General features: G+C 68.2%; 175 protein-coding genes and 2 pseudogenes (1 of these 177 running past the window's edge). 67 read left to right on the plus strand and 110 right to left on the minus strand.

The features are described 5' to 3' along the window. The 7 genes in view from ACFXKN_RS01825 to ACFXKN_RS01855 are tightly spaced (at most 30 nt apart) and all read right to left on the minus strand, a layout consistent with a single transcriptional unit that may run on beyond the window. A protein-coding gene (locus tag ACFXKN_RS01825; RefSeq protein WP_379432172.1) for an SDR family oxidoreductase crosses the window boundary here: on the minus strand, positions 1 to 629 show its 5' portion. Its footprint begins 127 nt before the window's first position; 629 of the gene's 756 nt are visible here — the first part of the coding sequence; it begins with the start codon at positions 627 to 629; its stop codon lies beyond the left edge, outside the window. After that, entirely contained in the window at positions 626 to 1,462 is an 837-nt protein-coding gene (locus ACFXKN_RS01830) for a TauD/TfdA family dioxygenase (protein WP_379432173.1), read from the minus strand. The genes ACFXKN_RS01825 and ACFXKN_RS01830 overlap by 4 nt, the downstream gene beginning before the upstream one ends. Next, the gene (locus ACFXKN_RS01835; protein ID WP_379432174.1) at positions 1,446 to 2,744 is read right to left on the minus strand and encodes an aspartate aminotransferase family protein; all 1,299 of its coding nucleotides are present in this window, start codon (positions 2,742 to 2,744) and stop codon (positions 1,446 to 1,448) included. Before ACFXKN_RS01835 ends, ACFXKN_RS01830 begins: the two co-directional genes overlap by 17 nt. A gap of 27 nt (positions 2,745 to 2,771) precedes the next feature. Continuing rightward, the gene (locus ACFXKN_RS01840; protein ID WP_379432175.1) at positions 2,772 to 6,920 is read right to left on the minus strand and encodes an AMP-binding protein; all 4,149 of its coding nucleotides are present in this window, start codon (positions 6,918 to 6,920) and stop codon (positions 2,772 to 2,774) included. After that, positions 6,917 to 7,456, minus strand: a complete 540-nt coding sequence (locus ACFXKN_RS01845; protein ID WP_379432176.1) for a DUF6309 family protein — start codon at positions 7,454 to 7,456, stop codon at positions 6,917 to 6,919. Before ACFXKN_RS01845 ends, ACFXKN_RS01840 begins: the two co-directional genes overlap by 4 nt. Before the next feature lie 14 nt (positions 7,457 to 7,470). Next, positions 7,471 to 8,268 carry a phytanoyl-CoA dioxygenase family protein gene (locus ACFXKN_RS01850; protein WP_378949272.1) on the minus strand — a complete coding sequence of 266 codons (798 nt, stop codon included), beginning with the start codon at positions 8,266 to 8,268 and terminating at the stop codon, positions 7,471 to 7,473. A 30-nt stretch (positions 8,269 to 8,298) separates the two neighbouring features. Next, positions 8,299 to 9,270: an NAD-dependent epimerase/dehydratase family protein gene (locus ACFXKN_RS01855; RefSeq protein ID WP_378949275.1), complete on the minus strand. Its 972-nt coding sequence runs from the start codon at positions 9,268 to 9,270 to the stop codon at positions 8,299 to 8,301. A gap of 411 nt (positions 9,271 to 9,681) precedes the next feature. Here ACFXKN_RS01855 and ACFXKN_RS01860 point away from each other — a divergent pair, with 411 nt between their 5' ends. Beyond that, a complete protein-coding gene (locus ACFXKN_RS01860) occupies positions 9,682 to 10,698 on the plus strand; it encodes a zinc-dependent alcohol dehydrogenase family protein (protein ID WP_378949278.1) in 1,017 nt (338 codons plus the stop codon). 166 nt (positions 10,699 to 10,864) lie between these two features. Next, positions 10,865 to 11,791 (plus strand): LysR family transcriptional regulator, encoded by a 927-nt coding sequence (locus ACFXKN_RS01865; protein WP_378949281.1) that lies wholly within the window; start codon positions 10,865 to 10,867, stop codon positions 11,789 to 11,791. Here ACFXKN_RS01865 and ACFXKN_RS01870 read toward each other — a convergent pair. The 4 genes from ACFXKN_RS01870 to ACFXKN_RS01885 form a co-directional block, all read right to left on the minus strand. Further along, positions 11,740 to 12,303, minus strand: a complete 564-nt coding sequence (locus tag ACFXKN_RS01870) for an SDR family oxidoreductase (RefSeq protein ID WP_378949284.1) — start codon at positions 12,301 to 12,303, stop codon at positions 11,740 to 11,742. The genes ACFXKN_RS01865 and ACFXKN_RS01870 overlap by 52 nt on opposite strands. A 17-nt stretch (positions 12,304 to 12,320) precedes the next feature. Continuing rightward, positions 12,321 to 13,082: an SDR family oxidoreductase gene (locus ACFXKN_RS01875; RefSeq protein ID WP_378949287.1), complete on the minus strand. Its 762-nt coding sequence runs from the start codon at positions 13,080 to 13,082 to the stop codon at positions 12,321 to 12,323. Between the two features lie 240 nt (positions 13,083 to 13,322). Beyond that, on the minus strand, positions 13,323 to 14,087 hold the full coding sequence (locus ACFXKN_RS01880) for a MerR family transcriptional regulator (RefSeq protein ID WP_378949290.1): 765 nt from the start codon (positions 14,085 to 14,087) through the stop codon (positions 13,323 to 13,325). 129 nt (positions 14,088 to 14,216) lie between these two features. Continuing rightward, positions 14,217 to 15,551 carry a TerD family protein gene (locus ACFXKN_RS01885; protein ID WP_379432177.1) on the minus strand — a complete coding sequence of 445 codons (1,335 nt, stop codon included), beginning with the start codon at positions 15,549 to 15,551 and terminating at the stop codon, positions 14,217 to 14,219. Between the two features lie 23 nt (positions 15,552 to 15,574). On the opposite strand from ACFXKN_RS01885, the pseudogene ACFXKN_RS01890 reads away from it, so the two are divergent. Then, positions 15,575 to 16,061: pseudogene (locus ACFXKN_RS01890) on the plus strand (hypothetical protein). A gap of 40 nt (positions 16,062 to 16,101) precedes the next feature. On the opposite strand, the gene ACFXKN_RS01895 reads toward ACFXKN_RS01890, so the two are convergent. The 10 genes and pseudogenes from ACFXKN_RS01895 to ACFXKN_RS01940 all read right to left on the minus strand — a co-directional run bounded on the left by ACFXKN_RS01895 (position 16,102) and on the right by ACFXKN_RS01940 (position 26,641). Then, entirely contained in the window at positions 16,102 to 17,931 is a 1,830-nt protein-coding gene (locus ACFXKN_RS01895) for an ATP-binding cassette domain-containing protein (RefSeq protein ID WP_378949297.1), read from the minus strand. Between the two features lie 15 nt (positions 17,932 to 17,946). Beyond that, a complete protein-coding gene (locus ACFXKN_RS01900; protein ID WP_378949300.1) occupies positions 17,947 to 19,116 on the minus strand; it encodes a type III polyketide synthase in 1,170 nt (389 codons plus the stop codon). 46 nt (positions 19,117 to 19,162) lie between these two features. Further along, positions 19,163 to 20,629, minus strand: a complete 1,467-nt coding sequence (locus ACFXKN_RS01905; RefSeq protein WP_378949303.1) for a fatty acid desaturase — start codon at positions 20,627 to 20,629, stop codon at positions 19,163 to 19,165. Positions 20,630 to 20,881: 252 nt separating this feature from the next. Then, positions 20,882 to 21,688 (minus strand): LppX_LprAFG lipoprotein, encoded by an 807-nt coding sequence (locus tag ACFXKN_RS01910; protein ID WP_378949310.1) that lies wholly within the window; start codon positions 21,686 to 21,688, stop codon positions 20,882 to 20,884. A gap of 181 nt (positions 21,689 to 21,869) precedes the next feature. After that, positions 21,870 to 22,346, minus strand: a pseudogene (locus tag ACFXKN_RS01915) (transcriptional regulator); the annotation flags it as partial. A 12-nt stretch (positions 22,347 to 22,358) separates the two neighbouring features. After that, positions 22,359 to 22,769 (minus strand): helix-turn-helix domain-containing protein, encoded by a 411-nt coding sequence (locus tag ACFXKN_RS01920; RefSeq protein WP_378949313.1) that lies wholly within the window; start codon positions 22,767 to 22,769, stop codon positions 22,359 to 22,361. A gap of 142 nt (positions 22,770 to 22,911) precedes the next feature. Beyond that, a complete protein-coding gene (locus tag ACFXKN_RS01925) occupies positions 22,912 to 23,721 on the minus strand; it encodes an SDR family NAD(P)-dependent oxidoreductase (RefSeq protein ID WP_378949316.1) in 810 nt (269 codons plus the stop codon). 110 nt (positions 23,722 to 23,831) lie between these two features. Further along, positions 23,832 to 25,082, minus strand: a complete 1,251-nt coding sequence (locus ACFXKN_RS01930) for an alpha-hydroxy-acid oxidizing protein (protein WP_378949770.1) — start codon at positions 25,080 to 25,082, stop codon at positions 23,832 to 23,834. Between the two features lie 146 nt (positions 25,083 to 25,228). Further along, positions 25,229 to 25,852, minus strand: a complete 624-nt coding sequence (locus tag ACFXKN_RS01935) for a TetR/AcrR family transcriptional regulator (protein ID WP_378949319.1) — start codon at positions 25,850 to 25,852, stop codon at positions 25,229 to 25,231. Positions 25,853 to 26,236: 384 nt separating this feature from the next. After that, complete coding sequence (locus ACFXKN_RS01940) at positions 26,237 to 26,641, minus strand: MarR family winged helix-turn-helix transcriptional regulator (RefSeq protein ID WP_379432178.1); 405 nt, start codon at positions 26,639 to 26,641, stop codon at positions 26,237 to 26,239. A gap of 77 nt (positions 26,642 to 26,718) precedes the next feature. Here ACFXKN_RS01940 and ACFXKN_RS01945 point away from each other — a divergent pair, with 77 nt between their 5' ends. Continuing rightward, positions 26,719 to 28,539 (plus strand): ABC transporter ATP-binding protein, encoded by a 1,821-nt coding sequence (locus ACFXKN_RS01945; RefSeq protein ID WP_378949329.1) that lies wholly within the window; start codon positions 26,719 to 26,721, stop codon positions 28,537 to 28,539. 22 nt (positions 28,540 to 28,561) lie between these two features. Here the strand turns inward: ACFXKN_RS01945 and ACFXKN_RS01950 are convergent, their stop codons facing one another. Then, positions 28,562 to 29,452 (minus strand): cyclopropane mycolic acid synthase family methyltransferase, encoded by an 891-nt coding sequence (locus ACFXKN_RS01950; RefSeq protein WP_379432179.1) that lies wholly within the window; start codon positions 29,450 to 29,452, stop codon positions 28,562 to 28,564. A 606-nt stretch (positions 29,453 to 30,058) separates the two neighbouring features. On the opposite strand from ACFXKN_RS01950, the gene ACFXKN_RS01955 reads away from it, so the two are divergent. After that, a complete protein-coding gene (locus ACFXKN_RS01955; protein ID WP_379432180.1) occupies positions 30,059 to 31,465 on the plus strand; it encodes an aldehyde dehydrogenase family protein in 1,407 nt (468 codons plus the stop codon). Between the two features lie 56 nt (positions 31,466 to 31,521). On the opposite strand, the gene ACFXKN_RS01960 is transcribed toward ACFXKN_RS01955, so the two are convergent. Further along, entirely contained in the window at positions 31,522 to 32,028 is a 507-nt protein-coding gene (locus tag ACFXKN_RS01960) for a hypothetical protein (protein ID WP_378949341.1), read from the minus strand. Then, the gene (locus tag ACFXKN_RS01965) at positions 32,025 to 32,630 is read right to left on the minus strand and encodes a TetR/AcrR family transcriptional regulator (protein WP_378949344.1); all 606 of its coding nucleotides are present in this window, start codon (positions 32,628 to 32,630) and stop codon (positions 32,025 to 32,027) included. The genes ACFXKN_RS01960 and ACFXKN_RS01965 overlap by 4 nt, the downstream gene beginning before the upstream one ends. 220 nt (positions 32,631 to 32,850) lie before the next feature. On the opposite strand from ACFXKN_RS01965, the gene ACFXKN_RS01970 reads away from it, so the two are divergent. The 5 genes from ACFXKN_RS01970 to ACFXKN_RS01990 all read left to right on the plus strand — a co-directional run bounded on the left by ACFXKN_RS01970 (position 32,851) and on the right by ACFXKN_RS01990 (position 39,834). Then, a complete protein-coding gene (locus ACFXKN_RS01970) occupies positions 32,851 to 34,020 on the plus strand; it encodes an amidohydrolase family protein (RefSeq protein WP_378949347.1) in 1,170 nt (389 codons plus the stop codon). 1 nt (position 34,021) lies between these two features. Continuing rightward, positions 34,022 to 35,260: a M24 family metallopeptidase gene (locus ACFXKN_RS01975; RefSeq protein ID WP_379432181.1), complete on the plus strand. Its 1,239-nt coding sequence runs from the start codon at positions 34,022 to 34,024 to the stop codon at positions 35,258 to 35,260. Continuing rightward, positions 35,250 to 36,374 carry a M24 family metallopeptidase gene (locus ACFXKN_RS01980; RefSeq protein WP_379432182.1) on the plus strand — a complete coding sequence of 375 codons (1,125 nt, stop codon included), beginning with the start codon at positions 35,250 to 35,252 and terminating at the stop codon, positions 36,372 to 36,374. Before ACFXKN_RS01975 ends, ACFXKN_RS01980 begins: the two co-directional genes overlap by 11 nt. Before the next feature lie 68 nt (positions 36,375 to 36,442). Then, positions 36,443 to 37,402, plus strand: coding sequence for an enoyl-CoA hydratase/isomerase family protein (locus tag ACFXKN_RS01985; RefSeq protein WP_378949356.1), 960 nt, complete (start codon positions 36,443 to 36,445; stop codon positions 37,400 to 37,402). Then, complete coding sequence (locus ACFXKN_RS01990; protein WP_378949359.1) at positions 37,399 to 39,834, plus strand: CoA transferase; 2,436 nt, start codon at positions 37,399 to 37,401, stop codon at positions 39,832 to 39,834. The genes ACFXKN_RS01985 and ACFXKN_RS01990 overlap by 4 nt, the downstream gene beginning before the upstream one ends. A gap of 231 nt (positions 39,835 to 40,065) precedes the next feature. Here the strand turns inward: ACFXKN_RS01990 and ACFXKN_RS01995 are convergent, their stop codons facing one another. The 3 genes from ACFXKN_RS01995 to ACFXKN_RS02005 all read right to left on the minus strand — a co-directional run bounded on the left by ACFXKN_RS01995 (position 40,066) and on the right by ACFXKN_RS02005 (position 45,529). After that, a complete protein-coding gene (locus tag ACFXKN_RS01995) occupies positions 40,066 to 41,382 on the minus strand; it encodes a lipase family protein (RefSeq protein ID WP_378949362.1) in 1,317 nt (438 codons plus the stop codon). A gap of 116 nt (positions 41,383 to 41,498) precedes the next feature. Continuing rightward, positions 41,499 to 43,946, minus strand: a complete 2,448-nt coding sequence (locus ACFXKN_RS02000; protein WP_378949366.1) for a glycoside hydrolase family 2 TIM barrel-domain containing protein — start codon at positions 43,944 to 43,946, stop codon at positions 41,499 to 41,501. Continuing rightward, a complete protein-coding gene (locus tag ACFXKN_RS02005) occupies positions 43,943 to 45,529 on the minus strand; it encodes an aldehyde dehydrogenase family protein (protein WP_378949371.1) in 1,587 nt (528 codons plus the stop codon). The genes ACFXKN_RS02000 and ACFXKN_RS02005 overlap by 4 nt, the downstream gene beginning before the upstream one ends. Positions 45,530 to 45,692: 163 nt before the next feature. On the opposite strand from ACFXKN_RS02005, the gene ACFXKN_RS02010 reads away from it, so the two are divergent. From ACFXKN_RS02010 to ACFXKN_RS02030, 5 genes are read left to right on the plus strand one after another with little or no spacing between them, the layout of a single operon-like run. After that, positions 45,693 to 46,850 (plus strand): mandelate racemase/muconate lactonizing enzyme family protein, encoded by a 1,158-nt coding sequence (locus tag ACFXKN_RS02010; protein WP_378949374.1) that lies wholly within the window; start codon positions 45,693 to 45,695, stop codon positions 46,848 to 46,850. Then, positions 46,847 to 47,917 carry a zinc-binding dehydrogenase gene (locus ACFXKN_RS02015; protein ID WP_378949377.1) on the plus strand — a complete coding sequence of 357 codons (1,071 nt, stop codon included), beginning with the start codon at positions 46,847 to 46,849 and terminating at the stop codon, positions 47,915 to 47,917. Before ACFXKN_RS02010 ends, ACFXKN_RS02015 begins: the two co-directional genes overlap by 4 nt. Next, positions 47,917 to 48,906: a hypothetical protein gene (locus ACFXKN_RS02020; RefSeq protein WP_378949380.1), complete on the plus strand. Its 990-nt coding sequence runs from the start codon at positions 47,917 to 47,919 to the stop codon at positions 48,904 to 48,906. Before ACFXKN_RS02015 ends, ACFXKN_RS02020 begins: the two co-directional genes overlap by 1 nt. After that, entirely contained in the window at positions 48,903 to 49,673 is a 771-nt protein-coding gene (locus ACFXKN_RS02025; protein WP_378949383.1) for an IclR family transcriptional regulator, read from the plus strand. The genes ACFXKN_RS02020 and ACFXKN_RS02025 overlap by 4 nt, the downstream gene beginning before the upstream one ends. Continuing rightward, a complete protein-coding gene (locus ACFXKN_RS02030) occupies positions 49,670 to 50,524 on the plus strand; it encodes an SMP-30/gluconolactonase/LRE family protein (RefSeq protein ID WP_378949386.1) in 855 nt (284 codons plus the stop codon). Before ACFXKN_RS02025 ends, ACFXKN_RS02030 begins: the two co-directional genes overlap by 4 nt. A 351-nt stretch (positions 50,525 to 50,875) precedes the next feature. Here the strand turns inward: ACFXKN_RS02030 and ACFXKN_RS02035 are convergent, their stop codons facing one another. The 16 genes from ACFXKN_RS02035 to ACFXKN_RS02110 all read right to left on the minus strand — a co-directional run bounded on the left by ACFXKN_RS02035 (position 50,876) and on the right by ACFXKN_RS02110 (position 68,501). Further along, a complete protein-coding gene (locus ACFXKN_RS02035) occupies positions 50,876 to 52,078 on the minus strand; it encodes a cytochrome P450 (protein ID WP_378949389.1) in 1,203 nt (400 codons plus the stop codon). A 38-nt stretch (positions 52,079 to 52,116) separates the two neighbouring features. Next, on the minus strand, positions 52,117 to 53,298 hold the full coding sequence (locus tag ACFXKN_RS02040) for a cytochrome P450 (RefSeq protein WP_378949773.1): 1,182 nt from the start codon (positions 53,296 to 53,298) through the stop codon (positions 52,117 to 52,119). A gap of 94 nt (positions 53,299 to 53,392) precedes the next feature. Continuing rightward, positions 53,393 to 53,587 (minus strand): ferredoxin, encoded by a 195-nt coding sequence (locus tag ACFXKN_RS02045; RefSeq protein ID WP_378949392.1) that lies wholly within the window; start codon positions 53,585 to 53,587, stop codon positions 53,393 to 53,395. Further along, entirely contained in the window at positions 53,584 to 54,777 is a 1,194-nt protein-coding gene (locus tag ACFXKN_RS02050) for an NAD(P)/FAD-dependent oxidoreductase (RefSeq protein ID WP_378949395.1), read from the minus strand. The genes ACFXKN_RS02045 and ACFXKN_RS02050 overlap by 4 nt, the downstream gene beginning before the upstream one ends. A gap of 187 nt (positions 54,778 to 54,964) precedes the next feature. Then, the gene (locus ACFXKN_RS02055) at positions 54,965 to 55,810 is read right to left on the minus strand and encodes an SDR family NAD(P)-dependent oxidoreductase (protein WP_378949398.1); all 846 of its coding nucleotides are present in this window, start codon (positions 55,808 to 55,810) and stop codon (positions 54,965 to 54,967) included. Positions 55,811 to 55,839: 29 nt separating this feature from the next. Further along, positions 55,840 to 56,694, minus strand: a complete 855-nt coding sequence (locus ACFXKN_RS02060) for an alpha/beta fold hydrolase (RefSeq protein WP_378949402.1) — start codon at positions 56,692 to 56,694, stop codon at positions 55,840 to 55,842. Next, on the minus strand, positions 56,691 to 57,833 hold the full coding sequence (locus ACFXKN_RS02065; RefSeq protein ID WP_379432183.1) for a 3,4-dihydroxy-2-butanone-4-phosphate synthase: 1,143 nt from the start codon (positions 57,831 to 57,833) through the stop codon (positions 56,691 to 56,693). The genes ACFXKN_RS02060 and ACFXKN_RS02065 overlap by 4 nt, the downstream gene beginning before the upstream one ends. Beyond that, complete coding sequence (locus ACFXKN_RS02070) at positions 57,830 to 58,444, minus strand: NADPH-dependent FMN reductase (RefSeq protein ID WP_378949408.1); 615 nt, start codon at positions 58,442 to 58,444, stop codon at positions 57,830 to 57,832. Before ACFXKN_RS02070 ends, ACFXKN_RS02065 begins: the two co-directional genes overlap by 4 nt. Positions 58,445 to 58,459: 15 nt before the next feature. Continuing rightward, on the minus strand, positions 58,460 to 59,449 hold the full coding sequence (locus ACFXKN_RS02075; protein WP_379432184.1) for a cyclase family protein: 990 nt from the start codon (positions 59,447 to 59,449) through the stop codon (positions 58,460 to 58,462). A gap of 19 nt (positions 59,450 to 59,468) precedes the next feature. Continuing rightward, positions 59,469 to 60,308, minus strand: a complete 840-nt coding sequence (locus tag ACFXKN_RS02080) for a coniferyl-alcohol dehydrogenase (RefSeq protein ID WP_378949414.1) — start codon at positions 60,306 to 60,308, stop codon at positions 59,469 to 59,471. 4 nt (positions 60,309 to 60,312) lie between these two features. Next, positions 60,313 to 61,638, minus strand: a complete 1,326-nt coding sequence (locus tag ACFXKN_RS02085; protein ID WP_378949417.1) for an LLM class flavin-dependent oxidoreductase — start codon at positions 61,636 to 61,638, stop codon at positions 60,313 to 60,315. Further along, positions 61,635 to 63,392, minus strand: a complete 1,758-nt coding sequence (locus tag ACFXKN_RS02090) for an FAD-binding protein (RefSeq protein ID WP_378949420.1) — start codon at positions 63,390 to 63,392, stop codon at positions 61,635 to 61,637. The genes ACFXKN_RS02085 and ACFXKN_RS02090 overlap by 4 nt, the downstream gene beginning before the upstream one ends. Next, a complete protein-coding gene (locus ACFXKN_RS02095; RefSeq protein ID WP_378949423.1) occupies positions 63,389 to 64,351 on the minus strand; it encodes a 3-carboxyethylcatechol 2,3-dioxygenase in 963 nt (320 codons plus the stop codon). The genes ACFXKN_RS02090 and ACFXKN_RS02095 overlap by 4 nt, the downstream gene beginning before the upstream one ends. Further along, positions 64,308 to 65,954: a bifunctional 3-(3-hydroxy-phenyl)propionate/3-hydroxycinnamic acid hydroxylase gene (locus ACFXKN_RS02100; protein ID WP_378949426.1), complete on the minus strand. Its 1,647-nt coding sequence runs from the start codon at positions 65,952 to 65,954 to the stop codon at positions 64,308 to 64,310. Before ACFXKN_RS02100 ends, ACFXKN_RS02095 begins: the two co-directional genes overlap by 44 nt. 1 nt (position 65,955) lies before the next feature. Further along, positions 65,956 to 66,819: an alpha/beta fold hydrolase gene (locus ACFXKN_RS02105; RefSeq protein ID WP_378949429.1), complete on the minus strand. Its 864-nt coding sequence runs from the start codon at positions 66,817 to 66,819 to the stop codon at positions 65,956 to 65,958. Between the two features lie 38 nt (positions 66,820 to 66,857). After that, entirely contained in the window at positions 66,858 to 68,501 is a 1,644-nt protein-coding gene (locus ACFXKN_RS02110) for an FAD-dependent oxidoreductase (protein ID WP_378949432.1), read from the minus strand. Positions 68,502 to 68,834: 333 nt separating this feature from the next. Between ACFXKN_RS02110 and ACFXKN_RS02115 the strand changes: the two genes are divergently transcribed. The 5 genes from ACFXKN_RS02115 to ACFXKN_RS02135 are packed head-to-tail and all read left to right on the plus strand — an operon-like array spanning position 68,835 to position 73,743. After that, a complete protein-coding gene (locus ACFXKN_RS02115; RefSeq protein WP_378949435.1) occupies positions 68,835 to 70,196 on the plus strand; it encodes a cytochrome P450 in 1,362 nt (453 codons plus the stop codon). Further along, positions 70,196 to 71,293, plus strand: a complete 1,098-nt coding sequence (locus ACFXKN_RS02120; RefSeq protein ID WP_379432185.1) for an amidohydrolase family protein — start codon at positions 70,196 to 70,198, stop codon at positions 71,291 to 71,293. The genes ACFXKN_RS02115 and ACFXKN_RS02120 overlap by 1 nt, the downstream gene beginning before the upstream one ends. Before the next feature lie 17 nt (positions 71,294 to 71,310). Next, the gene (locus ACFXKN_RS02125) at positions 71,311 to 72,456 is read left to right on the plus strand and encodes an amidohydrolase family protein (RefSeq protein ID WP_379432186.1); all 1,146 of its coding nucleotides are present in this window, start codon (positions 71,311 to 71,313) and stop codon (positions 72,454 to 72,456) included. A 1-nt stretch (position 72,457) separates the two neighbouring features. Further along, positions 72,458 to 72,862, plus strand: a complete 405-nt coding sequence (locus tag ACFXKN_RS02130; protein ID WP_379432187.1) for a Rieske (2Fe-2S) protein — start codon at positions 72,458 to 72,460, stop codon at positions 72,860 to 72,862. Between the two features lie 11 nt (positions 72,863 to 72,873). Beyond that, entirely contained in the window at positions 72,874 to 73,743 is an 870-nt protein-coding gene (locus ACFXKN_RS02135) for an alpha/beta fold hydrolase (RefSeq protein WP_379432188.1), read from the plus strand. Between the two features lie 17 nt (positions 73,744 to 73,760). Here ACFXKN_RS02135 and ACFXKN_RS02140 read toward each other — a convergent pair whose 3' ends face one another. Further along, a complete protein-coding gene (locus ACFXKN_RS02140; protein ID WP_379432189.1) occupies positions 73,761 to 74,204 on the minus strand; it encodes a hypothetical protein in 444 nt (147 codons plus the stop codon). A 168-nt stretch (positions 74,205 to 74,372) separates the two neighbouring features. Here ACFXKN_RS02140 and ACFXKN_RS02145 point away from each other — a divergent pair, with 168 nt between their 5' ends. From ACFXKN_RS02145 to ACFXKN_RS02155, 3 genes are all read left to right on the plus strand, one after another. After that, positions 74,373 to 74,594: a ferredoxin gene (locus ACFXKN_RS02145; protein WP_378949454.1), complete on the plus strand. Its 222-nt coding sequence runs from the start codon at positions 74,373 to 74,375 to the stop codon at positions 74,592 to 74,594. Continuing rightward, positions 74,591 to 74,782 (plus strand): ferredoxin, encoded by a 192-nt coding sequence (locus ACFXKN_RS02150; RefSeq protein ID WP_378949458.1) that lies wholly within the window; start codon positions 74,591 to 74,593, stop codon positions 74,780 to 74,782. Before ACFXKN_RS02145 ends, ACFXKN_RS02150 begins: the two co-directional genes overlap by 4 nt. 66 nt (positions 74,783 to 74,848) lie before the next feature. Then, positions 74,849 to 75,382, plus strand: a complete 534-nt coding sequence (locus ACFXKN_RS02155) for a uridine kinase (RefSeq protein ID WP_378949461.1) — start codon at positions 74,849 to 74,851, stop codon at positions 75,380 to 75,382. A gap of 26 nt (positions 75,383 to 75,408) precedes the next feature. On the opposite strand, the gene ACFXKN_RS02160 is transcribed toward ACFXKN_RS02155, so the two are convergent. Both ACFXKN_RS02160 and ACFXKN_RS02165 read right to left on the minus strand, forming a co-directional pair. Beyond that, positions 75,409 to 76,584 (minus strand): acyl-CoA dehydrogenase family protein, encoded by a 1,176-nt coding sequence (locus tag ACFXKN_RS02160; RefSeq protein WP_378949464.1) that lies wholly within the window; start codon positions 76,582 to 76,584, stop codon positions 75,409 to 75,411. Next, positions 76,568 to 77,560 (minus strand): acyl-CoA dehydrogenase family protein, encoded by a 993-nt coding sequence (locus ACFXKN_RS02165; RefSeq protein WP_378949467.1) that lies wholly within the window; start codon positions 77,558 to 77,560, stop codon positions 76,568 to 76,570. Before ACFXKN_RS02165 ends, ACFXKN_RS02160 begins: the two co-directional genes overlap by 17 nt. A gap of 108 nt (positions 77,561 to 77,668) precedes the next feature. Between ACFXKN_RS02165 and ACFXKN_RS02170 the strand changes: the two genes are divergently transcribed. After that, positions 77,669 to 79,270, plus strand: coding sequence for an FAD-dependent oxidoreductase (locus ACFXKN_RS02170; RefSeq protein ID WP_378949775.1), 1,602 nt, complete (start codon positions 77,669 to 77,671; stop codon positions 79,268 to 79,270). Here the strand turns inward: ACFXKN_RS02170 and ACFXKN_RS02175 are convergent, their stop codons facing one another. From ACFXKN_RS02175 to ACFXKN_RS02220, 10 genes are all read right to left on the minus strand, one after another. Then, complete coding sequence (locus tag ACFXKN_RS02175; RefSeq protein ID WP_378949470.1) at positions 79,271 to 79,594, minus strand: hypothetical protein; 324 nt, start codon at positions 79,592 to 79,594, stop codon at positions 79,271 to 79,273. It abuts the gene before it with no gap. 98 nt (positions 79,595 to 79,692) lie between these two features. Then, complete coding sequence (locus ACFXKN_RS02180) at positions 79,693 to 81,135, minus strand: MCE family protein (RefSeq protein WP_378949473.1); 1,443 nt, start codon at positions 81,133 to 81,135, stop codon at positions 79,693 to 79,695. Then, on the minus strand, positions 81,135 to 82,274 hold the full coding sequence (locus tag ACFXKN_RS02185) for an MCE family protein (protein WP_378949476.1): 1,140 nt from the start codon (positions 82,272 to 82,274) through the stop codon (positions 81,135 to 81,137). The genes ACFXKN_RS02180 and ACFXKN_RS02185 overlap by 1 nt, the downstream gene beginning before the upstream one ends. Continuing rightward, positions 82,271 to 83,521, minus strand: coding sequence for an MCE family protein (locus tag ACFXKN_RS02190; protein ID WP_378949479.1), 1,251 nt, complete (start codon positions 83,519 to 83,521; stop codon positions 82,271 to 82,273). Before ACFXKN_RS02190 ends, ACFXKN_RS02185 begins: the two co-directional genes overlap by 4 nt. Next, on the minus strand, positions 83,518 to 84,552 hold the full coding sequence (locus ACFXKN_RS02195; RefSeq protein ID WP_378949777.1) for an MCE family protein: 1,035 nt from the start codon (positions 84,550 to 84,552) through the stop codon (positions 83,518 to 83,520). The genes ACFXKN_RS02190 and ACFXKN_RS02195 overlap by 4 nt, the downstream gene beginning before the upstream one ends. 2 nt (positions 84,553 to 84,554) lie before the next feature. Continuing rightward, positions 84,555 to 85,577: an MCE family protein gene (locus tag ACFXKN_RS02200; RefSeq protein WP_378949482.1), complete on the minus strand. Its 1,023-nt coding sequence runs from the start codon at positions 85,575 to 85,577 to the stop codon at positions 84,555 to 84,557. Further along, positions 85,574 to 86,719, minus strand: a complete 1,146-nt coding sequence (locus ACFXKN_RS02205; RefSeq protein ID WP_378949485.1) for an MCE family protein — start codon at positions 86,717 to 86,719, stop codon at positions 85,574 to 85,576. The genes ACFXKN_RS02200 and ACFXKN_RS02205 overlap by 4 nt, the downstream gene beginning before the upstream one ends. Before the next feature lie 10 nt (positions 86,720 to 86,729). Continuing rightward, on the minus strand, positions 86,730 to 87,575 hold the full coding sequence (locus tag ACFXKN_RS02210) for an ABC transporter permease (protein ID WP_378949488.1): 846 nt from the start codon (positions 87,573 to 87,575) through the stop codon (positions 86,730 to 86,732). A 13-nt stretch (positions 87,576 to 87,588) separates the two neighbouring features. Next, entirely contained in the window at positions 87,589 to 88,386 is a 798-nt protein-coding gene (locus ACFXKN_RS02215; protein ID WP_378949492.1) for an MlaE family ABC transporter permease, read from the minus strand. 207 nt (positions 88,387 to 88,593) lie between these two features. Next, positions 88,594 to 88,896 (minus strand): hypothetical protein, encoded by a 303-nt coding sequence (locus tag ACFXKN_RS02220; protein ID WP_378931297.1) that lies wholly within the window; start codon positions 88,894 to 88,896, stop codon positions 88,594 to 88,596. Positions 88,897 to 89,056: 160 nt separating this feature from the next. On the opposite strand from ACFXKN_RS02220, the gene ACFXKN_RS02225 reads away from it, so the two are divergent. Genes ACFXKN_RS02225 through ACFXKN_RS02235 form a run of 3 tightly spaced genes read left to right on the plus strand, consistent with a single transcriptional unit; the run spans position 89,057 to position 91,426 of the window. Further along, positions 89,057 to 89,776 carry a hypothetical protein gene (locus ACFXKN_RS02225; protein WP_378949495.1) on the plus strand — a complete coding sequence of 240 codons (720 nt, stop codon included), beginning with the start codon at positions 89,057 to 89,059 and terminating at the stop codon, positions 89,774 to 89,776. Then, on the plus strand, positions 89,773 to 90,339 hold the full coding sequence (locus ACFXKN_RS02230; protein WP_378949498.1) for a twin-arginine translocation pathway signal: 567 nt from the start codon (positions 89,773 to 89,775) through the stop codon (positions 90,337 to 90,339). The genes ACFXKN_RS02225 and ACFXKN_RS02230 overlap by 4 nt, the downstream gene beginning before the upstream one ends. A 31-nt stretch (positions 90,340 to 90,370) precedes the next feature. After that, a complete protein-coding gene (locus ACFXKN_RS02235) occupies positions 90,371 to 91,426 on the plus strand; it encodes a dihydrodipicolinate reductase (protein WP_379432190.1) in 1,056 nt (351 codons plus the stop codon). A gap of 15 nt (positions 91,427 to 91,441) precedes the next feature. Here ACFXKN_RS02235 and ACFXKN_RS02240 read toward each other — a convergent pair whose 3' ends face one another. Next, a complete protein-coding gene (locus tag ACFXKN_RS02240) occupies positions 91,442 to 92,287 on the minus strand; it encodes an HpcH/HpaI aldolase/citrate lyase family protein (protein ID WP_379432191.1) in 846 nt (281 codons plus the stop codon). Between the two features lie 128 nt (positions 92,288 to 92,415). On the opposite strand from ACFXKN_RS02240, the gene ACFXKN_RS02245 reads away from it, so the two are divergent. Further along, positions 92,416 to 92,790, plus strand: a complete 375-nt coding sequence (locus tag ACFXKN_RS02245) for a hypothetical protein (RefSeq protein ID WP_379432192.1) — start codon at positions 92,416 to 92,418, stop codon at positions 92,788 to 92,790. Here the strand turns inward: ACFXKN_RS02245 and ACFXKN_RS02250 are convergent. Then, the gene (locus tag ACFXKN_RS02250) at positions 92,733 to 93,125 is read right to left on the minus strand and encodes a DUF427 domain-containing protein (protein WP_379432193.1); all 393 of its coding nucleotides are present in this window, start codon (positions 93,123 to 93,125) and stop codon (positions 92,733 to 92,735) included. The genes ACFXKN_RS02245 and ACFXKN_RS02250 overlap by 58 nt on opposite strands. 14 nt (positions 93,126 to 93,139) lie before the next feature. Next, positions 93,140 to 94,012, minus strand: a complete 873-nt coding sequence (locus tag ACFXKN_RS02255; protein WP_379432194.1) for an acyl-CoA thioesterase — start codon at positions 94,010 to 94,012, stop codon at positions 93,140 to 93,142. Between the two features lie 100 nt (positions 94,013 to 94,112). On the opposite strand from ACFXKN_RS02255, the gene ACFXKN_RS02260 reads away from it, so the two are divergent. Beyond that, the gene (locus tag ACFXKN_RS02260) at positions 94,113 to 94,790 is read left to right on the plus strand and encodes a TetR/AcrR family transcriptional regulator (RefSeq protein ID WP_379432195.1); all 678 of its coding nucleotides are present in this window, start codon (positions 94,113 to 94,115) and stop codon (positions 94,788 to 94,790) included. 43 nt (positions 94,791 to 94,833) lie between these two features. After that, a complete protein-coding gene (locus tag ACFXKN_RS02265; protein ID WP_379432196.1) occupies positions 94,834 to 95,640 on the plus strand; it encodes an acyl-CoA thioesterase in 807 nt (268 codons plus the stop codon). A gap of 25 nt (positions 95,641 to 95,665) precedes the next feature. Here ACFXKN_RS02265 and ACFXKN_RS02270 read toward each other — a convergent pair whose 3' ends face one another. Both ACFXKN_RS02270 and ACFXKN_RS02275 read right to left on the minus strand, forming a co-directional pair. Next, a complete protein-coding gene (locus tag ACFXKN_RS02270; protein WP_379432197.1) occupies positions 95,666 to 97,159 on the minus strand; it encodes a class I adenylate-forming enzyme family protein in 1,494 nt (497 codons plus the stop codon). A gap of 139 nt (positions 97,160 to 97,298) precedes the next feature. Beyond that, positions 97,299 to 97,886 carry a hypothetical protein gene (locus tag ACFXKN_RS02275; RefSeq protein ID WP_379432198.1) on the minus strand — a complete coding sequence of 196 codons (588 nt, stop codon included), beginning with the start codon at positions 97,884 to 97,886 and terminating at the stop codon, positions 97,299 to 97,301. A gap of 79 nt (positions 97,887 to 97,965) precedes the next feature. Between ACFXKN_RS02275 and ACFXKN_RS02280 the strand changes: the two genes are divergently transcribed. Next, a complete protein-coding gene (locus ACFXKN_RS02280; protein WP_379432199.1) occupies positions 97,966 to 98,514 on the plus strand; it encodes a carboxymuconolactone decarboxylase family protein in 549 nt (182 codons plus the stop codon). A 77-nt stretch (positions 98,515 to 98,591) separates the two neighbouring features. Here ACFXKN_RS02280 and ACFXKN_RS02285 read toward each other — a convergent pair whose 3' ends face one another. From ACFXKN_RS02285 to ACFXKN_RS02350, 14 genes are all read right to left on the minus strand, one after another. Next, the gene (locus tag ACFXKN_RS02285) at positions 98,592 to 99,767 is read right to left on the minus strand and encodes an acyl-CoA dehydrogenase family protein (protein WP_379432200.1); all 1,176 of its coding nucleotides are present in this window, start codon (positions 99,765 to 99,767) and stop codon (positions 98,592 to 98,594) included. After that, a complete protein-coding gene (locus tag ACFXKN_RS02290) occupies positions 99,751 to 100,749 on the minus strand; it encodes an acyl-CoA dehydrogenase family protein (RefSeq protein WP_379432201.1) in 999 nt (332 codons plus the stop codon). The genes ACFXKN_RS02285 and ACFXKN_RS02290 overlap by 17 nt, the downstream gene beginning before the upstream one ends. Positions 100,750 to 100,759: 10 nt before the next feature. Continuing rightward, on the minus strand, positions 100,760 to 101,593 hold the full coding sequence (locus tag ACFXKN_RS02295; RefSeq protein ID WP_378931320.1) for a mycofactocin-coupled SDR family oxidoreductase: 834 nt from the start codon (positions 101,591 to 101,593) through the stop codon (positions 100,760 to 100,762). Positions 101,594 to 101,637: 44 nt separating this feature from the next. Next, the gene (locus tag ACFXKN_RS02300; RefSeq protein WP_379432202.1) at positions 101,638 to 102,915 is read right to left on the minus strand and encodes a cytochrome P450; all 1,278 of its coding nucleotides are present in this window, start codon (positions 102,913 to 102,915) and stop codon (positions 101,638 to 101,640) included. Between the two features lie 57 nt (positions 102,916 to 102,972). Further along, positions 102,973 to 103,593, minus strand: a complete 621-nt coding sequence (locus ACFXKN_RS02305; RefSeq protein WP_379432203.1) for a hypothetical protein — start codon at positions 103,591 to 103,593, stop codon at positions 102,973 to 102,975. A 50-nt stretch (positions 103,594 to 103,643) separates the two neighbouring features. Then, positions 103,644 to 104,918 (minus strand): MlaD family protein, encoded by a 1,275-nt coding sequence (locus tag ACFXKN_RS02310; protein ID WP_379432204.1) that lies wholly within the window; start codon positions 104,916 to 104,918, stop codon positions 103,644 to 103,646. Next, positions 104,915 to 106,021, minus strand: a complete 1,107-nt coding sequence (locus ACFXKN_RS02315) for an MlaD family protein (protein WP_379432205.1) — start codon at positions 106,019 to 106,021, stop codon at positions 104,915 to 104,917. The genes ACFXKN_RS02310 and ACFXKN_RS02315 overlap by 4 nt, the downstream gene beginning before the upstream one ends. After that, a complete protein-coding gene (locus ACFXKN_RS02320) occupies positions 106,018 to 107,121 on the minus strand; it encodes an MCE family protein (protein WP_378949549.1) in 1,104 nt (367 codons plus the stop codon). Before ACFXKN_RS02320 ends, ACFXKN_RS02315 begins: the two co-directional genes overlap by 4 nt. Then, positions 107,118 to 108,167 carry an MCE family protein gene (locus ACFXKN_RS02325; protein WP_379432206.1) on the minus strand — a complete coding sequence of 350 codons (1,050 nt, stop codon included), beginning with the start codon at positions 108,165 to 108,167 and terminating at the stop codon, positions 107,118 to 107,120. The genes ACFXKN_RS02320 and ACFXKN_RS02325 overlap by 4 nt, the downstream gene beginning before the upstream one ends. A 7-nt stretch (positions 108,168 to 108,174) precedes the next feature. After that, the gene (locus ACFXKN_RS02330; protein WP_378949556.1) at positions 108,175 to 109,212 is read right to left on the minus strand and encodes an MlaD family protein; all 1,038 of its coding nucleotides are present in this window, start codon (positions 109,210 to 109,212) and stop codon (positions 108,175 to 108,177) included. Further along, positions 109,209 to 110,486 carry an MlaD family protein gene (locus tag ACFXKN_RS02335; RefSeq protein ID WP_378949559.1) on the minus strand — a complete coding sequence of 426 codons (1,278 nt, stop codon included), beginning with the start codon at positions 110,484 to 110,486 and terminating at the stop codon, positions 109,209 to 109,211. The genes ACFXKN_RS02330 and ACFXKN_RS02335 overlap by 4 nt, the downstream gene beginning before the upstream one ends. 4 nt (positions 110,487 to 110,490) lie before the next feature. Then, a complete protein-coding gene (locus ACFXKN_RS02340) occupies positions 110,491 to 111,345 on the minus strand; it encodes an ABC transporter permease (protein ID WP_379432207.1) in 855 nt (284 codons plus the stop codon). Further along, positions 111,345 to 112,238: an MlaE family ABC transporter permease gene (locus tag ACFXKN_RS02345; protein ID WP_379432208.1), complete on the minus strand. Its 894-nt coding sequence runs from the start codon at positions 112,236 to 112,238 to the stop codon at positions 111,345 to 111,347. Before ACFXKN_RS02345 ends, ACFXKN_RS02340 begins: the two co-directional genes overlap by 1 nt. A 200-nt stretch (positions 112,239 to 112,438) precedes the next feature. Then, positions 112,439 to 113,017: a hypothetical protein gene (locus ACFXKN_RS02350; RefSeq protein WP_378949569.1), complete on the minus strand. Its 579-nt coding sequence runs from the start codon at positions 113,015 to 113,017 to the stop codon at positions 112,439 to 112,441. A gap of 340 nt (positions 113,018 to 113,357) precedes the next feature. Here ACFXKN_RS02350 and ACFXKN_RS02355 point away from each other — a divergent pair, with 340 nt between their 5' ends. Genes ACFXKN_RS02355 through ACFXKN_RS02365 form a run of 3 tightly spaced genes read left to right on the plus strand, consistent with a single transcriptional unit; the run spans position 113,358 to position 117,574 of the window. Continuing rightward, complete coding sequence (locus ACFXKN_RS02355) at positions 113,358 to 114,914, plus strand: AMP-binding protein (protein ID WP_379432209.1); 1,557 nt, start codon at positions 113,358 to 113,360, stop codon at positions 114,912 to 114,914. Between the two features lie 39 nt (positions 114,915 to 114,953). Continuing rightward, positions 114,954 to 116,150 carry an amidohydrolase family protein gene (locus ACFXKN_RS02360; RefSeq protein WP_378949574.1) on the plus strand — a complete coding sequence of 399 codons (1,197 nt, stop codon included), beginning with the start codon at positions 114,954 to 114,956 and terminating at the stop codon, positions 116,148 to 116,150. After that, entirely contained in the window at positions 116,147 to 117,574 is a 1,428-nt protein-coding gene (locus ACFXKN_RS02365; RefSeq protein WP_378949577.1) for a FadD3 family acyl-CoA ligase, read from the plus strand. The genes ACFXKN_RS02360 and ACFXKN_RS02365 overlap by 4 nt, the downstream gene beginning before the upstream one ends. Before the next feature lie 212 nt (positions 117,575 to 117,786). Here ACFXKN_RS02365 and ACFXKN_RS02370 read toward each other — a convergent pair whose 3' ends face one another. After that, positions 117,787 to 118,317 (minus strand): hypothetical protein, encoded by a 531-nt coding sequence (locus tag ACFXKN_RS02370; protein WP_378949580.1) that lies wholly within the window; start codon positions 118,315 to 118,317, stop codon positions 117,787 to 117,789. A gap of 122 nt (positions 118,318 to 118,439) precedes the next feature. After that, the gene (locus ACFXKN_RS02375) at positions 118,440 to 118,655 is read right to left on the minus strand and encodes a hypothetical protein (protein ID WP_378949583.1); all 216 of its coding nucleotides are present in this window, start codon (positions 118,653 to 118,655) and stop codon (positions 118,440 to 118,442) included. A 385-nt stretch (positions 118,656 to 119,040) separates the two neighbouring features. Between ACFXKN_RS02375 and ACFXKN_RS02380 the strand changes: the two genes are divergently transcribed. Together ACFXKN_RS02380 and ACFXKN_RS02385 are read left to right on the plus strand one after the other, a co-directional pair. Then, positions 119,041 to 120,297, plus strand: a complete 1,257-nt coding sequence (locus tag ACFXKN_RS02380) for an amidohydrolase family protein (RefSeq protein ID WP_379432210.1) — start codon at positions 119,041 to 119,043, stop codon at positions 120,295 to 120,297. 7 nt (positions 120,298 to 120,304) lie between these two features. After that, positions 120,305 to 120,607, plus strand: coding sequence for a hypothetical protein (locus ACFXKN_RS02385; RefSeq protein WP_379432211.1), 303 nt, complete (start codon positions 120,305 to 120,307; stop codon positions 120,605 to 120,607). 58 nt (positions 120,608 to 120,665) lie between these two features. Here ACFXKN_RS02385 and ACFXKN_RS02390 read toward each other — a convergent pair whose 3' ends face one another. From ACFXKN_RS02390 to ACFXKN_RS02405, 4 genes are read right to left on the minus strand one after another with little or no spacing between them, the layout of a single operon-like run. After that, on the minus strand, positions 120,666 to 121,826 hold the full coding sequence (locus ACFXKN_RS02390) for a thiolase family protein (RefSeq protein ID WP_379432212.1): 1,161 nt from the start codon (positions 121,824 to 121,826) through the stop codon (positions 120,666 to 120,668). Continuing rightward, positions 121,823 to 122,995, minus strand: coding sequence for an OB-fold domain-containing protein (locus tag ACFXKN_RS02395; RefSeq protein ID WP_379432213.1), 1,173 nt, complete (start codon positions 122,993 to 122,995; stop codon positions 121,823 to 121,825). The genes ACFXKN_RS02390 and ACFXKN_RS02395 overlap by 4 nt, the downstream gene beginning before the upstream one ends. Positions 122,996 to 123,015: 20 nt before the next feature. Beyond that, positions 123,016 to 124,224, minus strand: a complete 1,209-nt coding sequence (locus ACFXKN_RS02400; RefSeq protein WP_379432214.1) for a CaiB/BaiF CoA transferase family protein — start codon at positions 124,222 to 124,224, stop codon at positions 123,016 to 123,018. Continuing rightward, the gene (locus ACFXKN_RS02405; protein WP_378949600.1) at positions 124,221 to 125,687 is read right to left on the minus strand and encodes an aldehyde dehydrogenase family protein; all 1,467 of its coding nucleotides are present in this window, start codon (positions 125,685 to 125,687) and stop codon (positions 124,221 to 124,223) included. The genes ACFXKN_RS02400 and ACFXKN_RS02405 overlap by 4 nt, the downstream gene beginning before the upstream one ends. 208 nt (positions 125,688 to 125,895) lie before the next feature. Between ACFXKN_RS02405 and ACFXKN_RS02410 the strand changes: the two genes are divergently transcribed. The 8 genes from ACFXKN_RS02410 to ACFXKN_RS02445 all read left to right on the plus strand — a co-directional run bounded on the left by ACFXKN_RS02410 (position 125,896) and on the right by ACFXKN_RS02445 (position 132,900). After that, entirely contained in the window at positions 125,896 to 126,603 is a 708-nt protein-coding gene (locus ACFXKN_RS02410; protein WP_378949603.1) for an SDR family NAD(P)-dependent oxidoreductase, read from the plus strand. 31 nt (positions 126,604 to 126,634) lie between these two features. Beyond that, positions 126,635 to 127,495: a mycofactocin-coupled SDR family oxidoreductase gene (locus ACFXKN_RS02415; RefSeq protein WP_378949606.1), complete on the plus strand. Its 861-nt coding sequence runs from the start codon at positions 126,635 to 126,637 to the stop codon at positions 127,493 to 127,495. A gap of 14 nt (positions 127,496 to 127,509) precedes the next feature. Further along, entirely contained in the window at positions 127,510 to 127,707 is a 198-nt protein-coding gene (locus tag ACFXKN_RS02420) for a ferredoxin (RefSeq protein WP_378949609.1), read from the plus strand. 51 nt (positions 127,708 to 127,758) lie between these two features. Further along, positions 127,759 to 129,420, plus strand: coding sequence for an OB-fold domain-containing protein (locus ACFXKN_RS02425; protein ID WP_379432215.1), 1,662 nt, complete (start codon positions 127,759 to 127,761; stop codon positions 129,418 to 129,420). A 25-nt stretch (positions 129,421 to 129,445) separates the two neighbouring features. Continuing rightward, the gene (locus ACFXKN_RS02430) at positions 129,446 to 130,405 is read left to right on the plus strand and encodes an alpha/beta hydrolase (protein ID WP_378949615.1); all 960 of its coding nucleotides are present in this window, start codon (positions 129,446 to 129,448) and stop codon (positions 130,403 to 130,405) included. Positions 130,406 to 130,410: 5 nt separating this feature from the next. Then, a complete protein-coding gene (locus ACFXKN_RS02435) occupies positions 130,411 to 130,944 on the plus strand; it encodes a DoxX family protein (protein WP_378949618.1) in 534 nt (177 codons plus the stop codon). Further along, positions 130,944 to 131,777 (plus strand): NAD(P)-dependent oxidoreductase, encoded by an 834-nt coding sequence (locus ACFXKN_RS02440; RefSeq protein WP_379432216.1) that lies wholly within the window; start codon positions 130,944 to 130,946, stop codon positions 131,775 to 131,777. Before ACFXKN_RS02435 ends, ACFXKN_RS02440 begins: the two co-directional genes overlap by 1 nt. Positions 131,778 to 132,057: 280 nt before the next feature. Further along, complete coding sequence (locus tag ACFXKN_RS02445; RefSeq protein ID WP_379432254.1) at positions 132,058 to 132,900, plus strand: NAD(P)-dependent oxidoreductase; 843 nt, start codon at positions 132,058 to 132,060, stop codon at positions 132,898 to 132,900. A gap of 93 nt (positions 132,901 to 132,993) precedes the next feature. Here ACFXKN_RS02445 and ACFXKN_RS02450 read toward each other — a convergent pair whose 3' ends face one another. Together ACFXKN_RS02450 and ACFXKN_RS02455 are read right to left on the minus strand one after the other, a co-directional pair. After that, on the minus strand, positions 132,994 to 133,182 hold the full coding sequence (locus tag ACFXKN_RS02450; protein ID WP_378928246.1) for a ferredoxin: 189 nt from the start codon (positions 133,180 to 133,182) through the stop codon (positions 132,994 to 132,996). Continuing rightward, positions 133,182 to 134,471, minus strand: coding sequence for a cytochrome P450 (locus tag ACFXKN_RS02455; protein WP_378949624.1), 1,290 nt, complete (start codon positions 134,469 to 134,471; stop codon positions 133,182 to 133,184). Before ACFXKN_RS02455 ends, ACFXKN_RS02450 begins: the two co-directional genes overlap by 1 nt. A 143-nt stretch (positions 134,472 to 134,614) precedes the next feature. Here ACFXKN_RS02455 and ACFXKN_RS02460 point away from each other — a divergent pair, with 143 nt between their 5' ends. Beyond that, positions 134,615 to 135,751, plus strand: coding sequence for an acyl-CoA dehydrogenase family protein (locus tag ACFXKN_RS02460; protein WP_379432217.1), 1,137 nt, complete (start codon positions 134,615 to 134,617; stop codon positions 135,749 to 135,751). Positions 135,752 to 135,779: 28 nt separating this feature from the next. After that, positions 135,780 to 137,009, plus strand: a complete 1,230-nt coding sequence (locus ACFXKN_RS02465) for an acyl-CoA dehydrogenase family protein (protein ID WP_378949632.1) — start codon at positions 135,780 to 135,782, stop codon at positions 137,007 to 137,009. A gap of 54 nt (positions 137,010 to 137,063) precedes the next feature. Here ACFXKN_RS02465 and ACFXKN_RS02470 read toward each other — a convergent pair whose 3' ends face one another. The 3 genes from ACFXKN_RS02470 to ACFXKN_RS02480 all read right to left on the minus strand — a co-directional run bounded on the left by ACFXKN_RS02470 (position 137,064) and on the right by ACFXKN_RS02480 (position 140,498). Then, complete coding sequence (locus ACFXKN_RS02470; protein WP_379432218.1) at positions 137,064 to 137,831, minus strand: enoyl-CoA hydratase/isomerase family protein; 768 nt, start codon at positions 137,829 to 137,831, stop codon at positions 137,064 to 137,066. Further along, on the minus strand, positions 137,831 to 139,102 hold the full coding sequence (locus tag ACFXKN_RS02475) for an acetyl-CoA hydrolase/transferase family protein (protein WP_379432219.1): 1,272 nt from the start codon (positions 139,100 to 139,102) through the stop codon (positions 137,831 to 137,833). Before ACFXKN_RS02475 ends, ACFXKN_RS02470 begins: the two co-directional genes overlap by 1 nt. A 175-nt stretch (positions 139,103 to 139,277) precedes the next feature. Continuing rightward, the gene (locus ACFXKN_RS02480) at positions 139,278 to 140,498 is read right to left on the minus strand and encodes a CaiB/BaiF CoA transferase family protein (protein WP_379432220.1); all 1,221 of its coding nucleotides are present in this window, start codon (positions 140,496 to 140,498) and stop codon (positions 139,278 to 139,280) included. Positions 140,499 to 140,572: 74 nt separating this feature from the next. On the opposite strand from ACFXKN_RS02480, the gene ACFXKN_RS02485 reads away from it, so the two are divergent. The 5 genes from ACFXKN_RS02485 to ACFXKN_RS02505 all read left to right on the plus strand — a co-directional run bounded on the left by ACFXKN_RS02485 (position 140,573) and on the right by ACFXKN_RS02505 (position 146,859). Then, positions 140,573 to 142,090 carry a class I adenylate-forming enzyme family protein gene (locus ACFXKN_RS02485; protein WP_378949641.1) on the plus strand — a complete coding sequence of 506 codons (1,518 nt, stop codon included), beginning with the start codon at positions 140,573 to 140,575 and terminating at the stop codon, positions 142,088 to 142,090. After that, positions 142,087 to 142,863, plus strand: coding sequence for an SDR family NAD(P)-dependent oxidoreductase (locus tag ACFXKN_RS02490; protein WP_378949644.1), 777 nt, complete (start codon positions 142,087 to 142,089; stop codon positions 142,861 to 142,863). The genes ACFXKN_RS02485 and ACFXKN_RS02490 overlap by 4 nt, the downstream gene beginning before the upstream one ends. Before the next feature lie 102 nt (positions 142,864 to 142,965). Further along, positions 142,966 to 143,949, plus strand: coding sequence for an MDR family oxidoreductase (locus tag ACFXKN_RS02495; RefSeq protein ID WP_378949646.1), 984 nt, complete (start codon positions 142,966 to 142,968; stop codon positions 143,947 to 143,949). A 12-nt stretch (positions 143,950 to 143,961) separates the two neighbouring features. Beyond that, positions 143,962 to 145,155, plus strand: a complete 1,194-nt coding sequence (locus ACFXKN_RS02500) for a MaoC family dehydratase N-terminal domain-containing protein (RefSeq protein WP_378949648.1) — start codon at positions 143,962 to 143,964, stop codon at positions 145,153 to 145,155. 12 nt (positions 145,156 to 145,167) lie between these two features. Further along, positions 145,168 to 146,859: a class I adenylate-forming enzyme family protein gene (locus ACFXKN_RS02505; protein ID WP_378949650.1), complete on the plus strand. Its 1,692-nt coding sequence runs from the start codon at positions 145,168 to 145,170 to the stop codon at positions 146,857 to 146,859. Positions 146,860 to 146,948: 89 nt separating this feature from the next. Here ACFXKN_RS02505 and ACFXKN_RS02510 read toward each other — a convergent pair whose 3' ends face one another. The 8 genes from ACFXKN_RS02510 to ACFXKN_RS02545 all read right to left on the minus strand — a co-directional run bounded on the left by ACFXKN_RS02510 (position 146,949) and on the right by ACFXKN_RS02545 (position 155,194). Continuing rightward, positions 146,949 to 147,545: a GNAT family N-acetyltransferase gene (locus ACFXKN_RS02510; protein WP_379432221.1), complete on the minus strand. Its 597-nt coding sequence runs from the start codon at positions 147,543 to 147,545 to the stop codon at positions 146,949 to 146,951. Further along, on the minus strand, positions 147,542 to 148,150 hold the full coding sequence (locus ACFXKN_RS02515) for a TetR/AcrR family transcriptional regulator (protein WP_378949654.1): 609 nt from the start codon (positions 148,148 to 148,150) through the stop codon (positions 147,542 to 147,544). Before ACFXKN_RS02515 ends, ACFXKN_RS02510 begins: the two co-directional genes overlap by 4 nt. Before the next feature lie 135 nt (positions 148,151 to 148,285). Beyond that, positions 148,286 to 149,284 (minus strand): NAD(P)H-dependent flavin oxidoreductase, encoded by a 999-nt coding sequence (locus tag ACFXKN_RS02520; RefSeq protein WP_378949656.1) that lies wholly within the window; start codon positions 149,282 to 149,284, stop codon positions 148,286 to 148,288. Between the two features lie 196 nt (positions 149,285 to 149,480). Further along, positions 149,481 to 150,521 (minus strand): acyl-CoA dehydrogenase family protein, encoded by a 1,041-nt coding sequence (locus ACFXKN_RS02525; RefSeq protein ID WP_378949658.1) that lies wholly within the window; start codon positions 150,519 to 150,521, stop codon positions 149,481 to 149,483. Next, positions 150,518 to 151,750 carry an acyl-CoA dehydrogenase family protein gene (locus ACFXKN_RS02530; protein ID WP_379432255.1) on the minus strand — a complete coding sequence of 411 codons (1,233 nt, stop codon included), beginning with the start codon at positions 151,748 to 151,750 and terminating at the stop codon, positions 150,518 to 150,520. The genes ACFXKN_RS02525 and ACFXKN_RS02530 overlap by 4 nt, the downstream gene beginning before the upstream one ends. Positions 151,751 to 151,878: 128 nt before the next feature. Next, positions 151,879 to 152,652, minus strand: coding sequence for an enoyl-CoA hydratase/isomerase family protein (locus tag ACFXKN_RS02535; RefSeq protein ID WP_379432222.1), 774 nt, complete (start codon positions 152,650 to 152,652; stop codon positions 151,879 to 151,881). 5 nt (positions 152,653 to 152,657) lie between these two features. Next, positions 152,658 to 153,530, minus strand: coding sequence for an acyl-CoA dehydrogenase family protein (locus ACFXKN_RS02540; protein WP_379432256.1), 873 nt, complete (start codon positions 153,528 to 153,530; stop codon positions 152,658 to 152,660). Between the two features lie 494 nt (positions 153,531 to 154,024). Continuing rightward, a complete protein-coding gene (locus ACFXKN_RS02545; RefSeq protein WP_378949662.1) occupies positions 154,025 to 155,194 on the minus strand; it encodes an acyl-CoA dehydrogenase family protein in 1,170 nt (389 codons plus the stop codon). Positions 155,195 to 155,318: 124 nt separating this feature from the next. On the opposite strand from ACFXKN_RS02545, the gene ACFXKN_RS02550 reads away from it, so the two are divergent. The 3 genes from ACFXKN_RS02550 to ACFXKN_RS02560 all read left to right on the plus strand — a co-directional run bounded on the left by ACFXKN_RS02550 (position 155,319) and on the right by ACFXKN_RS02560 (position 158,886). After that, positions 155,319 to 156,125, plus strand: coding sequence for a FadR/GntR family transcriptional regulator (locus tag ACFXKN_RS02550; protein ID WP_379432223.1), 807 nt, complete (start codon positions 155,319 to 155,321; stop codon positions 156,123 to 156,125). 311 nt (positions 156,126 to 156,436) lie between these two features. Continuing rightward, the gene (locus tag ACFXKN_RS02555) at positions 156,437 to 158,032 is read left to right on the plus strand and encodes an SMP-30/gluconolactonase/LRE family protein (protein ID WP_379432224.1); all 1,596 of its coding nucleotides are present in this window, start codon (positions 156,437 to 156,439) and stop codon (positions 158,030 to 158,032) included. Then, entirely contained in the window at positions 158,029 to 158,886 is an 858-nt protein-coding gene (locus ACFXKN_RS02560; RefSeq protein ID WP_379432225.1) for an SDR family NAD(P)-dependent oxidoreductase, read from the plus strand. Before ACFXKN_RS02555 ends, ACFXKN_RS02560 begins: the two co-directional genes overlap by 4 nt. 21 nt (positions 158,887 to 158,907) lie before the next feature. Here ACFXKN_RS02560 and ACFXKN_RS02565 read toward each other — a convergent pair whose 3' ends face one another. Continuing rightward, on the minus strand, positions 158,908 to 160,101 hold the full coding sequence (locus ACFXKN_RS02565) for an RNA-guided endonuclease InsQ/TnpB family protein (protein WP_379432226.1): 1,194 nt from the start codon (positions 160,099 to 160,101) through the stop codon (positions 158,908 to 158,910). A 38-nt stretch (positions 160,102 to 160,139) separates the two neighbouring features. On the opposite strand from ACFXKN_RS02565, the gene tnpA reads away from it, so the two are divergent. Genes tnpA through ACFXKN_RS02595 form a run of 6 tightly spaced genes read left to right on the plus strand, consistent with a single transcriptional unit; the run spans position 160,140 to position 167,849 of the window. Continuing rightward, a complete protein-coding gene (gene tnpA, locus ACFXKN_RS02570; protein ID WP_379432227.1) occupies positions 160,140 to 160,535 on the plus strand; it encodes an IS200/IS605 family transposase in 396 nt (131 codons plus the stop codon). A gap of 51 nt (positions 160,536 to 160,586) precedes the next feature. Further along, positions 160,587 to 161,948, plus strand: a complete 1,362-nt coding sequence (locus tag ACFXKN_RS02575; RefSeq protein WP_379432228.1) for an aromatic ring-hydroxylating dioxygenase subunit alpha — start codon at positions 160,587 to 160,589, stop codon at positions 161,946 to 161,948. 25 nt (positions 161,949 to 161,973) lie between these two features. Further along, positions 161,974 to 163,797: a flavin-containing monooxygenase gene (locus tag ACFXKN_RS02580; RefSeq protein WP_379432229.1), complete on the plus strand. Its 1,824-nt coding sequence runs from the start codon at positions 161,974 to 161,976 to the stop codon at positions 163,795 to 163,797. Further along, the gene (locus ACFXKN_RS02585) at positions 163,794 to 164,726 is read left to right on the plus strand and encodes an SDR family NAD(P)-dependent oxidoreductase (protein WP_379432230.1); all 933 of its coding nucleotides are present in this window, start codon (positions 163,794 to 163,796) and stop codon (positions 164,724 to 164,726) included. Before ACFXKN_RS02580 ends, ACFXKN_RS02585 begins: the two co-directional genes overlap by 4 nt. Further along, positions 164,707 to 166,413, plus strand: coding sequence for a thiamine pyrophosphate-binding protein (locus ACFXKN_RS02590; RefSeq protein WP_379432231.1), 1,707 nt, complete (start codon positions 164,707 to 164,709; stop codon positions 166,411 to 166,413). The genes ACFXKN_RS02585 and ACFXKN_RS02590 overlap by 20 nt, the downstream gene beginning before the upstream one ends. Positions 166,414 to 166,415: 2 nt before the next feature. Further along, positions 166,416 to 167,849 carry an aldehyde dehydrogenase family protein gene (locus ACFXKN_RS02595; protein ID WP_378949683.1) on the plus strand — a complete coding sequence of 478 codons (1,434 nt, stop codon included), beginning with the start codon at positions 166,416 to 166,418 and terminating at the stop codon, positions 167,847 to 167,849. Positions 167,850 to 167,881: 32 nt separating this feature from the next. Here ACFXKN_RS02595 and ACFXKN_RS02600 read toward each other — a convergent pair whose 3' ends face one another. The 13 genes from ACFXKN_RS02600 to ACFXKN_RS02660 form a co-directional block, all read right to left on the minus strand. Further along, the gene (locus tag ACFXKN_RS02600) at positions 167,882 to 168,802 is read right to left on the minus strand and encodes a hypothetical protein (protein WP_379432232.1); all 921 of its coding nucleotides are present in this window, start codon (positions 168,800 to 168,802) and stop codon (positions 167,882 to 167,884) included. 88 nt (positions 168,803 to 168,890) lie between these two features. Next, positions 168,891 to 170,024 (minus strand): WD40 repeat domain-containing protein, encoded by a 1,134-nt coding sequence (locus ACFXKN_RS02605; RefSeq protein ID WP_379432233.1) that lies wholly within the window; start codon positions 170,022 to 170,024, stop codon positions 168,891 to 168,893. Positions 170,025 to 170,437: 413 nt separating this feature from the next. Beyond that, positions 170,438 to 171,589, minus strand: coding sequence for an acyl-CoA dehydrogenase family protein (locus ACFXKN_RS02610; protein ID WP_378949689.1), 1,152 nt, complete (start codon positions 171,587 to 171,589; stop codon positions 170,438 to 170,440). Between the two features lie 15 nt (positions 171,590 to 171,604). Further along, positions 171,605 to 172,747 carry a thiolase family protein gene (locus tag ACFXKN_RS02615; protein ID WP_379432234.1) on the minus strand — a complete coding sequence of 381 codons (1,143 nt, stop codon included), beginning with the start codon at positions 172,745 to 172,747 and terminating at the stop codon, positions 171,605 to 171,607. A 2-nt stretch (positions 172,748 to 172,749) separates the two neighbouring features. Next, positions 172,750 to 173,586, minus strand: coding sequence for an enoyl-CoA hydratase/isomerase family protein (locus ACFXKN_RS02620; protein ID WP_379432235.1), 837 nt, complete (start codon positions 173,584 to 173,586; stop codon positions 172,750 to 172,752). 273 nt (positions 173,587 to 173,859) lie between these two features. Next, positions 173,860 to 175,134 carry a CaiB/BaiF CoA transferase family protein gene (locus ACFXKN_RS02625; RefSeq protein WP_379432236.1) on the minus strand — a complete coding sequence of 425 codons (1,275 nt, stop codon included), beginning with the start codon at positions 175,132 to 175,134 and terminating at the stop codon, positions 173,860 to 173,862. Next, complete coding sequence (locus tag ACFXKN_RS02630) at positions 175,134 to 175,898, minus strand: SDR family NAD(P)-dependent oxidoreductase (RefSeq protein ID WP_379432237.1); 765 nt, start codon at positions 175,896 to 175,898, stop codon at positions 175,134 to 175,136. The genes ACFXKN_RS02625 and ACFXKN_RS02630 overlap by 1 nt, the downstream gene beginning before the upstream one ends. After that, the gene (locus ACFXKN_RS02635) at positions 175,898 to 177,064 is read right to left on the minus strand and encodes an acyl-CoA dehydrogenase family protein (RefSeq protein WP_379432257.1); all 1,167 of its coding nucleotides are present in this window, start codon (positions 177,062 to 177,064) and stop codon (positions 175,898 to 175,900) included. Before ACFXKN_RS02635 ends, ACFXKN_RS02630 begins: the two co-directional genes overlap by 1 nt. Positions 177,065 to 177,093: 29 nt before the next feature. Further along, positions 177,094 to 177,453 (minus strand): hypothetical protein, encoded by a 360-nt coding sequence (locus ACFXKN_RS02640; protein WP_379432238.1) that lies wholly within the window; start codon positions 177,451 to 177,453, stop codon positions 177,094 to 177,096. Beyond that, positions 177,450 to 178,211 (minus strand): ABC transporter ATP-binding protein, encoded by a 762-nt coding sequence (locus tag ACFXKN_RS02645; protein ID WP_379432239.1) that lies wholly within the window; start codon positions 178,209 to 178,211, stop codon positions 177,450 to 177,452. Before ACFXKN_RS02645 ends, ACFXKN_RS02640 begins: the two co-directional genes overlap by 4 nt. Next, positions 178,208 to 178,921: an ABC transporter ATP-binding protein gene (locus ACFXKN_RS02650; protein ID WP_379432240.1), complete on the minus strand. Its 714-nt coding sequence runs from the start codon at positions 178,919 to 178,921 to the stop codon at positions 178,208 to 178,210. Before ACFXKN_RS02650 ends, ACFXKN_RS02645 begins: the two co-directional genes overlap by 4 nt. Then, a complete protein-coding gene (locus ACFXKN_RS02655; RefSeq protein WP_379432241.1) occupies positions 178,899 to 181,022 on the minus strand; it encodes an ABC transporter permease in 2,124 nt (707 codons plus the stop codon). Before ACFXKN_RS02655 ends, ACFXKN_RS02650 begins: the two co-directional genes overlap by 23 nt. 16 nt (positions 181,023 to 181,038) lie before the next feature. Continuing rightward, the gene (locus tag ACFXKN_RS02660) at positions 181,039 to 182,418 is read right to left on the minus strand and encodes an ABC transporter substrate-binding protein (protein WP_379432242.1); all 1,380 of its coding nucleotides are present in this window, start codon (positions 182,416 to 182,418) and stop codon (positions 181,039 to 181,041) included. Between the two features lie 234 nt (positions 182,419 to 182,652). Between ACFXKN_RS02660 and ACFXKN_RS02665 the strand changes: the two genes are divergently transcribed. Genes ACFXKN_RS02665 through ACFXKN_RS02690 form a run of 6 tightly spaced genes read left to right on the plus strand, consistent with a single transcriptional unit; the run spans position 182,653 to position 187,881 of the window. Further along, positions 182,653 to 183,924 (plus strand): aromatic ring-hydroxylating dioxygenase subunit alpha, encoded by a 1,272-nt coding sequence (locus ACFXKN_RS02665; protein WP_379432243.1) that lies wholly within the window; start codon positions 182,653 to 182,655, stop codon positions 183,922 to 183,924. Beyond that, positions 183,905 to 184,267: a hypothetical protein gene (locus ACFXKN_RS02670; protein WP_379432244.1), complete on the plus strand. Its 363-nt coding sequence runs from the start codon at positions 183,905 to 183,907 to the stop codon at positions 184,265 to 184,267. The genes ACFXKN_RS02665 and ACFXKN_RS02670 overlap by 20 nt, the downstream gene beginning before the upstream one ends. A 3-nt stretch (positions 184,268 to 184,270) precedes the next feature. After that, complete coding sequence (locus tag ACFXKN_RS02675; RefSeq protein WP_379432245.1) at positions 184,271 to 185,488, plus strand: amidohydrolase family protein; 1,218 nt, start codon at positions 184,271 to 184,273, stop codon at positions 185,486 to 185,488. After that, positions 185,475 to 185,891: a nuclear transport factor 2 family protein gene (locus ACFXKN_RS02680; protein WP_378949717.1), complete on the plus strand. Its 417-nt coding sequence runs from the start codon at positions 185,475 to 185,477 to the stop codon at positions 185,889 to 185,891. The genes ACFXKN_RS02675 and ACFXKN_RS02680 overlap by 14 nt, the downstream gene beginning before the upstream one ends. After that, positions 185,888 to 187,024, plus strand: coding sequence for an acyl-CoA dehydrogenase family protein (locus tag ACFXKN_RS02685; protein ID WP_379432246.1), 1,137 nt, complete (start codon positions 185,888 to 185,890; stop codon positions 187,022 to 187,024). The genes ACFXKN_RS02680 and ACFXKN_RS02685 overlap by 4 nt, the downstream gene beginning before the upstream one ends. After that, positions 187,021 to 187,881, plus strand: coding sequence for an acyl-CoA dehydrogenase family protein (locus tag ACFXKN_RS02690; protein WP_379432247.1), 861 nt, complete (start codon positions 187,021 to 187,023; stop codon positions 187,879 to 187,881). Before ACFXKN_RS02685 ends, ACFXKN_RS02690 begins: the two co-directional genes overlap by 4 nt. A 101-nt stretch (positions 187,882 to 187,982) precedes the next feature. Here ACFXKN_RS02690 and ACFXKN_RS02695 read toward each other — a convergent pair whose 3' ends face one another. Then, on the minus strand, positions 187,983 to 188,474 hold the full coding sequence (locus ACFXKN_RS02695) for a hypothetical protein (RefSeq protein ID WP_379432248.1): 492 nt from the start codon (positions 188,472 to 188,474) through the stop codon (positions 187,983 to 187,985). Positions 188,475 to 188,488: 14 nt separating this feature from the next. Beyond that, a complete protein-coding gene (locus tag ACFXKN_RS02700; RefSeq protein WP_378928293.1) occupies positions 188,489 to 189,274 on the minus strand; it encodes an enoyl-CoA hydratase in 786 nt (261 codons plus the stop codon). Between the two features lie 159 nt (positions 189,275 to 189,433). Here ACFXKN_RS02700 and ACFXKN_RS02705 point away from each other — a divergent pair, with 159 nt between their 5' ends. Continuing rightward, positions 189,434 to 190,099, plus strand: coding sequence for a TetR/AcrR family transcriptional regulator (locus tag ACFXKN_RS02705; RefSeq protein WP_378949788.1), 666 nt, complete (start codon positions 189,434 to 189,436; stop codon positions 190,097 to 190,099). Positions 190,100 to 190,252: the final 153 nt, after the last annotated feature.

Below are 190,252 nucleotides of genomic sequence, written 5' to 3' on the forward strand. Positions count from 1 at the left end.
ACCGACAACGTGCCGTCGGCCTGCCGCGCCGCCGGTTGCCCACTGCCGTCGGGCGGTGTCACATTGCCGACATCGATCTGCCCGCAAGCGATTCCGTGTGCCCGTCCGTCCAGTGACAGCGCCCTGGTCAAGCCGAGTAGCGCGTGTTTGGCGGTGGTGTAGGCGATGGCATTGGGTCTTGGCGCGTGCGCGGACGGCGCGCCCATATTGATGATCCGGCCGCCGCCGGGCGATTGGACACGCATGAGGCGAAAGGCCTGCTGCGCGCACAGGAACGCGCCGGTGACGAGGGTGTCGAGTGCTCGGTTCCAGTCCTCGACGCGGATGTCCTCGATGGGACAGCGTGGGACCGCCGCTCCGGCATTGTTGAACAGCAGATCCAGTCGGCCGAAATGCCGCTCTACCCCGGCGAACAGGTCGGCGACCGCGGCGGGATCGGTGATGTCGGTGGGCGCCACCAGCACTCGGTTCGCGGGGACGTTCGCGATGTCGGCGGTTTCCTTCAGCAGCGCCTCGCGGCGGCCCGTCAGGGCCACCGACCAGCCCTGTTCCAGTAGCGCGAGGGCAGCCGCCCTGCCCAGCCCGCTGCCCGCGCCGGTGACCAGAGCGATGCGATCGTCGGCGGTCATCGGGTCTCCTTGTCCACCCAGAGCCGCAGGATGCGGCGCGCTTTCGGTCCCGGCTGGTCGAGGTAGGGCGATCGGCCGTGCAGTGCCCGGCTGTTGCGGATGATCAGCAGATCGCCCGCGGCCATCATCAGGTCGAAGCCGACGCCGGGTCGATGTAGGACCTCGTCGAGCACATCGAGCGCGGCGAGCCGAGGTGCGTCGGCGGGGTCGTCCGGATTCAGTGATGCCCGCACGGTTCGGGTCTGGTAGTAGCAGCCGATGGTGCCGTCGGGCTGGGTGAACAGAATGGGCGACACCACGACCTGCGGCCCGGCGCGGCCGGTGCGGTCGTAGGTCCAGTCACCACGCAGCAGCGAAAGGGTCTCGCGGTCTTCGGATTCCAGGAGGTCGTTGACCCGCCGGGCGCCGGCGAGCCGGGTGAATCCCTGTCCGGCCGCAGCCGGTTGCAGACACACCAGAACCAGCAGATCACAGGTGTCGCAATGGAATCCGAGCGCGGTGGCGCCGTCACCATCGCGATCCCGCAGGACCTGGCGGAGGTCGCCCGCGCCGTTCTGCGGGACGACCACGCCGATCCCGTCGAGCACGAACAGCAACGTGCGCACGATGTCGTCTTCCGGCGCGGCGGGGTCGACGAAATCGGCGATGTGGGCGAACCCCACTCGTTCGATGGCCGCATCGACGAAGGCGTGCACGGTCGCGCGCACCTTGCCCGCGTCGTCGTCGGTCGCCGCGAGGGTGTGCTGGTCGTCTTCGGGCAGGCGCAGTGACCACGCGGCGGGGTCGCGGGCGAGTCGGGCTGCGTCCCAGCTGATCTCAACCGAGTTGGACATGGTTGGCCCCGTTCCTCTCTGCGGCGGCACCGGTCGCGAGGCCGACTGCCTTCGACCACAGCGCGACCGCGGTGTCGATCTGGTCGGCCGACACCACCAGCGCCGGAATCATGCGGACGACATTTCCGTAGGGTCCGCAGGTCAGCAGCAACAGTCCGAGTGCGGCCGCGGCCTGCTGCGCACGCTTGGCGGTGTCCGGGTCCGGTGTGCCCTCGGGCGTGCAGAATTCGATGCCGACCATCAGACCGAGCCCGCGCACATCCGCGATACCGGGGACGGCCAGCGCGTCGGCGCGCATCGCGGCCAGCAGCCGTTCGCCCTGGACCGCGGCGTTCTCGACCAGCTTCTCGTCACGGATCACCGCCAACGTCGCCAACGCCGCCGCGCAGGCAACGGGATTGCCGCCGTAGGTTCCGCCCTGTGAGGAAGGCCAGGCCCGGCGCATCAGCTCGGTGGACGCGGCGATGGCCGACAGCGGGAACCCGCTCGCCAAACCCTTGGCGGTGACCAGGATGTCGGCGCGCACCTCCGGTTCGTGCTGGTGCGCCCAGAATTTCCCGGTCCGGCCGAACCCGGTCTGCACCTCGTCGAGGATCAGCAGCATCCCGTGACGATCAGCCCGTTCACGCAGTCCCGCAAGGAATCCCGGCGGTGCGGGCACATAACCGCCCTCACCGAGCACGGGCTCGACGAGCAACGCGGCGGTCTCGGCGGGAGCGGTCACAGTGGCCAGCAGATGATCGAGACCACGCAGCGCGTAGTCGACGGCCGCTTCCTCGCTCAGGCCGAGGCGGAAGGCCGCCGGAAACGGCGCCACCGCGACACCGGGCATCAGCGGACCGATACCCGCCCGGTACCGGGTCGAGGCGGTGGTCAGCGCCGCCGCCCCCATCGTGCGGCCGTGGAAAGACCCGTCGAAGACCACGATGTTGGGTCTGCCGGTGGCGTGCCTGGCCAGCCGCACCGCGGCCTCGATCGCCTCGCTACCGGAGTTGCTGTAGAACAGCGAGTCCAGGCCGGGTGGCAGCACCGACCCGAGCTGATCGGTCAGTTCGAGCAAAGGCTCGTGCAGGACTGTCGTGTACTGGCCGTGGATCAGGCGAGCGACCTGCTGCTGAGCGGCCGCCACGACGCGTGGATGGCAGTGACCGGTGCTGGTCACCCCGACACCGGCGGTGAAATCGAGGTACCGCTCGCCTGCGGCGTCGAACAAGTACATTCCCTCGCCGCGGCAGGCGGTGACTGGGGTGGCCTGGGAAAGCACCGGTGAAAGCTTGGACATACGACCTCCTATCGATGTGGATGTGGGTCAGGCGGTGCGATCGGCGGTCGCGACGGCAGGGAAGTACCCGGCCCCGGTCCCCCACGCGAGCGCGGTCGACCACCACCGCGGGGTCGGTGCGTCGAAGTGGATACCGAGCCGGTTCAGCGCGGCGACCGTCCAGGAACTGTCGATGCCGACATTGCGGTCCGCGTCGTGGTGCGACCACGCCATCGCCTGCCGGACCGCCGCCGAATGCGACCGTTCGACTCGGGTGAGCGCGGCCGTGAACGTGGCATCGTCGGTGAGGACGACCGGATAGCCGGCCGCGGCACTCCAGGCGACGAGCTCGTCGTGGGCCACCAGGTGCGGGGTTTCGATGTGATAGACGCCGGGCGCGCAGGCGGGCCGGCCTGCCAGTACCGCGATCGACTCGGCGACCGTGTCGACATGGGAGAACCCGAAACTCACCGCGGGCCGACACGGTGCGGCACCGGCGAGCAGATACCCGCGGATCAGCTGGTAGACGCGGTTGTCGCCGATATTGCGCTGGAATTCCCCGGTTCGGCTATGGGCCGCGATGTGGCCGCTGCGATGGATGTAGCACTGCCGCCCCCGGGCCGCCCACTGCCGCACAGCCAGCTCGGCCCCGAACTTCGCACGCTCGTACGGAGTCCGGAAATACTGGCCGATCCGCAGGTCGGCTTCGCTGAAGCGACGCGCGGCGCCGTCGACACCACCGGCGACCCCGAGAGTCGACAGGTGATGGAACCGCGCATCCGGGGCGTGCGCGTCGATCCACGAGAGCAATCCGGACACCGCGGTGTGATTGGTTCGTTCGAGTTCGGCGGGTGCGGCGACCAGTCGGGTGTCGGCGGCGGCGTGGATGATCACCTGGGCCTGTCCTGCCGCGTGCGTCGCGTCGGCCGACATTCCGAGATCCGCACGGGTGATATCACCGGTGAGCACCCGGATTCCCCGCACGTGGCGCAGCCGCTGCCGCGCCTCGATGTCTCGCTCCCCCCGCACCAGGCACGTCACCTGTGCGTCGCGCGCGAGCAGTGCGGTGAGCAGGTGCCCGCCCAGGTAGCCGGTGGCACCGGTGACCAGTACCCGTGGCGCCTCGTCGACCACCCGCGCCCGCGCTCGCGGTGCTCGGGCGCCACTCAGCAGGACCTGGCCGGAGGTGGACAGCGCCGATGTCGTGTAAGCGGGCGCCACCGTGCCCGCGTGCTCGGCGACGGCACCGGCGAAGCGAGTCATGATCTGGCGCGCCCGGTCGTCGGAGTCCGGGGAACCCGGGTGCACGAGGTCGGTGACCAGGCGGCCCTCGACGATGCGGGCGGTGAGCTTCAGCCGATAGAGCAAGTCGCAGTGGGGATTGCGCGCGGTACCCGCCTGTTCCGGCGCGACCGACCAGTCCAGGGTCTGTTTGTCCGGCAGCTGGAACGTGCCGAGGAAATTGAACCCGATATCGGGGCGCTCCCCCGCGGCGTCCATCGGCTGCTCGGGCGTGTGCGCGAGGAGGTGCTCGATCTCCGCGGCGGAATGAGTGGGCCCCGAAGGTGAATGTCGTGCCAGGCGTAGCCATTTGGCTGCGGTGAACCAGCCGACGGTGTCGAGGTACTCGCCGCCGCCGTCACCGACATCACGGCCGTGGGTCTCCACCTCGACCGCGAGCGGCGACTGGTCCTCGCCGCGCTGCACAGCCGCGGTGAACGCCGACAGCAGCCGCGCCTCGAGGCGCTGCGCACCGCCGTACGCGCGAACAAGCGCCGCCGTCGCCGTCCGGTCCAGCGTCCACACCAGGCTCGCCGGGCGTGGCGCGGGCCCGAATACACGAGCGGGTCGGCGCGCGGGCGCGGCTGCTCGGTCGCCGCGACCGGCCGCCCAGCGGTAGTAATCGCCGGTGTCGGGCAGATCGAACTGCTTGCCGTGCAATGCCGTTCGATACGCGTAGGCGAAGTCGTCGAGCAGGATGTGCCAGGAGAACCCGTCGACGGCCAGATGGTGGACCACCACGGCGAGGCGGTCGTCGTGATCGCCGCCGCCGTCGAACAGGTGCACGCGGATGAGCCGACCCGCGGCCGGGTCCAAGCTCAGGTGCAGGTCTGTACAGGTGTCCTCGACGAACTCCGCGATCTCCGCGGCCGATCGCGGCAGCCGGGAGAACGACACTGCCTCCCCCTCGTCGATGTCACGGCAGACGCCCGGCCCGCTCGGCCCGATCTCGGTGCGCAGGACGGCATGTCGCCCGAGGAGATCGGCCACCGCACGCGACAGCACACCGGCGTCGACGGCGTTGCCGCAGTGCAGCACCACCGACTGATTCCACTGCCGGTGATCGGCGACCGGCTGCGCGAACATCCACCGCTGGGCAGGCCCGAGCCTGCGCATGGGCTGCTGTCGCGCGGAGTCCGGCGAGACACCGGATTCGATCGGTCGCGCGACCGCCGCCAGACGCCGCGGGGTCGGGTGCTGGTAGAAGTCGTCGAAGGTGACGCGCTGACCACGCCGGTACAGAAAGGCGATCGTGCGCATCGCCAGAATCGAGTCACCGCCGAGGTCGATGATGTCGGCTTCGGTATCCACCGACTGCACGCCCAGCGCACCGGCCCACAATCCGGCGATGCTGTGCGCGAGGCCGCCTGCCGGATCGTCAGCTAGACGAGCATCACCGGTGGCGCCGCCCGCTCGGGAGTCGAGCAGCTCGGTCACCATCGCGGTGACGCGGGGGCGATCGAGCTTCCCGGTGGACCCGAGCGGTAGTTCGGCCAGTACGAAGATCGGTTGCGGCACCGCATAATCCGGTAGCACCTCGTGCAGGTGCGCGCGTAGCGCCGCCAACGTGGCCGTGTCGGCGCCGGTGCGCGAGGTCAGCCGAACAGCCGCACGGAGCCGGTTGCCCACTGCGGTCGACTGGACGACCACGGCCGCCCGCTCGACGCCGGGCACCAACTCGGCGGTCCGTTCGACCTCGGCGGGATCGACCCGGAAACCACGAACCTTCACCTGACGGTCGACGCGGCGCAGGAACACCAGCGCTCCGTCCGGGCGCCGTCGGCAGATGTCGCCGGTGCGGTAGACCCGGTCCCCGCCCCGCGGAACGAACTTTCGCGCCGTCTCACCCGGCGAACCGAAATAGCCTGTGGCGACACCTTTTCCGCCGATGTACAGCTCGCCCTCGGCACCGTCGGGAACCGGGTCGCCCCGGTCGTCGAGCAGGCACAACGTCGTCGCGCCGATGGCCGTCCCGATGGGAACGACCTCCTCCGCGGGCAATTCGGCCGCCGCGGTGGCGACGAAGCAGGCCGCGCCGACGGTCGCCTCGGTGGGTCCGTAGTGATTGACCACCCGGTGCGCGATGCCGCGCGTGAGCAGGTCGGCGGCGGTGGCGCGCGAGAGCGGCTCACCGCCGAGCAGCACCACGTCCAAGGGGGCGCAGTCCGTGCCCTGTTCGAGTAGTGCGCTCAGATGAGAGGGCGTGGTCTTCAGTACCGAGATACCGGCACGGCGTACCGCGGGCCAGAAGGCCGCCGGGTCCCGGGTGTCACGATCAGCGATGACGTGCACCGAACCGGCGCTGGCCAGTGCGAGCAGCCACGCCGTATGCCCGAGGTCCGCGGCCAGTGTCGTGACGTGCCCGACGCACGGCGCGTTGTCGGCATCGAAACCGAGTCGTTCACACAGTGACCGCGCGTAATGCGTGGCGTTGCCGTGCGTCACCGCGACCGCCTTCGGCTCACCGGAGGACCCGGACGTGAACGAGAGATAAGCGAGGTCACCAGCATCGACAGGGCACGCGCCGCCCAGCCTGTCGTGCCCGACCGCCTCGACCGGATCGATGACGAGGGGCCCGTAGTCGTGCACCGCCGCCGACACCGCGCAGCGCACCCCGACAGCGGCGAGACGTCGGCGCAGTTGTCCAGCGCTCCACGAGGATTCGACCGGAACGGCCACCGCACCGCAGCACAACACCCCGAACATCAGCGCACACTGCCTGGCGTCTCGTTCGCCGAGAACAGCGACACGATCGCCGCGGCCGATTCCCTCCGCGCGCAGCCGGTCCGCGGTCACCTCGGCTATTCGCTCGACCTCGCGATAGGTGAACACACGGTCGGCATCGGCCAGCGCCGGCCGCTGTGGATACGCACGGGCGTTGTGCCGCAACAGGTCGATCAGTGTGTCCGCGCTCATCGCCGAAGACCTTCGCCGCGCAGCGCACCGGCCACGACACCCTCGATCAGGTCCCCGTCAGGAAGTCTGCCCGCGAGTTCCCAAGCGATCATGCGGTGCAGTCCGTCGAGATGGAACAGCCCTTCCTCGGCACACAGATCGGCGTAGTCGCTGTGCCCCGCTGGAGCGGCGCTGAGGAACACCGTGTTGAACGGTGCCGCGACGAGTGCGGTGATCAACCCCGTGCAGACCGGATTGGCGGCAGCCAGATCGGCGCGCTCGGTGCGCAGCCGCGCGGCGGCCTGTTCGACGGTCAGCCCGGTGCGCGGCACCAGTTCTCGGTCGCCACCCTCGCTCAGGTGCCAGGGCAGGGTGACAGCGGCCAGATCGGCCCGCGACAACAACACTTTGGTCCAGGTGCCCGTCAATTCGTCACCCCGGCGAAGATTGTCCTCCCCCTCGCGAAACCGCACGCCTTCTTCCGCGCCGTGCGCGCAATGCTCATCCCGATAGATCGCCAATACCTCGGCGAGATCGCTGTCTCCGATGATTCTCATGATCCTCAGCGCCCCTATCCTTGTGCGATATCGTCTCGGAAATGCTTGTCGGCGAACAGCTCCGGTGACAGACCGGTGCCAAGGCCCAGCTCCCGCGCGCGAGCGAGCATATGGCGCCAATACGGTTTCACCGGCCGCCAGCGCGCCGCGCCGGTCTGGCAATAGGACGCATCGACGAAGTAGCGCCGCCGGTCCGATGCCGTCGCCGACAGTCGTCGTGCGTGCAGCAACGCCGAATGCAAGAGCACCGTCGAACCCGGCGGCAGCGAATTGATCACCACTTCACCATCGATGGGGCCGGTCCCCAGGTGCGCCATCGCCGACTTACCGCGAGGCTGACGATGCGACCCGGGCAGGATGACCAGCGCGGCCATGGCGTCTTCGAGTCCATTGAGATAGTGCAGCGTGTGCACCATCGCCATCGAGGAATCGGCCAGATCATTGGGTTCGTAGTCGTGATGCCAGGATTTCGCCGCGATGGTCGCGTCATGGCGGTCACTGTGCAGGTGGTGGAACACGAAATCGGGTCCGAGCAGCTGGGACAGGATCGCCATCAGCGGCCGGTGCGTCAGTATTTCCCCGTGCGCGGGCAGTTCCAATTCCATCACCGGCGGGATTCCGAAAGTCGCGGGATCGCGACAACTGTCGATGGACCGGGCACGGAGTCCCTGATCCACCCATAGGTCCACTTCCGGAAATAACCGTGCGCACAATTCGTCCGGGATCAGTCCCGGCACGATCAGATAGCCCGATTCGGCGAATTGTTTCGCTGCGAGGACGCCGGTGTGATCATCATCGAGAACAGGCCGCATCAGCCCGCCCCTCCCTTCGGCAACAAGCAATTACACGGTGGGAACCAGGGAGGCTTGCGCGTCCCGTAGCCAATTCAAGGTGCGTTCGATGCCATTGGGCAGGGCGGTGGTCGCCTCGAGGATTCGCTCGGAGCGTGCGCGCGCGACATCGAGGCAGCTGCGGCGCACTTCACCATCGCGAGCGGCGGCGTAATGCGGAAGCCATGTGGTCGGTTGCAGGCCCGCGGCGGTGCGGATCGCGTCGACCAGTCCGTTCACGGTGATCTCGACTCCCGTGCCCACGTTGTATTCACCGAAACTGTGGTGACCACATTGCGCGGCGGCGATATTGGCTTCGACCACGTCGTCGACGTAGACGAAGTCACGGGTTTGCATGCCGTCGCCGTAGATGATCGGTGGTCGGCGATCCAGCGCGGCCGCGCAGAAACGCAGCACGACACCGGAGTCACCGTCGAGGGATTGCCGGGGACCGTAGATATTGCTGTATCGCAAGGCCACGACGTCGATATTCGTGGTGTCGGCGAACCAGCGCCCGTATCGTTCACCCGCCCATTTCGCCAGCCCATAGGCCGACGGCGGATCGGGCGCGGTGCCCTCGGGTGTCGGGTAGCGCGCGGACTCGCCGTAGATCGCGCCGCCCGTCGAACTCAACACCACGCGCCGAACCCCGGCGGCAGCCGCGGCGGCCAGCACACTCACCACGCCGACCACGTTCTGTTCGGCGTCTGTCACCGGATCGGCGATCGAATAATGGACGCTGACCTGGGCTGCGAGGTGGAACACCACGTCCGGATGAAACCGCTGCATGATCTCGCGGACCGCGTCCGCCGACCGGACGTCCGCGCTGACCAGGTCCGCACCGCGGTGCAACGCCGACTCGAGATTTCCCACATTGCCGTGACTGAGATCGTCCACCACGAGCACGTCGGCCCCACGTGCCACGAGCGCATCCGTCACATGCGAGCCGACAAATCCGGCACCTCCGGTCACCAACGCACGCATCACTGCGGCCCCCTGAGAAGAAGTGGTGGAGAACCATCATGAGTTGATGGCTCGAGTTTTGAACGATGTTGTCCTACAAGGTATTTCGCAACATCTACCGAACCCGACGGTGCAGCCACCGTAACACGCGGTTACCGAATGATGTTGTAACTCAACAGGTTTCAATATTGCGAACGCAGTTCGAGCGATCGAACGATACCGAGCGGTTCCAGGAGCGGGTCATCCAGCGAAGTGCCGGGTAGCGGATGAGCTGGGACAACAGGGGGTCACCCGACGTGGTCGGCGGAACGGGAGAGAAGCGCCGTTGCTCTCTGATCCCGTCTTACAGTGGGCCACACTGTGTTTGGATCGTAGCAAGCGAATTACGTACCACCTGTTGGTAATTGGTCATTCATTGACAGGAGCGATCTCATGCGCGGCACCGTCCTCCACGCCCCCGGCGACATCCGCGTCGAACAGCTACCCGATCCCCGGATCGAGGCACCGACCGACGCGATCATCCGCACCGTCGCCACCTGTGTGTGCGGGACGGACCTGTGGGTCTATCGCGGCATCGAGGCCGTCGCCGAACCGCAGCCGATGGGCCACGAGTACATCGGTGTCGTCGAAGAGGTCGGCGCCGAGGTGCGCACCCTGCGGCCGGGTCAGTTCGTGGTCGGCTCGTTCGCCACCTCCGACAACACCTGCCCGAACTGCCGCCACGGCTACCAATCCCGGTGTACGCACCGCGCGTTCCTGAGTACGTGCCAGGCCGAACACATCCGCATCCCCAACTCCGCCGGCACCCTGGTCGCGCTCGACGAGACCCCTGATCACCGCCACCTCCCGAGCCTGCTCGCCCTGTCCGATGTGATGGGCACCGGTTGGTACGCCGCGGTCGCCGCCGAGGTACGACCGGGTTCGACCGTGGCCGTGGTCGGCGACGGCGCCGTCGGGCTATGCGCGGTGCTGGCCGCTCGCGAGCTCGGAGCCGAACGCATCATCGCGATGAGCCGGCATCCCGCGCGCCAGAAGCTAGCGCTCGCGTTCGGCGCCACCGACATCGTCACCGAACGCGGTGAGGACGGTGTCGCGGTAGTCCTGGATCTCACCGGTGGCGTCGGCGCGGACTCGGTCATGGAATGCGTTGGCACCGGCGAGTCGATGACCCAGGCCCTGCGCTCGACCCGTGCGGGCGGGAATCTGGGCGTCGTCGGCATTCCCCACGCCGTCGAGTTCGACAGTGCCGAACTCCTCGCGTCGGCGGTCGGCGTGCGCGGCGGCGCGGCCCCCGTGCGCCGTTTCCTCCCCGATCTCATCGACCGTGTCCGCACCGACCGCATCGACCCCGGCCAAGTCTTCGACCTCACCCTCCCCCTGGACCAGATCGCCGAGGGCTACCGGGCGATGGACGAACGCCGAGCGGTCAAAGCCCTCGTCCTACCATGAATTTCGGCGGCATGGAGCGCTGGAGCCGTGCACGTCGGCCCTCGTGCCGCGGTGTCGTCAGGACGGCAATGGAGTAAACGCACCGCCGGCGGCGTTGTAGCACTTGTTGTTGCAGCGATTGATCGGGTTCGGGCGGCGGTCCGGCCCACGAAGGGAAGGGGTGCCGATGAGCCTTCGTCAGTTCGAGTACGCCCTGGCCGTTGCCGAGGCAGGTTCTGTGACGGCGGCGGCGGCGATGATGCATGTCGCGCAACCGTCGATGTCCCAGCAGATCCGCAACCTCGAGCGGGAGCTCGGGGTGACGCTGTTCGCCCGGACACCGACCGGGCTGGTGCCCACAGTGGTCGGTCGCGCGTTCCTGCGGGAGGCGGAGGTGGCGGTGAGCGCGTCGCGGCGGGCGCGCGCGACGGCTCGCGCCGCTGCCGATGAGCTGGTGGGCGAGTTGGTGGTCGCCGCGCAGATGGGGTTCGGCACGCGGCAGCTGCCAGTCGTGCTCGCCTCGTTGCGCCGTCGCTTTCCTCGGCTCGAGGTCACTGTCTTCGAGGAGCCGAGTTCCGCCGAACTGGAGCGGCTGTGTCGTCAAGGCGTACTCGACCTCACCCTGATGGCGGCGTGCGATCGCGGCCCCGCCGACGCCCACAACCTCGGCCACGAAGAGTTCGTCGTGATGCTGGGCGCCGGGCACCGGCTGCTCGCCGCGGACCGGGTCGAGCTGCACGAGCTGGAAGGGGAATCGTGGGTGCGGTTCGAACCCGACAGCGCGCTCGACGGCGTGTTGACGGGCGTGCTGCGCGACAACACGCTGACCCCGACTACAGCCGCCCGCGTGTCTCAAACCGTCACGGCTGCCCGCTGGGCCGCGAACGGACTGGGCGTGACTCTCGTCCCCGCCTCCGCAGTCCCCCACGGGTACGAGCATCTCGCCCGCCCCGTGGCCCCGGCGGTGTCCCAGCCCGTCGTCGCCGTGCTCCGCCAGGACGCTGGCCCGGCGGAGACGGCGCTGCTGGAACTCCTGCGTAACGAGAGTTGGCACCAGCCCGCTCAGAGCTGGGTAGCACCTCCGTCCATGACGAATTCGATACCGGCCGCGTAAGTGGCGTCGAAAGCGAGAAAAGCTGCAGCCCTAGCAATTTCGTCGGGGGTGCCGAAACGCCGCATAGGATTTCCGGCAACCATTTCCGCTTTGAGTTGCGCGGCGGCCGCCGCGGTCATCGAATTCTCCAGAATTCCCGTATCTATGGGACCGGGACTGATCGCGTTGACCCGGATTCCGCGCGGAAGCAACTCACCCGAGAGGGTGCGGGCCATCGAGCGCAGCGCCGCTTTGCCCGCCGCGTAGACGCTGGTCTCCAGCAATCCCATGACGTTAGCGTTCGAGGTGGTGAGGACGACGCCCGCGCCCGCGCTGAGCAGCGGGGCAAGCTTCTGCACCGTGAAGAACGCGCCCTTGACGTTGATCCCGAACAGTTCGTCGAACATCTGCTCGGTCGTCGACTCGAACGGCGTGAGAGTGGCGATGCCCGCGTTCACGAACAGCGCATCGATCGTGCCCAGTTCGGTCTGCACCCGGTCTGCCAGCGAATCTAGATCGGCCGATACGGCCACATCGCCTCGGACCGCAATTACCTGGGGAATTCGCCGCCGTCGACGACGAGGCTGCTCCCGGTAAGCCAGCTCGCCCGGTGGGACACGAGAAACAGCACCGCGTGGGCAATGTCGTCGGGGTGACCATCACGACCCAGCGGTGGACTGGTGTTGTCCTGGCCCGGCCCCTCGTTCAGTCGCGCCCATTGCTCGCGCGTCGCTTCGCCGCCGGGAGTGGTGGTTCTGCCAGGAGACACTGTGTTGACCCGAATTCCGAACGGGGCCAGCTCCGCGGCCAGTCCCCGGCTGTAGTTCTCCAGCGCCGCCTTCGCGGTCGTGTAGTGCAGAAATGGCGGCGCCACAGTGGGAACCGCGGCCGAGGAGATATGTACGATCATCCCCGAACCGCGTTCCCGCATCCCCGGCGCCAGCAGCGAGTCCAGCCGCACCGAAGCCAGGAAGTTCAGGTCGAGCGCGTGCTGCCAGACCTCGTCCGGGATCGCCAGCGCGCCTTGGTACGGCGCCGCGCCGCCCGCGTTATGGACCAGGATATCCACCCCACCGAGCACCTCCTGCGCGGCCGCCGAAAGCGCTTGCGCCCCAGTCTGTGTCCGCACATCGGCTGCCACGAAGGCTGCTCCCTCCGGTGCCGCGCTCGTCGCCGACCGTGCGGTCGTGAGCACCGCGGCACCCGCATTCAGAAGTTGGCGCACAACAGCCGCTCCGATTCCGCGCGTACCTCCTGTCACCAGTGCGCGTTTCCCTGCGAGTTCTCCCGAATTTTTCTCGATCGTGCTCATGCCAGCAGTCCTCTCGATTGCGCATTTATCGGATCGACGAAAGGAGATCGCACTGAATACCTCGTCGAGCTGTTTCACGGTATGTCCGCAATAGAACGAGAGGCAAAGACGAATATTCAGCAGACGCCATAGGGGATTCCTTTACCGCCTGGCAATAGCTCAATCATTGGACGGGTGTTGCGATCATCGGGTCGATCCACGCGACTGCTTTCGACGCCGTCCTTCGTACGGCGGCGCCCGCTACCCCCGAGCGGCGTTCGCGGCCGTGATGAAATCGATCTGCGTGGGCGACGGTCCGCAGAATTCGCTCTCGATGCGGTTGGACTCCTCGGCCTGCATCCGATACATGCTGTCGCGCAGGCCTGGATCCCCACCATGGAACTCATCCAAGAGCTCCATCCACCGCGCCGCCATTCGCTGCGCCTCGGGTGCGGTCGGGTCCATTCCCGCGGCGATCGCCGCGTCGACCTCGGGGATCAGCTCGGCCCAGTCTGCCTCTGCTTGCTGAATGTGCTGTTCACCGAGCGTCTCCCGGCGCAGCGCGAGCTGGGTCAGCTGCGCCTCGGTGAAGTATTCCTTGATGGTGTCGTCGACCATGACGGTTCTCCTGATCAGTTCCAGGAAGTGATCCGCGGATGTGTCCGACCTGCTCTCCGCCGTGGCGGTCAGTGCCGCGACCAGGGCATGTAGATCCCGGGTCGCAGCAAGCTGCACGGCCAAGTAGTCACGATGTGCAGCCAGCACCTGCGGCATCGCCACGACACCCTCGAGCAGGTCCGCGATCTGGTCCAGGCCGAGGCCCAGCTGACGCAGAGCCAGCACTTGGTAGAGACGCTCGACATCGCTCGCGGTGTAGATCCGGTGGCCGGTGCTGGTCCGCGCTGCGGGGTGCACCAACCCGATCCGGTCGTAATGATGCAGCGTCCGCACAGTCAGTCCGGCCTCGGCCGCGAGCTCACCGACCTTCCACACACGCCCGGTACCGCGCTGGTCCATCCGTTTCATCCCACTTCCACCGGCGCATTGTGCGCTGGTGTGATCGACGGTAGAACCTCACCTTACGTCAGGTGCAAGCCCGATGTGCGCCCGTCGAATCCGACCTGGGACGCATTGCCGTTCAGCTGATTATCGACCTCAGCGAGGGGTCGGGCACTGGCCTTCGTAGCGGCTCAAGCCGAGGCCGCTGGCCTTCTTGCTGCGGCCTACGGGGCCGTTCTTGGCCGAGCGGACCCAGGTGCCATCGGTGTCGAGGACGGGCATGCGTTCGCTGAAGGCGCGGCTGTAGTGGATGGTGCCGTCGACGGTGAGGATGCCGTCGCGAACGTCGATATGGGCGACGGTGGCCCAGAAGGAGCTTTTGCCGTTGCCGATGATGACGGTGATCTGATCGGCGTCCTTGTCGGGGAGCCCGTCGGGGCCGGGGCGGCCGTAGCGGACGCGGACACGGGGTTTGCCGAACTTGTCGATGGCGCCCGCTCCGTTGTCGACGGATTGGTAGACGTTGAGAAGGAGGTCGCCGTTCTCGGTGGGGCGGACGGTGACCTGTTCGGTGGCGGGGAGGTTGTTCGCGCCGGGGCCGCGGGTGTCACCCTGGTGGTGGATGAACGGCCACTGCGTGATGTCGCCCTGGTGGCCCTTCTCGCCGCTGAGGACCACGTAGTCGCCGGTGATCTCGTTGCGGCAGAAGAAGTACACGTCCAGGTCGCCCGTGCCGAACTCGGTGACGCGGCCGTTCGCGTCGTATTTCGCGCCACGACCATCCCACTCGAGGCCGACGGTCAGCACATAGCCGGGATCGCCCTTGCGGAGGTCGATGGTCGCGCGGCGGTCTGGCGAATCCTTGGTCAGCACGACATCGACTTTGCGGAGATCGACCGACGGCGCAGGGGGCGTAACACTCTGCGCCGCAGGCACTTCGGTCACGCTCGGAGTGGCTTGCACTTCGGCCGGCTCTTCTTCCGCATCGACGACGATGCCGTGATCGGTCGCGAAGGCCGCCAGTCCGGCGCTATACCCCTGGCCGATCGCATCGAGCCGCCACCCACTCCCCCGGCGGTACAGCGCGACAGCTTGCAGCACCGTCTCCGAATCCAGGCCCGGTGGCACGAAACTCACCGATTGACTCGCGCCGACGGCGGAAACCCGAAGCCCGGCCACCGCACCGAACCGAATCCCCTGCGCCTCAGTACTTCCGGTGATCACCACCCGGTGAATCTCGGCAGGCAGGGCCGAAAGATCGACCGCGACAACAGCATCGGACTCCAACCGAACACCGGATGCCGCCGGGTTGTTGAAGAACACGAAGTCGGCATCGGAGCGCACCTTGCCGTCGGCGGTCAACAGCACCGCGGCAATGTCCACCGCCCCGGCCGGACTGTCGAGATCCAGGCGCACCGTGTACTGCCCGTCGACGAGATCGGTCTTGGACCCTTTGGAAACCTCGACCATCGTTGTCGCACTCCCACTCATGATTCTGCCCCTCCGCCAGTCGACTGAGCCCCACGGTACCCGCAGAGTCCGCCGATGGTCCCGCGCTCAGCGACGGCCCCGGACCTGTAGGTATCGCCGGGGTGGTTGGTGCTGTTCGGCCGCTGCTCGGTGGGCTGGTGGACGAGTTGATCGTGGTCGATGCCGGGTCCGCTGATCGCACCATCGCGCGGGCACGGGCGCCGGGGCCGCGGTCTACACGCGGGAGGAGGCCTTGCCCGGAGTCGCGGTGCGGCCGGGCAAGGGTGAGGTGCTGTGGCGGTCGACCTCGGGATCCGCGTACACCGCAATCGGTCGACGCACGAACTCGCGGTGATGAGCCGACAGGTGGTGGCGACTCTGCTCGATCGACTCGGCATCCGCGATTCCGGGGTCGGTCTGGTCCCGTTCCTGCCTGATGAATCCGGTTGGCGACGAACACCTTCCGAGGTCAGCCTCGCTGACCGGCCGCCGATGCCACGCCGCCTCGCCGAGTACCGGGATATCGCCTGACACGCGAGAACGCCGGCCCCGCAGGACCGGCGTTCACGCACTACACGGCGACGAGGCCGAGGTCGAGCTTCACCAATTGATCGGCGCAACCGAAGTACCGGTCGTCGTGGGTGATCACGATGACGGTCTTTCCACGGCGCTTCAGATCCGTGAGGATCTCGTGATAGAACACGTCGCGGAAGCGCGGCTCCTGATCGGCGGCCCATTCGTCGAAGACGTAGATCTGGCGGTCTTCGAGCAGGGCCGTGAGCAAGGCCAGGCGCTTGCGCTGCCCCTGCGACAAGTCGACAGTCGACAACCGCCCGTCCTGCACGGTCACCTTGTGCGCGATCTGCAACTCGTCGAGATAACGCTGGACTTCGGCGTCGATACCAGGGCGGTCGAAACCCAGGTAGTCCTCGAACAGATGGAAATCGGTGAACACCGCAGACGAATTCTGTCGGTACCACTCGATATTGTCGTGGTCGATCCTCTCCCCGTTGAGCGACAACGACCCCGAGCGTGGCACATACAGACCGGTGATCAGCTTGGCCAGCGTCGACTTCCCGCTGCCGTTGCCACCGACGATGAACGTGATCTGGCCGGGTTCGAAAACCAGGTCGATCGGTCCGAGCCGGAAACCGGCGTCGCCGGATTCATCGAGTCCGGGCGGAGCCAGCGGACGCACATCGGCGCCACCATGGTCGACCCACTTCTTGCCGTTCACATCCACCGGACCGCCGCCACCCGGATGCGCACCGGGGTGGGCGGGATGCGGATGTCCCGGTTTGCCCTCACGCGGCGGCATCCCGGGACGCGGCGGAGGTCCACCCGGCCCGTGCGATCCCGGCGGCGGTGGCACCAGAGACGGCGCCTCCGAACGATAGATGTAGCTGACGTTCGTCAGTTCCAGCTTGGCCTCCCCTGCCGCTGGACGCTCCGAATACGGCAGCGACTCCTCGTCGTGCAGCGTCGTCATCGACAGGTTCATCGCCCGGATCTTGGCCAGTGCCACATCACCACGCAGCAGATCGGGGATGCGGTGCATGAAGTTCTGCATCGGCATCGCCAAGAAGGTGGTGACCAGCACGTAGCCGACCATCGTCTCGCGCGGCAGATCCAGTGCGGCCGCGATGACGAACAGGATCAGCGCCATCGTGCCCAGCTGCAACGCCTGGCCGAAGCCTTGGGCGTAGGAGAACTTCGAGCCCGCGTCGGTGTTCTGATCGCGCAGCGTGCCCGCCGAACCGAGCAGGTGCCGGTCCATGAAGTCGCGGCGACGGCCACGGTGCAGCTTCAGTTCCTTGATGCCGAGGGTGACGGCCTGGAACGATCGCAGCAGCGCGTCCTCGTTCTCACGGGCTTCCCGGTAGATACCGCGGACGCGCTTGAGGACCAGTTCCACACACGCGATGCCGACCAGCGTGCCGCCCACCGTGACCGCGAAGATCGGTCCCGACACCACGGCGAGGAACACGAAGCAGCCGACGATCGTCGCCACATCCACACAGATCGAGGGGATGGCGGTGACGGCCTGCGACAGCGAACGCACGTCCTCGGTGAGCGTCGCCATCAGACGATGCATGCCGAGCCGTTCGAGGTGTTCCAGTGGGGCGGAGACGATTCCGGAGCTCAGATCGCTGCGCAGCCGGTAGATCGCGTCCTGGGAGAGCCGGATCAGCAGAACCTGCGACAGCACACCGCTGACGAGGATCACCAGACCCGTGGCCCCGAAGTGGAGCAGCAGGTTGTCCGGCTGCGGGCGCGGCGAGACGACCGCGTTGATCAGCGTGACCAGGTAGGTGTTGGCGGCGCCGCAGATCAGGCCCGCGGCGACGACGGCCGCGATCCTGGCCGGCGAGAGCGCGGCGAGAAAACGGAGCAGATGCATGACGTGACTGCGCTCTCAGCTGCGGATGACATCGAACACGATGCCCTCGAGGGTGACACCGGGTGCGAACGAGAACGCCACACCGGTCGAGATCGGTGCCGCCGTCTGCGCGTCGCGGATCATCCGCTCCAACACGAAGATCAGCGAGACACTGAGCATGTTGCCGTGCTCGGCGAGCACCTCCCAGCTCGGCGCGGCAAGCTCGGTGGGGATGCCGAGCGAACGCGCCGACTCCTCGATGATGCGGGGACCACCGGGGTGGATCGCCCACAACTCGATATCGGTTTTGCCGAGTCCGTTGCGCGCCAGCACTTCCGAGACCACCGGGTCGACACCGCGGTAGATGTAGTCGGGCAGGCTGGTCGCCAGTTCGCAGGTGATGCCCGCGTCCTTCACGCCGAGCACGATGCCGTCCTCGGCGTCGTCGAACAGGTGGCTGAAGCTGTCGCGGATCACGACGCTGCCGGCCGCGAGTGGCTTGTGCACCTGGTTGGCGCCGATCACCACCGCACCGCAGCCGTCACCGAACAGGCTGTGGGTGATCACGTCGTTGACGTCGTCGTCGAAAACGGCGTTGACCGAACTCAATTCGATGCACAGCACCATCGCCTTCTTGTCCGGATGGGCCCGGACGTAGTCGACGGCGGCGCGAATGCCGTTCATGGCCGCGGCGCAGCCCATGAAGTTGATGACCATCCGGCCCACCGTCGGCGACAGACCCAACTGCTTGACCACCGCGACGTCGACGCCGGGGGCGATGAAGCCGGTGCTGGTGACGAAGATCAGCTGGCCGATGTCGTCGGCCGGGTTCTCCAGCCCGGCGACCGCGCGCCGTGCCACGTCGACCGCCAACGGCACAGCGTGCTCGACGAACAGGTTCATCCGCTCCCGGATGGTGCCGGGCCTGCGGCTGAACTCGAGGAACTCGGGGGCGAGCGGGTCGATGGCCAGGTGGCGGGTGTCGATCCGGGTCTTGGCGTAGATGCGCGGAATACGCTGGCGCTGAACGGGATCGGAGAACAGTTCGGCGACCCGGCCCGCGTTCACGGCTTGATCGACGACTCGCGAGGGCGAACCGGTGGCGACCGCCTCGATCACGCCGACGGTCGTCGGCGGCGTGGGTGGTAGCAGGTCGTGCCCGCGCTCGACGTCGGGCGTGTGGAGCAGGTCAAAGGAAACAGACACGGGCACAAATCCTTTCGAGACAGAACAGATGCGGCAGCGGGCCGGGTCAGACGGTTCCGATGCCGGAGAAGCCCTGCGCGGTATAGGTGACGCAGGTCTTCAGCGCTGACGGTGCGCAGTGTTCGCGCACGAAACCCCACCGGTTCTCCTGCGCCTCACGGGAGGGCGCGAGCAGATAGGTCCGGCACAGCTTGGGGAAACGATCTCCGAAGAAGCTCTTGGCGGGCAGCCACTCCACGCCGAACTTCGCGGCCTCCTCACGCACCACGTTCTCCGACGCGATATTGGCGAACCCACTGCGCTGGAACGGAAGTACGTGATGCGCGCGGTGCGAGCTCAGGCCGGCCGAGAGGAAGCAGTCGACATATTTGTTGCCGACCACGGTCAGGTCGTAGGCCTGCTCGAGCTGGTTCACCGCCCAGTCCTCGGTCTCGGTGTGCAGTTCCTCGATCGGGACCTCGAAGTCGTGGCTGGCCACCACCATGAAGGTGCTGATCCACAGCGTGATCACGAATTGCAGGCCCCAGGCGAGCAGGTCGCCCGCGAAGGCGAAGGCCACGAACTCGGCCACCAGCAGGAACCGCATCCCGAACGAGCCGATGAAGTGCGGCAGCGCACCACGCCAGCTGCCGTACATGTCCTTGATGCCCACCTTGCGGGTGAGCCGGCAGACATCGAGAAGCCGAATGATCATGCCCGTCAACAGATGTCCGAACTTGTGCACCGTGTGCACCGGCACCCGGTACAGGCGCGGAATCTGCATCATCATCGTGAAGACGTTCTTCTTGATGTCGACTTCGCTCTGGGTGTGCGGGTGGTGCAGCAGCGCGTGGCCGTCGGCGGTGACGAAAGACAGTGCGACATAGTTCATGTCGAACGCGTTGACCGCGTACTTGTTCAGGCCCTTCTGCGCGCGGTGGATCGCGTAGTGGCCGAAGCCTGCCAGCGAGCTGCGCAGCAGCACCATCGCGATCACGAAGGCGGGCAACGGCATCCAGCTCGTGTCGTAGAGACGCAACGCCTGCACGGCGATGTAGGCGAAGATCAGCACACCGACGACGATGTTGAACGCGCGATCCATCCGCTGCAGGCGCGCCGCCAGCTCGGGCTCCTTGAGCCGGGCCTTCACCTGGTGCAGCAGATCGGACTTGTTGTCGAACTTGTACTTCGGGGTGTCGTCCCAGCTGTTGAAGCCGTCCTTGAACAGGAAGTCGGGGGCGTTGTTCTTGGGATGGATGTCCTCGGGCGTGGCATCGCGACCGAGACTGTAACGCTCGATCATCCGCGCGATTTTTTCCGGATCACGATGGTAGGAACCGATGATCGAGGTGATGTCGCGATTTTTCGTGCGGCCGATGAAGAATTCACCGCCTGGATGCTTGGAGATCCAGTCACTCAGGTCGTAGGCTCTGCCGTTATAAACCCATACGTTGTTGACGGGAGGCCGACCCCCCGGACCGGGCGGTGGCGGGAGCTCGCGCTCCGCTTCATCCGGTCGATCATCGATCGTCATTAGTTCTTCCTCCGTGTCCGATCGGCGTCCGATGCGTGTTGCCTGCCGACCAGCGTCCCGACACGTATAGTCCTTGTGGCGCCTTGCATCTCGCTGAACATTCTCTTATTGGATGCGCACTGGTGCGTTCGTGATTCGCTTACCGCTGGCGACACCCAGACGACACACCGGCCCGGGGCTGCGGAGGGCACTGCGTGCCAGGTTCCGCTGACCCCGGACCGGTGTGGGTTGATCCGGTAGTACCGGCGAGTATCAGCCGGCGGGCTTGATGATGTTGACCGGCTCGGCCCAGTTCGACAGGCCGACGGTGACCTCGCCCTGATCCTTCTTCACCACGGCGCGAACGAGATTCGGGCCGTCGCCGGTGGAGGGCGCGTCCGAGGGCTTGGTGGAATCGGAGGCCGGCGGGGCGGTGTCCTGGATCCACACGGTGATCGGCATGGTGCCCGCGTTCTGGCCGATGCGCGGCACGATCGGGTCGATCACGGCGGCGTCGATGGTGCCGGAGACCTTGACGGTGTTGATACCGTCGATCACTTCGCGGCCCTCGGTCTTCGCGTTCTGGATATTGGCGATCACATTCGCGATGCCCTTGTCCTTGTCCAGGATGACGCCCGGATCGTAGACCTTCTCGGCCGGACCCGCCGGCACGTAGCGGCCGCCGGTCTGGGTGTACAGGACCTTGTCCACCACCAGGAACTTCGCCTCGGTGAAGGAGGCGTCGGGGGTGAGCTTGACCTTCGCCTCACCCATCGCGGCCCCGGAGCCCTGGGTCTCATTGGTGACGTCGGCGGAGACGGTTTCCACCGGCAGGTCGGGCAGGTTCTTGACGTTGATCTTCAGGTGCACGTTGTGCAGGGTCTGCGTGGTCTTCGCCGACTCCTTCACGATCTGTGCGCCCTCGGGCAGCTGGCCGGTGGGCGCCGGGCCCGCCGTGGTGGCCGAATCGTCTTTCGTGCAGCCGGATACGAGGGCCGCGCAGACCGCCGCCGCCGCGACGACCGAAGTGATGCCGGAACGTCGCGCGAAGCGCCGACGCGAGGTGGGGTTCGGTGTCATGTCGATCAAGTTTCATCCCCTGGAGATGGTCGTATATCGGTATGAGGCAGCCGAAGACCATCGTTCATCTCTCGTGCTCCCCCGTCGGCGATAGTACCCGAGGAACTCGATTTGCGAGTTGTCTACACGGACTGACTGTTTCGGATATCTGAGACCAGTCGAGATGCCCCATTGCCCCAGGTCAGCCGACCGCGTGGAACCGCCGCCGATGCTCGTCGACCGGGCGCAACCGCGCTTCGTCCGACATCGCCAGTAGCACGGACAGTTTCGCGGCCTCCGCCGCGTCTACCGGAGTGAAGATCTGGATCCATTCGCCGTCGGTGGCGGGCAGCGCCATCATCGTGAGGTGCGTCGCGAGCTCGCCGACCGCGGGGTGCTGGATCACCTTGATCAGGTTCACCGGCACCGCGACATCGTTGCGGGCCCACATCCCGGCGAATTCGGCACTGGCCTCACATAATTCGTCGACGAGCGCCTGCCACGTCGGGTCGTCGAGGTGTCGGACGTAGGCGCCACGCAAATAGGCGACCATGCGGCGCTGGTCATCGATGTTGTGCTGATAGGGGTTACAGCACTCGGGCGTCAGGAACACCGTTCGCAGGACATTGCTGCCATCGTCGCTGAGGCCGGGGAACAGCGCGCGATAGGCGTCGTTGTGCGCTAGGACGTTCTACTTGGAATCGAGCAGCACGGCGGGCAGCGGCGAGAGCTGGTCCAAGATCATCGGCAGGCCCGGCGGCATCATCGACGGCTCCGGCGCAGCCGGCACCGACGGCACATCCGCGAGCCGGTACAGGTGCACTTTCTCCGCGTGGTCGAGCTCGAGCGTGCGCGCCACCGCGTCGAGCACCTGGACGCTCGCATTGATCGGCCTGCCCTGTTCCAACCACGTGTACCAGGTAACTCCGATGCCCGAAAGCTGGGCGACCTCTTCGCGGCGCAAGCCGGGGGTGCGTCGGCGTGAACCCGGCGGCAAGCCGACGTCACCCGGGGTGATCTTGGCGCGGCGCGACTTCAGGAACGCACCGAGTTGGGCTCGGCGCTCGGTGCGCACCGAGCGCATGTCGACCACTTCACTCATCCCACCATCGTCGCCGATGCTGGTCCTGGTATCCAGGTGGTGCTGATACCCGGATCGACGCGGGTCGGCGTTCGCCGCCCTCCTCGGCGACCGGCCCGGGCCCGGCGCCACACATAGTCGCGGGTGCGAATAGTCGACCAGCTCAGCGCAGCCCTGGGTGCTGGCGCGAAAGGATGGGCACCAGAAGACGTTTCGGCAGGAAGGGCACCAACGCGGCGGCCGCGCGGTTGGCCAGGCCCGGGATAGCGACCATGGCGCCCTTGGCCAGGCCGCTGATGCCGACGCGGGCCACCGTCTCCGGTGATTTCCACATGACGGCCGGCAGCGCGGCGTGCGCCTCCTCGGAAGTGAAGCCGGCACGCTCGCCGAAACCGGTATCGACCGGCCCGGGGCACAGCACGGTCGCGGTGACGCCGGTGCCGCGCAGTTCGCCGGACAGGCTCAGCGTGTAGGACAGCACGAACGCCTTGCTCGCGCCGTACCCGGCCTGGCCGGGTAGCGGCTGAAACGCGCCGGTGGAGGCGACATTGAGCACCGCTCCCGTGCCACGGGCCACCATCGCGGGCAGGAAGCGGGTGCACAGATCGACGACCGCGACCACATCGAGTTCGACCATCGCGATCTCGGCATCCGGGGTGGCCTTGTGCACGGGGCCGAGAGTGGAGATTCCGGCGCAGTTCACCAGGATCGAGGGCGCGAGACCGAGCGCTTCGACGCGACCGAGCAGCGCGGCGCGGGCCTCGCGGTCGCCGAGGTCGGCGGCGAGGATATCGGCGCGGCCTCCGGTCGCGGTGATCTCGGCGGCCAGTTCGGCCAGCTTGTCGGCGCTGCGTGCGACCAGCGTGACCTGGTGTCCGCGCCCGGCCAGCTCACGGGCCAGGGCGGCGCCGATGCCCGAGGACGCGCCGGTGACGATCGCGGTGCAGTCGGCGGCAGGCGAGGGAAGACTCATGCGCCCCAGCCTAGGGTGAGCGACGCCCACCTACGCAGAGCCTGATGACCGGCAGGCGGCCCGATCGGTCAGTGCGGGGCGCGCGACGGTCACGGTCGCTGAGTCGGAATTCAGGTCCGACCGGGCAGCGGCAACGATCGTGGTGCAAGTCTGGTCAGCTGCGTGACGTGCTGGGGCGTGAGCTCGTCCAGACAAGTGACGCCGAGCAGCCGCATGGTGCGTTCGACTTGTTCGGACAGGATCTCGATCGCACGGTCCACACCGGCTTCGCCGCCGGCCATCAAGCCGTAGAGGTAGGCACGGCCGATGAGGGTGAACCGCGCGCCCAGCGCGATCGAGGCGACGATATCGGCACCGGACATGATTCCGGTGTCGATCATGATCTCGGTGTCGCGGCCGAGTTCCGCGGCCACCGTAGGCAGGAGGTGGAACGGGATCGGCGCGCGATCCAGTTGGCGGCCACCGTGATTGGAGACAACGATGCCGTCGACACCGATCTCGACCAGTGCACGCGCGTCCGCCAGCGTCTGTACTCCTTTGACAACGACCTTTCCGGGCCACTGATCGCGGATCCAGGCGAGGTCGGCGAAGGTGACGGTGGGATCGAACATCGTGTCGAGCAGTTCGGCCACGGTGCCGGACCACCGATCCAACGACGCGAAGGCGAGCGGTTCGGTGGTGAGGAAGTCGAACCACCACTGTGGCCGTGGCAGGGCATCGAGCACGGTGGACGGTGTCAGCGCGGGCGGTATCGACATGCCGTTTCGCTTGTCGCGCAGGCGTGCTCCCGCCACCGGCACGTCCACGGTGACCAGCAGCGTGTCGTAGCCTGCTGCGGCGGCGCGCTCCACCAGTGCCATCGAGCGGTCGCGGTCCTTCCACATGTACAGCTGAAACCAGTTGCGACCGTGCGGGTTCGCACCCGCGACATCTTCGATGGATGCGGTCCCCATGGTCGACAGCGAGAACGGGATGCCCGCTCGACCCGCCGCCCTGGCACCCGCGTACTCGCCTTCGGTCTGCATCATCCGGGTGAAACCCGTAGGCGCGATTCCGAAAGGCAGCGAAACAGGCGCGCCCAAAACCTCTCGAGTGGTGCTGATCGTCGAAACGTCGCGCAGGATCGCGGGGTGGAACTCGATGTCGAGAAACGCTTGGCGCGCGCGAGCGATCGACAGCTCTGCTTCGGCCGAACCGTCGGTGTAGTCGAAGGCAGCGGTGGGAGTGCGCCGTTTGGCGATCGCGCGCAGATCCTCGATCGTCAGCGCCGCGGCCAATCGCCGCTTTTTTCCGTTCAGCTGCGGCCGCTTGAACTGCAGCAGCGGCGCGAGGTCGCGGGGTTTGGGCAATTGTCGTTTCATCAGCCTACTTTCGGAACCAGGGACACGCCGCGGGGCCGGGCGGGGGCAGCTGAGCCAGCCGACGCGCCCGCGCAGCCTCCCGGCACCGAAGCACGCATTTCTATGGACGCCGATACCCATCACGTCTCGTCGCGATCGGCTCTAATTCACCTGACCACACCCTGGTCGTACTGCTCGACCGCGCTTGCGTCAGCCGGTGCCGCTGCCGCGGGGAGGGCGTTGTCGACGAGGAGGGCTGCGATGGCGGCGGCGGTGGTGAACGCTTCGGTGTTGAGGACTCGGCCGCGGGCCGAGGCGCCGTCCAGGAGTAGCGCCAGTTGCTCGCCGAGCTGCTCGGGGTTGGTGGCGCCTGCCTCGCGGGCGGTATCGGTGAGCCGGGCGGCAAAGCCATTTTTGTAGTCGCGGGCGAGTACGCGTGCCGGGTGGCCCGGGTCGGGGATTTCGACGGCCGCCGCGATGAATGGACACAGGGGCGAGTGCACGTCGAACACGGCGAGAAGTCGTTCGCGAGGCGTGAGATCGGTGCGGTCGAACACTTCGGGCAGGATGTCGGGATCGAATCGGCGTAGGCATTCGGCGATCAGCTCGTCTTTGCCGGTGAAGTGCTGGTACAGCGTGCGCTTGGACACCTCGGCCACTGTGCAGAGTTGGTCCATGCCGGTGCAGCTGATGCCTTGATCGCGGAACAGTTGTTGTGACGCGCTCAGGATGCGCTCTCGTGCGCCCCTGCCGCGCCGCTGGCCTCGCGGCCCCTTCTCCAACTCTGTCACAAGCCCAGCTTAGCCCAATCGGGTACCGATCGGTGTGCATAGCTTGCACGCCGCGTAGCTGTTCGCTACGTTAAGCACTCAAATTGGTGTCTTTAACATCGGCGTGGCGCGCGAATGGAGTAGTTGTGGGAAAGCTCGATGGCAAGTTGCGGTGATCACCGGCGCGACAAGTGGTATGACACTGGCCGGTGCGAAGTAGTTCGTCGACGAAGGAGCTCACGTCTTCATTTCGGGCCGGCGGAAGGACGCGCTGGACGAAGCCGTCAAGCTGATCGGCCGGAATGTGACCGGCGTGCAGGCCGATTCGGCCGACCTCGATGATCTGGACCGTTTGTTCGAGACGGTCGAGCAGGAAAAGGGCTGGACCGCACCCCACGCCCCGCCTCAGCGGGCGAGTTTGCCGAGAATGTCCCGCAGTGCGGCGCGCTCATGGTCGGTGAGTCTTCCGAAGAAATCGTCGGCGTCCTTCGTCCTGGCCGCGGCCAGGGTGGCGAGGGTCCTTCTGCCCCGCGCGGTCACCGCCACGAGAATCGCGCGGCGGTCTGTCGGGTCGGGCTGCCGAGCGACCAAGTCTGCCTTTTCGAGTGCGTCTACCACTTCCGTGGCCGAGCGGGGGCTGATCCGCAATGCGTCGGCGAGGGCCGACAGCCGGAGACCGTCTTGCTCGCCGGTCACCCGAAGCGCGCGTGCCTGGTGCGGGGTCAGCCCCATCGGCGCGTACGCCGCCGCCCAGCGCCGACGCAGCGTCCTGGCCACCTGCATCAGGAGGTCGCTGTCGTTGTCGGGCATAAACCCGCCTCTCGCTTTGTTTCCCCTACCAGATAGTGAGGTAACCTCAGCATAAGCACAACCCAAGGGGGTTGCATATGGAAGTGAAAGACTCCGCCGGCGGCGGACGTGCCCGCCGCCCCGACCCGGCCGACCGCGCACAATTGCGCGAGTCCCCCGTGTCCCTGCGCCGGATCGCCGCGCTTTTCGCGCCGTACCGGCTTCAGCTCACCCTGCTGACCGCCCTGATCGTGGCGGGTTCGACGATCAGCCTCGCCTCGCCGTTCCTGCTGCGACTCGTGATCGATGACGCGTTGCCGCACCAGGACGTCTCGCTCCTGCTCTGGGCCGTGGGCGGCATGCTCGCCGTCACCGTGCTCACCGCGGTGCTCGGCGTCGGCCAGACGCTCATCTCCACCACTGTCGGACAGCAGGTCATGCATGTCCTGCGTGCCGACGTGTTCCGTCACCTGCAGCGGCAGTCACTGGCTTTCTTCACCCGCACCCGCGGCGGTGAAGTCCAGTCCCGCCTGATCAACGATGTCGGTGGCATGCAGTCCGTGGTCACCAGCACCGCGACCTCCATCGCGAGCAACGTCACCACTGTGGTCGGCACGGCTATCGCGATGGCCGTGCTGTCGTGGCGGTTGTCGCTGCTGTCGCTGGTGGTGCTGCCACCGGCGATCTGGCTGACCCGACGCGTAGCCCTGCTTCGCCGTGACATCACCGCCCAGCGCCAACGCCACCTCGCCGACCTGCACGGCCAAGTCGAGGAGGGACTTTCGGTGAACGGAGTGCAGCTCGGCAAAACCCTCGGCACCGGCCCTCTCACGTCCGCCCACTTCGAGAAGACCTCGCACGACCTGGTCGGCCTCGAAGTGCGCTCACAGCTCGCGGGCCGCTGGCGGATGGCCACCATGAGCATCCTCTTCGCGGCCATCCCAGCCCTGCTCTACCTCGCCGCCGGTCTTCCGGCGACCAGCAGCGGCATGACGATCGGCACCCTGGTCGCCTTCACCACCCTGCAGGCCGGGCTCTTCAGGCCGCTGATGGCCCTGCTCAACGTGGGTGTCGAAGTCACCAGCTCGATGGCGTTGTTCAGCCGGATCTTCGGCTACCTCGACCTTCCGGTCGAGATCGATGAGCCCAGCCAGCCGGTCGACCTGGACCCGCGCGATGTCGTGGGCGAGGTCCGGTTCGAGGAGGTCGGCTTCCGATACGACGCCGCGGGCCCCGATGTGCTCGATGGCGTCTCGCTCGTCGTGCCGCCTGGGTCGACGCTGGCGCTCGTCGGCGAGACCGGCTCCGGCAAGACCACCCTCGCCTCACTCGTCGCACGACTGCACGACGCGACCGCCGGTCGGGTGAGCATCGACGGCGTCGACGTCCGCGACCTGAAGCTCGGCACCCTCGCTCGCATTGTCGGCGTGGTGTCGCAGGAGTCCTACCTACTGCATACGACCATTCGCGAGAACCTCCGCTACGCCGCGCCCAGCGCCACCGACGCGGAGATCGAGCGCGCGGCCCGCGCCGCCCAGATACACGAGCTGATCGCCTCGCTACCCCAGGGCTACGACACCGTGGTCGGGTCGCGCGGTCACCGGTTCTCCGGCGGTGAGAAACAGCGGATCGCCCTGGCCCGCACCCTGTTGCGCGACCCACGCGTGCTGGTGCTCGACGAGGCGACCAGTGCACTCGACAACGAGACCGAGCGTGCGGTGCAGGCCGCCATCGACGTGGTCGCACAGGGCCGCACGGTCATCACGATCGCGCACCGGCTCAGCACCATCCGCGACGCCGACCAGATCGCGGTACTCCACCATGGCCGGGTGGTCGAGCTCGGCGATCACACGACACTGCTCGACGACGGCGGACGCTACGCCCGACTCAACGGCGCCGCCGAGGTCGTGGCAGCCTGAGCGGACGACCGAACCGTGCGGGTCATGCCGGCGGTGTTTTCGCGCAGGTGAACTGCATGACATCGATCTGACCGGCCCGGAAGCGCTCGGCGCTGCCGGTCAGGTAGCGCTGGTAGTTATCGACCGTGGCCTGCCCGGCGATCGCGACCGCCTCGTCGTTGTGCGCGGTCAGCGCGGCGACCCAATGGTCGAGGGTTGTCGCGTAATGCAACTGCAGCGCCTGAATTTGCGTGACGGTGAAACCGCCGGCTTCGGCGCGTTCGCGTACGCCGCGCGAGTCACTCCCCCATGGCACGGGCAGCTGCCCACCCGGAAAGATCGTCTCACGGATGAACCGCATGAACTCGAAGTCCTCACGGGTCCATCGGATCCCGTTCTCCCGCAGATGGTCCCGCCCGTATCCGACGATGGTGTGTAACAGCATGACCCCGTCGGCGGGCATCGCCCGGCGAGCGAAGTCGAAGAAATCGCCGTAGCGCTCGGTCCGGAAATGCTCGAACGCCCCGATACTCACGATTCGATCGACCCGGCCCTCGAACTCCTCCCACCCAGCCAACAACACCTCACCATGCCCACCGCCGCCATCGCGCTCGCGCAACAGATCCGATACGTATTCGTACTGATTGCGGCTCAACGTCAGCCCGACCACATTCACCTGATAAGTGTCCAGGGCCCGCAGCATCGTCGAGCCCCACCCGCACCCGACATCGAGCAGCGTCATACCCGGCTCGAGCCCGCATTTCCCCAACGCGAGATCGATCTTCGCGATCTGGGCCTGTTCCAGGGTGTAACCGGGCTCTTTCCAATACGCGCAACTATAGGTACGGCTCGGATCCAGGAACAATCCGAAGAAATCATCACTCAAATCATAGTGAGACTGGACATCGGTATAGAACGGGCGCTGACCACTCACGACAACAACCTCCACGCCATCGAGGTGAGATCCCGCGACCACCGGTAGGTAACCACAGGACATGATCATCCAGCCTCCACCACCGCACCGCTCGCAGCAACCCCCGGAAATCGGTCTTCGCCGACGACCCGATAAACAAATCGGTCACACATACATTGCGAATCAAGAATGCAACCGTGAGCGGTTACGGTCCTTGAAATAAAGGCGAACGATTCAGTCGCGGTTCAACAGGAAAGTAGCCGGCACTTTCGCCGTTGGCGGGCTTCACATCGCGACGCACCGGCCCCTGCGTGTTCGCTCGATCCAGCGCACCGGCGACCACCCGCGCGCTCGAGTGGCCGGTGCACCCGGAGTTGTTGAGCCAGATCCACACCCTCGACCAGTTCCATGGCACTCCAGGCCCTGATCCTCACCCTGGTCGTGCACCTTCGCGATCGCCGGGTGCCGAACTCGTCGACTTCCTTCAGCTATATCTGATTTCCCTCCCAGGAGAGTATCATTCTCATTGGTTATTGCCATGGGAACCCTTTCGTAGCAGGGGTTCTCGGCACCCGAGGACTCCGCGCCGACCCGCGCCCAGGGCGGCCCGGCGAAAGGAGAGGCACAGTGAGCAACACCATCGAGGTCTTCGACCCGTCGACCGAGGAACAGATAGCGGAGGTCGTCGATTCCGACCGGGAGGCCGTCGACGCGGCGGTTGCCCGGGCCCGCGAGACATTCGAGTCCGGGGCCTGGCGCAAGCAGCCGGCCGGTCACCGCGCGCAGGTCCTGTTCCGGGCCGCGGCGATCGTGCGGGAACGCACCGACGAACTCGCCGCGATCGAGGCCCGCGACAACGGCATGAACGCTGTGGCCGCCCGCCACATCATCGCGGTGGCCTACGACATGCTGATGTACTACGCCGGGTGGGTCGGCAAGATCCACGGCGAGTCGAGCAGTCTCGTCTCCGACGGGCTGCTGGGCGAATTCGAGAGTTTCCATACCTTCACCCAGCTCGAGCCGGTCGGCGTGGTCGGCCTCATCGTGCCGTGGAACGGGCCGTTCTTCGTGGCGATGCTCAAGGTCGCGCCTGCGCTGGCCGCCGGGTGCAGCGCGGTGCTCAAGCCCGCCGAGGAGACCCCGCTCAGCGCGCTGAAGCTCGAGGAGATCTTCCGCGAGGCGGGTCTGCCCGACGGTGTGCTCAATGTCGTCACCGGGTACGGCGAGACCACCGGCGCGGCGCTCACCGCGCACCCGGACGTCGACAAGATCTCGTTCACCGGATCGACCGAGGTCGGGCGCCTGATCGTCAAGGCCGCCGCGGGCAACCTCAAGCGCCTGACCCTCGAACTCGGCGGCAAGTCGCCGCTGATCATGTTCGACGACGCGAATCTGGACAAAGCGATCATGGGAGCGGGTATGGGCCTGCTCGCCGGTTCCGGGCAGAACTGCTCGTGCACCTCGCGCATCTACGTCCAGCGCGGCATCTACGACCGGGTAGTGGAGGGACTGGCAGCCTTCGCCGCGATGCTGCCGATGGGCGGCAGCGACGATCCCAACTCGGTACTGGGTCCGCTGATCAGCGAGAAGCAACGCCGACGCGTCGCGGGGATCGTCGACGACGGTGTCGCGGCAGGCGCGCAGGTGGTGACCGGCGGCAAGCCGATGGACCGCCGCGGCTACTTCTACGAGGCGACGATCATCACCGGAACCACCCCCGACATGCGGCTTATCCGCGAGGAGATCTTCGGCCCGGTCGGCTCGGTGATCCCCTTCGACGACGAGGACGAGGTGATCGCGGCCGCCAACGACACCGAATACGGTCTGGCCGGCTCGATCTGGACCGAGAACCTCGGCCGCGCCCACCGCCTCGCCAACGAGCTACGCGCGGGCCAGATCTGGGTGAACACCTCGCTCGCCGCCGATCCCTCGATGCCGATCTGCGGCCAGAAGCAGTCGGGCTGGGGCGGCGAACGTGGCCGCAAGGGCATCGAAGCCTATTTCAACACCAAGGCCGTCTACATCGGCATCTGACCGGCTCGCCGCCGTTCGCACCCGACTCCACGGGCGCGAACGGCGGCTTCGGCGGTTCAGCCGACCGGGCTCAGATCCGCCCCGATGGGCGGGAACATCGACGCCCCGCTGCGGAAGACCTCGGTCGCGCCGACCGATTCGGCCGGCAACCGGGCCGCGGTCAGCGCCTGCGCCTTGAACGCGCGCGCGGCCACACTGAGCCGGTGCACCACCGGATCGACCCGATGTTCGGGTGGCGAGGACCAATCATCTCCCCAGACAACGACTTCCACGCCCCCGTCGCGCAGGGCCGAGACCACACCGCGGTGCGCGCGGGAGTCGCGACAGCAGACGTCGCCCGCGATCGCCAGCGCGTGCGGTCTGCGGCCCTGCCCGTGCGCGGAGAGCACCTGGTGCAGGTCGACCAGTTCGGCACCGAGGATGCGCAGCGGTCGCGCATCGGAGATCTCGGCGACCAGCACCGACACATCCCAGCCCGCGACGGCGCGATCGAACAGCCAGCCCCCGGCATGCTCGACGACATCGACCACACTGGTCGCCACGACGTCGAGGCGATACCTCATCGCCGAGGGTCCGGGGCGAAGTCGCGTGTCAGCGACCTCGTGTACTCGGCGAACACCTCGGCCAGGGGTATCGAATGATCGAGCAGCCATGAGATCTCCATTCCATTGATGAAAGCGACGATCTCCACCGCCCGGATCCCGGGATCGAAATCGGCACGGTAGCGGCCGATTTCCTGGTTGTGGCGGATGAGCGCCGTGACGATGCCGACGGCCAGGTTCCATCTGTCCAGCATCCGGTCGTGCAGCGGAGCCTCGGGCTGGAGGTTCTCCACGAGCAGGACCGCGAAGGTGCCGACCAGTTCGGGCGAGCGCTGGATGCGCTCGGCGACCTTCTCGATCTCGGCGATCAGGTCCCCGCGCAGGTCCGCCTGCTGCAGGTCGTCGGCATCGCGGGCATCGAGCACCGCATGCAGCAGCTGGTTCTTCGAGGTGAAGTGGTGCAGCAACCCCGCGGGGCTCACCCCGGCCTCACGCGCGATCATCGCCAGACTCGTATTCCGCCAGCCGTTGCGGGTGAGCAGACGCTGGGCGACAGTCACGATCCGCTGGCGGCGATCCTCTCCCTTGGCTAGTAGCGAGGCGTAAGGACGGGGAGAAGTCATGCGCGGCAACCTGTTCGACAAAAACCTAGTGAACACACAGTAGGTTGGTTGGCTCGATGTGACAAGGGTCTCACCCCTCTCGGTCGGGCTCACTGATGAGAATAGCGTTCTTGCGCTGCCGGGTGGATGGAATCGCGCTCATGAGAAAAGTGCTGACCGATCGGCTCTCCACCTGTGATAACGTTATTTCCGCATTAGGAGAATCACATTGGAGGGCAAGATGCCGGTTCCCAGTAGTAGCGCCCCGCTGTACCCACCCGGCGGATTCGGCCCGCCCAAGGACCGGCGCGGCAAGGCGGCAGGCACCCCCGGGCTGCCCGCCGGCACGGAGGTTTTCTCCGCCGACAACCACATCTCGCTGGCGCACGACATCTTCTACGAGCGTTTCCCCGAGAACCTCAAGGACCGGGCACCGCGGGTCTGGTACGAGGACGGCGCCTATCAGCTCGGCCGCAAGGGAAAGTCGTTCCTGCCCGGCGATTTCAGCCATGTGCTCATGCAGTACGACCCCCTCGAAGGGTCCGGCAGCGCCAATCTGGCCGCCCGCGGCGCCGACCTGCGCGCCGACGGCATCGCCAGGGAACTGGCGTTCCCCAACGCGCTGCTCGCGCTGCTGTTCTACCCGGACAAGGAGATCCGCGAGCTCTGCTTCCGCGTCTACAACGCCTACATCGCCGAACTCCAGGAACAATCCGGTGGCAGTTTCTACGGTGTCGGCCTGATCAACTGGTGGGACGCCGAGGGCGCGCGCCGCACCCTCGACGAGCTGAAGTCGCTGGGCCTCAAGACCTTCCTGCTGCCGCTGTCGGCGGGCAAGGATGACGACGGCGCGGTCATCGACTACGGCAGCACCGCGATGATCCCGGTCTGGGACGCCATCGAGGAATCCGGTGTGCCGGTCTCCCACCACATCGGTGAGTCGCCGCTGTCGGCACCGTGCGAGGTCAACAGCGTCGCGGTCGGCATGATGCACAATGTCGCGCCGTTCCGGGAACTGTTCTCCAAGTACATCTTCAGCGGCATCATCGACCGGCACCCCGGGCTGAGCATCGGCTGGTTCGAAGGCGGCGTGAACTGGGTGCCCGCGGCCATTCAGGACGCCGAGCACATGCTCGCCTCCTTCCAGCACATGCTGGACCGGCCGGTGGAACACGACATCCGGCACTACTGGGACAACCACATGCGCGCCTCGTTCATGGTCGACCCGCTCGGGCTCTCGCTCATCGATCAGATCGGGATCGACCGGGTGATGTGGTCCTCGGACTACCCGCACAACGAGAGCACCTTCGGCTACTCCGAGCAGTCCCTTGCCGCGGTCGTCGCGGCGGTCGGGCCCGCGGCGGCGGCCCGGATCGTCAGCGGCAACATCCGCGATTTCCTGGGCATCTGAGATGACGGTGTCCGGCACGGCCGCGCGGTCCGCGGCCTTCGAGATCCCCGATGTCCCCGACCGGGCGCGGATGCGGCGTGAGACCGGCGCCCGATTGCGCGCGGCGATGGCCGCCCGCGGTGTCGACGCGCTGGTCCTGCTCAACAACACCAATGTCGCCTATGCCACGGGTGCGAACTGGCCGCTCGGTGATGCCGGGCTCTCGCATGTCGAGCGTCCCGTCGCCGTGGTGGTGGCCGGTGATCCCTGGCCGCACCTGTTCCTGCCGTTCCGGGAGGGCACCTCCGACGAGGCCGAACTGCCCGCCGATCACCTGCACGGGCCGGTCTACCTCGAATTCGACGAGGGCGTGGACACTTTCGCCCGCGTGCTCGCCGAACTGGTTCCGGCGGGGTCCACTGTCGCGGTCGACGAATGCACCGGTGCGATGCGCCGGGCGCAGGACGCGCTGTTCCCCGGCGGCGCTCCCTCCGATGCCGCGCTGGTCGTCGGGGCGGCCAAACTGATCAAGACACCGGATGAGATCTCGTGCCTGCGGATCGCCAACCGGATCACCGAGAAGGCCATCGCCGAGGTGCAGGCCGACCTCGCGCCCGGTCGCCGCCAGATCGACCTGTCGGCCCGATTCGTCCGGCGCGCTTTCGAACTCGGCGCCACCGCGAACATGCTCGACGCCATCTGGCAGGTGATGCCGCAGTCCAAGGCCGAGGGCGTGTGGACCACGCACGGCGACCTGGCGCTGCCGCTGCTCACCACCGAGCGCGCCCTCGCGGCCGGTGACGTGCTGTGGACCGATGTCAGCATCACCTACGGCGGCTACTGCTCGGACTTCGGCCGCACCTGGATCGTGGGCGACGCCCCGAACGCGCGGCAGCAACGCCAGTTCGAGCGCTGGCACGAGATCATCACGGCGGCACTCGAGGTCACCCGCGCCGGTGCGAGCGCCGCCGATCTCACCCGGGCCGCGATCGCGGCCAACGGCGGCGTCAAACCCTGGCTGCCGCATTTCTATCTGGGTCACGGCATCGGCGTCAGCGCTGCCGAGATGCCGATGATCGGCACCGATCTCGGCGCGGAGTACGACGAGAACTTCGTGTTCGAACCCGGGATGGTGCTGGTGCTCGAACCGGTCGTCTGGGAGGACGGCACCGGTGGATATCGAAGCGAGGAGATCGTTGTGATCACCGACCAGGGCTTTTCGCCCCTCACCGACTACCCCTACGACCCGTATGGGTACTGAGATCCTGCCCGACGAGCGCGCCCTGCGGCATGGGCGGCGCGCTCGCGCACTGGCACAGATGCATGCCGACGATCTCGACATTCTCGTCCTGGGCAGGCAGGCCAATGCCCGCTACGTGGCAGGCGCCCCACAACTGTGGGTGGCGGGGACCCGGCCCTTCGGCCCCGTCGCCACCCTGGTGCGCGACACCGGTGCGGTGCATCTGCTCAGCACCTGGGACGAGGGCATCCCCGAGGACATCCCGCACGACAATCTCTACGGCCTGGCATGGAATCCGCTGACCACCATCGAGGTGCTGCGCCGCATCGATGGCGCGAGCACGGCCCGCCGGGTCGGCACCGACGCCATGTCCCCGACCTTCGCCCAGTTGCTGCCACAGGCGTTCCCGCAGGCCGAACTCGTCGACGGGGAACCGGCGATGAGCGCGGCACGGCGGATCAAGACACCCGAGGAGATCCTCGCGTTGCGCCGTGCCCTTGCCGTCGCGCAGACCGGTCTGGCGGCGTCGGTGGCCGAGCTCGCGCTGGGCGTGAGCGAGCAGTCGCTGATCGGGATCCTGCTCGAGGCCATGGCCGCGGGCGGGATCAGTACGCCCGCCTCGCAGGATTCGGCGTGGGTGACCTCGCGAGCGCATCCATGGCAGCGGGCGGGCGCGCAACGGCGGGTGGGATCCGGTGACCTGGTGGCGTTCTCGGCGGGGATTCTCGGCGAGGGCTACATCGGCGAGGTCGGCCGCACGTGGCCCGCCGACGGCGAGGGTGATGCCGGCGTGCACGCGCTCTACCGGCGCTGGGATGTGCTGTGGGACAGGCTCGTCGAGGCCTGCCGTCCGGGCGCGGTGGCCGCCGATCTGCTCACCGCCTACGAACTCGCCGGGGAAGCACTGCCGCCCATGCCGGTGGCCCGCGGCCTCGGCATGGGTTTCGACGCCCCGGTGGTCTCGCCGCTGTTGCGGCAGACCGCCGAGGCCGAACGACTCGAACCCGGCATGGTGCTGTCGGTCACCAGTTATGTCTGGGAGCCCGGCGTCGGTGCGGTCTTCGGCCGTGACGCGGTCCTGATCACCACCGACGGCGCCGAGGTGCTCACCGACGCGCCGCACTGGCCGCACTGACCCGCAACACATTTCGAGGCGGGCCGCCTGCCGGGCGGTCCGCCTCGTCCAGGCAAAGGAGCCGCATCGTGCCCGGACCGGAGCAGCCGTCGGCGGAGGAGATCATCCGCTACGACAAAGACCCCGAAACCCGTATCGCCACCATCACTTTCGACCGTCCCGACCATCTCAACGCCCCCACCAGCGCGGCCCGGCTGCGCTACGGCGACCTGATCCATCGCGCGAGCATCGACGACGACGTCAAGGTGCTCGTTGTCCGGGGCGTCGGCGACGATTTCGGCAGCGGCGCCGATCTTCCTGAATTCCTTGCTACGCAGCGGGATCCGGACCAGGGGCCGCGACTGGCCGAGTACAAGATCGGCGCCGAGGAGGGCGTGCGGTACCCGCCCACAGGGTCGTTCCGGCACGGCGCGTCGGTCAGCCAGTGGTACGCCAACGCCCAAGCGGGCTGCCGGAGCCTGCAGGAGTTCAAGAAGATCAGCATCGTCGAGGTGAAGGGCTACTGTTACGGCTGGCACTTCTATCAGGCCGCCGACGCCGATCTGGTGATCTCCAGCGATGACGCGCTCTTCGGCCATCCATCGTTCCGCTACTACGGCTGGGGACCGCGGATGTGGACCTGGGCGCAGACCATGGGATTGCGCAAGTTCCAGGAGATGGTGTTCACCGGCAGGCCGTTCACCGCGCAGGAGATGGCCGACTGCGATTTCCTCAACAAGGTGGTGCCCAGGGACGAACTGGAGGCCGAGACCGCCAAATACGCGCTGGCCTGCGCCCGTAATCGCCCCACCGACACCATCTTCATGCAGAAGGTCTTCTTCGAGATCATGAAGCAGCAGCAGGGCGAGTACATGGGCAGCCTGCTGAGCGGGTTCTTCGAATCGATGGGCGGACACGTCCACGCCGACGACGAGCTCATGCTCGGCGATGCCTACGACAGCGGACTCAGCGCCTCGGTGAAGGACAACGACGCCCGCTTCCCGCCGGAGTTCCGGCTGAGCAAATCAGCGCGCAAGGACGACCGGTGAGTACCGCGCCGCTGTCCGGGTGGTCGGTCCTCGACCTGTCCACCGGGATCGCGGGGGCCTACTGCACCAAACTGCTGGCCGACGGCGGCGCCGAGGTCGTCGTGGTGGAACCGCCGGGCGGCGCGGCGCTGCGGCGGTGGTCCGCCTCGCACACCGTGCCCGCCCAGGGCAGCGATGCGCCGCTGTTCACGTTCCTGTCCGGCGCCAAACGCAGCGTGATCGTCGACGTGGCCGCGCCACCGGATCGAACACTGCTCGACGCACTGCTGGCCGCCGCCGATATCGTTGTGTGGGAACCCGATTCGCCGATCACTGCCGATCCCGCCTACTCCCCCACGGCCCTGCGGCGCGCGCACCGGCACCTGGTGGTCACCGCCATCACGCCGTTCGGGCTCGACGGGCCGTGGGCGAGTCGCCCCGCCACCGAGTTCACCTTGCAAGCCTGGTCGGGCGGCATCATCGGGCTCGGGCGCGGGGCGCCGGAGCGGGCGCCGGTGGCGGTCGGTGGGCGGATCGGCGAATGGTTCGCCGGTGCCCACGCCTCGGTAGCCACCCTGACCTCCCGGTTGCGCGGCGGTGCGGGCGAGCTGATCGACCTGTCGATTCTCGAAGCCCAGATCCTCGGACTGACCTACTTTCCCGTCACCTTCCACGACGCGCTGGGCCGCCCGTTCCGGGATCGGCGCCGGCGCAGTGTGCCCGGTATCGCGACCGCGGCCGACGGCCTGGTCTCGGTGGGCTGCGGTACCATGCAGCAGTGGTTCGACCTGTGCGCGATGGTCGGGCATCCCGAGTGGATCGACGAGGACACCGACGCCTCGATCACCGAACGCGCCGCCGCCAGGGCACCGCAGATCTACGCCTGGCTGGCCGAACAACCGGTCGAGGTGGTGCAGGATCTGGCTTCGGCCTTCCGGATTCCGAACGGGCCGGTCGCCGACGGGTCGAACGCCCCGACGATGGACCATCACCTGGCCCGGGGGTCGTTCGTGACCGATCCCCGGGACGGGTTCGTCCGGCCCGGCGCGCCCTATCGTTTCGATCCGCCGCTGCTGCCGGAGCTGGGTCCCGCGCCGCGGCTGGGTGAACACACCGAGCACTACCGCGCCCCGGCGAACCGATCACGCGGTGTCCGAACCCGCAGTGGCGCAACCGAACAGCTGCCGTTCCGTGGTGTGCGAGTACTCGATCTCACCACCTTCTGGGCGGGTCCGTCGTGCACGCACTATCTGGCGATGCTGGGCGCCGAGGTGATCCATGTGGAGTCGGCCGCCCGGCTCGACGGCACCCGGCTCATCGCGGGAGTACCGGTCAGCGAGGACCGGTGGTGGGAGAAGTCACCGATCTTCGCCGGGCTCAACGCGGGCAAGAAGAGCGTCACCCTGGACCTGTCCGACGACCGTGGCCGCGCGGTGCTGGCGAAGCTCGCCGCGACCTGCGATGTGGTCGTCGAGAACTACACCCCCCGCGTGCTCGCCCAGATCGGCCTGGACTATCCCGCCTACCGCGCGCTGCGGCCCGACGGGATCATGGTGCGCATGCCGGGTTTCGGGACCACCGGGCCGTGGCGGGACAATCCCGCGTTCGCCTACGTCATCGAGGACACCTCGGGCATCAGCTGGCTCACCGGCCACCCGGACGAGAATCCCGTGCAGCCCTATTCGATCGGCGACCCCAACGCCGGGGTGCACGCGCTCAACGCCCTGCTGCTGGCCCTCACTCACCGCCGCCGCACCGGTGCGGGCACCCTGATCGAGGCCGCCATGGTGGACGCCGCACTCAATGTCGCCGCCGAGCAGGTGCTCGAGTACTCCGCCAACGGAGTGCTGCTGCACCGCGACGGCAACCGTGGTCCGGCCGCCGCGCCACAGAACCTCTACCAGGCCGCGGGCACCGACGAATTCGGTGGCCGGGACTGCTGGGTCGCGATCGCGATCGCCACCGACGGGCAGTGGCGCAAACTCCGCGAAGCCCTCGGCACACCGTTCTGGATGCTGGACCCGGCACTGTCGAGCGCGGCGGGCCGGCGCGCCAGACACACCGAAATCGACACCAGACTCGCGACCTGGTGCGCCGACCGCGACAGCGACGACATCGTCCGAACCCTCTGGGATGCAGGCATTCCCGTGGCAAAGGTGTTGCAGCCGCACCGCCAGACCGAGATCCCGCAACTCATCTTCCGCGGCTTCTTCGAGAACCTCACCCATCCGATCACCGGAACCGCCCGCCACAGCACGATCCCCGCCCGCTTCTCCGCAGGCCCCTACCGCTTCCACCGCACGCACGCCCCCCTGCTCGGCCAGGACAACCACGCCATTCTCACCGACCTCGGACTGGAGCCGACCCTGCTCACCGAGCTCTGCACCGCCGGCGTCGTCGGAGGGCACCCGACAGTCGGTCCGGCCACGGTCCCCTCATCAACCAACCGGTAGGCCCATCGGTCCGAGTCGGCTTCGCCGAGATGCGCGGGCTCTACGCGGAGATCCACGTTCACCGGGCACCAGATGCCCGAAGCGTATGCGCGGCAACTGATCCACGACTGCAATCACAAGGGCATGGCCGCTTTGGACCCCGGCCACTCGTGACGGATCGGTCAGATGTCCATGCCTCACCGCTATCTGACTGAACCTGTCAGGAGCACTGGCCAACTAGATGGCATTGGATCAGAGCTGGTGGGCGTGGCGTTCGGGAGTGAGGGGGTTGCCTGCGGGGATGTTTCCGCAATTGGTGGGGGCGGGTTGGTTGTCGAAACGGTCGATGAGCCACTTTTGCGCCGCTGGTGCCCAGGCGATGAGAGCAGTGACGTGGCTGTGGGCGTCGTACTGGTCGTATTGAACGGCCAGTCCGGCAGCGCAGTACTGATTGGCCAGGGTGCGGACATCTCCAGTGATCATGACGCCGTCTCCGGCGCCGAAGCCAGGATGTGCTGGTGTGCCCTCGAGGATGCCGTTGGCGCCCTGGGCGATGAACATCGGAACGGTCGGGGTCGGCGCTGTGCCCATGTTGAGCTTGTTGACAACGTCGACGTATTCGGGAATCGAGTTCGGGTCGGCGTATTCGGGTAGGGCCATTTGTGCCCAGGTCAGGCCGGGGTATTGGGCGAGCACGTTCATGATCGACGCGTCCTGCATTTCCTCGAGGACGCGGCGGCCGGTGTCGCTGAGGTACTTGCTGAAGTCGACGTCGAAGGACCGCGAGATGCCGACAATGGCCATTCCGATCACTCCGGCCCAGATCGGACTGCCCGCGACGTAGCTGAGGTTGTGTGCGGGGTCGACCAGGACTCCTCCTTCGGCGACCCCGATGAGATCTTCGTTGATGTCGGGGGCGTAGGAGGGTGCTTCGATCGCGGTCCAGTTCGCGGCGATCGCGCCGCCGGAGTATCCCATCAGGCCGATCTTGGTCGTGTCGTCGATTCCGCTGAGAGTGGTGATATGACGTGCTGCGCGCAGTGAGTCCAGGGTCGTTCTGCCGTATTCGGGGCCAGCGGCGAAGTCAGCGGCGGGGCCTTCGGTGTCGGGTACGACGATGGTGTATCCGGCCATCAGCAGCGGGGCGAAGAACTGGACTTCCGAAGAGGCGATATCGCTCAGGGGATCCGAAAGGCCGGTGAGTTCGATATCGGCGGCAAATGCTCGGGAAGGACTGTGCGCCGGGTTGAGTGAGTCGTATGCCGAAAGGAAAGAAACGACCTTGGCCGCGCCGGTGGCCGGTGCCGGGGGTTTGATGATCGTGGTGACGTTGGCTGTCGGGTTTCCAAGGGAATCGGTCGACCGGTAGAGCACTTGGATCGTGGTCAACGGTGTGGCGAAAGTGTCGGCGTGATATTCGAGGGTCCGGGTCTTCAGCACGGCGCCTGGGGCAAGTGATGCCAGCGGTTCGGCGCCGTCGTAGCTGTAGAACGACTCCGGCGCCTGCGCCATCACCGCAGGCACGCTTCCCAGGGTTGTGGCCAGGGTGGCCGAGAATGCCGCTACCATCAGCCGCGGCATCCCCGCCGGCTTCCCGGCTCTGGTACTCACGCGCCGCCCGCCCATGGTGCGGCCACGGCGTTGTAGGTTGAGCATCACTGTCGAATTCCTGTCGTCGAGAATGGTCAGCAGACGGGCTGCTGGTCGCCGCGCACATCGATGGTTACCGTGCGCGGTTCGAGGTCGTCGGCGCCGGCGCGAACCGTCAGGATCCCGGCACCGGTGGGTCGTACGATCGCCAGGATCGTGCCGGCGTAGGTGGTTCGGGTGGTAGTGAGCATGGGTTCGTCAAGGCGCGGGTCGCCGCTGCCGAGCCCGGCCAGCACCCCAGGGCCCTCGATATCGACTCGGACAGTGCGGGTTTCGGCGGGATTGGTGCGACCGTACTGGTCGACGAGGGCGATGCGGACGTGGACCAGGTCGTTGTCGTTGGCAGTTGCTGTCGTGCTCTCTGCGGTGAGACGCAGGTCGGCGACGCGTGCGGCGGTGTGCAGTTCGGTGGTTTCGGCTTCGACACCGTCGCGGTAGGCGGTCGCGGTGAGGACGCCGGGTGTGTAAGTGGCTTCAAAGGTAGCGATATAGCCATGTTCGGGGCCGGCGGAGCGTCGGCCGAGGCTCTGCTGGTTGACCCGTAGTTCGACCTGTTCGGCGTCGGAATAGACGTCGATGCGGACCGGTTTTCCTTCGTCCGCGGGCCAGGTCCAGTGGCCTTCGGAGCCGTCCCATGCGAAGGCGTTGGGGACGGCGCCGATTCCGAATCGTTGCGGTGGGTGGACTGAGATGTAGGGCTCGGTGCGCAGGCCGAAGACGATTTCACGGAAGTAGGAGGCGGGTCTGCGGGTACCGGTCATGTCCAGGTCGCCGGTTTCCGAGGTCAGATGCGGGTAGTCGCCGAGTGCGCTGTCGAGGCTCATTTCCACAGCGCTGCCGGGTTCGCGGACGCGGCCGATTCCGGCTTCGCCCAGATAGTCCCAGCCGGTCCAGCAGAAGTCGCCGATGACATGGGGCAGGCGGGCGGTTTGCTGCCAGCGGGCTGCGATGTCCTGGCGTGCCGTTTCGCTGCCCACGCATACCCGATTCGGGAATTGCGTCGGGTCGAGGTCGTAGCGGGCATCGCCATAGTTGTATCCAGCGACGTCGACCTGGGCGAAGGCTTCGGCGGTCAGAGCCGCGGTGTCCTCGGAGCGCCACAGCATCGCCACCATCTCCTCCATCGACCCCAGCATGTCGTTCACACCGCCGCAGGCCCCTGCCGCGCTCATCGCCGCGGCAATCTGGTCCAGCGACGAGACCAACACGTTGATCGCGTTCACGGTGAAGCGGTGGGGGTCCAGTGTCTTCACGGTGGCGGCGAGTTCTCGTCCCCATCGGGCGCTGAGTCGGTTGCCGGTTTCGAAGATCTCGTTTCCGATGGAGTAGAGGATGACACTGGGGTGGTTGTAGTCCTTGGTCACCATCGACTCGATGTCGGCGCGCCACCAGGTCGGGAAATCGCGCGAGTAGTCGAAGCGCGTTTTGCGCACGGTCCAGGAGTCGAAGGCCTCGTCCATGACCAGCATTCCCAGCCGGTCACAGGCGCGCAGCATTGCCTTGCTCATGGGCTGGTGGGCGCTGCGCAGCGCATTGAATCCGGCGGCACGCAGAAGTTCGACGCGGCGTTGTTCGGCGCGCGTGATCGCTGCCGCGCCCAAGGGCCCGTTGTCGTGGTGCACGCAGGCGCCGCGCAGTTTCACCGGCTGCCCGTTGATGCGCAGACCGTGCGCGGGATCGATCTGAATACGACGGATACCGAAGTGATCTTTGCTGTGGTCGACGACTCGGTCGTTGTGGATCAGCGAGACGCGCCCGAGATAGAGATCGGGGTGCTCGGGGCTCCACAGTTTCGGGTCGCGGACGAACACTCGACGGTGCACGGTTGCCCGCTCGCCGGCGAACACGGTCAGCGGCATCGTCTCCTCGGCGACCAGGTCGCCATCGGGGTCGAGGATTTCGATGCGGACGTCGAGATGCGCTGTGCGGGTGGATTCGTTGTGGACGGTCGCGTCGACGTGGACCGCGGCGAGGTCGTCTTCGATGTCGGGGGTGGCGAAGCGGGGACCCTCGACCGTCAGATGGATCAGCTCTCCCCGGTGTAGGGTGACCGGCCGGTGGATTCCGAGGCCGGAGTACCAGCGAGTGTCTTCGGTAGCCGAGCATTCGACGCGGATGACGTTGGTCTCACCGTATCGCAGATACGGGTCAGCGGCGACGAAGAACCGGGAGTAGCCGTACGGCCGGTGAGCAGCCAGCGCGTTATTGATGAAAACGCGCGCATCACGGTAGATGCCTTCGAACTCGAGGGTGATCCGGTGATCGGCCCATTCGAGTGGCACGTCGAAGCGCTTTTCGTAGTCCGCGTCACCGTCGGGAAAGAACCCGTTGGCCGCGCCGTCGCCCGCATCGTGGGCGCGTGGAAGGGTGAGCATCTGGTCGTGTGGCAGGACCACCGGGCGATAAGGTCCCGCGGTCATCGCGAAGAACGCGGATTGCAGCGGGCGAACGCCCCAGCCGTCATTGAAAGATTCGGCGATCATCGAGCGGTCCGATCTGAGTTCGAGTGCGGGTTGCTGTCGAGCTGTGTCTGCGGGCCCGGACCGACTGCGACGCCGTCGACGAGCCGTGACAAGTTCATGGGGTTCGCGTCCTGAAGCTCTTGCGGGAGCAGAGGCTCGGGCGTGTTCTGATAGGCGACCGGGCGCAGCCAGCGTTCGATGGCAGTGGAGCCGACCGAGGTGGAGGTCGAGGTGCTCGCCGGGTAGGGGCCGCCGTGATGCTGTGCGGCAGTGACTGCGACTCCAGTCGGCCAATCGTTGACCACAACCCTGCCGACCATCGCACTCAGTCGTCGCAGCAGCCCCGCGGCATTGCCGTCGAGTTCGGCGGCTTCCTGTTGGGAGAGTTGAGCCGTGGCCGTCAGGGCGCCCGGTATCCGGGACAGCGTCTCGGTGCACTCGCTGCTCGCGGCGTAGCGAGCAACAACCGTCACCGGACCGAAGCATTCTTCGAGTAGTAGCGCGTGCCTCGGGTCCGAGGCCATGGCGGCGGGTACCGACAGCAACGCTGGGCTCACCGCATGGGTGTCCGGGCGCGGGGCGACCACGGTCTGCACATGGGGGAGGTTCGCGCGTGCGTCGATACCGGCGGTGAAATCGGCGAGCATGCGCTGGTCGAGCAGTGCTGCCGGTGGTGTTGTGGCCAGGTGCTGGGCGAGTTCGGTGACCAGGGCATCGCCGTCGGGGCCCTCGGGCACCAGCACGAGCCCGGGTTTGACGCAGAACTGCCCGTGTCCCAGGGTCACCGAGGCTGCCAGCGTCCGGCCGATCTGCCCGCCGCGTTCGGCGGCAGCCGCGGCGGTCACGACCACCGGATTGAGGGAACCGAGTTCGCCGTGGAATGGGATCGGGCGCTCTCGCGCGGCCGCGGCGTCGAATAGGGCGCGGCCACCGCGCTGTGAGCCGGTGAAACCCGCCGCAGCCACCAGGGGGTGACGAATGAGTTCGACACCGGCGTCGAAGCCGTGCACCACGCGTACGACATCCGCCGGTAGCCCGGATTCGGCGGCGGCGGCACGCACGACCGCCTCGGTCAGTGCCGATGTCGCCGGGTGGCCGGGATGAGCTTTGACCACCACGGGGCAGCCAGCCGCCAGCGCGCTGGCGGTATCCCCACCGGCGATGGAGAACGCGAAGGGAAAGTTCGAGGCGGAATAGACGGCCACGACGCCGAGGCCGACTTTGTATCTGCGCAGGTCGGGTCGGGGTGGGACGTGATCGGTGTCGGCGTGATCGATGATGATATCGAGAAAATCCGCTGCCTCCACCAGGTCGGCGAAGGCGCGGAGTTGGCCGCACGTGCGGTCGATCTCCCCGTGGAGCCGGGACAGCCCGAGTGCGGTCTCGGCTTCGGCTTCGGCCGCCAGTGGTGCGCGCTCGGCGGCCAGGCCCTCGGCGGCATTACGCAGGAAGTTCGCGCGAGAGGACCTGTCGTTCAACGCGCCCCGTGCAGCATGTGCGGCTTTCACCGCACGGTCAACGGCGATGGCGTCCGTTTCCCGCGTCACCGCCCGGCGGCGCGCACCGGTTCGCGGATCGAGGCTCCATACATCGACGTCTCCCACACCCACTCCTTGTTCGAAATATCGAACATTGTTTTCGATTTCGAACATATACTGATGCACGGACCGGTGAGCGTCAACACCGGATTTCTGTTGCGCTGCCGCCGTTCCTGCTACGGTCGATATATCGGACCCCGTTCGAAATATCGAACCAAAGGAATTGTGGATGCGGATCACCCGGCTGGACACGCACGTCATCGGCACACCCTGGCGGAATCTGACTTATGTGGTCGTACACACCGACGAGGGCCTCACCGGCGTCGGTGAAACACGGATGCTCGGTCACACGGACGCGCTGCGCGGCTACTTGAACGAAGCCGCCGCCAACCACATCATCGGCTCGGACCCTTTCGCCGTCGAGGACCTGGTGCGCCGCATGAAATACGGCGACTACGGGCGCGCGGGTGAAATAGTGATGTCCGGCATCGCGTGCGTGGAGACCGCATGCTGGGATATCAAGGGCAAGGCGCTGGGTGTCCCGGTCTGGCAGTTGCTCGGGGGCGCGGTCACCGACAAGGTCAAGGCTTACGCCAACGGCTGGTACACCACCGAACGGACACCGCAGGCCTATGCCGACGCCGCGCGGACGGTGCTGGCGCGCGGGTATCGGGCACTCAAGATCGACCCCTTCGGCGCAGGCCGTTTCGAGTTGTCGCACGATGAGACGATGACAGCCGTCGGATTGATCGAAGCCGTCCGAGACGCGATCGGACCCGACACCGAGCTGATGCTGGAAATGCACGGCCGCTTCAACCCGGCCACAGCGGTGCGCCTGGCGCGGGAGATGGCGCCGATGCGGCCCGCCTGGCTGGAGGAACCGATCCCGCCGGAGAACCTCGCGGCACTGCGCAAAGTCGCCAGCAAGACAGATATCCCGATCGCCACCGGCGAACGCATCCACGACCGCATCGAGTTCCGGGAACTGTTCGAGAACCAGGCCGCTGACATCATCCAGCCTGATCTCGGCCATATCGGCGGTATCGCGGAAACACGCAAGCTCGCCGCCACGGCCGAGACCTATTACCTGCTGGTAGCTCCCCACAACGTGGGCGGTCCGGTCCTGACCGCGGCATCGTTACAGGTCGGATTCTGCGCGCCCAACTTCAAGATCCTCGAGCACTTCAACGATTTCGCCGACGACCGGATCAAGGGCATCGTCAAGGGAGCTCCCGAGGTCGTCGACGGCTATTTCCACCGCACCGACTCCCCCGGCCTCGGTGTGGAGTTCGATGCCGACGCCGCAGCCGAGTTCCCCCAGCAGAGCGCGCATTTCGACCTGTGGGCCGAGGGCTGGGAGAAACGCGCACCACGGGCACGCCGATGATCGGCGATCAAGCCCTCGTGGTCATGTGCCCGCACGAATTCACCCTCGAACACCACCACCCGCTCCCGCCCGGGCACGGGGAGGCGCTGGTCCGGGTGCATGCAGTCGGGATCTGCGGCAGTGATCGCGAACTGTTCCACGGCACCAGACCGAGCGAGTACGTCCGCTATCCCGTGGTACCTGGCCATGAATGGTCCGGAGTCGTCGAAGCTGTCGGCGCGGCGGTGCCCGACGATCTGGTCGGCCGCAAGGTCGTCGGCGAGGGCTTTCGCAGCTGCCGTCGCTGCGACCGCTGCCGAGCGGGCGAAACCACCCTGTGCGCTGGGGGGTACGAGGAGACCGGGTTCACCATGCCCGGCGCGATGGCAGCCACACTCACCCTGCCCGCCGACCTGCTGCATACCCTCGACGACAACGCCGACCTGACCGCGGCGGCCCTCCTGGAACCGGCCGCCTGCGCAGCCGCGGCAGCGCTGCAATGCCGAACGCAACCTGGCGACCGTGTCGCTGTCGTCGGAACGGGCACCCTGGGGTTGCTCGCACTGCAACTCCTCGCGGCATCGGGCCCAAGGGAACTGTTGGCAGTCGGGATCCATCACGATCACGCGCACACAGCGCTGGGTTTCGGAGCGACACACTTTCGGCGCCACGACGAACTCGCCGGCCCCGGCGAATTCGACATCGTCCTCGAAGCGGCGGGCGGCGCCGGCAGTGCTGCAGCGGCAGTGAGGTTGCTCCGCCGCGGCGGGCGCCTGGTATTGACGGGCATCCCCGCAAGCAACGCGATCGGGTTGGATCCGACTGACTTGGTGACCCGCCGGATCCAAGTGCGCACGGTCTTCGGCGCCCCACCCCAAGCATGGTCGCACGCAGTGCGCGCCTTCAACGCCGCGATCCTGGACCCGCTGCCCCTGATCACCCACCAATTCGCCCTGTCCGAGTTCCGGACCGCCATCGACCTGGTCAGCGCTGGCGATCCGGCCGTCGGAAAGGTGCTGCTGCATCCCGGCCGCGCCGCCACCACTACCGGCGCCGCCGCGGCACCCGCTCACCGAAAGAGGATTTGATGCACACCCCCACCAGCCACCGACAGCCGGGACAACCGCACCTGGACGCCCTCGGACTCGGCGGCCCTGCGCCCGCCATGGACCAGGCCTCGCCGCACGCCTTCCCCGACGGCGGAACCTGGCGCACCGAAATCCCGTCGGTCGAGGGCCCCGCCGCACTACACGAAGTACTGAACGAGTCACAGCGGTTGTCGGTCCCCATCCACCGGATCAGTCAGGGCAGCGGCATCTGGATGCTGACCGATGCCGAGATCACCGAAATGGTCGCCGCCTGCACCGCACACGACATCGAACTGTGCCTGTTCACCGGCCCTCGTGGGACCTGGGATATCGCCGCGGGCGCCTCGACGCCGGCCGGTGGTACCGGGCCGCGCGCCGTCGGTCATCGTGCGGTCGCCGGCTGCGTCGAAGATGCGGTACGCGCCACCGAACTGGGCGTGCGATGCATTCTCGTCGCCGACGAAGGGGTGCTGTGGGTGCTGCACCGGCTGCGGGACAACGGCCTACTGCCCGCCGACACCACCTTCAAGGTTTCCGCGTTGATCGGCCCGGTCAACCCGGCCTCGGTCACCGTCTACGAGCGGCTCGGTGCCGACTCGATCAACATTCCCTCGGACCTCTCGCTCGAGCACCTGACCGAAATCCGATCCGCGGCCCGAGTCCCGCTCGATATCTACATCGAAACACCCGATGATCTCGGCGGCTACGTCCGCATGTACGACGCGGCCGAACTCATCCGCCGCGGCGCACCGGTATACCTGAAGTTCGGCCTGTCCAAGGCCCCCGGCATATATCCCGCCGGCGCACACCTGCGCGAGACAGTCCTGGCCACCGCCCGCGAACGTGTCCGCCGCGGACGGCTCGTACTTGATCTGCTCGAGCGACTCGGCGCCGTGGACGGCATGTCACCGCTGGGTGCTCGCCTTCCGGGCGAGCTCGGACGATTCCCCGTGCCCGATCACACTGTCATGAAGACCCTGCACCGATGAGCCGACTCGTTCCCGCCGTCACCCGAGCCCTCGACATTCTGGAGCTCTTCCTCACCGACCGTGACGCGCTGTCGGCGCCGGAAATCGTCGCGGCACTGCAACTCCCGAGAACCACCGTCCACGAACTGATCAGCACTCTCGTCACGCGACGCTACCTCGAACCCGCAGGCAACGGCCGCTACCGCCTGGGAGTGCGCACCCATCAACTGGGCAGCCGCTACGCCGACCAGATCGACCTCATCTCCGAAGGCGAGCACGCAGCTCAGCGAACCAGCGGGCTATGCAAGGAAACGGTCCACGTGGCGACTCTCGAGGACACCTCCGTCATCTATATCGCCAAGGCCGACTCCACCCACACCGTCAGAATGGTATCGGCCGCCGGCCGTCGGCTCCCCGCCCACTGCACCGCGGTCGGCAAGATGCTGCTCGCGTCACTACCGCACGAGCGTCTGCGACAGCTCTATCCTGAGGGGCGCACCCTCACAGCCATGACACCCAACAGCGTCACCGATCCGGCCGCCCTGTTCGTTGAACTCGCCGAGACACAACACCGCGGCGTCGCGATCGAGGAATGCCAATCGAACCCCGACGTCTCCTGCATCGCCGCCCCAGTGCTCGACCGAACCGGCAACGTCGTCGCCGCCATGTCGATCTCCGTGCCCTCCATCCGATGGTCGGGCCAACGACGCGCAGAACTACAGGAACTGGTCATCGCGGGCGCGGCCGAGTTGTCCGAACGCCTCGGCTTCCGCGGCACAGTACCGTGACCGGGCGACCGGCCGTGCACGAAGCACTGGCCATCGATGCCGAACTCGGCGAAGGCCCCACCTGGGATCCCGTGCGGCAGCGACTGCTGTGGGTCGACATCCTCGCCTCCCGCATCCACAGCCTCGACCCCGTCACCGGCGTCGTCGAGACGATCACCACCGACCAGCACGTCGGGGCAGCCAAACCACGCCGCGACGGCGGACTCGTCGTCAACCTCCGCGACGGCATCGGAACTTACACTGCCCGAGGCGGTTTCGACTGGCTTCACCATGCGCCCACCCCAGGCCGGCGCGGCAACGATGCCGCTGTCGCACCCGACGGATACCTGTGGGCAGGCACCATGCGCTACGACGAGGCACCTGGACGGGGAGCTCTCACCCGCACCACTCCTGGCGGCGACACGACGGTGGTCCTCGACGACGTCACTGTCAGTAACGGCATCGGGTGGAGTCCGGACACCCGGCGGATGTACTACATCGACTCGCCCACCCGCCGCATCGACACCTTCACATACCACGACGGCCACCTCACCGACCGCGAACCTCTGGTCGTACTCGAACCAGGATGCGGGATACCGGATGGACTCACGGTCGACGCGGACGGCGCGATCTGGGTTGCCCTGTGGGACGGTGCCGCCCTGCGCCGTTACACCCCCTCCGGGCGTCTCGACCGGATCCTGACGCTGCCGGTCACCCGCCCTACATCCTGCGCCTTCGCAGGTAACGCACTGACCGATCTCTACATCACCACCGCCCGCACCGGACTGACCACACCCACCCAACAGGACGGCTCCCTGCTGGTAATCCCCGGCATCGGCCACGGCTTACCTCAACCGCTCTACTCAGGATGACATGTCCGCGACACCCGAAACAACCTCGCGGACAAGCGCGCCATCGCCGGCCGCCACGGAAGCGGAGTACGAAGGTTGTACCGTCACAGATCGCCGCTGCCGCCGAACGCGAACTGGCCTGCGACCACTGTCACGCCCTCGTCCCATCACTCCGAAACTGTCGACCCGGATGGCACACCACGAGTCAACCACCGTGGCCGCGCCACCCCGGCCGCTCAGCGACGTACCGGCCGCCGGTCGCGGGATCGCTGCGGCAGTACTGCGCACAGTCGCGGCAGGTTGTCCGGTCCGCCGGCACGGTCCTCGTTCGGTGCGAACCGGGCTTGCCGCATGCGTTCGCGCCAGGCGAGGTCAGCGAGTGGAAGCGGGCATGGACTCCCAGCCGCGGACGGTGGAGGTGGGTGAGAGGCGGGCGGCGGAGAGGTCCACGTCCCATTCGGGGAAGCGGCGCAGGATTTCCTCGAGGGCGATGCGGCCTTCGAGGCGGGCCAGGGCTGAGCCGAGGCAGTAGTGGGTGCCTGCGCTGAAGGACAGGTGGGGGCGGGTGGGGCGGTGGATGTCGAAGATGTCGCCGTCGGGGGCGAAGTGGCGTTCGTCGCGGTTGGCTGCGCCGATGATCATCATCATGACGCTGCCTTCGGGCACGACGCGACCGTGCACCTCGGTATCGCGGGTGACGTAGCGCGCCACATGCGGGGCGGGCGGTTCGAAGCGCAGCAGTTCCTCGACCGCCTTGGGGATCAGGCGCGGGTCCTCGACCAGGGCCTTGCGCTGGTCGGGGTGTTCGGCCAGGACCTTGCCGGCCCAGCCGATCAGGCGGGTGCTGGTCTCGTTGCCCGCGCCGGAGACGACATTGACGTAGGTGAGCAGTTCCTCCCGGGTCAGGTGCCGGTATTTCCCGTCCGCGTCCTCGAATTCGACGGTGAGCAATTCGGTCATGATGTCGTCGGCGGGATGTTCGGCGCGCCAGTCGATGTAGGCGGCGAACAGGTCGCCGCCGGTGAGGCCCTCGGAGGCGGCCTTCATCGGCCGGCCCTCCTCGGTGCGCATCTGGTCGTTGGCGAAATCGCGGATGGCCTCCTGATCCTGCTCCGGGATGCCGAGCAGCAGGCCGATGGTGCGCATGGGCATCTGCGCGCCGATATCGGCGACGAAGTCGATGCGGCCGGTGCCGGCGATCGGGTCGAGGCTGTCGGCGCAGAACTGGCGGATCTGGTCTTCCAGTGCCGCGATCTTGCGCGGGGTGAACATCCGCGACAGCAGCCTGCGGTGGATGTCGTGCACCGGCGGGTCCTCGAAGATGAGCACGCCAGGCGGGATCGGGATGTTCGCCTTGATCAGTTCGAGGATGGCGCCGCGCGCCGAACTGTAGGTGTCCTTGTCGAGCAAACCCGCGTTGACGTCGTCGTAGCGGCTCATCGCGTAGAAGTCGTGGGTTTCGTTGTAGTACAGGGGCTGTTCGTCACGCAGCCGTTTGAACATGGGGTACGGGTCGGCGTTGAGCTCGACATCGTACGGATCGTAGAACGCGGCGTTGGTGGCGCTGACGGTCACAAGGATCACCCCTCACAGGAGTCGGGAATGGGAATCGGTCACCAGGTGACGGGTAGCGAATACAGGCCGTAGGCCAGCCGGTCGTGTTTGAACTCGACCTCGTCGAGCGGAACCGCGAGGCGCAGGGTGGGCAGGCGGCGCACCAGGGTGCGGAAGACGATCTGCAGTTCGGCGCGGGCCAGCTGCTGGCCGACGCACTGGTGCGGGCCGAACCCGAAGCCGAGATGGTGGGCGGCGGGGCGGGCGATGTCGAGCTGATCCGGTGCGGCCCATTCCCTTTCGTCCCAGTTGGCCGGGGCCAGATCGAAGATCAGGCCTTCGCCGGCGCGGATGGTCTCGCCGCCGATCACGATGTCGCCGACCGCGACCCGCCGCTGCCCGTTCTGGATGATGCTCAGGTAGCGCAGCAGTTCCTCGACCGCGTTCTTCACGATCGCCGGGTCCTCGGTGTCGCGCAGCAGCGCGAACTGCGCGGGGTTCTGCAGCAGGGCCAGGGCACCGAGGGAGATCATGTTGGCGCTGGTCTCGTGCCCGGCAATGAGCAGCCCGGTGCCCAGCTGGGCGGCTTCGCGCATGTCGATCTCACCCGCGCGGACGCGCTCGGCGATATCGGTGACCACGTCCTCGGCGGGCTCGTCGAGCTTGCGCTTGATCAATTCGATCAGGTAGCGCGCCAGTCCGGCCCGGCCTTGCGCGGCCTGCTCCTTGGTGGCGAACCGGTCCACGTTCACGCTGGCGTGCCGCTGGAAGAACTCGTGGTCCTCGTAGGGCACGCCGAGCATCTCGCTGATCATCAAGGTCGGTACCGGCAGGGCGAGCGCTTCGACCAGATCCGCCGGTTTCGGCCCGGCCAGCAGCCGGTCCAGATGCTCGTCGGTGATCTGCTGGATGGCGGGGCGCAGGCCCTCGACCCGTTTGAACGTGAACGGTTTGGTGAGCATGCGGCGGTAGCGCTGGTGCTCGGCGCCGTCGGTGGTGAACACCGATTTCGGCCTGCTGTCCTTGATCGCGACCATGCCCTCGTTCCAATGCGGGAACCCCGGCTGATGGTCGTCGACACTTACGTTCGGATCGGACATGAGCTGCTTGTACTCGGTGTATCCGGTGACCAGCCACGGGGTGCTGCCGTCCCAGATCCGGACCCGGTGCAGCGGTGCGGACCGTCCCAGTTCGAGGGTTTCGGCGGGCGGCGCGAACGGGCAGCCCGCGGCGCGCAGCATGGGGTAGTCCGGGGCCGCCGCGGTGGCGGTCGTCTCGGCCGAGGTTTCGGACACGGTTGTCTCCTTCTCCGGGCGCCACGCGGGCGCCGCACGTTCATTCCTCGATGTGGATGGCCATGGCCGGGCAGACGGCGGCGGCCTGGCGCACGTCGTCGGCGAGTTCGGCCGGTGGCGTGTCGTCGAGGAGCACGACGATGCCGTCCTCGTCGCGCTGGTCGAACACCTCCACCGCGTGCATGACGCAATGGCCGGCGGCCACACACTTGACCTGGTCTACGGTGACCTTCATCGGGACCTGCTCTCGCTCGGGACGAGCGGCTGCCCGTCGATCAATTCCTGGCGGCGGATCCTGGACTGCTTGGCCATGTTCCAGCCGAGGATCGCGGTGACGACGCCGTCGCGGGTATAGCGGACGACGAACCGGCCCGCGGCCGGGTCACCGTCGACGATCTCGACGTCCGCGTCGCGGGTGACGGTGCCGTGGACCTGGATCTTCGTGGCGAACTGGTCGGTCCAGAAGTACGAGATCGGCGCGTGCGGTCGGGGGGTGCCCGCGATGGCGGCGGCGACGGTCGCGGCCTGCTCGGTGGCGTTGGTGCGGTTCTCCCACCGGACCTCGGTGCCGAGCACCGGATGGCGCCAGCGCGCGACGTCACCCGCGGCGTAGACCCCTTCGGCGGCACGGCAATACGGGTCGCAGACGACACCGTCGCGCAGGGTCAGGCCGCTGCCGTCGAGCCAGCCGGTGGCCGGTGCCGCGCCGATGGCCACCACGACCAGATCGGCGGGCAGCACGGTGCCGTCGGCGAGGGCGACGCCGGTGACCGCGCCGTCGCATTCGGTGAGTCCCTGCACCGCCGCGCCCAATGCGAGACGAACCCCGTTGGCGCGGTGCAGATCGGCGAGCAGGCTCGAGACCAGCGGGCCGAGCTGCCCGGCCATGGGCGCTTCGAGCGGCCCGCACAGGGTGACCTCGCGGCCGAGTTCACGTGCGGTGGCGGCGATCTCGCTGCCGAGGACACCTTCCCCGACGACCACGACCCGCTGCGCGGTGCGCAACCCGTCGCGCAGGGCGAGGGCGTCGTCGAGGGTGCGCAGGACGTGCACGCCGCGCAGTCCGCGCGAGTCGGGCAGGGTCCGTGGGCTGGCGCCGGTGGCGATCACGATGTGGTCGGCGATGATGGCTCCCCGCGCCGTGCGCACGGTCCGGGTCGCCGCGTCCAGGCCGAGCGCGGGGGTGTCCAGGATCAGGTCCAGGTCGAGACCGGCCAGCTGCCGTGGCGGCCGCAGCAGGGTGCGCTCGGGGCGCCACTGACCGGAGAGGACCTGTTTGGACAGCGGTGGCCGGTCGTAGGGCAGGTGCGCTTCGGCGCCCAGCAGAGTGATGCGCCCCGGATATTCCGCGCGGCGCAGGGCTTCTGCGGTGGCCAGGCCCGAGGCCGAGGCGCCTACCACCAGCACGCCGGTATTCCGTTTCATCGAACACCTCCGACCACCACGGCGACGGGCTCAGACGACAGTCCGCGACCTCTCGCCGCACCATCGCCTCCGCCCACCACAACGAGCTGCCCACGCGGCGATCCGGCACACCTCGTCCAACGAACGTCCCGCCCCACCGCAGCCATCCGGGCGATCGCCCGGTCCGCCCGCGTCTCCGTTACGCCCCTCACCGCAGGCTCCCCTGCGCGGCCGGTTCGCTCGAGGAACTGTGGTTCTTCTTGTGCCGCAACGGTTTTCCTGCGACGGTGCCGCCGTCGACCGGCAGTACGGTGCCGGTGACGTAACGGGAGCGGTCGCCGGCGAAGTACAGGGCGACCTCGGCCACATCCTCGGGGCGGCCGTCGTCGGGCAGCGGCCGGTCCTCGCGCATGTTCTCGCGCACCATCCGAGTGAACCGTTCCAGGACCTCCGGGGGCATCGACTGCCCGGAGGAGGCCAGCAGCGGGGTCGGGATGCTGCCGGGGGCGATGCAGTTGACCCGGATCCCATACTGTGCCAGTTCGATCGCCGCGGACTTGGTGAAGTGGATGACCGCGGCCTTGGAGGCACGGTAGCTGTGCACACCGCCGCCGGCCTGGATGCCACCGATGGACGACATGTTGATGATCGATCCACCTCCGTCGACCATGTGCGCTGCGCCGAAACGGGTGCCCGCCATGACGCCGAGCAGGTTCACCCCGAGCACATGGTGGAAGTCGCCGAGGTCGTCGTGCAGGAAGTCCTTGTGCATGACCCCGGAGACGCCGGCGTTGTTGCAGACCACGTCCAGGCGGCCGTAGACGTTGACGGCCCGGTCGACCAGTCGGCGGACCTGACCGGGGTCCGCTACGTCGACCGTCTCGAACACCGCTGCCGCACCGTAGTTCTCGATCGAGGCGTGGCCCCGGTCCGCATCGACGTCACCGACGATCACCCGGGCGCCTTCCGCGACGAATCTCGCCACGACGGCCCCACCGATCCCGGAGGCGCCGCCGGTGACGACGGCGACCTTGCCTGCCAGCTCGTCGGCCATGTGTTCTCCTTTTCTCCGAAATCCCCGGGTCACCGCGCCGCGACGGGAATGTCGGCGGCGTCGGCGTGCCGGGCGAGGAAGTCCAGCAGCAGTGCGTTGACAGCGGCGGGCCGCTCGATCTGTGGGCAGTGGCCCGCGCCGTCGATCACGGCGCTGCTCCCCCGCCGCACCCGGTCGGCGAGTTCGCTCGCCCAGCCCGCGGGCAGCAGCTTGTCGCCCGCGCCTTCGACGAACAGCGTGGGCACGGTGATCCGGTCGTAGTCGCGGTCGCTGGACGGGGTGCCTGGTGCCGCCGCGCCCGGTCGCCGGAATCTCGCCGCCGCCAGGGCTTCCCACGCACCGGGGGCGAGGCTGGACTCGTGCCTGCGACGCACGTAGTCGACGTCGGCGGGATAGGCGCCCGAGTGGAACAGTGCGGCCACGATGCGGCGCATGCCGTCGACGGTGGCGTCGTAGTCGTAGAGCGCGTCGACGTGCGCGTTGCGCAGGATGTCGCCGCCGCCGCACAGCGCGACCATGCTGCGCGCCCGCAACCGGGGCCGCGCGGAGGTCTGGTCGACCAGCAGGTTGATCGCGCCCATCGAGTTGCCGACGAAGTGCGCGGTGCCGATACCGAGGAGGTCGAGCAGGGCCGCGACGTGCCGGATGCGCAGTCCGCGACCGTCGGTGAAGTCGACCACCTTGGCCGAGCGGCCGTAGCCGAGCATGTCCGGGGCGATGACGCGGTGCCGGCGGGCCAGTGCCGTGACGGTGTGTTCCCAGCCGAGGGCGGCGTCGGCGCCGAACTCGCCGCCGTGCAGCAGCACGACCGGCTCGCCGGAGCCGGTGTCCAAGTAGGCGGTGTCGTGGCCGTCGACGATCAGGCGGCGGTACTCGGGGCTCATGAGGCACGCTCCGTTCGTCCGGCGGCCACCGCGGACAGGGGGATCCGGGCCGCGACCCGGAGGTGGGCGGGTACGGCGTGGGTCTCGCCGGGTTCGGTGAGCAGCCTGATCTCCCGCATGCCGAGGTCGTCGAGGATGTCGAAGGCGGACTGCAGATCACTGTGACCCACCGGATGTGCCTGTGGCGCAGAGGATTCCCCACTGTGGCTACTCGCCCGGAGCGTGTCGCCGATCGCGGTGGCGCCGGCGCGCACATAGATCAGCACGCCGCAGCCGTCGGCCACGATCCGTGCGATCGCGCCGTGCAGCGCGTCGCGGCAACCGCACGCCCGCGATCCGAGAACATCACCGATGAGGCATTCGAAGTGCAGCCGCACCAGGGGCGCGCTCGCGCGAGCGGGATCGCCGTGGACGAAGGCGACGTGTTCGCGGTCGAGACCGTCGGTGAACCCGATGGCCCGGAACTGTCCGAGCGGCACCGGGATTCGCGCGGCACCGTGGCGAGTGACCCGGCACAGCTCGCGACGCCGGTAGGCGATCAACTCCGCCACCGAGACCATCGGCAATTCGTGAGCGCGGCCGAGTTCGGCCAGTTCCGTCCAAGTCGGATACTCGCCGTCGGCGCCGGTGATCTCGCACAGCACCCCGACGGGCCGCAGCCCGGCGAGTTCGGTGACATCGACAGCGGCCTCCGGGATCTCGGGGAGTTCCAGTACCCCGTCGGCGGCGGTGCCGAGCGGGAAAACGTTTCCCGGCCTGGCGAATTCGGCGGCGCGAGCATCGACCGAGGCGAGGGCGCGCACGGTGGCCGCGCGCTGGGAGGCGCGGATCCCGGCCGCGCCGGCCAGGCCGACCGAGACCCGGTAGCGCGATCGGTCGGGGCCGGTGCCCGCCGGATCCGCGGGCGGAACGGCGAGAGCGTCGAGGGTGGCGGCGCGCAGGGCGACCTGCACCAGTCCGCAACCCAGACTGCTCAGCACGGTGATCGCGGCGGCGGTGACGTGTTCGGCGGCCAGCACCAGGTGCCCGCGCACCCCTTCGGCGGCCGGGTCGGCGACGATGATCATGCGGCCCGCCCGCAGCGCGGTCAGTGCGGTGGATACCGCCAGATGCCCGGTCTCCGTGCGGTTCTCGCTCATGACAGGCCGCCGCCGGCGGGGACGAAGGACAGCAGCTGCCCGGCGAGCAGGTCCAGCTGCGCCTCGATGCCGGTGTCGGTGAGCGCGCCCTCGGCGTCCCAGATCGGTTCGGCCGAGTTGATCGCCACCCCGATCGGGGTCGGCCAGGCGCGCAGGGCGTGACCGATGACGCGCAGCTGGCCGAGTGTGCCGACCGCGGCCTGCCACCCGTAGGCGCAGGTGATGCAGCCCCACGGCTTGTTGTCCAGGTACACCGTGGTGTCGGCGCGCATGTCCTCGATGTAGTCGAGCGCGTTCTTCACCAGGCCGGATACCCCGCCGTGGTAGCCGGGCGACCCGACGAGCACGGCGTCGGCCTGCCGCAGTGCCTCGACCAGGGCGGCCGCGCGCGGGGTGCGGTCCGGTTCGTGCGGGCTGTACATCGGCAGATCGATATCGGTGCCGCTGAACAGGGCTGTGCGCCCACCGCGCCGCTCCACCGCGGCCAGGCAGTGCCGCAGCGCGCGTTCGGTCGAGGAGTCCTCGCGCAGGGTGCCACCGATGCCGACAACGAACGGGCGTCCGTCGGCGACCGGCGTGGCTGCGGTCGCGCTCGTCGTGCTGACTGTCATGGTCTTCGACCTCGCTTACTTGATCGCGATGGGGTTCAGGGGCGACCCGACCGCGCCGATGACGCGCAACGGCGGTGCGACGAGCTGGAATTCGTAGACCCCGTCGGCGACGCAGTCGGCGGCCAGCGCGGAGAAGTCCCAGTACTCGCCGAGCATCAGGCCCATGTCGCGCAGGCAGAGCATGTGCAGTGGCAGGAAGGTGCCCTCGACGCCGGAAGCCGGGTCCTCGACCATCAGGTTGTCGGCGGCCACCGCGGCGACCTCGTGTTCGTGCAGCCACAGCGCGCAGGTCCAGTCCAGGCCGGAGTACGGTTCGGCACCGTCGCGCGCCTCGAGGTAGCGGTCCCACCAGCCCGTGCGCACCAGCACGATGTCACCGGATTCGATGGTGACCCCTTGGCGGGCAGCGCATTCGTCGAGTTCGTCGGCGGTGATGGGCGCGCCCGGCGCGAGGTAGGTGTCCGCGCCGCGGTAGCGCACCAGGTCCAGCAGCACGCCACGGCTGGTGATGCCTTTGCCGTCGACCTTGTCGATGCCGCAGTGGAAAGCGCCCTGACTGGTGACCGATTCGGCGGGGAATCCGTTGTAGAGCTGGTCGGCGTAGTAGACGTGCGACAGCGCGTCCCACTGGGTGGCGGCTTGCAGCGGCATGATGATCATGTCGTCGTTGAAGCGGAACGGATTGTCGGCGAAGAAGCTGCTCAGTTCGCCTGCGACGCTGTTGCGCAACCACTTCGGGCCGTATTCGGCCAGGGTCCTGGCATCGCCGCCGTCGACGGTCATCACGTGGGTGGGGTTCTGCCGGAACTGGAAGGCGCCCTGCGGGCCGCTGGAGCCGAAGTCGATGCCGAGCGGGAAGACCTTGCCGTGCCGGACGAGTCCGGCGGCGGCGGCGATCTTGGCCGGGGTGATGAAGTTCAGGGTGCCCAGTTCGTCGTCGGCGCCCCAGCGGCCCCAGTTGCGGACCCGCTCGGCGAGGGAGTGGAAATCGGTGAGAGTTGCCACGGCGGTGGATTCCTTCCAGTTATTGCCGGGTGGCCGGGGCGGGGCCGGCCAGTTCGTTCGCCAGCCGGGCGGCGAGCGTGCCGCCGTCGACCCACAGCACCTGGCCGGTGATGTAGGCGGCCGCCCGGCTGTTGAGGAACAGCAGTGCCGTGGCCTGCTCGGCCGGATCCGCGGAGCGGCCGAGCGGTTTCGGGATGCTGTCGAGGTACTGCGAGCCGTAGGCGGTGCGCAGTTGATCCAGGATCGGGGTGTCGGTAACGCCCGGCCCGGTGCAGTTCATCCGGATGCCCGCGGCGGCCAGGTCGGCCGACCGCCGCATTGTGTAGAGGATCAGTGCCTCTTTGGCCAGGCGATAGCCGCCGCCGTCGGCGACGATCTCCGGATGCTCGGCACACCACGCGAGACCGTCGGCGAAGGAGGTGGTGTCGAGCAATCCCGCAGTGTCCCAACGGTTCTCGTGGTAGGCCGAGGCCGCGAGGGAGGACACCGAGACGACCGCCGCACCGGGCGCCATGCCCGCGACGATCGCCTCGGTGAACTGGCGCAGACCCAGGAAGTTCACCGCGACCACCTGGTGCGGGTCGCCGATGCCCGAGGACACCCCCGCGACATTGAACAGCGCGTCGACGGCGCCCCCGATCCGGGTGAGCGCGGCGTCGACGGAGGTGGGGTCGCCCTGGTCCATCGCGACGAATTCGTCGAACACGTCGTCGCGGCCGGGTTCGCGCAGGTCGACGCCGACGACCCGCGCACCGAGGCGCGACACCTCGGCGGCGACGCACGCGCCGATCCCCGACGCGCAGCCGGTGACCACCACCCGCTGCCCGTCGAATCGGCATCGCTGCTCGAAGGTTTCCATCGGCTCAGGCCCGGCCGCGTTCTTCCAGTTGCCGCTGCTGCTCTTCGAGCCGGGCCGCGGCCTGTTTCTGGCCCTCTTCGATCTCGGCCATCGCCTCGGGGATCTCGCCCGCGGTGAAGGTCCCGCCGCGACCGGTGGGCAGACCGCCGAAGGCGTAGTCCTCGTCGAAGGCGGGCGAGGGCATCGGCACGCGCCGGGCCTCGGCCTTCGCCAGGATCGGCGCCATCCGCTCGGCCTTCGCGGCGACGGCGATCTTGTCGCGTTCGATGAACTCGGGCAGGACCTCCCTGCCCATGATCTCGAGCGATTCCATGGTGGCCTCGTGGCTGCGCGGGTTGAGCAGCAGGATGATCTCGTCGACACCGCTGGCCTCGTAACCGCGCAGGAATTCGCGCACGGTGTCGGGTGAACCGATCGCGCCGCGGCCGGGGCCGTAGGCGACGGACGGGTCCTCCTTCACCGCGTCGAGGTAGGACTGCCACACCTCGGTCCGGCCGGGGGTGTGCATGCCGGTCATGTAGTAATGCATGATCCCGTAGGAGAAGAACCCGCCGCCGACGCCGAGGCGCTCGATGGCCTGCTCGTCGGTGGGGGCGACCATCATCGACAGGTCACCGCCGATGGCGAGGATGTTCGGGTTCATCTGCGGCACCATCGGCGCCGCGTGGTCCTCGAACTCCTGGTAATAGCCGCGCACCCGCTCACCCAGCGCTTCGGGTCCGGTGTAGGCGAAACTCAGTGCGCCGATACCCATCCGGGCCGCCATCTGTACCGAGGAGGGCCGGGTGCAGGCCACCCACAGCGGCGGGTGCGGGGTCTGGCGCGGCTTGGGGATGACATTGCGCGCGGGCATCTCGATGTGGTTGCCCTTGAAACCGGTGAACGGTGCCTCGGTCAGGCAGCGCACGGTGACCTGCAACGCCTCTTCCCACTGGGTGCGCTTGTCGGCCGGATCGATGGCGAACCCGCCGAGCTCACCGACCGAGGACGATTCGCCGGTGCCGAATTCGACCCGGCCATTGGACAGATGGTCGAGGGTGGCGACGCGTTCGGCGGCGCGGGCGGGGTGATTGATCGCCGGCGGCAGGTGCATGATGCCGAAGCCGAGGCGGATGTTCTCGGTGCGCTGACTCGCGGCGGCCAGGAACATCTCCGGTGCGGTGGAGTGACAGTACTCCTCCAGGAAATGGTGCTCGGTGAGCCAGACCGTCGAGAAACCGGCCTTGTCGGCGAGTTCGACTTCGTCCAGGCCGTCCTGGAACATCTGGTACTCGTCGTCGTCGGTCCACGGCCGCGGCAGCGCGAATTCGTAGAAGAGGGAAATTTTCATCGGGTACCTCCAGAGGTGTCGGCGGGTGCCGGGTGCTGCGTCAGGTGCTCGGCGGCGATGTAGCCGAAGGTCATGGCCGGGCCGATGGTCGCGCCCGCGCCCGCGTAGCTGCGGCCCATGACCGCGGCCGCGGTGTTGCCGACCGCGTACAGGCCCGCGATCGCGGTACCGTCGGCGCGCAGGACCCTGGCGTGCTCGTCGGTGCGCAAGCCGCCCGAGGTGCCGAGGTCGCCGAGGATGACGCGGAAGGCGTAGTAGGGCGGTTTACCGATCGGGTGCAGGTTCGGGTTCAGCAGGGTGGGGTCGCCGTAGTAGTTGTCGTAGACGCTGTCACCGCGGCCGAAGTCGTCGTCATGGCCCGCTTCGGCCAGCTTGTTGAAGCGAGTCGCCGTGTACTGCAACGCTTCTGCCGAGACATCGATCTGCGCGGCGAGCGCGGCCCAGCTGTCGGCGGTTTTGACGACGCCCGATGCCAGCCAGGCGGCGGGGATCGTGTAACCGGTCGGTACCGGTGCGAGGGGGATCTTCGGGATCGGCAGGTGGCCGCCGATGACGTAGCGCTTCCAGGAGCGGTGGTCGGTGATCAGCCAGCACGGGATGTGGGTGATCCCGGACTTCTGGCCGTCGATCATGGCGTGGCCGAAGTCCATGTAGGGCGCGGCCTCGTTGATGAAACGCTCGCCGGTGCCGTTGACCATGAACTGGGCGGGCATCATCCGTTCGTTGAGCATGAATTGCAGCCGGCCGTCGGGCCACTGGATCGCCGGGAACCACCAGGCCTCGTCCATCAGCGCGGTGTCACCGCCCGCCTCGCGACCGAGGCGGATGCCGTCGCCGAGGGCCAGCTTGTTGCCGAAGCTCCAGTCCTGGTCCACCACAGGCTGTTCGGTGGTGCGCCAGGCCGTGTCGTGGTCGAAGCCGCCGGTCGCCAGGATCACCCCGCGCCGCGCCCGCACCCGCACCGGGGTGCCGTCGCGTTCCACGGTCGCGCCGACGACCCGGCCGTCCTCGGTGTGCAGGGCGGTGATCGGGGCGTTCAGCCACAGCGGGACACCGTGTTCGCGCAGTGCCAGGCGCAGCCGTGCCACCAGGGACTGGCCGATGGTGACGATGCGGTCGCCGAACACGTGCGCGCGCACCATCCGCCAGATCAGCTTCAGCAGGATCGCTTTGCCGCGCCAGTTCTGCCGGACCTGGTAGAACAGCCGCAAGTCCTTGGGCCCCAACCAGATACCTTTGGGAGCCAGTGCCAGTGGCGCGAGCAGGGTGCTCTCGTCCTCGCCGAGTTCGCGCAGGTCGATGGGCGGAACATTGATGGTGCTGCCCTGCACGGAGCCGCCGGGCAGTTCCGGGTAGTAGTCGGCGTAGCCGGGCTTCCAGACGAATTCCAGCCAGCGGCTGCGGAGTTCGAGGAACTCCATCATTTCTGGGGCCTTGGTGACGTAGCCGCGCAGGCGCGCGGTGTCGACCATGCCCTCGGTGATCTGCTCCAGGTAGGCCACGACATCGTCAGGGTCGAGGGCGAAGCCGGCACGGCGCTGGGCGGGGGCGTTGGGCACCCAGATGCCGCCGCCGGACAGGGCGGTCGAGCCGCCGTAGGCGGCGCCCTTCTCGACGATCAGCACCGACAGTCCCTCGGCCTCGGCTTTCAGCGCGGCGGTGAGCCCGCCGCCGCCGGAGCCGGCGATCAGGACGTCGACCTCTTCGTCGAATGTGGTGGCGGACTGTGGGTCCGGTGCGGAGTCGGCGGTCACGCGCGGCCCTCCTTCGTCGTGGGGTCCGGGACGGCGGCGCGCACCGCGAAACCGGCGATGAGCGCGGGGGCGGCCCGGTAGTAGCGCACCGGTGTCCGGTACGGGCCCTGCTGGGCCAGCGCCGCGAACGCCGCGACCCAGGTGCGGATCTCGTGGGCGGAATTGCCCGCGGCGGCGGTGATGGCCGCGTTGTCCCAGTTCGCGAACTCGGCGAGCCTGCCCTCGTCGAGCAGGGTCAGGAATTCGTTGTCCCACTGTGGGTTCAGCGGTCGCAGGGTGCCCTCGCCCGCCGCGAACTCGCGGGCGGCCTCGACCACCGCGGCGCTGCGGGCGGCGCGCTGCTCGGCCGACATCGGCCCGCCGTGCACGATCCGGTCGCGGACCGCGCCGGTCGCCGTGGCCAGGCGCGGCACCGGCGGGTCGTGGGACAGGCCACCGGATCCGAGGACAAGGACCCGCGCGTCGAGGGTCGACAGGAACGCGCCGACCGCGGCGCCCAGTGCCCGTGCCCGGTCCAGTGGCCCGAGCGGAACGGCGACCGCGTTGACGAAGATCGGGATCACCGGGCGGGCGGTGGCCGCGCCGAGCAGCCGTTCCAGGGGCTGCACGGTGCCGTGGTCGACATCCATCGCCGTCGACACCGCCAGGTCGACGCCCGCGGCGAGGACCGCCTCGGCGAGCTCGGTCGCCAGTGCGGCCGGCACGTCGAGTGGTCCGGCGTGGGTGCCGTAGTCGCCGACACCGGAAGCGGCTGTGCCGAGACAGAATTGGGGCATGGTCCGGTAGAAGAAGCCGTTGTAGTGGTCGGGTGCGAAGGTCACCACCAGCTCGGGGTCGAACTCGCGCACGAAGCGGGCCGCCTCGTCCAGGGCTGCCCCGATCTCGGTGCGCAGCTCCAGCTCAGGGCCGGGCAGATCAAGGAGAGGGCTGTGCGAGACGCAGCACACGGCCAACGGCATCGAGACCTCCTCGAGTCGAGGCGAAGGTGTCGAGCAGCGCGGCGCCGAGTTCGGGCGCGAACTGCGCGATGGAGGACCCGGCGACGACCCGGTCCGGGCGCAGGAAGATCACCGAGTCGGCCTGGCCGTCGAACCAGCGTTTGAGCGCGCCGGTGCGGTCACCGACGACCGTCACGTCCTCGTGATCCTGTCCGGCCCAGGACAATTGGGTAGCGGGCCGGGCCGCGACGAACCGGGCGCCGAATTCCCGCCAGCGCGCGAACACCTCGTCGCCGAGCACCGCGCGCGGGTCGTTGTTCCAGCACAGCACCGCGAACCACGGGCCGAGCACCTCGTCGAGCAGCACCTCCGGCTGAGTCCTGGTGCGCACCACCGGTTGGACGAACAGTGTCCCGACCGGTGACGGCTCCGACCGCGACCAGCGGTGCACCACCGCACCTCGGTCGTAGCGGGGCATCGGCTTGAACTTCATACCGAGCACATAGCTGCGCACCGGGGGGATCGCCGCCGCGGCCCGCACGAGGACGTCCCGGATCGCCGCGACGCGACGGTCGGTCGGTGAGATGACCCGCCCCACGAGGGTGGACAGGTCGATCATGGCGCGGGCATGGGTGCGGCGTTCGGTGTCGTAGGAGCCGAGCAGGGACGCATCGGCCCGGCCGGTCACCACGGCCGCCAGTTTCCAGCCCAGATTCGCCGCGTCGCGGATACCGCTGTTGTAGCCCTGTCCCTGCCAGACCGGCATCAGATGCGCGGCGTCCCCGGCCAGTAGCATCCGGCCGACGCGGAAGGCGCCCGCGATGCGCGAGTGGTGGGTGTAGACGCGCCGGCGGATGATGTCGAGTCGCTCGGGATAGGGCACCAGCGGTGCTGTCATCCGGGCCAGGAACGCCGGATCCTCGGCCAGTTCGTCGGGTTCGTCGTCGTGGATCATGAACTCGAAGCGGCGGATTCCGTGCGCGATCGACACCGACACGTTCGGTCGGGCCGGGTCGGCGGCGACCTCGATATTGGGGTGGCCGAGCGGGTCGGCGGCGAGGTCGACCACCAGCCACCGGGTCGGTGAGGTGGTGCCGTCGAAGCTCACGCCCATCGCCTTGCGGGTGACGCTGCGCCCACCGTCGCACCCGACGACGTACCCGGCCTGGACGACATCGGGGCCGTTCTCGGTGACGATCCCGACGTCGACGTGTGTGCCCTTGTCGACACAGGACCCCACCGGCGCCGACCACCGCACCTCGACGCAGGGGTACCGGTCGAGCCCGGCCAGCAGCTCCGCGTCGACGAGCGGCTGTACGAAACCGTTGCGCTTGGGCCAGCCGAACGAGGTGTCCGTCGGCGCGATCTCGGCGAGCAGGCGGCGCCTGCCATCGACGAAACGCATGATCTGGTTCGGGGTGGTGTGCGGCAGGATCGCCTCGATCAGGCCGATCGATTGAAAGGTGCGCAGCGACTCGTCGTCGAGTCCGACACCGCGCGGGTAGTCGATCAGCGTGGCGCGCTCCTCGACCACCAGGGTGCGCACGCCGGCGGCGCCCAGGATGTTGGCCAGCGTCAGGCCGACCGGTCCCGCGCCGACGATGAGGACGTCGGTGTCGGCCATCTCAGGCCCCGAGCAGGAAGTCGAGGTGCAGGGCGTCGAAGGTCGCGGCGTCCTCGTACTGCGGCCAGTGCCCGCAGTTCTGCATCACCACGAACCGCGCACCGGGGATCATCGAGGCCATCCGCCGTCCCTCGGCCACATCGGCGGTCGGGTCGTGGCTGGTCCACACCACCAGGGTGGGCGCGGTGATCTGCCCGTATTCCTTCTCCCCCAACAGGTTCCGCTCCCGAATCACCGGATCCTGCAACGCCATGATGTCGTGCATCGCGGCCGCGAACCCCGGCTGCCGGTAGACGCGCTGCCTGCTGGCGACCAGATCGGCGTAGTCCTTGGACTTGTCGGCCATCAGCCAGGTGATCCGTGCCTGCACCGTCTCCCAGGTGGGTTCGACGGCCGCGGCCATCGACAGGGTGACGATGCGGCGCATCACCTCGGGGTCGGCCTGGGAGCCACCCGCGGTGTTGAGCACCAGGCGGTCGACCCGGTCGGGGTGGTCGATGGCGGCGCGCGCGGCCACCCAGCCGCCCAGCGATTCGCCGCTCAGCGACGCCTGCCGCACCCCGATGGTGTCGAGGAAGGCCATGAGATGGTCGACGTAGTGCGCGATCTCGAGTGCGTGACCGGGTTTACCGGTGTAACCGTGGCCGAGCATGTCTATCGACCAGGTGGAGAAGTGCGCGGCGTGGGCGGCCAGATTGCGGACGTAGGCTTCCGCGTGCCCGCCGGACCCGTGCAGCAGCACCAGGGTGGGCAGATCGTCGGCGCCCGCGTGCAGGTAGCGGGTGCGTACCCCGCCGACATCGAGGTACCCCTGGGTAAACGGCACGCCCTGCAGGTCGCTCCACACGCTCTCGTGCTCGGACAACTTCGTCACTCCCTCTGCCCGTTGACTGTTCACTGCGCTCAGCACTCCACCGGCTTGCCGGTCGCCGCGGCGTGCCCGGCCCGGTGGCCCCACACCATGGCGGGGCCGATGGTGCCGCCAGCGCCGCCGTAGGCCCGCCCGGTGACCCCGGCCATGGCATTGCCCGCGGCGAACAGCCCGGGGATGACCGAGCCGTCCACGTGCAGCACCCGGCCGTCGCGGTCGGTGCGCGGCCCGCCCTTGGTGCCCATCGCACCGACCGTCACCGGGACCGCGTAGTAGGGCCCGGTATCGATCGGGCCGAGGGTGCGGCCCACCGCGGTCGTGGCGTCCTGGTCGCCCCACCAACCGTCGTAGGCGCTCGCGCCGCGGCCGAAGCCCGGATCGTGGCCCGTCGCGACATCGCGGTTCCAGCCGGTCACGGTGGCGGCCAGGCCGTCGGCATCGACCTCGATGCGCGCGGCCAGGGTGGCCAGGTCAGCGGATTCGTTGAACCAGGCGGGCACCGGCTCACCCGGTGCGACACCGAGGAAGCCGTAGCGGCGCAAGTGTTCGGCGTCGAAGACGATCCAGCCGGGATCGTTGACGTAACCGTCGCGCGGGTCGAGGTAGTGGAAGGCACCGGCCATCGAGTTGTACTCCGCGGCCTCGTTGACGAAGCGACGCCCGTGCCGGTTGACCATGATGCTGCGCGGTCTGGTGCGTTCGAGCCGGACGCTGCGGCTGCGCGGATGACCGTCGATGGTGTCACCGGGGATCTGCACCACCGGCACCCACCAGGCCTCGCTCATGGTGCCCAGATCCGCGCCGTGCGCCATGGCCATCCGCAGGCCGTCGCCGGTGTTGTTGGGCGGTGAGACCGGGCCGCGCATGGGTCCGCGCAGGTAGGTCTGGGTGAGGACCGGGTCCCACTCGAAGCCGCCGGTCGCCAGGATCACGCCGTGGCGGGCGCGCACGGTGGAATCGCCTGCCGCCGTGGCGATCCGGACGCCCGCGATGGTGCCGTCGGCGGCGATCAGCTCGACCGCGCGGGCACCGGTGCGCGGTACCACGCCCGCGGCGAGTACACCCGCGAGCAGGCCGGCTACCAGGGCGGTGCCCGCTACGCACAGGTCGGCGGTGCTGTCCTCGCCCACCGAGGCGTGCAGTCGGGCCCTGGTCTCGGCGTCGAAGCCGACATTGCTCCAGTCGGCCGGGAAGGTGGTGAGGCGATCTCGCCACGGGCCGAGCTCGGCCAGATCGAAGGCGACCGGGCTCAGCGACCGGCCGCCGCCCGGCTTACCGCCGGGCAGTTCGGGCTTGTAGTCGGGGAATCCGTCGGCGATCTCGAAGCGCACACTGCTGTGTTCCTCGACGAAAGCCATGGTGGCCGCACCGGTTTCGACAAAGGTCCGCACCAGGTCCTCGTCCATGGAGCCGAAGGACTGCGCGCGCAGATAGGCCATCGCGTCCGCGACGGTCAGCGGTTCGCCCTCGGCCCGGTCGTGCGCGGGAATCCAGGCGATACCGCCGGAGACCGCGCTCGTGCCGCCGACGGTCGGCGCCTTCTCGAACACCGCCACCGACGCGCCCGCGGTCGCCGCGCTCAGTGCCGCGGTGAGGCCGGCCGCACCGCTGCCGAGAACGACGACATCGACCTCGGTGTCCCACGCGACGGTCGACGGATCCTGCTGCGAAGTCACTGTCCCGCTCTCCTTGTCGGCCGCCGTCACCCGACCAGGGGCGGCAGCACCTGGCGAGATTCAAATTATCATGTGAAGAGAATGTTATTCTCCGAAGGCAGGCGCCGCAATCTTTTCGCAGATCTGGTGAATGAGCAGCCCTCTCGGAGCCGCATACCCCGGATTCGCCGACCGCAGATGATGCGGGCCCACGCAGCAATCGCGAGCTATCGCTTGCGGCGAAACGTCGGTTAAGAGTACGGTTCTCCTATCCGGCAAGTGATGTTCTTGCACGGACTTCCCTGTCGTGCCGCTCCGATCGCGCGACAGCTGCGCTGGAACAGGAGAGCATCCGTGAGCATCGACGATGCCGCCGACCGGGACCGCAAGGCGAACCGATACCACTTCGACCGGCACACCCCGGAATACCGGCACCGCTTCACCGAGATCACCCACGACCTGCACGCCAAGTGCCCGGTCGCCTGGACCGATACCTACGACGGCCACTGGGTGGCGGCGGGGGCCGACGCGGTCTTCGAGCTCGCCCGCTGCCCGCACGTGTCCAACGACCACGACCTCAACGGCGAACGCAACGGGTACAAGGGCATCTCGATTCCCACCGCCCAGCGCGCGCAACTCGTGCGCGGCGGGATTCTCGAGATGGACGATCCCGAGCACCGGCTCTACCGGCAGGTGCTCAACCCGTACCTGTCCCCGGCCGCGGTGCGCCGCTGGGAACCGGTGATCGACGAGATCGTGCGGGCCGCGCTCGATGAGAAGATCGAGTCGGGCCGTATCGATTTCGTCGACGACCTCGCCAATGTCGTGCCCGCGGTGCTCACGCTCGCCATGCTCGGTATCCCGCTGACGAAGTGGTCGCTCTACAGCGAACCGGTGCACGCCGCGGTGTACACCCCGGAGGACTCCCCCGACGCCGCGCGGGTAGCCGAGCTGCACCGCGCGATGGGAATCGACCTGCTGACGAGCCTGGCCGAGGTCAAACAGCATCCGCGCCCCGGCCTGCTCGAGGCGCTCACCGAACTGCGCATCGACGGCGAACCCGCACCCGATCTCGAACTTCTCGGCATGCTCGGCTTGATCATCGGCGGCGGTTTCGACACCACCACCGCGCTCACCGCGCACGCACTCGAGTGGCTGTCGGCCAATCCCGAGGATCGCGCCCGGCTCAGCCGCGACCGCGAGACCCTGCTCGCGCCCGCGACCGAGGAATTCCTGCGCTACTTCACCCCGGCGCCCGGCGACGGGCGCACCATCTCGGCCGACGTCGAGATCGAGGGCACCGAATTCAAAGAAGGCGAACGGCTCTGGCTGTCGTGGGCGATGGCCAATCGTGACGCCACCGTGTTCCCCGATCCGGACGACATCGTGCTGGACCGGCGCGGCAACCGGCACTTCAGCTTCGGGCTCGGCGTGCACCGCTGCATCGGGTCCAATGTGGCGCGCACGGTGTTCAAGTCGATGCTCACCGCAGTACTCGACCGGATGCCCGACTTCGTCTGCGATCCGGCCGGCACCGTGCATTACGACACGATCGGCGTCATCCAGGGCATGCGCAATCTGCCCGCCACGTTCACTCCGGGCCCGCGTCTGGGTGCCGGCCTCGACGAGACCCTGGCCAAACTCCAGATCATCTGCGACGAGCAGCAGCTCGCGGCATCGGTGACGGTGCGGCCCGAGATGGCCCGGATCGACTGATGCGCACCCACGCCGACGGCACGACCACCCCGTCCATCGATGCGAGCGTGCACATCTTCTTCGCCTCGAACCGGGATCTGCGCGATCATCTGCGCGAGCCGTTCAAGAGCCGGGGCGTGCCCGATGTGGATCTGGACTGGTACGGGGCGCCGGGCGGCGAATACCTCACCGGCGCACAGGGTCCCGGCCGTCGAGCACCGGGCTCGGACCCGGCCGTGGTCGCCGGGCACCTGTTCGCCGACCGCGGCGTGGATGTGGCGGTCCTGCATCCGATGACCAGGGGCATCCTGCCCGACCGGCATCTGACCTCGGCGGTGCTGGCCGCGCACAACGACATGCTGGTCACCCGGTGGCTCGAGCACGAGGAATTCGGGCACCGGTTCCGTGGCACCTTGCGGGTCAACCCGGAGGACATCCCCGGCGCGCTACGCGAGATCGCCCGCTACGGACAGCATCGGTCGATCGTGCAGGTCGGGGTGCCGCTGCAGTCACGCGAGCTCTACGGCAAACCGCAATTCTGGCCGCTGTGGGAGGCGGCCGCCGCGGCGGGGCTGCCGGTGGCGGTGCACATCGAGACCGGGGAGAGCATCGCCTTCCCGCCCACGCCCTCGGGCCACACCCGGACCTATGAGCAGTACCTGGGGTTCATGTCGCTCAACTACATCTATCACCTGCTGAACATGATCGCCGAGGGCGTCTTCGAACGGTTCCCCGAGCTCCGGTTCGTCTGGGCCGACGGCGGCGCGGATCTGCTGACGCCGTTCAGCTGGCGGATGGACACTTTCGGCAGGCCGCATCTCGAGCAGACCCCGTGGGCACCGCGGATGCCGAGCGAGTATCTGCCCGACCACGTGTTCTTCGTTCAGGACCGCCACGACGGCCCACCTGAAGACGCCGAATTCGCCGCCGAGTGGCTGGGTTTCACCGGCAAGGACGACATGGTGATGTTCGGCTCGAGCTACCCGCACTGGCAGGCCACCGAGTTGGGCGCCTTGTCGCCGGGCCTGACAACCGAGCAGCGCGACAAGCTCTGCTGGCGTAACGCGGCCCGGCTCTACGGCATCGAGGTCCCCACCGCCGCCGCGGTGCCCAGCTAGTTCCAGGAAGGACGCGTATGCCGCCGATCCAGCACGAGCAGCGTGCCGCCGCACCCGAGCAGGTCGCCGTTCGAGTCGTCGACTCCGACGTGCATCCGGTGCCCCGCCGCGGCGAACTCGTCGAGTACATCCCCGAACCGCACCGCAGCGACTACTTCCTCAGTCACCGCGTCGGTGACACGATCATCTACGACGCGCCCGACTACGCGCATTCCTACGCGATGCGCGTCGACGCGTTCCCCGTCGACGGCCAATTCCCGGGCAGCGACCCCGAACTGGCCTACCGGCAGCTGATCGTGGAGGCAGGCTCCGATATCGCCATCCTGGAACCGACCGTGCGGGCCACCCGGCTGCCGCAGGCGACCCAGGCCATGGCCACCGGCATCAATCACTGGCAGGCCAACCACTGGCTCGATCCGGTCAACAACTGGCATCAGCGGTGGCGCGGGTCGATCTGTGTCGCGGTGGATGATCCGGTCGGCGCGGTCGCCGAGATCGAGCAGTGGGCCGGGCATCCGTACATGGCGCAGATCCTGCTCAAGGCCGAACCGCGGCCGTCCTGGGGCGATCCGAAATACGACCCGATCTGGGCGGCGGCGACGCGCCACGACCTGGTGGTGAGCTGTCATCTCGGGCGCGGCGCGTTCGAGACGATGCCCATGTCGCCGGTCGGATTCCCCAGCTACAACCATGATTTCATGGTCAGCTACTCGCTGTTGGCGGCCAATCAGATCATGAGCCTGATCTTCGACGGCACCTTCGACCGTTTCCCCGCGCTGCGGTTCGTGTTCGTCGAGCACGCCTTCACCTGGATTCTGCCGCTGATGTGGCGGATGGACGCGATCTACGCCTCACGCAAGCAGTGGATGACGATCGGGCGCAAGCCGTCGGAGTACGTGAAGGAGCACATCCGCTTCACCACCCAGCCGCTGGACTATCCCGAGGACAAGACCGAGCTGACCAGGGCGCTGGAATGGATGGACGCGGGCCGGATCCTGCTGTTCTCCTCGGACTACCCGCACTGGACCTTCGACGATCCGCGCTGGCTGGTCAAGCATCTGCCCGCGGCGGCCCGGGATCGGGTGATGTTCGGCAACGGCATCGAGACCTATCACTTGCCGGAATTCGTTCCGGCACTGCCCGATTCGCGGCGGAGGCGCTGAGATGACCGAGGACAGCACGACTCCCGGCGAGCAGCCGCGCCTGGCTCAGGGCCGCGAGCACGTGGTCGCCACCGTCGAGGAGATCCCGCCGGGGTCGTCGAAGGTGGTGCCGATCGGCCGGTTCGGGGTCGGGGTCTACAACGTCGGCGGCACCTTCTACGCCATCGCCAACTACTGCCCGCACGAAGGCGGACCACTGTGCTCCGGGCGGACGCGGGGGCGGACCGTGGTGGACGAGAGCGTCCCCGGCGACGCGGTGATGGTGCGCGACAACGAGATCCTCTACTGCCCGTGGCACCAGTGGGGCTTCGAGCTGGCCACCGGGACCACGGTGGTCAAGCCCGAGTGGAGCATCCGGACCTACCCGGTGCGTGTGGTCGACGGCACCGTCGTCGTCCAGGCCTGAGCGGACCTGCGATGCCCGCAGTGACGGTGAACGGCGGCCGCGTCGTCTACGAGATCCTCGGTAGGACAGGCACACTCGTGGTGCTGACGCCGGGCGGCCGGTTCGGGATGGATATTCCAGGACTGCGGCCGCTGGCCGAAGCCTTGGTCGAGCACGGGTACACCGTGCTGCTGTGGGACCGGCCCAACTGCGGGGCCTCCGACGTCCAGTTCTACGGGGTGAGCGAATCCCATATGCGGGCGCAGACGCTCGCGGGTCTGCTCACCGAGCTGGACCTGGGTCCGTGTGTGCTGGCGGGCGGGTCGGGCGGTGCCCGGGATTCGCTGCTGACCGCGATCGAGTATCCCGAGCTGGTCACCCGGCTGGTGCTGTGGAACATCGTCGGCGGGACCTACGGCCTGTTCAATCTCGGTGCGCACTACATCCTGCCGAGCCTGCAGGTGGTCCGTGGCGCCGGGATTCCCGGGCTGCTGAAACTGCGGGAGTGGCGCGAGCGCGTCGCCGAGAACCCCGGCAACGAGCAGCGGCTGCTGGCCCTCGACCGCGACGAATTCGTGAAGCTGTCGCTGCGCTGGCTCAATGCCTACGTGCAGAAGCCGGGGCAGACCGTGCCGGGTGTCGACGACGAGCTGTTCGACCGGATCCGGGTGCCCACCTTGATCATTCGCGGCGGCGCCAAGGATCTGGATCATCCGCGACGCACTTCGCTCGAGATCTCCTGCCTGATCGAGGGCGCGGAGCTGATCGATGCGCCGTGGCCGGAGGATGCCTGGGAGCGAGCCATGGAGGATCGGGCCACCGGCCGGGTCGACCGGTTCAACCTGTTCGACACGTGGGTGCTGGCCGCACCGGCGATCGCCGAGTTCCTGGCCCGCCCATGAGACCGCCCATCGCAGGCTCACCGCAGCAGCAGGCGCACTTCGGCATTGAGTGCGGCCTCGAGCGCGGTCAGCACCCGGCTCTCGGGGATCCGGACCAGGTCGTCCTCGCGCAGGGTCACGGTGACGATGTCGAACCCGGCGTCGTCGAGTGCCCGACAGACTTTGCCGGTGAGGCCGAAACCGGCCAGCACGCCGTGCACGTCGTCGTCGGTGCCGCGACTGACGAAGGTCACCGCGCCGGGCACCGGCACGGTCCCGAACGCCCGCGCGCACGCGTCAACCAGGTCGCGCACCGCAACGGCGGGGTCGTCGGTGGCCACCTGGAACCGCAGCTCCGCACCAGGATCCGCACACGGCCCCGGCATGGCATCGGCCCGCAGCGCGCGCAGCCCCGCTGCCCGCCGTGCCGGGGTCAGTATCCGGGTGGGGTCCACATCGATGCGCACAACGGCGGTCCTCATGTCACCCAGCCTAACCGCGCGGGCCCGCACCCATACTCGACTTAGGCTAACGAAAGCGGTTGTTATGCAGGCTATTTCGGAGCAGATCCCCGAGGCATTCGCAGTGTCCGACGCCGGGTGCGTCCCACGGCTGCTGCGCCCGTTCGCCGTCGAGACGGCGGTACCAGCATGAGAGTCCGCCTCGATCGCACAGTCTGCGACGGTTTCGGGGTGTGCGCCCGCCACGCGCCCACGCACTTCCCGCTCGACGACTGGGGTTACGCCGTCCTCGACGGCGACAGCGACATCGATCCCGCCGATCAGCCCGCCGTCACCCGCGCACTGCTGGACTGCCCGGTGCACGCGATCACCGAGCTACCCGATCCCGACCACGACGAGGAGCAACCATGAGAGTCGCAGTGGACCCACAGATCTGCGAGGCCAACGGTGTCTGTATGGGCATCGCGCCGACGATCTTCGCCCTGGACGAGGACGACATCCTGCACATCGGCGACCCCGTACTGCGCGCCGAGACCGCGACCCTGATCAAGGACGCGGTCGCGCAGTGCCCGCGCGCCGCCCTGTCTGTCGTGGAGTAGACCCGCTGAGGAAGAAGTACCTGGCACAGCACGCCGCCCTGGTTCAGATCGGCGACAATGGCCCGCGTGCAGATCGAGGAGATCGCCGCCTTGGTGGCGCGCAGTGAGCCGCGGCTCGGTTCGACCAAGCTGGTCGCTGTCGATGGGCCTGGCGGCGCCGGCAAGTCCACTCTCGCCACACAGCTCGCCATGGCCTGCGACGCCACGCTCCTGCACACCGATGACTTCGCCTCGTGGGACAACCAATTCGACTGGTGGCCCAGGCTCGAACGACAGGTCCTGGTTCCCCTCGCGATAGCACGATCGGGCCGCTACCAGCGCTACGACTGGCAAACAAAGACACTGGCGGAGTGGCACGACATCGAACCACCCAACGTGCTGATCCTCGAAGGGGTGTCCTCGGCTCGGGCCGCGGTGCGCAATCGGTTGTCACTGTCGGTCTGGGTCGAGACCTCCGCTGCCGTCCGGCTCGCACGCGGGCTCGCACGCGACGGGCAGGACTCGCTCGCGTTGTGGCAGCGCTGGATGGGAGCTGAGGACACCCACTTCGCCGCTGACGGAACGCGCGAGCACGCGGATGTGATCGTCAGCGGGCAGTGACGCCAAAAATGCCGCGGCGCCGGGATTCAGCGCCGGGGCAGGCCGAGGACGCGTTCGGCGATGATGGTGCGCTGGATCTCGGAGGTGCCGCCGGCGATCGTGCCTGCGAAGGTGCGGACGTAGCGTTCGAACCAGCCCGGTGCCGATTCCTCCAGGCTCAGTGGGCTGTAGCGCGCGGTGACGTCGGGATGGATCAGGCCACGGGGGCCCGCTGCGGTCAGCGCGGCGGACGCGCCGGCCTGCACTGCTTCGGAGCCGAGCAGTTTCAGTACCGACAGGCCCGCGACGTCGTCCTCGCCGCGGGCGGCACCGGCCAGTGCCCGGGAACCCAGCAGGCGAAGGGCTTGGGCGTCGAGGGCGAGCGTGGCGTAACGGTCGGCGTCGAGCGGGGTCGCCGGGTGGAAGTCGGCGAGCAGGCCGTCGAGTCTGCTGGCGAAACTGAGCCAGAGCAGGGTGCGTTCGTGGCCGAGTGAGCCGTTGGCGACCCGCCAGCCCTGGTCCACCTCGCCCACGATGTTCGCCGCGGGCACCCGGACCTCGGTGAAGAACACCTCGTTGAAGTCCAGGTCGTCGGGGTCGGCCACCGAGGCGAACGGTCTGCGCTCGACTCCGGGCAGGTCGGTGGGGATCAGGATCGCCGAGATGCCACGGTGTTTCGGCGCGTCCGGGTCGGTACGCACGAAGGCCAGCAGGACGTCGGCGTCGTGGGCACCCGAGGTCCACACCTTCTGACCGGTGACGACGAAGTGGTCGCCGTCGCGGACGGCCCGCGTGCTCAGCCCGGCCAGATCCGAGCCCGCGCCGGGCTCGCTCATGCCCAGCGCCGCGGTGAGGTCGCCGCGCAGCACCGGAATCGCCCATCGCCGTTGCTGTTCGGGCGTGCCGAAGGTGATGAGCGAGGCGGCTACGATGCCGACACCCTGCGGATTGAAGCTCTCGTGGATGCCGCGCCGGGCCAGCTCCTCGCGGTGCACGTACTGCTGCACGATGCCTGCGTCGCGACCGCCGAACTCCGGCGGATATCCCGGCACCAGCCAGCCCGCGTCGAATTGCACCCGCTGCCATCTGCGCGCCCAGTCCGGCAGGTGCGCGCTGGAGCGCGGACGCGGCGCCGCGCCCGCATCGGTGGGCAGGTGCTCGTCGAGGAACGCGATCAGATCGGCGCGGAAGTCCTCCACGTCCTGGTCAAAGCGCAGCTGCACGGTAGTGCCTCGCAATCGTCGCCCGGTGCTCGTCAGTTCCGCCGAGCAGCATCTCCCCCGCTTTGGCCCGCTTCAGCGCGAACTGCAGGTCGTTCTCCCACGTGTAGCCCATCGCGCCGAACAACTGCAGTCCGTGCCGGAAGACCAGTTCCTGGCACTCGCCCGCGGCCGCCTTGGCCATGACCGCCGCGAGCCCGGCGCGCTCGTCGGCCTCGGCCAGGGTCAGCGCGGCCCAGTAGGTGAGCGCGCGTGCCCGCTCGACGGCGACGTGCATATCGGCGGCTTTGTGTGCCACCGCTTGGAAAGAGCCGAGGGGAGCACCGAATTGGTGGCGCTCGCGCACGTGTGCCACGACCAGGTCGAGCACGCGCTGACACGCGCCGACGATGGTCGCGGCCAGCCCCGTCAGCGCGCTCGCGCGGGCCCGCGCGACGTCACCGCCGGTGGCGCTGTCGGCCGCGACCCGCACGTGATCGAAGGTGACGGTGGCCAGGTGCAGGACCGGATCGAAGATCGCCGAGCGGCGCGTGTGCACCTGTCCGGCCTCGACCACGAAGACCCCCGCGCCGGTGACGACGGCGAGCAACTCGGCACGATCACCGTCGAGCACCTCGGCCGAGCCGTGCAGCACCCACTCGGCACCCTCGCGCCGGGGCGTGATGCCGGCGAACACCGCGGCTCCGGCCACCTCGGCGGGCGCCTGCGGCACGAGCGGCGCGAACTGGCTGGTGGTGGCCAGATACGGCGTCGGATCGCAGGCCCGGCCCAGCTCCTCGTGCACGATGGTCAATTCGACAGCGTTCTCCTGATCGGTCATCGCCGTCCAGCCGTGCTCGACATAGCGCTTCCACAGCGACCCCGGGTCCGCCCCCTGGTCCGCGACGGCCCGGACCAGTGTGGGCGGACAGTGCTTCGCGACGACCTCGCGCACGGTGTGCTGCCACAACCGCTGGTCGTCGTCGAACTCGAGCAACATCCGACCCGCCTCCTCTGCTCCCATCCACGATGAGAACGTCATTCTTATTTCAAGGATAGTATGTACTCTTCAGATAAGAAGCTGATTTCCAGACTCCGAGGAACCGCCGTGGCCTACGTCATCACCCAGAACTGCTGCAAGGACGCCTCGTGCATCGCGGCCTGCCCGGTGGACTGCATCCGCCCGAGCGAGGGCGATGACGGCACCCAGATGCTGTTCATCGATCCCGAGACCTGCATCGACTGCGGCGCGTGCGCGGACGAGTGCCCGGTCGACGCGATCTACTCCGAATACGATCTGCCGCCGGACCAGGAGCGGTTCCGGGAGCTCAATGCCGCCTATTTCCGGCGACATCCGCTCGAGGTCGGCGACATCACGGCCCCGGCGCAGCGCGCCGCCGTGGCGCACGGCACCCTGCGGGTAGCGATCGTCGGGGCCGGTCCCGCGGCCTGCTACGCGGCCACCGAGTTGCTCGGCGCCGACGGCATCGAGGTCGACATGTTCGACCGGTTACCCACGCCCTACGGTCTCGTGCGATTCGGGGTCGCGCCGGACCATCAGCGCACGAAATCGGTGGTCCGGATGTTCGACAACGCCTTTCGCACCGAGCGTTTCGGCTGCCATCTCGCCGTGGAGATCGGCGCCGCGCTGACCCACCGGGATCTGCTCGACCACCATCACGCGGTGATCTACGCCGTCGGCGCCCCGGACAGCCGTGAGCTCGGCATCCCCGGCGAGCAGCTGCCCGGACATCACGCCGCCGCCGATTTCGTCGGCTGGTACAACGGCCATCCCGACCACGCCGCCCACCGATTCGACCTGACAACCCGGCGGGCAGTCCTGATCGGCAACGGCAATGTGGCACTGGATGTCGCCCGGATGCTGCTGGCCACACCGGCCGCGCTCGCCGCGACCGATATCGCCGACCACGCGCTGGCGGCCTTGTCGGCACAGCGAATCGAAGAGGTGGTGATCCTGGGCAGGCGCGGGCCGCGCGAGGCGGCCTTCTCCGTCGGTGAGTTCAGCGCGCTCGGCCATCTCGGCGGGGTCGATGTCGTCATCGAGGCCGGGGATCTGTCACCACATCCCGACGACGACGTCGAGACCGCGGCGAAGCTGGAACTGGCCCGTGAATACGCCGACCGCCCACCGACGCCGGGCAACAAGCGCATCGTCTTCCGATTCCATGCCGCACCAACAGAATTGGTCGGCACCGAGCACGTCGAGGCACTGCGGGTGAGCGGCGATCCGGAGCCGATCGAGACCACCCTGGTCTTCCGTTCGATCGGCTATCGGGGCAGGCCTGTCGACGGCCTGCCCTACGACACGCGCACCGGCACCGTCCCGCACCGCGAGGGCCGGGTGGTCGACACCGACGGCGCCTCGGTGCCCGGGGTGTATGTGACCGGCTGGATCAAGCGCGGACCGCGCGGTGTCATCGGGACCAATCGGGGCTGCGCCGCCGAGACCGTCGCGGGCCTGCTGGCCGATCACTCGAACGGCGACCTGGATCGACCCGTCGCGGATCGTCAGGCCTTGCTCGAGCTGATGACCGACCGGGGACTGACACCGGTGGACTGGCCGGGCTGGCGCGCGATCGATGCCGCCGAGCGGGAACGCGGGGCGGCGCGGTCGCGCCCGCGGGTCAAACTCGTCTCGGTCGCCGAACTCCTCGATACCGCGCGCCGCCGACCCCAGCTGCTGGCCTAGTTACTCGCGGGCCCGCCACACGGTGACGACGAGGGAGGCGAGATCCAGCGCCGGGCTGAGCCCGACCTTGCCCGAGGCCGCGTGCTCCTGGAAGGCCTGGACGACCTTGTCCGGGTCGTCGTCGAGTTCGTAGACGGCCAGGTAGCTCTGCCCGGCGGAACCGGCACCCGGCAGCTGCGCGGGCACCCGCCCGTAGCGCTCGCCGGCCACCACGCCGGGGACCGCGAGCACCTCACCGAGGTGCACGGTGTCGTACCACTCGTTGAACTCGGCCTCCTGACCTGCCGTCGGATTCGAGAACACGAGCATCTTCGATCGGGCCATCGCCGTTCCCCTTCAGGGTCGAGAATTGAAATTTTGCACTGCGAGAACCAGCGTCTCACAAGGAGTTGATCATGACCAGGGCAGAACCGCTGAGCTCGTCAGCCCGTCGGGAGCAGTCGCTGCCACTGCCCGGCGGGCGGCTCGGCGAGATCGCCCTGCCGGTACAGCTTGCCGTCGGGACCGACGTAGTTGCCGGTCCGCGGGTCGTATTCGGCCAGTCCGGCCCCGATCCGCGACGGCACGGCGTTGGCGGGCCGATCGCCCGGCTGCGGCACCGGCCGGGTATCCGAGGGCACCCCCTGCTCCTCGAGGCCCGGATCACGGGGATAGGGACCGGTTTCCGGCTGGGTGGTGGCCAGCGGGACGTACTCCTCGTCACTGTTGCACAGCGCCGCCGTGGCCGCCCGCTTGCCCGGGCGCGCGGCACACGGAATGTTGCGGGCGCCGCGGACCGCGATATCGGAGTCCTGGGGCAGCTTGCAGTACATGCCGTCGGGGGTATCGATGGTCTCGGTGTCCTCCGGGGAACGCCAGAGAGCAGGCGGCAGGAAGCCGACGGTGCAGGTCACCGGATCGGACAGGTTGCCGAAGCGGAAGTCACCCAGGCCGAGGCCCGAGGCGTTCCGGGAGGGCTGGACCGCCTGGATCATCGAGATCGACGGTGGCAGCAGGACCAGGATCTGTTCGAGGCCCGCGTTGTAGGTCACCGCCAGCTGCCCGATCGAGGTGAGGTTCGCCAGCAGTACCGGCAGCGTCAGCTCGACGGACTCGAACAGCGCGCCGACCTCGTTCGCGAAGCCGGGGCCGGTCTGTAGCAGCGACCGGACCTGCGGATCGTCGGCGACGAGCTGTCCGGTGACACCGGCCAGACTGCGCGTCCACACCTGGATGGCATCGGTGGTTCGGGCCTGCGCGTCCAGCAGCGGCACACTGTCGGTGATCAGCGTCGCGGTCGAATCCGACACGGAGTTCAGGCTTTTCGTGATGGTCGCGGCCGAGGCGAGCAGCGAGTCCAGTTCCGGTCCTGCGCCGTTGACACCCTGGAACAACCGGTCGAGCAGGTCGTGCAGCCGTTCGACGGGAATGGTCCCGACCAGGGCGCTGAGCCGGTCCAGCATCGGACCGACCTGCTGGGGCACGGTCGCGTCGGCGGCGGTTATCACCGACCCGTCCCGCAGGTAGGGACCGGCGTCGGTGCGTGGCCGCAGGTCGACGTACTGCTCCCCCACCGCCGAAACACTGCGCACCTGCGCCTCGAGATCGGCCGGAATCGGCCGCCCGGCATCCACGGTCATGGTCGCCCTGACCCCGGTCGCGGTCAGCTCGACGGCGGTCACCTTGCCGACCTGCACGCCGCGATAGGTGACATTGCCGAACCGGTACAGGCCACCGGATTCGGGCAGTTCGAGGTACACGGTGTGCGTGCCGACCCCCAGCAGCGCGGGCAGGCGCACGTACACCGTCAGCATCAGCGTCAACCCGATCACCGACAGCACCGCGAACATCACCAGCTGGGCGCGGACGAGTCTCGACAGCAGCATCAGCGTTCTCCCGGAACAGGTTCCACGCCGACCCCGAGCGGGTTGGTCGTCGGCCGGGCATAGCCGGGATCGCCCACCGCCGCTTGGACGACGGCGGTCGGGTCACCCCACGGTGTCCCGAGCAGCAGCTCCCGGCGCAGGCGCGGCACGGTGAGGTCGACCGTGGCGTGCAGATTGAGATAGTCGCCGCGCACCGCACGATCGATCACCGACTGCCCGTAGGGATACACCGTGGCGTAGGCCAGCGCGGCGTCGATGCGCGGGCCGACGTCGGCGAGCGCGCGCAGGGTCGGTTCGAGATTGCGCAGGTTGGTCACCAGATCCGACTGCACCTCGGTCACCACCGAATTCGCGGTGTCGCTGAAGACCCGCAGCCGGTCCAGCGCGGTGGTCAGGGCGGGCTGTTCGGCCAGCAGCACATCGAGGGCGGCGGGCAGTTCCCGCAGTGCGTCGGTGAGCACATCACGCTGGCCGGCGAAGGTGGCGGACAACCGTTCGAGGCCGTGGATGGCGGCGACGATGTCGTCGCGCTGGTCGGCGAGCGTGCCCATGACGGTGTCCAGCCGGGTGATCAGGGTGCCGATCTGCTGCTGACGGCCGTCGAAGGCATCGCCGAGGCCGGAGACGATGTCATCGAGCTGACCGAGTCCGCCGCCGTTGAGCACCACCGACAGCGAGGCCAGGGTCTGCTCGGTCGACGGATAGGTCGAGGCCTGGTTGAGCCCGATCGTGCTGCCCGGCACCAGCGCACCGACGGGGGCGCCACCGTTCGGGGTATTGAGGGCGAGATGGCTGGACCCGAGCAGGCTGGTCTGGCCGATCGTGGCGACCACGTTGCCCGGCACGGTGGTCTCGGGCCGGATATCGACGTCGACCACGGCGTGCCAGCCTGCCAGCCGGATCCGGCGCACGCTGCCGACCACCACGTCGTCGACCAGCACCGGCGAATTGGCCACCAGCGTCCCGGCATCGGCGATCTCGACCGACAGTCTCGTCGACCCTGAACCACCCTCCGCGCCGGGCAGCGGCAGCGAATTCACGCCCTGCCAGCCACAACCGGTCAGCGTCAGCAGGACGGTCGCGGCGGCCAGTGCGCCGATCCGCTTGCGCTGGTGCGCGATTCGCGTCCATGCGGTCATCGGGGTCCTCCCGGGAACAGGATCTCGGCCAGCGTCGGCAACGGCGACGCCGGGGTCGCCGGCGCTCCGACGGCCTGCGGCACGAGGTCGGGTTCGGTGTAGATGAGGTTCTCCGGTTGGGCGGCCGGGCTGAGCAGCGGCGTGATCGGGATCGGCAGGTTGTTCAGCTCGGCCGTGTTCAGCAGGGGCAGGACCGGGCCGAGGTACTGGTGGCATTTCTGGGCCGACTCCGCCGAGGTGGTGTTCTCGATAGCCGCGATCGCCGAGCACACCAGCTGCACCGGGTTGGAGAAGTTGTTGAGCCCGAACACGCCCGCTTCCGTGCCGGTGTCCGGGTTGTAGATGTTGTAGAAGTTGGCCATGCTCGTCGGGAAGATGTGCAGCAACTGTTCGAGATCGTCGCGATGGTCGACGAGGTTCTGCGTGACGTTCACGAGTCCCTGCAACTGCTGTCCGGCCCGGTCGCGGTTGGCCCGCACGAAACGCTGCACCTCGGTGACCGCGTGCGCGAGTTCGGTGAGGGCGGAGTCCAAGACGGTCCGGCTGTCGTCGAGCACGCTGGTCAGCGAGGCCAGCCGGTTCTGGAATTCGACGACCTGGACATTGCTGTCGCGCAGGGCGGTCACGAAACGCTGGAGATTGCGGACGATCGCGACGATGTCGCCGCTGCCGTCGGCGAGGATCCGCCCGATCCCGGACAGCTCGGTGAGTGCCTGGCGCAGCGTGTCGCCGTTGCCCTCCATCGCGTTCGCGGCGCTGTCGACGAACTGCCCGAGCGAACTGGACGAGAGCTCGTGGCCCGGGCCGAGATCGGTGGCCAGGCGGGTGAGCTGGGTTTTGATCTCGTCCCATTCGACCGGTACCGCGGTGCGTTCCAGCGGAATCGTCGCGCCGTGTGCCAGCCGCGGGCCGGTGTCGCGGTAGGCGGGGGTGAGCTGCACGTAGCGGGAGTCGACCAGGCTCTGCGCGATGATCACCGCGCGGGCGTCGGCGGGTACCGGCACCTCGCGGTCGACCTCGAGCACCAGTTCGGTGCTGGTGCCGTGCGGTTCGATCGACACGATCGAACCCACCTTCACCCCGGACACCCGGACGTCGTCGCCGGGGTAGATCGCGGTGGCGGACGTGAATACCGCCCGAACGGTGTACGGCCCGAACAGCTCTCGCCAGCCGACCAGACCGCCCGCGAGCAGCGCCACGACCACGACCAGGGCGGCGCCGACGCGCAGGACATCGCGGCGGGTCATCGGGGAGCCGCCGGCGTCGGCACCGGGATCTGGCTCGGCGGCTGCACGCCGAAGGCCTGATCGATGAAGGGCTGGAGCAGATGGCCGTCGAGCAGGTTCACCACGAACGCGTTGTAGAACGGGCCGCCGGAGACCGCTTCGCCTTGTGTCAGTGAGACTTTCGCCAGGCCGGGCAGCGCGGCCGCGATATTGTCGCGGTTCTTTTCGAGCATGGCCACGATTGAGTTGAGCCGGTCCAGCGTCGGCGCGAGTTCGGCTTCGTTGTCGGCCACCACCCCCGACAGCTGGGTGGCCACGGCCGAGACGTTCGCGAGCAGATCCACGATCGCCTGCCGTCGCTGGGCAAGGACCTGCAGCAGTGAATTCGCGTCCAGCAGCATCGTGTTCAGCCTGCTGCTGCGTTCGCCGATGATGCCCGACACCTCGGCGGTGGCGGCGAGCAGCCCGCGCAGCGACTGGTCACGGCTGTTGACCGACCGGGACACGTCGGTGAGCCCGGTCAGCGCGGGGCCGAGGTGCGGGGCGATCTGGTCGAGAGTCTGCGCGAGCAGGGTCAGCGAACGGTCGAGGGCCGCGGTGTCGATCTCGCGCACATTGGTGGTCAGGTCGCCCACGGCGTCGGTCAGCGAATAGGGCGAGGAGGTCTGTTCCACCGGGATCACCCGGTTCGGCCGCAGGGTGGCGTCGCCGCGCGAGGTGAGTTCGAGTATTCGCTGACCGAGCAGCGAGCCGGTTTTGATCCTTGCCTCGGTCTCGGCGCCGAGCACGATGGCGTCCTTGACGGCGAAGTCGACCCGGGCGTCACCGTCGTCGAGGCGCACCCCGACGACCTGGCCGACGGTGACCCCGGACAGGACCACCTCATCGCCCACCGCCAACCCACCGGCCTCCTGGAAGACCGCGCCGTAGCGGACAGTGGTCGCCAGCAGGATGAACTGGTGGGATTGCAGACCGATGGCGATCACGCACACGGCCAGCATGAGACCGATCACGCCCGGCAGCGCCAGGTGCGCACCGCGATACTGTGCCATGCTCACGGGCTACACCGTCCTGTCGTCTGTTCGATCCATGGCATCACGAGCACTTCACCGTTCGCGTCGGTCACCCGGACGGTGATCGCGCAGATGTAGTACTGGATGAAATTGCCGTAGGCGCCGGTGCGCACGAGTTTGCGGAAGTTCTCCGGCGCGCGTCGCAGGGCCGCGTCGAGGGTGGCTTTGTCGTCGTCGACCAGCGGTGCCAGCCTCGCCAGTTCGTTCACCGTGCCCGCCAACGGCGTTCGCGCCTGCAGGAGCAGATCCGCGACCGAGGCGGTGCCGCGGTCGAGTGCGTCGATCGCGGCACCGACCGGCTCGCGTTCGCGCGCGAGTTCGGTGGTGAGGCTCTGCAGTCTGTCGAGGGTGCCCGCGAACTGGCCGCCTTCGTCGGCCAGCGTGGTCATCACGGTGTTCAGGTGGTCGATGAGCTGCTCGACCACGGCGTTGTTGCGCGCCAGGGTCGTGGTGAACGCCGCGGTCCCGGCGGTCAGCGAATTCAAGCTGCCCTGTCTGCCCTGCACGATCTCGAGCAGCGACCAGGTCAGCGCGTTGACCTCCTGGGCGCTGAGACCTTGCACCACCGGCTTCAGCCCGCCGAGCAGCAGGTCGAGATCCAGTGCGCCGGCGGTACGTTCGCGGGGAATCTCCGTTCCGGGCCCGAGCCGCTCGTGCACGCCGGCGGCATCGGTCAGTTCCAGGTAGCGGTCGCCGACGAGATTGAGGTAGCGCACCGCGGCGGCGGTGCCGGTGCTCAGGTGCAGGGTGGTGTCGGCGTCGAAGCCGACCCGCACAGTGTGGTCGGCGAGCAGTTCGATGCTGTGCACTTTGCCCACCTGTACGCCCGCGACCCGCACCGAGTCACCGGTGCGCAGCCGGGAAACATCGGTGAACAGCGCGGTGTAGGAGTCGGTTTCGCCGCCGCGGTATTGCCCGAACTCCATCACCAGGAAACCGGACAGCACCATCATCACGACCGCGAAGATCCCGAATTTCATCAGTGGCGCGTTGCGGCGGCTCATCGCGCACCACCGAACAGCAGCTGGGACAGGTTGTCCACGTTGAGGATCAGCGACTCGTTGCCGCGCGCGAACGGGTTGGCCCCGACATCGGCCACCACGAACGGTGGTTTCTCCTCGTAGCCGACCGGCAGCACCGAACACTGCGACCCACCGGTCGCGGCCACCTTGGGCAGGTTCTCCGGGTACTTGTACGGGTCGATGCCCCACAGGAAGTTCGCCGAGAGCCCCAGACCGGGTACGTCGACGGGCTTGGAGTGGGCAAGCAGGCCGAAGCCGTCGAGCGAGCAGTACAGCGCCTCACGGTATTCGCTGGTGAGCGCGGTGGTGGGCACCAGCAGATCCAGAGACCGGGCGAGTGCGGAGGCATTGGTGTCGATGACCCGGTTGCCGGTGTCGGCGAACCCGATCAGCGACACCAGCAGGGCGTCGAGATTGCGCTGCTCGTCGATCAGTGTGCGGCTGATCGCGGTGGCATTGCGCGCGGTATCCACCAGTGCGCCAGCGGAATTCGCGTAGGCGTTCAGGACCGGCGGCGCCAGGGCGAGGTCGGTGCGCAGCGCGGGCAGGGCCGGTTCGAGCGTCGCCAGGAACCGCTCGAGGTCGCCGAGCATCGCGCCCACTTCGGCGCCGCGACCGCGGGTGGCGGTGGCGATCGCGCCGAGGGTGGCGTTCAGTTTCGCCGGCTCGACGGCCGCCAGCACCGTGGTCAATTGTTCGAAGACGGTATTGATCTCGACCGTCACCCTGTCAGCGGTGAGCACCTGACCGGCCCGCAACGAACCGGCCACCGGCCGTTCTGGCGGACTCAGCTGGACGAATTTGGCGCCGAACACCGTAGTCGAGGCGATGGCGACCCGCACGTCCGCGGGGATCAGCGCGAGGGTGTCGGTGTCCACCGCCAGTTCCAGTGCCGCGGTGCCGTCGGAGCGCTCCCGGATGGTGGTGACCCGGCCGACGGTGACCCCGCGCATCTTCACGTCCGCGTCCGGGTTCATCACCAGTCCCGCGCGCTGCGCGATCACCGTCACTTTGGCGGTGTCGGTGAGCCCGCCGCGGAACAGCACGATGCTGCCCGCCAGCACGGCGCAGCCGCAGCCGATCGCGATCAGCCCGGCGAGGACCCGCCCCAGGGTGCGTAGCATCGGTCCTCCCCTAACCCGAGAGATCGAAGTTGCCGTTGGCGCCGTAGACGGCCAGCGAGATCAGCAGCGTCACCGAGACCACCGCGATCAGCGAGGTGCGCACCGCATTGCCCACCGCGAGACCGACACCGGCCGGACCGCCGGCGGCGTGGAATCCGAAATAGGTGTGGATGAGCAGCACCGTCAACGCCATCAGCAGGGCCTGCGCGAACGACCAGGCCAGGTCGACGGGGTTGAGAAAGGTCGTGAAGTAATGGTCGTAGAGACCGGATGACTGGCCGAGCAGGACCACCGTGGTGAACCGGCTCGCTACGAACGAGGCCACCACCGCGAGCGCGTACAGCGGGGTGATGGCGATCATCCCGGCCACGATCCGTGTACCCACCAGATACGAAACCGGTTCGATCGCCATGGATTCCAGCGCGTCGATCTCCTCGTTGATGCGCATCGCGCCCAGTTGGGCGGTGGTCCCGGCGCCGAAGGTGGCTGCCAGCCCGATCCCGGCCACCACCGGCGCGGAGATCCGGACATTGATGAAGGCGGCCAGGAATCCGGTGAGCGCCTCGATCCCGATGTCACCGAGGGAGCTGTAGCCCTGCACCGCCAGAACGCCGCCGGTGGCGAGGGTCAGGAACCCGACGATCACGACCGTGCCGCCGAAGACCGCGAGAGCACCTGCGCCCATGCTGATCTCGGCGATGAGCCGGATGGTCTCGCGCCGGTGATGGATCGCCGCGAAGGGCGCGAAGGCCAGCGCCTTGAGGTAGAAGATGGCGTGGTCGCCGACCCGGGCCAGGCTCAGAAACGGTCGGCGTAGCCGCCGCAAGGCCAGTGGATAACGTGCGATCAGTGTCATAGATCCCTCTCGCTCATCGCCCGGTCAGCTGGATTCCGACCGCGGTGACCACGACATTGATCACAAACAGCAACATGAACGCGTAGACCACCGTCTCGTTGACGGCATTGCCCACCGCCTTGGCCCCGCCGGTCACGATCAGCCCGCGATAACACGCCACCAGCCCGGCGACGAAGCCGAACAGCAGCGCCTTCACTGAGGAGATCAGCAGTTCACCGAGCCCGGTGAGCAGCGTGATGCCCGCGGCGAACGCGCCGGGGTTCACGTCCTGGACGAACACCGAGAACGTGTAGCCGCCGAGGATCCCGATCAGGCAGACCAGGCTGTTGAGCAGCAGCGCGACCAGCCCGGAGGCGAGCATGCGCGGGGTCACCAGGCGCTGGACCGGATCGATGCCGAGTACCTGCATGGCGTCGATCTCCTCGCGGATGGTGCGCGAGCCCAGGTCGGCGCACATGGCGGTCGCCCCGGAGCCCGCCACGATCAGCACCGTCACCATCGGCCCCACCTGGGTCACCGCGCCGAAGGCCGCGCCTGCGCCGCTGAGATCGGCGGCGCCGAGTTCGCGCAGCAGGATATTGAGGGTGAAGCTCACCAGCACGGTGAACGGGATCGCCACCAGCACGGTCGGCAGCATCGACACGCGCACGATGAACCAGGCCTGTTCGAGGAACTCCCGCGTCTGGAACGGCCGCCGGAAGGCGAAACGCACCGCGTCGGCCGTCATCGCGAACAAGCCACCCACCGCCGTCAGCGGCCCGGCCGCCCGGGCGGCCAGCGTGCGTCCCCAACGGGAACCGCCCGAACTCATCGGGTACCTGGTGTGTGGGGTGTTGGCCGGTGCCGATCATCGGTGGCGAACGGACCTGTGGCACATCGCACCGGATAGTCGAGGCGCTGGTCTTCGACCGGACACAGGGAGATCGCCAGATGCTGTAGTGCGACCACGGTCTGCGTCAGCACCACCTGGACCCACTGAGTGCGCGCGATGCGCCGGGCGACCGCGCCGGTACCCATGTCAGTCGCTCGCGGGCAACGGCGCGGCGCCCTTGAGGGTCAGCCGGACCGTGCCGATACTGAGCGCCCCGGCGCCCGGCTTGGTCACCAGGATCTCGGCGCCGGCGCCGTCGACGTAGCGCTTGCCGAGCACGTTCCCGTCGGCGAAGTCGACGTGCGGGGTGGCCCCGGCGGTGACCGCGGTCCCCAGCGGCACCATCGGCACGCCACCGGCCCGCAGGTCGTCGAGACTGTCCGCCGGACGGACCACGATGACCTCGGTGTCACAGACCTGACTGCGAAGCCGCGTCCCGCTGGTGACCATCTTTCGACCTCCCTACCCACGCCGACCTGCGATATCGGCGTTCTTCATGAGCGAGAATATCATATTCACTTTCTGCTCATCCGGATTCTGATAATGTCGTTCGCACTGCTGGAGCAGGTGTGAGGTGTTGACCCGATCGACCGAAAGCGGACGCGACACAATGGAACTCGACGAGCACGACACCGACACCCTGCGCCTGGAGGCACTGGAAGCCGAACAGGAGGCGATCGCCGCCGAAGCGATCGCCGAGGCCGCCCGGGCCAGGGCCCGCGCCGCCCGGCTACGCCGCCGCGCCACCATCAACGACCGAGCCACGGTCTCCACGCCGCCCGACGATCCGCCGCCCGAGCCGGCGCCGGACGACCCACCCGCGGCCGAACCCCCGGTCCCGACCCGCAGACGACGGCGCCGAATACTCACGGCGGCAGCCACTCTCGTATTGATCACCGCCGTCGCCGCGAGCGGCTATCTCACCTGGCACCACCAGCGGACAGCAGGCGAAGCCGACCGGACCGCGGAATTCGCCGCGGCGGCCGAACAGGGTGTCGTCGCGCTGACCTCACTCGATTTCAGCCACGCCGATCAGGATGTCCGCCGCGTCCTCGACCTCTCGACCGGCGCCTTCCGCAGCGACTTCGAGGGCAGGGCAACGGATTTCACCACCGTGATCCAGCAGTCCAAGGTCGCCACCGCGGGCCGGGTGACCGCCGCGGCTGTGGAGTCCATGACCGAGGACTCCGCGGTGGTGCTCGTCGCGGCCACCTCGCAGGTCACCAATTCCGCCGGCGCCCAGCAGGAACCGCGCACGTGGCGCCTGAGCGTCACGGTGACACGCGACGGCGACCAGCTCAAGATGTCGAAGGTCGAGTTCGTCCCATGAGCACCGAATCCCCCGCACCCCAGCAGAACTCCCGCCGCAGCCGGTTCACCGCCGGAGTGCGCGGTGCCATCGGCTTGCTCCGCGCCGAAGCACGGATCGCGGCGCTGCTCGCGCTGACCACGGCGGCGGCGATCGTGGCCGTGACCCTGTGGTCGGTGCAGTACCGCCCGGACAGTGCCGTGGACACCGCCGCCGAGCAGACCGCGGTCGAGGCCGCCACGACCGGAACCGTCGCCCTGCTCTCCTACGAACCGGACACCATCGACGAGGACTTCGCCTCCGCCAGAACTCATCTCACCGGCGACTTCCTGGCCTACTACAGCCAGTTCACCCAGCAGGTCGTCGCGCCGGCGGCCAAGGAGAAGTCGGTGGCCACCGCCGCGGCCGTCGTGCGGGCCGCGGCCGCGGAGATCACCCCCGACCGGGCGGTGGTCCTGGTGTTCGTCAACCAGACCACCACCAGTGCCGAGAAGCCCGATCCGGCGATCACGGCAAGCAGTGTCCGGGTCACCTTGACCAAGGTCGACAAGAACTGGCGCATCTCCTCGTTCGAACCCGTCTGACGCGGGCGGCGCACTACCGAAAGGCACTGCCGTGGAACCGGATACCTTGTACCGCACCGCGATACGACCGACCCCACGCCGCTACACGGTTGTCGTGTGGTCCGCCGGGCGGCTCGCGCGCCATCTCGCTGCCGCGGTCGGCGAGCACCCGGGTCTCGACCTGCTCGCGGTCCGCACCGACCCACACCCGGGCGCGGGCGCTCACGGCGAGGACGCCCCTGCCCTGCGCACCGCCCAGGACGTACTGACGCTCGCCCCGGACTGCGTGCTCTATATGCCGCGCGTGTTCGACGCCGACACGGTGTGCCGGATGCTGATGGCCGGGATCAACGTGATCACCACCCGCAGCGACCTGCACCATCCCGACAGCATGGAGCGCACGCTGTGCGCCCGCCTGGAATCCGCCTGCTGGGCGGGCCGTGCCTCGCTGCACAGCACCGGTGTCGGCCCGGGTTTCGTGACCGAGCTGATGCCGATCACGATCGGCGCGGTCCAGCGCCGCGTCGACACCGTGACGATCGAGGAGTACACCGACCTCACCCACAGCGACCCGGCCGCACCGGTTCCCGATATCGCCGGCTTCGGCACTCGCTGCCCGAGCCACCTGGATCAGCGGGCGCTGATCCGTTTCCAGCAGAGCTTCGGCCCGTCGCTGCGCCTGGTCGCCGATGGTCTCGGGCTCGCGATCGACACGATCGAGGTCGGTGGCGACTACGCCGTCGCCGCGCGCCCGACGGAAACCAACTGTGGACCGATATCCGCCGGAACCGTCGGCGCGTACCGGTTGTCACTGGTAGGCAGTCACGCCGCGGTCCCGCGCGTCGTCTACCGGGCGACCTGGTACCGCGTGCCGGACCTCGACCCCGCGTGGCCGCTCGAACACAACGGCTGGCGCGCCACGCTCACGGGCGAGGGCGGGCCCGTCGAGATCATGGTGCGCACGCCCGCCCCCGATCGGTCACCCACCGGGCTCTCCCCCGCCCACACCGCCCAGCACGCGGCCCGCACGATCCCTGCCCTGTGCACGGCGCCGCCCGGTATCCGCACCGGCCTCGATCTGCCACCGTCGGCGGTGACCACCGGCTGATTCCCAGCCGGGTGGTCACCCCGTGACGCGGGTCGAGTCCGCCCGGGCGACGATCCGGCTTGCGTGGCTCAGGATGGGCGCGTCGACCATCCGGCCGTCGACCGCGAAGACTCCCCGCGAATGCTCCGCCGCGGCCAGTACGCGCCGCGCCCACTCCAGCTCGTCCGCCGTGGGGCGGAAGGCGCCGGCGATGACCGGGACCTGCGTGGGATGCAGGGCGACCTTGATGTCGTAGCCGGAGGCGACAGCGTCCTCGGCTTCGGCGGCCAGTCCGTCGAGATCGGGGATGTCGAGGTAGACACCGTCGACGGCGAGTTTGCCCTGCGCCTTGGCGGCGAGCAGCGTCGTCGACCGCAGCTGACGGGCGACATCGCGGTAGGTGCCGTCGGCCCGCCGCGACGAGCTGCCGCCCAGGGCGGCGACCAGGTCCTCGGCGCCCCACATCACCGCGACCACGCGCGGGGCTCCGGCGATCTCGTCGACCCGCCGGACACCGGCCGGTGTTTCGACCAGCGCGATCACGGCGTAGCCGTCGAGCACCGCGGGCAGGTCACCGGTCTCGGCCTTCGGGAGCATGAGCATGCGGTAGGGCGTCTGCTCGAGCAGACGCAGATCGAGGTCGACCTGTGGCGAATCGAGGGGGTTGATCCGGATCACCGTGCGCGCCGGATCGAGGCGGCTGTCCCGGATCGCCTCGCGTGCCGCGGCTTTCGCGTCCGCGCCAACGCCGTCCTCCAGGTCCAGGATCACAATGTCGGCGCAGGCCGCCGCCTTGGCGAACCGTTCCGGGCGATCCGCCGGACAGAACAGCCACACGGGCCCCGCGGGTTCCCACCGATCGGCTTCGACAGATCGTTCCATACCTCGTACGATAATGCCATTCTCGCAGCTATCGCAATAGTTCTCAGCCGTAATCCTCGATACGTGCAAGAGAGTCATGTCTATAGTGGAAATGTCATTCTCACTCGATCGAGAGATACGGAACGATCATGCGCACTCGAATCGATCCCCGCGATGTCACCGGGCGCTCGGGTCCACCCCGCAGTCGCCGCCCTCGGTCGGCACCCGCCCTCATCGAACAGGCCGAGCCCCGCACACGGGTACTGGTGCGCCAAGCCCTCGACTTCTTCGAACGGTGCCCGGCGTGCGATTACCCCGCGGAGGCCACCGAGACCGTCGTCGCCCTCGGGGACGGACGTGTCGCCACGACCCTGCTGCCGACATGCGGGCTGCCGTGCGGCTGGCGTGGAACGCCACGTCCGCGCAACACTTCCGGCGAGCAGACCGGGACCGACGCTCCGGTCGGTCAGCGTCCGCTCACCGCGGGGGTGGCAACACCGACTCGCAGGGTCACCCGATCCTGATAGAACGCCACATGGCCCTGCAACCGCGCCACCTGCGGGGCCGGATCTTCATAGCTCCACACCAGCGGTTCACCGCCGTCACCCTCGAACCGCCAGTAGGTCGCCACGCCCTTGAACGGACAGGTGCTGGTGAACCCCTCCGCGCGGGACAGCGGCACCCGAATGTCGGCCCGCGGCACATAGAAGACGAGGCCGTGGTCCTGCTCGTCGACCAGGAGAGTTCGGGTCGATTCCGCGAGCAGTGTGCCGTCGAGTCGCACGGTGACGAGATTGCGGCGGGCGTGGATATCGACCCGGTAGTCGGGGCGCTCGAGGAACCCTCGGTGAGCGGTCATCGGCGTTCTCCTCCTCAGAGCCGGGCCGCGGCGGGCACGGCGTCGTCGTCGATTCGCAGGCCGCGAATCATCGCCTCCTGAGTGAAGGAGGCGAGCAGTCGGCCGTCCTCGGTGTGTACCAGCCCACGCACGCACGACATGCCGGCACCGACCTGGATGCTCTCGTGGGAATACAGTAGCCAGCCGCTCCAGTCGACCGGTTCATGAAAGCGGACCGCGACCGTCAGCACCGCCGTCGACAGACTGTGATGCGCCTGCGCGGTGCCGATTCCGGAATGCGCGCGCAAGGTGGTAGAGACCGACAGGTGCCCGGTGAAGTGGGCCAGCAGCGCCTTGGCCAGGTCGTCGCGCCCGGGCACCGGGTCGTAGCGCAGCCAGGCATGCAGTTCCGGCGGCCCGACCTCGTCGGGATCGTTGACGTCCGCGACCCCGACGATGCGCAGTTCCCGGCCGGTCATCGCCATGTCCGCGGGGAGCGCGGCGGCCGGCCCCACGACCGCGGGACGCGGAACGTAGTGGCGCACGACATCGGCCGCGGGTACATCGGCCAGGACCGAGACGGTGGCGCACCGCCTGCCCGCCTGCTCGACCGAGACCACGGCTGCGGCCATGCTCCGGCCACGATGTGTCACCTCGACCACGAACCGCACCGGGACGGCGGGGTCGACGGCACGGGTGAACACCGCGTGTGCGGATCGAAGCACCTTCTCCGGCACCGTCTTCGCGGTCGCGACCAGCGATTGGGCCAGCAGCTGGGTACCGTCCACCACCTGTCGCGAACCACCGTCGCTGACGCCGGTGAAACAGTCCGGGCCGTCCGGCTCGACATCGAAGATGCGCAGCATCCGCGCCACCGACGACGTCTCCTGCTCAGGCATGATCGTCATATCGCCCCCTCTGCTATCCCAGTTGTCCGGCGAGAATGTCATTCTTACAATACGGTAATGGATACTCCATACAGTCGCCAGACGCGAACGGAGGCACCTCGTGTCGATCCGTCATAACCCACCCCACGGCGCCACAGGCAGCCGCGGCGAGCAGCCCGCCTGGAAGCAGCGCGCCGTCGAGCGGTCACTGCGCACCGCGACCCAGCGGGCAGGCGAGCGGGTGCAGCGCTTCCTGGACGCCGCCCAGGCCATTATCACCGAGCGCGGCACCACCGACTTCACAGTGCAGGAGGTGGTCGACCGCTCACGGCAGTCGCTGCGCAGTTTCTACCTGCAGTTCGACGGCAAGCACGAGCTGCTGCTCGCGCTCTACGAGGATGCCGTCGGCAGGACGACAGCGCAGATCCGCGCGGCCACCGCGAGTCGTACCGATCCGCTCGAAAAGCTGCGCACCGCAGTGGTATTGCTGTTCCAGCTGTGCCGCCCCGACCCCGATGCGCACCGGCCGTTGTTCGCCGAATTCGCACCGCAGCTGACCGGTTCAGATCCGGCCGAGGTCCGCTCGGCGCATGCCGCGCTGTTCACGATGTTCGCCGAATTGGTGACCGAGGCAGGCGAGGCCGCCTGCCTGCGCGGCGACCTGCACCCGCGACGAATGGCCGCCATGACGATGCACATGGCCATGACCCCCGGAGCCTCCGTGGGCGAAGGACGACCACTCACCGCCGAGGAGATCTGGACCTTCTGCGCGCGTGGCATCACCGCGCCGACCGGATGAGAATCGCATTCTCCTCTAACGGAATTTGAATTACACTGAGGCGATGTCTGACATGTGGAACGACCTGCTCGCCTGCCTCGAACTGAAACCGGTGGTCGGTATCGACAACATCGCCCTGGAAGGCGGGAACCAAACCCTCCCGTATCACCGGGTCTTCGGCGGCCAGGTCCTGGGACAACTGATGGTGGCGGCCCATCTCGCCTGTCCGGACAAGACGGTGAAGTCGCTGCACACCGCGTTCCCGCGAGAAGGGCGCTCCGACACCCCGATTCGCTATCACGTGAACATCCTGCATGCAGGCCGCTCGTTCGCCACCGTCTCACTCCTCGCTTGCCAGGGCGAGCAGGTGATCGCGACAGCCGTCGCCTCACTTCATGCTCCCGAGGATGGCTCCCAGCGCCAGAGCCTGCCCGAGGTGGGGCCGCTCCCCGGCCCCGAGCACCGGGTGGAAATGCCCCTGTTGCCCTGGGAGGCACGCGCGACCGACGACCTCGACAGCCCCGAGGTCTCGGCACCCGACTACACCCTGTGGATGCGCACTCCCCCGATCGAGCCGGAGCTGGGCGCGGCACTCACCGCCTACGCCACCGATCTGACACTGATCGGCACCGCGCTGCGGGCAGAGGAGGGAATCAGCCACACCGGCAACGGCACCGACTTCCTGTCGGCGGTCACCACCCACACCCTGTGGTTCCACCGCCCCGTCCGCAGCGACGGCTGGCAGGTACTGCGCCAGCACAGCCCGATCCTGGCCGGTGGCCGCATCTTCGGCCGCGGCGACATTCTCACCGAGGACGGACAGCTGGTGGCCTCCTATGCCCAGGAAGCGATGTTCCGGCTGCGGTCGTGAGGGCGGCCCCGGCCCGGGCACGCCCTCACTGCCCGCTGTACTCCACGACCAGATCGCGCCGCAGGATCTTTCCGGTGGGCGTGGCGGGCAGCGAGTCACGGAAGACGACCCGGTCCGGGGTGCGCGAGCCGCGCAGGCCCGCGCGGGCGAACCCGCGCAGCTCCTCCGGGTCCGGCGTGTGGTCACCGCCGGGCACGACGACCGCCACGATGATCTGGCCCCACTGCACGTCGTCGATGCCGATCACCGCGACCTCGCGGACCTGTGGATGTTCCGCCAGCACGTCCTCGATCTCGGCGGGCGCGATGTTCTCGCCACCGCGGATGATGGTGTCGTCGGAACGTCCGCCGAGGTACAGGAATCCGTCGCTGTCGAGCACGGCCACGTCCCTGGTCGGGAACCAGCCGTTCGCGTCGAGAACCGAACCGATGCCGGTGTAGCGGCCTGACACCTGCGGCCCGCGCACATAGAGTTCGCCGGTCGCGCCGGCCGGCAACACGGTGCCGTGCTCGTCCCGGATCTGCAGTTCGATGCCGGGGACGGGGGTGCCGACCGACGCCAGCCGGTGGGCGAGTACCGGGTCGTCGGCGGCCAGGGCCGCGCGGTGCTCCTCCGGCCCGAGAACGGCGATGGTGGAACTGGTTTCAGTCAGGCCGTAGGCATTGACGAAGCCGACATCGGGCAGCAGCCGCAGGGCGGTCCGCAGCAGCGGCAGAGCGACTTTGGAACCGCCGTAGGCGAGGGTCCGCAGCGAGGGCAGCGTCGCGCCGGTGCGCTCGAGCTCGGCGACGATGCGGGCGAGCATGGTGGGCACGACGGTGGCCGTGGTCACCGATTCCCGGCGCACCGCGGCGATCCATTCCGCTGCGTCGAAGGTTCGCAGGTACACCACTTTTCGGCCCGCGTACAGGTGCGACATGGCGGCGCCGACGCCGGCGACGTGGTACGGCGGCACGCACACCAGGGCCGCGTCCCGCGGTGCGGCGGAGGCGAATTCGACGGTGCCGGTGATGTAGCTGAACAGGTTGTTATGGGTGAGTTCGACTGCCTTGGGCGTCGAGGTGGTGCCGGAGGTGAACAGCACGACCGCCACCTGGTCGGGATCCGCGACCGCAGTGGCGGATTCGGCGGTCGTGGCCTGCGCCAGGAACTCCTCCGCACGCAGCACGGTGACACCGGAGACTTCGCGCGCGACGATGTCGTGGTACTCGTCGTCGCAGACGAGCAGCGGCGTATCCAGCCGGGCGATGAGCGCACCGAGCGCTTCGGCGCTGAGGCGGTAGTTCAACGGCGTGAAGGGCACCGCCGCACCGGCGGCCGCGAACAACAGCAGTGGCAGCAGATGCCCGCCGGTGCCCACATAGGCGAGGCTGCGGGCCCCGGAACCGGTCAGCACCGCGGCGCCACCCCCGACCAGCCCGCTCAATTCGGCTGCCGTCCACTGGGTCTCGCCGCAAGCCACCGCACAGCGGTCCGGATCGCTCGATGTGGCCATGTCCAGCAGCAGCGAAATGCTCACGTCGCACCCTCTCCACGCGTACCGCCCGACGGCATGCCGATGGCTGTCCACGCGGCCGGTACTGCGATATTGCATTCTCCTCTTGGGAGAATATCATATTCATAGCTGCTGCCACCGCGCGGGCAACAGGACCGGCGACTCACCCGATCGAGACGAGATCCGTTGCGCCCCAAGCTCCTGTGACCAGGAGTTCACCGCAACGGAACTGCTCGCTCACCTCCCCCGTGACCACGGGCAACCCCACTGCGGCCAGCGCGCAGTCCTTGAAGGTCTGCGCTGCCACGCTGATTCGGTGGTGCACGGTGTCGAGCCGGTCGTCCAGGCTCGGCGGGACCACTTCGCCCCACATCACGACTTCGGCCCGGCCGTTGTCCAGGCAGTCGAGCAGGCCGGCGCGGACTCGGGGATCCGCGGTGAACAGATCCGTCGCGACGGCCAGCGCGTGCGGCCACGGATCGTGCACCGCCGCGCCGAGCGAGGTGTCCAGATCGAGCACGCTCGCGCCGAGGATCTCCACCGCGTCGGCATCGCGGGAATCGGCCAGCACCACCGTGACTTCCCAGCCCGCCATCGTGCGGTCACACAGCCAGCCGCCCGCGTGCCGCACCACATCGGCGGCGGTGCCCGCGACCACGGCGAGGCGATAGCGCAGATGGTTGCGCCGGATCTCGGCCCGCCGCCGCGGCGCCGATCGGGTCGCAGCTCCGCGAAAGTCCTGTGCAGTCATTGGAGAAGTATATTCTCATCTGAGAAGAATTGAACTGCCAATGGCGTGTGGTTGTGCCTGCGCCGGAGAGGAGGCCGCCATGGCCCTGCCCCCGCTTCCCGAGGACCAGTGGGACGACGAGGTCGACGCGGCACTGTCGCGCATGCTGCCCAAGGAGCGGCGCAACCCGGCGCAGGCGGGCAACGCGCTGTCGGTCCTGGTCCGCCATCCCCGGCTGACCCGCGCCTTCCTCGGGTTCAACACCCACCTGCTGTTCGGCTCCACCCTCGAACCCCGGTTGCGCGAGCTGGCCGTCCTGCGCGTGGCCCACCGCCGCGAGTGTGCCTATGAATGGCAGCATCACGCCGAAATGGGCAGGTCGGCCGGTCTTTCCGATGCCGAGATCGACGCGGCCCGTCGGGTCGGCGCGGCGCCCGACGAGTTCGATCGCCTCGTCCTCGACGCGGTCGATGAACTGGACGAGAAGTCGGCACTGTCCGACGAGACGTGGACCGCGCTCGGCGCCCGGCTCGACGACCGCCAGCGCATGGATTTCGTCTTCACCGTCGGCTGCTACACGACATTGGCCATGGCGTTCAACACCTTCGGTGTCGCACAGGACGAGACCGCGGGACGGCCACAGCACTGACGAGGATTCGCGCGGGCCCACCGGCCCGCGCGGATCCCTGAGCCGGGCCCGAGCCCACAGCTCGGGCCCGGCCCGGTTCAGGCTCGTGGCAGGCCGAGTACTCGTTGCGCGATGATATTGCGCTGGATCTCCGAGGTGCCACCGGCGATGGTCCCGGAGAAACTGCGCAGGTAGCGCTCGAACCAGCCGCCGGAGAAGTGCTCCAGATTCAGCGGATTCGGCGGCGAGGTCACCGCCGGGTGCGCCAGCCCGTCCGTACCGACGGCGTCGAGCGCCCGTTCGGCGGCCGACTGCACCGCCTCGGAGCCGAGCACCTTGAGCACCGAGAGTGCGGGCACATCCTGTTCGCCGCGCGACTCCCTGGCCAAGGCGGCCGAACCGAGCAGCCGAAGCGCGTAGCTGTCCATCACCAGGCCCGCGTAGGCGTCACGGTCGAGCTCGGTGCGCGGCCGGAAGTCGCCGAGCAGATCCTGGAGGCGATCGGCGAATCCCAGCCACAGCAGGGTGCGTTCGTGCCCGAGCGAGCCATTGGCCACCGACCAGCCCTCGTTCTCGGGCCCGACCCGGTTGGCCACCGGCACCCGGACACCGTCGAAGTAGACCTCGTTGAAATCCAGGTCGTCAGGCGAGCAGGCCGACGGGAACGGCCGCCGGGTCACGCCAGGGGCGCCGGTCGGGATCAGCAGCACGCTGATCCCCTTGTGCTTGGGGGCATCCGGGTCGGTGCGCACGAAGGTGAGCAGCACATCGGCGTGATGGGCGCCGGAGGTCCAGACCTTCTGCCCGTCCACCACGTAGTGGTCACCGTCGCGGACCGCCTTGGTCCGCAGTCCGGCCAGATCCGAACCGGCGCCCGGCTCGCTCATCCCGAGCGCGGCGGTGATCTCGGCGCGCAGGATCGGGATCGCCCACTGCCGCTGCTGTTCGGCGGTGCCGAACGACAGCAGCGAGGCGGCGATGATGCCGACGCCCTGCGGATTGAAACTGTGATAGATCCGCCGCTTGGACAGCTCCTCGTGGAAAACGTACTGCTGCAGCACCGAGGCGTTGCGGCCACCGAATTCCGGGGTGTTGCCGGGCAGCAGCCACCCGTTGTCGAAGAGCAGCCGCTGCCAGCGCCGGGCCCAGTCCGGTACGTGCGCACTGGATTCCGAGCGTTGCGCCGCCTCCTCCTCGCCGGGCAGATGCTCGGCGAGGAAGGCGACGAACTCCGCGCGGAAGGCCTCGACGTCGTGATCAAAGCTGAGTTGCACGATATTCCTCCGTGACGAGTGCGCGGTGCTCGGCGGCGCCACCGAGCAGCAGTTCGCCCGCCTTCGCGCGTTTGAGCGCGAACTGCAGGTCGTTCTCCCAGGTGAAGCCCATGGCGCCGAAGAGCTGGACACCGTGCCGGAACACCAGCGACTGGCATTCTCCCGCAGCGGCTTTGGCCATCGACGCCGCCAGCCACCGCCGGGGGTCGTCGGCGGCCAGGCACAGCGCGGCGAAGAAGCCGAGTGCCCTGGCCCGTTCGATCGCGACATGCATGTCGGCGGCCTTGTGCTGCACCGCCTGGAACGACCCGATCGGCACCCCGAACTGCTTGCGGCCCCGCACATGGTCGAGTGCCAGGTCCAGAATCCGGTGGCAGGCGCCGACCGTGGTCAGCGCGAGCCCGGTGAGCGCGACCTGACGGGCCCGCGCCACCTCGACCTCGACCCGGTCGGCCCGACCCACCGCGACCCCGTCGAAGGTGACCTCGGCCAGATGCAGCACCGGGTCGAAAACCGGTGTGCGGCGGGCGTTCACCGCCTCGGCGCCGACCACGAAGACCCCCGCGTCGGTGACCACCGCGAGCTGCTCGGCCCGGTCACCGTCGAGCACCTGATGGGCGGTGCCCGACAGGCGCCAGCCCGCGCCGTCGCGGGCGGCGGTGACCCCGCGGTACACCGCCGCGCCCGGCCGGTCGAGGTGGGCGGCGCCCGGCACCAGCGGCGCGAACTGTGTCATCGTCGCGAGGAACGGCGTCGGGTCGGTGGCCCGGCCCAGCTCCTCGCAGACGATGCCCAGCTCGACCGCGGCACCCGGGTCGGTGAGTTCGGTCCAGCCGAGACCGACATAGGTCTGCCACAGCGCGCCCGGGTCAGCGCCCTTGTCCGCGATGTCCCGGATCAGGGACGGCGGGCACTGTTTGGCCGCGACCTCACGCACGATCTCGCGTAGAAGCCGCTGCTCGGAGTCGAACTCGAACAGCATCGCCGCTCCGCTACTTCAGCATGCTGCCGGCGTCGACCGGCAGCGAGACACCGGTGATGAACCGCGCCTCGTCGGAGACCAGATACAGGATCGCGTTGCTGACATCCACCGGATCCACCCACGGCGTGGGCAGCGTGTGGAACATCTGGCAGATCGGCTTCAGATCATCCGGGCCCGGGCTCTCCAGATCGGGGCGGAACAGCTTGTAGGTGCCCTCGTTGAGCAGCATGGAGGTGCTCACGTGGGTGGGGTGCACCGAGTTGACGCGAATGGACTGATGCCCGTGCTCCACGGCGAAGGTGCGCATCAGCCCGACCACACCGTGCTTGGCCGCCACGTAGTGCCCGACGTTCGGGTAGGCCTTGAGCCCGCCCACCGAACCGGTCAGCACGACCGCGCCACCACCGTTCGCGACCAGGTGCCCGACACCGGCTTTCACGGTCTTCCACACGCCACCGAGGTTGACGGCGATCATGTCGTCCCACAGCGTCTCGTCGAGGTCGGCCAGCGCACCACCCTCGTTACCGATGCCGGCGTTGGCGACGATGATGTCGAGCTTGCCCAGCTGCTCGACACCGCTGTCCACCGCTGCTTTGAGCGCGTCGTAGTCGCGCACGTCGACCTCGGCGGTCACCACCCGTCGGCCTTCGGCCTTCACCAGTTCCGCGGTCTCGGCCAGATCCTCGGGCGTTGACATGGGGAAGGGCACGTTGTCGAGCTGCTTGCAGACATCGATGGCGATGATGTCGGCACCCTCCTGGGCCAGCCGTACCGCGTGGCTGCGGCCTTGGCCGCGCGCCGCGCCGGTGATGAAAGCGACTTTGCCCTCTACTCGTCCGGTCATCGTGAACCTCTCTTCTTCTCGGAAACCCAGCGTCCGTGGGCTTTTCAGGGATTGGGGGTGAAGGTGATGTGCAGGTTCGACAAGCCGCGCAGGATGAACGTCGGCTCGTAGGTGTAGTTCCGGTCGCCTGCGGGGCCGTGCCGGCTCTCGTCGATGCCGATGTCGAGCATCCGGTCCAGGATCCGCTCGATCGACACCCGTCCCTCGACGCGCGCGAGCGGGGCGCCGGGGCAGGAGTGCACGCCACGCCCGAAGGCCATGTGCTCGCGGAAGTTGGTGCGGCCCAGCTGGAATTCGTGCGGGTTCTCGAAGCGGCGCGGATCGCGGTTGGCCGCACCGGGACACACCATCACCGTCGAGCCGACCGGGATGTCCACGTCACCGACGGTGGTGGCGCGCTTGGCGAGCCGGAAGCCGGACTTCACCGGCGCGTCCATCCGCAGGGTCTCCTCGATGAACGCGGGAATCAGGCTGCGATCCTCGCGCAATGCCTGTTGCACCTCGAGATGATCGCCGAGAATCCGCATGGCGGCGCTGAGCAGTTTGGCGGTCGTCTCCTGGCCCGCACCGAAGAGGAAGGTGGCCGAGCGGACCACGTCGATCACCTCGGGGGTGGAGCCGTCCGGGTACTTCGCCAGTGCGAGCGAGGTCAGCACGTCGTCGCGCGGGTTCTCGCGGCGCTCGGAGATGTAGCCGACGAACTTCTCGTCGAGCCATTCCAGCGGATTGGACGCGACGATCTCGTTGTCGAGCGCGCCGACCCTGGTGCCGGGGCGCTCGGCGCCGAGCACGATCCGGAACTGCTCGTGATCCTCCTCTGGCACCCCGAGCATGTCGGCCACCACCAGCAGCGAGAACGGCTTGGCGTAGTCGACGAGGAACTCCGACTTGCCCTCCGACAGGAACTCGTCGAGCTGGCGGTCGGCCAGCCGCCACATGAACTCCTCGTTCTCCTTCAGCCGTGCCGGGGTGAGCAGCCGGTTGAGCAGCGACCGCGCGTAGGTGTGCTGCGGCGGGTCCATCGTGACCATGTGCTCGTACATCGGCAGTTTCGAGCGGTGCTGTTCGAGCAGCTCACTGATGTCGTCGCCCTCGATGGCGAAGGGCAGCGGCGGGAACGGGCCGCCGACGGCGATGGCCGAGGAGAACAGGTTCGCGTCGCGCAGCACCTCCACCGACTCGGCGTAGCCGGTCACCGCGTACACCCCGTACTGCGACTCCTTCGTCACCGGGCATTTCGCGCGCAGGTGATCGAAGTAGGGGTGGGGATCGGGCACCAGGGCCGGATCGGTGAAGTAGTCGACGGTGTCGAAATCGGTCATTCGGATACTCCTCGCAAACAACAGGGGGAAAGGGCACGGGCCGGATGCCCGCCGAGATCAGGGCAGATAGACCCGGCTCGCGAGCCAGCGGCCGTCGACGAGCTGCATGGTCATCAGGACCCGGCTGCGATCGACCCGGGGGTCGGTGGAGGCGGCGTTGGTGACGGTCTGGTCGATGAACAGCAGCACCTCGACCTCGGTCTCGGTCGCCGACTTCACCGCCGACTCCAGCACCGCGCCCTGCCCGGTCGCCTTGTTCTCCTGCAGCAGTTCACGCAGCTGGCCGCTGGAACGGGTGTACATGTCGCGGAATTCGCCGGTCGACCCGTCGAGCACGGCGGCGAAATCGGCGTCGATGCGGCCGGAGTCGACGCTGGTCAGTGTCACCGCGTAGGCGCGAGCGGCCTGCAGTGCCGCGGCGGCGGCGGCGTCCACCGCACGCTCCTCGCGCAGCTGCCAGCCCAGGATCGCGGCAGCGGCGAGGGCTACGACCGCGACGAGTCCGAGCACGGGCAGCAGTGCGCCGCGTACCGAAGGTAGCCGGCGTACGAAACCCCCCGAGCGCGTGGGCCGTTCGGGCGTCGACGACGAACCACCCTCCTCGACAATCTCTTTAGGTTCGTCGTCGGTGGTCTCGTCGGTCTTCCGGTCGGCTACTACTGTGTCGGTGTCACTCATGGTGTCGTTCCTCGCGGTAGAGATCGGGCTGGGGCTGTGGTCTGGTCCGGTCATCGCGTCGGTGCCGGGGGTGGATCGGGCAATGGCGGGCCGGCGAAGGTGAGCGGCAGCGACAGTGGTCCGATCGGCGTCGACACCGTCTGCCGGGTGGGGCTCTCGCCGGGCGGCGGAATGCCAGGTATCGCGGTGCCGGGCGGGCGGGGCGCGTTGGCGGCGCCGCGGATCAGCACCGAGGGATCGGTGTTCGGGCAGTACGTGTACACGTACGGCTCGGGGAAATCGGGCAGCGACGGCGCTCTGCGAGGCAGGTCGTAGTCGCAGGAATAGCGGGGGTACAGGTTCACCAGGCCCCAGACACCGCCGTCGTGGAAGGCGACCGCGATCGCGTCCAGGGTGGAACCGCCGCGCTCGGTCGGGAAGAAGAACTCCTGGAACGCGGGCACCCGGGCGCCGGTGACATCGGCGACCACCGCGAGGTTGTCGAGGAGATCCCCGCCGGTGCCCACGTTCTGCGCGAGGACCGCGTCCAACGCGCGCAGCGTTCCCGGCGCCGCGTCCAGCAGTGCCACGTAGCCACCGGATTTCGCGCTCGCCCCGGTCAGCACCTGGTTCAGGTCGGTGGCGAATTCGCCGAGTCCCGGCGTGAGATCGCGCACGGTCCCGAGCACCTGCCTGCTGTCGCGGATCAGGCCGACGGTCTGCGGCAGCACCGAGTCCAGGGTGGAGATCAGGAAGACGCCACCGTCGATGAGGTCGGACAGCTTCTGCGCACCCTGTGGCCCGACCCCGAACTCGTCGACGAGGGCCGCCAGTTGTACCGGATCCACCTGCGCCAGTGTGGAATCCAGCTGTCCGAGGGTCTGCCACAGTGGCGTCGGTGTGCTGGTCCGTTCCACCGCCACCTCCGCGCCGTCGGACAGGAAGGGACCGTCGTCGCGGGTGGGCCGGAAGTCCAGGTACTGCTCGCCGGCCAGCGACAGGCTCGCCACCCGCACCGCACCGTCGGCGGGGACGGCGGTCCCCGCGTCGATCACCGCGACCGCGACGAGCCCGCGCTCGGTGAGCGTGACCGACTCCACGGTGCCGATCGGTACCCCACGCAGCGCGACGGTGCGACCGGCCAACAGCCCACCGGAATCGGCGAGGTGGACTCGCACGCGGTAGGTCGCGGCGGCCGGATTCACGCCCAGTGCGCCGAAAGCCAAGTAGCCGATGCCGATCACCAGGATCAGCACCAGTGACAGGACCGAGGCCGTCGCACGCCGCGCCCGGACCGCCCGCACCGTCGCGACCATGACACGGGCCACCGTCTCCCCCGCGCTCATCGGCCCGCTCCGGTGATGCGGCCCTGCAGGCGCAGCAGGGTGTAGGTGAGCGTGCCGATGAAGTTCGTCCAGTCCCGCGCGTCGGGCAGCCTGCTCTCCGGATCACCGGGATGGTTGACATCGGGCAGCATGCCCAGCGCCAGATCCTGGAAGTCGGCGTCGGTGCTGGCCGCGGTGCTGGTGGTGACCGCGATCACCGGGCCGAGCAGCGAATTCATCGCCGCCACACTGGCATTCGGGTTGGTCGCCGCGGTGTTGAGTTGCTCGGCGATGCGGTTGATGTCGGCGATCATGCCGGTGGTCTCGGTACCGTCGAGACCGGGGAACTTCGCGAGCTGTCGCGAGAGGCGGTCGACCTCGCCTACCAGCGAGAGCGCCTGGGTGGAGTTGGCGCGCAGGGTGGTCAGCGCGGGCCCGGCCGAGGTGAGGACATCGTCGATGGTGCCGGTCTGCTCGTCGAGAGTGCGTGCGAGCCGGTCGACCTCGGACAGGGTGGCGCGGATGTCGTCGGATCGGGCCGCGAGCGCGTGGACCACATTGGTCGATTGCGCGATCAGCTCGGCCATCCGGTCACCGCGATCGCCGACGGCGCGGCCGAGCCCGTTGACGATGGTCGTGAGATTGCGGATGGCGCCGCCGTTCACCAACAGCGAGGCCGTGGTGAGCAGTTCCTCGACGGTGGCCGCGGCGGAGGTGTGCTCGCGGGCGATGCGGTCGCCGTCGGCCAGCGCCGGGGTGTCCGCCGTGGCTTCCGCCGGTGCGGTCAGCGCCACGAACACATCGCCCAGCGGGGTGGCGGTTCGCAGTTCGGCGGTGGTCCCCAGCGGCAGCCGCACATCGGGACGGATGCTCAGGGACACCACGGCGGTGTAGTCGCGCACCGCCATCTCGGTCACCTCGCCGATCTCGGCGCCCGAGAGCCGGACCTTCGCCTTCGCGGGCAGGTTCAGCGCGTTCGCGAAATCGGCTCGGACGGTGTAGTTCTCGCTGCCGCCGCCGGGTGCGGGCAGCGGCAGGTCGCCGAGCCCGACCGCACAGCCGGTGCCCGAACACAGGGCCGCGAGCGCGAGCGCCGCGATACGGGAGCCACGCGGGGGCGTCATCGGGGCATCCTCGACATCGCCTCGAGCATGTCGGTGATCCCGAAGTCGGGGCCGAAGTCTTGCAATGTCCCGGTCGCGCATCCCAATTGGCGCAACCCGAGGATATTGCAGACCTCCTTGACCAGCTGACCGTCGAAAAAGACCTTGTCCAGCAGCGCGTGCACGCGCACCCCGCGGTACTCGAAATCGACGGCTCCGTAGGCGTTGTTGAGCAGCAGCGGCGTCACATCGATGAACTCGGCGAGCTGACCGCGATAGTCGGCCAGCGCCTTGGTCACCGTGGCGGTGTTGGCCACCGTCGTCTGCAGGACACCGGCGTTCTCGGCGAGCAGAGTGTCGGTCCGGCGCAGGATCTCGACGAGCTGGGCGCCGGTGCCGCCGGTGCCGATCCCGAGATCGGCGACGACGTCGCCGAGTTGCCCGGTGGCGGTACCGAATTCGTGGATGGTCTGCTCGTTGGCGGCGGCGGCACGCATCAGGGCGGCGAGCTGGTCGACCAGGTGGGTGAGGGTCTCGCGGGTGGCGTCGCCGCCGTCCTCGCCGAGCTTCACCGCCGCCGCGAGCTGATCGAGGGTGTCGCGCAGTTGCGGGCCGCTGCCGGTGGCGATCGCCGACGACGCGCTGAGCAGCCGCGCGACCGGCCCGTCGCCCGGCCGTTCGCCTTCGAGCTCACCGGCCATCCGGTCGGCGGCGCCGAGCAGCCGGTCGAACTCCATCGGGGTGCGGGTGCGGTCCAGGCCGAGGCGCGCGCCGTCGGCCAGGGTGGGTCCGCCCCGGTAGGCCGGGGTGAGTTCGACGTGCCGGTCGGTGAGCACCGACGTCGACAGGGTCACCGCCCTGACATCGGCGGGTATCTCGACATCGCGGTCCACCGCCAGGGTGACCTCCACGTGCGACCCACGCGGCTGCACGGCGGTCACCTCTCCTACCGACATCCCGAGTACCGCTACCGCGTTGCCTACGTAGAGCCCGGCGGCGTTGTCGAACAGGGCGGTCACCGTGGTCCGGCGTTCGCCCTGGATCGGGCTGTCGGCGAATCCGGCCGCCGCGCCGATCGCCAGCACGACAGCGGCGCCGAGCAGTGCACGTGCGGCTCTCATCGGCAGTCCTCGAAGTAGGGGGGAAGGTTGACCATCTGCGCGCGCCCACCCAGCGCGCACATCCACGAATCGATGAGCGGTCCGGCCGGTGCGGTGAAGTCGACCTCGTTGCCGGTGCCGGAGGCGTTGGCGAAGTTGCGGATCGGGATGGGCAGGATCTCGAGGGTGTTGCGCAGCAGTTCGTCGTTGCGGGCGAGACTGCCGAGCAGGCCGTCGAGTCCGGCCAGCAGGCTGTCCACCGCCGGGCGGTCCTCGACCACCAGCGCGCGTACCTGATCGGCGAGGTCGCGGGTGGCGTTCATCAAGCCGACCACCGCGTCCCGGCGGGCGACGATCTCGGTGAGCAGGTCACGGCCCTGGACCATCACGGCGGCCAGGTCGGCCTGCTGGCGGTTGATCACGGCGGTGAGGTCCGCGGTGCTCGTCAGCAGCGCGCTCATCTCCCCGCGCCGATCGCCGACCACGGCGGCCAGCGTGCGCAGGTTGGCCAGCATGGCGGGCAGGACCGACGGTACGCCGTCCAGCTGAGTGGCCAGCGCGGTCAGCGAGTCGCCGATCCGGGCGGCGTCGATCTGGTCGAAGGTGACGGTGGCGTTGTCCAACGCGGTCTGCAGATCGTAGGGAACTTCGGTGTGCTCCAAGGTGATCCGCCGATCCGGCAGCGCGCCCTCCCCCGCGGGCCGCAGTTCCACATAGCGGGCACCGAGCAGGGTGGTGAGCTTGACCGCCGCCCCGGTCGCGGCACCCAGCGGCACCGAGGAGTCGATGTCGAGGTCGACCACAACCCGGTCGCCGGCCAGCCGGGTGCCGCCGACGGTGCCGACCGAGACACCCGCGACGGTCACTGCGTCACCGCTGCTGATGCCCGCGGCCTGGGCGAACTCCGCCTCGTAGCGCGTGGTGCCGACGCCGAGCGCGTGCACACCGACCGCGCCGAGGGTCACCGCGACCAGGACCGCGACCGCACCCACTCCGAGCACCACCTTGCGGTGCTCCTCGATCGGTCGTCCGGCCAGCCGGATCCATTGTCGGACAGTTTCTTTCATGGTCGCCTCACCTACAGATCGGTGAATACTCGGGTTGCCCGCTCGGCGTGGCGAGACCGACCACCGTCGGTACCAGCGCCACGAGCGAGGGCAGCAGGGTGATGTTGAAGTTGCACAGGTAGGTGCTCAGATACGAGCCCTCCTGGCTGACCCGCGCCAGGCCCTTCATCAGCGCGGGCAGATTGAAGCCGAGGTAGGCGAAGTTCTCCTTGTTCTCCTCGAAGTGCCGGGTGAAACCGGGCTCGCGGTAGAGCATCGCGTTCAGATCCGGTTCCATGTCCTCGAGCAGCCCGGCCATCCGGCCGGTGACCAGCGCCGCCGAATCCAGCGTGCCCAGCAGTTCGTCACGGTGTTCGGCCAGGCCGCCGATGATCGCCCGCGACTGGCTGATCAGCCCGCTCACCTCGCCACTGCGGTGCGCGAGGTCGCCGACCACCCGGCTCAGATTGGTGATCACCGCACCGAGCACCTGATCGGGGCCCGCCAGCGACTCCGCCAGCGACGACACCTGTTCGACCAGCAGCACGAGCGAGGTCTGATCGCCCTGCAGGGCTTTGATCAGCGCGCCGGTGACGTTGTCCACCTGCGCGGGATCGAGCCCACCGAACAACGGCTCGAATCCGTTGAGCAGACCGGAGATGTCGAAGGACGGCTCGGTGTGTGCCAGCGGGATCTCGGTCCCCGCCGCCAGCGGCCGCGCGTCGCCGAACTCGGCGAGCGCGAGGCCGAGATAGCGCTGGCCGATGACGTTCTGGTAGGTGATCGAGGCCTTGGTGTTGCCGTAGAGCACCTGGTCCTCGGCCACCCGGAACCGCACGCGGGCCTGCACACCGGCCAGTTCGATGCCGTCGACCCGACCGACCCTGACCCCGGCCATCCGCACGTCGTCGCCGACCCGCAGGCCGCTGACGTCGCCGAACACCGCGGAGTACGGCTTGGTGTCGCCGTTGATGCCGCGATCGAGGGTCACATACGTCACCCAGATCAGCGCCATCGCGACCGTCACGAACAGGCTCACCCCGATGAGCGGCTTGCGGTAACTCATCGCGGGACTCCCATCGGTAGCGGACCGTCGGCCAGCAACGGCGCCAGCAGGGCTTCGGCACCGTTGTGGGTGCCACCCAGCGCCTGCTCGATCAATGTCTTGATCTCCGACGGCAATTCGCCGGCGAGCTCGGGCGGGGTCGGATACGTCCGCGGGTCCATGACCGGGGGTACCTCCTCGATCGGCACCGAGGTGGGCGCGGTCGCGCAACTCGGACCGGCCAGTTCCCCGTAGCGCGGGCAATCGGCCCGGGTGTACGGGGTGTGCGGGGTGAGGCGAAACTGGAATTTGCCACGGCCACGCGGACTGTCGGCGTTCCAGAACTCGGCGTACCACAGGTCCGAGAGCTTGCGGATACTCACCACGATCTGACTGAACGACGGCGAGCCCGCCGCGAACACGTCCAGCACCGGGCCCATCTGGTGCACGATCCCGGTGAGCTGGTCGGTGCGGCGATCCAGGGTCGCACCGACGGTGCCGAGCGTGGTCCCGCTCGCGGTGAGCAGGCCGGCCAGCTCGTCGTGCTGTTCGGCGAAGGTGCGCATCGGCACGACGGCCTGGTGCAGCGCGTCGAGCAGTTCGGGTGCGGCGGCGCTGAGCCCACGGACCGAATCGGCCAGCATGGTCAGCGTGGGCGGGCCACCGTCGGGGGTGAGCAGCGCATCGAATTCCTTGGTGATGCGGTCGAGCCGGGCACCGGCGCCGACCAGATCGCCACCACGCCGGTCGGTCGCCTCGGCCACGGCGGCCAGCACACCGATCGTGTCGGCGTTGCCGATGCGCGCGGTAGCGGCGATGATCTCGCGCAGCTTGGTCAGCGCGGTCTGCAACTGCACGGTGGAAAGACTGGTGTCCTGATGGATCTCGCTGTGCGCGGTGAGCGCGGGGCCGGGGCCGTTGTCGACCAGCTGGACCGAGGAGACGGCGAAGACGTTGCTCGGCACCACCCGTGCCGTCACGGTACGCGGAACACCCTGGGCCGCAACAGGGTCCAGCAGCAGCCGGACCCGGTTGGCCGTGCCGCCGTTCGCCGGGGTCACCCCGTCGACGATGCCGACCAGCATCCCGCGAAACTTCACATCCGAACGGGCGGGCAGGCCGTCGCCGAGCTGCTCCAGTACGGCGGTGACCTCGACCTTCTCGTCGAAACGCCCGGTCGACTTCATCAGCAGCACGGTGACCAACGCCGTGACCGCCACCAGCACCACGACCCCGCGCAGCAGCAGCAGCCAGCCCGCCGGGCCGCGTCCGTCTTTCTCGAAGAGCACCGACACGCGCTCACCCACCCAGCCGTGCACTGGCGCCGATGCCCCAGATCGCCACTGTGAGCAGCAGATTGACAATGATCATCAACGAGATCGCCGCGCGCATCGCGCGTCCGGCGGCGATGCCGACGCCCTGTGGTCCGCCCGCGGCGTAGTAGCCGTAGTAGCACTGCACGGTCGAGGTGATGATCACGAAGACGACGGCCTTCCCCAGGGAGTACGCGATGTCGGGACCGTTGAGCACGAGCTGGAAATAGTGCTCGTAGGTGCCCGCCGAGAGCCCGCCCGACATCCCGACGACGACCTGCACGGCCAGGTAGTTGGCGGCCAGGCAGACCAGATACAGCGGCACGATCGCCACCATCGACGCCAGCAGCCGGGTGCTCACCAGGTAGGGCACCGACCGGATGGCCATCGACTCCATCGCGTCGATCTCCTCGGCGATGCCCATCGCGCCCAGCTGGGCGGTGAACCGGCAGCCCGCCTGCGCCGCGAAGGCCAGCGAGGCCATGATCGGCGCGAGCTCCCTGGTCGAGGCCGTGGAGGCGATCAAGCCGATGGTCGGTTCCATCCCGAGCAGGTGCAGGGCGTTGTAGCCCTCCAGCCCGACGATCGCCCCGCCTGCCGCACCGAGCACGATGATCACCCCGGCGGTACCGCCGCCCACCACGATCGAGCCGTTGCCCCAGGTGATATCGGACAGGATGCGCAGGAACTCGGTCCGGTAGTGCCGCAGCATCACCGGGATGGAGAACAACGCGCGCAGCAGGAAGGTGAGCATGTGCCCTAGGCGCATGACCGAGATGCCCGCTCGCCGCGACAGCCGCGCGATGGTGCGGGTACCCGGCGGGCGATACGGCGTCGCCATCACAGACCCTGCCGCGGGAACAGGATCATGAACAGCTGTGTGAACACGACATTCACCAGCATCAGCAGCAGAATCGAGGAGACCACCGTCGAGTTGACGGAGTTGGCGACCCCGGCCGGACCGCCTTCGGTGTGCAGCCCTTTCTCACAGGCCACCACCGCGACGATCATCCCGTAGACCACCGCCTTGACCAGCGTCAGCCACAGGTCCCCGACGGTGGCGAACGAGGCGAAGGTGGCGACGAAACTGCCCGGCGCGCCGTTCTGGGCGAAGACATTGAACAGGTAGCCGGCCAGGAAGCCGACGAAGCACACTACGCCGGTGAGCGAGACGCCGACCAGCACCGCCGCGGCGACCCGGGGAACCACCAAGCGCCGCACGACCGAGACCCCCATGACCTCCATCGCGTCGAGTTCGTCGCGGATCTTGCGCGAGCCCAGGTCGGCGCAGATCGCCGACCCCACCGCCGAGGCCATCAACAGCGCGGCCACCATCGGCGCGCCCTGACGGATCACCGCGAGCCCACTGGCCGCACCGGCCAGCGAGGTCGCGCCCACCTGACCAGCGAGCAGACCGAACTGGATGGACAGCGTCACCCCGATCGGGAGCGAGACGAAGATGGTGGGCAGCACCGCCGCCGAGGACATGAACGCCGACTGCCGGACGAACTCGCCGAAGGCGAAACGACCGGTGACGATGTCGACGACGAGGTACTGCACGGCATGGACACCGAGCACGAACTGCCCGCCGACGGTCTCCAGCGCGGCCACCGGGTGCCGCCGCAGATAGCCACGCCACCAGGCGGAGATCTCCCGGGTAGCCGGCTTCGTCTGCGAGAGACGGGCCTCGCCCTGCGGGCTGTCCCGGACCGCAGCTTCGCGGGGGATCGTCATAGGTGATCTTTCGGGTTGCTCCCGGAAATGAACTTCTCCATCGTGAGCTACGTCTCGCGCTCACGTCAAGAGTCAAACAACCCATTTGAGAGAATTACATTCTCCTAGACCGCCATCGAAGCACGCCGGCGCACAAAAGGGCGTGGCGCCGGACGAAGACATGACGGTGCCGACGCCATCCCTATGACGTCGGCGATCGACTACCCAAGAGGAACGAGGTCGCGCATCTCCCCGCGGAACGAGGGCGGCAGCAGAGTCCCGGACCGGAAGGATTCCACCGGCGGCACAGTCGCACCGGGCAATCCGGCCGCGGTCAGGGCACAGGACTTGAAGGCCCGGGCGGCAACACTCACCCGATGACACGACACGCCGACCCGCTCTTCCAGTTCAGCGGGCAGATCGTCGCCCCACACGGCGACCTCCGTCAGACCTCGGTCCAGACAGTCGAGCACGCCCTCGCGCACCTGAGGTTCGGCGAGATAGCTACGGACCGAGACGGCGACGGCGGTCGGCCAGAGGTCGTGCCGCGAGACCGACAGCGACTGGCGCAGATCCAGCACAGTGGCACCGAGAATCTGCAGCGGGCCGACATTCTCGGGGTCGGCGACCAGCGCGGTCACCTCCCACCCCGCGGCCGCCCGGTCGAACAGCCAGCCACCCGCGTGCCGGACGATGTCGGCGGAATTCGGCCCGACCACGGCCAGCCGGTGCCGTAGGGGGTGCCGGTGCGCGTGTGCGCGCCACCGAATGACCGAATGAACACCCTGACCAGTCGCCATATCTTCGTCCCCGTTTTCGCACGCGAGAAGCCGAAACGGTCCGTTGCGAGTCCCCGGCGGGCGCCCGAGCTGGGCTGCGCAGTGTCACCGAACCCGCGGAACGCAACTGCCGAACACACCGTAATTTGATTCTCACCAGCGCGAGGAAGGTTCTCGAAGAACCACATAGTGTGATCTAAATTACATTGACGCAGGAGCCTCGGAAGCGGGTGGCGACCGATGGTGCCGCGTATCCGATCCGCGTACTTGAACGCACTCCCGCAAATATGATTCTCTTTGAATGAGAATCATATGCTCGCCGTGCCGCCCCCTGCTCGGCCCGCCGACGAAGGAGTCGCCGATGCGCACGATCCCACCCGACTTGGCCCGCCGCTACCGCGAACAGGGCTGGTGGACCTCCCAGACACTCGGCGATCTACTGAGCGAAGGACTTCGCGCCGCGCCCGAAACGCCCTTCCGGGTCCATTCCGCCACCCGGCCGTGGTCGGGCACCGTCGCCGAGGTGGAACACCTCGCCCGACGGCTCGCGGCAGGCCTGCACCGGCGCGGGGTCGGCCCGGGCGATGTCGTCGCCTTCCAGCTACCGAACTGGATGGAGGCCGCGGCGGTGTTCTGGGCCTCGACGTTCCTCGGCGCGACCGTCGTCCCGGTGGTGCATTTCTACGGCCGACGGGAACTGACCCACATCCTCGAGACGGTGCGGCCCGAGGTCTTCGTCACCGCCGACCGGTTCGGCAGCCTGGAGTTCGCGCCGGAGGTCTATCGCGAGGTGCCCGTCACCGGCGTCGTCGGCCGCGACTTCGAGGAATTGCTCGATGACGCGCCCCTGCCGGGCGTGCTGCCGGTCGATCCGGAGCGCCCCGCGCTGATCGCCTTCACCTCCGGCACCACCCGGGCCCCCAAAGGCGTGGTCCACAGCCATCACACGCTCGGTCACGAGACGCGGCAGCTGGCCGGGATCTACCCCGCCGACCGCGGTGACCAGATCACCGCGGCGCCGGTCGGTCACTTCATCGGCATGGTCAACGCCTTCCTCATCCCGGTCCTCGACCGGGCGCCGATCAACCTGGTCGACGTGTGGGATCCGGCGCGGATTCTCGCGCTGATGACCGGTGAGCGGCTCGCGATCGGCGGCGGCGTGCCGTATTACGTCACCAGCCTGCTCGATCATCCGGACTGGACCGAGGCGCACCTGCCGTACCTGCGCTATGCCGGGCTCGGCGGCGCCGCCGTGCCTGCCGCGCTCACCCGGCGCCTGGACGACACCGGGATCACCGTCTACCGCTCCTACGGCAGCACCGAACACCCGTCGATCACCGGATCGCGCCATACCGCGCCGACGGACAAGCGGCTCTTCACCGACGGTAACGCCCTGCCCGGCGTGGAGCTCCGCCTGGCCGACGACGGCGAGATCCTCAGCCGCGGACCGGATCTGTGCCTGGGCTACACCGACCCCGACCTCACCGCCGCCGCGTTCGACGCCGACGGCTGGTACCACACCGGCGACATCGGCGTGCTCGACGACGACGGCTATCTCACCATCACCGACCGCAAGTCGGACATGATCATCCGCGGCGGCGAGAACATCAGCGCGCTCGAAGTCGAAGAGGTTCTGCTCGGGCTGCCCGGTGTCGCCGAGGCGATCGCCGTCGCGGTGCCCGATCCCCGGCTCGGCGAGCGGACCGCCGCGGTCCTGCGGCTGTTGCCCGGACACGTCGATCCCACCCTCGACCAGCTGCGAACGCACTTCGCCGCGGCCGGGATGGCCAAGCAGAAGTGGCCCGAAGAGGTGCACGTCGTCGCCGATTTCCCACGCACCGCCAGCGGCAAGGTGCAGAAGTTCGTGGTGCGCCGCGATCTGGCCACTCAGCACGAGGATATTGCCGTTCAATCCTGAAGAGAATATGATTCTCATAAATCGGTAAGGAGGATCCACATGACGAAGATCGAGCTGCCTTATCAGCTCTTCGACGCGGACAACCATCTCTACGAAACCAAGGAAGCGCTCACCCGGTACCTGCCCAAGCAGTACGAAGGCGCCATCCAGTACGTCGAGATCAACGGCCGCACCAAGATCGCGGTACTCGGCCAGATCAGCGAGTACATCCCGAACCCGACCTTCGATGTGGTCGCGCGCCCCGGCGCCATGGAGGACTACTTCAAGCACGGCAATCCCGAGGGCAAGAGCCGGCGCGAGATCTTCGGCAAGTCGATGAAGGCGATCGACGCCTTCCGCGATCCCGTGGCCCGGCTGCAGGTCATGGACGACCTGCAGCTGCAGCGCGCGCTGATGTTCCCGACACTGGCCAGCCTGGTCGAGGAGCGCATGCGCCACCACCCCGAGCTGATCCACGCGGTGGTCCACTCACTCAACCAGTGGATGCTCGAAGACTGGGGCCAGGACGGCAGTTTCGTGCATTCGGGCCGGATCTTCACCGTTCCGGTGATCACGCTGCCGATCGTCGAGAAGGCGATCGAGGAGCTGAACTGGGCGGTCGTCGAACACGGCGCCAAGGCGATCCTGGTCCGGCCTGCCCCGGTGCCCGGGTTCAAGGGGATGCGCTCGTTCGCGATGCCGGAGTTCGATCCGTTCTGGAAGCGGGTCGTCGAACTCGACGTGCTCGTCACCATGCACTCCTCCGACAGCGGCTACTCCCGCTTCGATGCCGAGTGGGAGGGCAACAGCCTGGAGATGCTGCCGTTCCAGACCAACACCTTCGCGATGACCAATCAGTGGCGGCCGGTCACCGACGCGGTCGCCTCGTGGGTGTGTCACGGTGCGCTGAATCGGTTCCCCGACTTGAAGATCGCGGTCATCGAGAACGGTTCGGCCTGGCTCGAGCCGCTGCTGGGGCAGCTCTCCGATGTCTACAAGAAGGCGCCGGAGGGCTTCGGCTTCCGCGACCCGATCGAGGCCATCAAGCAGAGCCTCTACGTCAGCCCGTTCTGGGAGGAAGACCTGGTGCGGCTCTCCGATGTGATGGGCGCCGATCATGTGCTGTTCGGTTCGGACTGGCCGCATCCGGAGGGGCTGGCCGAGCCCGCCCGCTACATCCACGAGATCAAGGACATGCCCATGGCCAACCAGGCCAAGATCATGGGCGGCAACCTCGCACGGTTGCTGAAGGTATGAGCTGGGAAACCCTCCCGCAGCTGGTGACGAGCGCCGCCGACCGCTTCGGGGACGCCGAAGCGGTCGTCGACGGCGCACTGCGCCTGAGCTTCACCGAACTCGCGGCCCGGGTACGCCGGGCCGCGGGGGCACTCGCGGCCGCGGGTATCGGCAAGGGCGACCGGGTCGCGCTGTGGGCGCCCAACTCCGCGGAGTGGATGATCGCGGCGTTCGGCGTGCTCACCGCGGGCGCCGTGCTGGTGCCGGTGAATACGCGGTTCAAGGCAGGCGAAGCGGCCGATGTCATCCGGCGCAGCGGGGCGAAGGCAGTCCTGGTGGAGCAGGGGTTCCTCGGAACCGACTACACCGGTGTCACCGAGGTGCCGGTGTTCGATCTGAAATCCGGGTTCCTCGATTCGGGCGAGCCGTTCGAATGTGCCGTCGCGGGAACCGATGTCGCCGACATCATCTTCACCTCGGGGACCACCGGACGGCCCAAGGGCGTCACGATGAACCACCGGCAGACCCTGCGGCTCTACGCGGAGTGGTGCGACCTGGCCGATTTACGCCAGGGCGACCGCTATCTGATCGTCAACCCGTTCTTCCACACCTTCGGCTACAAGGCGGGACTGGTGGCCGCGCTCATCCGCGGCGCGACCGTCCTGCCGGTGCCGGTCTTCGATGTCGAGACCGTCCTGGACTTGGTGGAACGCGAACGGGTGACGATGCTGCCCGGACCGCCCACCCTGTATCACGCACTGCTGGAAGCGAAAGGCTCCCGCGATCTGTCCTCGCTGCGCGCGGCGGTGACCGGTGCCGCCGACATCCCGGTGGAGCTCATCCGCCGGATCGCCCAGGAGTTGCCGTTCCGGTCCATCATGACCGGCTACGGCCTCACCGAAGCGGGCACGGCCACCGCCTCCCGGCCCGGTGACAGCTTCGAGCAGATCGCGACCACCGTCGGGCAACCCTGCGACGGGGTCGAGGTCAGGATCGCCGAGGACAGCGAGGTCCTCGTGCGCGGATACTCGGTCATGCTGGGCTATCTCGACGATCCCGACGCGACGGCCGCGACCATCGATCCGGACGGGTGGCTGCACACCGGCGATCTCGGCGAGCTCGACATCGACGGCAGGCTACGCATCGTCGGACGGAAGAAGGACATGTTCATCGTCGGCGGATTCAACGCCTACCCCGCGGAGATCGAAGGCTTCCTGCTCGAACATCCCGCGGTCACCCAGGCCGCGGTGGTCGGGGTACCCGACGAGCGTCTCGGCCAGGTGGGCCGGGCGTACGTGGTGGCGAAGGCCGAGGTCACCGAGGATGAACTCATCGCCTGGAGCCGCGACCGGATGGCGGGCTACAAGGTGCCGCGTTCGGTGCGATTCCTGGATGCCTTGCCGCTCAACGCGACCGGGAAGGTGATGAAGGACCAGCTGACCTGACCGCCTCCGCGAGACCACCGACTTCGGCCGCGAGCACACCGCCCACCGGAACTGTCAGGGTGCACATCCCGGTCCGACACGCTCTTCAACAAGAAGCTCACCCCGCTGCGCGCCGCCGCCCGGTGAGCCCCGCCATGACCGACGCAATTCATCACGGTCGGTCATGGCGGGCGCGGCACTGCTGACACAGGATCTCGCCGCCGCTGCCGGATTCAGTGCTGACAGAGCCATTCGGTGCCGTAGTGGTCGGCGTTGCCGCCCTCGAGATGGACCCAACGGCCGTCGCCTTCGCAGGGAGCGCCCTCGACTCGCTCGGCGGCGGGCTGGGTGGTGGTGGCGGGCGGGACCGTGGTGGTGGGCTCGACTGGCGGGACGGTGCCGTCGGGGCCCGCCCCGTGGTTGGGGTTGGTGCACACAGTGCCCTCACAGGGCACCCAGGTGCCGTCGCCGTTGGGGCTCGGGATGGCGTTCGGGCCGATGTAGGAGCCCGCCGGGCATCCAGGATCCTGGTTCTTGGCACAGTATTCAGAGGACAGATTGTTGCCGGTGGAGCCGTCGGCGCCACGCCCGCCGGTGGTGGGCTGCACGGGCGCCGTCGTCGAGCCCGCGGGGGCGGTCGTCGAGGTCGTCGTCGCCGGCGTGCTGGTGCTGCTCGTCGCCGGCGCCGGGTCCGAATCGTTCGAACATGCCCCAAGACCGCAAATCATGGCCGCACCCGCGACCGCGATCAGTAAACGCTTCATCTGGTCATACCTTTCGAAGCAGACGTGGAGTTTCCACTACTGCGAGGGTTAGCGCTGCGTTCGCTGGCGCAGCGTATTGTCCGCGACCGGCATCGCACGCTTCGGTCGCGGACAGCAGGGAGTCACGGGCAGACAGCCGCCTGGATGGAATCGGCCAGTGGAAGCAGCGGGCTCGACGTGCCGCCGGTGACCTCGATCAGCACTACCAGCGGCCAAGAGACCAGGGAGCACTGCGGCGAGGGCGGCGCAGGCGTAGCCCCTGCGGCTCCAGCGCCGGTGAGCACGGCTCCCGCGGTCAGAGTGCCGGCGACTGCGACGGTAGCGAGACATTTGCGCATTTCGATTCCCAACTGTCATCGGATGAACGAGCTCACCGTACTGGACAACTCTTGGCAAACTACCGGAATGCGGACAGCGCGTGTTTCCCTCGTCAACCGAGCCGGCATCACGCACCGGCAGCTCGAGCGGCACCGAACCCGCGCCGGACAGATACCGGCGAACGGTCATGCAATCTCCATATGAGAATGCCATTCTTGTCGACCATGTTCCCTATCCGTGCCGCAAAAAGGCCATTACCAACCCTCTGATCCTCCCCACCTTTGAGTCCGACCACCCTTCTTGTGCGGTATGCTTTTCCCGTTGCGAGAATTCCATTCTCGCCAGGTGGGTCGCCTATTTCGATCGTGCGATCCCGGCGCAGCACCTGACAGAGCGAGGAGCCCCGTGAATACCGACGACCTGATACTCGTGAGCATCGACGACCATGTGGTCGAGCCACTCGACATGTTCGACCACCACGTCCCCCGCAAATGGGCCGACTACGCACCCCGGGTGGTCGCCGACGAGAAGGGCATCGACCACTGGATCTACCGGGATCGGCCGACCGGCGTCGCCGGACTCAACGCCGTCGTCACCTGGCCGGCCGAGGAGTGGGGCCGCGACCCGGCCGGTTACGCGGAGATGCGCCCCGCTGTCTACAACGTGCACGATCGCGTGCGCGACATGGACGCCAACGGGGTGCTCACCTCCATGTGTTTCCCCACCTTCACCGGTTTCAGCGCGGGTCATCTGAGCCGCGGCGGCCAGGACGAGATCACCGTCGCGATGATCTCGGCCTACAACGACTGGCACCTCGAGGACTGGGCGGGCGCCTATCCGGGCCGCTTCATCCCGATCGGCATTCTGCCCATGTGGGATCCGCAGCTGGCGGTCGCCGAGATCGAACGCCTCGCCGCCCGCGGCTGCCACTCGGTGACCATGCCCGAGCTGCCGCACATCGACGGTCTGCCCAGCTATCACGACATCGACTACTGGGCGCCGGTGTTCCATGCGCTGCAGGACAACGACACCGTGATGAACCTGCACATCGGCCAGGGCTTCGGCGTGCTGCGCCTTGCCCCGGACGCACCGATCGACAACCTCATGGTGCTGGCGCCGAGCATTTCGCTGATCGCGGCCCAGGATCTGCTGTGGGGACCGGCTTTCCGGCAATTCCCGAAGCTGAAGGTCGCACTGTCCGAGGGCGGTGTCGGCTGGATCCCGTTCTTCCTGGACCGCTCGGACCGGCACTACACCAACCAGCGCTGGCTGCGCCGCGACTTCGGCGGCAAGATGCCCAGCGACGTCTTCCGCGAGCACGTGCTCGCCTGCTATGTCACCGACCGGACCGCGCTGAAGTTCCGCCACGACATCGGCATCGACAACATCGCGTGGGAATGCGACTACCCGCACTCGGATTCGATCTGGCCCAACGCGCCGGAGTTCGTACTCGAGGAACTCCTGGCGGCGGGTGCCGACGACGACGACATCCACAAGATCACCTGGGCTAACGCCTGCAGGCATTTCAACTGGAATCCGTTCGGGCACATCCCGCGCGAGCGGGCCACCGTTGGCGCGCTGCGCGCCACCGCCACCGACGTGGACGTCTCCACCCGCTCGCGCGCCGACTACGCGGCCGCCTACACCCGCCTGCACGGCTGAGGACGCCATGACAGCTCGACTGATGGTCTTCGCCACCCCGCACGACGGGATGGACGACGAGTACAACCGCTGGTACACCGACGTGCACATCCCGGAGATGCTCACCATTCCCGGCGTGGCCTCGTGCGAAAGGCACAAGTTGGCCAGGGGCGGACCGGACGAGGCACGCTACCTGTCGGTGTTCGTGCTCGACGGCGAACCGTCCACTGTGCTCGCCGAACTCGGTGCCCGCGCCGCGGACGGACGGATGACCGTGTCGGCGGCGGCCGACTCCGCCCGCACCCGGCTCACGGTTTGGCACTCCCTCTGACCAGCACGAGAGCCCGGTCCCCGGTGCGGGGACCGGGCTCTCGTGTGTCGCGCCGGACTCAGCGGGCAGGGCCCTCGAGAATCGTCACCCCGGCGACCGCGGTCGGCCCACCCAGGTTGTGCGCCAACCCGAAACGCGCGCCTTCGACCTGGTTCACCGCGCTACCGCGCAATTGCTCGAACAGCTCCACGCACTGGGCGATGCCGGTGGCGCCGGGCGGGTGCCCCTTGGTTTTGAGACCACCGCTGGGATTGACCGGCAGCGCACCACCGACCGAGGTCGCCCCGGTCTCGACGAGCTTGTGGGCCTCGAATTTCTCGGCGAAGCCGAGATCCTCGTAACTCATCAGCTCGATGCCGGTGAAGTAGTCGTGCACCTCGGCCACGTCGATGTCGGCCGGACTGAGACCGGCCATCGTGAACGCGCGACGGGCCGCGCGCAGGGTGGCCGGGAAGGTGGTCAGATCCGGTCTGTGCTGCACCATGATCGAGTCCAGTCCCAGCCCCACCCCGCGCACCCACACCGGCGCGTCGGTGTAGCGGTCGACCACGTCCTCGGCGACGAGCACCAGCGCCGCGGCACCGTCGCTCTGCGGCGCGCAGTCGTAGACGCCGAACGGGTCGGCCACGATCGGTGCCTGCAGCGCCTGCTCCATGGTGATCTCGAAAGGCAAGCGCACCTTGGGATTGCGCGCACCATGCCGGTGGTTCTTCACCGCCACCATGGCCAGGTGCTCGCGGGTGGCCGGCGACTCGTGCAGGTAGCGGCTCACGTGCAGGGCGAAGCCCGCGGGCGCGAACAAGCCCAGCTCGTAGTCCCAGGCGCGATGCCTGGTCATCGATTCCCATTCGCGGAGCATGTCCTTCTCCGCGGTCTCGCGTAGCTTGTCCGCGCCGATCACCAGCGCGACGTCCACCGCACCGGAAGCGATGGCGTACAAGGCATTACGCACCGCGTCGTTGCCGGTGGCGCACGAGTTCTCGATATGGGTCACCGGCAGGTCGGGCAGGCCGAGCGCTTCGGCGAGGATCCCGGACGGGAACCCGTCGGTGGTCCGCAACGCGCCGAACCAGGCGGCCTCGATGTCGCCGATGTGCAGGCCCTTGTCAACGGAGGCGGCGCATTCGGCGAAGGCCATCGGCAGCAGATCGCTCAGGCCGAAGGCGAAGTGTTCGGCGAACGGGGTCATCCCCGCGCCGACGACGGCGACTCTTCTCATACCGTTTCCCTTTCCGGCTCGAACGCGTATCCGTAGTCCGGCACGCCCGAACGTATCGCCACCCGGCGCAACACCATTCGGCCACGTACCCCGATCCCGGCGGTGCCCGCGTCGGCGCCGGTCACCTTCGCCAGTGCGCGCACGCCGATGTCGTCGAGTTCGACGATCACCAGCGTGTACGGGCTCTTCTGGCCGGGCACCGGCATGCGCACGGTGGTGGCGGCGTAGACGGTGCCGGTGCGCGGCAGCGGCACCAGGGTGTAGGTGGTGGCGAGGCTGCCGTCCTCGCCCAGCCGATAGCGCGGGGGGAAGTCCAGTTCGTCGGTGCCCTCGTGTCGGCCCGCCTCCCAGCGCACCTTGGCTTCGAAGGCGCGCTCGTAGGCGGCCAGCGAGAGCGGCAGATCTGTCCCGGGTTCGACGATCCCGTCCAGCGGCGGGCGGGCGGGCGGCTCGAGCCGCAGCAGCGACAGCGGCCCCGGCACCACCGTGACACCGGACAAACTCGCCTGCTCCACCCCCACCAGCAGCCCGGCCGTGTCCCACTCCGCCATCGCGGCCAGCGCGAACAGCGCCGAGGACGCGCCGGTGGTCGGCAGCTGCGGTGGCGTCCCGCACAGCGCGGCCGCTTGTTTGTGCTCCACCCCCGCGACCGCGACCGGAGTGTCGAGCCAGGCCGCCGACAGCGACGCCACCAGACCGCGCTCGCGCAGCAGCCGGGGATCGCCGTAGTCGTGGACACCGTCGGCATGGCGGGTCCGCACCGGCAGACTGCGCGCGACCCGGGCTGTGGTGCGCACCTGCGTACCGTTGCGGTCGGAGATCCACGCGGCGGCCGCACCGGCGGGCTCGAGATCGACGCCGATCACCAACGTGCGCGGCCGGGCCGAACTCAGCGCGTCCAGGGTGGCCGGGGCGCCACCGAGCCGCTCGGTCACCTCGAGCTCGGGGTCGAGACCGAGTCCGGCCAGCAGCACCGCGGTGTTGCTGCTCTCCACCAGTGGCAGATCGCGGCTGACCAGCACTACCCGTTCCACCGGTTCGCCGCCGACGAGCGCGGCCCGGCCTGCCTCCACCGCGAGGGTGACCGCGTCTTCGTCGTCTCCGACGACACGGTGATGCCGGTCCCCCCAACACGGTAGATACGTCCCCATCGACGCAACATGCGGCATGTCGGCTCCTTCCGGACGACTCAGGTGACCGCGCCCGCGGTCTTGAGCGTGATGATGCGATCCCAGTCGAGTCCCAGTTCGAGCAGGATCTCCTCGGTCTGCGCGGCGAACTCCGGCCCGGGCCGCAACTGCGGCGGCGCCACGTCGAACTGCACCGGGCTGGAGACCAGCTCTAGCTCGCCTGCGGGCAGCAGATAGTCGTTCGCCCTGATCTGGGCGTCGGCGAGCAGCTGGACCGAATCCTGTACCGGTGCCCAGGGACCCGCCAGCGTGGCGAACCGTTCGGTCCACTCGGCGAGGGTGCGCGCGCCGATCACCTCGCGCAGGATCGCCACCGCGTCGGCGGTGTGCTCCGCGATCGAGGCGGCATCGGCGAAGCGCGGATCATCGGCCAGCTCGGGCCGGTCGAGGTGGCGGCACACGTCGGACCAGAACTTGGCGGGCTGCAACATCACGAACGACAGGTAGCGATCGTCGGAGGTGGCGTAGAGGCCCGAGAGCGGATTGGTCGGCGCGCCGTGGGCACCCGGTCGCGGGGCGCGCATCGGCTGCTGCTGGGAGGCCGACAGCGCGATCGTGTGCCCGAGCGCCCACAGTCCGCTGCCGAGTAGTGACACGTCGACCACCGAGGTCTCGCCGGTGCGTTCGCGTTTGAGCAGCGCGGCGGCGATCCCGCCGGCCAGGTTGGTCCCGGAGATGGTGTCGCCGAAGGCCGGGCCGGGTGGCTGGATCAGCCCTTCGGTGCCCTCCGGGGTGATGGTCGCGGCGATCCCGCCGCGGCACCAGAAGGCGGTCATGTCGTACCCGCCGCGAACGGACTCGGTACCGCGGGGACCGAGCGCACTGCCCCTGGCGTAAACGATCTCGGGGTTGACCGCGCGGATGTCGTCGACGTCGATGCCGAACTTGGTCCGCGCGGACGGCAGGAAGCTGGTGAGGAACACATCGGCGTTCTTCGCCAGCGCCAGGATCACCTCACGACCCTCCGGCACCGACATGTCGACGCCGATACTGCGCTTGCCCCGATTCGCGTGCTCCACATTGGGATTCGGGTCGCCCTCGACGGTGAAGGCGCCCACCCGGCGCAACCCGCGCTGCGGATCGCCACCGCTGGCGTGCTCCACCTTCACCACATCGGCGCCCCAGTCCGACAGCACCGCCCCGGCCGACGGCACGAACCCGTACATCGCGACCTCGAGCACCGTGATGCCCGTCAGCGGCCCGCTCACGCGAGGACTTCCGCGAGGGTCTTGTGCTCGAGGAACTCCTCGAACCCGGCCACGCCCATCTCCCGGCCGATACCGGACTGCTTGTAGCCGCCGAACGGCGCGTCGGGGTGGAAGTAGTTGCCGCCGTTGATGCTGAAGGTGCCGGTGCGTACCCGCCGCGCCACCGCCTTTGCCCGGTCGGCGTCGGCGCTGAAGACCGCGCCGGACAGCCCGTAGATCGAGTTGTTGGCGATGCGGACCGCCTCCTCGTCGTCGGAGTACGGGATCAGCGCCAGCACCGGGCCGAACACCTCCTCCTGGGCGATCTCGCTGTCGGGGTCGACATTCGCCAGCAGGGTCGGTGCGTAGAAGAAGCCGGGATCCAGTTTCTTCCCGCCGGTGACCAGGGTGGCGCCCGCCACGACCGCGCGCTCGACCATCGCGTGCACCTTGTCGCGCTGGGTGGCGCTGATCAGCGGTCCCATATAGGTCGTCGGTTCGTTCGGATCACCATGGCGCACATGGGCGAAGTTGGCCGCGACCAGCTCGGCGACCCGGTCGTGATCGGCGGCGGGCACCAGCAACCGGGTGGTGAGCGCGCAGCCCTGCCCGGCGTGGGTGACGACGCTGAACGCCGCGAACACCGCCGCCTGGGTGTAGTCCGCGTCGTCGAGCAGGATCATCGCCGACTTGCCGCCCAGCTCGAGGAACACCTTCTTGAGGGTGGCGCTCGCGGCCGCCATGATCTGGCGTCCCACCGGCGTCGACCCGGTGAAGGTGACCACGTCCACGTCCGGATGCGTGGTCATCCGCTTGCCCACCTCGATGTCGGAGGACGCGAGGACGTTCACCACGCCGGCCGGGATCTCGGTGTGCTCGGCGATGAGCTCGCCCAGCGCCAGGGTGGTCAGTGGGGTGTCCGGCGCGCCCTTGAGCACCACCGTGCAGCCGGCGGCCAGCGCGGGCGCGAGCTTGGCCAGGGCGAGCTGGTGCGGATAGTTGTAGGCGGCGATCGCGGCGACCACGCCGGCCGCTTCCTTCTCGACCCACCGGTGATGCTGCTGCCCGCGGATCTCGACATTGCCGAGGTCCTCGGTGAAGGCGTAGCTGTCGAGCAGGTCGGTGTAGTAGCGCACGATCTCGAACGGGGTCTCGAGCTGATTGCCCGCGGTCAGTGCGCGCGTCGCGCCGACCTCGGCGATCGTCAGCGCGCGCAGTTCCTCGACGTTGTCGCGCAGCGCGCGGTAGAGCTGGCGCAGGCAGCGCGCACGGAACCGGGGATTGGTCGCCCAGGTGGTCTCGTCGAACGCGCGGCGCGCGGCGGCGACGGCATCGTCCACATCGGCCACCGTCGCTTCGGGCGCGTAGCCGTACACCTCGCCGGTCGCGGGATCGAGCGAAGCGAGCGTCTGCCCGGTTTCGCGCAGCTGCCCGTCGACGAGCAATCGACGTGTCACCGTGCCCGCCACTTCCTGCGTTGACATCCCGCCTCCTAGCTGGGACCCGCGTCCCGTGGAAATCTCATTCTCTCAATCGAGAATGCTACATGCAACAGGCCGGACGGTAGCAGGGATCGGCGACCGAATCGTCGCAATTCGCCGACATCGCCATCGAAAGCGCGAATTCAGGCGCAGCCCTTGCTATTCGAATCCGAGCGAGAGTACGGTTCTCGCATTCGGAAGGGAGATTCTTGTGAAAACAGCGGTGGTCACCGGGGGCGCGTCCGGGATCGGGCTCGGCATCGCCGAACGGTTGCGCGGCGACGGGTTCCACGTCGCCACCCTGGATCTGAACCCGTCGACCGAGGACGACTTCGCCTTCCGGGCCGATGTCACCGATCCCGAACAGATCGCGGCCGCCCTCGACGCGGTCCGCGCGAAGTTCGGCCCGATCGCGGTGCTGGTGAACTCGGCCGGACTGGACGGCTTCAAACGCTTCGGGAAGCTGTCGTTCGCGGAGTGGCAGCGGGTGATCGATGTGAACCTGCACGGCGTCTTCCACACCATCCAGGCCGTGCTGCCGGACATGGTCGAGGCCGGCTGGGGCCGCATCGTGAACATCTCCTCATCGAGCACGCACTCGGGCCAGCCGTTCATGGCGCACTATGTCGCGGCCAAGTCGGCGGTCAACGGCCTCACCAAAGCCCTTGCGCTGGAACTGGGTCCGTCCGGCATCACCGTCAACGCGGTGCCGCCCGGGTTCATCGACACCCCGATGCTGCGCAAGAACGAACAGGCACAGCGCCTCGGCGGCACCGTCGAGGACCACATCCAGCGCACGCCCGTCCGCCGGGTCGGCACGCCGGCCGACATCGCCGCGGCGTGCGCCTTTCTGATCTCCGAGGAAGCCTCCTACATCACCGGGCAGATCTTCGGGGTCAACGGCGGACGCAACACATGAGCATCGAACACCCCGAACGAGAGGAACTCCCATGGGACGCGTAGCAGGCAAAGTCGCCTTCGTCACCGGAGCGGCACGCGGCCAGGGCCGCAGTCACGCGGTCCGGCTGGCCGAAGAGGGCGCCGACATCATCGCCGTGGACATCTGTCACGACATCGACACCATCGGTTACGCGCTCGCGCGGCCCGAGGACCTCGAGGAGACGGCGCGACTGGTGGAGAAGGCCGGGCGCCGGATCCTGACCAGGCAGGTCGACGTCCGCGACGCCACCGCCCTGAAGACGGTCGTCGCCGACGGCGTCGCCGAATTCGGCCACCTCGACATCGTGATCGCCCAGGCGGGCATCGCCGGGATGAAGGGCACGCCGCAGTGGCAGGCCTGGTCCGATGTCATCGACACCAACCTGATCGGCGTCATCAACACCATCCAGGCCGCACTGCCGCATCTGCGCGAAGGTGCCTCCATCATCGCGACCGGCTCGGTCGCGGCGCTGATGGATATCGCCAAGGTCGACCAGCCCGGCCGCGATCCGGGCGGCATCGCCTACGTCGTCGCCAAGCGCGGCCTCTCGGAGTACGTGCACCACCTGGCCCTGCACATCGCGGCACAGCGCATCCGCGCCAACGTGATCCACCCGACCAACTGCGACACCCCGATGTTGCAGAGCGAGCCGATGTACCGCTCGTTCCGCCCCGATCTCGAGCACCCGACCCGCGCGGACGCCGAGCCGGCTTTCGGTGTCCAGCAGGCGATGCCGATTCCCTTCGTCGAGACCCGTGACATCAGCGACGCCGTGCTGTTCCTGGCGTCGGACGAGTCGCGGTTCATCACCGGAACGCAGCTGCGCGTCGACGGCGGCGGCTATCTGAAGTGGTACGAGTACCACATCTGAGAGGAAGATTCATCGTGAAGGTCCAGGTCGATGCGCAGCGCTGCCAGGGGCACACGCTGTGCGCCATGATCGCCCCGCAGGCGTTCGAACTCAGTGATATCGACGGCCATTCCGCACCGGTCGACGAGCAGGTGCCCGCCGATCAGCAGGAACAGGTGCGCGAAGCCGCGCACTCGTGCCCCGAGCGGGCGATCTCGCTGGCCGAACAGTAAAACGTCACCAAGAATCGCGCCAGCGCGCAGATCTGATCGAGGAGGAAACCTGTGGCGGCGGAGAGCACGCCCGCGTCCGGGCGGCCGCTGCCGCAGCTCGGCCCGGACAACGAATTCTTCTGGACCGCAGGCGCCGACGGTGTCCTGCGGGTGCAGGAGTGCCGATCCTGTGCCGCCCTGCTGCACCCGCCGCAACCGGTGTGCCGCTACTGCCGCGGTCGCGAACTCGGGGTCCGTGAGCTCTCCGGTCGCGCGACGCTGATCGCGTTCACGGTGAACCACCGCTTCGCCGTGCCCGGCCTCGACCCGCCCTACGTGGTGGCCACCGTCGCGCCGGTCGAGGACACCCGGGTTCGGCTGACCACCAATATCGTGGCGGCCGAACCGGATTCGCTCGAACTCGGCATGCCGGTCGAGGTGACCTTCCAGCCCGACGGTGACGTGTGGCTGCCGCTGTTCCGCCCGGTCGCGGGCGATCCGGTCCCGCTGCCGGTGGACGAGATCGCTCCCGACGCCTATGCCGCGCGTATCCGTCCGATGGTGCGCAGCGACAAGTTCGAGGACCGGGTCGCGCTCACCGGCATCGGGATGTCGCAGATCGGCCGCAGGCTGATGGTGCCGCCGCTGTCGCTGACCGTGACGGCCTGCGAACGCGCGGTCGCCGACGCCGGACTCACCTTCGACGATATCGACGGGCTGTCGTCCTATCCCGGTGGCGGCAATCTCGGCGGATTCGGCGAGGGTGGGGTGACCGCGCTCGAAGCCGCGCTCGGCATCCGGCCGACCTGGCACAACGGCGGTATCGAGACCTTCGGCCCCGGTGGTTCGGTGATCGCCGCGATGACCGCGGTGGCCGCCGGGCTGGCAAGGCACGTGCTGTGTTTCCGCACGGTCTGGGAGTCCACCTTCGCCGAGCACATGAAGGCGGGCCGGATCACCGCGAGCGCAGGCCGCACCGCCAGCTGGCTGACCCCCTTCGGCGCCACCTCCGCCGCGCACACCCTCGCGCAGAAGGCGCAGCGGCACTTCCACGACTACGGCACCACCCGCGAGACGCTGGGCTGGATCGCGCTCAACCAGCGCGCCAACGCCGAACTCGACCCGACCGCGGTCTACCGCGACCCGATGACCATGGACGACTATCTCGCGGCCCGGCCCGTCACCAGCCCGTTCGGGCTCTACGACTGCGATGTCCCGTGCGACGGCGCGGTTGCGGTGATCGTCTCCGCGGTCGACACCGTCGCCGATCTGGCGAGCACCCCGGTGTTCGTCGAGGCGGTCGGCACCCAGATCGTCGAGCGCATCGAATGGGACCAGAGCACGCTCACCCACGAACCACAGGTCCTCGGCCCGGCCGCGCACCTGTGGACGCGCACCGACCTGCGGCCGCGCGATGTCGACGTGGCCGAACTCTACGACGGCTTCACCTTCAACTGCCTGTCCTGGATCGAGGCACTCGGGTTCTGCGGAATCGGCGAGGCCGCGGATTTCCTCGACGGCGGCAAGAACATCGCCCGCGACGGGCTGATCCCGGTGAATACCCACGGCGGGCAGCTCTCCCACGGCCGCACCCACGGCATGGGTCTGCTCCATGAGGCCATCGCGCAGTTGCGTGGCGATGCCGGTCCACGACAGGTGCCCGGCGCCCGGGTCGCGGTGGTGTCCAGCGGCGGGCTCACCCCCGGCGGTGCGATGTTGCTGCGCGCCCGGTGACGAGCGCGAAGGAAAGCGAGACGACGTGACCCTCACCCACTCCGAACTCCGTGCCGTCGGCGACGACGACGCGCCCGCGACCGTCGTCACCGAGGTCGACGGCATCGCGGTGTCCGCGCTGTTCGCCGAGTCGCCCACGCCGCGCGCGACACTCATCGCCCTGCACGGCGGATCGACGACCTCGGCCTACTTCGACTGCCCCGGACATCCCGAGCTGTCGCTGATCCGGGCCGCGCACCGGCTCGGCTACACCGTGCTCGCACCGGATCGCCCCGGCTACGGCGCTTCCGCGCCCTTCGCCGACCGGCTGATCCCGGCGGCGGTCCGGGTGGACCTGATGTTCGAGGCAGTGGCGGCCATCCTGGGTGACCGCCCGCGCGGTGCCGGGGTGTTCCTCACCGCTCATTCGGCCGGCGCGGAGCTGGCGATGCGGATGGCGGGCGATTCCCGGTTCAGCGATCTGCTCGGGGTGGAGCTGGCCGGCACCGGCTACCGCTATCACCCCGACGGCGCGGGCATTCTGCGCACTGTCGGCCCCGATTCCCCGCGACCGCCGGGTGTCGGTGACCTGATCTGGAATCCGCCGCGGCTCTATCCCGCCGACGCGCGCCGCGGCGCGTCGATCGCGGTGCCTGCCCCGCCGTCCGAGACCGAAGCCGTCGCCGACTGGGCGACCCAGGTCTTCCCGGCGCTGGCCGCCGGAATCGGGGTGCCGGTGCGGTTCTCCGCGGGCGATCACGAGCGGGTCTGGCGCAATGATGTTGCCGCACTGGCCGAGGTGGGCGCGCTGTTCACCGCCGCGCCGCGGGTCGTGCTCAACCTCCAGCCCAACACCGCGCACAACATCAGCGTGGGCAATACCGCCGCGGCCTATCACCTGGGTCTGCTCGCCTTCGCCGAGGAATGCCTGGTCTCCGCCGAGCACGGCGAGTTCACCGGTCCTACACCACAATTGGACGGCGGCACGGTGCCGCCGGAGAGGTGAATGCGATGGACGCGACCGATACTGCCCTGCTCCTGCTGCGAGTTGTGGTGGGCGCGACCATGATCGCGCACGGGGTCAACCACTGGCTCGGCGGCGGAAAGATCGCCGGTACCGCCGGGTGGTTCACCGGGCTCGGCCTGCGCAACGGTGTGCTGCAGGCATGGGCCAGCGTGGTGACCGAGATCGGCGCGGGCGTGCTGCTGGTGCTCGGGCTCGGCACACCACTGGGCGCGGGCGCGGTAGTCGGCGTCATGCTGGTGGCCGGGCTGCTCGCGCACCGGAAGAACGGGTTCTTCGTGTTCAAGGAGGGGTACGAGTACGTCCTGGTGCTCGCCGTGGCGGCGATCGCGCTGGGCGCGCTCGGGCCCGGCCGTGCCTCCCTCGATCACGCCTTCGACAGCACCGTCACCGGTTGGGCGGGCGGACTGCTCGCACTCGGACTCGGTGTCGCCGCGACCATCGGCTTGCTGGCGGCGTTCTATCGCCCGGCACCGGCGCACGTCGCCGACAGGGAAGTCGACAGAGAGGAGGCGCGCTGATGCGCGTCGGATTCATCGGATTGGGCAGTCAGGGCGGGCCCATGGCGCGGCGCATCGTCGAGGCCGGCTTCCCGACCACGTTGTGGGCGCGCAGGTCTGCCTCGCTCGAGCCCTATGCCGACACCGCGGCGAGTGCCGCCGACTCCCCCGCTGCCCTCGGTGCGGCCGCCGACCTGGTGTGCGTGTGCGTGGTCGGTGACGCCGATGTCCGCGAGGTAGTCACCGGCGAGCACGGCGTGCTGGCGGGCATGGCCGCCGGCTCGGTACTGGCCGTGCACTCCACCGTGCATCCGGACACCTGCCGCCACTTGTCGGAAATCGCCGCGCGCCAGGGTGTCTCGGTCGTCGACGCACCGGTGAGCGGCGGTGGTCCGGCCGCCGCCGATGGCCGGTTGCTGGTGATGGTGGGTGGGCCCGGCGACGCGGTCGAGGCCGCCAGGCCGGTGTTCGCGACCTACGCGAACCCGATCGTGCACCTGGGCGACGTGGGCGCCGGACAGTTCGCCAAGCTGCTCAACAACCTGCTTTTCACCGCGAATCTCGCCACCGCACAGGGCACGCTGCGCCTCGGCGCCGACCTCGGCCTCGATATCGCGCGGCTCGGGGAGGTCATCACCCACGGCACCGCCGACAGCTTCGCCCTCGGCCGCGTCGTGGCCTCGGGCGGCACCCTCGACGGCTTGGCCGAACGCGCGGGCGACCTCCTGCGCAAGGATGTCGGCCTGCTCGCCGCCCTCGCCGCCGCCGCGGACGCGGAACCGGGAATCGAACTCGACGCAGCCGATGCCGCCCTGACAGTGATGAAACGGGAACGCGCCGCACTGCCGCGCTGACGACCCGGTGGTCAACTGACTCCCCTGACCGGCTGCCCACCTGCTCGCGCACCGACGATTCGATGATCGACCGCGTCGTCTGTCCGGCTACCCCACCTGCTGGCGCACCGACGGTTCGGTGATCGACCGGGTCGCCTGCCCGGCTACCCACCTCAGGCGTCGGGGCGACCGATACACCAGTCCAGCCGATCACCGCGCTGCCTCACCAATTGCGCGGTGATCGGCGGGCTCACCAGCCCGGCCCGCACTGGGCGGAGGACACCGGAACTCCTATTGCCCGATCGACTCTCAACCGACCGAGAAAGAGAACAGGATGCGTGTGGGATTCGTGGGCGCGGGACGGATGGGCCTACCGATGATCGCCCGGCTCGTCGACGCTGGGCACACCGTACTGGCTGTTGCGAGGACTGCCGAGGCGCACGCGGGGGTGGCCGCTGTCGGCGCTTCCCCTGTCTCGTCCGTCGCCGAGGCGGCCCGCGATGCCGAAGTGCTGATCGTCTGCGTGTTCAGCGACGACCAGGTGCGCGAGATCTGTCTGGGCGCAACCCTTCTCACTGATCTGCCCGCCGGCGCACTCGTCGTCGTGCACACCACCGGCAGCCCGGAGACCGCCGCAGCCATTGCGACCGCGGCCGCCGACCTGGTTATCGGCGTGGTCGACGCCCCGGTGAGCGGCGGCCCGCACGATATCGCCGCAGGCACACTCACCGTCTTCCTCGGTGGGTCCGGCGCCGATGCCCACCGCGCGACCGACGTTCTCGGCGCCTATGCCGATCCGGTCCTGCACGTCGGTGGGGTCGGCGACGGTCAGCGCGTGAAGCTGGTCAACAATGTCCTGTTCGCGGCGCAGATCGGCCTCGTCGCCGACGCGGTGCGGCTGGGCACCGTCCTCGGCCTGTCCGAGCCTGCCCTCCTGGCCGCGCTGCCCCACGCGAGCAGCAGCGGCAACGCGATCACCCGGATCGCCGGCCGGGGCTCGGTGGACCAGTTCCGCACCACCGCAGGCGAATTCCTGCGCAAGGACATCGCGGTCGCCACCGAGGTCGCCACAGCACTCGGCGCGGACCTCGGCCTCCTCGAAGCCGCGATCCGCGCCGGTCTGACACCCTCCGCGCCGGCCTGACGCTGTCGACGCCGCTCACGCCCCGCCGTCCATGCCCGGGTACCCCGGGACGCAGTGAGGGGTTCCGCCGCACCGCAACGGAACCCCTCCACCTCACTCGACGACGATGGCCTGCTCCGGGCAGGCCGATACCGCTTCCTCCACCGCGCCGACCAGATGGTCCGGCACCGCACCCGCGGCCGTCTCTGCATAGCCGTCCACGTTCAGCGTGAAGACCTCAGGGCACAACCCCAGACACGCGCCGTGGCCACGGCAACGGTCCGCGTCGACGGTCACCTTCATCAGGCCTCCTCGGTGTCGAATTCCAGGTGCAGCGAGGTGAGCCCACGCAGGATGAAGGTCGGCAGGTAGTTGTACCGCCGCTCCTCCACGGGCCCGTGCACCGTCTCGTCGATCCGCAGATCGGTGGTGCGGTCCAGCAAGCGCTCGATGGCGATCCTGGCCTCCGCGCGCGCCAGCGGCGCACCGGGGCAGGTGTGCGTGCCACGCCCGAAGGCGATGTGCTGGCGGGCATTCGAGCGCGCCGGATCGAAAGTGGTCGGATCGTCGAAGCGGCGCGGGTCGCGATTGGCCGCACCGTTGACGACCATCAGCACGGTCCCCACCGGCACCTCGGTCCCACCCACCGTCGAGGTCGTCTTGGCGAGCCGGAAGTCGCCCTTCACCGGGCTCTCCATCCGCAGCGACTCCTCGATGAAGTTCTGGATGTGGCTCTTGTCCGCGCGCAGGTACTCCTGGATATCGGGCCGTTCGGCGATCAGTTTCAGTGCCGAGCTCAGCAGCCGGACCGTGGTCTCCTGACCGGCCGAGAAGACGTTCGCGGCCACCCGCACGACATCGAGGACCTCCGGCTGCGACCCGTCCGGGAACGTCGCGGTGGCCAGGCTGGTGAGCACGTCGTTGCGCGGGTTGCGGCGGCGGTCCTCGATGTAGGCCGAGAACTTGCTGTACAGGAACTCGATCGGGTTGTGCGACATGCCTTCACCCTGTGTGGAGCCCACGCTGGCACCTTCGCGGTGCGGGTCGCGCTGCAGGGTGTGCAGGAACTCGTCCTGGTCGTCCCTCGGCACGCCGAGCAGGTCGGCGATCACGTACAGCGTGAAGGGACCGGCGAATTCGCGCATGCAGTCGCCGCCGGTGACCAGGTAGTGGTCGAGCATGCGGTCGGCGATCGACCACATCGCCTCCTCGTTCTCCTTCAACCGCTTCGGCGTGATCAGCCGCATGAGCAGCGCACGGTGGTCGGTGTGGGTCGGTGGATCCAGCGTCGGCAGCTGATCGCTCATCGGCAGGCTGTCGCGATGCTCGGCGATCACCGCGTCGACATCGCTGTTCTCGTCCAGCGGAACCGGGAATCCGGGGAACGGACCGGTGACGGCGATGCACGAGGAGAACCGGTCGACGTCGTTGTAGACCTCGAGTGCCTCGTCGTAGCCGGTCACCATCATCACGTCGTGATGGCGCTCGCGGGTCACCGGGCATTGCTCGCGCAGCGAATCGAAGTAGGGGTACGGATCTGCGACCAGCTCCTGTCCTAGGAAGAAGTCCAGATCCTGGAAGTTGTTCACCACGCGACGGGTCCCTTCGAGATTCCGGTCGACGCCACCCAGCGAATGTTGGTGCCAGTCGACTTCCGTGATTGAGAATAAGCCTCTCACATGTGAGTATGAGATTTCCACACTGCTCGCTGCGCGTCAACCGGAGGACCGACCTCATGCCCCACGATCCCACCGCGGACCAGCGGTTTTTTCAGATGACCACCCGCGAATTCCTCGCGAGCACGGTCCCGACCGAGACCGTGCGCGCGCTCGCCGACGCCGGAACCGGCTTCGATCGGGACTGGTGGCGACGCGGCGCCGAACTCGGCTGGACGGCGATGCTGGTACCCGAAAGTCTCGGCGGCGGTTCGGTTTCCGGGCATCCGATGACCGAGCTGGCCCTGGTCGCCGAGGAACTCGGCCGGGCCGCCGCGCCCGGCCCGTTCGTCACCACCACCGCGGCGCTGGCAGGCCTGCGGGCCACCGCCGATCACCTCGCCGAGACGGTCGCCGCGATCGTGGCCGGGACGCTCCTGGTGACCTGGGCGGTGTACGAGCCCGGTGCGGGTTTCGGTGTGCTCACCGGCGAGGCCGGCGGCACCCGGGCGGTGCCCGCCGGTTCCGGCTACCGGCTGACCGGGGTCAAGGATCGGGTGGAGGCGGCCGATCAGGCCGACCTGTTCCTGGTCACCGCGACCGGTCCCGACGGCCCGATCCAGCTGCTGGTGCCCGCCGAAACGCCGGGCGTGACCGTCAGCCCGACCTGGACCATCGATCTCAGCCGGCGCACCGGCAAGGTCGTGTTCGACGACGTCGTCGTCGGCACCGACGCGGTGACCCACTCCGGCGCCGCGGCAGTGGCCGCGGTGCGCGCGCAGGCGGGCGCCGCCGCGCTCGTCACGGCAGCGGAGTCCGCCGGTGCGGCCGAGCACGCCCTCACTCGCACGCTGACCTGGCTGTTCGAGCGCTACACCTTCGGGCGACCGCTGGCCTCGTACCAGTCGCTCAAGCACCGCATGGCCGACAACAAGACCTGGCTGGAGGCCTGCCGCGCCACCGTGTTCGCCGCGGCCGCCGCCTGGGACGCCGAGGCGCCGGAGACCGACGAGTACATCAGCATCGCGAAATCGTATGTGGGCGCGAAGGCTCCGGTGATCGCCCAGGACTGCGTGCAGTTGCACGGCGGGATCGGCGTCACCTGGGAGCACGATCTGCACCTGTTCCTCCGCCGGATCACCCTCGGTCGCGCGCTGTACGGCACGCCAGAGGAACACCGCCGCCACATCACCGATCTGCTCGACTCCGCGGCATGACCGCGTCACCTCAGGAAGGCATCGTCGTATGACCACCGACATCGAGACCGTCGAGGAATTCCGGCTCCGGGCACGGAACTGGCTGCAAGCGAACATGTCCGCGGCACCGCCGACGACCGCCCCCGCCGATACCGAGGAGGCGTGGCAGCGGGCTCGCCGGTTGCAGCGCCTGCTCCACGACGGCGGGTTCGCGGGGATCTGCTTCCCCACCGAATACGGCGGTCTCGGCCTGAGTCCCGAGCATCAGGAGGCCTTCACCGAGGAGTCACTCCCCTACGAGATGCCGCTGCTGCTGAACGTGCCGACGCTGGCCATCTGCGCGGCCAGCCTGCTCGATCTCGGCACCGACGAGCAGAAGCGAGCTCATCTGCCCGCTGTGCTGCGTGGTGACGAGATCATGGTGCAGTTCCTGTCCGAGCCGCGAGGTGGCTCGGATCTGGCGGGGCTCACCTCCCGCGCCGACCGCGACGGCGACCAGTGGATTCTCAACGGCTCCAAGATCTGGAGTTCGGGCGCCTACGCCGCCGACTACGGCCTGTGCCTGGCCCGCACCGACTGGTCGGTGCCCAAACATCAAGGGCTGACCCTGTTCCTGGTGCCGGTACACGCCGCGGGCGTCACGGTGCAGCGGATCAAGCAGGTCACCGGTTCCACCGAGTTCTGCCAGGAGTTCTTCGACGACGTGGTGCTGCCCGCGGACGCGGTGGTCGGGCGGGTCGACGGCGGCTGGGAAGCGGCCTCGCGCTTGCTCTTCCACGAACGGGCGGCCCTCGGCGGCACCTCGCCCTACACCAGCGGCGCCCGCCCGCACCTCGGCGGCGAGGCCGACCAGCTGCTGCGCTTGGCGAAGGCGACCGGCCAGTCGGCGGACGCGCGCGTGCGCGAGGACATCGGTGCGGCACGCGCCATGAACGTGGTCCGCGACCAGCTCATCGCCCATGTCACCCGCGCCATCACCACCGGCACCCTGCCACCCACCGCAGGCGCGATCCCCCGCCTGTTCTCCGCCGAGAACGCCTGGCTACAAACCGACACCGCCCTGCGCATCGCGGGATCCGACGGCGCGACCTACACCGCGGGCGCCGAGGCCGACACCGAAACCGTCGGCTTGGACTACCTGTTCCGCGCCGCGTGGAGCCTGGCGGGCGGCAGCACCGAGATGGCGCGCAATGTCATCAGCGAACGGGTTCTCGGCATGCCACGCGAGGACAGCGCCGACCGTGATGTGCCCTTCGATCAGGTGCCCCACGGTCGATGAGGTCCGGGTGAGCGGCTCCGCGTTTCCGATGCGGAGCCGCTCACGGGCGCTGGGTCAGTGGCCGGTCCAGCGCGGAGTTCGCTTCTCCGCGAAGGCAAGTGGCCCTTCCTGTGCGTCAGCGCTCTGGTAGCAGGGCACCGAGGCGTGCCGGGCCGCCTGGAGCGCGGCAGCGCGGCCCATCTCGGTGGCGAGCATGACCGTGTCGCGGGCCGCGCGCACCGACAGTGGTGCCGCCTCGGCGATCTCGCGGGCCAGTTCCAGTGCGACGGGGAGCAGGTCGGCCGGTTCGGTGAGGCGGTTCACCAGGCCGATCTCGTAGGCGCGGCGGGCGTCGATCGGCTTGCCGGTCAGCAGGATCTCCATCATGATCCGCTGCGGAATCATGTGGATCAGCGGTGCGGCCCATGGCGAGCTGCGGCCCACCTTCACCTCGGTGACGGCGAAGCTCGCTTCGGTCGAGGCGACACACAGATCGCAGGCCTGGGCGATCATCCACCCGCCGGCGAAGGCGGCACCGTTGACCGCGGCGATCGTCGGTTTGCTCAGTTCCACGGTGTCGTAGGGCACCGGGAACATGTCGCGGGGCGGGACCGTCATACCCGTGGCGACCATCTCCTTGAGGTCCCCACCGGCGCAGAAGGCCCGGCCCGCACCCGTGAGCACCGCGACCCGCAGCGTCGGGTCCGTCTCGAAACGTTCCCACGCCGCGAACAACCCGGCCCGTACGTCACGGGCCAGGCAGTTGCGGGTGTCGGGACGGTTCAGGGTGATGACCGCGATCCCGTCCGGCCTGGCCTCGAACAGCACCGCGTCCTCGGACATCAGAATCCTCTCCGCTGGATCTCGTGGGCCGCACGGTCCAGCTCGTCGCGAAAGTCGGGGTGCGCCACCGCGATCAGCGCGCGGGCGCGTTCGGCCAGGGTCCGCCCGGCCAGCGCGGCAGCACCGTATTCGGTGACGATCACGTCGACATCGCTGCGCGCGGTGGTGACCGGCCCCGACAATGCCGCGCAGATCCGGCTCACCGTCCCGCGCCGGGCGGTGGACTGCAGCGCGATCACCGACCGCCCACCCGGCGACCGCAGACCCGCACGCACGAAGTCCACCTGCCCGCCGGTACCACCGAAATACGCCGTGCCGCTCTGCTCGGCATTGACCTGCCCGGTGAGGTCCACCTCCACGGCCGAGTTCACCGTGACCAGGCGGCTGAGTTGCCCGAGCACCGCCGGGTCGTGGGTATAGGCGCTGGTGCACATGCGGATCAGCGGATTGCGATCGGCGAACCGGTAGAGCCGCTCGGTGCCGATCAGCGCGCCGGTCACCGAGACCCCGCGATCGATCTCCTTGCGCGCGTTGGTCACCACTCCGGTCTGCACCAGATCGACCAGGGCGTCGCCGATCATGCCGGAGTGCACACCGAGATCGGTACGGTCGCGCAGCAGCCGCAGCACCGCGTCCGGCACGGCGCCGATCCCGACCTGCAGCACCGTGCCGTCTTCGACGAACTCGGCGACGTTGCGGGCGATCGCCTCGTCCACCGGCCCGATCGCGGCGGCGGTGACCCGCACCGGATCCAGCGAGGCCCGGATCGCGTAGTCGATGTCGGTCGCGTGGATCCGCTCACCCGCGGTGCGCGGCACCCGGTCGTTGACCTCTGCGACTACCACCCGCGCCGCGCGGATCGCCGACTGCACATGGTCACTGATGAGGCCCAGGCTGTGCGTGCCGTCCGCGTCGGCAGGCGCTACCTGAACGAACGCGACATCACAGCGCAACTCACCGGCCTCGATCATCGGCCCGACCCGGCTGACATGGCACGGCACCACACTGAGCAGATGCTCCGCCGTGAGCCCCCGCAGCGCACCGATCGCCCCCATGCTCACCGGCTCGAACACCGCCGCCGCGGCCGGCGTCAGCAAGCCGGAGAAGCTGGTCGCGATGAACAGCGACAGGTCCGCGATCTCGCCACCCTGTGCGATGAGCGCCTCGATCAAAGTGGTCGGCTCACCACACGCCTGCCCGGCAACGATCCGGTCGCCGGGCCGCAGAATCCTCCGCAGGTCGATTTCGGCGGCCGACAGCAAGGCGGTCATTCGGCCACCCGCGCGAGAACGCCGAATCGCACCGGGGACGCGCCCCAGAGATCAGCAGTGCCTGCACCTGGAAAGCTGAACCGGGGCAGCACCGATGCCACACCCCGGCCAATCGGACCCACCTGCCAGGGACAGCCGAGCCTGCCCGCAGGAACACCGTCGGTGCGGCGGGCGGTCATCGGGCCCACCCGCCCGGAACGGCCGAGTCGGAACGCGTGCGCGACTCGGTGGTTGATATCCGCGCTGTCCCCGGGACGGCCGAGCGGAGCTGGTCGAGGACCGCTTCGGTGTCGGCGCCGAGTCGTGGTGCGGGACCGGCGATTCGGCCCGGGGTGCGGGAGAAGCGGGCGGGTGGGCCGGGGAAGCGGACGGGGCCGTCGGGGGTGTCGACGGTCTGGAAGAAGCCGACGGCGGCGAGGTGGTCGTTGTCGAAGAGGTCGTCGAGGGAACGCACCGGTGCCGCCGGGATCTCGAGGGAGCGCAGGATCGTCAACCATTCCTCCGTGGTGCGTTCGGCGAAGGTCTCGGCGAGGCGGGCGTAGACCACATCGATCCGGGCCGCGCGCTGGGCCAGGGTGGCGAATTCCGGTCCGGCCCAGGGCGGTTGGACGGCCGCCACGAACGCGGTCCACTGTTTGTCGTTGTAGACCAGGGCAGCCAGATAACCGTCGGCGGTCCGGTAGGGCCTGCGGTCCGGGGTCACCGCTCGCGGGTAGGCCGCGGGGCCGAGCGGTGGGGTGAACATGGCGCCGTTGCCGTGTTCGACCAGCATGAACGCCGCCATCGTCTCGAACATGGCGACCTCGACCTCCTGGCCATCGCCGGTCCGCTCCCGATGCAGCAACGCCATCGTGGTGGCGTACACCGCGGTCAGCCCGGCGACCTTGTCGGCGATGATGCTGCCCACGTATCCCGGTGTGCCGGTGAGCATTTCCTGCACGTAGGGCAGCCCGCACGCGGCCTGAACGGTGTCGTCGTAGGCGGGCAGCCCGGAGTCCGGCCCGCCGCGGCCGTAGCCGTAGCAGTTCGTGTAGACGATGGCCGGATTCAGCGCGGCCACCTCGGCGTACCCGAAACCGAGCCGCTCGATCGCCGCCGCCCGCATGGAGTGCACGAAAACGTCGGCCCCGGCGATCAGTTCGCGCAGGGCCGCCGCGCCGTCCTCGGTCCGCAGGTCGAGGACCACACTGCGTTTACCCCGGTTGACATTGACGAAGACCCCGCTCATTCCCGGCTCCGGACCCACGGAGATGTAGCGGGTGTCGTCACCGCGCGGCGGTTCGATCTTGATCACCTCGGCGCCCATGTCGGCCATGATCTGCGTGCAGTACGGGCCCATCACCATCGCGGTCAGGTCGACGACCCGAATCCCTGCGAGCGGACCTGTGTGTTCCATCGCGTCCCCTTTCGACCACCACCCGATCGGGCTATCTGGTGAATCTTTGCAAGGATAGTGCTATCAAGGAAGTCGTGGACAGCTTCACCGGCAATATCCGTGCCCCGCGCCCCATCGCGACCGTGCTCGACGATCCGCTGCGGGAGCGCCCCGGCGCGCCCGCGATCATCGCCGCCTCGGGGACGTGGAGTTACGCCGACCTCGACGAACAGGCCGCTCGCGCTGCGGGAGCGCTGTGGTCGCTCGGTGTCCGGCCCGGCGACCGGGTCGCCGCCTGCCTGCCCAACGACCTCGCCGTCGTCGCCGCGTTCCACGGCGCGCAGCGCATCGGAGCGATCTGGACCGGCATCGGAGAAGCGAATTCTCCTGCTGAGCAACAGTACCTCCACGACCTGTGCGATCCCGCTGTCGTGCTGGCCGGTCCCCGCTGGGGCGCGAGCTCACCGCACGCCGTACACCCCGACCACTGGGCAGACCTGGTCCCGAAAGCCGACCCCGCACCCACCCGCACCCACGACATCGACGCGCCCGCGGGCATCGCCTTCACCAGTGGCACCTCCGGGCGACCGAAGGCCGTGGTCCACAGTCAGCGCAATCTGCTACTGCCCGGCGCGGTCGTGTCGGCCACCCGCGGCTGGGGCCCTGACCTGCGCCGCGGCGACAGTTTCCCGCTCACCATCTTGAACATGATGGTGCTGTCCACCCTGACCACGGCTCAGGTCGGCGGGTGCGCGGTGATCATGGACCGCCGGGATGTCGACGGAGTCGCCGAGTGGATCGCCGCTCATCGGGTGACGGTGTGGAACGGCGCCCCCGCCCAGCTCTACGACCTGGCCCGCAAGCCCGACGCGAATCTCGCTTCACTGCAAGAGGTCTGGAGTGGCGGCAGCGATACCCCAGACACGGTCCGCACCACCTTCGCCGCCGCCCACCACGGCCTCGTCCCGCGCACCACCTACGGCCTCACCGAGGCACCAACGGTCGTCGCCATCGATCCGCCGGGCACCGACTGGACGCCGGGCAGCAGCGGCCGGGTCCTCCCCCACCTCGATGTCGCCGCCTACGACGACGAGAACCGGCGACTGCCACCGGGTTCCCTCGGCGAACTCCGCCTGGCCGCCGCCACGCACGGACCCTGGGCAGGACTCTGGCGCCCCACCCTCGGGTACTGGTCCGACGGCGCCGTACATCCACCGGAACCGGGCCCGTTCGCCACCGGCGACATCGGCACCGTCGACGATGAGGGCCGCCTGTCGGTGCTGGACCGCAAGAAGATGGTCATCATCCGCGGCGGCGCGAACGTGTACCCCCTCGAGGTCGAACGGGTGCTCGCCACCCACCCCCGGGTCACCAAGGTCGCGGTCTGCCCTGTCCCGGACGAAAGGCTCGGCCAGAAGGTCGCCGCTGTCGTCGAAAGCGACAGCGGCACCGTGGATTTCGATGAGCTGGCCAGGCTGTGCCGACGCGAGCTGGCCGGGTACAAGGTCCCCGAGATCTGGGCCAGGGTGGACGCACTACCGGTGAACGCCATGGGCAAGGTGGAGCGGACCGGGCTCACCGCACTCGTCACCGCCCAGCAGGAGAACCGATGAGCGACAAGCGCGACAAGGCACTCGAACTGTTCGATCTCACCGGCCGCGTCGCCGTGGTCACCGGCGCGTCCTCGGGACTCGGCGCCGCCGTGGCCGAGACCCTCGCAGGCCTGGGCGCCCGGGTCGCGGTGGTGGCCCGGCGCGCCGATCGGCTCACCGAACTCGCCGACCGCGTCGACGGACTCGCCGTCGTCTGCGATCTGGCCGACCCGGCGCAGATCGCCACCGTGGCACCGCGGGTCGCCGACCGGCTCGGCGCGCCGACGATCCTGGTGAACGCGGCAGGCAACCGCTTCACGACGGCACGCGCCGAGGACGAACCACTCGATGCCGTGCAGCACACCCTCGGCCTGAACCTCGTTGCGCCGTTCCTGTTGGCGAAGGCGCTGTTTCCGCATATGCGCGACGCGGGCGGCGGGTCGGTGGTCAATGTCTCCTCGATCAGCGGCCGGGTCGGCGTCCCCGGCATTCCGCAGGCGTCCTACGCGGCGAGCAAGGCCGGATTGTCCGGGCTCACCACCGAACTCGCGGTCCAGTGGGCCCGGCATTCCATCCGGGTGAATACCGTCGCGCCCGGCTTCTTTCGCAGCGAGATCACCGACAGCCTCTACGACAGCGAGCGCGGCGCGGAGTACCTGCGCCGCAACACCCCCCTCCCCCAGGAGGGCACCGCCCAGGACATGCTCGGCGCCATCACCTGGCTGGCCGGTGACGCCGCCCGCTACGTCACGGGGCAGACGATTGTGGTCGACGGCGGCTGGACCGCCCGCTGACGACACCGCCCGTTCCGGGCGATTGACACCGAACACTCCCGATGAAAACATATCCATACCAACGCGAGAATTATATTCTCGCAGGAGAGAGGGGTAATCCCCATGTTCTCGGCCATCCTTATCGAGAAGAGCGGAACGCCACCCGAAGTCAGCGCGACCACCGTGTCCGACGACGCGCTACCCGAGGGCGACGTCACCGTCGACATCGCGTACTCCACGCTCAATTACAAAGACGCACTGGCCATTACCGGAACATCACCGGTGGTCCGTTCGTTCCCGATGGTGCCGGGCATCGACCTGGCCGGGGTCGTGGCCGAGAGCAGTCATCCGGACTGGTCGGCCGGTGACAAGGTCGTGCTCAACGGCTGGGGCGTCGGCGAGACCCACTGGGGTGGCCTCGCCCAGCGCGCCCGCGTCCGCGGCGACTGGCTGATCGCCCAGCCTGCGGCTTTCACCGCCCGCCAGGCGATGGCGATCGGCACCGCCGGGTACACCGCGAGCCTGTGCGTCGAGGCACTGGCGGGTCACGGGCTGCTCCCGGCCGACGGTGAGATCCTGGTGACCGGCGCGACCGGCGGCGTCGGCAGTGTCGCGATCGCCCTGCTCGCCGCCGCCGGGTACACGGTGGCCGCGGCCACCGGAAAGCCCGCCGAGGCAGGCTATCTGAAGGATCTCGGTGCGAGCACGGTGATCGACCGGGCCGAACTGGCCGAGCGCGGCAAGCCGCTGCAGAAGGAACGCTGGGCGGGTGTGGTCGACGCCGCGGGCAGCCACACGCTGGTGAACGCGAGCGCGCAGGTCCGCTACGGCGGCGCTGTCGCCGCGTGCGGTCTGGCCCAGGGCATGGACCTGCCGGGCACCGTCGCCCCGTTCATCCTGCGCGGGGTCACCCTCTACGGCGTCGACAGCGTCATGGCGCCGGCACCGCGCCGGATCCGGGCCTGGGAGCGGCTGGCCCGCGACCTCGATCCCGCCACCCTGGACACCATCGCCACCGAGGTCCCGCTGAGCGAGGCGATCGCCGCCGCGAACCGGTTCATCGACGGCACCGTGCGTGGCCGTCTCGTCGTCGACGTCAACCGCTGAACAGGAGTATCCGTGCCAACGAAAAAGCGCAGCGCCGCAGTCGAACTCGACCTCAGCGATGTCGAGCACCGAGTCGGGCAACCGATCGGCGGCGGGCAGCTGTGGGATCCGTGCAGCACCTCCGACATCCGCCGCTGGGTGATGGCGATGGACTATCCCAATCCGCTGCACTGGGATCAGGAACTCGCCGGGGAGTCCCGCTACGGCGGGTTGATCGCACCCCAATCCATTGCGGTCGCACTGGATTACGGGCACGGCGCGGCACCGGCGTGCGTCGGCCGCATCCCCGGCAGTCACCTGATCTTCGGTGGCGAGGAGTGGTGGTTCTACGGAACGCCGGTGCGTCCCGGCGACACCCTGTTCCAGGAGCGCCGTTTCCACGACTACAAGGTCGCGGAGACGAAATTCGCGGGGCCGACCATGTTCTCGCGCGGGGACACCACCCATCGCAATCAGCATGGCGCGCTCGTCGCGCGCGAGCGTTCGACCGCTATTCGCTACCTCGCCGAGGAGGCGACCAAGCGCGGTATGTACGACAACCAGGTCGGTGAGATCAAGCGCTGGACGGCCGCCGAACTGGCCGAAGTCGACACACTACGCACCGAGTGGCTGCATTCCAATCGCCTCGGCGTCTCCCCGCATTTCGACGAGGTGAAAGTCGGCGACAAATTGCCGCGCCGGGTGATCGGCCCGCATTCCATCGCGAGTTTCACCACCGAATACCGCGCCTTCCTCTTCAATATCTGGGGCACGTTCGGCTGGGTCGCGCCCGAGGGGATCGCGGATCCGTGGGTGTATCAGGATCCGGGCTGGACCGAGGGTTTCGGATTCGACGAAGAGGGCGCCAAGATCGATCCGCGGTTGCGTGACGGGCTCTATGTCGGCCCCTCCCGCGGTCATATCGATGCCGACAAGGCCGGCGAGGTCGGCATGGCGCGCGCCTACGGCTACGGCGCGACGATGGGCGCCTGGTGCACCGATTATCTGGCGTACTGGGCGGGCAACGACGGCATGGTGCGCCACACCAAGGCCGATTTCCGGCTACCCGCCTTCGAGGGCGACGTCACCTATTTCGATGCCGAGATCATCGGCAAACAAGCCCATTCGACCTGGGGTGCCCCGCTGGTCGAGGTGGAACTGAAGCTCACCGACCAGAACTTCGGCACGCTCGTGAAATGCGTGGCCGAGGTCGAACTGCCGTTCTGAGAAAGGTCGACGATGACCGAGGAAGTTTCGGACCGGGCCGTCGCGTCCGGTCCACCACTGGCCGAGGAATCCGGGCTCGGCGCACTCACCCTGCCCGGTTTCCTGCGGGAGGTGACTCGGCTCTACAGCGAGCGGGAAGCGCTCGTCTTCCACGACGGCACCGATGTCACCCGCTGGACCTATGACGAGCTGTGGGAACAGTCCGTCGCGGTGGCGCGCGCGCTGCGCGCCACCGGGGTCGGCAAGGACAGCCGGGTCGGCGTGCTCATGACGAATCGACCGGAATGGCTGGCTGCCGTTTTCGGGACCGCACTGGCCGGTGGCGTGGCGGTGGCGCTGAGCACGTTCTCCACGCCCGCGGAACTGGAGCACCTGCTGGGGTTGTCCGGTGTTTCGGTGCTGCTGTTCGAACGTGCCGTCGCCGGTAAGGATTTCGCGGCAGTTCTCACCGGACTGGAACCGGAGATCGGTACGGCGGCTCCCGGGGCGGTGCGGTCGTCGGCCTACCCGTTCCTGCGCCGCCTCGCCGCGGTCGGCGCACCGGTGGACGGTGGCGCGATCGAGACCTGGGACGCGTTCGTGGCCGCCGGGAATTCCGAACCGGTCGAACTCGTCGAGGCCGCCGCGGCCACCGTGTCACCCAGCGATACCGCCGTGCTGTTCTTCTCCTCCGGAACCACGAGCAAGCCCAAGGGAGTTCGGAGCGCGCATCGCGGTGTCACGATCCAGATGTGGCGGTTCCGGCGGATGTTCGGTTTCGGACCCGACGACCACGTCCGCTGCTGGACCGCCAACGGCTTCTTCTGGTCCGGCAATTTCGGGCAGGCACTGGGTTCGACCCTGGCCGCGGGCGGGTCGCTGATCCTCCAATCGACCTTCGACGGCGCGGCGGCACTGGAACTGATGCAGTCCGAACGGGTGAACTTCCCGGTCGCCTGGCCCCATCAGTGGGCCCAGCTCGAAGGCGCGCACAACTGGGCGACCGTGGATCTGAGCACCCTGCGGTTCGTCGACGTCGACTATCCGGCCGCCCGTCATCCCACGGTGACCACCACCTGGACCGAGCCGGGACACGCCTACGGCAATACCGAAACCTTCACCATCACCACGTGTTTCCCCGCCAACACCCCCGAAGACACGATCGCGGGCAGCAGCGGCGAACCGCTACCCGGCAATACGATCAAGATCGTCGACCCGCTCACCGGGGCCGTCCTGGCGCGCGGTGAACGCGGTGAGATCTGCGTCAAGGGCCCCACCCTGATGCTCGGCTACGTCGGCATCCCCCTCGACGAAACCCTCGACGCCGACGGCTATTTCCACACCGGCGACGGCGGATACCTCGACGAAGTCGGCAGGCTGTACTGGGAGGGCAGGCTCACCGACATCATCAAGACCGGCGGCGCGAATGTCTCCCCACTCGAGGTCGACGAGGAGCTCAACCGCTATCCGGGTGTGAAAGTCGGCCGCACCGTGGGCATTCCGCACGACACCCTCGGCGAGGTCGTGGTGGCCTGCGTCGTTCCGCACGCCGACACCACCCTCGACGGCGAGGCGATCCGGGCGTTCCTGCGGGAACGGCTGGCCAGCTACAAGGTGCCCCGGCACGTGCTGCTCTACAGCGAGGACGATCTCACCCTCACCGGCAGCGCCAAGATCAAGTCCGCCGAGCTGCGCGAACTGGCCGCGGCCCGGCTCGCGACCTAGGCCGCGTTGATCAACCGGTTTCGCTGTCGGCTGGGTGAGCCTTGAACCGTGACGCGACAGGAGATCTCTGACGAGGTGTCCAACACGGCCTAGCGAGCAGTCGTCTTCAGAGTCATCGATACGTACGCGGAGAACCCGGCACGGGCGGCGAACCTCACCGGACGAGTGCTCGATTCGCTGAAACCGAGTTTCCGATAGAGGCCGAGCGCGGGTGCGTTCCTGTCCTTTATGTCGCGAAGCACGAATTCGTCGTACGGCAGCTGCAGCAGGTGCCCCATCAGCGCCGTCGCGACGCCCTTCCCCTGGTGCTGCGGTGCGGTGGTGACGAAGCCGATCTCGGCCAGACCGGGACACGCACCGTCGTACGCTCCGAGGAACTGACTCCGCACGATGAAGTAGCTGATCAGGCCGTGCAGCCCGCCGAGTCCGCGCTGCATCTCTCGACGGTTGGGCTCGAAGCACTCCTGACTGCCTTCCGTGACGGATGCGATCGCGGCGGGTTCCCCGTCGACCAGCGCCACGTAGAAGCGCTCGAGGATGATCATGTGCTCGAATGCGTCCGCGAGGGCCCGTGGGTCCTTCGAAAAATACTCGAAGTCCTCGGCGAATCCCTGAACGAGGACCTCGGTGATACGCCGGCGGTATCCCTCGCCCAGCGCGTCGCCGCGCTCGAGCTCGATGGTCACGAGGCTCCTTTTCGTATCAGCAGGCGAAGCACGAGGTCGACGCCTGTCTCGGTCATCACGCCCGGGATGACCGTTCGCATGCCGGCGATGCCGGACAACATCGCGAAGTAGTAGGCCGTCAGCTGAGCAGGCTCGCCGTCCTCGAATTGACCGGCCGCTTGACCGCGACGCACGAGAGCTGCGAAGGCGTCCCACAGTGGGCGCTGGGCGGTCGCCAGCCGCTCCGCGGTTCCGACCGGGGTATCCGTCAGAAACCCCTGGTTGATAACCAGGAAGAACTCGGCCTCGCCGTTCCCGTTCGCGAGGTCGGTCAGGAAAACGCACGTGAAGTCGCGCACCAGGGTGAGCGGATCCGCGTCACTCAAGAGCGCAGCAGACGCTGCGACCAGACCGGACGCGGCCTGCTCGAGCAGCGCGTCGAACAGCGCTTCCTTGCTCGCATAGTGGCGGTAGATCGACCCCGTGCTGAGACTGGCCTCTTCCGCGATGTGCCTGATGCTCGACGCGGTGAATCCGCGATTCGCGAAGACACGGACGGCCGCGCCCTCGATGGACTCGCGCGTCGCGTCGCGCATCGCCGCGTTCTGCTCTGGTGTTCTCGTCAACCCTGCTCCGATAGAATGAACTCTTGTTCATTATACGGGTGCGGGTGGGCACTGGATCTGGATCAAGGCCGACTTGATCAACACGGCCAAGCGCACGGAGGTTCCGGCGGTGCCGATACCGCCGGAACCTTCGCCCTAGCGCGCAGGCGCCATCGCACCGGCGAGGTGGCCGACGGTGGACGCGAGGTCACCGCAGGCCTGCTCGTACTGTCCGCGCAGGGTCGCGACGAGTTCGGCGGTGGTTCCGGCTTCGGTGATGGCGCCGATGCCCTGGCCCGCGCCCCAGACATCACGCCAGGCCTTGGCGTCGGTGCCGGAGGAGCCGAAGTTCATCCTCGAAGGGTCCGACTCGGGCAGGTTGTCCGGGTCGAGGCCCGCGGCGACGATGCTGCCGCGCAGGTAATTGCCGTGCACGCCGGTGAACAGGTTGCTGTAGACGATGTCGGACGCGGACGAGTCGACCACCATCTGCCGGTAGTCGGGCGCCACATTGGCCTCCGCGGTGGACAGGAACGCCGAGCCTACATAGGCCAGGTCGGCGCCGGCGGCCTGCGCGGCCAGGATCGACCGGCCGTGCGCGATCGAACCCGACAGCAGCAGCGGACCGTCGAACCAGGTGCGGATCTCCTGGATCAGCGCGAACGGCGACTGGGTTCCGGCGTGCCCGCCCGCCCCCGCGGCGACCGCGATGAGCCCGTCGGCGCCCTTCTCGATCGCCTTGCGCGCGAAGTGGTTGTTGACCACATCGTGCAGCACGAGACCGCCGTAGGAGTGCACGGCGTCGTTGATCTCGGTCCGCGCGCCCAGCGAGCTGATCACGATCGGCACCTTGTGCTCGACGATGACCGCCATGTCCTGCTCGAGCCGGTCGTTGGAGCGGTGCACGATCTGATTCACCGCGAACGGCGCCACCACCGCCTCCGGATTCGCGGCCGCGTACGCCACGTTCTCCTCGACGATGCGATCGAGCCAGTCACCGAGCAGCGAGGCGGGCCGCGCGTTCAGCGCCGGAAACGATCCGACGATTCCGGCCTGACACTGGGCGAGGACGAGCTCGGGGCCCGACGCGATGAACATCGGCGAGGCGACCACGGGCAGGGACAGGCGGCTGGAGAGCCACTGGGGCAGTGCCATTGAATCCTCCGAAACAGGACGGACCAGCGGCTGAGCCGCCGGGCGGTTACGTCAGTACCAGCACGGTAGGACGCAGGCAGGGCCCTATGCAACCAGTTGCATAGGGATCGTGGCGTGGATCACCGCGCCTGACGCCATTCGCGCGGCGGGGTGATCCGCGGGTGTGCGGTTCTGGTGTCGCGGGATCGCGACGGACTCAGCGATACCGGGCAGCCAGCATTCGCCGATGCTCGGACGGCGTGCCGAAGAGCGCGCGGTTCAAGGTCGCCCGTTTGAGGTGGACGTGGATGCCGCTGTCCCAGGTGTAGCCGAATCCGCCGTGTAGTTGGAGTGCGGCGCCGACCACCCGCACCGCGGCGGTGGTCGTGTACGACTTCGCTCGCGCGGCGGCGAACGTCGCCTCGGCCGAACCCTCGGCGATCGCCTGGACGGCGGCGGCGACGAGGTGCCGTGCGACGGTGACCTGCACCAGCATGTCGGCACAGGAGTGCTTGACCGCTTGGAACGAGCCGACCGGTCGCCCGAATTGTTCGCGCACGCGCACATAGGCGACGGTCGCCGCCAGCATGGCCTCGGCGGAACCCAGCGAGTCACAGGCCACCGCGACGGCGGCTCGTGCGCGGAGCGTTTCCGGTGCCTTGTGGTCGGGGAAGCGCCACACGGCATGAACGGCTACTCGATCGGCGGTCACCGCGGCGGCCGAGCGAGTGGCGTCGACCAGCGGTGTCGGGGTGATGGTCAATCCGGTGGTGCCGGGGACCACCGCGACGAGCGCGTCGCTCGCCCGGACCGGGACGAGCAGCAGGTCTGCGACCGGTGCGTCCAGAACGAAGGCCGCCGATCCGGTCAGCACGGATCCGGCGGGACCGGATTCCAGGACGAAGGCCGGGTCCGTATCGCCCGTGTCGAGGACCAGCACCGGCACCGCGCGGCCGGCGACCGTCTCGCGGAAAATAGTGTCGCGCAGGTCGTCCGCGGCGACCTCGGCGAGTGCCGGGACCGACAGTGCCAGCACCGTGGGCAGCGCCGTGACGGCGGCGGCACGGCCCACCTCGCCGAGCAACACCGCCACCTCGGCGAAAGTGGCTCCCGCACCGTCGAATTCGGACGGCGCGGCCAGCCCCGGCCAGCCGGCTTCGGTGATGGTGGCCCACGGCACCGGCTCGCCCGCCGATTTCGCCAGCAGGTCCCGGGCGAGGGCGCGTAGTTCGTCGTGGAATTCGGCGAAGTCGGTCATCTCTTGTCTCCCGACGGTTCGCGGGGCAGCCCGAGGCCGCGTTCGGCGATGATGGTTCGCTGGATCTCGCTGGTGCCGCCGGGAATGGTCCACTCCCAGGAGCCGAGGAAGTCCAGGACCCAGGCGCCGGACTCCCAGCCGCCCGACATCGGTTTGCGCAGTACTGTGTGCGCGTCCACCCCACCCAGCTCGGCGCCGAAATCGGTCATCCGCTGGAGGAGTTCGCTGTAGTACAGCTTCACCACGGACGCGTCGGCCGGACCGACCGTGCCCGCAACGTGTCGTTCGACCAGGTCGCGACACAGCGCGCGCAGGCCGGTGATCTCGATCTCGAGTTCGGCGAGGCGATCGGCCACCACAGGGTCGTCCAGTGCGCGGCCGCCGGGACCGGGGCGCGCGGCATCGGCCAGCAGCATCCGGAACCCCGCATTGCCGAGCCGCTCGGCCAGTTCGAGCATGGTCAGGCCGCGTTCGGCACCGAGCGTGCGCTGGGCAAGCTGCCAGCCCGCGTTCTCCGCGCCGATCAGCCCGCTCGCGGGCACCCGCACGTGATCGAGGAAGATCTCGCAGAAGTGGGATTCGCCGGTGGCCTGCCGGATGGGCCGCACCTCGATGCCGGGGCTGCGCATGTCGAGCAGGAAGTACGAAATCCCCTGTCGCGCAGGCGCGGACGGGTCGGACCGGGCGAGCAACAGGCACCAGTCGGCATATTGCGCGCCGCTGGCCCACACCTTCTGGCCGGTGATGACCCAGTCGTCGCCGTCGCGGTGGGCGGCGGTCCGCAACGCGGCCAGGTCCGAGCCCGCGTCGGGTTCGGAGAAGCCCTGCACCCAGATCTCCCCGTCGAGAATGGCGGGCAGATGTCGTGCGCGTTGTTCGGGGTTCCCCGCCGCGAGCAAGGTGGCGGCCGCGTGATGGATGGCGACGAAGGCGAGCACGAGCCGGGGCGCATCATGGGCGGCGAGTTCCTGATACAGCACGATCTGATGCCCGACCGGCATCCCACCGCCGTACTCGACGGGCCAGTGCGGCACCGCGAAACCGGCGGTACGCAGCCGCTGGAACCAATCCTGCTGGAACCGCGCGAATTCCGCGTCGGAGGCACCCAACTGGGTCTGCCGCCAATCGCCGGGGATCTGTGTGCGGCACCAGTGGCGGACATGCGCACGGAACGCGGAAAGGTCAGCGGGCCAACGCTCCCCCACGCCCACCCCATCGGTCGACGCCATCGAGCGAGCTTCCGCCGAATCCGCCAGGCCCGTCGACTGGGCGCCCAGCACATCCGCCGGAGTTATCGGGTTGTCGTGCATGGCATCTGCCGGTGCCGTCGGGCCCGAGCGCGCCTCATCCGCCGGTGTCATCGGGCGCTTCGGCGCAGGGCGAGCAGGCGGTCGCGGTGCTCGGTGGTTTGCATGGAGACGATCTCGGCGGCGAAGCCGGCCTGCATCGGGCCGGCCAGTGCCTGGCTGAGGTACATGTTCACGACACGCTTGGTGCCGCGAACCGCTTCGGGTGGCTGAGCGGCGATTCGGTGGGCGAGGGCGAGTGCCTCGGTCATGAGCTGGTCCGGGGCGACTACGCGGCTGGCCAGGCCGACGTCGACAGCGGTGGCGGCGTCGATGCGGTCGCCGGTGTAGAGGTATTCGCGGGTGCGCAGGATCGGGGTGAGCAGCGGCCAGAAGGCGGCGCCGCCGTCTCCGGCGACCAGTCCGACCGCGACGTGTGGATCGGCCAGGTAGGCCCGCTCCGACATCAGCACCACATCGCACAGCACGGCGATGCTCGCGCCGAGGCCGACTGCGGCACCGTTGACCGCGGCGATCACCGGCAGCGGGAAGCGCAGCATCTCCTCGATGATCTGCGCGCCTTCCCGGATGCTCTCGTCGCGGGCGGCCGGGTCATCGAGGAAGGAGGTGATCCAGTCAAGGTCGCCGCCTGCGCTGAAAGTCCTTCCGGCACCGGTGAGTACGACCACCCTGGCCGCGGTGTCGGCGGCCAGATGCCGCCAGACCTCGGCCAGCGCGCGGTGCAGGTCGGCGTTCACGGCATTGAGCGCGTCGGGCCGGTCGATCAGCACGGTCCGCACCGGACCGTCGGCGGTCACGGTGAGTCCGGGTGGCAGCGGGTTCACGCCTGTCACGCTCCTCGCGGATCGGAGAACGGACCGGCCAGCCCGCGGGCACCGATCCGACGGGTGAGCAGGTCCTCGGTGCCGGTGATGCCCAGCGGCAGCCGCCGCAGCGGCAGACTGTGCCGCGACAGCCACGACAGCGTCGTCTCGTCACAGAACCCGACCGCGCCGTGCACCTGATGCGCGACCCGGAAGACGATCTCGGCGGCTTCCAGCACGGCCAGCCGCAAGGCGAGCGCGTCGGCGACCGCGTCGGGCTGTCCGGTCTGGATGCTCCACAGCGCGTATCGGGCCAGCACCTCTACCCCCTTGCGCTCCACTTCGGCATCGGTCAGCTGGAACTGCACCGACTGGAAATCCGCCAGCCGCCGCCCGAACTGCTCCCGCACCAGCACGTGATCCCCGGCCAGTTCCATCGCACGGTCCAACATTCCCAGCAACGTCCAACACGGCAGTACCAACGCCAAGGCCAGATCATCCGCACCGCGAGTATCCAAGGGCCGCACAGCAATCGGCGTCACGAATACGGTCTCCCGCGCGGTCCTCCCGTCGGCCGGGGCAACGGTCCCCTCCACCGTTCCCCCACCGGCTCGTCCGACGGACTCCCCACCGACTCCCCCGCCGAGCCGCACAGCGAACTCCCCGCCAGACCCCCCACCCAGGCAGACAGCGAACTCCCCACCCGTTCCGGCGCCAGGCCGTGCGACGGTACCCCGACCGGCCCCCGCACCGGCTTCGACCGTGATCCCGCCATCCGACGCCCCGCCGGTCCATTCGTCAGGCTCAATAGCGGTGCCGCCGTTGGCTTCCACATCAGGCCGGACGACAGACTCGCGATCGACCCCATGTCCGAGACGCGCAGCGGGCTCCCCGCCCATCCGTGTGTCAGGCCGGGTAGCGGTTTCCTCATCGACTTCCGCGTCGAGCCCGGTGAGCCTTCCGGCGCGACGAGCGGTGACCGTGCCCCGCCGACCATCGGGATCGACAGCGACGACCCGCAGGTCGAGGCCGTCGATCGCGGCGGCGGGCTCGGGCCCGGCCACCACGACGATGGCGTCGACGTCGAGGTCGTCCGGCCGGGACAGGCGCTCCGCCACCGGATACGGGATGGCCCAGTAGCCCGCGCTGCGGCACAGTGCCGCAGCTGCTTCCAATTCGATGGGGTCGCGACGCGGGCTCAGGTCCCACGCGCCGAGGCGCTCCAGGACGGCCGCGATCGTCGTGCGCCGGATCGTCGGGTCGGCCTCGGCCAGCTGGACCAGGTCGTCACCGCCCGCGGCACGCAGGGCGCGCGAGGCTTGGAGACCGAATTCGGCGGCCTCGCTGGATAATTCGAGAAACATGTGGCCCCCTGGTGGTATCGCCGCCGAACTCACGCCGCCGCCCCTGATCGTCGGGTTCCGGACAGCAGCGACCTGGCCAGCAGGATCTGCTGTATCTCGACGCTGCCCGAGGCCACGGTCGCGGCGTTCGCGTAGCGCCAGTGGTCCTCGACGGCGCGGCGGAACTGCCGACGGGTGCCCTTTTCGTCGGCCACGTGGGCGGCCAATTCGGTGAGCAGCGCGGCGCTCTCCTGATCCAGCCGGGTGACCGCGATCCGGTAGGCGGCGGCGTCGCCGGGTGCCACCCGACCCGTGTTCTGCATGGCGACAACCTGATACGCCAGCAGCCGAGCCCGCCGAGCCCGGGTCAGCGCCCTTGCCCATCGGCCGCGCAGGGCCGACGGCAAGGTATCCCAGCGTTCGCCGAGTGCGGTCGGCGCGAGCTGCAGCAGCCGTTCGCAGCGGGCGTAGCGGGCGATGCCGACCCGTTCGAAGGCCAGCACCTCCTGGACCACGGCCCAGCCCTCGTCCACGGTGCCGAGCACATCGGCCGGGCCGACGGGCACGTCGTCGAAGAAGACCTCGTTGAGGTGGTGCGGCCCGAGCATGGAGCGGATCGGGCGGACCTCGATGCCGGGTGCCGTCATGGGCAGCAGGAACACCGTGAGCCCCTGCTGTTTACGGCCACCGGACGAGGTACGGGCGAGCAGGAAGCACCACTGCGCCATGGTGGCGTAGGAGGTCCAGATCTTCTGCCCGGAGATCCGCCAGCCGTCGCCGTCAGGGCGGGCCGTGGTGCGCAGCGAGGCCAGATCCGACCCGGCATCCGGCTCGGAGAAGCCTTGGCACCAGATCACCTCGCCCGCCGCGATGGGCGGCAGGTGCAGGCGCTGCTGCTCGGTGGTGCCGTGCCGCATCAGAGTGGGCCCGACCCAGTTGACACCCATGTACTGCGCGCCGCGCGGTTCATGGTGTGCCCACATCTCCTCGCGCACCACAGTCTGCTCCCACACCGAAGCGCCCTGTCCGCCGAAACGCTCCGGCCATGCCGCACAGAGCAATCCACGCTCGGCGAGCACGCCACAGAATTTCTGAGCCGTCGCCAGATCGGCGGGGTCGTCGGTGAACGCACCGAGAAAATCGTCCGGAACCTCCGCGGCGATCAACCGCCGGAGCTCGCTGCGAAGACCCGCTGCGGCTTCGCCCATGGTGAAGTCCATACGACGCACCGTACGTCAATCCTCATAAGGATAGCAATATTTGTGGGGTCAACAGCGCCACGACTAGACTGCCGCCCATGGCGGAGACGACGACCCGGGATGCAGTGCGCGACAGGCGAGCCGCATGACCGGCCCACGCCGGGGGCGGGTGCCGCAGCGCCGGATCGCCGAGACCGTCGCCGCCGAATTGCGCGCCCGCATCCTCACCGGCGACGCGGACTACCGGCTGCCCACCCAGGACCAGCTGGTCCAGGACTTCGGTGTCAGTTACCCGTCGATCCGTGAGGCGCTGCGCATCCTGGAGACCGAGGGCCTGGTAACCGTCCGCCGCGGCAATGTCGGTGGCGCCGAGGTGCACCGGCCCGACGAGTCCTCGGCCGCTTACCATCTCGGCCTCGCCCTGCAGGGCGCCCGGGTGACGCTCGGCGATCTGGCCGTCGGCCTGCGCATGTTCGAACCTCTGTGCGCGGCCGCCTGTGCGGGCCGGGCCGACCGGGCGACAACTGTGGTGCCTGCCCTGCTGAAGAATGTCGAGAAGTCCGCGGAGCTGCTCGACGACGGTGCCGAATTCACCCACACCGCAAGAGAATTCCACGATCTGATCGTGGCCCACACCCCCAATCTCACCGTGCGCTACATGGTGAGTTCGCTGGTGACACTGTGGTCCGCGCAGGAGCAGGCATGGGCGGTGGAACTCACCCAGGAGGGCAAGTACCCCTCCCGCGAGCAGGCCGACGCCGCCGTGCGCACGCACCGCCGGATCGCGGGCGAGATCGAGGCAGGTCGCGCCGCCGAGGCCGAGCGGCTCTACCGCAGCCACCTCGCGGCCACCCAGAGCCTGGTGCTCGAACGGTACGACGCCGACATGATCAGCGCGTCGCCCCAGGGCGCCCGGCCGACGACGCGGATGCGGCCGAGCACCCGGATCTGAGCCCGGATATCCCTCTGCACCAGCGGATTCACGGATACCGGCCCATCGATACCCGGTCTTGGATAATCTAATTCTCACGTTCTTGCATATCTAGTTCCCTTGCCTTTTCGACGAGTCGCCCGACCTCGATCGCCGCTCTCGCGGCCCCGCATCACCCCTCGGAGCGCCTCGTCATACAGCCATGCCCGCACTCGCAGAATGCGCGCTGACCAGGGGTTCCGCCCGGGAAATCCAGTATTGCAATCATTGTGAGGATTGACGTACCGTGACCCGCAACACCCACTGATCCGACCGTAGGGGAGGGCCCCACAGTGACCCGAGGGGCGCGCTACCGCAGCGAGACACCATTCACCGTCGCCGAGGGCTGGAGCCTGCGCCGACTCACACCACCGAGCCGCCTCTTCGGCGCCAACGGCCTACGCACCGGCGCGGACAACCGCGTCTACGTCGCGCAGGTGGCAGGCAGCCAGATCAGCGCGCTCGACGTCACCACCGGCGAACTCGAGACCGTCAGCGCCAAAGGCGGCGACATCGTCGCCCCCGACGATCTCGCCTTCGACACCGAGGGCAATCTCATCGCCACCGAGTACATGGACGCCCGTGTCAGCGTGCGCAGCCCCGACGGCACCTCGCGCGTACTGCGTGCCGACCTGCCCGGCGCGAACGGCATCACCTTCCACAACGGCAGGCTGTTCGTCAACGAGTGCCGGGTCGGCGGCCGCCTGCTGGAACTGCCGCTCGACGGCAGCGCCCCGCGCGTCCTGCAGGACAACCTGCCGATGCCCAATGCGATGGAATTCGGTCCCGACGGGCTTCTCTACTACCCGGTCATGGGCACCAACGACATCTGGCGCATCGATCCCGACGGCGGCGAACCCGAACGGGTCGTCGGCGATCTCGGCGTGCCCGACTCGGTCAAGTTCGATGCCCAGGGTTACCTCGTCTCGACCCAGGTCGGCACCGGCGAGGTGCTGCGGATCGATCCGCGCACCGGCGAGCGGCAGGTACTGGCCGCGCTCGCGCCCGGTCTGGACAACTGCACCTTCGTCGGCAATCGGCTGTTCGTGTCGAGCTTCACCGGCGAGATCACCGAAATCCTCACCGGCGGCGCCACGAAAGCCGTTCTGGAAGGCGGTCTGATGTGGCCGCTGGATCTCACCGTGACTCCCGACGGCACCCTCTACGTCGCCGACGGCACCTACCTCTACGCATTCGGTGACACCGGGCTCACCCAGGTCGCCTCATTGTTCAGCCTCCACACTCCCGGCTATGTCCGCGGCGTCACGGCCGTCGGCCCCGGCGAGCTCGTGGTCGCGACCTCCTCGGGCGAGATCGCCTCCTACCGACCGGGACCCGAGCCCGTCACCGAGGTGCTGGCGGAGGGCTACGACCAGCTCTATGGCGTCGCCGCCACCGCGGATCGCACCGTTGTGGTCGCCGAATTCGGTGCGGGCCGGGTGCTTTCGCTGCGCGGCGGCTCGGTCGAGGTGCTGGCGAGCGGTCTGGACCGCCCACTCGGGGTGGCCGTCGGCCCCGACGACACCGTGCTGGTCTCGGAGTCCGGCAGCGGGCGGATCGTCTCGATCGGCAGCGGCGGGGTGGACACCGTCGTCGACGGTCTGGACACCCCGCACGGAATCCTGGTGCGTGGCAATCAACTTCTCATCGTCGATGTCGGGCTCAAGGCACTGATCGAGTTCGACCTCGCGACCAAGGTCCGCGGCGTGGTCGCGGCGAACCTGCCGGTGGGTGTGCCCGAGGGCGTGGTCGCCAAGCCACTGCTGGGCACGCCGCCGTTCTCCGGTCCGATGGGCCCGTTCGCGGGCATCACCGCCGGGCCCGACGGCACCGTCTACGTCTCCGCCGACGCCGAGGGCAGTGTGCTCGCACTGCAGGTGCAGGCATGAGCGCGGCGGCGGGCTTCGCGGGCCTGGGGCTGGGCGGACGGATCGTCATCGTCTCGGGCGCGGGCGGCGGTGGCATCGGTACGGCGGTCACCCGCCTGGTCGCCACCGCCGGGGCAACCGTGGTGGCGGTGAGCCGGTCCAAGGAGAATCTCGACTCCCACATCAATCCCCTGGCAGCCGAAGGACTTTCGGTGATCCCGGTCGCCGCCGACGCCGGCACCGACGAGGGGATCGCGAAGGTACTGGAGCGGGTCGCCGACCTGCCGGGCAGCCTGCACGGACTGGTGAACGTGGCCGGCGGCGCCGACCCCGCCACCTGGATGCCCGCCACCCGCGTCACCCGGGAGGACTGGCGCGCGCTGTTCGCCCAGAACCTGGAAACCATGTTCTTCATGAGCCAGGGCGTGGCCAACGCACTGCGAGAACAGGGCAACCCGGGGTCGATCGTCTCGGTCTCCTCGATCAGCGGGATGAACACCGCGCCCTTCCACATCGCTTACGGCACCGCCAAGGCCGCCCTCGTGGCGGCCACCCGGACGCTGGCCGTGGAGCTGGCCCAGGACGGCATCCGGGTCAACGCGGTCGCGCCCGGCGTCACCGAGACCCCGGCCTCGCGGGCCTATGTCGGCGCCGACCCCGACCGCGACCGGCGCGCCATCACCATGGGCAGGCGCGGACAGCCCGCCGAACAGGCCGGGCCGATCCTGTTCCTGCTCTCGGACCTGTCGACCTATCTCACCGGCCAGACGCTGCTGGTGGACGGCGGCCTGAATCTGCGCTGGACCCATCTGGGCGGTGACCACACCTCGCTGTTCCTCGAGAACGAGGACTTCCGCGCCGCCATCACCCACTGACGAACGCATCAGGAGGATGTCTTAACCCTTCCCCACGGCTGAAGCCGGGGGATTTCCAACTCGGACTGCACCATTGACCGCCCCGGAGGGAGGCCCGCAATGTCTTATGTCTTCTGCACTGGCACGGTCGAGTTCTACCGCGGCCGCCAGAATTACGGTGGCGGCGTTCCGGTCACGATCTGCGGTGTGCCCGCAGGTGTCGCAACTGAATATCCTCACCTGCAAGGCAAGCCGCTGCTTGGCTCTCGCTCCACAGCTCGCGCAGGTCATCGTCGTGTACGCGGGCGGAACCAGCACCACCTTTCGCCCCGCCCGCGTGGCACATTCGATCAGTTCTCGTTTCGCTGCACCGATCGCAGCATCAGCCGCCTTCCGCGCCATCGTGGACCGGGTGAGGAACTTCGGTTTGAAGTCTTCAACCGCAATCAGGTGGTGATCGGCGACGACACGACGCGCCCATACTCGTGCGGCATGGGTGTTCTGCCGGGCTGCTTTCTTGTGCAAGCGGGCAGCTTCACGCCGCGCCTGCTGGTAGCCGTTGCTGGGTGTCTGTCCTTTGGGGCGGCGTCGGCGGGCCATCTTCCGTTGGGCGCGTGCGAGTTCAGCGGCGCAACGGCGACGATGCCCTGCATACGGCAGGTCATGGGCGGGGCTGGTGGCGGTTGCCGTGGTGGAGACACCCCAGTCGATACCGATGCTGCCCGTCGCGGCGGGAGCGGGTTCGACTTCGCGGCGGACGACGAACGCGGCGTACCAGTGGCCGAGCGAATCCTGGTAGACACGGACCGACGACGGCTCCGACGGCAATTCCCGCGACCACACGACCGGGATGGTGACACCCTTCGGCAAGGCAAGCATGCGGTGGGCGATACCAAACCCGCGTGTGGTGTATTCCAGCGACGGCAGAGAAGTCCTGCGCCGCTTAACGGTCGGTCGGCCGCGTCCCTTCACCGTGAACGAATGGTCCAACGCCCGGGAGTAGGTGCGCAGCATCTGCTGCTGGGCGACCTGCGAACCTGCCCGCAACCACGCGGTGCGGGCGCGTGCTTCGGTGAGCATCTTCGACAGCCGCGCGAAGGTGGGTTTCTCTTCCCCACGTTGCTGGTGGACGGCTTCGTTCCACAGGAACCGGCAGCGATGCCATTCGGATTCCAGTGCGCGCACCGCCTGCGCACCGGGGCGCAAGCGGTAGGTGTAGCGCACGGTCTCTTCCACTCCAAAGATTATACAGCACAGAGCAATATACTGTTTGCATGGACGAGATCCGATCTAACAACAACGTCGTCTACCGCTGCACCTACCACGTCGTATGGTGCCCGAAATACCGGCGGCGAGTCATCGGCGGAAGCATCGAAGACCGTCTCGAGCAACTCATCCGGGAAGTCTGCACCGAACGAGACGCACACATCATCGAGCTGGAAACCATGCCCGACCAGGTGCACCTGCTCGTCTCATGCGATCCGCAGTTCGGGATTCACCGCCTGGTCAAACAGATCAAGGGCCGCTCCTCCCGCGTCCTGCGTGCCGAGTTCCCCGCCCTCAAGTCCCGCTTGCCCACCCTGTGGACCAACTCGTACTTCGTCGCCACAGTCGGCGGCGCAACTTTGGAGGTAGTGAAACGCTATGTCGAGAACCAGAAAAACGCTTAGCTCCGATTCCTCCCCACGGCTGAAGCCGAGGGTTTCCTCGGAGCTCTCGAGATGACCGAAACCGCCGAAACCGCCACCGATCCGCTGTCGACCCCCATGACCATCGGCGTCGAGGCCTACATCTCCCCCGAATACGCCAAGGCCGAAGGCGACCGGCTGTGGGCCAAAGTGTGGCAGCAGGTCTGCCGGGTCGAGGAGATTCCCCGGGCCGGCGACTACCTGACCTACGAGATCGGCGCCGACTCGATCATCGTCGTCCGGACCACGCCCGAGACGCTGCGCGCTTACCACAATGTGTGCGCCCACCGCGGCCGCCGCCTCGTCGACACTCCCCCCGGCGCGCACGACGGGCGCGGCCAGGCCCGCCAGTTCACCTGCAGCTTCCACGGCTGGCGCTACGACCTGGACGGCCGCAACACCTTCGTCGCCGAACGCGAGGACTGGCCGTGCGGTCTCACCGAGCGCAACGACGGACTCCAGAAAGTCCAGATCGACACCTGGGGTGGCTGGGTCTGGATCAACATGGACCCCGACTGCGAGCCCCTGCGCGACTACCTCGAACCCGCCGCGAGCCTGCTCGAGCACTTCGAGCTGGAGAAGATGCGCTACCGGTGGCGCAAATGGCTGACGTTCGACTGCAATTGGAAGGTCGCCTTCGAGGCGTTCATGGAGACCTACCACGTCCCCTACACCCATCCGGAGTTCTCGAACTTCGGCTCCTTCCTCGGCTGGGCCCGCGCGCAGGGCAAGCACAGCAATATCGGCTATGACGCGCCGAAGGGCATGGAGGAGAACCAGGCCAAGCTGCGGGTCGGCGGCGGCGCCGACGCCAGGATCTCCACCGCCCAGCTGCAGAACTTCACCTGGGACAACGCCAACACCAACACCACCCGCACGCTGGTGGATGTGGCCAACCGGCTCGTCGACGAACTGCCCGAGGGCACCCCGTCGGACCAGGTGCTGCGCTACTGGCTCGAGACCGCGCGGGCCGAGGACCAGGCGCGCGGGGTCGACTGGCCCAAGGTCGAACCCGACATCGTCGCCCGCAGCGGCACCGCCTGGCAGATCTTCCCGAACTTCCAGATCGGGCACGCGGTCAACAACATGCTCTGCTACCGGTTCCGCCCCTACGGCACCGATCCGGACAAGTGCGTCTTCGAGGCCGCGGTCTTCGAGCTGTTCCCGGAAGGGCAAGAGCCGCAGACCGAATGGGAGTACACCCCGGTCGGCGACCCCGGCTGGCGCACCGTGCTGCCGCAGGACTTCGACAATATGGCCGCGGTCCAGCAGGGCATGAAGTCACGCGGCTTCTCCGGTCCCAAGCCCAACCCCTATCGCGAACGCAGCGTGGTCAACCTGCACCACAACCTGGCCCGGTACATGGACACCGGCGCGCCCCGCGATCTCGCCTGAATCACTCTCCAGCAAGGAAATCCGCATGAGCGACTGCGCATCCACGCAGACCCCCGACATCGATGTCGAGGAACTCCGGGCCACCTACCTCGCCGAACGCGACAAGCGCGTGCGCACCGAGGGCCAGGGGCAGTACCTGGTCACCGACGACGACTTCACCGACTTCTACGAGGGCGATCCGTACACGAGAGTGGTGCCACGAGAACCGATCGCCGACGAGATCGGCATCGCGATCCTCGGCGGCGGCTGGGCGGGCCTGCTCGCCGCCGCCCGGCTCGAGGAGGCCGGGGTCACCGATTTCCGGATCATCGAGCTGGCAGGCGATTTCGGTGGCGCGTGGTACTGGAACCGGTATCCCGGCATCCAGTGCGACACCGACAGCTACGCCTACCTGCCGCTGCTCGAGGAAACCGGCTACATGCCGACCGAGAAATACGCGCGCGGCGACGAGTGTTTCGAGCACGCGCAGCGCATCGGCAAACACTACAACCTGTACGGCCGTTCGATCTTCAGCACGCTGGTGCAGTCGCTGCGCTGGGACGACGAGCTCGACCGCTGGCGCATCGGCACCAACCGCGGCGACGACCTGCGCGCCCGCTTCGTGATCATGGCCCAGGGCCCGTTCAACAAGCCCAAACTGCCTGGCATCCCTGGCATCTCGGAGTTCACCGGTCACACCTTCCACAGCGCGCGCTGGGACTACGAGTACACCGGTGGCGGTATGCGCGGCGGGCTGGACAAACTCGCGGGCAAGAAGGTCGCGGTGATCGGCACCGGCGCCAGCGGCATCCAGATCGTGCCGCATCTCGCCGAATCCGCCGAGCACCTCTCTGTCTTCCAGCGCACGCCCTCCTATGTCTACGAGCGTGGTGACGTGCCGACCGATCCGGAGTGGGCGGCCTCGGTGCAGCCGGGCTGGACCCGCGAGCGCAAGCGCAACTTCCACACCGCCGCGTTCGAGGCGTTCACTCCTGGCCAGGCCGATCTGATCTGTGACGGCTGGACCGAGGTCAGCCGTAATCTCGAGGCACATCTCAGCGCCACCGGTGGGTGGGCGACGCTGACGCCGGAGAAGTTCATGGAGTTGCGTGAGCTCGAGGACTACAAGGCGATGGAGCGGGTGCGCGGGCGCGTCGACGAGATCGTCACCGACCCGGCCACCGCGGCCGCGCTCAAGCCGTACTACCGGTTCCTGTGCAAGCGGCCGTGTTTCAACGACCAGTACCTGCCCACTTTCAACCGCGACAACGTGACCCTGGTCGATGTCGCGAAAACCAAAGGTGTGGAACGGATCACGGCCAGGGGAATCGTCGCCGACGGTGTCGAGCACGAGCTGGACTGCATCATCTTCGCCAGCGGTTTCGAGATCACCACCGACCTGGACCGCCGCTTCGGGATCGCGCCGTTCGCCGGCCGCGACGGCGTCTCGCTCTATGCGCACTGGGGCGAGGGGTACCAGACCCTGCACGGCCTCACCACCCGTGGTTTCCCGAATCTGTTCTTCACCGGGTTCCTGCAGGGCGGGGTCACCGCGAGCACCACCGACATGTTCGACCAGCAGGCCGAGCACATCGCCTACATCCTGAAGCAGGCCGTCGACACCGGAGTCGCCACGATCGAGCCCACCGTCGAGGCGGTGCAGGAGTGGGTGACCACGGTGCGCGAGACGGCCGTCGACAACAGCACTTTCCAGCGCGAATGCACGCCGGGTTACTACAACAACGAGGGCGAGAAGAACATCCGCTCGCACCTCGGTGAACCGTACTGGCCCGGCTTCTACGCCTTCGGCGACCTCCTGCGGGCCTGGCGCGACAGCGGCGACCTGCCCGGCCTGGAGCTGAGCAGATGACATTGCGATTCGACGATCGCGTCGCCGTCATCACCGGCGCGGGCCGCGGTCTGGGCCGCGCCTACGCGCTGCTGCTGGCCGAGCGTGGCGCCAAGGTCGTGGTCAACGATCTGGGCAGCAGTGTTCGCGGCGACACCGTCGAGGGTGATCCCGCCGCCGCGGTGGTGGCCGAGATCCGCGCGGCGGGTGGCGAAGCCGTCGCGTGCGGCGAGTCGGTCGCGACGCCGGAAGGCGGGCGCGCGATCGTCGATGCCGCGCTGTCGCACTTCGGGCGGCTCGACATCCTGGTGCACAACGCGGGCAATGTCCGCTACGGCTCGCTCAGCGAGCTGAGTTACGAGGATTTCGAGTCGGTGCTCGATGTGCACCTGCGCGGCGCGTTCCACGTGGTGCGCCCGGCCTTTCCGATCATGGCCCAGGCCGGATACGGCCGCGTCGTACTCACCTCCTCGATCGGTGGGCTCTACGGCAACAAGGGCGTCGCCAACTACGCGGTGGCCAAGGCCGGGATGATCGGGCTGTCCAATGTCGTCGCGCTCGAGGGCGCGGACGCGGGCATCACGAGCAATGTCATCGTGCCCGCCGCGGTGACCCGGCTGGCGGACGGCCTTGACACCTCCGCCTATCCGCCGATGGGACCCGAGCTCACCGCCCCGGCGGTCGGGTGGCTCGCCCACGAGTCCTGCTCGATCACCGGCGAGATGCTGGTGGCCGTCGCAGGCCGGGTGGGCCGGGCCTATATCGCCGAAACCCCGGGGGTCCATCGGCCCTCGTGGACGATCGAGCAGGTCGGCGAGCAGATCGACGCGATCCGCGACACCACGGATTCGTGGATCCTGCCGCCGGTTCCGGCCGGTCACACAGATCACCTCAGGAAGAGTTTCGCGCTAGTGACGGAGGCACACCGGCATGTCGGTCAAAGTCTATGAACGGATCCTTCAGCTCTTCGAAGCCGAAGGTATCAACACGATTTTCGGTATTCCCGATCCGAATTTCGTGCACATGTTCCATCTCGCGGAGGAACGCGGCTGGAACGTCATCGCACCGCATCACGAGGAATCGGCCGGTTTCATGGCCGAGGCCGTCTCCCGGATGACGGGCAAGGCGGCGGTCTGTATCGGCACCCTCGGGCCCGGTGTCGCCAATCTCGCCGGCGCGATGATGTGCGCGCTGGTGGAGAACTCGCCGGTGATCTTCCTGGGCGGTCAGCGTGCCAGGATCACCGAGCAGCGGGTGCGGCGCGGGCGCATCCAATTCGTCAAACAGGCTGCGCTGTTCGAGAATTCGGTGAAGTACAGCGCCAGCATCGAATACGCCGACCAGACCGACGAGATCATCCGCGAGGGCCTGCGCAAGGCACTCACCGGAACACCCGGACCGGTCTACATCGAATACCCCTCGCACGTCATCCTGGAAGAACTGGATGTGCCCGCGCCCTTGCCACCCTCGGCGTATCGCCTGGTCGGCCAGACGGCGGGTGCGGACAAGATCGCCGAGGCGGTCGAGCTGCTGCGGGCGGCGAAGCAGCCGATTCTGCTGGTGGGTCACGGTGCGCATACCGCCCGTGCCGGTGCATCGGTGCGGGAACTGGCCGAACTGCTGGCGGTGCCGGTGATCCAGACCTCCGGTGGCACTTCGTATATCGAGGGCATCGAGGACCGCACATTCCCCTACGGCTTCTCCCCGTCGGCGGTCGAGGCCGTGGTGCAGTCGGATCTGTGTCTGGCGATCGGCACCGAGCTGGGTGAGCCGGTGCACTACGGGCGCGGCAGGCACTGGGTGGCGAACGAGGCGAACCGGAAATGGATTCTGGTCGAACAGGATCCGACCGCGATCGGGGTCAACCGATCCATCGACGTGCCGCTGGTCGGCGATCTGCGCGCGATCGTGCCGCAGCTGGTCGATGCGCTGCGCGACACCCCGCGCACGGCCACCCCGGAGCTGGCGGGCTGGATCGAACAGGACGCCGCACGGCTGGCCGAACTCGCCGAGACCGCACCGTCGGGGCGTACCCCGGTGCATCCGGCGCGGCTGATCGTGGAGGCCACCAAGGCTTTTCCCGCCGACGGCATCATGGTGCGCGACGGCGGCGCCACCACGATCTTCGGCTGGACCTACTCCCAGGCCAAGCCGCACGACGTGATCTGGAACCAGAACTTCGGCCACCTCGGTACCGGCCTGCCCTACGCGGTCGGCGCATCCGTCGCTGAGGGCCGCAAGCGCCCGGTGATGCTGATCTCCGGCGACTCCTCGTTCCAGTTCCAGATCGCTGAGCTGGAAACCGCTGTGCGCCTGAATCTTCCGCTGGTGTCGGTGGTCGCGGTGGACTACGCGTGGGGTCTCGAGGTCGGCGTGTACAAACGCACCTTCGGGCAGGGCTCGCTCGAGACCGGCGTGCACTGGGGTACCGGAACCCGGCTGGACAAGGTGGCCGAGGGCTTCGGCTGCTACGGCGAGTACGTCGAGCGCGAGGAGGACATCGCGCCTGCGATCAAACGGGCCTACGCCAGTGGCAGACCGGGCGTGATCCACGTGGCCGTCGACCCCAAGGCGAACTCCGAGGAGATGCCCTCCTACGACGAGTTCCGCACCTGGTACGCGGAAGGAACCCAGTAGTCATGCCAGATATCTCCACGTTCTATGTCGGCGGCAAGTGGATCGAGCCCGCCGGCACCGCAAGCTTCGAGGTCGTCGACCCGGCCACCGAGGAGGTCTACGGCACCGTCACCGCGGGCACCGCGGCCGATGTCGACCGGGCGGTGGCCGCCGCGCGCGGCGCGTTCGCGAGCTGGTCGGCGAGTTCGGTCGACGAGCGCCTCGCCGTGCTGACCGCGATCGGTGTCGAGTTCGAGCGCCGTCGCGGCGACATCGCGACCGCGCTGACCGCCGAGATGGGCGCACCGGCTGCGCTGGCCAACGGATTCCAGCTGAATCTGGTTGCCGGACATCTCGATACGGCGATCCAGGTGCTGCGGGACTACCCGTTCACCGAGCAACGGGGTGCCACGCTGATCGCGCGCGAGCCGATCGGCGTCGCGGGACTGATCACGCCGTGGAACTGGCCGTTGAGCCTGATCGCGGTAAAGGTGTTCCCGGCGTTGGCCGCAGGCTGCACCGTCGTGCTCAAACCCTCGGAGCAGTCGCCGTTCAGCGCGCAGATCTTCGCCGAGGTACTCGACGCCGCCGCGGTGCCGGCCGGGGTGTTCAACCTGGTCCACGGTGACGGTCCGGGGGTGGGCGCACCACTGGCCGCGCACCCGGATGTCGACGTCATCTCCTTCACCGGCTCCACCCGGGCCGGGATCGAGGTGGCCCGCGCCGCCGCGCCCAGCGTCAAGCGGGTTACCCAGGAACTCGGCGGCAAGAGTCCCAATATCGTGCTCGACGACGAGCAGTTCGCGGCGAATGTCGCGGCGGGCATCGGTCCGCTGATGATGAACTCCGGCCAGACCTGTAGCGCGCTGACCCGGATGCTCGTGCCGCGCGCGCGGATGGACGAGGCGATCGCGGCGGCGAAGTCGGCCGCCGAGCAGCTGACCGTCGGCGATCCGACCACCGAGGTCACCCTGGGCCCGGTGGTGTCGAAGGCGCAGTTCGACAAGGTGCAGGGTCTCATTCAGCGCGGTATCGACGAGGGCGCGACCCTGGTCGTGGGCGGCACCGGCCGCCCGGACGGGCTGACCAAGGGCTACTACGTCAAACCGACGGTGTTCGCGAACGTCACCAACGACATGACGGTCGCGCGCGAGGAGATCTTCGGCCCGGTGCTGACGATCTTGGCCTACGACAGCATCGACCACGCGGTCGAGATCGCCAACGACACCGAGTACGGACTCGCCGGCAATGTCGCCGGCGCCGACCTCGAACAGGCCCGAGCAGTAGCCCACCGCATCCGGGCCGGATTCGTCTCGATCAACGACGGATTCGATTTCCACTGCCCGTTCGGCGGGTTCCGCAAGAGCGGCAACGGCCGCGAATGGGGCGCTTTCGGTTTCGACGACTACCTCGAGATCAAGGGAATCCTCGGCTACACCCCCGGGGCTCCATCATAGTCGGGTTTCAGCAGGTCAATAGCAGATCGTTATCACTTTCGAGGCACGGGGTGACACAACGGATCACACGCATCTACCGAATCAGACCGCTGCACACCATCTTTAGTCGATGTCAGGCGACCAAAGATGTCAGAGTAGGCGCCGGCGTAAGAGCTCACAGCAAAAGGCGAATCGCCATCCTTGACTGTGATATCCACCGCTTGTCCGGAAACAATTGTTCGGAGCACTAGTTCGAATTCGTAGTATCCCGAATGATCAGATTCCGACGGTGCGTATATCTCGAGATCTATTACATACTGTTCGCCAAGTTTTAATTCAACCCGATTCCCGTCGAAGTATGGCTTAGCCGATTCTGCACAGCTTCCACCGTCTTCCCGCTGAATTACCTTCGGCAACTGGCTCGATATGTCGACGCAGCCCCGCAAATTCTGCTCAGAACCCTGACCTTTGGCGACGATCAGGGTCCCAGCATGGGGAGCGGATCGTTTGGTTACACGAAGGACGATATCGGCAATCGTCACGGTGCTGTTCCTCGCACCCTCGACGATCAGTTTTAAACGCAGCGGACTGACCGTAACCCCCCGATGCTGCGAAATAATGTCGCGGAGGTTTGCAAGCGGGACGCTGGCCGGATTGTCGGGAATTATTCCAGGTAGCGCATATGTATGCCCTTTTTCCCCGATTTCATGCTGGACGACAGATTTTAGTGGAGGACCCAGGCGAATCTGATCCCCTAGGTCTGGACCGTAGGTTGTTCCAACAATACCTATTACTCCGGACAGGGCAGCCGTAAGTGCGAGTCCGATCGCAAGTTTGGATGTTCGCCCAAGTCCGGAAATCGCGTCCAGCCAACGCTTGGTAAAGCGTTCTCGTGTACTCGGCTTACGCTGTGGCTTCAGGCGCGATACTCGATTCGGGCGACGTGGCCGAGTCGGTTGATTGGTATTGGGCATGCCCCTCCGTCGTCAAGTGGAGTTTTCTCGGTTTCGGCTGCAATGTCTGAGAATGCGGCTAGTTGATGCGAGGAGAACCATCCGGCCCTCAGGATGATCGTTCTATCGACCATACGGTTATCCGCAGACCCTTGCGCATCGCAAATAGGTCACCTGTGGGGCTGAACAGAACCTCTCCCCATCCAGACTCAACCCGATTGCTGTCTGTGCATTCGCGTGGAAGGGAGTTCGACACGCTCCCGTCATCGATCTTCCAGAATATCGCTGGCATGTTGTATCCGGATCCAACGATCATCCGCCCATCGGGGCTCACGGACAGGTAGTCGATTCGACGGTGCTCGCACAATAGAGGGACGTGCATCGTGCGAATAACTTCGGAGGAAGTCACATCAACTAAACGCACCGAGGAATCATTTCCCCCCGCAACAAGCAGCTCGCCCTCTGGGTGAAATTCTATCTGACGAACATTAGTGAGATCTAGGCCTACAGGGGCATACCCATGCGTGTTCCACAGCATCACCCGGCCGTCATCAAACCCATTTGCAGATTCAACTGCTACGGCAATCGTTTCGCCGCTCGGTGACACCGTGGTGCCCGTGACAATTCCGCTCCGGCCGGTTTTCAGGGTTGTGATCAGGCGAGATTGTTCGATATCCCACACATCCACCCCGGCCGCGGTTGAGGTAACATTTGCACCAACTGTGCCAGATGCGTAGAGGACTTTTCCGTCGGGACTGTATGTCAATTCTAGATAGTGCGCAGAGTGTACTGTTCGTATGGTTTTCACCAGCTCGCGAGATTTGATATCCCAAAACTGAATCGAAGTTCCGCCCGTATAACCTTCCGGGTAGTTGCCGCACGGTCCTGCGACTGCAATGATCTTACCATCTGGACTGGCGGAAATAGCGGTTACAAAGCCCGATTGAAATGGAATATAGTCTCGCTCCAGGTTGTCGCAGACCATATCTCCGGATCTAACTTGTGTTCGCGCACCCCATTCGGCTACAATATTGTAGAAATTACTGCCCGGCGGTGTCGTCGTAGCAAAGATTGTTTCACCGTCCGTGCTGAATGAAAAGTCGCTGTCCCCTCGAAACTCGCCTAGCTGACGCAGGCTGATGGAGTAACCGACATTGTCGCGCTGCAGAGCGACGTACGTGATGGTTATTGCCAAAATTATCGCGACAATGCCGGCGGCCGTCGCCAGCGATCGAAGTGACATGGGTACTTCACCCTGCTTCGTGTAAGTAGGTGCGCAATAATAGCAGCCTGTTGCGTGGATCTTGAACCGTCAGCTTCGGTGCTATGCATGCAATTAGTTGGATCGTTCGCCGATTCGACGAGATTGAAATTCCGGCGACCCCCGTCAAAGCAGCTTGTTTCGACACGTGTTCCGAATCGCACTGTAGCACAGGGCAGTTCAGGCGAAGGCCCGAAAAGCTGCCATGTTGGTGGCGAACCCCCTCTGCGCAACTACGTCCAACGGCGTGGCCGGATAGATCGCTGGTCCCGGCGGCACCGCCGTGGCCGGCCCCAATCCTGGTGCGTGGAGTCCGCAGCGGCGAGGTATGGGCATGATGTCGTAGGGATTTCGATCAGCGCGCCCGGCCCCGCTGCGGGTGTACCAGTCCCGGGTCAGGAAAGGCCGAGGTCTCTGGCGACGATCATCTTCATCACCTCGCTGGTTCCGGCGTAGATGCGGGCCACGCGGGCGTCGGTGTAGAGGCGGGCGATCGGGTATTCCGTCATGTAGCCGTAGCCGCCGAACAGTTGCAGGCATCGGTCGACGGTGCGGGCCTGGACCTCGGTGCAGAACAGTTTCACCCGGGCGGCGTCGGCGCCGGAGAGCACGCCGTCCACCAAGTCCGTGACGGCCCGGTCGATCATGGTCTGCGCGGCCTCGACTTCGGTGGACAGTGCCGCCAGCTCGAACTTGGTGTTCTGGAACGAGGCGACCGGTGTGCCGAAAGCCGTACGCTCCCTGGTGTATTCGACGGTGGCGCCGATCGCCGCGCGCGCCTGGGCGACCGAGCCGACCGCGACGGTGAGCCGTTCCTGGGGCAGGTTGTGGCCGAGATAGCCGAAGGCCGCGCCCTCCTCCCCCAGCCGGTTGGCCACCGGTACCCGCACATCGGTGAACGACAGTTCCATGGTGTCCTGCACCTTGCAGCCCATCTTCTCCAGTTCCCGGCCGCGTTCGAAGCCGGGCATCCCGTCCTCGACGACCAACAGCGTGAGCCCCGCCCTGCGATTGTCCGGGTCGGTGGCGGTGCGCGCCACGACGATCACCAGATCGGCGAGCAGTCCGCCGGTGATGAAGGTCTTGGCGCCGTTGAGGACGTAGTGGTCGCCGTCGCGGACCGCGCTGGTGCGCATGCCTGCCAGGTCGGAGCCGGTGCCGGGTTCGGTCATGGCGATCGCGGTGAGCAGTGATCCGGCGGCGAGGCCGGGGAACCAGCGCTCGCGCTGCGCGGCGTCGGCGTATTCGAGGAAGTACGGCAGGATGACGTCGAGCTGGGTGCGGACGGTCCCGAGTGTCACCAGGGCGCGGGCGGCCTCTTCCTGCAGGACCACGTTGTAGCGGTAGTCGCGCAGGCCCGCGCCGCCGAACTCCTCGGGCAGCGCGATGCCGAGCAGGCCGAGTTCGCCCATCTCGGTGAAGATCTCGCGGGGCATCCGCCCGGCGCGTTCCCAGTCCGCGTAGTTCGGTGCGATGCGTTTCTCGACGAAACCGCGCACCAGTTCCCGGAATGCCTCGTGATCGGGCGTGAACAATTCGCGACGCACGTGATCTCCCTGATCTCAGACGAGCTCGACGACGGTGGCGTTGGCGGTGCCGCCGCCTTCGCACATGGTTTGCAGGCCGTAGCGAATCCCGTTGTCGCGCATGTGGTGCAGCATGCGGGTCAGCAGGACCGCGCCCGAGCCGCCGAGCGGATGGCCGAGTGCGATCGCCCCGCCGAGCGGGTTGAGCCGGGTCGGGTCGGCGCCGGTCTCGGCCAGCCAGGCCAGCGGCACGGGCGCGAACGCCTCGTTCACCTCGTACACCCCGATCTCGGACAGTGCGAGCCCGGCGCGGCGCAGCACCTTCTCGGTGGCGGGGATCGGACCGGTGAGCATAAGCACCGGATCCGAACCGGCCACCGCGCCCGCGCGATAGCGAGCCAGCGGGGTGAGCCCGAGTTCGCGCGCCTTCTCCGGCGTGGTGAGCAGCAGGGCGGCCGCGCCGTCGGAGATCTGGGAAGAGTTGCCCGCGTGGATGACTCCGTCGTCGCGGAATGCAGGCTTCAGCTTCGCCAGCTTCGCCACGCTGCTCCCCCGCCGGATGCCCTCGTCGACCTCGACCACACCGTCTTCGGTGGTCACGGGCACGATCTGCTCGGTGAAGGCGCCCGCGTCCTGGGCGGCGGCGGCGCGTTCGTGGGAGAGCACCGAGAATTCGTCGAGGCGGGTCCGGTTCAGGCCCCACTTCCCGGCGATGAGTTCGGCGGAGACGCCCTGGTTGAAGGAGAAGCCGTCGTAGCGGGCCAATGCCCGCGGACCGTACGGTGCGCCACCGACTTTGGCTGCGCCGAGGGGCACCCGGCTCATCACCTCGACCCCGCCGGCGACGACGACATCGACCATGCCGGACATGACCGCCTGGGCGGCGAAGTCGACGGCCTGCTGGCTGGACCCGCAGGCACGGTTCACGGTCGTGCCGGGCACGCTCTCCGGCCAGCCGGCGGCCAGCACCGCGTACCGGCCGATATTGCTCGACTGGTCGCCCACCTGGGAGACACAGCCCCACACCACGTCGTCGACGACGGCCGGGTCGAGGCCGGTGCGTGCGGCCAGTGCGGTGAGTACCTGGGCGGACAGGTCCGCCGGGTGCACCCCGGCCAGACCGCCGTTGCGTTTGCCGACCGCGGTGCGGACCGCGCCTGCGATGACTACCTCGGGCATGTCTATCTCCCGTTCTCGGAGCTCGTGGGACGGATCGGTGGACGATGCACCGTCCACCGCCCGGTGAAGCGTGGTTCGCGCCGTTCGGCGAACGCGGCGAAGGCTTCCGGCGCGTCGGCCGTGGCGAAGTTCAATCCCTGTGCGCGGGACTCGGCGGCGAGTGCTTGGCGCAGGGTGGCGTCGGCGCCCTCGTGCAGCAGTGTCTTGGTCTGGGCCAGCGCGACCGGTGGGCCCGCGGCCAGCCGGGCAGCGAGATCGTCGGTGAACGCGTCGATCTCGTCCGCGGGACGAACCCAGGTGACCAGACTCAGTGCGTGCGCCTCGGCGGCATCGATGGTTTCGGCCAGCAGCGTCAGCCGTTTGGCCTGCTGCATCCCGACCAGCCGGGGCAGCAACCACGAACCACCCAGATCGAGGGTGAGCCCGCGGGCCGTGAACACCTGCGCGAAGGTCGATTCCGGGGTCGCGACCACCAGATCGCATCCCAGCGCCAGATTCCACCCGGCCCCGATCGCGGGTCCTGCGACCTTGGCGACCGTGGGCAGCGGCAACTCGTGCAGCAATGTCGCCACATCGGTGAGTGGACGCATGCGGTAGATCGGGTGCGCGTTGTCCGGCACCGAGATGTCGGCCCCGGAACAGAAAGCGCTGCCCGCTCCGGTGAGGACGAGCGCCCGCACACTGCGATCGGTCGCGACTACGCGCAACGCATCGGCCAGGGTGGTGAAGAGTTCGGCGTCGATGGCGTTGCGCCGGTGGGGGCGATTCAGGGTCAGTGTGCGTACGCCGTCGCGGTCGGAGACCAGGAGTACAGGACCAGCGGAGCCGTCACCGGTCATGTCGCCACCTCGCCACGCTGCGATCCTGCTGGCGCACAGGCACTAACGCCTCGTCCGGCACTGGGCGGCGACACCGGGGCCGGGGCGTCGGCGCCGACCATGATCTGACGCCGCTGTTGACCGCCCGACAAGGGGACCTTCGACGGGTGGCAGCGCGCACGCACGCCTGCGGCCGCTGGTCACTGCAGCAGCGCGCCGCGCACGACCCCGGTACAGACTGGCTGTCGCACGAGACCGATCGTGCTGCGTCTGTGCCCGAGGTCGCTTCGGCGGTCATGTCGCGACCTCGGTGCGGACTGGTCCGCCGATCACGGCGACGTGACGCATCTGCTCGATTTCGCTTGCAGTGCAGCCTATTTCACCGAGGATGTGTTCGGTGTCGGCTCCGAGTGCAGGTACCGGACCCATGGGCGCCTCGTAGTCGGCGATCACCGCCGGCGGCAGGAGAGACGGGATGGGGCCCGCTGGGGTTTCGATGTCGCGCCAGCGGTCGCGCTGTGTCAGTTGTGGGTGGGCGATGACTTCGCTGGGGCGGTTGTAGCGGGCGTTGCCGATTCCCGCTTCGTCGGCGATGCGCTGGATGTCGGCCAGGTCGTGGCGGGTGCACCAGGCGGTGATGGCGGCGTCGAGTTCGGCGCGGTGGCTGGTGCGGCCGGTGTTGGTGCGGAATCGGGTGTCGGCGGCCAGGTCCGGGCGTTGCAGGACGGTGGTCGCCAGTCGCTGCCATTCGCGGTCGTTGGTGGTGCCGAGGACGACGGTGTGGCCGTCGGCGGTCGGGTAGGCGCCGTAGGGGGCGACGGCGGGTGAGCTCATGCCGAGGGGTTCCTGATCCACACCGGCGTGCCGGGCGTAGGTGAGGTGGTATCCCATCAGTTCGGCCATGGTGTCGAACAGGCTGATGCCGATCGTTGCGCCCTCGCTGCGCACCAGGTGGCCGATGGGCACAGGCCCTCCTGCGGCCGCCCCGGCGTCGCGACGGTACAGACACATCATGATCGAGAGCGCGGCGTACAGCCCGGTGGTCGCATCCGCCACCGGCGGACCGGGTTTGGCGGGTTGCCCAGCTGTCCCGGTTACCGCGCAAACTCCCGCCTCGGCTTGCACCAGCAGGTCGTAGGCGCGTTTGTGCGACAGCGGCCCGTCGCGACCGAACCCGTCGATCTCGACCGCGACAAGCGAGGGATAGCGGGCGGCGAGCTCGTCCGGCGACAGACCGAGCCGGGCGGTAGCGCCCGGCGCGAGGTTGGACACCAGCACATCGGCACCGCCCAGCAGTCGATGCAGAATATCCAGCCCCGCATCGGTTTTCAGGTCGAGCGCCACCGATTCCTTGCCCCGGTTCACCCAGACGAAGTGGGCGGCCTGCCCGAGCACCACATCGTCGTAATGCCGGGCGAAATCACCGCCCACCGGGTTCTCGATCTTGATCACCCGCGCACCGAAATCGGCAAGCACCCTGGTACACATGGGCGCCGAGACGGCCTGTTCCAACGCGATCACGGTGATCCCGGCCAGCGGCGCGGCCGCGGGTGGGTCGACCGGTGTCATCAGATCACCGTGCCGCCGTCCACCGGCAGCACCTGCCCGGTGACGAAAGAGGCCGCATCGGAGGCCAGGAACACGAACGCGCCCGCCACCTCGTCCGGTTCGGCCCAGCGGCGCAACAGGATCCGGTCCAGCATCTGCGGCGCGAACCGGTCGTCGGTACGGATGGCTTGCGTCATCGTGGTCGCGGCCAGCGGCGCCACCGCGTTCACCAGGATCTGTTTGCGCGCCAGCTCTTTCGCCATCGACTTGGTGATGCCGATGACCGCCGCCTTGGCCGCGGAGTAGTTCACCTGGCCGAGCGTGCCGACGATGCCCGCCGCGGAGGTGACATTGATGATCCGCCCGGTGCCGTCGGTGGGCAGGTACGGCAGCGCCGCCTGGACACACTGGATGGCCCCGAGCGCGTGGATGTCGAACAGGAGCCGCACCGATTCCCCGGTGGTCTTGTTCAGCATCGCCGGCGCGGTCACCCCGGCATTGTTGACCACGATGTGCAGCGCGCCGCCGGTGAGCGCGGCCGCTCGCTCGGCGGCCTCGGCCGCCGCGTCGGCGTCGGTGACGTCGAAGGCGAAACTCGCCGCGGTGCCGCCGTTTCCGGTGATCTTCTCCGCGACGGCCGCCGCGGCCGCACCGTCCAGATCGGTCACCAGTACGGCGGCACCCGCGGTAGCGAGCGCTTGGGCGACCGCGGCGCCGATGCCACCCGCCGCCCCGGTCACCAGCGCCGAACGCCCGGTGAGGTCGAACAGTGTCTGCGGCGCCATCAGTAGCTCCTCGGTAGGCCAAGGGCGTGGGTGCCCAAAAAGTTCAAGATCATTTCCTGGCTGACCGGCGCGATCTTCATCACCCGCGACTCCCGGAAATACCGGGCAACGTGGTATTCCTCCGCGTACCCCATTCCGCCGTGGGTCTGCAGGGCGCGGTCGGCCGCGGTGAAGCCGGCATCGGCGCACAGGTATTTGGCCGTATTCGCCTCGCGCCCACAGGATTTGCCGTTGTCGTAACGCCAAGTCGCCTGGCGCAGCACCAGTTCGGCGGCGTCGAGCCTGGCCAGCGAGTCGGCCAAAGGGAACTGAATACCTTGGTTCATGCCGATCGGCCGGTCGAAGACGACCCGCTCCTTGGCGTAGCGCACCGCCCGGTCCAGCGCGACCCGGCCGAGGCCGAGCGCCTCGGCCGCGATCAGCATGCGTTCGGGGTTCAGCCCGTCGAGCAGGTAGCGGAAGCCCTGCCCCTCCTCGCCGACCCGGTCCTCGACCGGCACCCGCAGGTCATCGATGAACAGCTCGTTCGAGCTCACCGCGTTGCGGCCCATCTTGGCGATCGGGCGGATGTCGACGTGGGCACGGTCCAGATCCGTCAGGAACAGGGTCATGCCGTCGGTCTTCTTCTCGACCTCGCCGTAGGGCGTGGTCCGGGTCAGCAACAGGATCTTCTCCGACTCGAGCGCCTTGGAGATCCACACCTTGCGGCCGTTCACCACGTAGTGGTCACCGTCGCGCCGAGCCGAAGTGGTGATGCGCGGAGTGTCCAGTCCCGCACCGGGTTCGGTGACGCCGAAGCACACGTGCAGCTCACCGGCGGCGATGCGCGGCAGGGTGCGCTGCTTGAGTTCGGTGGAACCGTGCACCACCACCGGCTGCATCCCGAAGATGGACATGTGGATCGAGCTCGCGGCGTTCATCCCGCCGCCGGAGCGCGAGACCTCCTCGGCCAGCAGGGTGGCCTCGGTGATGCCGAGGCCGTGCCCGCCGTATTCCTCGGGGATGGTGATGCCGAGCCAGCCACCGTCGGCGATCGCCCGGTAGAACTCGGTGGGGAATTCGTGGTCCCGATCGTGTTCCAGCCAGTACTGATCGTCGAACTTGCGGCACAGCTGGGCGACCGAGGAGCGGATGAGTTCCTGATCCTCGGACAGGTCGAAATGCATGCCTTCGGGCATTGTTCGGTCTCCTCTCCTCAGTCGGCCGATCCGGACGGCACCGGCTCCCGGATCGCCCGTTCGGCGAGCCCGTCCAGCTCGTAGGCCTGCCTGGCCAGCCAGAACCGCAGGAAGTTGGTCAGCGAGTAGCGCAGGAACACCGCGGCACCGGTGACAGCGAGGGCCACCCCGCCCAGCGCCAGCACGATGGCGTCGCGTTGGGCCAGTGGGTCGGTGGTGCCATGCGACATCAGGTAGGCCAGCGCGGCGAGCACCGGCCCGGCCACCATCAGGACGACGCCGGTGCGCAGCCATAGTCCGGAACGGCCGGCCGCAGGGTCGGGGATCTTGAGTTCTCGCAGGTCACGGGTGAAACGGTCCGCGCGGGATTCGGTCATGATGGATCACTTCCTAGATAGAGGGCAGCCAATTCGTTGCGGAGTCCGCTGTCCGGATGTCCTTGGCGCACCACGCGTCCGCGCACCAGCACGGCCGCGTGATCGGCGATGTCGAGGACGGCGGCGGCGAATTGTTCGACGACGAGCACCGCCACGCCGTGGCGGGCGATCTCGGCGACCTGTTCGTAGAGCCGCTCGACCACCAGCGGGGCCAGGCCCATGGACAGTTCGTCGAGCAGCAGCACCGCCGGGTCGGTGGCCAGCCCCCTGGCCAGGGCGAGCATCTGCTGCTCACCGCCGGACATGGTGCCTGCCACCTGTCCGGCGCGGGTGTGCAGGATCGGGAACCGGTCGAAGGCGATCTCCTCGATCTGCGCGCGGGTGCGGCCGGTGCAGGTCATCATCCAGAGGTTCTCGCGCACAGTGAGATTGGGGAAAACGCCACGGCCTTCGGGGATCAGGCAGACTCCGGCACCGGCCAGATCGCGGCCCGCGGCCCCGGTGACATCGCGCCCGCCCAGTTCCAGGCTGCCCGCCGTCAGCGGATGGGTGCCCGCGACCACGTGCAGTGCCGTCGTCTTGCCCGCGCCGTTGGGCCCGAGCAGCGCGACGACCCGCCCGGCCGTGACCTCGAGGTCGACGCCGTGCAGCACGGTGATCGCACCGTAGGCGGCGCGCACGCCCCGCAATGCCAGCAGGGGCGCCGGGCCGGTCGTCTCGGTCGAGGCCGCCGTGGCGGCCGGCTGCACGGTGGTCACAGGTCCCCCAGGTAGGCGGCGAGGACGGCTTCGTCGGTACGGATGGTCGCGGGCGGGCCGGAGGCGATCATCCGGCCGAGGTCGAGCACGTAGACCTCGTCGCAGACGTTCATCACCAAGCCCATGTCGTGTTCGACCAGCAGCACGGCGGTGCCCTCCTCGGCGAGTGCGCGCAGCAGATCGCCGAAGCGCTCGGTCTCGGTGTGGTCCTGCCCGGCGGCGGGTTCGTCGAGCAGGATCACGCTCGGCCGGGCCGCCACCGCCCGGCCCACCTCGACCAATCGTCCGGTGCCGGTGGGTAATTCGTCGGCGCAGGCGTCAGCTACGGCGCCGAGGCCGAACCGGTCGATGATGTCGTCGACGAGCTGTCCGGCCCGGCGCCGGTCCGGCCCGAGTTCGGCGGCTACCAGGAGGTTGTCGCGCACGCTGAGCCTGCCGAACAGTTCGAGCCGCTGGAAGGTGCGCGCCATCCCGTGCCGGGCGCGGCGGGCGGGCCCGGCCCGGGTGACATCGCGACCGGAGAGGGTCACCCGCCCGTGCACCGGAGTGCGCAGGCCGCAGATCACGTCGAACAACGTGCTCTTGCCCGCGCCGTTCGGTCCGATCAAGCCGGTGATCGTGCCGGCTTCGGCGCGCAGGGTCGCGGCGTCCAGTGCCCGGTTGCCGCCGAACACGACGGTGACATCGTCAACTTCCAGTAGTGACGGCACGATCGAGCACCTCCTCGTCCTCGGGTGTCCAGGGCCGCCGGATGCCCCACCATTCGACCGGCACTTCCGACGGATCGGCCACGGGCCGGTGGCGCACCGAACTCCAGATCCGCGCCGCCACGGTCGCGACGACGAGACCGCCGGTGAAGGCCCAGCCGTCGATCGACTCGAGCAGGCGCAGGCCCCACAGCCCGAGCACGACGAGCACCAGCAGCGGTGCCACCACCCGGTCGCGCAGCATCGGGAACCATTCCCGGCGCAACGGGGCGATGGCCCCGTCCTTGAGCACGCCACCGCCGAAGAGGATGCCGCCCAGCGAGGGCAGCACCTGCGAGAGATTCAGCAGGCCGGGCCACAGCACCGGAATCACGTTCAGCGGACCGGCGAACACCAGGCCGGTGAACATGCCCGCGCCGATCGCGCCGAGCCCGGCGATGGTGACGATCAGGAAGATCGGCAGGCCGGCCACCAGGTTGAACTGATCCGGTGCCACTGCCTGCAGCTGCATCCCGTACAGCGCGCCACCCAGTCCGGCGATGGCCGCCGAGAGCGTGAACACCGTCACCCGCGCCAGCAGCAGGCTGCCGCCGAGGGTCGCGTAGGCGGCCTCGCTGTCGCGCAGCGCGATCAGCCTGCGGCCGAATCGGCTGCGCCGCAACAGCGCGACACCGAAACCGGCCACCGCGAGGCAGACCGCCGCGAACACGGTGATGCCCGCGGTGGTCTCCACCTTCAGCCCGAACAGGTCCGGTCCGGCGATCGACACCGACCCCTGATCGAACAGCGCGATGCGCACCCCGAGGATCTCGAAGGCGGGCAGCGTGAAGATCCACCGGTCGAGCACGACCGCGAAGGCGGCGGTGGCCAGCGCCATGTAGACGCCCGAAAGCCGCAGTGCCGGAATCGCTATCACCGCGCCGACGAGTCCCGCGATGCCCATGGCCGCGAGCAGCGCCCACCATTGACCGTCCGGTCCCAGGTGCCCGTAGGCCACCGCGCCGATGCCTGCCAGACCGAGCTGGCACAGCGAGATCTGTCCCGCGAAACCGAGCAGCGGCACATATGACAGCGCGATGACACCCCAGGCGAACATGGCACCGTAGGTGATCAGATCCGGCTCGCTCAGCATGGTGGCCAGCATCAAACCGAGGGTGACGATCACCGCCGCGAAGGCCGCCGAGCCGCCGAGGGTGGGCAGCGGCACCGCGCCCACCCGCCGGTCTCGTCCGCGCAACCGGCCGTGCGGGAACAGCAGCAGCGCGACGAACAGCAGCAGCGCGGGCGCCGCGAGCCGCAGGCCGGGCAGATACTCGTTCTGCGGCAGATACCCGGTCAGGTAACTCTCCAGCAGGCCGACGACCACCGCGCCGACGAACACCATCGGCAGATTGCGCAACCGCCCGAAAATGGCGGCGGTGTAGGCACTCACGATGAGCAGTGACAGCTGTGCCGCGTCCAGGGTGACCATCGGCGCGATCAGGATGCCGCCGATCGCGGCCAGTTCGATGCCGAGGATCCAGGCGATCCGGTTGGCCCGCTGCGGGTCGGCGCCGGTGAGCCCCACCAGGGCGCGGTCGTCGACCGTTGCCCGCATCTCCACCCCGGTTCGGGTGCGGTACAGCAGGATCCGCAGCGCGATCGCCACCGCGATCGCGACGGCGATGGTCAGCGCCTGGTGCCAGGTCAGCGTCACCACGCCCAGATCGATCGACGGCTGGTCGGGGAAGAACCGTGGCAGCGACCGCGATTCGTTCGGATTCCAGACCCAGCGCGCGAGCACGATCAACCCGCTGAGCAGCGCGATGGTCATCACCAATTTCTCGGCGTCGCCCAAGCCCTGGGTCGGTGCCAGGGTCCGGCCGAAGAACAACCCGAAGGCCGGGGCGAAGACCAGCAGCACCGCGGCCAGCGCGAGCGGGACGGGCCAGCCCCAGCCCACTGACAACTGCCAGTAGACGAAGGCCGAGACCATGCCCGCCGCACCGTGCGCGAAGTTGAACACCCCGGTGGTGGTGTAGGTGAGTACCAGGCCACTGCCGATCACGGCGTAGATCGCGGCGGTACTCAGGCCGACGATGCCGAAGGCGAGAAATTGCTCCATCAGCGGACGCGCTCCGTCACTTCAGATCCGCGAGACTCTTGCCGACCGAGGCCAGCGTCGCCGGCTGACCGAAGTCCGCCGTGTATCGGTAGGGGGTGAAGCCACAGCGGTACAGCCCGTCGGTATTGGGCGAGAACTGCGCGGACTTCCACCCATCGGGGCCCGCCTGCTGCACGTTGAAGCAGCGGGTCTGCTCGGCCAGCGGCTTGGACAGGTCGACCGGTGCCTGCAGCCCGCCCGCGGTCCAGGCCGTCTCCTTCGCCGCGGTCTTGTAGACGCAGGCGCGGGTCAGTTCGTCACCGCACGCGGTGGCGGATTTGGCGAACAACAGCCAGGACTGGAAGGCGCGCAGCACCTGGAAGGTGATGGTGCTGTCGGGGGCGTACTGCTCGAAGAGGTCCTTCACCTGCTGTACCGCAGGCACTCGGTCGGCCGCGTCCAGCGGTGCGGTGCCGCTCATGTCGAGCACGTTGTTCTGCTGTCCGAGTGAGCTTTTCGCCGAGTCCAGGAACACCTGGTTGTAGGAGTTGGCGTTGGCGTCGATCCAGTCCAGCTTGTAGTTCATGCTGGTCAGCACGTCCTGCAGCTTCGCCAGATAGCGGAAGTCACCGTAGAAGATGAGGCCCTTCACCCCGGCGGCCTTGATGGCCTGGGCGTAAGGCGTCCAGTCCGAGACGCCCGAGATCGGGTACAGGTCGCTGTAGGCGATCTTCGCCCCGGCGGCGGCGAACGACTCGGTGAGCTTGTCGCCCATGACCTTGGTGATCGGCGAGTCGCCGTTGATCATGCCGATGGCGTTCTTGGAATCGGGGAAGGCCTCGTTGATGAGCCAATCCTGGAATCCGGTGTAGGGATTCACGTTCTCCGACATCGACGAGCCCGCACCCAGTTGCAGGTCCGAACCGGTGTTGGCGGTCTGGGAGACCTGCGCCGGGAACTCCGGCAGCAAGCAGCTGAGGCGGTCCTTGACGCCGAGACCGTCGAGCGCGGCGCTACCGCCGACCAGGACGAAGTCCTCCCGACAGGCCTCGAGCGTGCGCTGGCGGACCTCCATGAGCTTGGTATCGCGCAGGTTGGCGACGATCTTGCGGCCGTTGATACCGCCCGCCGCGTTGCACCAGGACGTGAAGACCTTCGCCGCGTCGACGAAGTCGGGATTCTTGGTGAAGCCGATGTCGGAGAAGACACCCACTTCGACCTCGGTCGCCGTCACGCCCTGCGCCTGCGTGCTGCCCAGCGTGCCCGACTTGCAGACATCGCTGAGCGTGCCGAAATCGCCGGACACGGCAGGGGCCGGACCGCTCGCACCGTCCTCGCGCGCTCCGCTCTCCCGGCCGCACCCTGCCACCAGGAGAGCGACCGCCATCAGGGCGATGACTGTTCGCTGTGGTTTCACCGTAAATCCTCCTCCGTGAGCAGCCGCGGCATGGCGCCCGCTGCAACGGAAACTATCTTCTCAGAATCGGATAATCAATATCGAGTTTCCGGAGAGTATGAATCTTCCAGGTCGGCCGAGGCCGCTCGCCCGGCACCGACACCGGGCGGCCGAAGTCGCGTTTGACAGCGCTCGACCTGCATGGAAATCTAGTAGTCAGTTTTGGAGAATTACATTCTCACGAGAGGGAGTCCCTTGGCACACTTCACCAAACCAGCGGCGGGGAGCTGGACACAGAACTACCCCGAGCTGGGCACCGATCCGGTGGACTACACCGACTCCATCGACCCCGCCTTCTACGAGGACGAGCGCCAGGCGATCTTCCGCAGGACGTGGCTCAACGTCGGCCGGATAGAGCGGCTGCCCCGGATCGGCAGCTACTTCACCAAAGAACTGCCCTGCATCGGCTCGTCGGTCGTGATCAACAAGGACCGCGACGGCCAGATCCACGCCTTCCACAACATCTGCCGCCACCGCGGCAACAAGCTGGTGTGGGACGACTACCCCAACGAGGAGACCGCCGGCTCGTGCCGCCAGTTCACCTGCAAGTACCACGCGTGGCGCTACGACCTCAACGGTGATCTGAACTTCGTCCAGCAGGAGAAGGAGTTCTTCGACCTGGACAAGAGCAAGTACGGCCTCAAGACGATCCGCTGCGAGGTGTGGGAGGGGTTCATCTTCATCAACCTCGACCCGAACGCCAAGCCGCTGATCGACTACCTCGGCCCGATGATCAAGAGCCTCGGGGGCTACCCGTTCCACGAGATGACCGAGGTCTACAGCTACAAGGCCGAGATCGGCAGCAACTGGAAGCTGTTCATCGACGCCTTCGCCGAGTTCTACCACGCACCGATCCTGCATCAGAAGCAGGCGGTCCAGAACGAGGCCGACAAGCTGGTCACCAGCGGTTTCGAGGCGCTGCACTATGAGATCGAGGCGCCCCACTCGATGGTGTCGTCCTGGGGTGGCATGGCTCCGCCCAAGGACCCGAACATGGTCAAGCCGATCGAGCGCGCTCTGCGCAGCGGGCTGTTCGGGCCGTGGGATCGGCCCGATATCGAGGGCCTGGACCCACTGCCCGAGGGCATCAACCCGGCCCGCCATCGCGCCTGGGGCATCGACGAATTCGAGATCTTCCCGAACATGTCGTTGCTGTTCTGGGCGCCGGGCTGGTACCTCACCTACCACTACTGGCCGACCGCGGTGAACAAGCACATCTTCGAGGCCAACCTCTACTTCGTGCCCGCCAAGACCGCGCGCGAGCGGCTGGCCCAGGAGCTGGCCGCGGTGACCTTCAAGGAGTACGCGCTGCAGGACGCGAACACCCTCGAAGCCACCCAGACCATGATCGCCACCCGCGAGATCAGCGACTTCCCGCTCAACGACCAGGAAGTCCTGCTGCGCCACCTGCACACCACCGTCCAGCGCATCGTGAAGGAATACCGCAATGACAACGCCGACAAGTGAGGCCGCGACCGTGACCGAGCAGCAACTGCCCGCCGAGTTCACCGATCTCGCGCGGTTCTCCGACTGGATCCTGCCGACCGAACCCGAGCGCTACACCAAGCGCCTGGCCTCCTCGATGGCGCAGATGCAGGAGCTCTACGACGCCGGGATGCAACGACTCGACGCCGCGCTGGACTACTGCGACAAGTACGACATCAACGATCTGCCCGATGAGGTGCGTAACCTGTTCAACCTGCTGCAGTCGGTGGTGATGGTGTCGTTCCCGATCGAGTGCTGGAAGCAGCCCCGGGTGCCGGACTCCGGCGCGGCCTATCTCGACATCGTCCACGAGCCCCTGGTCTGACCCATGGCGACACTGACACTGAAGGCCGCCGGGCTGCTCGATGTCGACACCGGCACGATCGTGCGGCCGGGCTTGCTGCGGATCGAGGACGATCGGATCGTCGGTGTCGGCGGCACCGAGGACGGCGAGGTCGTCGATCTCGGCGACCTCGTGCTGCTGCCCGGGCTGATGGACATGGAAGTCAACCTGCTGATGGGCGGACGCGGCGAGACCGGACTCGCTTCCAGCGTCACCGACGATCCGGCCCTGCGGGTGTTACGTGCGGTGGGCAATGCCCGCCGCACCCTGCGGGCCGGTTTCACCACCGTCCGCAACCTCGGCCTGTTCGTCAAGACCGGCGGCTATCTGCTCGACGTCGCGCTGGGCAAGGCGATCGACGCGGGCTGGATCGAGGGGCCACGCATCGTGCCCGCGGGCCATGCGATCACCCCGACCGGCGGGCACCTCGACCCGACCATGTTCGCCGCCTTCGCCCCGGACGTGCTGCACCTGACGATCGAGGAGGGCATCGCCAACGGCGTCGACGAGGTACGCAAGGCGGTGCGCTACCAGATCAAGCACGGCGCGCAGCTGATCAAGATCTGCGTCTCCGGTGGCGTCATGTCCCTCACCGGAGCACCAGGGGCACAGCACTATTCGGACGAGGAACTGCGCGCGATCGTGGACGAGGCCCATCGTCGTGGGCTGCGGGTGGCCGCGCACACGCACGGCGCCGACGCGGTCAAGCACGCGGTGGCCGCCGGGATCGACTGCATAGAGCACGGCTTCCTCATCGATGACGAGGCGATCGCGCTGATGGTCGAGCACGGCACCTGGCTGGTACCCACCACCAGACTGGCCGACGCGATGGACGTCTCCAAGGCCGATCCGGCGTTGCAGGCCAAGGCCGCCGAGATGTTCCCCAAGGCCCGCACCTCGGTGCTGGCCGCCTACAAGGCCGGCGTCCGGATCGCCGTCGGCACCGACGCGCCCGCGATTCCACACGGCCGCAACGCCGACGAGCTCGTCGCCCTGGTCGAGCGCGGGATGACCCCGATCGACGTGTTGCGTGCGGCCACCGTGCGGGCCGCCGAGCTGATCGGGGTCTCCGATCGTGGACGGCTGGCCCCCGGGCTGCTGGCCGATGTCATCGCCGTTCCCGGTGATCCCCTGGCGGACATCACCTGCACCAGGGACGTGCGATTCGTGATGAAAGGCGGAAGAATTCATGTCAAGAAGTGACGACCTGCTCGAGATCCAGCAGGTGCTCGCCCGCTACGCGGTGACCATCACCCAGGGCGACATCGACGGAGTGGTCGCGGTGTTCACCCCCGACGGCACCTACAGCGCGTTCGGCGACACCTACACCCTCGATCTGTTCCCCGACCTCGTCGCCGCCGCACCGAAAGGGCTGTTCCTCACCGGGATTCCGGTGCTCGAGATCGACGGTGACAGCGCGACCGGCACGCAGCCGCTGTGCTTCGTCGACCACAGCACCCACGACCTGCGCATCGGCTACTACACCGACACGCTCGTGCGGACCGACGACGGCTGGCGGCTGCGGACCCGCCGGATGACCTTCATCCGGCGCAACGGCGACCACGACTCCGGTATCCCGCACGCCTTCGAGCGTTCCAAGGCATGACAGTGCACACCGGCCCGGAAGTGCCTGCCCTGCACGAGATCTCCGGATTCCGGGACCGTTTACGCGCGTGGCTCGACGACAACGATCTGACTCCGGCACCCGACGAATCCCTCGACGGCCAGGTGGCGCAGCTGTCGCGAGTACGGCGTGCGCTGTTCGACGCGGATTGGATGCGCTACGGCTGGCCCGCCGGGATCGGTGGTCTCGGCGGGCCTGCCGCGTTGCGCGCCGTACTCGGCGAGGAGGTCGCCACCCGTGACCTGGCCGAGCCAGGCATCTGGTCGATGATCGAGGTACTGGCGCCGACGATGATCTCCTACGCGCCGCCCGCGCTGGCCGCGCGGATGGTGCCGCTGTTGCTGTCGGGCCGCGAGCAATGGTGCCAGGGGTTCTCCGAGCCCGGCTCGGGCAGCGACCTCGCCTCGCTGAGCACCACGGCGACACCGCGCGGCAGGGACTGGGTGATCTCCGGCCAGAAGGTGTGGACCAGTCTGGCGCAGTACGCGGCTCGCTGTGTCCTGCTCACCCGGACCGGGCCGGGCCATGACGGCATCACCGCGTTCTTCGTCGACATGGACACGCCGGGAATCACGGTGCGCCCACTCCAGACGATGCACGGGGTGGACGAATTCGCCGAGGTGTTCTTCGATGACGTGGTGGTGTCCGGCGATCGTCTGCTCGGCGCGCCGGGTGACGGATGGCGGATCGCCATGGATCTGCTGCCCTACGAACGCTCCACCTGCTTCTGGCACCGGATCGCGTACCTGTTCACTCGACTGGAGAACCTGCTCGCACAGGCTGATCACCACGCCGAGGACGACCGGGTCCTCGGCGCCGCCTACCTGGCCCTGCACACCGTGCGCTGCCGATCGCTGGCCACCCAGCACCGGCTCGCCGAAGGCACCCGGCTCGGCCCGGAGACCTCCGTCGACAAGGTCTTGCTCGCCGGCGCCGAACAGCAGCTCTTCGACCTCGCCCGCGACCTGCTGCCGGGCGCCGTCGAACTCGACGACGGCCCGTGGCGCACCGAATTCCTGTACTCCCGGGCGGCCACGATCTACGGCGGCACCGCCGAGATCCAGCGCAACATCATCGCCCGCCGACTCCTCGATCTCGGAAAGGAAGGAGCATGACCGCGGACTCCGGCCTCGACGCCACCGAACGGTCCCTGCTCACCACCGCGGTGCGCCGGACGATGACCGACCACACCGGCGCCGCACTCGCCGCCGCACTGACCGAACTCGGCTGGCCCGAAATACTCACGGCCGCACCCGAACTCGCCGGACCGGTGTTCTTCCGGCTGCTCGGCGAGACCGGCGCGCACGCTCCCCTGCTCCTGGACGTGCTCGACCCGGCCGGAGCCGATGCCGTGACGCTGCCGTTCGCGGGTGAACGGTGGGTGCGCTGGGACCGCGACGAGGCAGACGCACCGGCGGTGGGTACGCCCGCTTCGTCGATCCACCGCACCGATCTCCCGGTGCGGGCCGTGCCGACAGGTTCGACGCCACCCGCCCGCGTCCTCGCCGACGGCAGGCGCCTGCTCGGCTGGTGGTTGCTGGGTTCCGGGCACGCCATGCTCGCTCTCGCGCGCACGCACGCTATCGAACGCGCCCAATTCGGCCGCCCGCTTGCCTCTTTCCAGGCCGTCCGGCACCGTCTGGCCGAAACACTCGTCGCGCTCGACGGCGCCGAGGCCGCGCTCCTGGTCGCCGATGCCCAGCACGGCGGCACCGCGACGGGATCGACCGACAACCACGTCATCGCGGCACTACTGGCCAAGGCTGCCGCAGGTCAGGCGGCGCTCACCGCCGCGCGGCACTGCCAGCAGGTGCTCGGCGGTATCGGTTTCACCGCCGAGCACGCCATGCATCGACACCTGCGGCGCGTGCTGATCCTCGACGGACTGCTCGGCAGTACAAGGGAACTCACGCAGCAGGCCGGTGCGACGATCCGGCGGTCGGGTACCGCGATCCGCATCGCGCAACTCTGAACGCACGTCCGGATGGCACTCACGGCACCGAACCGCAGCCTGTTCGCGGACACGACACGGCCCGGTACCGGGGTTCGGTATCGGGCCGCCGAGGGTCAGGTTCAGCAGGTCGCTGGAGTTTGCCCCTGGATTGCCTGTAGTGCGCAGAACGTGGCCTTGGCGACCTTCCAGTCCTGGCCGTCCTTGACGGCCTGTCCGGTCTGATCCGGCAGCACCGGATTGCCGCCCATCAGGAGGGAGTAGGTGACGTCGGCGGTGGTGGCGCCGGTGAGTTTCACCGCGCTCACCGTGACGGATGTGCCCTGGGCCTGAGGGTTCTGAGCCTGGCCGTCGAAGATCGAGCGGAAGCTCTCACCCCCCTCGACCAGCGCGACACGGTCGTTCGTCGGCGCCTTGCCGTTGAAGAAGGTCGTGTAGGCCTTGGTGACCGCCTGGGTGGTTGCCGCATCGGCGGCGCCCGCGGCGGCGACGGTCGCGGCGGCCGAGGTGGTGGCCGGGGCGGCGGTCTCGTCGTCGGAACCACAGCCGGTGAGCGCTGTGGCGACAACGAGCCCGCAACAGAGCGCGGCGGTACGGAACAGAGAGGTGCGCATGAAACTTCCTTGTCTCACTTGATGTTGGCTTTCATTTCGTCCATGTCGATCAGGATCGGATATCCGTTGACGCTCAACGCGTTTCCGTGCCCCGTCTGATGGATGTCGAAGACCGACTGGATGGCGGCGTAGAAGCCCTGCACATCCAGGGTCTGGTTGACCGCCCGCTTGGCCTGCCGCAGACCGAACGCGGGCATGCCCGCGATCCGGGTGGCCAGCTGCCGGGTGTGCTCGTCGAGTTCGGCGCGCGGGACGACCGCGTTCACCATGCCGACCTGGTGGGCCTCCTCGGCCGTCACCGGGCGCCCGGTGAACAGGATCTCCTTGGCCTTGCGGGCGCCGAGTTCCCAGGTGTGGCCGTGGTATTCGACGCCGCCGATGCCCATCAGGACCACCGGATCGGAGAACAGGGCGTCCTCGGCGGCGACGATCAGATCGCACGGCCAGCACAGCAGCAGCGCGCCCGCGATACACCGGCCCTGCACGGCCGCGATGGACGGTTTGGGCACGTTGCGCCAGCGCAGCGAGTACTCCAGGTAGCGGCGCGATTCCAGGCCGTAGATCCGGTCGAGGGTGATGGTGCTCGGATCGGGCCAGGACTTGTCCTTGAGGTCGTGCCCGGCCGAGAAATGCTTGCCCTCGGCCCTGAGCACGATCACCGCGACATCCTCGGCGGCGGCGGCGCGCGTCCAGGCGGCATCCAGCTCGTCGAGCAGCTCACCGTTCTGTGCATTGGCGGCATCCGGCCGGTCGAGGGTGATCGTCGCGATGCGATCGGCGACTTCGTAACGAATGTACAAATCGATGCTCCTTGCCGGGCTGGTGGCGGTCGGCTGAGAATACCATTCTCACTCCCGGAAGTAACAGTCTCACCGATGTTGCGAAATGCGGCACATGGCTACACAGTTAAACGGGGTTCTCCGGTACAGTGCATTCATGTTCTCTTCGCATGACCGGGGATCGAGGTGCCCGTGACCAGCCCGAGCGAGAAGCCGGCGTGGAAACAGCGCGCGGTCGAACGATCGCTACGCACCGCGACGCTGCGCGCCGAGGAGCGGGTACAGCGATTCCTCGACGCCGCCCAGGCCATCATCACGGAGAAGGGCAGTACCGACTTCACCGTGCAGGAGGTCGTCGACCGCTCCCGCCAGTCGCTGCGTAGCTTCTATCTGCAGTTCGACGGCAAGCACGAACTGCTGCTCGCCCTGTTCGAGGACGCGCTCGCGCGTACCTCCGAACAGCTACGCGCGGCCGCGGACGGACAGACCGATCCGATGGACAAGCTCCAGGTCACCGTCGAATTGCTGTTCGAGCTGTGCCGTCCGGATCCTGCCGCCCAGCGCCCGCTGTTCACCGATTTCGCACCGCAACTGCTGGTGTCGCATCCCGGGCACGTCAAGGTCGCGCACGCACCGGTATTGGCGCTGTTCACCGAGCTGATGGACCAAGCCAAGGAGGCGGGCGAGATCACCGCCGATATGAACACCCGCCGGACCGCGGCCATGGTGATGCAGACGGTCATGTTCACCGCGCAGTCCACCGGCGCGGTCGACGAGGAGACCCAGTACCCCATCACGGCCACCGAGGTCTGGAACTTCTGCGCCCACGGCTTCGCCCGCGCCTGAACACCGTCCACCCGAGGCGATCTCGCCGAGGATGACATCGAACGATCACGAGAACCGGGCCGGAGGCAAAACCCCGACAACCCGGTGTGCCACTGAGCCGACCAAACACCCCCCCGGCACCACAAAAACCCGCCCCCGACACAAAACCCCCCC

The organism is Nocardia sp. NPDC059195 (assembly GCF_042754695.1).
In the GTDB taxonomy this organism is placed as follows: Bacteria; Actinomycetota; Actinomycetes; order Mycobacteriales; family Mycobacteriaceae; genus Nocardia.

Bases quoted from the DNA above. Each gene is read 5' to 3' on its own strand.
- ACFXKN_RS01830 (WP_379432173.1), bottom strand. From the start codon at position 1,462: ATGTCCAACTCGGTTGAGATCAGCTGGGACGCAGCCCGACTCGCCCGC.
- ACFXKN_RS01835 (WP_379432174.1), bottom strand. From the start codon at position 2,744: ATGTCCAAGCTTTCACCGGTGCTTTCCCAGGCCACCCCAGTCACCGCC.
- ACFXKN_RS01840 (WP_379432175.1), bottom strand. From the start codon at position 6,920: ATGAGCGCGGACACACTGATCGACCTGTTGCGGCACAACGCCCGTGCG.
- ACFXKN_RS01845 (WP_379432176.1), bottom strand. From the start codon at position 7,456: ATGAGAATCATCGGAGACAGCGATCTCGCCGAGGTATTGGCGATCTAT.
- ACFXKN_RS01850 (WP_378949272.1), bottom strand. From the start codon at position 8,268: ATGCGGCCTGTTCTCGATGATGATCACACCGGCGTCCTCGCAGCGAAA.
- ACFXKN_RS01855 (WP_378949275.1), bottom strand. From the start codon at position 9,270: ATGCGTGCGTTGGTGACCGGAGGTGCCGGATTTGTCGGCTCGCATGTG.
- ACFXKN_RS01860 (WP_378949278.1), top strand. From the start codon at position 9,682: ATGCGCGGCACCGTCCTCCACGCCCCCGGCGACATCCGCGTCGAACAG.
- ACFXKN_RS01865 (WP_378949281.1), top strand. From the start codon at position 10,865: ATGAGCCTTCGTCAGTTCGAGTACGCCCTGGCCGTTGCCGAGGCAGGT.
- ACFXKN_RS01875 (WP_378949287.1), bottom strand. From the start codon at position 13,082: ATGAGCACGATCGAGAAAAATTCGGGAGAACTCGCAGGGAAACGCGCA.
- ACFXKN_RS01880 (WP_378949290.1), bottom strand. From the start codon at position 14,087: ATGAAACGGATGGACCAGCGCGGTACCGGGCGTGTGTGGAAGGTCGGT.
- ACFXKN_RS01885 (WP_379432177.1), bottom strand. From the start codon at position 15,551: ATGAGTGGGAGTGCGACAACGATGGTCGAGGTTTCCAAAGGGTCCAAG.
- ACFXKN_RS01895 (WP_378949297.1), bottom strand. From the start codon at position 17,931: ATGCATCTGCTCCGTTTTCTCGCCGCGCTCTCGCCGGCCAGGATCGCG.
- ACFXKN_RS01905 (WP_378949303.1), bottom strand. From the start codon at position 20,629: ATGACGATCGATGATCGACCGGATGAAGCGGAGCGCGAGCTCCCGCCA.
- ACFXKN_RS01910 (WP_378949310.1), bottom strand. From the start codon at position 21,688: ATGACACCGAACCCCACCTCGCGTCGGCGCTTCGCGCGACGTTCCGGC.
- ACFXKN_RS01920 (WP_378949313.1), bottom strand. From the start codon at position 22,769: ATGAGTGAAGTGGTCGACATGCGCTCGGTGCGCACCGAGCGCCGAGCC.
- ACFXKN_RS01925 (WP_378949316.1), bottom strand. From the start codon at position 23,721: ATGAGTCTTCCCTCGCCTGCCGCCGACTGCACCGCGATCGTCACCGGC.
- ACFXKN_RS01930 (WP_378949770.1), bottom strand. From the start codon at position 25,082: ATGAAACGACAATTGCCCAAACCCCGCGACCTCGCGCCGCTGCTGCAG.
- ACFXKN_RS01940 (WP_379432178.1), bottom strand. From the start codon at position 26,641: ATGCCCGACAACGACAGCGACCTCCTGATGCAGGTGGCCAGGACGCTG.
- ACFXKN_RS01945 (WP_378949329.1), top strand. From the start codon at position 26,719: ATGGAAGTGAAAGACTCCGCCGGCGGCGGACGTGCCCGCCGCCCCGAC.
- ACFXKN_RS01960 (WP_378949341.1), bottom strand. From the start codon at position 32,028: ATGAGGTATCGCCTCGACGTCGTGGCGACCAGTGTGGTCGATGTCGTC.
- ACFXKN_RS01965 (WP_378949344.1), bottom strand. From the start codon at position 32,630: ATGACTTCTCCCCGTCCTTACGCCTCGCTACTAGCCAAGGGAGAGGAT.
- ACFXKN_RS01970 (WP_378949347.1), top strand. From the start codon at position 32,851: ATGCCGGTTCCCAGTAGTAGCGCCCCGCTGTACCCACCCGGCGGATTC.
- ACFXKN_RS01975 (WP_379432181.1), top strand. From the start codon at position 34,022: ATGACGGTGTCCGGCACGGCCGCGCGGTCCGCGGCCTTCGAGATCCCC.
- ACFXKN_RS01980 (WP_379432182.1), top strand. From the start codon at position 35,250: ATGGGTACTGAGATCCTGCCCGACGAGCGCGCCCTGCGGCATGGGCGG.
- ACFXKN_RS01995 (WP_378949362.1), bottom strand. From the start codon at position 41,382: ATGGTAGCGGCATTCTCGGCCACCCTGGCCACAACCCTGGGAAGCGTG.
- ACFXKN_RS02000 (WP_378949366.1), bottom strand. From the start codon at position 43,946: ATGATCGCCGAATCTTTCAATGACGGCTGGGGCGTTCGCCCGCTGCAA.
- ACFXKN_RS02010 (WP_378949374.1), top strand. From the start codon at position 45,693: ATGCGGATCACCCGGCTGGACACGCACGTCATCGGCACACCCTGGCGG.
- ACFXKN_RS02015 (WP_378949377.1), top strand. From the start codon at position 46,847: ATGATCGGCGATCAAGCCCTCGTGGTCATGTGCCCGCACGAATTCACC.
- ACFXKN_RS02020 (WP_378949380.1), top strand. From the start codon at position 47,917: ATGCACACCCCCACCAGCCACCGACAGCCGGGACAACCGCACCTGGAC.
- ACFXKN_RS02025 (WP_378949383.1), top strand. From the start codon at position 48,903: ATGAGCCGACTCGTTCCCGCCGTCACCCGAGCCCTCGACATTCTGGAG.
- ACFXKN_RS02040 (WP_378949773.1), bottom strand. From the start codon at position 53,298: ATGCTGCGCGCCGCGGGCTGCCCGTTCGCGCCGCCCGCCGAAACCCTC.
- ACFXKN_RS02045 (WP_378949392.1), bottom strand. From the start codon at position 53,587: ATGAAGGTCACCGTAGACCAGGTCAAGTGTGTGGCCGCCGGCCATTGC.
- ACFXKN_RS02050 (WP_378949395.1), bottom strand. From the start codon at position 54,777: ATGAAACGGAATACCGGCGTGCTGGTGGTAGGCGCCTCGGCCTCGGGC.
- ACFXKN_RS02055 (WP_378949398.1), bottom strand. From the start codon at position 55,810: ATGGCCGACGAGCTGGCAGGCAAGGTCGCCGTCGTCACCGGCGGCGCC.
- ACFXKN_RS02060 (WP_378949402.1), bottom strand. From the start codon at position 56,694: ATGAGCCCCGAGTACCGCCGCCTGATCGTCGACGGCCACGACACCGCC.
- ACFXKN_RS02065 (WP_379432183.1), bottom strand. From the start codon at position 57,833: ATGAGCGAGAACCGCACGGAGACCGGGCATCTGGCGGTATCCACCGCA.
- ACFXKN_RS02070 (WP_378949408.1), bottom strand. From the start codon at position 58,444: ATGACAGTCAGCACGACGAGCGCGACCGCAGCCACGCCGGTCGCCGAC.
- ACFXKN_RS02080 (WP_378949414.1), bottom strand. From the start codon at position 60,308: ATGGAAACCTTCGAGCAGCGATGCCGATTCGACGGGCAGCGGGTGGTG.
- ACFXKN_RS02085 (WP_378949417.1), bottom strand. From the start codon at position 61,638: ATGAAAATTTCCCTCTTCTACGAATTCGCGCTGCCGCGGCCGTGGACC.
- ACFXKN_RS02095 (WP_378949423.1), bottom strand. From the start codon at position 64,351: ATGCCGTTGGCCGTGTGCTGCGTCTCGCACAGCCCTCTCCTTGATCTG.
- ACFXKN_RS02100 (WP_378949426.1), bottom strand. From the start codon at position 65,954: ATGGCCGACACCGACGTCCTCATCGTCGGCGCGGGACCGGTCGGCCTG.
- ACFXKN_RS02120 (WP_379432185.1), top strand. From the start codon at position 70,196: ATGCGCACCCACGCCGACGGCACGACCACCCCGTCCATCGATGCGAGC.
- ACFXKN_RS02125 (WP_379432186.1), top strand. From the start codon at position 71,311: ATGCCGCCGATCCAGCACGAGCAGCGTGCCGCCGCACCCGAGCAGGTC.
- ACFXKN_RS02130 (WP_379432187.1), top strand. From the start codon at position 72,458: ATGACCGAGGACAGCACGACTCCCGGCGAGCAGCCGCGCCTGGCTCAG.
- ACFXKN_RS02135 (WP_379432188.1), top strand. From the start codon at position 72,874: ATGCCCGCAGTGACGGTGAACGGCGGCCGCGTCGTCTACGAGATCCTC.
- ACFXKN_RS02140 (WP_379432189.1), bottom strand. From the start codon at position 74,204: ATGAGGACCGCCGTTGTGCGCATCGATGTGGACCCCACCCGGATACTG.
- ACFXKN_RS02145 (WP_378949454.1), top strand. From the start codon at position 74,373: ATGAGAGTCCGCCTCGATCGCACAGTCTGCGACGGTTTCGGGGTGTGC.
- ACFXKN_RS02150 (WP_378949458.1), top strand. From the start codon at position 74,591: ATGAGAGTCGCAGTGGACCCACAGATCTGCGAGGCCAACGGTGTCTGT.
- ACFXKN_RS02165 (WP_378949467.1), bottom strand. From the start codon at position 77,560: ATGTTGCTCGAGTTCGACGACGACCAGCGGTTGTGGCAGCACACCGTG.
- ACFXKN_RS02175 (WP_378949470.1), bottom strand. From the start codon at position 79,594: ATGGCCCGATCGAAGATGCTCGTGTTCTCGAATCCGACGGCAGGTCAG.
- ACFXKN_RS02180 (WP_378949473.1), bottom strand. From the start codon at position 81,135: ATGCTGCTGTCGAGACTCGTCCGCGCCCAGCTGGTGATGTTCGCGGTG.
- ACFXKN_RS02185 (WP_378949476.1), bottom strand. From the start codon at position 82,274: ATGACCGCATGGACGCGAATCGCGCACCAGCGCAAGCGGATCGGCGCA.
- ACFXKN_RS02190 (WP_378949479.1), bottom strand. From the start codon at position 83,521: ATGACCCGCCGCGATGTCCTGCGCGTCGGCGCCGCCCTGGTCGTGGTC.
- ACFXKN_RS02195 (WP_378949777.1), bottom strand. From the start codon at position 84,552: ATGGCACAGTATCGCGGTGCGCACCTGGCGCTGCCGGGCGTGATCGGT.
- ACFXKN_RS02200 (WP_378949482.1), bottom strand. From the start codon at position 85,577: ATGAGCCGCCGCAACGCGCCACTGATGAAATTCGGGATCTTCGCGGTC.
- ACFXKN_RS02205 (WP_378949485.1), bottom strand. From the start codon at position 86,719: ATGCTACGCACCCTGGGGCGGGTCCTCGCCGGGCTGATCGCGATCGGC.
- ACFXKN_RS02210 (WP_378949488.1), bottom strand. From the start codon at position 87,575: ATGACACTGATCGCACGTTATCCACTGGCCTTGCGGCGGCTACGCCGA.
- ACFXKN_RS02215 (WP_378949492.1), bottom strand. From the start codon at position 88,386: ATGAGTTCGGGCGGTTCCCGTTGGGGACGCACGCTGGCCGCCCGGGCG.
- ACFXKN_RS02220 (WP_378931297.1), bottom strand. From the start codon at position 88,896: ATGGTCACCAGCGGGACGCGGCTTCGCAGTCAGGTCTGTGACACCGAG.
- ACFXKN_RS02225 (WP_378949495.1), top strand. From the start codon at position 89,057: ATGGAACTCGACGAGCACGACACCGACACCCTGCGCCTGGAGGCACTG.
- ACFXKN_RS02230 (WP_378949498.1), top strand. From the start codon at position 89,773: ATGAGCACCGAATCCCCCGCACCCCAGCAGAACTCCCGCCGCAGCCGG.
- ACFXKN_RS02240 (WP_379432191.1), bottom strand. From the start codon at position 92,287: ATGGAACGATCTGTCGAAGCCGATCGGTGGGAACCCGCGGGGCCCGTG.
- ACFXKN_RS02245 (WP_379432192.1), top strand. From the start codon at position 92,416: ATGCGCACTCGAATCGATCCCCGCGATGTCACCGGGCGCTCGGGTCCA.
- ACFXKN_RS02250 (WP_379432193.1), bottom strand. From the start codon at position 93,125: ATGACCGCTCACCGAGGGTTCCTCGAGCGCCCCGACTACCGGGTCGAT.
- ACFXKN_RS02255 (WP_379432194.1), bottom strand. From the start codon at position 94,012: ATGACGATCATGCCTGAGCAGGAGACGTCGTCGGTGGCGCGGATGCTG.
- ACFXKN_RS02265 (WP_379432196.1), top strand. From the start codon at position 94,834: ATGTCTGACATGTGGAACGACCTGCTCGCCTGCCTCGAACTGAAACCG.
- ACFXKN_RS02275 (WP_379432198.1), bottom strand. From the start codon at position 97,886: ATGACTGCACAGGACTTTCGCGGAGCTGCGACCCGATCGGCGCCGCGG.
- ACFXKN_RS02280 (WP_379432199.1), top strand. From the start codon at position 97,966: ATGGCCCTGCCCCCGCTTCCCGAGGACCAGTGGGACGACGAGGTCGAC.
- ACFXKN_RS02290 (WP_379432201.1), bottom strand. From the start codon at position 100,749: ATGCTGTTCGAGTTCGACTCCGAGCAGCGGCTTCTACGCGAGATCGTG.
- ACFXKN_RS02295 (WP_378931320.1), bottom strand. From the start codon at position 101,593: ATGACCGGACGAGTAGAGGGCAAAGTCGCTTTCATCACCGGCGCGGCG.
- ACFXKN_RS02300 (WP_379432202.1), bottom strand. From the start codon at position 102,915: ATGACCGATTTCGACACCGTCGACTACTTCACCGATCCGGCCCTGGTG.
- ACFXKN_RS02305 (WP_379432203.1), bottom strand. From the start codon at position 103,593: ATGAGTGACACCGACACAGTAGTAGCCGACCGGAAGACCGACGAGACC.
- ACFXKN_RS02310 (WP_379432204.1), bottom strand. From the start codon at position 104,918: ATGAGCGCGGGGGAGACGGTGGCCCGTGTCATGGTCGCGACGGTGCGG.
- ACFXKN_RS02315 (WP_379432205.1), bottom strand. From the start codon at position 106,021: ATGACGCCCCCGCGTGGCTCCCGTATCGCGGCGCTCGCGCTCGCGGCC.
- ACFXKN_RS02320 (WP_378949549.1), bottom strand. From the start codon at position 107,121: ATGAGAGCCGCACGTGCACTGCTCGGCGCCGCTGTCGTGCTGGCGATC.
- ACFXKN_RS02325 (WP_379432206.1), bottom strand. From the start codon at position 108,167: ATGAAAGAAACTGTCCGACAATGGATCCGGCTGGCCGGACGACCGATC.
- ACFXKN_RS02330 (WP_378949556.1), bottom strand. From the start codon at position 109,212: ATGAGTTACCGCAAGCCGCTCATCGGGGTGAGCCTGTTCGTGACGGTC.
- ACFXKN_RS02340 (WP_379432207.1), bottom strand. From the start codon at position 111,345: ATGGCGACGCCGTATCGCCCGCCGGGTACCCGCACCATCGCGCGGCTG.
- ACFXKN_RS02345 (WP_379432208.1), bottom strand. From the start codon at position 112,238: ATGACGATCCCCCGCGAAGCTGCGGTCCGGGACAGCCCGCAGGGCGAG.
- ACFXKN_RS02350 (WP_378949569.1), bottom strand. From the start codon at position 113,017: ATGGCGACTGGTCAGGGTGTTCATTCGGTCATTCGGTGGCGCGCACAC.
- ACFXKN_RS02355 (WP_379432209.1), top strand. From the start codon at position 113,358: ATGCGCACGATCCCACCCGACTTGGCCCGCCGCTACCGCGAACAGGGC.
- ACFXKN_RS02360 (WP_378949574.1), top strand. From the start codon at position 114,954: ATGACGAAGATCGAGCTGCCTTATCAGCTCTTCGACGCGGACAACCAT.
- ACFXKN_RS02365 (WP_378949577.1), top strand. From the start codon at position 116,147: ATGAGCTGGGAAACCCTCCCGCAGCTGGTGACGAGCGCCGCCGACCGC.
- ACFXKN_RS02370 (WP_378949580.1), bottom strand. From the start codon at position 118,317: ATGAAGCGTTTACTGATCGCGGTCGCGGGTGCGGCCATGATTTGCGGT.
- ACFXKN_RS02375 (WP_378949583.1), bottom strand. From the start codon at position 118,655: ATGCGCAAATGTCTCGCTACCGTCGCAGTCGCCGGCACTCTGACCGCG.
- ACFXKN_RS02385 (WP_379432211.1), top strand. From the start codon at position 120,305: ATGACAGCTCGACTGATGGTCTTCGCCACCCCGCACGACGGGATGGAC.
- ACFXKN_RS02390 (WP_379432212.1), bottom strand. From the start codon at position 121,826: ATGAGAAGAGTCGCCGTCGTCGGCGCGGGGATGACCCCGTTCGCCGAA.
- ACFXKN_RS02395 (WP_379432213.1), bottom strand. From the start codon at position 122,995: ATGCCGCATGTTGCGTCGATGGGGACGTATCTACCGTGTTGGGGGGAC.
- ACFXKN_RS02405 (WP_378949600.1), bottom strand. From the start codon at position 125,687: ATGTCAACGCAGGAAGTGGCGGGCACGGTGACACGTCGATTGCTCGTC.
- ACFXKN_RS02415 (WP_378949606.1), top strand. From the start codon at position 126,635: ATGGGACGCGTAGCAGGCAAAGTCGCCTTCGTCACCGGAGCGGCACGC.
- ACFXKN_RS02435 (WP_378949618.1), top strand. From the start codon at position 130,411: ATGGACGCGACCGATACTGCCCTGCTCCTGCTGCGAGTTGTGGTGGGC.
- ACFXKN_RS02440 (WP_379432216.1), top strand. From the start codon at position 130,944: ATGCGCGTCGGATTCATCGGATTGGGCAGTCAGGGCGGGCCCATGGCG.
- ACFXKN_RS02450 (WP_378928246.1), bottom strand. From the start codon at position 133,182: ATGAAGGTGACCGTCGACGCGGACCGTTGCCGTGGCCACGGCGCGTGT.
- ACFXKN_RS02460 (WP_379432217.1), top strand. From the start codon at position 134,615: ATGCCCCACGATCCCACCGCGGACCAGCGGTTTTTTCAGATGACCACC.
- ACFXKN_RS02465 (WP_378949632.1), top strand. From the start codon at position 135,780: ATGACCACCGACATCGAGACCGTCGAGGAATTCCGGCTCCGGGCACGG.
- ACFXKN_RS02470 (WP_379432218.1), bottom strand. From the start codon at position 137,831: ATGTCCGAGGACGCGGTGCTGTTCGAGGCCAGGCCGGACGGGATCGCG.
- ACFXKN_RS02475 (WP_379432219.1), bottom strand. From the start codon at position 139,102: ATGACCGCCTTGCTGTCGGCCGCCGAAATCGACCTGCGGAGGATTCTG.
- ACFXKN_RS02480 (WP_379432220.1), bottom strand. From the start codon at position 140,498: ATGGAACACACAGGTCCGCTCGCAGGGATTCGGGTCGTCGACCTGACC.
- ACFXKN_RS02490 (WP_378949644.1), top strand. From the start codon at position 142,087: ATGAGCGACAAGCGCGACAAGGCACTCGAACTGTTCGATCTCACCGGC.
- ACFXKN_RS02495 (WP_378949646.1), top strand. From the start codon at position 142,966: ATGTTCTCGGCCATCCTTATCGAGAAGAGCGGAACGCCACCCGAAGTC.
- ACFXKN_RS02505 (WP_378949650.1), top strand. From the start codon at position 145,168: ATGACCGAGGAAGTTTCGGACCGGGCCGTCGCGTCCGGTCCACCACTG.
- ACFXKN_RS02520 (WP_378949656.1), bottom strand. From the start codon at position 149,284: ATGGCACTGCCCCAGTGGCTCTCCAGCCGCCTGTCCCTGCCCGTGGTC.
- ACFXKN_RS02525 (WP_378949658.1), bottom strand. From the start codon at position 150,521: ATGACCGACTTCGCCGAATTCCACGACGAACTACGCGCCCTCGCCCGG.
- ACFXKN_RS02530 (WP_379432255.1), bottom strand. From the start codon at position 151,750: ATGGCGTCGACCGATGGGGTGGGCGTGGGGGAGCGTTGGCCCGCTGAC.
- ACFXKN_RS02540 (WP_379432256.1), bottom strand. From the start codon at position 153,530: ATGGGCGGGGAGCCCGCTGCGCGTCTCGGACATGGGGTCGATCGCGAG.
- ACFXKN_RS02545 (WP_378949662.1), bottom strand. From the start codon at position 155,194: ATGGACTTCACCATGGGCGAAGCCGCAGCGGGTCTTCGCAGCGAGCTC.
- ACFXKN_RS02550 (WP_379432223.1), top strand. From the start codon at position 155,319: ATGACCGGCCCACGCCGGGGGCGGGTGCCGCAGCGCCGGATCGCCGAG.
- ACFXKN_RS02560 (WP_379432225.1), top strand. From the start codon at position 158,029: ATGAGCGCGGCGGCGGGCTTCGCGGGCCTGGGGCTGGGCGGACGGATC.
- tnpA (WP_379432227.1), top strand. From the start codon at position 160,140: ATGGACGAGATCCGATCTAACAACAACGTCGTCTACCGCTGCACCTAC.
- ACFXKN_RS02575 (WP_379432228.1), top strand. From the start codon at position 160,587: ATGACCGAAACCGCCGAAACCGCCACCGATCCGCTGTCGACCCCCATG.
- ACFXKN_RS02580 (WP_379432229.1), top strand. From the start codon at position 161,974: ATGAGCGACTGCGCATCCACGCAGACCCCCGACATCGATGTCGAGGAA.
- ACFXKN_RS02585 (WP_379432230.1), top strand. From the start codon at position 163,794: ATGACATTGCGATTCGACGATCGCGTCGCCGTCATCACCGGCGCGGGC.
- ACFXKN_RS02590 (WP_379432231.1), top strand. From the start codon at position 164,707: ATGTCGGTCAAAGTCTATGAACGGATCCTTCAGCTCTTCGAAGCCGAA.
- ACFXKN_RS02595 (WP_378949683.1), top strand. From the start codon at position 166,416: ATGCCAGATATCTCCACGTTCTATGTCGGCGGCAAGTGGATCGAGCCC.
- ACFXKN_RS02600 (WP_379432232.1), bottom strand. From the start codon at position 168,802: ATGCCCAATACCAATCAACCGACTCGGCCACGTCGCCCGAATCGAGTA.
- ACFXKN_RS02605 (WP_379432233.1), bottom strand. From the start codon at position 170,024: ATGTCACTTCGATCGCTGGCGACGGCCGCCGGCATTGTCGCGATAATT.
- ACFXKN_RS02615 (WP_379432234.1), bottom strand. From the start codon at position 172,747: ATGCCCGAGGTAGTCATCGCAGGCGCGGTCCGCACCGCGGTCGGCAAA.
- ACFXKN_RS02620 (WP_379432235.1), bottom strand. From the start codon at position 173,586: ATGACCGGTGACGGCTCCGCTGGTCCTGTACTCCTGGTCTCCGACCGC.
- ACFXKN_RS02625 (WP_379432236.1), bottom strand. From the start codon at position 175,134: ATGACACCGGTCGACCCACCCGCGGCCGCGCCGCTGGCCGGGATCACC.
- ACFXKN_RS02630 (WP_379432237.1), bottom strand. From the start codon at position 175,898: ATGGCGCCGCAGACACTGTTCGACCTCACCGGGCGTTCGGCGCTGGTG.
- ACFXKN_RS02635 (WP_379432257.1), bottom strand. From the start codon at position 177,064: ATGCATTTCGACCTGTCCGAGGATCAGGAACTCATCCGCTCCTCGGTC.
- ACFXKN_RS02640 (WP_379432238.1), bottom strand. From the start codon at position 177,453: ATGACCGAATCCCGCGCGGACCGTTTCACCCGTGACCTGCGAGAACTC.
- ACFXKN_RS02655 (WP_379432241.1), bottom strand. From the start codon at position 181,022: ATGGAGCAATTTCTCGCCTTCGGCATCGTCGGCCTGAGTACCGCCGCG.
- ACFXKN_RS02670 (WP_379432244.1), top strand. From the start codon at position 183,905: ATGACAACGCCGACAAGTGAGGCCGCGACCGTGACCGAGCAGCAACTG.
- ACFXKN_RS02675 (WP_379432245.1), top strand. From the start codon at position 184,271: ATGGCGACACTGACACTGAAGGCCGCCGGGCTGCTCGATGTCGACACC.
- ACFXKN_RS02680 (WP_378949717.1), top strand. From the start codon at position 185,475: ATGTCAAGAAGTGACGACCTGCTCGAGATCCAGCAGGTGCTCGCCCGC.
- ACFXKN_RS02685 (WP_379432246.1), top strand. From the start codon at position 185,888: ATGACAGTGCACACCGGCCCGGAAGTGCCTGCCCTGCACGAGATCTCC.
- ACFXKN_RS02690 (WP_379432247.1), top strand. From the start codon at position 187,021: ATGACCGCGGACTCCGGCCTCGACGCCACCGAACGGTCCCTGCTCACC.
- ACFXKN_RS02695 (WP_379432248.1), bottom strand. From the start codon at position 188,474: ATGCGCACCTCTCTGTTCCGTACCGCCGCGCTCTGTTGCGGGCTCGTT.